The organism is Flavobacterium johnsoniae (assembly GCF_030388325.1).
GTDB lineage: Bacteria > Bacteroidota > Bacteroidia > Flavobacteriales > Flavobacteriaceae > Flavobacterium > Flavobacterium johnsoniae_C.
Window position 1 is genome coordinate 3,633,308 of the sequence record NZ_CP103794.1, and the last position, 230,686, is coordinate 3,863,993.

The 230,686-nt window shown below is 31.4% G+C and carries 221 protein-coding genes and 2 tRNA genes (2 of these 223 cut by a window edge); 139 read left to right on the forward strand and 84 right to left on the reverse strand.

The features are described from left to right. A protein-coding gene (gene recG, locus NYQ10_RS15855) for an ATP-dependent DNA helicase RecG (RefSeq protein ID WP_289877218.1) crosses the window boundary here: on the reverse strand, window positions 1-1,878 show its 5' portion. It extends 231 nt beyond the left edge of the window; 1,878 of the gene's 2,109 nt are visible here — the first part of the coding sequence; it begins with the start codon at window positions 1,876-1,878; its stop codon lies beyond the left edge, outside the window. 497 nt (window positions 1,879-2,375) lie between these two features. Between recG and NYQ10_RS15860 the strand changes: the two genes are divergently transcribed. From NYQ10_RS15860 to NYQ10_RS15875, 4 genes are all read left to right on the forward strand, one after another. After that, on the forward strand, window positions 2,376-2,810 hold the full coding sequence (locus NYQ10_RS15860) for a hypothetical protein (RefSeq protein WP_289877219.1): 435 nt from the start codon (window positions 2,376-2,378) through the stop codon (window positions 2,808-2,810). Between the two features lie 162 nt (window positions 2,811-2,972). Then, window positions 2,973-3,401 carry a hypothetical protein gene (locus NYQ10_RS15865; protein WP_289877220.1) on the forward strand — a complete coding sequence of 143 codons (429 nt, stop codon included), beginning with the start codon at window positions 2,973-2,975 and terminating at the stop codon, window positions 3,399-3,401. A 75-nt stretch (window positions 3,402-3,476) separates the two neighbouring features. Then, window positions 3,477-4,016, forward strand: coding sequence for a DUF1697 domain-containing protein (locus tag NYQ10_RS15870; RefSeq protein ID WP_289877221.1), 540 nt, complete (start codon window positions 3,477-3,479; stop codon window positions 4,014-4,016). Then, window positions 4,016-4,408: a hypothetical protein gene (locus NYQ10_RS15875; protein WP_289877222.1), complete on the forward strand. Its 393-nt coding sequence runs from the start codon at window positions 4,016-4,018 to the stop codon at window positions 4,406-4,408. Before NYQ10_RS15870 ends, NYQ10_RS15875 begins: the two co-directional genes overlap by 1 nt. A gap of 1 nt (window position 4,409) precedes the next feature. Here the strand turns inward: NYQ10_RS15875 and NYQ10_RS15880 are convergent, their stop codons facing one another. Next, window positions 4,410-5,150: a diphthine--ammonia ligase gene (locus NYQ10_RS15880; RefSeq protein WP_289877223.1), complete on the reverse strand. Its 741-nt coding sequence runs from the start codon at window positions 5,148-5,150 to the stop codon at window positions 4,410-4,412. 85 nt (window positions 5,151-5,235) lie between these two features. On the opposite strand from NYQ10_RS15880, the gene NYQ10_RS15885 reads away from it, so the two are divergent. The 3 genes from NYQ10_RS15885 to NYQ10_RS15895 all read left to right on the forward strand — a co-directional run bounded on the left by NYQ10_RS15885 (window position 5,236) and on the right by NYQ10_RS15895 (window position 9,025). After that, window positions 5,236-5,874, forward strand: coding sequence for a transposase (locus NYQ10_RS15885; RefSeq protein ID WP_289877224.1), 639 nt, complete (start codon window positions 5,236-5,238; stop codon window positions 5,872-5,874). Between the two features lie 7 nt (window positions 5,875-5,881). Then, window positions 5,882-7,942: a M1 family metallopeptidase gene (locus NYQ10_RS15890; protein WP_289877225.1), complete on the forward strand. Its 2,061-nt coding sequence runs from the start codon at window positions 5,882-5,884 to the stop codon at window positions 7,940-7,942. A gap of 174 nt (window positions 7,943-8,116) precedes the next feature. Then, the gene (locus NYQ10_RS15895) at window positions 8,117-9,025 is read left to right on the forward strand and encodes a patatin-like phospholipase family protein (protein WP_276173669.1); all 909 of its coding nucleotides are present in this window, start codon (window positions 8,117-8,119) and stop codon (window positions 9,023-9,025) included. Window positions 9,026-9,079: 54 nt separating this feature from the next. Here the strand turns inward: NYQ10_RS15895 and NYQ10_RS15900 are convergent, their stop codons facing one another. Next, complete coding sequence (locus NYQ10_RS15900; protein WP_289877226.1) at window positions 9,080-9,604, reverse strand: hypothetical protein; 525 nt, start codon at window positions 9,602-9,604, stop codon at window positions 9,080-9,082. Between the two features lie 124 nt (window positions 9,605-9,728). Here NYQ10_RS15900 and NYQ10_RS15905 point away from each other — a divergent pair, with 124 nt between their 5' ends. The 4 genes from NYQ10_RS15905 to NYQ10_RS15920 all read left to right on the forward strand — a co-directional run bounded on the left by NYQ10_RS15905 (window position 9,729) and on the right by NYQ10_RS15920 (window position 14,962). Continuing rightward, window positions 9,729-10,496, forward strand: a complete 768-nt coding sequence (locus tag NYQ10_RS15905) for a sulfite exporter TauE/SafE family protein (RefSeq protein ID WP_289877227.1) — start codon at window positions 9,729-9,731, stop codon at window positions 10,494-10,496. A gap of 294 nt (window positions 10,497-10,790) precedes the next feature. After that, window positions 10,791-13,130, forward strand: coding sequence for an ATP-dependent helicase (locus NYQ10_RS15910; RefSeq protein WP_289877228.1), 2,340 nt, complete (start codon window positions 10,791-10,793; stop codon window positions 13,128-13,130). A 96-nt stretch (window positions 13,131-13,226) separates the two neighbouring features. After that, window positions 13,227-13,847 carry an L-threonylcarbamoyladenylate synthase gene (locus tag NYQ10_RS15915; protein WP_127340013.1) on the forward strand — a complete coding sequence of 207 codons (621 nt, stop codon included), beginning with the start codon at window positions 13,227-13,229 and terminating at the stop codon, window positions 13,845-13,847. A gap of 77 nt (window positions 13,848-13,924) precedes the next feature. Then, window positions 13,925-14,962 carry a carboxypeptidase-like regulatory domain-containing protein gene (locus NYQ10_RS15920; protein WP_289877229.1) on the forward strand — a complete coding sequence of 346 codons (1,038 nt, stop codon included), beginning with the start codon at window positions 13,925-13,927 and terminating at the stop codon, window positions 14,960-14,962. A gap of 235 nt (window positions 14,963-15,197) precedes the next feature. On the opposite strand, the gene NYQ10_RS15925 is transcribed toward NYQ10_RS15920, so the two are convergent. From NYQ10_RS15925 to NYQ10_RS15935, 3 genes are read right to left on the reverse strand one after another with little or no spacing between them, the layout of a single operon-like run. Beyond that, a complete protein-coding gene (locus NYQ10_RS15925) occupies window positions 15,198-16,031 on the reverse strand; it encodes an OmpA/MotB family protein (protein ID WP_111424856.1) in 834 nt (277 codons plus the stop codon). 32 nt (window positions 16,032-16,063) lie between these two features. Beyond that, entirely contained in the window at window positions 16,064-17,083 is a 1,020-nt protein-coding gene (locus tag NYQ10_RS15930) for a glycosyltransferase family 2 protein (RefSeq protein WP_289877230.1), read from the reverse strand. A 24-nt stretch (window positions 17,084-17,107) separates the two neighbouring features. Next, window positions 17,108-17,560, reverse strand: a complete 453-nt coding sequence (locus tag NYQ10_RS15935; RefSeq protein ID WP_289877231.1) for a type I restriction enzyme HsdR N-terminal domain-containing protein — start codon at window positions 17,558-17,560, stop codon at window positions 17,108-17,110. Window positions 17,561-17,671: 111 nt separating this feature from the next. Here NYQ10_RS15935 and holA point away from each other — a divergent pair, with 111 nt between their 5' ends. From holA to ettA, 3 genes are all read left to right on the forward strand, one after another. Continuing rightward, on the forward strand, window positions 17,672-18,676 hold the full coding sequence (gene holA / locus NYQ10_RS15940) for a DNA polymerase III subunit delta (RefSeq protein ID WP_184165914.1): 1,005 nt from the start codon (window positions 17,672-17,674) through the stop codon (window positions 18,674-18,676). 63 nt (window positions 18,677-18,739) lie between these two features. Beyond that, entirely contained in the window at window positions 18,740-18,922 is a 183-nt protein-coding gene (locus tag NYQ10_RS15945; RefSeq protein WP_184165917.1) for a CAL67264 family membrane protein, read from the forward strand. Window positions 18,923-18,969: 47 nt separating this feature from the next. After that, window positions 18,970-20,661, forward strand: coding sequence for an energy-dependent translational throttle protein EttA (gene ettA / locus NYQ10_RS15950; RefSeq protein ID WP_289877232.1), 1,692 nt, complete (start codon window positions 18,970-18,972; stop codon window positions 20,659-20,661). Window positions 20,662-20,885: 224 nt separating this feature from the next. Here the strand turns inward: ettA and NYQ10_RS15955 are convergent, their stop codons facing one another. Then, the gene (locus NYQ10_RS15955) at window positions 20,886-21,299 is read right to left on the reverse strand and encodes a thiol-disulfide oxidoreductase DCC family protein (RefSeq protein WP_289877233.1); all 414 of its coding nucleotides are present in this window, start codon (window positions 21,297-21,299) and stop codon (window positions 20,886-20,888) included. 263 nt (window positions 21,300-21,562) lie between these two features. Continuing rightward, window positions 21,563-23,728: an endonuclease MutS2 gene (locus NYQ10_RS15960; protein ID WP_289877234.1), complete on the reverse strand. Its 2,166-nt coding sequence runs from the start codon at window positions 23,726-23,728 to the stop codon at window positions 21,563-21,565. Window positions 23,729-23,895: 167 nt separating this feature from the next. On the opposite strand from NYQ10_RS15960, the gene NYQ10_RS15965 reads away from it, so the two are divergent. Further along, window positions 23,896-24,561, forward strand: a complete 666-nt coding sequence (locus tag NYQ10_RS15965; protein WP_289877235.1) for a uracil-DNA glycosylase — start codon at window positions 23,896-23,898, stop codon at window positions 24,559-24,561. A gap of 206 nt (window positions 24,562-24,767) precedes the next feature. Here the strand turns inward: NYQ10_RS15965 and NYQ10_RS15970 are convergent, their stop codons facing one another. The 4 genes from NYQ10_RS15970 to NYQ10_RS15985 form a co-directional block, all read right to left on the reverse strand. Beyond that, a complete protein-coding gene (locus NYQ10_RS15970; RefSeq protein WP_276173653.1) occupies window positions 24,768-25,142 on the reverse strand; it encodes a DUF4258 domain-containing protein in 375 nt (124 codons plus the stop codon). Between the two features lie 36 nt (window positions 25,143-25,178). After that, on the reverse strand, window positions 25,179-26,378 hold the full coding sequence (locus NYQ10_RS15975) for an alanine dehydrogenase (protein WP_276173652.1): 1,200 nt from the start codon (window positions 26,376-26,378) through the stop codon (window positions 25,179-25,181). A 189-nt stretch (window positions 26,379-26,567) separates the two neighbouring features. Further along, window positions 26,568-26,975: a tRNA (adenosine(37)-N6)-threonylcarbamoyltransferase complex ATPase subunit type 1 TsaE gene (tsaE, locus tag NYQ10_RS15980; RefSeq protein ID WP_289877236.1), complete on the reverse strand. Its 408-nt coding sequence runs from the start codon at window positions 26,973-26,975 to the stop codon at window positions 26,568-26,570. Window positions 26,976-27,058: 83 nt separating this feature from the next. Continuing rightward, window positions 27,059-28,612: a bifunctional response regulator/alkaline phosphatase family protein gene (locus tag NYQ10_RS15985; protein WP_289877237.1), complete on the reverse strand. Its 1,554-nt coding sequence runs from the start codon at window positions 28,610-28,612 to the stop codon at window positions 27,059-27,061. 225 nt (window positions 28,613-28,837) lie between these two features. Between NYQ10_RS15985 and NYQ10_RS15990 the strand changes: the two genes are divergently transcribed. From NYQ10_RS15990 to NYQ10_RS16065, 16 genes are all read left to right on the forward strand, one after another. Further along, window positions 28,838-30,067, forward strand: coding sequence for an HD domain-containing protein (locus NYQ10_RS15990; protein WP_289877238.1), 1,230 nt, complete (start codon window positions 28,838-28,840; stop codon window positions 30,065-30,067). 39 nt (window positions 30,068-30,106) lie between these two features. After that, window positions 30,107-31,150 (forward strand): UDP-3-O-(3-hydroxymyristoyl)glucosamine N-acyltransferase, encoded by a 1,044-nt coding sequence (lpxD, locus tag NYQ10_RS15995; RefSeq protein WP_289877239.1) that lies wholly within the window; start codon window positions 30,107-30,109, stop codon window positions 31,148-31,150. Continuing rightward, entirely contained in the window at window positions 31,143-32,531 is a 1,389-nt protein-coding gene (locus NYQ10_RS16000; protein WP_289877240.1) for a bifunctional UDP-3-O-[3-hydroxymyristoyl] N-acetylglucosamine deacetylase/3-hydroxyacyl-ACP dehydratase, read from the forward strand. The genes lpxD and NYQ10_RS16000 overlap by 8 nt, the downstream gene beginning before the upstream one ends. A gap of 74 nt (window positions 32,532-32,605) precedes the next feature. Next, on the forward strand, window positions 32,606-33,391 hold the full coding sequence (gene lpxA / locus NYQ10_RS16005; protein ID WP_289877241.1) for an acyl-ACP--UDP-N-acetylglucosamine O-acyltransferase: 786 nt from the start codon (window positions 32,606-32,608) through the stop codon (window positions 33,389-33,391). Between the two features lie 143 nt (window positions 33,392-33,534). Further along, a complete protein-coding gene (gene efp, locus NYQ10_RS16010) occupies window positions 33,535-34,101 on the forward strand; it encodes an elongation factor P (protein ID WP_095929274.1) in 567 nt (188 codons plus the stop codon). A 120-nt stretch (window positions 34,102-34,221) separates the two neighbouring features. Further along, window positions 34,222-35,151 carry a UDP-3-O-(3-hydroxymyristoyl)glucosamine N-acyltransferase gene (locus NYQ10_RS16015; RefSeq protein WP_289877242.1) on the forward strand — a complete coding sequence of 310 codons (930 nt, stop codon included), beginning with the start codon at window positions 34,222-34,224 and terminating at the stop codon, window positions 35,149-35,151. Between the two features lies 1 nt (window position 35,152). Continuing rightward, window positions 35,153-35,515 carry a nuclear transport factor 2 family protein gene (locus tag NYQ10_RS16020; RefSeq protein WP_289877243.1) on the forward strand — a complete coding sequence of 121 codons (363 nt, stop codon included), beginning with the start codon at window positions 35,153-35,155 and terminating at the stop codon, window positions 35,513-35,515. Window positions 35,516-35,601: 86 nt separating this feature from the next. Continuing rightward, window positions 35,602-36,474: a succinate--CoA ligase subunit alpha gene (sucD, locus tag NYQ10_RS16025; protein WP_111291027.1), complete on the forward strand. Its 873-nt coding sequence runs from the start codon at window positions 35,602-35,604 to the stop codon at window positions 36,472-36,474. A 139-nt stretch (window positions 36,475-36,613) separates the two neighbouring features. Then, the gene (locus NYQ10_RS16030) at window positions 36,614-37,042 is read left to right on the forward strand and encodes a hypothetical protein (protein WP_289877244.1); all 429 of its coding nucleotides are present in this window, start codon (window positions 36,614-36,616) and stop codon (window positions 37,040-37,042) included. Between the two features lie 164 nt (window positions 37,043-37,206). Then, window positions 37,207-37,953, forward strand: coding sequence for a 3-oxoacyl-[acyl-carrier-protein] reductase (gene fabG / locus NYQ10_RS16035; protein ID WP_071637930.1), 747 nt, complete (start codon window positions 37,207-37,209; stop codon window positions 37,951-37,953). A 79-nt stretch (window positions 37,954-38,032) separates the two neighbouring features. Further along, on the forward strand, window positions 38,033-40,060 hold the full coding sequence (locus tag NYQ10_RS16040; RefSeq protein WP_289877245.1) for a hypothetical protein: 2,028 nt from the start codon (window positions 38,033-38,035) through the stop codon (window positions 40,058-40,060). A gap of 65 nt (window positions 40,061-40,125) precedes the next feature. Continuing rightward, window positions 40,126-40,530: a hypothetical protein gene (locus tag NYQ10_RS16045; protein WP_289877246.1), complete on the forward strand. Its 405-nt coding sequence runs from the start codon at window positions 40,126-40,128 to the stop codon at window positions 40,528-40,530. A gap of 57 nt (window positions 40,531-40,587) precedes the next feature. Next, window positions 40,588-41,073: a hypothetical protein gene (locus NYQ10_RS16050; RefSeq protein WP_289877247.1), complete on the forward strand. Its 486-nt coding sequence runs from the start codon at window positions 40,588-40,590 to the stop codon at window positions 41,071-41,073. A 30-nt stretch (window positions 41,074-41,103) separates the two neighbouring features. Continuing rightward, on the forward strand, window positions 41,104-41,373 hold the full coding sequence (locus NYQ10_RS16055; protein WP_289877248.1) for a hypothetical protein: 270 nt from the start codon (window positions 41,104-41,106) through the stop codon (window positions 41,371-41,373). A 103-nt stretch (window positions 41,374-41,476) separates the two neighbouring features. After that, on the forward strand, window positions 41,477-42,373 hold the full coding sequence (locus NYQ10_RS16060; protein ID WP_289877249.1) for a LysR family transcriptional regulator: 897 nt from the start codon (window positions 41,477-41,479) through the stop codon (window positions 42,371-42,373). Between the two features lie 75 nt (window positions 42,374-42,448). Beyond that, complete coding sequence (locus NYQ10_RS16065; protein ID WP_289877250.1) at window positions 42,449-43,426, forward strand: YeiH family protein; 978 nt, start codon at window positions 42,449-42,451, stop codon at window positions 43,424-43,426. Between the two features lie 2 nt (window positions 43,427-43,428). Here the strand turns inward: NYQ10_RS16065 and NYQ10_RS16070 are convergent, their stop codons facing one another. After that, window positions 43,429-44,229 (reverse strand): hypothetical protein, encoded by an 801-nt coding sequence (locus tag NYQ10_RS16070; RefSeq protein WP_289877251.1) that lies wholly within the window; start codon window positions 44,227-44,229, stop codon window positions 43,429-43,431. Between the two features lie 325 nt (window positions 44,230-44,554). On the opposite strand from NYQ10_RS16070, the gene NYQ10_RS16075 reads away from it, so the two are divergent. Then, a complete protein-coding gene (locus NYQ10_RS16075; protein WP_289877252.1) occupies window positions 44,555-45,553 on the forward strand; it encodes a zinc dependent phospholipase C family protein in 999 nt (332 codons plus the stop codon). Window positions 45,554-45,686: 133 nt separating this feature from the next. Here the strand turns inward: NYQ10_RS16075 and NYQ10_RS16080 are convergent, their stop codons facing one another. Continuing rightward, the gene (locus NYQ10_RS16080; RefSeq protein ID WP_289877253.1) at window positions 45,687-47,828 is read right to left on the reverse strand and encodes an LTA synthase family protein; all 2,142 of its coding nucleotides are present in this window, start codon (window positions 47,826-47,828) and stop codon (window positions 45,687-45,689) included. A gap of 191 nt (window positions 47,829-48,019) precedes the next feature. Between NYQ10_RS16080 and NYQ10_RS16085 the strand changes: the two genes are divergently transcribed. The 10 genes from NYQ10_RS16085 (at window position 48,020) to hisIE (ending at window position 58,016) form a co-directional block, all read left to right on the forward strand. Beyond that, window positions 48,020-48,682, forward strand: coding sequence for a response regulator transcription factor (locus NYQ10_RS16085; protein WP_289877254.1), 663 nt, complete (start codon window positions 48,020-48,022; stop codon window positions 48,680-48,682). Between the two features lie 3 nt (window positions 48,683-48,685). After that, window positions 48,686-50,086, forward strand: coding sequence for a sensor histidine kinase (locus NYQ10_RS16090; protein WP_289877255.1), 1,401 nt, complete (start codon window positions 48,686-48,688; stop codon window positions 50,084-50,086). A gap of 312 nt (window positions 50,087-50,398) precedes the next feature. Next, complete coding sequence (gene hisG / locus NYQ10_RS16095) at window positions 50,399-51,256, forward strand: ATP phosphoribosyltransferase (RefSeq protein ID WP_223705863.1); 858 nt, start codon at window positions 50,399-50,401, stop codon at window positions 51,254-51,256. A 205-nt stretch (window positions 51,257-51,461) separates the two neighbouring features. Continuing rightward, window positions 51,462-52,745 (forward strand): histidinol dehydrogenase, encoded by a 1,284-nt coding sequence (gene hisD, locus NYQ10_RS16100; RefSeq protein ID WP_289877256.1) that lies wholly within the window; start codon window positions 51,462-51,464, stop codon window positions 52,743-52,745. Window positions 52,746-52,836: 91 nt separating this feature from the next. Then, window positions 52,837-53,883, forward strand: a complete 1,047-nt coding sequence (gene hisC, locus NYQ10_RS16105) for a histidinol-phosphate transaminase (RefSeq protein ID WP_289877257.1) — start codon at window positions 52,837-52,839, stop codon at window positions 53,881-53,883. A 54-nt stretch (window positions 53,884-53,937) separates the two neighbouring features. Continuing rightward, a complete protein-coding gene (hisB, locus tag NYQ10_RS16110) occupies window positions 53,938-55,074 on the forward strand; it encodes a bifunctional histidinol-phosphatase/imidazoleglycerol-phosphate dehydratase HisB (RefSeq protein WP_289877258.1) in 1,137 nt (378 codons plus the stop codon). Window positions 55,075-55,142: 68 nt separating this feature from the next. Then, window positions 55,143-55,736 (forward strand): imidazole glycerol phosphate synthase subunit HisH, encoded by a 594-nt coding sequence (gene hisH, locus NYQ10_RS16115; RefSeq protein ID WP_289877259.1) that lies wholly within the window; start codon window positions 55,143-55,145, stop codon window positions 55,734-55,736. Window positions 55,737-55,820: 84 nt separating this feature from the next. Beyond that, entirely contained in the window at window positions 55,821-56,546 is a 726-nt protein-coding gene (gene hisA / locus NYQ10_RS16120; RefSeq protein ID WP_289877260.1) for a 1-(5-phosphoribosyl)-5-[(5-phosphoribosylamino)methylideneamino]imidazole-4-carboxamide isomerase, read from the forward strand. A 73-nt stretch (window positions 56,547-56,619) separates the two neighbouring features. Beyond that, entirely contained in the window at window positions 56,620-57,375 is a 756-nt protein-coding gene (gene hisF, locus NYQ10_RS16125) for an imidazole glycerol phosphate synthase subunit HisF (RefSeq protein ID WP_289877261.1), read from the forward strand. A gap of 44 nt (window positions 57,376-57,419) precedes the next feature. After that, window positions 57,420-58,016 carry a bifunctional phosphoribosyl-AMP cyclohydrolase/phosphoribosyl-ATP diphosphatase HisIE gene (hisIE, locus tag NYQ10_RS16130; protein WP_289877262.1) on the forward strand — a complete coding sequence of 199 codons (597 nt, stop codon included), beginning with the start codon at window positions 57,420-57,422 and terminating at the stop codon, window positions 58,014-58,016. Between the two features lie 74 nt (window positions 58,017-58,090). On the opposite strand, the gene NYQ10_RS16135 is transcribed toward hisIE, so the two are convergent. After that, window positions 58,091-58,789: a carbohydrate-binding family 9-like protein gene (locus tag NYQ10_RS16135; protein WP_289877263.1), complete on the reverse strand. Its 699-nt coding sequence runs from the start codon at window positions 58,787-58,789 to the stop codon at window positions 58,091-58,093. Between the two features lie 168 nt (window positions 58,790-58,957). Between NYQ10_RS16135 and NYQ10_RS16140 the strand changes: the two genes are divergently transcribed. Continuing rightward, window positions 58,958-60,613: a M1 family metallopeptidase gene (locus tag NYQ10_RS16140; protein ID WP_289877264.1), complete on the forward strand. Its 1,656-nt coding sequence runs from the start codon at window positions 58,958-58,960 to the stop codon at window positions 60,611-60,613. 278 nt (window positions 60,614-60,891) lie between these two features. Here NYQ10_RS16140 and NYQ10_RS16145 read toward each other — a convergent pair whose 3' ends face one another. Continuing rightward, window positions 60,892-62,436 (reverse strand): hypothetical protein, encoded by a 1,545-nt coding sequence (locus NYQ10_RS16145; protein ID WP_289877265.1) that lies wholly within the window; start codon window positions 62,434-62,436, stop codon window positions 60,892-60,894. A 155-nt stretch (window positions 62,437-62,591) separates the two neighbouring features. Here NYQ10_RS16145 and NYQ10_RS16150 point away from each other — a divergent pair, with 155 nt between their 5' ends. From NYQ10_RS16150 to acs, 7 genes are all read left to right on the forward strand, one after another. Then, window positions 62,592-63,767: a 2-isopropylmalate synthase gene (locus NYQ10_RS16150; protein ID WP_229355095.1), complete on the forward strand. Its 1,176-nt coding sequence runs from the start codon at window positions 62,592-62,594 to the stop codon at window positions 63,765-63,767. Window positions 63,768-63,824: 57 nt separating this feature from the next. Then, window positions 63,825-64,943, forward strand: a complete 1,119-nt coding sequence (leuB, locus tag NYQ10_RS16155; RefSeq protein ID WP_289877266.1) for a 3-isopropylmalate dehydrogenase — start codon at window positions 63,825-63,827, stop codon at window positions 64,941-64,943. Between the two features lie 268 nt (window positions 64,944-65,211). Further along, window positions 65,212-66,885, forward strand: a complete 1,674-nt coding sequence (ilvD, locus tag NYQ10_RS16160; protein ID WP_289877267.1) for a dihydroxy-acid dehydratase — start codon at window positions 65,212-65,214, stop codon at window positions 66,883-66,885. Window positions 66,886-66,951: 66 nt separating this feature from the next. Next, window positions 66,952-68,640, forward strand: coding sequence for a biosynthetic-type acetolactate synthase large subunit (gene ilvB / locus NYQ10_RS16165; protein WP_289877268.1), 1,689 nt, complete (start codon window positions 66,952-66,954; stop codon window positions 68,638-68,640). A gap of 87 nt (window positions 68,641-68,727) precedes the next feature. Beyond that, the gene (gene ilvN, locus NYQ10_RS16170; protein WP_144212769.1) at window positions 68,728-69,249 is read left to right on the forward strand and encodes an acetolactate synthase small subunit; all 522 of its coding nucleotides are present in this window, start codon (window positions 68,728-68,730) and stop codon (window positions 69,247-69,249) included. 59 nt (window positions 69,250-69,308) lie between these two features. Then, complete coding sequence (gene ilvC, locus NYQ10_RS16175; protein ID WP_289877269.1) at window positions 69,309-70,778, forward strand: ketol-acid reductoisomerase; 1,470 nt, start codon at window positions 69,309-69,311, stop codon at window positions 70,776-70,778. Window positions 70,779-71,269: 491 nt separating this feature from the next. After that, window positions 71,270-73,180, forward strand: a complete 1,911-nt coding sequence (acs, locus tag NYQ10_RS16180; protein ID WP_289877270.1) for an acetate--CoA ligase — start codon at window positions 71,270-71,272, stop codon at window positions 73,178-73,180. A 238-nt stretch (window positions 73,181-73,418) separates the two neighbouring features. Here acs and NYQ10_RS16185 read toward each other — a convergent pair whose 3' ends face one another. Together NYQ10_RS16185 and NYQ10_RS16190 are read right to left on the reverse strand one after the other, a co-directional pair. Continuing rightward, window positions 73,419-74,021: a 3'-5' exonuclease gene (locus NYQ10_RS16185; protein WP_289877271.1), complete on the reverse strand. Its 603-nt coding sequence runs from the start codon at window positions 74,019-74,021 to the stop codon at window positions 73,419-73,421. A 2-nt stretch (window positions 74,022-74,023) separates the two neighbouring features. Further along, window positions 74,024-75,937, reverse strand: coding sequence for a DUF294 nucleotidyltransferase-like domain-containing protein (locus tag NYQ10_RS16190; RefSeq protein ID WP_276173607.1), 1,914 nt, complete (start codon window positions 75,935-75,937; stop codon window positions 74,024-74,026). Window positions 75,938-76,770: 833 nt separating this feature from the next. Here NYQ10_RS16190 and NYQ10_RS16195 point away from each other — a divergent pair. From NYQ10_RS16195 to NYQ10_RS16205, 3 genes are all read left to right on the forward strand, one after another. Beyond that, the gene (locus NYQ10_RS16195; RefSeq protein WP_289877272.1) at window positions 76,771-77,091 is read left to right on the forward strand and encodes a hypothetical protein; all 321 of its coding nucleotides are present in this window, start codon (window positions 76,771-76,773) and stop codon (window positions 77,089-77,091) included. Window positions 77,092-77,180: 89 nt separating this feature from the next. Continuing rightward, entirely contained in the window at window positions 77,181-78,374 is a 1,194-nt protein-coding gene (locus NYQ10_RS16200) for a hypothetical protein (protein WP_289877273.1), read from the forward strand. A gap of 3 nt (window positions 78,375-78,377) precedes the next feature. Continuing rightward, window positions 78,378-78,548 (forward strand): hypothetical protein, encoded by a 171-nt coding sequence (locus tag NYQ10_RS16205; RefSeq protein WP_289877274.1) that lies wholly within the window; start codon window positions 78,378-78,380, stop codon window positions 78,546-78,548. Here NYQ10_RS16205 and NYQ10_RS16210 read toward each other — a convergent pair. Then, a complete protein-coding gene (locus NYQ10_RS16210; protein ID WP_289877275.1) occupies window positions 78,545-78,781 on the reverse strand; it encodes a hypothetical protein in 237 nt (78 codons plus the stop codon). The two genes, NYQ10_RS16205 and NYQ10_RS16210, sit on opposite strands and share 4 nt — an antisense overlap. 132 nt (window positions 78,782-78,913) lie before the next feature. Between NYQ10_RS16210 and NYQ10_RS16215 the strand changes: the two genes are divergently transcribed. The 8 genes from NYQ10_RS16215 (at window position 78,914) to NYQ10_RS16250 (ending at window position 83,306) form a co-directional block, all read left to right on the forward strand. Next, window positions 78,914-79,633, forward strand: a complete 720-nt coding sequence (locus tag NYQ10_RS16215) for a hypothetical protein (protein ID WP_289877276.1) — start codon at window positions 78,914-78,916, stop codon at window positions 79,631-79,633. A 3-nt stretch (window positions 79,634-79,636) separates the two neighbouring features. Continuing rightward, a complete protein-coding gene (locus NYQ10_RS16220; protein ID WP_289877277.1) occupies window positions 79,637-80,143 on the forward strand; it encodes a hypothetical protein in 507 nt (168 codons plus the stop codon). A gap of 114 nt (window positions 80,144-80,257) precedes the next feature. Beyond that, a complete protein-coding gene (locus NYQ10_RS16225) occupies window positions 80,258-80,653 on the forward strand; it encodes a hypothetical protein (protein ID WP_276173601.1) in 396 nt (131 codons plus the stop codon). A gap of 103 nt (window positions 80,654-80,756) precedes the next feature. Then, entirely contained in the window at window positions 80,757-80,933 is a 177-nt protein-coding gene (locus tag NYQ10_RS16230) for a hypothetical protein (protein ID WP_276173600.1), read from the forward strand. Continuing rightward, a complete protein-coding gene (locus NYQ10_RS16235) occupies window positions 80,926-81,471 on the forward strand; it encodes a hypothetical protein (RefSeq protein ID WP_289877278.1) in 546 nt (181 codons plus the stop codon). The genes NYQ10_RS16230 and NYQ10_RS16235 overlap by 8 nt, the downstream gene beginning before the upstream one ends. A 157-nt stretch (window positions 81,472-81,628) precedes the next feature. Continuing rightward, window positions 81,629-82,150 carry a hypothetical protein gene (locus NYQ10_RS16240; RefSeq protein ID WP_289877279.1) on the forward strand — a complete coding sequence of 174 codons (522 nt, stop codon included), beginning with the start codon at window positions 81,629-81,631 and terminating at the stop codon, window positions 82,148-82,150. A gap of 2 nt (window positions 82,151-82,152) precedes the next feature. Next, window positions 82,153-83,082 (forward strand): hypothetical protein, encoded by a 930-nt coding sequence (locus NYQ10_RS16245; protein WP_289877280.1) that lies wholly within the window; start codon window positions 82,153-82,155, stop codon window positions 83,080-83,082. Next, window positions 83,082-83,306, forward strand: a complete 225-nt coding sequence (locus tag NYQ10_RS16250; protein ID WP_144212745.1) for a hypothetical protein — start codon at window positions 83,082-83,084, stop codon at window positions 83,304-83,306. Before NYQ10_RS16245 ends, NYQ10_RS16250 begins: the two co-directional genes overlap by 1 nt. A gap of 19 nt (window positions 83,307-83,325) precedes the next feature. On the opposite strand, the gene NYQ10_RS16255 is transcribed toward NYQ10_RS16250, so the two are convergent. Together NYQ10_RS16255 and NYQ10_RS16260 are read right to left on the reverse strand one after the other, a co-directional pair. Next, complete coding sequence (locus NYQ10_RS16255) at window positions 83,326-83,553, reverse strand: hypothetical protein (protein WP_289877281.1); 228 nt, start codon at window positions 83,551-83,553, stop codon at window positions 83,326-83,328. A gap of 128 nt (window positions 83,554-83,681) precedes the next feature. Next, complete coding sequence (locus tag NYQ10_RS16260) at window positions 83,682-83,885, reverse strand: hypothetical protein (protein WP_289877282.1); 204 nt, start codon at window positions 83,883-83,885, stop codon at window positions 83,682-83,684. A gap of 232 nt (window positions 83,886-84,117) precedes the next feature. On the opposite strand from NYQ10_RS16260, the gene NYQ10_RS16265 reads away from it, so the two are divergent. Then, window positions 84,118-84,663, forward strand: coding sequence for a hypothetical protein (locus NYQ10_RS16265; RefSeq protein ID WP_289877283.1), 546 nt, complete (start codon window positions 84,118-84,120; stop codon window positions 84,661-84,663). Between the two features lie 189 nt (window positions 84,664-84,852). Here NYQ10_RS16265 and NYQ10_RS16270 read toward each other — a convergent pair whose 3' ends face one another. Both NYQ10_RS16270 and NYQ10_RS16275 read right to left on the reverse strand, forming a co-directional pair. Next, complete coding sequence (locus NYQ10_RS16270; RefSeq protein WP_289877284.1) at window positions 84,853-85,236, reverse strand: hypothetical protein; 384 nt, start codon at window positions 85,234-85,236, stop codon at window positions 84,853-84,855. A 91-nt stretch (window positions 85,237-85,327) separates the two neighbouring features. Beyond that, window positions 85,328-85,744: a hypothetical protein gene (locus NYQ10_RS16275; protein ID WP_276173591.1), complete on the reverse strand. Its 417-nt coding sequence runs from the start codon at window positions 85,742-85,744 to the stop codon at window positions 85,328-85,330. A gap of 147 nt (window positions 85,745-85,891) precedes the next feature. Between NYQ10_RS16275 and NYQ10_RS16280 the strand changes: the two genes are divergently transcribed. Then, window positions 85,892-87,121 carry a multidrug effflux MFS transporter gene (locus NYQ10_RS16280; protein ID WP_289877285.1) on the forward strand — a complete coding sequence of 410 codons (1,230 nt, stop codon included), beginning with the start codon at window positions 85,892-85,894 and terminating at the stop codon, window positions 87,119-87,121. Window positions 87,122-87,208: 87 nt separating this feature from the next. Here NYQ10_RS16280 and NYQ10_RS16285 read toward each other — a convergent pair whose 3' ends face one another. From NYQ10_RS16285 to NYQ10_RS16300, 4 genes are all read right to left on the reverse strand, one after another. Beyond that, the gene (locus tag NYQ10_RS16285; RefSeq protein WP_289877286.1) at window positions 87,209-88,474 is read right to left on the reverse strand and encodes an NAD(P)/FAD-dependent oxidoreductase; all 1,266 of its coding nucleotides are present in this window, start codon (window positions 88,472-88,474) and stop codon (window positions 87,209-87,211) included. Between the two features lie 80 nt (window positions 88,475-88,554). After that, window positions 88,555-89,889: a DEAD/DEAH box helicase gene (locus tag NYQ10_RS16290; RefSeq protein WP_289877287.1), complete on the reverse strand. Its 1,335-nt coding sequence runs from the start codon at window positions 89,887-89,889 to the stop codon at window positions 88,555-88,557. Window positions 89,890-90,065: 176 nt separating this feature from the next. Continuing rightward, the gene (locus NYQ10_RS16295; protein WP_289877288.1) at window positions 90,066-91,604 is read right to left on the reverse strand and encodes a DEAD/DEAH box helicase; all 1,539 of its coding nucleotides are present in this window, start codon (window positions 91,602-91,604) and stop codon (window positions 90,066-90,068) included. Between the two features lie 109 nt (window positions 91,605-91,713). Next, window positions 91,714-92,247 carry a DUF6155 family protein gene (locus NYQ10_RS16300; RefSeq protein ID WP_289877289.1) on the reverse strand — a complete coding sequence of 178 codons (534 nt, stop codon included), beginning with the start codon at window positions 92,245-92,247 and terminating at the stop codon, window positions 91,714-91,716. A 104-nt stretch (window positions 92,248-92,351) separates the two neighbouring features. On the opposite strand from NYQ10_RS16300, the gene NYQ10_RS16305 reads away from it, so the two are divergent. Beyond that, window positions 92,352-92,645, forward strand: coding sequence for a DUF3817 domain-containing protein (locus NYQ10_RS16305; protein ID WP_276173585.1), 294 nt, complete (start codon window positions 92,352-92,354; stop codon window positions 92,643-92,645). Then, a complete protein-coding gene (locus tag NYQ10_RS16310; protein ID WP_289877290.1) occupies window positions 92,638-93,885 on the forward strand; it encodes a mechanosensitive ion channel family protein in 1,248 nt (415 codons plus the stop codon). Before NYQ10_RS16305 ends, NYQ10_RS16310 begins: the two co-directional genes overlap by 8 nt. A 187-nt stretch (window positions 93,886-94,072) precedes the next feature. On the opposite strand, the gene NYQ10_RS16315 is transcribed toward NYQ10_RS16310, so the two are convergent. After that, window positions 94,073-94,489 carry a hypothetical protein gene (locus NYQ10_RS16315; RefSeq protein ID WP_289877291.1) on the reverse strand — a complete coding sequence of 139 codons (417 nt, stop codon included), beginning with the start codon at window positions 94,487-94,489 and terminating at the stop codon, window positions 94,073-94,075. Between the two features lie 84 nt (window positions 94,490-94,573). On the opposite strand from NYQ10_RS16315, the gene NYQ10_RS16320 reads away from it, so the two are divergent. Both NYQ10_RS16320 and NYQ10_RS16325 read left to right on the forward strand, forming a co-directional pair. Next, on the forward strand, window positions 94,574-94,981 hold the full coding sequence (locus tag NYQ10_RS16320; RefSeq protein ID WP_289877292.1) for a glyoxalase: 408 nt from the start codon (window positions 94,574-94,576) through the stop codon (window positions 94,979-94,981). A gap of 10 nt (window positions 94,982-94,991) precedes the next feature. Then, on the forward strand, window positions 94,992-95,453 hold the full coding sequence (locus NYQ10_RS16325; RefSeq protein ID WP_289877293.1) for a hypothetical protein: 462 nt from the start codon (window positions 94,992-94,994) through the stop codon (window positions 95,451-95,453). A gap of 72 nt (window positions 95,454-95,525) precedes the next feature. Here NYQ10_RS16325 and NYQ10_RS16330 read toward each other — a convergent pair whose 3' ends face one another. Further along, window positions 95,526-97,268, reverse strand: coding sequence for a DUF885 domain-containing protein (locus NYQ10_RS16330; protein WP_289877294.1), 1,743 nt, complete (start codon window positions 97,266-97,268; stop codon window positions 95,526-95,528). 26 nt (window positions 97,269-97,294) lie between these two features. Continuing rightward, entirely contained in the window at window positions 97,295-99,271 is a 1,977-nt protein-coding gene (locus NYQ10_RS16335) for an alpha-ketoacid dehydrogenase subunit alpha/beta (protein ID WP_289877295.1), read from the reverse strand. Window positions 99,272-99,459: 188 nt separating this feature from the next. On the opposite strand from NYQ10_RS16335, the gene NYQ10_RS16340 reads away from it, so the two are divergent. From NYQ10_RS16340 to NYQ10_RS16375, 8 genes are all read left to right on the forward strand, one after another. Beyond that, on the forward strand, window positions 99,460-100,410 hold the full coding sequence (locus tag NYQ10_RS16340; RefSeq protein ID WP_289877296.1) for an isopenicillin N synthase family dioxygenase: 951 nt from the start codon (window positions 99,460-99,462) through the stop codon (window positions 100,408-100,410). Between the two features lie 137 nt (window positions 100,411-100,547). Next, on the forward strand, window positions 100,548-100,880 hold the full coding sequence (locus NYQ10_RS16345; protein WP_276173577.1) for a translation initiation factor: 333 nt from the start codon (window positions 100,548-100,550) through the stop codon (window positions 100,878-100,880). A gap of 118 nt (window positions 100,881-100,998) precedes the next feature. Beyond that, window positions 100,999-101,868: a nucleoside phosphorylase gene (locus NYQ10_RS16350; protein ID WP_289877297.1), complete on the forward strand. Its 870-nt coding sequence runs from the start codon at window positions 100,999-101,001 to the stop codon at window positions 101,866-101,868. A gap of 24 nt (window positions 101,869-101,892) precedes the next feature. After that, a complete protein-coding gene (locus NYQ10_RS16355; RefSeq protein ID WP_289881046.1) occupies window positions 101,893-102,222 on the forward strand; it encodes a DUF4265 domain-containing protein in 330 nt (109 codons plus the stop codon). A gap of 67 nt (window positions 102,223-102,289) precedes the next feature. Beyond that, window positions 102,290-103,141 (forward strand): substrate-binding domain-containing protein, encoded by an 852-nt coding sequence (locus tag NYQ10_RS16360; RefSeq protein ID WP_276173574.1) that lies wholly within the window; start codon window positions 102,290-102,292, stop codon window positions 103,139-103,141. 19 nt (window positions 103,142-103,160) lie between these two features. Further along, entirely contained in the window at window positions 103,161-104,093 is a 933-nt protein-coding gene (locus tag NYQ10_RS16365) for a transglutaminase (RefSeq protein ID WP_289877298.1), read from the forward strand. 157 nt (window positions 104,094-104,250) lie between these two features. Then, complete coding sequence (locus NYQ10_RS16370; RefSeq protein ID WP_276173572.1) at window positions 104,251-104,619, forward strand: hypothetical protein; 369 nt, start codon at window positions 104,251-104,253, stop codon at window positions 104,617-104,619. A gap of 201 nt (window positions 104,620-104,820) precedes the next feature. Further along, window positions 104,821-106,407: an ABC-F family ATP-binding cassette domain-containing protein gene (locus NYQ10_RS16375; RefSeq protein WP_289877299.1), complete on the forward strand. Its 1,587-nt coding sequence runs from the start codon at window positions 104,821-104,823 to the stop codon at window positions 106,405-106,407. A 14-nt stretch (window positions 106,408-106,421) separates the two neighbouring features. Here NYQ10_RS16375 and NYQ10_RS16380 read toward each other — a convergent pair whose 3' ends face one another. Then, window positions 106,422-107,393: an alpha/beta fold hydrolase gene (locus NYQ10_RS16380; RefSeq protein ID WP_289877300.1), complete on the reverse strand. Its 972-nt coding sequence runs from the start codon at window positions 107,391-107,393 to the stop codon at window positions 106,422-106,424. A 243-nt stretch (window positions 107,394-107,636) separates the two neighbouring features. Between NYQ10_RS16380 and NYQ10_RS16385 the strand changes: the two genes are divergently transcribed. Beyond that, complete coding sequence (locus NYQ10_RS16385) at window positions 107,637-108,689, forward strand: linear amide C-N hydrolase (RefSeq protein WP_289877301.1); 1,053 nt, start codon at window positions 107,637-107,639, stop codon at window positions 108,687-108,689. An 82-nt stretch (window positions 108,690-108,771) separates the two neighbouring features. Here the strand turns inward: NYQ10_RS16385 and NYQ10_RS16390 are convergent, their stop codons facing one another. Continuing rightward, window positions 108,772-109,584: a hypothetical protein gene (locus tag NYQ10_RS16390; RefSeq protein WP_289877302.1), complete on the reverse strand. Its 813-nt coding sequence runs from the start codon at window positions 109,582-109,584 to the stop codon at window positions 108,772-108,774. 132 nt (window positions 109,585-109,716) lie between these two features. Between NYQ10_RS16390 and NYQ10_RS16395 the strand changes: the two genes are divergently transcribed. The 4 genes from NYQ10_RS16395 to NYQ10_RS16410 are packed head-to-tail and all read left to right on the forward strand — an operon-like array spanning window position 109,717 to window position 111,459. Continuing rightward, window positions 109,717-110,034 carry an ArsR/SmtB family transcription factor gene (locus tag NYQ10_RS16395; RefSeq protein WP_289877303.1) on the forward strand — a complete coding sequence of 106 codons (318 nt, stop codon included), beginning with the start codon at window positions 109,717-109,719 and terminating at the stop codon, window positions 110,032-110,034. A 3-nt stretch (window positions 110,035-110,037) separates the two neighbouring features. After that, window positions 110,038-110,505 (forward strand): SRPBCC domain-containing protein, encoded by a 468-nt coding sequence (locus NYQ10_RS16400; RefSeq protein WP_289877304.1) that lies wholly within the window; start codon window positions 110,038-110,040, stop codon window positions 110,503-110,505. 6 nt (window positions 110,506-110,511) lie between these two features. Continuing rightward, window positions 110,512-110,889: a DoxX family protein gene (locus NYQ10_RS16405; protein ID WP_289877305.1), complete on the forward strand. Its 378-nt coding sequence runs from the start codon at window positions 110,512-110,514 to the stop codon at window positions 110,887-110,889. Window positions 110,890-110,901: 12 nt separating this feature from the next. Continuing rightward, window positions 110,902-111,459, forward strand: a complete 558-nt coding sequence (locus NYQ10_RS16410) for a DUF4256 domain-containing protein (RefSeq protein WP_289877306.1) — start codon at window positions 110,902-110,904, stop codon at window positions 111,457-111,459. A 45-nt stretch (window positions 111,460-111,504) separates the two neighbouring features. Here NYQ10_RS16410 and NYQ10_RS16415 read toward each other — a convergent pair whose 3' ends face one another. After that, the gene (locus NYQ10_RS16415) at window positions 111,505-111,855 is read right to left on the reverse strand and encodes a DUF2200 domain-containing protein (protein WP_289877307.1); all 351 of its coding nucleotides are present in this window, start codon (window positions 111,853-111,855) and stop codon (window positions 111,505-111,507) included. A gap of 132 nt (window positions 111,856-111,987) precedes the next feature. Between NYQ10_RS16415 and NYQ10_RS16420 the strand changes: the two genes are divergently transcribed. After that, a complete protein-coding gene (locus NYQ10_RS16420; protein ID WP_289877308.1) occupies window positions 111,988-112,389 on the forward strand; it encodes a VOC family protein in 402 nt (133 codons plus the stop codon). Between the two features lie 64 nt (window positions 112,390-112,453). Here NYQ10_RS16420 and map read toward each other — a convergent pair whose 3' ends face one another. The 3 genes from map to NYQ10_RS16435 all read right to left on the reverse strand — a co-directional run bounded on the left by map (window position 112,454) and on the right by NYQ10_RS16435 (window position 114,724). After that, a complete protein-coding gene (gene map / locus NYQ10_RS16425; protein WP_289877309.1) occupies window positions 112,454-113,218 on the reverse strand; it encodes a type I methionyl aminopeptidase in 765 nt (254 codons plus the stop codon). 121 nt (window positions 113,219-113,339) lie between these two features. Continuing rightward, a complete protein-coding gene (locus NYQ10_RS16430; protein ID WP_289877310.1) occupies window positions 113,340-114,074 on the reverse strand; it encodes an SDR family oxidoreductase in 735 nt (244 codons plus the stop codon). Window positions 114,075-114,154: 80 nt separating this feature from the next. Next, window positions 114,155-114,724 (reverse strand): Crp/Fnr family transcriptional regulator, encoded by a 570-nt coding sequence (locus NYQ10_RS16435; protein WP_289877311.1) that lies wholly within the window; start codon window positions 114,722-114,724, stop codon window positions 114,155-114,157. 94 nt (window positions 114,725-114,818) lie between these two features. Between NYQ10_RS16435 and NYQ10_RS16440 the strand changes: the two genes are divergently transcribed. Continuing rightward, window positions 114,819-115,406 carry a hypothetical protein gene (locus tag NYQ10_RS16440; RefSeq protein WP_289877312.1) on the forward strand — a complete coding sequence of 196 codons (588 nt, stop codon included), beginning with the start codon at window positions 114,819-114,821 and terminating at the stop codon, window positions 115,404-115,406. Window positions 115,407-115,416: 10 nt separating this feature from the next. On the opposite strand, the gene NYQ10_RS16445 is transcribed toward NYQ10_RS16440, so the two are convergent. Further along, window positions 115,417-115,812 carry a VOC family protein gene (locus NYQ10_RS16445; protein ID WP_289877313.1) on the reverse strand — a complete coding sequence of 132 codons (396 nt, stop codon included), beginning with the start codon at window positions 115,810-115,812 and terminating at the stop codon, window positions 115,417-115,419. A 147-nt stretch (window positions 115,813-115,959) separates the two neighbouring features. Between NYQ10_RS16445 and NYQ10_RS16450 the strand changes: the two genes are divergently transcribed. From NYQ10_RS16450 to NYQ10_RS16460, 3 genes are read left to right on the forward strand one after another with little or no spacing between them, the layout of a single operon-like run. Next, on the forward strand, window positions 115,960-117,330 hold the full coding sequence (locus NYQ10_RS16450; protein WP_289877314.1) for a hypothetical protein: 1,371 nt from the start codon (window positions 115,960-115,962) through the stop codon (window positions 117,328-117,330). 6 nt (window positions 117,331-117,336) lie between these two features. Beyond that, complete coding sequence (locus NYQ10_RS16455; RefSeq protein WP_289877315.1) at window positions 117,337-117,909, forward strand: hypothetical protein; 573 nt, start codon at window positions 117,337-117,339, stop codon at window positions 117,907-117,909. Window positions 117,910-117,917: 8 nt separating this feature from the next. Continuing rightward, a complete protein-coding gene (locus NYQ10_RS16460; protein WP_289877316.1) occupies window positions 117,918-118,430 on the forward strand; it encodes an endonuclease V in 513 nt (170 codons plus the stop codon). Window positions 118,431-118,460: 30 nt separating this feature from the next. On the opposite strand, the gene NYQ10_RS16465 is transcribed toward NYQ10_RS16460, so the two are convergent. Both NYQ10_RS16465 and NYQ10_RS16470 read right to left on the reverse strand, forming a co-directional pair. Then, complete coding sequence (locus NYQ10_RS16465; protein ID WP_289877317.1) at window positions 118,461-119,054, reverse strand: leucine-rich repeat domain-containing protein; 594 nt, start codon at window positions 119,052-119,054, stop codon at window positions 118,461-118,463. 121 nt (window positions 119,055-119,175) lie between these two features. Then, window positions 119,176-119,838, reverse strand: a complete 663-nt coding sequence (locus tag NYQ10_RS16470; RefSeq protein ID WP_289877318.1) for a DUF3826 domain-containing protein — start codon at window positions 119,836-119,838, stop codon at window positions 119,176-119,178. Between the two features lie 304 nt (window positions 119,839-120,142). On the opposite strand from NYQ10_RS16470, the gene NYQ10_RS16475 reads away from it, so the two are divergent. The 3 genes from NYQ10_RS16475 to NYQ10_RS16485 all read left to right on the forward strand — a co-directional run bounded on the left by NYQ10_RS16475 (window position 120,143) and on the right by NYQ10_RS16485 (window position 122,887). Continuing rightward, entirely contained in the window at window positions 120,143-121,177 is a 1,035-nt protein-coding gene (locus NYQ10_RS16475) for a helix-turn-helix domain-containing protein (RefSeq protein ID WP_289877319.1), read from the forward strand. Between the two features lie 97 nt (window positions 121,178-121,274). Next, the gene (locus tag NYQ10_RS16480; protein ID WP_289877320.1) at window positions 121,275-121,736 is read left to right on the forward strand and encodes a nuclear transport factor 2 family protein; all 462 of its coding nucleotides are present in this window, start codon (window positions 121,275-121,277) and stop codon (window positions 121,734-121,736) included. Between the two features lie 14 nt (window positions 121,737-121,750). Next, window positions 121,751-122,887: a nuclear transport factor 2 family protein gene (locus NYQ10_RS16485; protein ID WP_289877321.1), complete on the forward strand. Its 1,137-nt coding sequence runs from the start codon at window positions 121,751-121,753 to the stop codon at window positions 122,885-122,887. A gap of 330 nt (window positions 122,888-123,217) precedes the next feature. Here the strand turns inward: NYQ10_RS16485 and NYQ10_RS16490 are convergent, their stop codons facing one another. From NYQ10_RS16490 to NYQ10_RS16510, 5 genes are all read right to left on the reverse strand, one after another. After that, window positions 123,218-125,887, reverse strand: a complete 2,670-nt coding sequence (locus tag NYQ10_RS16490) for a carboxypeptidase-like regulatory domain-containing protein (protein WP_289877322.1) — start codon at window positions 125,885-125,887, stop codon at window positions 123,218-123,220. A gap of 49 nt (window positions 125,888-125,936) precedes the next feature. Next, window positions 125,937-126,605: a GLPGLI family protein gene (locus tag NYQ10_RS16495; protein ID WP_289877323.1), complete on the reverse strand. Its 669-nt coding sequence runs from the start codon at window positions 126,603-126,605 to the stop codon at window positions 125,937-125,939. 209 nt (window positions 126,606-126,814) lie between these two features. Beyond that, a complete protein-coding gene (locus NYQ10_RS16500; protein ID WP_289877324.1) occupies window positions 126,815-127,519 on the reverse strand; it encodes a GLPGLI family protein in 705 nt (234 codons plus the stop codon). A 283-nt stretch (window positions 127,520-127,802) separates the two neighbouring features. Further along, window positions 127,803-127,877 (reverse strand) — tRNA-Val (locus NYQ10_RS16505). Window positions 127,878-127,964: 87 nt separating this feature from the next. Beyond that, window positions 127,965-128,039: transfer RNA gene (locus NYQ10_RS16510), tRNA-Val, on the reverse strand. Between the two features lie 264 nt (window positions 128,040-128,303). Between NYQ10_RS16510 and NYQ10_RS16515 the strand changes: the two genes are divergently transcribed. Next, window positions 128,304-130,094, forward strand: a complete 1,791-nt coding sequence (locus NYQ10_RS16515) for an ABC transporter ATP-binding protein (RefSeq protein ID WP_289877325.1) — start codon at window positions 128,304-128,306, stop codon at window positions 130,092-130,094. A 169-nt stretch (window positions 130,095-130,263) separates the two neighbouring features. On the opposite strand, the gene NYQ10_RS16520 is transcribed toward NYQ10_RS16515, so the two are convergent. Further along, the gene (locus NYQ10_RS16520) at window positions 130,264-131,433 is read right to left on the reverse strand and encodes a proline dehydrogenase family protein (RefSeq protein ID WP_289877326.1); all 1,170 of its coding nucleotides are present in this window, start codon (window positions 131,431-131,433) and stop codon (window positions 130,264-130,266) included. Between the two features lie 241 nt (window positions 131,434-131,674). Between NYQ10_RS16520 and aroB the strand changes: the two genes are divergently transcribed. From aroB to recQ, 5 genes are all read left to right on the forward strand, one after another. Next, window positions 131,675-132,742, forward strand: a complete 1,068-nt coding sequence (gene aroB / locus NYQ10_RS16525; RefSeq protein WP_289877327.1) for a 3-dehydroquinate synthase — start codon at window positions 131,675-131,677, stop codon at window positions 132,740-132,742. A gap of 306 nt (window positions 132,743-133,048) precedes the next feature. Further along, on the forward strand, window positions 133,049-134,452 hold the full coding sequence (locus NYQ10_RS16530; RefSeq protein ID WP_276173514.1) for an arginine decarboxylase: 1,404 nt from the start codon (window positions 133,049-133,051) through the stop codon (window positions 134,450-134,452). 110 nt (window positions 134,453-134,562) lie between these two features. Then, window positions 134,563-135,531, forward strand: a complete 969-nt coding sequence (locus tag NYQ10_RS16535) for a deoxyhypusine synthase family protein (RefSeq protein WP_095931202.1) — start codon at window positions 134,563-134,565, stop codon at window positions 135,529-135,531. Between the two features lie 8 nt (window positions 135,532-135,539). Continuing rightward, a complete protein-coding gene (locus NYQ10_RS16540) occupies window positions 135,540-135,956 on the forward strand; it encodes a DNA primase (RefSeq protein WP_289877328.1) in 417 nt (138 codons plus the stop codon). Window positions 135,957-136,093: 137 nt separating this feature from the next. Further along, a complete protein-coding gene (gene recQ, locus NYQ10_RS16545) occupies window positions 136,094-138,208 on the forward strand; it encodes a DNA helicase RecQ (RefSeq protein ID WP_289877329.1) in 2,115 nt (704 codons plus the stop codon). A 138-nt stretch (window positions 138,209-138,346) separates the two neighbouring features. Here the strand turns inward: recQ and NYQ10_RS16550 are convergent, their stop codons facing one another. The 4 genes from NYQ10_RS16550 to NYQ10_RS16565 all read right to left on the reverse strand — a co-directional run bounded on the left by NYQ10_RS16550 (window position 138,347) and on the right by NYQ10_RS16565 (window position 143,280). Beyond that, the gene (locus NYQ10_RS16550) at window positions 138,347-138,862 is read right to left on the reverse strand and encodes a DinB family protein (protein WP_289877330.1); all 516 of its coding nucleotides are present in this window, start codon (window positions 138,860-138,862) and stop codon (window positions 138,347-138,349) included. Window positions 138,863-138,891: 29 nt separating this feature from the next. Continuing rightward, window positions 138,892-141,477, reverse strand: coding sequence for a phosphoenolpyruvate carboxylase (locus NYQ10_RS16555; RefSeq protein ID WP_289877331.1), 2,586 nt, complete (start codon window positions 141,475-141,477; stop codon window positions 138,892-138,894). A 91-nt stretch (window positions 141,478-141,568) separates the two neighbouring features. Then, a complete protein-coding gene (locus NYQ10_RS16560; RefSeq protein ID WP_008468989.1) occupies window positions 141,569-142,048 on the reverse strand; it encodes an Lrp/AsnC family transcriptional regulator in 480 nt (159 codons plus the stop codon). Window positions 142,049-142,125: 77 nt separating this feature from the next. Further along, window positions 142,126-143,280, reverse strand: coding sequence for a M14 family metallopeptidase (locus NYQ10_RS16565; RefSeq protein ID WP_289877332.1), 1,155 nt, complete (start codon window positions 143,278-143,280; stop codon window positions 142,126-142,128). Between the two features lie 311 nt (window positions 143,281-143,591). Between NYQ10_RS16565 and NYQ10_RS16570 the strand changes: the two genes are divergently transcribed. Continuing rightward, the gene (locus NYQ10_RS16570) at window positions 143,592-144,044 is read left to right on the forward strand and encodes a helix-turn-helix transcriptional regulator (RefSeq protein WP_289877333.1); all 453 of its coding nucleotides are present in this window, start codon (window positions 143,592-143,594) and stop codon (window positions 144,042-144,044) included. 84 nt (window positions 144,045-144,128) lie between these two features. On the opposite strand, the gene NYQ10_RS16575 is transcribed toward NYQ10_RS16570, so the two are convergent. After that, complete coding sequence (locus tag NYQ10_RS16575) at window positions 144,129-144,680, reverse strand: 1-acyl-sn-glycerol-3-phosphate acyltransferase (protein WP_289877334.1); 552 nt, start codon at window positions 144,678-144,680, stop codon at window positions 144,129-144,131. Between the two features lie 64 nt (window positions 144,681-144,744). Here NYQ10_RS16575 and NYQ10_RS16580 point away from each other — a divergent pair, with 64 nt between their 5' ends. The 6 genes from NYQ10_RS16580 to NYQ10_RS16605 all read left to right on the forward strand — a co-directional run bounded on the left by NYQ10_RS16580 (window position 144,745) and on the right by NYQ10_RS16605 (window position 149,505). Continuing rightward, the gene (locus tag NYQ10_RS16580; protein ID WP_289877335.1) at window positions 144,745-145,410 is read left to right on the forward strand and encodes a spermidine synthase; all 666 of its coding nucleotides are present in this window, start codon (window positions 144,745-144,747) and stop codon (window positions 145,408-145,410) included. A gap of 6 nt (window positions 145,411-145,416) precedes the next feature. Next, window positions 145,417-146,094: a peptidoglycan DD-metalloendopeptidase family protein gene (locus NYQ10_RS16585; RefSeq protein WP_289877336.1), complete on the forward strand. Its 678-nt coding sequence runs from the start codon at window positions 145,417-145,419 to the stop codon at window positions 146,092-146,094. A gap of 6 nt (window positions 146,095-146,100) precedes the next feature. Next, window positions 146,101-146,577 (forward strand): hypothetical protein, encoded by a 477-nt coding sequence (locus NYQ10_RS16590; RefSeq protein WP_289877337.1) that lies wholly within the window; start codon window positions 146,101-146,103, stop codon window positions 146,575-146,577. 11 nt (window positions 146,578-146,588) lie between these two features. Next, window positions 146,589-147,113, forward strand: a complete 525-nt coding sequence (locus tag NYQ10_RS16595) for a hypothetical protein (protein ID WP_289877338.1) — start codon at window positions 146,589-146,591, stop codon at window positions 147,111-147,113. 49 nt (window positions 147,114-147,162) lie between these two features. Next, window positions 147,163-147,633, forward strand: coding sequence for a nuclear transport factor 2 family protein (locus NYQ10_RS16600; protein WP_289877339.1), 471 nt, complete (start codon window positions 147,163-147,165; stop codon window positions 147,631-147,633). 129 nt (window positions 147,634-147,762) lie between these two features. Beyond that, window positions 147,763-149,505: an APC family permease gene (locus NYQ10_RS16605; protein WP_289877340.1), complete on the forward strand. Its 1,743-nt coding sequence runs from the start codon at window positions 147,763-147,765 to the stop codon at window positions 149,503-149,505. A gap of 293 nt (window positions 149,506-149,798) precedes the next feature. On the opposite strand, the gene NYQ10_RS16610 is transcribed toward NYQ10_RS16605, so the two are convergent. Further along, on the reverse strand, window positions 149,799-151,286 hold the full coding sequence (locus NYQ10_RS16610; protein WP_289877341.1) for an aminotransferase class V-fold PLP-dependent enzyme: 1,488 nt from the start codon (window positions 151,284-151,286) through the stop codon (window positions 149,799-149,801). 182 nt (window positions 151,287-151,468) lie between these two features. Here NYQ10_RS16610 and msrA point away from each other — a divergent pair, with 182 nt between their 5' ends. Next, window positions 151,469-152,002 (forward strand): peptide-methionine (S)-S-oxide reductase MsrA, encoded by a 534-nt coding sequence (gene msrA, locus NYQ10_RS16615; RefSeq protein ID WP_289877342.1) that lies wholly within the window; start codon window positions 151,469-151,471, stop codon window positions 152,000-152,002. 188 nt (window positions 152,003-152,190) lie between these two features. Continuing rightward, window positions 152,191-153,759: a protein adenylyltransferase SelO gene (locus NYQ10_RS16620; RefSeq protein ID WP_289877343.1), complete on the forward strand. Its 1,569-nt coding sequence runs from the start codon at window positions 152,191-152,193 to the stop codon at window positions 153,757-153,759. A 73-nt stretch (window positions 153,760-153,832) separates the two neighbouring features. Here the strand turns inward: NYQ10_RS16620 and NYQ10_RS16625 are convergent, their stop codons facing one another. Then, on the reverse strand, window positions 153,833-154,801 hold the full coding sequence (locus NYQ10_RS16625) for a YpdA family putative bacillithiol disulfide reductase (RefSeq protein ID WP_289877344.1): 969 nt from the start codon (window positions 154,799-154,801) through the stop codon (window positions 153,833-153,835). Between the two features lies 1 nt (window position 154,802). Further along, window positions 154,803-155,276, reverse strand: a complete 474-nt coding sequence (locus NYQ10_RS16630; RefSeq protein ID WP_289877345.1) for a CYTH domain-containing protein — start codon at window positions 155,274-155,276, stop codon at window positions 154,803-154,805. A 184-nt stretch (window positions 155,277-155,460) separates the two neighbouring features. Here NYQ10_RS16630 and NYQ10_RS16635 point away from each other — a divergent pair, with 184 nt between their 5' ends. Then, window positions 155,461-156,372, forward strand: a complete 912-nt coding sequence (locus NYQ10_RS16635; protein WP_289877346.1) for an OmpA family protein — start codon at window positions 155,461-155,463, stop codon at window positions 156,370-156,372. A 16-nt stretch (window positions 156,373-156,388) separates the two neighbouring features. Then, complete coding sequence (locus tag NYQ10_RS16640) at window positions 156,389-156,934, forward strand: hypothetical protein (protein ID WP_289877347.1); 546 nt, start codon at window positions 156,389-156,391, stop codon at window positions 156,932-156,934. 160 nt (window positions 156,935-157,094) lie between these two features. Here NYQ10_RS16640 and NYQ10_RS16645 read toward each other — a convergent pair whose 3' ends face one another. The 6 genes from NYQ10_RS16645 to NYQ10_RS16670 form a co-directional block, all read right to left on the reverse strand. Next, on the reverse strand, window positions 157,095-158,132 hold the full coding sequence (locus NYQ10_RS16645; protein WP_289877348.1) for an o-succinylbenzoate synthase: 1,038 nt from the start codon (window positions 158,130-158,132) through the stop codon (window positions 157,095-157,097). Between the two features lie 81 nt (window positions 158,133-158,213). Continuing rightward, window positions 158,214-159,452: a tetratricopeptide repeat protein gene (locus tag NYQ10_RS16650; RefSeq protein WP_289877349.1), complete on the reverse strand. Its 1,239-nt coding sequence runs from the start codon at window positions 159,450-159,452 to the stop codon at window positions 158,214-158,216. Window positions 159,453-159,693: 241 nt separating this feature from the next. After that, on the reverse strand, window positions 159,694-160,371 hold the full coding sequence (locus NYQ10_RS16655) for a metal-dependent hydrolase (RefSeq protein WP_289877350.1): 678 nt from the start codon (window positions 160,369-160,371) through the stop codon (window positions 159,694-159,696). 28 nt (window positions 160,372-160,399) lie between these two features. Next, complete coding sequence (gene menA / locus NYQ10_RS16660; protein ID WP_289877351.1) at window positions 160,400-161,362, reverse strand: 1,4-dihydroxy-2-naphthoate octaprenyltransferase; 963 nt, start codon at window positions 161,360-161,362, stop codon at window positions 160,400-160,402. A 94-nt stretch (window positions 161,363-161,456) separates the two neighbouring features. After that, the gene (locus tag NYQ10_RS16665) at window positions 161,457-162,290 is read right to left on the reverse strand and encodes a 1,4-dihydroxy-2-naphthoyl-CoA synthase (RefSeq protein WP_053473251.1); all 834 of its coding nucleotides are present in this window, start codon (window positions 162,288-162,290) and stop codon (window positions 161,457-161,459) included. Between the two features lie 720 nt (window positions 162,291-163,010). After that, window positions 163,011-163,862: a CvfB family protein gene (locus NYQ10_RS16670; protein WP_289877352.1), complete on the reverse strand. Its 852-nt coding sequence runs from the start codon at window positions 163,860-163,862 to the stop codon at window positions 163,011-163,013. A gap of 157 nt (window positions 163,863-164,019) precedes the next feature. Between NYQ10_RS16670 and NYQ10_RS16675 the strand changes: the two genes are divergently transcribed. Next, entirely contained in the window at window positions 164,020-165,366 is a 1,347-nt protein-coding gene (locus NYQ10_RS16675; protein WP_289877353.1) for a M20/M25/M40 family metallo-hydrolase, read from the forward strand. A 44-nt stretch (window positions 165,367-165,410) separates the two neighbouring features. On the opposite strand, the gene NYQ10_RS16680 is transcribed toward NYQ10_RS16675, so the two are convergent. Together NYQ10_RS16680 and menD are read right to left on the reverse strand one after the other, a co-directional pair. After that, window positions 165,411-165,752 (reverse strand): DUF2853 family protein, encoded by a 342-nt coding sequence (locus NYQ10_RS16680; RefSeq protein ID WP_289877354.1) that lies wholly within the window; start codon window positions 165,750-165,752, stop codon window positions 165,411-165,413. Between the two features lie 91 nt (window positions 165,753-165,843). Continuing rightward, a complete protein-coding gene (gene menD, locus NYQ10_RS16685) occupies window positions 165,844-167,505 on the reverse strand; it encodes a 2-succinyl-5-enolpyruvyl-6-hydroxy-3-cyclohexene-1-carboxylic-acid synthase (protein ID WP_289877355.1) in 1,662 nt (553 codons plus the stop codon). 177 nt (window positions 167,506-167,682) lie between these two features. Here menD and NYQ10_RS16690 point away from each other — a divergent pair, with 177 nt between their 5' ends. After that, window positions 167,683-168,858: a thioredoxin family protein gene (locus tag NYQ10_RS16690; RefSeq protein ID WP_289877356.1), complete on the forward strand. Its 1,176-nt coding sequence runs from the start codon at window positions 167,683-167,685 to the stop codon at window positions 168,856-168,858. A 14-nt stretch (window positions 168,859-168,872) separates the two neighbouring features. Next, entirely contained in the window at window positions 168,873-169,370 is a 498-nt protein-coding gene (locus tag NYQ10_RS16695; RefSeq protein ID WP_289877357.1) for a GNAT family N-acetyltransferase, read from the forward strand. Between the two features lie 169 nt (window positions 169,371-169,539). Here the strand turns inward: NYQ10_RS16695 and NYQ10_RS16700 are convergent, their stop codons facing one another. Together NYQ10_RS16700 and NYQ10_RS16705 are read right to left on the reverse strand one after the other, a co-directional pair. After that, complete coding sequence (locus NYQ10_RS16700) at window positions 169,540-170,118, reverse strand: glutathione peroxidase (protein ID WP_289877358.1); 579 nt, start codon at window positions 170,116-170,118, stop codon at window positions 169,540-169,542. A gap of 492 nt (window positions 170,119-170,610) precedes the next feature. Further along, window positions 170,611-170,748 carry a hypothetical protein gene (locus NYQ10_RS16705; RefSeq protein ID WP_289877359.1) on the reverse strand — a complete coding sequence of 46 codons (138 nt, stop codon included), beginning with the start codon at window positions 170,746-170,748 and terminating at the stop codon, window positions 170,611-170,613. A 282-nt stretch (window positions 170,749-171,030) separates the two neighbouring features. Here NYQ10_RS16705 and NYQ10_RS16710 point away from each other — a divergent pair, with 282 nt between their 5' ends. Further along, complete coding sequence (locus tag NYQ10_RS16710; protein ID WP_229355940.1) at window positions 171,031-171,561, forward strand: RNA polymerase sigma factor; 531 nt, start codon at window positions 171,031-171,033, stop codon at window positions 171,559-171,561. Continuing rightward, entirely contained in the window at window positions 171,561-172,349 is a 789-nt protein-coding gene (locus NYQ10_RS16715) for an anti-sigma factor (RefSeq protein ID WP_289877360.1), read from the forward strand. The genes NYQ10_RS16710 and NYQ10_RS16715 overlap by 1 nt, the downstream gene beginning before the upstream one ends. A gap of 458 nt (window positions 172,350-172,807) precedes the next feature. On the opposite strand, the gene ccsA is transcribed toward NYQ10_RS16715, so the two are convergent. After that, entirely contained in the window at window positions 172,808-176,029 is a 3,222-nt protein-coding gene (gene ccsA / locus NYQ10_RS16720) for a cytochrome c biogenesis protein CcsA (protein ID WP_289877361.1), read from the reverse strand. A gap of 298 nt (window positions 176,030-176,327) precedes the next feature. Here ccsA and NYQ10_RS16725 point away from each other — a divergent pair, with 298 nt between their 5' ends. From NYQ10_RS16725 to NYQ10_RS16790, 14 genes are all read left to right on the forward strand, one after another. Next, a complete protein-coding gene (locus NYQ10_RS16725; protein ID WP_289877362.1) occupies window positions 176,328-177,089 on the forward strand; it encodes a Rossmann-like and DUF2520 domain-containing protein in 762 nt (253 codons plus the stop codon). After that, a complete protein-coding gene (locus NYQ10_RS16730) occupies window positions 177,073-177,600 on the forward strand; it encodes a KdsC family phosphatase (RefSeq protein WP_289877363.1) in 528 nt (175 codons plus the stop codon). The genes NYQ10_RS16725 and NYQ10_RS16730 overlap by 17 nt, the downstream gene beginning before the upstream one ends. An 82-nt stretch (window positions 177,601-177,682) precedes the next feature. Continuing rightward, complete coding sequence (locus NYQ10_RS16735; RefSeq protein ID WP_289877364.1) at window positions 177,683-178,609, forward strand: geranylgeranylglycerol-phosphate geranylgeranyltransferase; 927 nt, start codon at window positions 177,683-177,685, stop codon at window positions 178,607-178,609. Beyond that, complete coding sequence (locus NYQ10_RS16740; RefSeq protein WP_289877365.1) at window positions 178,602-179,186, forward strand: Maf-like protein; 585 nt, start codon at window positions 178,602-178,604, stop codon at window positions 179,184-179,186. The genes NYQ10_RS16735 and NYQ10_RS16740 overlap by 8 nt, the downstream gene beginning before the upstream one ends. Before the next feature lie 10 nt (window positions 179,187-179,196). Beyond that, the gene (locus tag NYQ10_RS16745) at window positions 179,197-179,727 is read left to right on the forward strand and encodes a mechanosensitive ion channel domain-containing protein (RefSeq protein ID WP_289877366.1); all 531 of its coding nucleotides are present in this window, start codon (window positions 179,197-179,199) and stop codon (window positions 179,725-179,727) included. Window positions 179,728-179,832: 105 nt separating this feature from the next. Further along, on the forward strand, window positions 179,833-180,933 hold the full coding sequence (locus NYQ10_RS16750; protein WP_289877367.1) for an AI-2E family transporter: 1,101 nt from the start codon (window positions 179,833-179,835) through the stop codon (window positions 180,931-180,933). A 78-nt stretch (window positions 180,934-181,011) separates the two neighbouring features. Beyond that, window positions 181,012-182,841 carry a hypothetical protein gene (locus NYQ10_RS16755; protein ID WP_289877368.1) on the forward strand — a complete coding sequence of 610 codons (1,830 nt, stop codon included), beginning with the start codon at window positions 181,012-181,014 and terminating at the stop codon, window positions 182,839-182,841. Window positions 182,842-183,019: 178 nt separating this feature from the next. After that, the gene (locus NYQ10_RS16760) at window positions 183,020-183,532 is read left to right on the forward strand and encodes a hypothetical protein (protein WP_276173470.1); all 513 of its coding nucleotides are present in this window, start codon (window positions 183,020-183,022) and stop codon (window positions 183,530-183,532) included. Window positions 183,533-183,748: 216 nt separating this feature from the next. After that, entirely contained in the window at window positions 183,749-185,371 is a 1,623-nt protein-coding gene (locus NYQ10_RS16765) for a hypothetical protein (RefSeq protein WP_289877369.1), read from the forward strand. Between the two features lie 180 nt (window positions 185,372-185,551). Then, window positions 185,552-188,083: a PIG-L family deacetylase gene (locus tag NYQ10_RS16770; protein ID WP_289877370.1), complete on the forward strand. Its 2,532-nt coding sequence runs from the start codon at window positions 185,552-185,554 to the stop codon at window positions 188,081-188,083. Window positions 188,084-188,197: 114 nt separating this feature from the next. Further along, a complete protein-coding gene (locus NYQ10_RS16775) occupies window positions 188,198-189,922 on the forward strand; it encodes a sodium:solute symporter (protein ID WP_289877371.1) in 1,725 nt (574 codons plus the stop codon). 19 nt (window positions 189,923-189,941) lie between these two features. Then, complete coding sequence (locus tag NYQ10_RS16780) at window positions 189,942-190,280, forward strand: DUF805 domain-containing protein (RefSeq protein WP_289877373.1); 339 nt, start codon at window positions 189,942-189,944, stop codon at window positions 190,278-190,280. Window positions 190,281-190,425: 145 nt separating this feature from the next. Further along, window positions 190,426-191,028, forward strand: coding sequence for a hypothetical protein (locus NYQ10_RS16785; RefSeq protein WP_289877375.1), 603 nt, complete (start codon window positions 190,426-190,428; stop codon window positions 191,026-191,028). Between the two features lie 27 nt (window positions 191,029-191,055). After that, on the forward strand, window positions 191,056-191,682 hold the full coding sequence (locus NYQ10_RS16790; protein WP_289877377.1) for an MCP four helix bundle domain-containing protein: 627 nt from the start codon (window positions 191,056-191,058) through the stop codon (window positions 191,680-191,682). Between the two features lie 194 nt (window positions 191,683-191,876). Here the strand turns inward: NYQ10_RS16790 and NYQ10_RS16795 are convergent, their stop codons facing one another. The 5 genes from NYQ10_RS16795 to NYQ10_RS16815 form a co-directional block, all read right to left on the reverse strand. Then, a complete protein-coding gene (locus NYQ10_RS16795; RefSeq protein WP_289877379.1) occupies window positions 191,877-192,719 on the reverse strand; it encodes a DUF2911 domain-containing protein in 843 nt (280 codons plus the stop codon). Between the two features lie 72 nt (window positions 192,720-192,791). Next, entirely contained in the window at window positions 192,792-193,454 is a 663-nt protein-coding gene (locus NYQ10_RS16800) for an HAD family hydrolase (protein WP_289877380.1), read from the reverse strand. A gap of 132 nt (window positions 193,455-193,586) precedes the next feature. Then, window positions 193,587-194,306, reverse strand: a complete 720-nt coding sequence (locus NYQ10_RS16805; RefSeq protein ID WP_289877381.1) for a tRNA threonylcarbamoyladenosine dehydratase — start codon at window positions 194,304-194,306, stop codon at window positions 193,587-193,589. A 149-nt stretch (window positions 194,307-194,455) separates the two neighbouring features. Then, on the reverse strand, window positions 194,456-195,097 hold the full coding sequence (locus NYQ10_RS16810; RefSeq protein ID WP_289877382.1) for a TatD family hydrolase: 642 nt from the start codon (window positions 195,095-195,097) through the stop codon (window positions 194,456-194,458). Further along, on the reverse strand, window positions 195,097-195,696 hold the full coding sequence (locus tag NYQ10_RS16815; protein ID WP_289877383.1) for a DUF1684 domain-containing protein: 600 nt from the start codon (window positions 195,694-195,696) through the stop codon (window positions 195,097-195,099). Before NYQ10_RS16815 ends, NYQ10_RS16810 begins: the two co-directional genes overlap by 1 nt. 99 nt (window positions 195,697-195,795) lie before the next feature. Between NYQ10_RS16815 and NYQ10_RS16820 the strand changes: the two genes are divergently transcribed. The 9 genes from NYQ10_RS16820 (at window position 195,796) to NYQ10_RS16860 (ending at window position 204,708) form a co-directional block, all read left to right on the forward strand. Further along, window positions 195,796-197,013, forward strand: a complete 1,218-nt coding sequence (locus tag NYQ10_RS16820; protein WP_289877384.1) for an MDR family MFS transporter — start codon at window positions 195,796-195,798, stop codon at window positions 197,011-197,013. A gap of 165 nt (window positions 197,014-197,178) precedes the next feature. Next, window positions 197,179-197,547 (forward strand): BlaI/MecI/CopY family transcriptional regulator, encoded by a 369-nt coding sequence (locus NYQ10_RS16825; protein WP_289877385.1) that lies wholly within the window; start codon window positions 197,179-197,181, stop codon window positions 197,545-197,547. Window positions 197,548-197,554: 7 nt separating this feature from the next. Next, entirely contained in the window at window positions 197,555-199,135 is a 1,581-nt protein-coding gene (locus NYQ10_RS16830; protein WP_289877386.1) for a M56 family metallopeptidase, read from the forward strand. A gap of 39 nt (window positions 199,136-199,174) precedes the next feature. Further along, window positions 199,175-199,813, forward strand: a complete 639-nt coding sequence (locus NYQ10_RS16835) for a TonB-dependent receptor plug domain-containing protein (RefSeq protein ID WP_289877387.1) — start codon at window positions 199,175-199,177, stop codon at window positions 199,811-199,813. Between the two features lie 21 nt (window positions 199,814-199,834). After that, window positions 199,835-200,203, forward strand: a complete 369-nt coding sequence (locus NYQ10_RS16840; RefSeq protein WP_276173454.1) for a BlaI/MecI/CopY family transcriptional regulator — start codon at window positions 199,835-199,837, stop codon at window positions 200,201-200,203. Between the two features lie 7 nt (window positions 200,204-200,210). Further along, window positions 200,211-202,058: a M56 family metallopeptidase gene (locus NYQ10_RS16845; RefSeq protein WP_289877388.1), complete on the forward strand. Its 1,848-nt coding sequence runs from the start codon at window positions 200,211-200,213 to the stop codon at window positions 202,056-202,058. Between the two features lie 89 nt (window positions 202,059-202,147). Beyond that, window positions 202,148-203,581, forward strand: a complete 1,434-nt coding sequence (locus NYQ10_RS16850; protein ID WP_289877389.1) for a serine hydrolase — start codon at window positions 202,148-202,150, stop codon at window positions 203,579-203,581. An 81-nt stretch (window positions 203,582-203,662) separates the two neighbouring features. Further along, window positions 203,663-203,806 carry a hypothetical protein gene (locus NYQ10_RS16855; RefSeq protein ID WP_057123143.1) on the forward strand — a complete coding sequence of 48 codons (144 nt, stop codon included), beginning with the start codon at window positions 203,663-203,665 and terminating at the stop codon, window positions 203,804-203,806. 56 nt (window positions 203,807-203,862) lie between these two features. After that, the gene (locus tag NYQ10_RS16860; RefSeq protein WP_289877390.1) at window positions 203,863-204,708 is read left to right on the forward strand and encodes an EamA family transporter; all 846 of its coding nucleotides are present in this window, start codon (window positions 203,863-203,865) and stop codon (window positions 204,706-204,708) included. A gap of 57 nt (window positions 204,709-204,765) precedes the next feature. Here NYQ10_RS16860 and NYQ10_RS16865 read toward each other — a convergent pair whose 3' ends face one another. Continuing rightward, on the reverse strand, window positions 204,766-205,320 hold the full coding sequence (locus NYQ10_RS16865; RefSeq protein ID WP_276173447.1) for a fasciclin domain-containing protein: 555 nt from the start codon (window positions 205,318-205,320) through the stop codon (window positions 204,766-204,768). A gap of 211 nt (window positions 205,321-205,531) precedes the next feature. Between NYQ10_RS16865 and NYQ10_RS16870 the strand changes: the two genes are divergently transcribed. Together NYQ10_RS16870 and NYQ10_RS16875 are read left to right on the forward strand one after the other, a co-directional pair. Next, window positions 205,532-206,068: an ExbD/TolR family protein gene (locus NYQ10_RS16870; RefSeq protein WP_289877391.1), complete on the forward strand. Its 537-nt coding sequence runs from the start codon at window positions 205,532-205,534 to the stop codon at window positions 206,066-206,068. Between the two features lie 12 nt (window positions 206,069-206,080). Further along, entirely contained in the window at window positions 206,081-206,608 is a 528-nt protein-coding gene (locus NYQ10_RS16875) for an ExbD/TolR family protein (RefSeq protein WP_289877392.1), read from the forward strand. Between the two features lie 9 nt (window positions 206,609-206,617). Here the strand turns inward: NYQ10_RS16875 and NYQ10_RS16880 are convergent, their stop codons facing one another. The 10 genes from NYQ10_RS16880 to lon form a co-directional block, all read right to left on the reverse strand. Next, complete coding sequence (locus NYQ10_RS16880; protein ID WP_289877393.1) at window positions 206,618-207,847, reverse strand: gliding motility-associated C-terminal domain-containing protein; 1,230 nt, start codon at window positions 207,845-207,847, stop codon at window positions 206,618-206,620. 6 nt (window positions 207,848-207,853) lie between these two features. Beyond that, window positions 207,854-211,792, reverse strand: a complete 3,939-nt coding sequence (locus NYQ10_RS16885; protein ID WP_289877394.1) for a tail fiber domain-containing protein — start codon at window positions 211,790-211,792, stop codon at window positions 207,854-207,856. A gap of 697 nt (window positions 211,793-212,489) precedes the next feature. Further along, window positions 212,490-214,265, reverse strand: a complete 1,776-nt coding sequence (gene rpsA / locus NYQ10_RS16890; protein WP_026728756.1) for a 30S ribosomal protein S1 — start codon at window positions 214,263-214,265, stop codon at window positions 212,490-212,492. Window positions 214,266-214,650: 385 nt separating this feature from the next. Then, window positions 214,651-214,977, reverse strand: coding sequence for a helix-turn-helix domain-containing protein (locus NYQ10_RS16895; protein ID WP_289877395.1), 327 nt, complete (start codon window positions 214,975-214,977; stop codon window positions 214,651-214,653). A 10-nt stretch (window positions 214,978-214,987) separates the two neighbouring features. Continuing rightward, window positions 214,988-215,320 carry a type II toxin-antitoxin system RelE/ParE family toxin gene (locus NYQ10_RS16900; RefSeq protein WP_289877396.1) on the reverse strand — a complete coding sequence of 111 codons (333 nt, stop codon included), beginning with the start codon at window positions 215,318-215,320 and terminating at the stop codon, window positions 214,988-214,990. Between the two features lie 125 nt (window positions 215,321-215,445). Beyond that, window positions 215,446-216,822 carry a nucleoside permease gene (locus NYQ10_RS16905; protein WP_289877397.1) on the reverse strand — a complete coding sequence of 459 codons (1,377 nt, stop codon included), beginning with the start codon at window positions 216,820-216,822 and terminating at the stop codon, window positions 215,446-215,448. A gap of 69 nt (window positions 216,823-216,891) precedes the next feature. After that, window positions 216,892-217,584, reverse strand: coding sequence for a (d)CMP kinase (cmk, locus tag NYQ10_RS16910; protein ID WP_289877398.1), 693 nt, complete (start codon window positions 217,582-217,584; stop codon window positions 216,892-216,894). Between the two features lie 43 nt (window positions 217,585-217,627). Then, window positions 217,628-218,239: a murein L,D-transpeptidase catalytic domain-containing protein gene (locus NYQ10_RS16915; RefSeq protein ID WP_289877399.1), complete on the reverse strand. Its 612-nt coding sequence runs from the start codon at window positions 218,237-218,239 to the stop codon at window positions 217,628-217,630. Window positions 218,240-218,272: 33 nt separating this feature from the next. Beyond that, on the reverse strand, window positions 218,273-219,292 hold the full coding sequence (gene porQ, locus NYQ10_RS16920) for a type IX secretion system protein PorQ (RefSeq protein ID WP_289877400.1): 1,020 nt from the start codon (window positions 219,290-219,292) through the stop codon (window positions 218,273-218,275). Window positions 219,293-219,469: 177 nt separating this feature from the next. Then, window positions 219,470-221,923 (reverse strand): endopeptidase La, encoded by a 2,454-nt coding sequence (gene lon, locus NYQ10_RS16925; protein WP_289877401.1) that lies wholly within the window; start codon window positions 221,921-221,923, stop codon window positions 219,470-219,472. Window positions 221,924-222,197: 274 nt separating this feature from the next. On the opposite strand from lon, the gene NYQ10_RS16930 reads away from it, so the two are divergent. From NYQ10_RS16930 to NYQ10_RS16945, 4 genes are read left to right on the forward strand one after another with little or no spacing between them, the layout of a single operon-like run. Then, the gene (locus NYQ10_RS16930; protein WP_289877402.1) at window positions 222,198-222,752 is read left to right on the forward strand and encodes an RNA polymerase sigma factor; all 555 of its coding nucleotides are present in this window, start codon (window positions 222,198-222,200) and stop codon (window positions 222,750-222,752) included. 13 nt (window positions 222,753-222,765) lie between these two features. After that, the gene (locus NYQ10_RS16935; RefSeq protein ID WP_289877403.1) at window positions 222,766-223,299 is read left to right on the forward strand and encodes an anti-sigma factor; all 534 of its coding nucleotides are present in this window, start codon (window positions 222,766-222,768) and stop codon (window positions 223,297-223,299) included. After that, window positions 223,283-224,341, forward strand: a complete 1,059-nt coding sequence (locus NYQ10_RS16940; RefSeq protein WP_289877404.1) for a hypothetical protein — start codon at window positions 223,283-223,285, stop codon at window positions 224,339-224,341. Before NYQ10_RS16935 ends, NYQ10_RS16940 begins: the two co-directional genes overlap by 17 nt. Before the next feature lie 20 nt (window positions 224,342-224,361). Then, window positions 224,362-225,084, forward strand: a complete 723-nt coding sequence (locus NYQ10_RS16945) for a head GIN domain-containing protein (protein ID WP_289877405.1) — start codon at window positions 224,362-224,364, stop codon at window positions 225,082-225,084. 115 nt (window positions 225,085-225,199) lie between these two features. On the opposite strand, the gene NYQ10_RS16950 is transcribed toward NYQ10_RS16945, so the two are convergent. The 4 genes from NYQ10_RS16950 to glgB all read right to left on the reverse strand — a co-directional run. Next, window positions 225,200-226,522, reverse strand: coding sequence for an MFS transporter (locus NYQ10_RS16950; RefSeq protein WP_289877406.1), 1,323 nt, complete (start codon window positions 226,520-226,522; stop codon window positions 225,200-225,202). Between the two features lie 161 nt (window positions 226,523-226,683). Next, window positions 226,684-227,493: a M48 family metallopeptidase gene (locus NYQ10_RS16955; protein WP_289877407.1), complete on the reverse strand. Its 810-nt coding sequence runs from the start codon at window positions 227,491-227,493 to the stop codon at window positions 226,684-226,686. An 83-nt stretch (window positions 227,494-227,576) separates the two neighbouring features. Then, window positions 227,577-229,976, reverse strand: coding sequence for a glycoside hydrolase family 31 protein (locus NYQ10_RS16960; protein WP_289877408.1), 2,400 nt, complete (start codon window positions 229,974-229,976; stop codon window positions 227,577-227,579). A 204-nt stretch (window positions 229,977-230,180) separates the two neighbouring features. Next, window positions 230,181-230,686: the 3' portion of a 1,4-alpha-glucan branching protein GlgB gene (gene glgB / locus NYQ10_RS16965; protein ID WP_289877409.1), read on the reverse strand. 1,399 nt of this gene lie beyond the right edge of the window; only the last 506 of its 1,905 coding nucleotides appear in the window; the start codon falls outside the window, past its right edge; it ends in the stop codon at window positions 230,181-230,183.

The window sequence follows — 230,686 nt, forward strand, 5'->3', positions numbered from 1 at the left end:
GACTTCGGCAATTTCGAAACCATCATTGGTCTGAACCATAGTTTCCATTCTCGTTTTACTGTCAGAACTTAATTTATGTCCTGTCATTAAAATACAATAACTCTGTTCGGCGCCACGTCCCACGCGTCCGCGTAGCTGATGCAATTGCGAAAGTCCAAATCTTTCGGCGCTTTCAATAATCATTACACTCGCGTTCGGAACATTTACACCAACTTCGATTACCGTTGTAGCAACCATAATATTGGTTTTACCTTCAGAAAAACGTTTCATTTCAGAATCTTTTTCGGCTGGTTTCATTTTTCCATGTAAAATAGAAATAGAATATTGCGGAAGCGGAAAATCACGAGAAATACTTTCGTAACCGTCCATTAAATCCTTGTAATCCATTTTTTCAGATTCCTGAATCAACGGATAAACAATATAAATCTGTCTGCCTTTTGCAATTTCATCACGAAGAAATTTCCAGACTTTCAATCTATTAGTGTCAAAACGATGCACTGTCTGAATTGGTTTTCTCCCTGGAGGCAATTCATCAATAACGGAAATATCCAAATCTCCGTATAAACTCATGGCCAGCGTTCTCGGAATCGGCGTTGCTGTCATGACTAAAATATGTGGCGGAATATCGTTTTTTTTCCACAATTTAGAGCGCTGTTCTACGCCAAAACGGTGCTGTTCATCAATTACGGCTAAACCTAAATTCTGAAATTGCACTTTATCTTCAAGCAATGCATGCGTTCCGATTAGAATTTTCAATTCGCCGCTTTCTAATTCTTCGTGAATAATTTTTCTTTCAGAAGTTTTAGTAGAACCGGTTAAAATTCTAATATTGATATTTAGCGTTTGAGCGAATTCAGACAAACCAAGAAAATGCTGATTCGCCAAAATTTCAGTTGGTGCCATCAGACAGGCTTGAAAACTATTGTCAATTGCTAAAAGCATACTCATAAAAGCAACAATCGTTTTTCCAGAACCAACATCTCCTTGTAAAAGGCGATTCATTTGGGCGTTGCTTCCCATATCGGTTCGAATTTCTTTGATTACTCTTTTTTGAGCATTTGTTAAATCAAATGGCAAATGATTTTTATAAAATTCATTAAAAAGTTCTCCCACTTTCGTGAAAGGATGCCCTTTAATTTTGTGTTTTCGAATAAGGTTTTTGGTAATTAATTGAAGCTGAATAAAAAACAATTCTTCAAACTTTAATCGGAATTGCGCTTTAGCTAAAATCTCAGCGCTTTTTGGAAAATGAATATTAAATAATGCCGCTTTTCTCGGAATCAGTTTTAATTCTTCGATTAAGAAAGGAGGAAAGGTTTCTGTAAACAAAGTTTGTGTTTCTAGAAAAAGCTGTTCCATTATTTTATTAATGGTTCGGTTTGAAATGCCTTTATTCGCCAGAGTTTCGGTTGACGGATATACAGGCTGCATTGCTGAGCGAAGGCTTCTCTCATGTTCACTCAATAATTCGATTTCTGGATGTGCCATGCTAAATTGGCTTCCGTAAAGCGAACATTTTCCAAATATTACAATGGTTTCATTTAGTTTTAAACTTTCTCGAATCCATTTATGTCCTTGAAACCAATTTAAATCAATTTGCCCCGTATCGTCTACAAAAGTAGCAACAAGACGTTTTTTATTTTTAGCAAATTCAACCGTTTTTATATGAATTATTTTTCCAATAATCTGAACTTCAGAACCTGTATTCTGCAATTCATTAATCTTATAATAACGTGTTCTGTCAATATATCGATTCGGAAAAAAATTGACTAAATCTCCGTATTTATGAATGCCCAATTCCTTACGAAGCAATTGCCCGCGACTCGGACCAACGCCTTTTAAGTATTCAATTGGAGTTTCTAGGAGATTATTAGACATGGAAGAATTTTAGTTTTTTGACTTTAGATTTTAGATTAAAGGGAATGGGATTTTAGAATTTTTATTGGAATTTAATTGGAAAGCGAAGATATATTTTAATTGGGAAATTTGAAAATGAATTATAGTTTTCAGGCATTTGAATTTTTTTTGAATTAAATTTTAATGTTTGACGCAACCATTTCTAAAAAACAAAATCTAATAAATGAACGATCTTTGCAAGTTATTTTATTAGTATAAGAGAGCAAATTCGTTTGTTGTTGAGAATCAGTACACATTTGCTTTTAATAAGACAAGATATTATTTAAACAATGCTTACTAATTCAAATTGTTTAAGACTCCGTCAATTTTTTTGGCGGAGTTTTTTTGATTTCAATTTGAAAAACAGAAGGTTTTTTTAAATGCTTGAATATTATCTTATTGTTAAGTTGTAAAAAATAACGCAACTATTTTAAGGAAGTAAAATCTTAATAATAAACGAACCCTTAAAACTAGAAAAAATGAAAAAAATTGGACTTTTAATTTTATTGCTAATTTCGCTTACTTCTTGCTCTAATGATGATAATAACAATAAACCGACTAAAGCTTACCATGGAAAATGGAATCTAACTGTTATGGACAGAATTAGAAGTCCCTTTGCAAATTATATTATTGTTCTGGAATGGGAGGAAAGCTATATTTTCAATTCTAATGGAAGCTTTTCTAAAACAAGAATAATGGACAATAAAACATCTACAATTTCAGGGTTTTATTCTGTAGTCGAAACCTCAGATAAGACGCATTTCACCTTACTTTACGGTGCTTCAAATGAGATGATAGCAAGTTGTACTGGAAATTTAATAGAAAATCTATACATAACTAATTCTACTGGAAGGTTATATAACACGTGGGAAACTTGTGATGGACCTTTGCTTATTTATGATAAATCGAAGTAATATTAAATAGTATTTGCATTATTTTTTACACTACTTTATAAATGTAAGAAGTTTTTCTACAACAGTTTGAATATTAAATTATTGTTGATTTATAAAATTATAACGCAACCATTTTAAGGAAGTTAAATCTTAATAATAACAAACCTTTAAAACTAGAATAAAATGAAAAAAATTGGACTTTTAATTGTATTGCTAATTTCGCTTATTTCTTGCTCTAATGATGATTCTAAAAATATTGAAGCAAAAATAACTATTAATGATTATTATGGGAAATGGACAGATTTTGATGAAGCCAGATTCAAAAGCAATCCTAATATTTGGTATGAATATTATATTTTTAATACAGATAAAACATTTACAAGATCAAGAGTAGACAAAGGTGTTACTACAACGGTAACAGGAACTTTTGAATTTTCAACTCGCGATAATAGATCTGATATTATTTTAACTTATAGCGCTCCAACTAATTGGATCTATAACTGTTCTACTGGATTTGGTGGTACATCTGAGCTTTTGTATATTCATGATGGTAAACTAAATAATGCCGCATCAATGTGCGATTTTAGTCCGATTTATAAAAAAGCAAAATAAAAAACGTAAGTTTGCTTATAAGAAAAAGTATTCAGTCCTAAATTGAATACTTTTTTTATTTTAAATAATTACATGATGACTACACACTTAGCACTTTTACGCGGAATCAACGTTTCTGGGCATAATATGATGAAAATGGAAGCTTTGAAATCAATGCTGGAAAATATTGGTTTTCAAAACGTTATAACTTATCTGCAATCTGGAAATGTTTTTATTGATAGCGAAGAAGAAGCTTCGAAAGTGGGTTTTATGATTAAGCAGGAAATTTTTAAAGTTTTCGGACATGAAGTTCCTGTTGTTATGGTTACTAAAGAAAACCTGGAATCTTGTTTTGCAAATAATCCTTTTTTGAAGGAGAAAGATATTGATACCAAAAAACTTTACGTTGCTTTTGTTTCTACTAATTTGAAAAAAGAAAATATTAACGATTTAAAAATCAGTCAGTTTAAACCAGACGAAGCAAGTATTGACGAAAACAGAATTTTTGTTAAATATGCTGTTGGAGCCGGAAAAACTCGATTTGATCAAAAATATATTGAGAAAAAATTAAACGTAACTGCTACAATGCGAAATTGGAATACAATTACTAATTTACTTAAAATGTATTCAGAATAATGAAGAAATTAATCGTTTTTTTTTGCGTATTTCTATTTGTTAATCCGATTGTTGCCCAGAATAAAACCGCTGCAACCGATGAAAGTTTTAATTCTTTTCTAAAGAAATTTACTTCAGATAAAAACTTTCATTTAAGCCGAATTAATTTTCCGTTGACTGTAAAGTTAAACAATGATGATTTTGAATTAATTGATTACATCATAATCAAAAGCGAATATATTCCGATTCAATTAAACGATAAAGGAAGCAGTTATCAGCATCAAAATAATCCGAAAAAGAATACCTACATTATTAAAAGAAGAGGAACTGATAACGGAATTTTTGTAGACTACATTTTTACCAAAAGAAAAGGGTTATGGTATCTAAAAACGTGGATTGACGAATCTACTTAATTTACTTTTTGATCAAATCGCAATACCAAAAACCAAAATCAAAAGCTGTTTCGTCATTTGTATCGCATGCGGTGTTCGAAGAATCATTTTTAGGTTTTTCGTATTTACGATAAACAATTTCGCCAATTTCAAAATCAATAGGTTTTGAAAAAATAGGTCCGTCAAAAGCAAAAGTGTGAAATTCGCCATTTTCGCCGCAAACATCAACATTTTCTGGTAAATCATTTATAAAATCTTGATCTATTATTCTGCCAACAAAACTTTTGTCTAAAAATTTTTCGTTTACGCAAACCACAATCGTTTTAAATCCTAACGAAATAAATTCTTGAATTAAATCTTTTGTTGGAATTTTCCAAATCGGAAAAATGCCTTTAAAATCAATTTTGGCTAATTGACTTTCACGATATTGGCGTAAATCCTCTAAGAAAATATCACCAAAAACGGAATGCGTTATACCTTTATTTTTTAAAGCTGATAACATTTCGGTCATTACATTTTCATAAACTTCCATAGTTGGCATTTCTGGAATTTCCATTATTTTTAACGGAATTCCGATGCTTTCTGCTTGTGCTTGCAATAATTCAACACGAACGCCATGCATAGAAATTCGCTGATATTGTTGGTTTACGCTTGTTAATAAACATTCGATTTTATAATCAGGATTTTGAAGAATTTTATACAAAGCAAGAGCAGAATCTTTTCCGCTGCTCCAGTTGAATAAGGCTTTTTGAGGTACAGACACAATTTAGAATTTTAATTTGGTAAACTTACAAATTTCATTCTATTTGTTGATGAAAGGTTTGTAACTTTGGGATTTTACACGCCAAATGACAAAATTATTTAAGGATTCATTTAAAATAGAATCAAATAGATTGAAAAACTGGGATTATTCTAGTGAGGCAGTTTATTTCGTTACAATTGTTACACAAAATAGAAAATGCCTTTTTGGAAATATTGAGGAACAAAAGATGATTTTAAATGAAAATGGAAAGATTATTGAGAAAGAACTTTTAAGATCTATTAAGATTCGTAAAAATTGGTTTTTTCATAATTGGATTATTATGCCAAATCATATTCATTTGTTAATTGAAATTCAAACACCTAGTGAATCTTTGTCGACAAACGTTGCGGAGACGCACTGCGGTGCGCCTCTACAGTTCCAATCTGAAGAAAAAACAGGAATTAACACAACGCATATCGTAGAGACGCACAGCAGTGCGTCTCCACCCAGCATATCCACAACGGTTGATAATAAATCTGAATTTAAATTTTCCCGAAAATCAAATTCCATTTCCTCATTTGTCGCAATTTTCAAATCTATTACAACAAAACAGATAAATGGAACTGAATCGATTTGGCAAACTAATTATCACGATCATATTGTTAGAAATTACAAAACGTTCGAAAAGATTTACGATTATATTAAACATAATCCAATATCTTGGGAAACAGATTCTTTAAAATAAAATCTCAATGAAATATATCTTTCTATTCTTCACAGGATTCATTTTTGCACAGCAGACTCAATATGTTGATTTTAAATCTGTTTCAGGACAATTGTCATTAAATGCTAAAGAAAAAACAATTTCAGGAACAGTTGATTTTGAATTAGAGGTTTTAAAAGATTGCGATACTATTTCGCTTGATGCAAAAAATATGGAGTTTTCAAATGTAAAACTCAACGAAAAAGAAATCGTTTTTATAAATACAGCGAAACAATTAAAATTGGTTTTTCCTTTCAAAAAAGGACAAAATAATTTGACTTTTAATTATACTGCAAAACCGAAACAAGCCTTGTATTTTGTTGATATTGAAAACAATGAAGTTCAAATCTGGACACAAGGGCAGGGCAGATACACCAGTAATTGGTTCCCAAGTTTTGATGATGTGAATGAAAAACTAATTTTCAATCTCGGAATTTCTTATGATAAAGATTATCAGGTTGTTTCAAACGGACTTCTAAAAGAAAAAACAACAAACGGAAACGTAAATTTTTGGCAATATCAAATGCAAAAGCCAATGAGTTCGTATTTATTAATGATAGCGATTGGGAAATTTGATAAGAAAGAATTTAAGTCGAAAACTAGAATTCCATTAGAATATTATTACGAGCCTAAAGATTCGGATCGTTTTGAGCCAACGTATCGTTATTCTAAACGAATTTTTGACTTCTTAGAAAAAGAAATTGGCGTAAAATATCCTTGGCAGATTAACCGACAATTGCCAGTTAGAGATTTTTTATACGCTGGAATGGAAAATACAACATCGACTCTTTTTGCAACTCGTTACGTTGTAGATTCGATAGGATTTTGCGATAGAAATTACACCAATGTCGATGCGCATGAATTGGCACATCATTGGTTTGGAGATTTAATAACAGCAGAAAGTAGTACGCATCATTGGCTTCAGGAAGGTTTTGCGACTTATTTTGCTTTGCTTGCGGAAAAAGACATTTATGGCGAAGATTATTTTTACTCAAAATTATACGATACAGCGCAACAGATAAAATTTGCTTCAAGAACAGATACAATTCCGGTTTTGAATGCAAAAGCAAGTTCATTGACTTTTTATGAAAAAGGAGCGTGGACATTATTCGTTTTGCACGAATCAATTGGCGATAAAGCGTTTAAAAAAGCTATTAAAAGTTACTTGAATAAATACGCGTACCAAACCGTAAATACTCAGGATTTCTTTGATGAAATAAAAAAAGTTTCAGATTTTGATTTGGATAAATTCCAAAAAACCTGGCTAGAATCTACCGCTTTTGATACTCCGACAGCCAATGCTTTACTGAGTAAAAACAAAACGATTCAGAAACGGTTAGAAATCGACAAATTGAAAAAAACGCCTTTGGCAGAGAAAATAGAAATTTTTAAAAATATTCTAGAATCTGATTTTTATGAGTCTGTTAAACAAGCCGTTGTCGATCAGTTGGAAAATGAAAAATATGAAGCCAAGAAAGATCTTTTGCTTTTAGCTTTAGAAACCAATAATGTGAAAGTTCGTCAAAATGTTGCAGAAACTATGACTAAAATTCCAGAAGATTTTAGGCAGAATTACGAAACTTTATTAAACGATAAATCATATCAGACTCAAGAAATTGCTTTGTATTGGTTATGGAGAAACTTTCCTGATCATAGAACAGAATATTTAAATAAATCTAAAAATTGGATCGGATTTAACGACTTTAATCTTCGTACTTTATGGCTTTCTTTGGCTTTGTCAACAAACGGTTACAGTAATGATCCGGAATCTTTAATCAATGAATTGATAGCATTTTCATCTACAAAATATGAAGCCACAACAAGACAAAATGCGTTAGAAAAACTTATTGCTTTTAAAATTATTAACGATCAGGTTTTGAGTAATTTAGTAAAAGCCACAACGCATCATATGTGGCAATTTTCAAAGTTTGGAAGAGATACAATTCGACTTTTGTTAAAAAATCCTGAAATGCGTGCTTCATTTAATAGAATTTTGCCTAATTTGACACCCGATGAACAATTTCAATTAGATCGTTTATTGAAAGAGTGATTTGCGTGTGAAGATGAAAGAAATGAGATTAAAGAAGAAAGAAACAAGAAGCAAGACTAAATCCTGAATTTTAAATATTTAATCTTTCTTCTTGCTTCTTGTTTCTTACTTCTTACTTCTTTTCTCTAATCATCTTAAAAAAAAAATCCAAAAACAAAACCTACATTACAATTTATGAGAGCATTGGTTATTTCTGGTGGTGGCAGTAAAGGCGCTTTTGCTGGCGGTGTTGCCCAATATTTAATAGAAGAAAAAAAACATGAATACGATTTGTTTTTAGGCACTTCAACAGGAAGTTTATTGATTCCGCATTTAGCTCTCGGTCACATCAAGAAAATTCATTCTGTTTATACCAATGTAACTATGGCGAGTATTTTTAATATTTGTCCATTTGTAGTGAAAAATAAAGATGGAGTAGATATTGTGACCATTAACCACTTTAATGTTTTGCGTCAATTTTTTAAAGGAAAACGAACTTTTGGCGAAAGTAAAGGTTTAAAGAAATATATTCAGAATAATTTTCTGCTTTCAGATTTTAATAAGCTTAAAAAATTAAAGACAGATGTCATTGTAACCGTAACTAATTTTACTACAAACGAATCAGAATATAAATCGATAAAAGATTGTACTTACGAAGAGTTTTGCGAATGGTCTTGGATATCAAGTAACTATGTTCCGTTTATGAGTTTGGTTGAAAAAAACAATTGCGAATACGGCGATGGCGGATTTTCAAGTTTGGTTCCGATACGCGAAGCAATCAATAGAGGCGCTACAGAAATTGATGTAATTGTACTTGAAACAGAAGTAAATACAACGAAAACAGTGATAGGTAAAAATCCGTTTTCATTAATGATCGATTTGTTCCGAATTGCTTTAGATCAAGTCGAAAAACACGATATTGCTATAGGAAAACTTATGGCAAATAATAAGAATGTAAAGCTTAACTTATATTACACGCCAATAAAATTGACTGATAACGCTTTGATTTTTAACAAAGATGTTATGAAAGAATGGTGGGAACAAGGTTATGAATATGCTCAGAATAAATCGGAAGTTATGAGTGATAATAAAATATTGATTTAAGATTTTAGATTTGAATTTGAATCTAAAATCTTAAATCTGCATTCTAAAATATTTTTAATACCAAAGGTCAGCAACTTCACTTTTTATAAAGCTTAAAGCGGCATTACTTGGAGATTGCTTTTCTAATAAATCATTTAAGATTACTTCTCGAAGTTTGTCTGCATTGTCCACTTTATCGCTCATAGCAGCTTTACGTATCATTTGGATTGTTGCATTTTTTGCAGTTGTAATAATTGTCCAACATTCATCAGTCATATAAATTTGTTGTGTCAAATTATGTTCGAATTCTTGTTCGATTTGATCGATTACGAAGTTTTCATAATCGTGTTTATTTTGTGAAATTGGAGAAACTCTAATCAGTAATTTCGTCAAATTGATACGTTCTAAAAATAAAGTCATACGCTCGTAAGCTTGCAAACGTACTGGGAGCGATTCTTTATGAGCTTGTTTGTTTAATAAAAAAGCACGTTTTCTGTCATTATTTTTAATGTGTAATTCGAAAAAACGATACGCTACAACTCCTGTAACTAAAGCTGGTAAAGTATAACTTGCAAGTTCTATAATCTTATTGAAATCCATTTGAATAATTTTTTGAACAAAAATATACTTTTTGAGGAGAAATCCACTTTAAATTTATACTAATAAACAAAAAGGAACGCTTACTTTTGCAACTTGCTTTTTTGTATTTGAAATATCTTTTTTAATGGATTTGTACATAATATTTTTTCTTTGTTTAGCAGCATTTGCAGCCGGATTTATTGACGCCATTGTTGGCGGCGGCGGATTAATTCAGACGCCAATGGGATTAATTTTATTGCCTAATCTTCCAGTTTCGACAGTTATTGGAACTCTTAAAATTCCAGCTTTCAGCGGAACTGCTTTTGCTGCTTTTCAATATTTAAAGAAAGTGGTAATTCAGTGGAAATTATTAATAATAATGATGTGTTTAGCAGTTCCTTCTGCTTTTCTCGGATCGACAATTTTAACGCTTGTAAGTAACGATTTTATGAAACCGCTTTTGTTAGTCGTTTTATCGTTATTGTTTATTTACACGTACGCAAAGAAAAACTTCGGACAGCATGTTGCCAAAGATCATTCAGAAACTACTCAAATAATTTACGCAGTTGTTATTAGTGTAATTGTTGGGTTTTACGACGGATTTATTGGTCCAGGAACAGGAAGTTTTTTTGTTGTGGCTTTTATTGCGCTTTTGGGTTTTGATTTTCTTCACGCTTCCGCGAATGCGAAAATGGTTAATCTGGCGACAAATTTTGGTTCGATTTGTTTGTTTATGATAAAAGGAAAAATCATCTGGACAATTGCGATTCCGATGGCAATTAGCAACGGACTTGGAGGCTGGCTTGGCGCAAAACTGGCAATTAATAAAGGAAATGGTTTTATTAGAATTTTCTTTTTAGTTGTAGTTGTCGGAACTTTGATTCGTTTTGCCTATGATGTGTTTTTTAAATAAAGGTTCTAAGAGGCTAAGTTGCTGAGTTTTCTCTCTTTTGTCTAAAGAAAAAAACTTAGAATCTTAGAACCTTAGTAACTTAGTATCTCAAAAAAAATGTTTGTTTTCTAGCCCCGATTGAGGCGGTATCCTCGCAGCGGAGCGGAGAGATAAAGCCGAAAGCGGGAAACCATGCCCGAAAAAAATGCCTTTTGTTTGGCTTTAAAAAGAAAAAAACTTCGGGATAGAACCTCAGAATCTTAGTAGCTTTTTAAATCATTAATTCTTATTTTTGCATAAAAGGAGAAAAATTACATGCAGAAATATATTGACCAGCTCAACGAAGCGCAGAGAGCGCCTGTTTTAAAGAAAGACGGGCCAATGATTATTATTGCTGGTGCAGGTTCGGGAAAGACTCGTGTTTTAACAATTAGAATTGCTTATTTGATGCATCAGGGAATTGATGCGTTTAATATTTTGTCGCTGACTTTTACCAATAAAGCGGCAAGAGAAATGAAACACAGAATTTCGGATATTGTGGGAGCATCTGAAGCTAAGAATCTTTGGATGGGAACTTTTCACTCGATTTTTGCGCGTATTCTTCGTGCTGAATCTGATCATTTGGGATATCCTTCCAATTTTACTATTTACGATTCACAAGATTCGGCGAGATTGATTTCTTCTATTATTAAAGAAATGCAGTTGGACCGTGATATTTATAAACCTAAACAGATTTTAGGACGAATTTCGAGTTATAAAAATAGTTTGATTACGGTTAAAGCTTATTTTAATAATCCAGAATTGGTTGAAGCCGATGCAATGGCGAAAAGACCAAGATTAGGAGAAATTTATCAGCAATATGTAGAGCGTTGTTTTAAAGCTGGTGCGATGGATTTTGATGATTTGTTGTTGAAAACCAACGAATTATTGACTCGTTTTCCTGAAGTTTTAGCTAAATATCAAAATCGTTTCCGTTATATTTTGGTTGATGAGTACCAAGATACAAATCACTCTCAGTATTTGATTGTTAGGGCTTTGTCAGATAAATTTCAGAATATTTGTGTGGTTGGAGATGATGCGCAGAGTATTTATGCTTTCCGTGGTGCGAATATCAACAACATTCTGAACTTCCAGAAAGATTATGAAGGCGTTGTAATGTTCCGTTTGGAGCAGAATTATCGTTCGACTAGAAATATTGTGGAAGCCGCTAATACAGTAATGGAGCACAACAAAACCAAACTGGATAAAGTGGTTTGGACGGCGAATGAATTTGGTCCAAAAATTAAAGTCCACAGAAGTTTGACTGATGCAGAAGAAGGACGTTTTGTTGCGAGTACGATTTTTGAACAGAAAATGCAGAATCAGTTGCATAACGGAGCTTTTGCAATTTTATACCGTACGAATGCTCAGTCGCGTGCAATGGAAGATGCGTTGAGAAAACGTGATATTCCGTATAGAATTTATGGAGGTTTGTCATTTTATCAGCGTAAAGAAATTAAAGACGTTTTATGTTATTTGCGTTTGGTTTTAAATCCGAAAGATGAAGAAGCTTTGATTCGTGTTATTAATTACCCAGCGCGTGGAATTGGAGATACTACTGTTGAAAAATTGACTATTGCTGCCAATCATTACAAACGTTCGATTTGGGAAGTAATGGTTAATATTGATAAAATAGATCTGAAATTAAACGCTGGAACTAAAAACAAATTGAAAGATTTTGTGACTATGATTCAGAGTTTTCAGGTTATTGATCAGAATCAAGATGCTTTTTATATTACAGATCACGTTGCTAAGAAAACGGGTTTAGTTCAGGAATTGAAGAAAGATGCAACTCCAGAAGGAATGGCAAAAATTCAGAATATCGAAGAGCTTTTAAATGGTATTAAAGATTTTACCGAAGGTCAGAGAGAAATTGATGGTGCTAGAGGCGCACTTTCTGAATTTATGGAAGACGTAGCTTTAGCAACAGATTTGGATAAAGATACAAATGATGAAGATCGTGTCGCTTTAATGACGATTCACTTAGCAAAAGGACTTGAATTTCCGCATGTTTTTGTAGTGGGAATGGAAGAAGATTTGTTTCCGAGTGCCATGAGTATGAGTACTAGAAGTGAATTGGAAGAAGAACGTCGTTTATTCTACGTGGCTTTAACACGTGCAGAACATCAAGCTTATTTGACTTATGCGCAATCTCGTTATCGTTGGGGAAAACTAACAGATAGCGAACCTTCTCGTTTTATTGAAGAAATTGAAGGTCAATACCTAGAATATTTAACGCCATCTGAAACTAATTACCGCTATAAATCGCCAATTGATGGTGATATTTTTGGTGATGTTGACAAATCTAAATTAAGATTAGCAAAACCAGTTGGTGGAACGCCACCAAAGCATATAACAGATAATAATCCAAAACTGGATCTTAATATTAGAAAATTAAAACCAGTTGCAGGAACAAATCCAAATGCGGTAAGCGCACCAAATTTATTTGATAGTAAACTGACTGTTGGAAATATTGTTATGCACGAACGTTTTGGAAAAGGAGAAGTTATTAATCTAGAAGGTGTTGGTCCAGATAAAAAGGCAGAAATTAAATTTGAAGTTGGTGGAATTAAGAAATTGCTTTTAAGATTTGCGAAATTAGATGTTGTTGGTTAGAAAACTTTCAATATTTAGAGAATAAATATGAAACATGAAAACTTAAAAGTGTAATGTTTCTTACCCAAACAAACCTAACTTTAAATAAAAAACAAAATGGCTGAATTCATAAAAATATATCCAGATAAACCAAGTGAAGCTGCAATTGCAAAAGTTGTAAAAGTGCTTCAGAATGGTGGTTTGGTAATTTATCCAACAGATACTGTTTACGGTTTAGGTTGTGATATTACCAATTCTAGAGCTTTAGAAAAAATTGCTAAAATAAAGGGAGTAAAATTGGAGAAAGCAAATTTCTCTTTTATCTGTCACGATTTGAGTAATTTATCAGATTATGTGCGTCAGATTGATACATCTACTTTCAAAATTTTGAAAAGAGCTTTACCAGGACCTTACACTTTTATTTTGCCTGGTAATAATAATTTGCCAAAAGAATTTAAAAAGAAAACGACAGTTGGTATTCGTGTACCAGACAATAATATTATTTTAGAGATTGTTCGTCAATTGGGAAATCCTGTTGTTTCTACTTCTATTCGCGATGAAGATGATGTAATTGAATATACAACAGATCCAGAATTGATTTTTGAAAAATGGCAAAATCTGGTAGATTTGGTAATCGATGGAGGATATGGGGATAATGTTGGTTCGACGATTATAGATCTCTCAGAACATGAGCCAGTTATCGTGAGAGAAGGAAAAGGAGATATTGATATTTTGTAAGAAAGCAAGTAAATTTATAGGAAAATTCAAAAAGGTTTGGTTAATTAGCTAATAATTAATCAAACCTTTTGACTTTAATGAAAAAACTATTTACTTTTTTGTTTTTGTTTTCGATAGTCACTGTCTTTTCGCAGCAAAATCTTATTGGTAAAATTACGGGTAAAGGTAATATTCCGTTAGAAGGAGTGAATATTTACTATGATGGCACAACAATTTCAACAGTTTCAGATACTGATGGAAAATTTTCTATTAAGTATGAACCTAATGCTAATAATATTTTAGTGGTTAGTTCAATGGGATATCAAACGGAGTACCTATCTGGATTAGATGCTTCGAAGCCATTAAATATTGTACTGAAGATTTCGGAGAACGAGCTTAAAGAAGTTGTAGTCAATAATAATAATGAGTTTACGAGAGTTCAGAAATTAAAGCTTTTTAGAGAGTATTTTTTAGGAAAAACTAGTAATGCCAAATCAGCTGTTATTAAAAATGAAGACGATATTCGCTTTAAATATGATAAAAAGAGTTTGCTTTTTACAGCCTATTCAGATAAACCTTTGATAATTATAAATTCAGCTTTAGGATATAAGATTGATTATGAATTGGTAATTTTTGAAGTATCCTTTAAAAAATTTAGTATTAATTCAATAGATGCCTTTAAGGTTTTTTATGGAGGTATGAGTCGATTTGAGGAAATTGATAATAGTCCTAAAGTTTTGAAAAAACGAGAAAGAACATTTCAAGGGTCTCAAATTCAGTTTTTTAGGAATTTAGCAAATAATGATTGGGATGCAAATAAATTTTTATTGTTTAAAGGTGAACATAATCAAGATCCAACGAAATGTTTTAAAATAACTAAGGAAGCGGATTTTTCAAAGGTAGAAGTAATTCCTAATGGTAAAAGTGAAATTACAAGTTTAAGCTCAAAGAAAACCGTAGCGGCTTATAATCTTGTCTTTGACAAAAGAGAAGCATCAAAAATTAGTTTTCAAACTAATAGCTTTTATATTTATAAATATGGAAATAATTCAAATATTGAAGACATACTTCTTTTAGGAAAAATTTCAGAAAAGAGAGTTGGAGATATGTTGCCTTTGAATTATGGGATTGAGTAAATTTTAATCTTATTATTGAAATGTGTATTATTTGATATTTGTAAAAAAATACTTTAATTGTATTACAGTTTAAAAATTATGCCTAACTTTATTATAGTTAAAATTTAGTTAGTTAATTTAAAATAATTTCATTCTTGATTTGTATTTAATTGGTTATTAAAAGGGAAATTAAGAATACAAAAAAAGCAGGTCGATTGACCTGCTTTTCTGTTTTAAAGCTATTTGAAAACAAGAATTATTTAGCTTGTTTTTTCATTTCTTTTTCAATCATATCATAGAATTGATCGATTTTTGGCATAACTACAATACGAGTTCTTCTGTTACGAGCTTTGTTTTCAGCAGAATCATTAGCAACTAATGGTACGTAAGAGCTTCTACCAGCAGCAATTAATTTAGCTGGATTAACACCAAGATCGTTTGTTAATACACGAACGATAGAAGTAGAACGTTTAACACTTAAATCCCAGTTGTCTAAGATAATTCCGTTGCTTTTGTAAGGAACATCATCAGTGTGTCCTTCAACCATACATTCGAAATCTGGTTTGTCATTGACAACTTTAGCAACTTTAGCTAAAACAGATTTTGCTTTATCACTTACGTCGTAGCTTCCGCTTTTAAATAATAATTTATCAGCGATAGAGATAAATACAACTCCTTTTTCAACATTGATTTCGATGTCTGGATCGTTGATTCCAACTGCTCCTTTTAAGCTTGTAACTAATGCTAAAGTAACACTGTCTTTTTTAGTTAAAGCGTCTTGAAGTCTAGAGATTTTCAAATCTTTTTCTTTCAAGCTTTCAAGAGATTTTTCAAGGTTTTCAGCACCTTTAGTAGTTAAGATTGTTAAATCTTTAGAACTATTGATTAAGTCTTGATTATGTTGTTTGTAGCTTTCAGCAGTAGCAGCTAATCCAGCTTTTTCTTCTAAGCACGTATTTAATTTTACAGTACAAGAGTTTAACAAATCTTGAGTCTCTTTGTTTTTTGCTTCCAACTCAGCATATTTCTTTTTAGAAACACATGATGTTAGGGCCATTAATACTGATAGTGCGATAACTATTTTTCTCATAAATTTAATTTTAATTAGACTTGATTACAAATTTAGTTTTTAATATTTTGAATACTGTTAAAGATTTCTTTAAATACGGTCAATTTCCTTATATAATAAAGGAAAACGACGCTTTTTACCATATAGTATTGCTGTATTTGAAAATCTTTTCGTTTTCCGAGATATTTTAAAGATAAGCAATAAAATGAAAAATGTGCCTTTAAAATGGCAAAAGTATGTCCAAATTTCCCTTGTGTAAGAAAACGGATACCTGCAATTCCGTCTAAAACCATTCGGAAAAAAATCATCCAGAATAATCCTCTTTTTGGCAGATTTTTGACAAGCATTAATAATGAATTTCTAAAATTCAAATAGGTTTTTTTAGGATTACCTTGTTGTAAAGTTGCACCTCCAACATGATAAACTACAGATTGAGAATTGTACTTTATTATATGACCTTCGTTTGCAGCTCTCCAACATAAATCAATTTCTTCTTGATGAGCAAAGAAGCTTTCGTCAAAACCTTTTAATTCATGATAAACATTTTTACGGATGAAGAAACAAGCGCCTGAAGCCCAGAACAATTCAATGTTATCATTGTATTGCCCATTGTCTTTTTCTACAGTATCGAATACTCTTCCTCTGCAAAAAGGAAATCCATATTTATCTATGAAACCACCTGCGGCTCCAGCATATTCAAAATATTCTTTGTTCTTAAAATCAAGAATTTTTGGCTGGATAATGGCTGTTTGTTTTTCATTATCGAAAGTTTCAAGAATAGGTTTAAGCCAATTTTCAGTTACTTCAATATCCGAATTTACTAATGCATAGATTTCAGCATCAATATGTTGTAAAGCATCATTGTAGCCTTTTGCAAAGCCATAATTACCCGAGTTTTTTACAATTTTTACAGTAGGGAAATTTTCTGCGACGAATGCAATAGAATTATCTGTAGAGGCATTATCTGCTACATATATTGATGCACCTTCAGAAAATTGAATAACAGAAGGTAAAAACTGCTCGAGCAATTTTACTCCGTTCCAATTTAAAATGACAACAGCTATTTTATCCAAAAGTACTTAGTTCTTTATTATTTGTTAATGGTTTTCTTTATAGTCAGGCAGGTTTCTCAAAAACTCATATTTTTCGTTTTCAAAATCCATTTGACAATAAAAATGGTTTAGTCCGTTTGTGACATTCAAAAACCGTGCCTGCATTGTCATATTGTAACGTGCAATTTGATCAAAAGTTGCTTGAGAGATTCTAACTTCGGGCGCTTTGCACTCTACCAATATATGTATAGAACCATCTGAGTTAAAAACTACAACATCGTATCTTTTTCTTAACCCGTTGACTTTTAAAACTTTCTCTACATTAATTAACGATTTTGGATATTTTTTTTCGTAAATTAGGTAATGAACAACGTGCTGACGAACCCATTCTTCGGGAGTAAGAATTATAAATTTTTTTCTTATTTCATCAAAAATAGACACTTTATTTTCGCTATTTTTGAATCGAAAACTATAGATTGGGAAATTTAATCGCTGCATAAAGCAAAAATATAAAATAGTTTCAGGTTTCTCCCGAAGTCTCGGGATAAAGTTTCAAGTAATTGAAATTGAAATTTGAATTTGAAATTTGATACTAGAAACAAAATTTAAATGGACGAAGTTGTAAAAATCGTTAATGATATAAAAGCCGGAAATATAAAGCCAATTTATTTTTTAATGGGTGAAGAACCTTATTATATAGATAAATTATCTGAATATATTGAACAAAATGTTTTAGCAGAAGAAGAAAAAGGATTTAATCAGACTGTTTTGTACGGAAGAGATGTTTCTGTAGATGAAATAGTTTCAACAGCTAAACGTTATCCGATGATGGCTGATCGTCAAGTTGTTATTGTAAAAGAAGCACAAGATTTATCACGAACAATTGATAAAATTGAATCTTATGTAGATAACCCGATGGAAACTACCGTTTTGGTTTTTTGTTATAAATATAAAACGCTGGATAAACGTAAAAAAGTCACTAAGTTATTAGCACAGAAAGGTATTGTTTACGAAAGTAAAAAATTATATGAAAATCAGGTTGGAGACTGGATTAAACGTGTTTTAGCCGGAAAAAAGTATACGATAGATCCTAAAGCAAATGCCATGTTGGTAGAGTTTTTAGGTACAGATTTGAGTAAAATCAATAATGAACTTGAAAAATTACAGATTATTCTACCGCAAGGAACTATGATTACGGCGGAACATATTGAAGAAAATATTGGTTTCAGTAAAGATTACAACGTTTTTGAACTTAGAAAAGCAATTGGAGAACGTAATCAGTTGAAGGCGTATAAAATAGCAGAAAATTTTGCTCATAATCCTAAAGAATATCCGTTGGTTATGACTACAGGATTGGTTTTCGGATTTTTTGTTCAGCTTTTAAAATACCACGGATTAAAAGATAAAAACCCTAAAAACGTTGCCGCTGTACTTGGTGTAAATCCATTTTTTCTAAAAGAATATGATTTGGCTATAAAAAATTATCCAATGAGAAAGGTAAGTCAGATTGTTGGAGCTTTACGAGATATTGATGTAAAGAGTAAAGGTGTGGGTGCCAATGCTTTGCCACAATCAGATTTACTTAAAGAAATGCTTTATAAAATATTTAATTAAGCCGTTAAAATTCACGATATTTGCGTTTCTAAAAATTTTACTACTTAATATAATTACACAATTATGGGAATGAATAAAAACACCATTTTAGGATGGGCTACTTTTATAATGGTACTTATGGGATTGTTGCTTATCGCTCTAGGAATCTTTAGATATAGTGATGTTTCTGGTTGGGGATTTGGTGCTGTTGGAGTTGGTTTTTTTGCTAATGCATGGGTATTCAACGCATTGAAAGGTAGAGTTTAGTTTAGATTTAAATTGAAAATTATAATAATTAACATAATAACATAAAAATGTCAGACGATAAGAAAGTAATTTTCTCAATGCAGAAATTGAGTAAAACCTATCAGGGTGCAGACAAACCAGTACTTAAGAATATTTATTTGAGTTTCTTTTACGGAGCTAAAATTGGTATTTTAGGTCTTAACGGTTCTGGAAAATCTTCTCTTTTAAAAATTATTGCAGGAGTTGATAAAAATTACCAAGGTGATGTGGTTTTTCAACCTGGCTATACCGTTGGTTATTTGGAGCAAGAACCAATTCTTGATGATTCAAAAACGGTTATCGAAATTGTTCGTGAAGGAGCTGCTGAAACGATGGCAGTTTTGGAAGAATACAATCAAATTAATGATTTATTTGGTCTTGAAGAAAATTACTCAGATCCAGATAAAATGGATAAATTGATGGATCGTCAAGCGGCTTTGCAAGATAAAATTGATGCGCTTGGAGCTTGGGAAATCGATACAAAATTAGAAATCGCAATGGATGCTTTGCGTACTCCAGAAGGAGATACGCCTATTAAAAACCTTTCTGGAGGAGAGCGTCGTCGTGTAGCTTTATGCCGTTTGTTATTGCAACAACCTGATGTATTGTTATTAGATGAGCCAACCAACCACCTTGATGCTGAGTCAGTTCTGTGGTTAGAGCAACACTTGGCGCAATATTCTGGAACTGTAATTGCTGTAACGCACGACCGTTATTTCTTAGACAACGTTGCAGGCTGGATTTTGGAGTTGGATAGAGGAGAAGGTATTCCATGGAAAGGGAATTATTCTTCTTGGTTAGATCAAAAATCGAATCGTTTAGCGCAAGAAGAAAAAGTGGCTTCTAAACGTAGAAAAACTTTAGAGCGTGAGTTGGAATGGGTTCGTCAAGGAGCAAAAGGACGTCAGACAAAACAAAAAGCTCGTTTACAGAACTACGATAAATTATTAAATGAAGATCAAAAACAACTAGATGAAAATCTAGAAATTTATATCCCGAACGGTCCACGTTTAGGAACAAATGTTATTGAAGCTAAAAATGTTGCAAAAGCTTTTGGTGAAAAATTATTGTATGATAATTTGAACTTTACGTTGCCACAAGCCGGAATTGTTGGAATTATCGGACCAAACGGTGCTGGTAAATCTACTATTTTCAAAATGATTATGGGAGAACAAGCTACTGATAGCGGTGAATTTTCTGTTGGAGAAACTGTAAAAATCGCTTACGTAGATCAGTCGCACTCTAATATTGATCCGAATAAATCTATTTGGGAAAACTTTGCTGATGGTCAGGAATTGATTATGATGGGCGGAAAGCAAGTGAACTCTAGAGCATATTTATCACGTTTCAATTTTGGTGGTGGCGAGCAAAACAAAAAAGTTTCTATGTTGTCAGGTGGTGAGCGTAACCGTTTACACTTAGCAATGACTTTGAAAGAAGAAGGAAACGTACTTTTACTGGATGAACCAACAAATGACTTAGATGTAAATACACTTCGTGCACTTGAAGAAGGTCTTGAAAATTTTGCTGGCTGTGCCGTAATTATTTCTCACGACAGATGGTTCTTAGATAGGATTTGTACACACATCTTAGCTTTTGAAGGAGATTCTGAAGTTTATTTCTTCGAAGGAAGTTTTACAGATTACGAAGAAAATAAAAAGAAACGTCTTGGAGGTGATTTAACTCCGAAACGTTTGAAATACAGAAAGTTGATTAGATAATTTTTCTAATAAATTTCAATAAAAAAAATCCCAAATTCCAATTATTGTGAATTTGGGATTTTTTTTTGAGACAAAGTATTGTCATTTCGAGGAACGAGAAATCACACTCGGGACTCGACAAAGATTAGAGAATTGCTATACGGAATTTCTAGTGTGATTTCTCGTTCCTCGAAATGACAATATTGAGCTAAATTGGAATTTGAAATTTAAAAAATTGGAATTTTCTACAAAAATTTAGATTTCAATTCCGGTGTCGGAATCATACAGCTTTCTTTTTTGCCGTACCAATTGTATCTATTTTTTGCGATATAATCATAAATCCTATCACTTATAAAAATCGGTACAATTCTAAAAATAGGGGTTAACTTCCATAAACCTCCAAAATTTTTAGCTATTTCAATTACTGCTGAAGATTTATAAAAATAAGCTGTTTTTGGATCATACAAAATAATACTGTCCATTTTAGAAAAGCTGATTCCTAAATGTTTACAGATTGAAATACCCAAATCTGATTGCAATGCAACAAATCTGAAAATGTCTTTTTTGTCATGGTTTATAATAAATTGTACAGCAGAACTGCACAGGTTGCAAACTCCGTCAAAAAGAACTATTTTTTTATTTTCTGGAAGGCTTTCCATTTCAAAATCTTTGTTTCAAGTTTTATATTTCACGTTTTTGCATACATGAGATAAAGTATAAATTAGCTAAACAAGTATTTATTTGTTTTAACTATTGCATTTTTATTTTTGATAAATTTTATAAATTAAAAACGGCTTTAATAAGTCTTTTTAGATGAATTTTAAAAAAATGAGAATCTATTTTGTTGTAATTTCAGAAATCGTTTCTTAAATCGCTTTATTTTGATTTTTGACTTTTTAGTCATGTTTTAAGACTGAAAAGTTTATTTTTTAACTGCTTCTACCAGTTCCAATTCTTCCAAACTTACTTTCGAAGTAAAAATGCCATAATTTACTGTCGCTTTATTTTTTTCGATCGAATCGATACTTCCAACAGATCTTCCGTCAAGCATTCTTACTCGATCACCAACTTTTAAAATTGGTTTTGGTTTTTCAACAACTGGTTTAAGTTTTTTCTCTTTTTTCTCTTGACGAATTTCTTCAACTTTTACCTGAACTTCAGCGATAATTTCTTTTTGTTTTTCAACTTTTGCTTTTGCTTCTTTTGGAGTTGCTTTTTTACGTTTAGAATTTTCAATTTCAACAATTTTCAAAAATTCACCAATAAGTTCTTTTTTATTTTTGTTGTTGAAATATTTCTCGGCAATGTCATCAATTTTTTGTCCAATATAAATTATTTTCTGATTGCTATCATATAATTCTTGATAGCTTTCTAATTTTTGCTGGATTTTAGTATTGATGTTTTCCATCTTTTTACTTTCCTCACGTGCACGAGTTTCTTCCTCTTTTAAATTCAGAGAAGTTTTTTCTAATTTCGAACGCTCTTTTTGAAGAGTGGCGATGGTTTTATCGAAACGAACTTTTCCAACTTCTATTTTCTTTTTCGCGCGATTGATCAATCCAAACGGGATTCCATTTTTTTGTGCAACTTCAAAAGTAAACGAACTTCCAGCTTGTCCCAAAGCTAACTTATACATTGGCTCAAGAGATTTTTCGTCGAACATCATGTTAGCATTTGTTGCATATGGCAATTCGTTTGCTAAAATTTTCAAATTAGAATAATGCGTTGTAATAATTCCAAAGGCTTCGCGATGATAAAATTCTTCCAAGAAAATTTCAGCCAAAGCTCCTCCCAATTCTGGATCAGAACCTGTACCAAATTCGTCAATTAAAAACATGGTTTTTTTATTACATTTTTTTAAAAAGTAATTCATGTTTTTTAATCTATAACTATAAGTACTTAAATGATTTTCAATAGATTGATTGTCTCCAATATCAGTTAGAATTCTGTCAAATAAGAAAGTTTCACTTCTTTCGTGAACCGGAATCAAAATTCCGGATTGCAACATTAATTGTAATAAACCAACTGTTTTTAAAGAAATGGTTTTTCCTCCAGCATTTGGTCCAGAAATTACAATAATTCTGTTTTCTTGTTTTAATTCAATAGTTTGAGGATATGTAACTTCTTTTTTTTGCTTATTGTTTAAGTACAAAATCGGATGATACGCTTCTCTAAAGAATAATCTTCTTTCTTCAGTAATTGTTGGAAGAATTCCATTAATACGATTTGCATATTTTGCTTTTCCGGCAATTACATCAATATCACTTAAAAAGTCTTGATACTCAATTAACAAAGGAAGATACGGACGAATTACATTTGATAAATTTTTTAAAATTCTAGTAATTTCTTCTTTTTCTTCATATTCTAAATTCGCCAATTCGCGCGAATATTTTAAAGTAGCTTCTGGCTCAATATAGGCAATACTTCCCGTCTTGGAACTTCCTAAAACAGAGCCTTTTACTTTTCGGCGATACATCGCTAAAACCGCTAAAACTCTACGATTTTGCACAAAACTTTCTTTAATGTCGTCCAAATATCCTAAACCATTGTATTGTGTTAAAGCTGAACCAAAACTTTGATTTACTTTTCCGCGAACCAAATTCATATTCTGGCGAATTCCAGAAAGAGCAGGAGAAGCATTGTCTTTTATTTCTCCATATTTATCTACAATTGCATCAATTGCAGAGATAATATCTTTTGTTAATTCTACTCGAGAAGCTCTTGCATTTAAGTTTGGATAATAGTCATCGAATTTTTTAAGGAAATTCAACAAGACATTTGTAGTCGCAGAAAGATTGGCAATTTTTCTGAAACTTCCTACTTCAAGAAAGCTGTCTTCAATTGCTAAGAATTTAATTTCATGAGTGATAGCTTCAAATCCGTGATTCGGAATTGCGTTGTTATTTTGAAAAGAAGAAACATATTCTGATGTCTGCATTAATGACTGCATCAATTCTTCTTTATTTCTAATTGGTTTTATTTGTAAAGCCTTTTCTTTTCCAATGTCGGTGTTGCATCCATCAGAAATGGTTTCTAATACTGTTGGAAATTGTAAGTCTTGTAACGTTTTTTCGGTAATGCTGATCATTTAATTTCTTTATGAAAGTAAAGGCAAAAGTACGAAAACATTCATGAATTATTAATTGTGAATTATTAATTGTGAGTTTTTAGTTTGCTTAATTTTTAACTTTCGACTTTTGACTTTGGACTTTTTGATTTTTAGTATTAATTGCTGAAATTCGCATAAAAAAAATTATGGACGTAAAAATGCATTCTTCTTGGAAACCTATTTTGAATGAAGAGTTTGAAAAACCATATTTCAATACATTAATTGATTTCGTAAAGTCAGAGTACGCGACTAAAGTTTGTTATCCAAAAGGCAACCAGATTTTTTCAGCTTTTGATCATTGTCATTTTGACGAAGTGAAAGTTGTTATTATCGGGCAAGATCCTTATCATGGACCAAATCAGGCAAATGGTTTATGTTTTTCTGTAAATGACGGGATTCCATTTCCGCCTTCACTTCAAAATATATTTAAAGAAATTCATGATGATTTTAATATACCGATGCCTAGTAGTGGAAATTTAGAACGTTGGGCAGATCAAGGTGTTTTTCTTTTAAATGCAACTTTAACTGTTCGTCAATCTGAAGCAGGAAGCCATCAAGGAAAGGGGTGGGAAAAATTTACCGATGAAGTTATCAGACAGATTTCTGCTAAAAAAGAGAATGTTGTGTTTTTACTTTGGGGTGGCTTCGCTCAGAAGAAAGCTGCTTTGATTGATGCATCAAAACATTATATTTTAAAATCAGGACATCCTTCGCCTTTAAGTGCAAACAGAGGTTTTTGGTTTGGAAATAAACATTTTAGCCAAACTAATGAATTCTTGAAATCTAAAGGATTGAAAGAAATTGAGTGGTAATTTTTTTTAAGTTACAAAGTTTCAGAGTTACAAAGGTGCAAAGTTTTTTCCTTTGGCTTTTTAGCTTTTCATTAAATAAAAAGATTAAACTTTAATATTGTGAATTCGACTTAAAGAGAAATCGCACTACAAACTCTACAAAGAATAAATTTTACTTTGCGGAAATTCTAGTGCGATTTCTCTTTTCAGTCGAAATGAAAAAGACTTTATTTTTTAATAATTTCTTCTAAAACAGCTTTATTTTCATAATTAACCACTTTTAGAATAATCTCTTGATTTTTTACAGTTTTTCCTTCAATAATATAAAGTTTGCCTTTATTCATTGGAACATTGCTTTTATCAAAATCAACATCTCCGTAAGTTAATGTGTTTTTAATATCTGCGGTATCAACCCATTTTTCATTTAAAGTCTGAATAGCTTTTTCAGAATATTGAAAAGGTTTTGTTCTTAGATTGTTTAAAACTCGGGCATTTGGAAAATAATTACAACGAGTGTCTTTTCCGCTAAAAATAGCTGCTACGACAAAACATCCCATTACAAGACCAATTAAATAATATGCAAAACGGTGTACGAACTTCATGAAATAATTTTTTTGCAAAGGTACATTAAAGTTCCTTTAAAAAACAAGTAAATTAATATCGTTGTCAGGAAGATCAAACCAGTCGCCAATAGCTTTATTTGTTAGAATTCCATGATATAAATAAATTCCGTTTTTGAGACCTTTATTGCATCTAATGGCGCTTTCAATTCCACCATCTTCGGCTATCTGATGAAGATATGGCGTTAAGATATTACTGATTGATAATGAGGCGGTTTTAGAATATCTTGAAGGTATATTTGGTACACAATAGTGCAGAACGTTGTTTTTGATAAAAGTTGGTTTTTCGTGAGTTGTCACTTCAGAAGTTTCAAAACAACCGCCAGTATCAATGCTAACATCGACAATTACGGCTCCTTTTTTCATATGTTCAACCATAGTTTCGTTGACTACAATCGGACATCTTTCTTTTCCGCGCATTGCGCCAATTGCAACATCACAACGTCTTAAAGCTTTTAAAAGTCCTTTTTGCTGTATAGTTGAAGTGAAAATTCGCTGATTTAAATTGTTTTGTAAACGGCGTAATTTAGTGATAGAATTATCAAAAACTTTTACGTTTGCACCAAGTCCAATTGCAGTTTTTGCAGCAAATTCTCCGACAGTTCCTGCTCCAAGAATTACGACTTCGGTAGGAGGAACTCCAGTAATATTTCCAAATAAAAGTCCTTTTCCAAATTCGTCGGTAATCATTAATTCGGCAGCAATAAGAATTGAAGCGGTTCCTGCAATTTCGCTTAAAGATTTTACGGCAGGATAAGAACCGTCTTCGTCTTTAATATATTCAAAAGCTAAAGCAGTGATTTTCTTTTTTGCTAAAGCTTCAAAGTATTCTTTCTTCTTAGTTTTAAGCTGAATGGCCGAAATGATAACGGTTTCTGGATTTATCATTTCTATTTCTGCTAATGTTGGCGGTTCAACTTTTAATAGAAAGGGACAGCCAAAAACTCTTTTTGCATCTTTTGTTATTTCTGCGCCAGCATCTGCGTATTCCTTATCAGTATAACTCGAACTTTCTCCAGCTCCAGATTCAATCATAACGCGATGACCAGCGTATGTAAGTGAATTTACAGCATCTGGAGTTAAGCAAATACGACGTTCCTGGTAACTTGTTTCTTTAGGAATTCCTATAAAAAGTTCTCTTTTAAAACGACCAACCTCAAGTTTTTCTTCTTGCGGCAGTAATTGTTGTTTTGTAAATGGAGTTAACGTGATTGACATGGATTGTGCAAAAAATTAAGAGTACAAATTACGTAAAAAGTTTTAGAATTAGTGTAAAAAATCTGCTAATACTATATATTGGAATGTTAAGATATTTTTTATGTTTCTTTATAAAATTGCTTGAGATATCAATACGTGGATTTATTTTTGTAAAGATTCTCAAAGTTTTCACAGAAATTCACAAAGATTCTAGTTCAATTGCAACTCTCTTTTTCCGTCTTCTAATAATTTAATATTTATTGTAGAATGTTCGTCGGGAATTAAACTTGCTATTTTTTCAGACCATTCGATAAAACACCAATTACCAGAATACAAATAATCATCTACTCCCATATCAAGAGCTTCTGTTTCTTTGTTTAATCTATAAAAATCGAAATGATAAACTATTTGATTATTAGAGGTATAGTATTCATTAACTAAAGAAAAGGTTGGACTGCTTGTCGCGTCTTCAACTCCTAAACTTTTGCATAATTGTTTAATTAAAGTTGTTTTTCCAACTCCCATTTCTCCATTAAAAAGAATGATTTTTTTTGGATTTGAAGCTATAATTTGCTCGGCAACTTCTTGAATTTGATCTAATGAAAAAACGATGTTCATTTTTATTATATATTTTATTTTAGTCTCAGTCACAGTTTTTAGTCTCAGCTAAGAACTGTAAACTGTGACTGAGCCTGAAAACTTTATTTTGGGTTAAATACCAAAAATGGAATAATCATTTCTTCCAACGAAATTCCGCCATGCTGGTACGTATTTTTATAATAACTCACATAATGATTGTAATTGTTTACATACGCCAAAAAGAAATCATTTTTGGCAAAAATAAACGAACTACTCATGTTTATTGCAGGCAAACCAATTGTTTTAGGTTCTTTTACTACGTAAACATCTTTTTGTTCATACGTTAAACTTCGTCCAGTTTTGTAACGCAAATTTAGACTTGTATTTTTATCTCCCACAACTTTCGACGGATTTTTTACATTAATTGTTCCGTGATCGGTTGTTAAAATCAGTTTGAAACCTAAAAGTTGTGCTTGCTGAATAATTTCTAACAAAGGCGAATTTTTAAACCAGCTCAATGTTAGCGAACGATAAGCTTTATCGTCTGAAGCTAGTTCTTTTACAACTTCCATTTCAGTTTTAGCGTGGGAAAGCATGTCGACAAAATTGTAAACTACGGTCACCAAATCATTGCCTTTTAAGGCTTTAAAGTTTTCGGCTAATTTTTTACCTCCCGAATAATTAGTGATTTTAAAATAATCTTCTTTAATGTTAAGTCCCAATCTTTTTAATTGAGCAGATAAAAATTCGGCTTCGTAAAGATTTTTTCCGCCATCTTCTACATCATTTTTCCAATACTCCGGAAATTGTTTTTCCATTTCTAAAGGCATCAAACCAGAAAAAATTGAATTTCTTGCGTACTGCGTAGCGGTTGGAAGAATAGAATAATAAGGAACTTCTTTTTCTAACTTGTAATAATTTGACACAACAGATTCAAAAGATTTCCATTGATCGTAACGAAGATTGTCAATTACAACAAAAAGAATTGGTTTGTCTTTCTTTTTAAGTTCAGGAACAACCAGTTCTTTAAATAAAGTATTGGACTGTATTGGTTTATCTGCTTTTGGCGCAAACCAATCTTCGTAGTTTCTTTCAATAAATTTACCGAATTGAGAATTGGCTTCTACTTTTTGAGATTCTAGAATTTCGATCATCGCTGTGTCGTTGATATCTTCTAGTTTTAATTCCCAAAAAAGTAATTTTTTATACAATTCAATCCAATCTTCATAAGAATTAACCATGGCTAATTCCATAGCGATTTTCCTGAATTCTTTCTGATAATCTAAAGTTGTTTTTTCTGTAATTAATCTAGAATCATCCAGATTTTTTTTCAAACTCAACAAGATCTGATTCGGATTTACAGGTTTAATCAAATAATCGGCGATTTTAGAACCAATGGCTTCTTCCATAATATATTCTTCTTCGCTCTTGGTGATCATAATCATAGGAATAGCAGATTTTTTTTCTTTCATTTCAGAAAGTGTTTCCAATCCGCTCATTCCAGGCATGTTTTCATCCAAAAAAACAATATCAAAGCTATTCTCTTCAAACAAAGCAATAGCATCAAGTCCGTTATTGCAAGTTGTAACTTCGTAATTCTTTTTTTCTAGAAATAATATGTGGGGCTTTAAAAGATCGATTTCATCATCGACCCAAAGTATTTTTATCTTATCCATAAATCAATTATAATTTTTACTGCAATTTAAAGTTATAGAACTTAAAAAGTATTAAAAATAGTATAAAGTTCTCAAAGTCTGACTATGAATTTATTTTAAATTTTAACATTTTTTAGTCTATTTTATTGATAATCATTATAATTTCAACTTTCATTTTTAAATAAAAAACACCAATCTCTTTATACTTATTTACTTATATTTGTTGACCTAAAAAATATCGCAATAGTGACTCAGATCAATAAACTCAAAATATTCAACGATCCCATATATGGTTTTATAACGATTCCGAATGAGCTTGTTTACGATTTAATTCAGCATCCTTATTTTCAGCGTCTTCGTCGAATCTCACAAATGGGATTGTCTTATTTGGTATATCCGGGCGCTAATCATACTCGTTTTCATCATGCTTTAGGATGTATGCATTTGATGAAAAAAGCAATTGATACGCTTCGTTTTAAAGATGTTGTGATTTCTGAAGATGAAGAAAATGCTTTATTGATTGCTATTTTACTGCATGATATTGGGCACGGACCATTTTCTCATGCTATGGAAAGAAGTATTGTTGAAGATGTTCATCATGAGGCGATTTCATTATTATTTATGAATCAGCTAAATGAAGAATTTGAAGGGAGATTGAGTCTAGCAATTCAGGTGTTTAAAGGAGAATATCATAGAAAGTTTATGTTGCAATTGATTTCAAGTCAATTGGATATGGATCGAATGGATTACTTGAAACGTGATAGTTTTTATACAGGAGTTGCAGAAGGAAATGTAAATTCTGAACGTTTGATTCAAATGATGAATGTTGAAAATGACGTGTTGGTTATTGAAGAAAAAGGAATTTATTCTGTTGAAAAATTTCTGCTTTCAAGAAGATTAATGTATTGGCAGGCTTATTTACATAAAACGAGTTTGGTTGCCGAATTAATTTTAATGAAAGTGTTGAAAAGAGCCAAAGAATTAATTTTAAAAGGAATTGATCTTCCGTGCAGCGAACCGCTTTCTTATTTCATGCATAACAAAATAACGCTTGAAAATTTTGATGCAGAAAAGCTTGATTTGTTTGCACAATTAGATGATTTTGACATTATAAGCGCCTTGAAAGCTTGGCAGAGAAATGATGATTTTGTTTTGAGTACTTTAAGTAAAATGATCATAAATAGAGATTTACTGAAAATTAAAATGAGTGCGGAGAAAGTTTCTGTTGAAGAATCTCAAGCTTTAAAAGAGAAATTTGCAAGTCAGCATCATATCAGCCAATTAGATGCTGGTTATTTTATTTTTAGAGGAAAAATAAAAAATCAAGCATATAGCAAAGAAGCAGAACCTATTCGAATTTTGAAAAAAGATAAAACAATTGAAGATGTTGTTGAAGCTTCTGATCAGCTGAATTTGAAATCGTTATCTAAATTGGTAACAAAATATTATATCTGTTTTCCAAAACAACTTATCTAAAATTAACATTTAAAATCTATTTTTTATATTTTTGTCGCGATGAAATTTACAGCAGAACAAATAGCAGGAATTTTAGAAGGAGAAGTTGTTGGGAATCCCAATGCAGAAGTTTCTAAGCTTTCCAAAATCGAAGAGGGCGAAAATGGATCGCTTACTTTTTTGGCTAATCCAAAGTATATCAATTATATATACAGCACAAAAGCGACTGTTACAATTGTTAACGAGACCTTTGTTCCAGAACAAGAAATTACTACTACATTAATAAAGGTAGAAGATGCTTATGCGGCATTTTCTAAGCTTTTACACTTTTATAATCAAGTTAAATTAAATAAAACAGGTATCGAACCTCAGTCATTTATGTCTGAAGGAACTAAATATGGAGAAAATCTTTATTTAGGAAGCTTCAGTTACATCGGACAAAATGTTGTTCTAGGTGATAATGTGAAAATTTATCCAAACAGTTTTATTGGAGATAACGTTGTTATTGGTAATAATGTTTTCATTTTTGCTGGTGCAAAAATCTATTCAGAAACAGTTATTGGTAATGATTGTACAATTCACTCAGGCGTTATAATCGGAGCTGATGGTTTTGGCTTTGCTCCAAATGAAAATGGAGAATATAGTAAAGTACCTCAAATCGGAAACGTTATTCTTGAAGATAATGTTGATGTTGGAGCTAATACTACAATTGACAGAGCAACTCTTGGTTCTACAATTATTAGAAAAGGAGTGAAGTTAGACAATCAGATTCAGATTGCTCATAATGTAGAAATCGGAAAAAATACTGTGATAGCTGCTCAAAGTGGTGTTGCAGGTTCTACTAAAATTGGAGAAAACTGCATGATTGGAGGTCAGGTAGGTATCGCAGGGCATTTAATTATAGGTAATAATGTTAGACTTCAAGCGCAATCTGGAGTTGCTAGAAACATTAAAGATGATGAAGTTTTGCAAGGAACTCCATCACTTGGATATACTGATTTTAATAAATCTTATGTTCATTTTAAAAATCTGCCTAAAATTGTGGCCGAAGTTGAAGAATTAAAAAAACAAATAATAAACCCAAAAAATGGAAATAATGGTTAAACAGAAGACCATCAAAAATGAAATTTCGCTAACAGGAGTTGGTTTACATACTGGAAAAGAAGTTACAATGACTTTTAAACCTGCACCCGTTAATAATGGTTTCACTTTTGTAAGAGTAGATTTGCAAGGTCAACCAGTCATTGAAGCTGATGCTAATTATGTTGTTAATACTCAGAGAGGTACTAATCTTGAGAAATTAGGAGTTAAAATTCAGACTCCAGAGCACGTTTTAGCTGCAGTAGTTGGCTGCGATTTGGATAATATTATTATTGAATTGAATGCCTCTGAACTTCCAATTATGGATGGTTCATCAAAATATTTTGTTGAAGCGATTGAAAAAGCTGGTATCGAAGAGCAAGATGCTCAACGTAATGTATATGTAGTTAAAGAAGTTATCTCATTTACAGACGAAGCAACAGGAAGCGAAATTCTTGTTATGCCAAGCGATGAATATCAAGTAACAACAATGGTAGATTTTGGTACAAAAGTTTTAGGTACTCAAAATGCTACACTTAAAAGTCTTTCTGACTTTAAACAGGAAATTGCAAGCTCAAGAACTTTTAGTTTTCTGCATGAATTAGAATCTTTATTAGAACATGGTTTAATTAAAGGTGGAGATTTAAATAATGCAATTGTATATGTAGATAAAGAAATCTCTGAGTCTACAATGGAAAATTTAAAGAAAGCATTTGGTAAAGATGAAATTTCTGTAAAACCAAATGGCGTTTTGGATAACTTGACTTTGCATTATCCAAACGAAGCGGCAAGGCACAAATTGCTTGATGTTATTGGAGATTTATCTTTAATCGGAGTTCGTATTCAAGGAAAAATTATTGCTAATAAACCAGGGCATTTTGTAAATACTCAATTTGCTAAAAAGCTGGCAAAAATCATTAAAATAGAGCAAAGAAATCATGTTCCAGTTTATGATTTAAATCAAGAACCTTTGATGGATATTCATAAAATTATGGCGATGCTTCCTCACAGACCTCCATTTTTATTGATTGATAGAATTATCGAAATGTCTGATCGTCATGTGGTTGGTTTGAAAAATGTAACGATGAATGAAAATTTCTTCGTAGGACATTTTCCTGAAGCACCGGTTATGCCAGGAGTTTTAATTGTTGAAGCAATGGCGCAAACAGGAGGAATCTTAGTTTTAAGCACTGTTCCAGATCCTGAAAATTATTTGACTTACTTTATGAAAATTGATAATGTAAAATTCAAACATAAAGTATTGCCAGGTGATACCTTAATTTTTAAGTGCGAATTAATTTCTCCAATCAGAAGAGGAATTTGTCATATGCAGGCAAATGCCTATGCAAATGGTAAATTAGTAACTGAAGCAGAATTAATGGCACAAATAGCAAGAAAACAATAATAAATTATCAAATTTATTGTTTAGGTTTGTTGCCTCAAATCGAAATATTTTAATTAAAAATATAAAACATACAGATGAATCAACCATTAGCATATGTTCATCCAGGCGCGAAAATCGCTAAAAACGTTGTAATAGAGCCATTTACAACAATTCACAATAATGTTATTATTGGTGATGGTACTTGGATTGGTTCAAACGTGACCATTATGGAAGGAGCTCGAATTGGTAAAAATTGTAATATTTTTCCAGGAGCTGTAATTTCTGCTGTGCCACAAGATTTAAAATTTGGAGGTGAAGATTCTCTTGCTATTATCGGTGATAATTGTACAATTAGAGAATGTGTAACTATAAATAGAGGTACAATTGCTTCAGGTCAAACTGTTATTGGAAACAATTGTTTGGTAATGGCTTATGCGCACATTGCACACGACTGCGAAATTGGAAATAATGCTATTATAGTAAATGGTGTTGCTTTGGCAGGTCACGTAGTTGTTGGTAATCATGCTGTTATTGGAGGTTTAGCTGCTATCCATCAATTTATTCATATTGGAGATCATGCAATGATTTCTGGAGGATCGTTGGTTAGAAAAGACGTTCCGCCATATACTAAAGCTGCAAAAGAACCATTATCTTATGTTGGAATCAATTCTGTTGGTTTAAGAAGAAGGGGATTTACAACTGAAAAAATTAGAGAAATTCAGGAAATCTACAGAATTTTATACCAAAAAAATTACAATACAACTCAAGCTTTAAGTATTATTGAAGCTGAAATGGAAGCGACTCCTGAAAGAGATGAAATTTTAGATTTTATCAGAAATTCATCTCGAGGAATTATGAAAGGTTACTCAGGAAACTATTAATTTTAGAGTTTAGATTTCTGATTTTAGATTTCTAAACTACAGATAATAAATAACAATAAAAATGAAGATTGATTTCTTTGTCTAGAAATCTAAAATCTATCCCGAGGCTTCGGGACTAAAATCTAAAATAAAAAAAAAACAAAATGGCATCTACATCAGATATTAGAAACGGATTGTGTATTAAATTTAATCACGATATCTATAAAATTATCGAATTTCTTCACGTAAAACCTGGAAAAGGTCCAGCTTTCGTAAGAACAAAATTGAAAAGTTTAACTTCAGGAAAAGTATTAGATAATACATTTTCTGCAGGTCATAAAATTGACGTTATTCGTGTTGAAACACATACATTTCAGTACTTATATCCAGAAGGTGATGAATTTCACTTTATGAATGCTGAAACGTTTGAACAAATTTCTTTAAACAAAAACATTTTGGATGCTCCAGATTTGTTAAAAGAGGGAACAAACGTAATGGTTCAAATTAACACAGAAACAGATTTGCCATTATCAGTAGATATGCCTGCATCTGTAATTCTAGAAGTTACTTATGCTGAGCCAGGTGTAAAAGGAAATACAGCAACTAACGCTACTAAAAATGCAACTGTAGAAACTGGTGCAAATATCAATGTTCCTTTATTTATCAATGAAGGAGATAAAATTAAAATTGATACAGCTTCAGGTTCTTACATGGAGCGTGTAAAAGAGTAGTTTCTTAATTAAGATAATTTGACAATGAGTCAGTTAGATAACTTGTGAATCGACAAAATTTTGTATATTCATATTCTAATTGACTCATTTTCTAATTGACAAATTCTCTAATTATAACATATGAAATTTCAAAAGAGTCATTCTTTACAAGAAATTGCAAATTTGCTTAATTGCAAATTTATTGGTGACAAAGACTTTCAAGTTTTAGGCATGAACGAAATACATGTAGTTGAGCCTGGTGATATTGTTTTTGTTGACCACCCAAAATACTACGATAAAGCTCTACAGTCTGCGGCTACTATTGTTTTAATAAATAAGGAAGTAGAATGTCCAGAGGGCAAAGCACTTTTAATCTCCGATGATCCATTTAGAGATTTTAATATTCTAACCAGACATTTCAAACCTTTTCAGTTTGCGAATGTAGCAATCGCTCCTTCAGCAGAAATAGGAGAGGGTACAGTGATTCAACCAAATAGTTTTATTGGTAACAATGTTAAAATAGGAAAAAACTGTTTAATTCATTCTAACGTTTCTATTTACGATCATACTGTAATTGGCGACAATGTAATTATACATGCAGGAACAATTTTAGGAGCAGATGCTTTTTATTACAAAAAACGTCCCGAAGGTTTCGATCAGTTAATTTCTGGTGGAAGAGTTGTTATTGAAGACAATGTTGGGATTGGTGCGCTTTGTACGATTGACAAAGGTGTAACTGGAGATACAACTATTGGCGCAGGAACAAAGTTAGACAATCAAGTTCATGTTGGTCATGATACCGTTATTGGTAAAAAATGTTTAATAGCTTCACAAACTGGTATTGCTGGATGCGTAATTATTGAAGACGAAGTTACTCTTTGGGGTCAGGTAGGAACTACTAGTGGTATTACTATTGGAACAAAAGCTGTTGTAATGGGGCAAACCGGTGTTACTAAATCTGTTGAAGGAGGAAAATCATACTTTGGTACTCCGATAGAAGAGTCTAGAGAAAAATTGAAACAATTAGCCAATATTAAGAAGATTCCTGAAATTTTAAGTAAATTGAAGTAATATGTCTATCAAAGAGTTTGTTCAGAAATTTTATAAGTCAGATGCCTTAATCGATAGTGAAATTTTAAAAACATATCTGCATCCCGACGTTATACTAGAATGGAATAGCAGTAAAGGTTTCATTCAGATGGATTATGATTCGATAGTAGAAATGGCAAATGACCTTAGTCGTGCATATGTGCGCTCGAAGGTAAGAATTAGCCATATTATTAGTGAAAATGATTTAGTATCAGTACGTTACTCTCATTTTGTAAAAACTATCGAAAATCCAAGAGAAGAAATGCTTTTAGCTCATTTTTCAACCATTTGGCAGATTAAAGATGATAAACTTTACAGGGGTTATCAGATGAGTCAATTTTCTTAATATTTTTTTGACAATAAAAGAGGCAAAATACATTACAAAACCTTATTTTTGCAACACAAATTTAAAAACTACATAAAATATATATCATGAGTGTTTTAGTTAATAAAGATTCCAAAATAATTGTTCAGGGATTTACAGGAAGCGAAGGAACTTTCCACGCTTCTCAAATGATTGAGTACGGTACTAATGTTGTTGGTGGTGTTACTCCAGGAAAAGGAGGGACTAGCCATTTAGATCGTCCGGTTTTTAATACAGTAAAAGATGCTGTTGATCAAGCTGGAGCTGATACTTCTATCATTTTTGTTCCGCCAGCTTTTGCTGCTGATGCAATTATGGAAGCTGCTGATGCTGGAATTAAAGTAATTATTGCTATTACAGAAGGAATTCCTGTAGCAGACATGATTAAAGCAAATAATTATGTTAAAGAAAGAAATTCAAGATTAATCGGTCCTAACTGTCCAGGTGTTATTACTCCAGGTGAAGCTAAAGTTGGTATTATGCCAGGTTTCGTTTTCAAAAAAGGAACTGTTGGAATCGTTTCTAAATCAGGAACTTTAACTTACGAAGCTGCTGACCAAGTTGTAAAACAAGGTTTAGGAATTACTACAGCTATCGGAATTGGTGGAGATCCAATTATTGGAACTACTACTAAAGAAGCTGTTGAATTGTTAATGAATGATCCAGAAACTGAAGTAATCATTATGATTGGTGAAATTGGAGGTCAATTAGAAGCTGATGCTGCAAGATGGGTAAAAGCTGATGGTAACCGTAAACCAGTTATTGGTTTTATCGCTGGAGAAACAGCTCCTGCTGGTAGAACAATGGGTCACGCAGGTGCTATTGTTGGCGGTTCTGATGATACAGCTGCTGCTAAAAAACAAATCATGAGAGACAACGGAATTCACGTTGTTGATTCACCAGCTGAAATTGGTAAAAAAGTAAAAGAAGTACTTGGATAATCTCCAATTATCTTAAATAATAAATTTTAAAAGTCTCAATATTTTGTTGAGACTTTTTTACATTTTAAAGACTGAGGCGTAAATAGAAAAAAAACTTAGCATCTTAGTGCCTCAGCATCTTAGAAGCTTAAAAAGAAATATGAGTAAAGATTTAGAAAAATTTAAAGTAAGCAATAGTTTTACTTTTACAATTGAAGATAGTTTAGAAGAAGTTTGTAATGCGCCAGAAGGAAGTGCTGGAATCTTTGTTGTTTATGCAGTAGAAAATGATTCAAAAGAACTTATTATGGTAGGTTCTACAGGAACTGTACAAAACGACGGAACTTTAAAAAGTAAAAATGGTGGATTATACGATAAAATTGTAAACGGACACCAATTTGCAAAAACGGGTAGAAAATATTCTTGGCCAGCACAAATGAAATTAGAAAATATTTCTGCTTTAGAAGTGGTTTGGTATGAAACATTCAATGCAGATGTAAAAGCTATCCCTACTGCTGTTGAAGGACAAGTTTTACAGAATTTCTTAGATCAAAGTGCTAAATTGCCAAGATGGAATGTGGCTTTCTAAGGAAATAAATTACAGATACTAAAAAAGCCCTGCTAGTAATTATTAGCGGGCTTTTCTGTTTTAGAAATAAAGAAAATTCTAAACCAATTTTTGTATCACAAATTTTATTAAACGCCCAAATACTCTATATTTGTATTTCAAAAAATAAAAACGAATACCTTAATATGAAATTACTAGAAGGAAAAGTTGCAATTATTACTGGTGCAAGCCGTGGAATTGGAAAAGGAATTGCTGAAGTTTTTGCTAAACATGGAGCAAATGTTGCTTTTACATATAGCTCATCTGCAGCATCTGCAGAAGCTTTAGAAGCAGAATTGAATAGTTTAGGAGTTAAAGCGAAAGGATACCAATCTAACGCAGCAGATTTTAACGAAGCTCAAACTTTTGTTGATGCTGTTTTGGCAGATTTTGGAACTGTAGATATCTTAATCAATAATGCCGGAATTACAAAAGACAATCTGTTAATGCGCATGTCTGAAGCAGATTTTGACCAAGTAATTGATGTGAATTTGAAATCGGTTTTTAATATGACAAAAGCGATTCAAAAAACTTTCTTAAAACAAAGAGCTGGTTCAATCATTAATATTAGTTCTGTGGTTGGAGTTTCTGGAAACGCTGGTCAAACAAACTACGCAGCTTCTAAAGCAGGTGCAATCGGATTTACAAAATCTGTAGCGCTTGAATTAGGTTCTCGTAACATTCGTTGCAACGCAATCGCTCCAGGTTTTATCGAAACTGAAATGACTGCAAAATTATCTGAAGATGTAGTAAAAGGATGGAGAGAAGGTATTCCGTTGAAACGTGGCGGAACTACAGAAGATGTAGCAAACGCTTGTCTTTTCTTAGCTTCAGATATGAGTGCATACATTACAGGACAAGTTCTTAATGTTTGCGGAGGAATGCTTACTTAATAAGTTGATTGTTGATGGTTTTTAGTTTATAGTTAACAGCCATAAACCATAAACTAACAACCAATAACTAAAAACAAATATGACTACAAACACAATTCTTTTATTATTACTTTCTTTAGTAATTGCTGGTGGTTTGTCGTATTTTCAATATTTTTTCAAAGCCAAAAGTAAATCTAATGTGATGATACTTTTGGCTTTTTTACGTTTTCTATCCATTTTCGGAATATTGGTTTTATTGATAAATCCGATAATTTCTAAAAATTCGCTAGAAATCACCAAAACACCTTTGGCAATTGTTGTCGATAATTCAAGTTCGATTGTTGCTTTACAATCAGATAAAAAAGCAGTTGAATTATATCGAAAACTTATTTCAAATCCTGCTTTAAAAGAAAAATTCGAAATTCAATCGTATCAGTTTGATAATGATTTTAAAACTTCAGAAAAATTTGATTTTAAAGGAAATCAAACCAATTTAGATGAAGCGGCTAAAAATTTAAAAAGCATAAATAAAAACCTGATTTTCCCGACCGTTATTATTACAGACGGAAATCAAACTACAGGAAACGACTACGTTTATAGATTCGATCCTGTCAATAAAGTTTATCCTTTGGTGGTGGGAGATACAACCACTTTTTTCGATTTAAAAATCAATCAATTAAACGTAAACAAATACGCTTTTCATAAAAATAAATTTCCAGTCGAAGTTTTTCTGCAATATGCAGGAAATAAAACTGCAAATGCAGAATTTACCATTTCGCAAGGAAATGCAGTTGTTGCAAAAGAGAAACTTTCTTTTTCACCTTCAAAAAAAACAGCTTCTTTAAACTTGCTTTTACCAGCAGATAAAGTTGGTTTGCAAATTTATAAAGCAAGTATTCAATCTTCGTCAAAAGAAAAAAACAGCTATAACAATATCAAGAATTTTGCAGTAGAAATAATAGATCAGAAGTCTACAATTGCAATTGTTTCTACAATAAATCATCCAGACATTGCCGCTTTAAAACGTTCGATTGAAGTTAATGCGCAACGTAAAGTAATATTAGTTAAACCAAATCAAATTAATGATTTACAAGATGTTTCTGTTTTGGTTTTGTATCAGCCAACAACTGCTTTTAAATCAATTTTCGACAATAATAAATTGAAAGGAATAAATGCCTTTATTATAACTGGAAACAATACCGATTTTAATTTCTTAAATCAGCAGCAAAATAATTTAGTTTTTAAAATGAGCGGACAACGTGAAGATTTTCTAAGCGAATTCCATTCTGATTTTAATCTTTTTGCAATTGACGATATTGGTTTTGAGAATTTTCCGCCATTACAAAATCCATTTGGAAATATAAGCACAAACGGAAATGTATCGGTTTTACTTTCGTCAAAAATTAGAAACGTTTCTACAAATGCGCCATTGTTGGCTTTTACCGAAAATCAAGGAAAAAGAACTGCTTTTCTTTTAGGAGAAAATAGTTGGAAGTGGCGTTTACAAAGTCACGTAGATAATCAATCATTTGAAAAGTATGATGTTTTTATTGATAAAATTATTCAATATTTGGCTTCATCAAATTCAAAGAAATCTTTAGTTGTAACACACGAAAGTTTTTATAATTCTGGAGAAGAAATTATTATCAATGCACAATATTTTAATAAAAACTACGAGTTTGACGAAAAAGCCATGCTTACAATCAGCGTTGTAAATGCAGCGACTAAACAAACCAAAAATTACGATTTATTAAAAGGAAGCAATTCGTTCTCAGCTAATTTAGAAGGACTTCCAGCAGGAAAATATAATTTCGTAGTAAAAGAATTAAATTCAAATACTTCATACGCAAGTCATTTTGAAATTTTAGATTTTGATATCGAAAAACAATTCGTAAATCCTGATGTCGCAAAATTGCAGCAATTGGCACAACAAACGGGAGGGAAAGCTTTTTTCGAAAATCAAGCAGATCAATTGATTAATACACTTTTAGAAAATTCAGAATATAGATCAATAGAAAAGAATATTTCTAGTAAAACCCCAATTATTGACTGGGTTTGGCTGTTGATTTTGATAGCTGTTTTACTCACTACGGAGTGGTTTATTAGAAAATATAATGGGTTGCTTTAATAGTTGTAAATCTTCAAAGGAACAAAGGTTCATGGTTTTTAATAAACTTATAAAATGATGTGTTGATGGATGATATTCAGAATATTTTAAATGAAATATTTCCTTTTGTAGAAAGGTTATTAAAAGAGTATGGGGAATTTTATCCTTTATCTTGCGCTGTAAATGTAAATAACGAAGTCGAGCATATTCTGCTTGAGGAAAACGAGGATAATGATTTTCCAACTTCAACATCAGTAATAGATGAATTAAAGAAAGTGTTACGCTATCAAAAAGATAATTTTTTAGCAATCGCAATTTTTTATGATGTTGAATTAAAAGAAGAAAAAACTTCTGCAATAGCTGTTTTTGTTGAGCACAAAACAGAAAAACTAGCTTACACTTTTTATTTTCCCTATAAACTTAATGAAGACGATTTGATTCTTGGAGAATCTTGGAAAGTTATTAATGAAACAGATATTTTTGAAGATTAATCCTTTTCTTTTGCTATTTGAGATCTTTTTTATTGTATAAATTTAAAATATTAAAATATGTTTAATCCTTTTAAAAGAAGTAAAGAAGATGTTGTTTTTAATATGTTCAAAGAACGACTAGAAAAGAGAGGTTTAACTATTAAATCTATTGATGATGAAGGTTTTATTTACATAGATGTAGATGAGTCAGATTTGAAAATAAGCTTAGAAAATGTTAGGCTTAATTATAAAAGAGATTCTGATGAAACTCATATTGATGACTTAGTTGATGTAATTATTTCACATTCATTTAAAATTGATGATTGGGAGAAAATAAAAGACAAAATATATATACAGTTTGTTCCAAATGATTTTGATTTTGGAAATACTATAAATGAACGGGTTACAAATGAATTTAGTAAAGTCTTTACATTAAGCCTTAATAATGGTTACTCGTTTATTATAAATGATAATTTATCTGATTGGAATATTAATTTAAAAGATTTACAAAATCAGGCAGATTTTAATTTAGGAATTCTTCTTTTAAGTAAAGTGAAAATTTAACTTGAAGATATTGAAGGTCATAAACTTGGTATGATTAATATAGATGAAGTTTTGCTTAAGAGTTCTTGTCTTTTTTCTTTAAAAATAAAGGATTTAGTTGAAGATAATATTGGTTATCCATTTTATGCTGTAATTCCTGTGAGAGACTTTTGTTATATTTTTTCCGAGGTAGATTTTGAATATTTTTCTCAACGTTTAGGCTCTGTTGTTCTTGATGAATATAATAATTCTGGATATGCTATTACAACAGAAATATTAAGATTTTCTGAAAATGGAGTTGAAGCAATTGGGAAATACTAGATAGTCAAGTAATTAGAGCTTAATATTTATTATGATAACAAGAAGATTTTAAAGTTTTTAAGTAACTTGAAACTTTAAACATGAAACAAAAGAAACAATACAAATGGACTTCAGGCTAAAAGTTTTCTACACCGTTGCGCTCCGCCTTAATTTTACTAAAGCGGCAACAGAATTGTATGTTACACAGCCGGCGGTTTCTAAACATATTCACGAGTTAGAAGAAACTTATAAAACCAAACTTTTTGAGCGAAACGGTTCTAAAATCGCTTTGACTCCAGCAGGAAAAATTCTTTTAAAATATACCAAAAGTATTTTTGATCTTTATCGTGAAATAGATTTTGAAATGAGTTCTTTCAACAAAGAACGCCAAGGTTTATTGAGATTGGGAGCGAGTACAACGATTTCACAATATATTATTTCTCCAGTTTTGGCGAATTTTCATCAAAAGCAAAAAGACATAAAAGTCAATTTGCTGAATGGAAATACAGAACAAATCGAAAATGCTTTAATCAACAAAGAAATCGAAATCGGAATTGTTGAAGGACAATCTAAGAATCAGTCGATAAAATATATTCCGTTTTTAAAAGACGAGTTGGTTTTGGTTTGCAACAGTAAAAATCCTTTCGTAAACCAAAATGAAATTTCATTAAACGATTTAAAATCAATGAAATTCATCACACGAGAACGCGGATCTGGAACACTTGAAGTTATAGAATTTGCATTAAAAAAAGCTGGATTAAAATTTTCAGATTTACAAATCGAAATGCAATTAGGAAGTACAGAAAGTATAAAATCTTATTTACTTAATTCTGATTGTTTTGCGTTTATGTCAATTCACGCTGTAAGTAAGGAATTGAAAAATAACGAATTAATTGTTTTAGATGTGGAAAGTTTATCAATTGAAAGATCTTTCTATATTATAACTTTACAAGGAAAATCTGATTCATTGTCAGAACTTTTTATTCAAAATATAGCAAGTCATTATAACTTGAAGTTATAGTCAATTGTAAATTACGATTGGCGTTTTCAATATAAACGATGGAACTTTGCAGGGTAAATATCAATTACCTTTATTTTGAAAACAAAACAACATTCAGCATCACAATTATTCGAAATTAACCATTACTTGCAGCAAGCACTTTTTTTGGCTGTAATTCTGTTAAGTATGTTTTCAATTATTTCACCTCCGATAGCATTATTATTGGGAGTTGTACTTGTGAACGTTTTTGGAAACCCTTTTGCTGAATTTAATAGCAAAGCCATCACATTTTTATTGCAGTTTTCTGTTGTTGGTTTAGGATTTGGCATGAATGCAAATAGTGCAATATCAGCAGGAAAAGAAGGTTTTGTTCTGACAATTTGCTCTATTTTCAGCACTTTAATCTTTGGTTTCCTATTAGGAAAATGGTTGAAAACTGATAAAAAAACATCACATTTAATTTCTTGCGGAACAGCAATTTGCGGAGGAAGCGCCATTGCGGCAATTTCGCCAGTTATCAAATCAAATGAAAATCAGACTTCTATTGCTTTAGGAGTGATTTTTATATTGAATTCTATTGCTTTGTTTGTTTTTCCGTTCATCGGACATCAATTAGATTTATCTCAAAAAGATTTTGGTTTGTGGTGCGCCATTGCCATTCACGATACAAGTTCGGTTGTTGGAGCAGCAAACAAATACGGTGCTGAAGCTTTACAAGTTGCAACAACTGTAAAATTGGCAAGAGCTTTATGGATTATCCCAATTTCAATTTTGACAATTTTTCTTTTTAAAAATAAATCCCGAAGCGTCGGGACAAAAATAAAAATTCCATATTTTATTGGTTTGTTTATTTTGGCAATGCTTTTAAATACCTATTTTCCATCAACAGCCATTTTTTCAGCACATCTTGTAGGTATTGCTAAAATCGGATTAACGATTACGCTTTTTTTAATTGGAGCAACTTTAAATTTTACAACTTTAAAAGAAGTAGGAGTAAAGCCTTTATTGCAAGGCGTTTTACTTTGGATATTTATTGCTGTTTTTGCTTTATTATCAATTCTTTATCTAAGCTAAAACTATTTTACGTTAGAAAATTTTACAATTGGTTTATCGACTATTTTATAGAATTTTCCTTTGAATGAATAACGTCTTTCAATTTCAAAATCAAATGATTTTTTGGTTTTTGCCATTGTTGAAATTTCTTCAGGAAACTCAACGTCAAATTCATCTTCACCTCTTGCTTTTATATTATAAGTTCCTTTTGTGGTAATAATGATGTCTCTAAAATGTTTCTTAGAATTATCATTGACAACTTTATAAGATCCTGACCAAGAAATAAATGAAGAGTTAGTTAATTGATAATTATTGACCTCAAGAATAGGCTGATATTTTCCGCCAAAACCAGCAACGAGATAAAGATAACCTTCGTAAGCGCCACCTGCGCCACCATTTGCATGTATTAAAGTAAAAGCAAACTGATCTTCGCCAATTTCTATCAATTTTGGAGTCGGACATTGTGCAAAAGCTCCAAATGCAGCAACTGCTGGCTGAAACGATCTCATTTCCCAAACATTATTATTTTTTGCAAATTTTGCCAATCCTAATAAACCTCCAGAAAAACGACCTGTTTGCAATCCGTCTTCATCATTAACAGAATGGTTAAAAGCCAAAATTTTAAATTGATTTCCTTTAGAATCTGCGTAATCAATCGTAGCACGAAGTCTAGTTGCAACACCGTTTGTGTAAGGAAATAATTGATCGCCTTCAACACCATTTACATCAAGGAAAGGCAATGGTTTGCATGATTTACATTTCCAGCTTATAAAAGTATTTTTATCTGAAAGATGATATAAATTGCCAGGAAATAGCTTTTGCAATGTTTTTTCACTATTTAATGGATCGGAAACTTTGAGAATTCTTTTTGGGTTTAATATAGTATCGCTGACGTTTTTAAGTTGTAAATCAGTTTCTTGTGCAAAAGAGAGAGCAGAAATTAGTAGAAATAAGTTTAAAATAAATTGGCGCATAAAATGGTGTCATTTAATAAAAACAAATGTATGAAGAAAATTATTGTTAATTTAAACTTATGCTACTTTCAGGAATCAAAAAACGTAAAATGTTAAATTAATACAATCTTAATAACAGTATTTTTTGCGTATTCTTTAATTAAAGCTAAATTTGCTCCCTCTAATAAAAAAACAAATGAAAAAAATCCAAATGAGACCAAAATTAATCGCTTTCGGAGCTTTGATTATTGGCTTTATTATGCTTTCATGGGGAAATGTTGGCCATGAGCGTATTAACAAAGCTGCTGTAATGGCTTTACCAAAACAATTACAGATATTTTTTTACAATCACATTGATTTTATCACGCAAGAAGCTTCGGTTCCAGATATCCGCAAGTATGCTTTAAATTATAAAGAAGAAGGTCCGAGACATTATTTTGATATGGAAAATTTTGGTCCTGCTGATACTTATCCACAAACTTTAGAAGAGGCAAAACAAAAATACGACGCTAAATTTTTAAGCGATAACGGAATTTTGCCTTGGTATATCGAAGACATGATGGCAAAGCTTACTAAAGCTTTTAAAGAAAAAAACAGAGCTGAAATTTTATTTCTTTCTGCAGATCTAGGACATTATATTGGTGATGCGCATATGCCATTGCACACTTCAAAAAATCATGATGGACAACTAACAGATCAAAAGGGAATTCACTCTTTATGGGAAAGCAGATTACCAGAATTATTCGTTAAAAACTATAAATTAAATGTTCCTGAGGCGCAATATTATGGAGATGTTCATAAAGCAATTTGGGACATGATTAATGACACTCACACCTTAGCGCAGCCTTTATTGGATATCGACAAAAAACTTAGAACTGCAACTCCTGAAAACAAAGTATTTGAAATGGATGCAGAAGGAAAAGTCGTTAAAACAAAATACAATACTGCTAAATTTACAGATGAATATGCTGGAAAATTACACGCAGAATTAAACGGAATGGTTGAAAGTCAAATGAAAAAAGCTATTGCTGCAACAGCAAGTTTTTGGTACACAGCGTGGGTAAATGCAGGAAAACCAGATTTAAGCGATTTAGATTCTCCAGCTGTTACACAAAGAAATTTCCAATTTTTGCAAGAAGATTTAAAAGCATATCAAAAAGGAAACTTATTTGGAATGAAGAATCAAAACGACTAAAATTTTGTTTCAAGTTTTCAAGTTTCAGGTTTCAGGTTTCAGGTTAATTTTGAAACTAAAAAAAGCCTCAAAATCATTAAGATTTTGAGGCTTTTTCTATTCTTTCTCAAATCTGGATTTTAATCCGGTTCTATTAACGAAGTTTCGCGTATAACTTAGCATTTTTGGTTGTCAAACTTAAATCTTTAAGTTGATATTCTTTTTCTTTTAGTACATAAGAAGCTGATTGATAATAAGAAATAGTTTCATTTATTAGATCTTTGTTTTCAGCTTTCAACGGAATTTCGTTGTAATGAATTTGATATTCAGGAGAAAGATTGGCATCGGGTTTTAATTCTAATTGAAATTGTTTGATTTGCTGTTTCGGAGATAAGATCGTCAAAACATTATCTTTTATCAATCCTAAATCCTGATAAGTTGCAATAAAAGCTCTTGGTTTATAATCTGATTCAAAAATATCATGACCAAAAAACTTACTTTGATAATCAAAATTTAATAATCCGAATAAAGTTGGCATAATATCAATCTGCGACATTAATTTATTGCATTTTTCAGGTTTAGAAGTCGGATCGTAAATTAAAGCTGGAATTCGATATTTATCTAATGGAAGTTCTGTTTTTCCTGCACTTGAGGCGCAATGATCTGCAACAATTACAAATACAGTATTATTGAACCAAGATTGTTTTTTGGCTTGATTAAAGAATTGGCGCAAAGCATAATCAGTATATTTTACGCCGCCGTCACGAGATTTAATGTCACCAGGAATATCGATTTTATTGTTAGGATAAGTAAAAGGTCTGTGGTTGCTAACCGTCATTATATGATTGAAAAAAGGCTTATTTTGCTTCGCTTCAACGTTCATAATTTTGATTGCTTTGTTGTACATGTCTTCATCACAAACTCCCCAAACATTAGAAAATGTAATTTCATTTGGTTTAAAACTTGATTTGTCTATAATTTGATAACCGTTTCCAGAATAAAAGTCCTGCATGTTGTCAAAAAAAGCATCTCCGCCGTACATAAATTTCACATTGTAACCTTTTTTTAGAAAAACAGATCCTGTAGAAAATTTATTTTTATTGTCTTCTCTTTTTACAACACTTTCACCAGCAGTTGGAGGCAAACACAAAGTAACCGCTTCTAGTCCGCGAACGGTACGGTTTCCGGCAGCATATACATTGGTAAACAACAAACTTTTTTGTGCTAAACTATCCAGAAATGGCGTAATATTTTCTTTGTTTCCATACATTTTCATGAAATCTGCACTTAAACTTTCAACTGTAATTAGAATTACATTTTTTCGTTTTTCGATAGAATCATCTTTTATTTCACGTAAAGTGTTTTGACCAGAAATCGCGGGTAATTGCTGTTTTAAAAGTGCAAAAGCTTCGTTGTTTGGGATTGTTTTGTAAAATTTAAAATAATCCAATTTGTTATTTTGAAAAGCCAAATAGAATTTATAAATACCGTTTGCCTGCAATTCATTCACAAAAATATTTTTTGAATTTTCTGTTTTCGCTAATGAAGGAATTGCAAATATTGAAATTAAAAGTAATGCGCCATAAATTGCTGTGATTTTTAGCTTTTCTCCAATTGTTGGAATTTCTTCAATATAGTTTTTTGATTTTTTTATAATGAAAAAAGTAATAATTCCAGTAATGATAAATAATGCAGAAAAGATTGGAATAACAGGATAAGATTGCATTATATTACCAATAACTTCGTTTGTGTAAATCAGGTAATTAACAGCAATAAAGTTATATTTTACTCCAAATTCATTCCAAAAGAAAAACTCACTTATAGCATTTTGAAGAATCAATAAAACATACAAAAAGATTACAAAAGCAAAAAGCCAAAATCTAATTTTATCTCGTTTTTTTGGAACAAAAAGTAAAATAGAAAATAAAAATGTTTTGATTGAAATGAAGATTAGTACAATTTTTGGTAAAGCGCCTCCATATTCATCAAAAATACTTTTTCCTGATGCAACATAAATTAAAAGACCAATAAAACCAGATAAAATTAAATATCCGTAAGGTTTATTGTACTTAGAGTTAGAAATAAAAATTAGATACAACCATAAAAAAGAAGCAGAAACAATAAATACAAAAAGGTCTGAAATTAAACCTAAACCAAAGATTTTCAAACTTTCAGAAAAAGTAAATGAACTTTGAGTTATCGGGTGAAATAAAAGAACTATTCGAAGGACGAAACTTACAATAAAGTACAATAGGGCTAGATTGTAAAATGGTGAAAGTTTTTTGAAAAGATTCATCGGATTTATTTTTTTACAAAATTAAATTCGAATGATTAACTTGAGATTAAGTTCAACTTTAACCTTACTTAACGTTAACTTAAAGTTTGCTTAAGATGCTGATTTTCTTATTGTATTCAATTAAATCATTTTTTCTGCGCATTAAATGTTTTATCTTTGAAAAATAAATGTGAATCTAAATCTATACATAAATGCATATTTTAATAGTTGAAGACGAATTAGGAATTGTTCAGTTTTTAAAGCAAGGTCTGCAAGAAGAAGGTTATCAAGTTACGACCGCAAATGATGGTTCTAAAGGTTTTGAACTGGTTCAAGAACAGAAATTTGATTTGATTCTTTTAGATTGGATGCTTCCAAAAATAAATGGATTGGATTTGTGTAAAGCCATTCGAATTAAAGATCAAACTACGCCGATTATTTTTTTGACAGCAAAAGATACCGTTCAGGAAACAATTGAAGGCTTGAAAGCTGGCGCAAACGACTATATCAAAAAGCCTTTTAGTTTTGAAGAACTTGTAGAACGCATAAAAGTTCATTTTAGAAATAAAATCAAAACTGAAATTCTAACGTTGGGAACAATTAAGATTGATTTGTCTAAACATATTGTTTTAAAAGACGAAGAAGAAATTTCGTTGACCCAAAGAGAATTTGAATTGTTAACTTATTTGATTCAAAATAAAGGAAAAGTATGCACTAGAAATCAGATTTTGAGAGATGTTTGGGAAATTAATTTCGAATACGATACCGGCGTAATTGATGTTTTTATGAATGCTATTCGTAAAAAACTGAATCTTAAAATTGAAGAAGATTATATTAAAACTATCCGCGGCATTGGTTATATCGCCAATGATTAACAAATGACATCACTATCTTTTAAAAACCGAATTGCCTTAAACTATATTGTCGGAACCGGACTTCTGGTTTTGGCTGTTTTTTCGGCTATTTATTTCATTGTAAAACTTACTGTTTACAATCATATTGACGAAAATTTAAGAATCGAAATTGAAGATCACTTAAAAGAAATTAGAATTGAAAAAAAGGTGATAGTCTTTATGGATGCTGAAGAATGGGAGGAAAGAGAGCACAATTCTGTAGATGTAAATCCTGTTTTTGTTCAGTTTTTAGATTTGAATAAAAAAATCATTGAAAAGTCTCCCAATTTAAAAAATGAAAAGTTGGTTTTTCATGAAAATAAAGAACATTTTCAGCTTTTTGACACCAAATTATTAGGCAATAAAATTCGTCAGATTCAAGTTCCGCTTCACATAAAATCAAAGAAAATAGGATATTTGATTATTGCGATGTCGCTTTCAGATTCTTCTAAAGTTTTAGAAAATTTGTTGGATACTTTGATGATTACTTTTCCGATTATTCTTTTGATACTGTTCTTTCTGGCTCGATTTTATGCGGGAAGAAGTATAAAACCAATAAATGATATTATTTATACTTCTAAAATTATTACGAAAGATAATTTAAAATCGAGAATTCCGCTTCCGAAAACGCGAGATGAATTGTTTACGCTTTCTAAGACAATTAATAACCTTTTGAATCGGATTGAAGACGCAATCGAACGTGAAAAACAATTCACTTCTGATGCTTCTCACGAACTTAGAACTCCTTTAACTGTTATTAAAGGCACACTTGAAGTATTGATTCGTAAAACACGTGATAGTAAGGAATATGAAGAAAAAATTAATTATTGCATAAATGAAGTTGACCATTTAAATTCTCTTGTAGATCAATTGCTTTTAATGGCGCGTTTTGAAAATCAGAAACAAAATATAAAGAAAGAAAATGTTTATTTGAATGCAGCAATTTTAGACGTTTTGACATTAAATGCTGAGAAAATTAAAGCGAAAAAAGTCAATGTTGAATTAGAAGCAAAAGAAGAATTTAGTATTTATTCAGACAATTATTTAACGGTTACAATTCTTCGAAATATAATCTCAAACGCGGTTAAATATTCTAATGATAAAACGAAAATTAATATTTCTTTGGCAAGAGAAAAAGATAAGATTGTTTGCATTGTATCTGATCAGGGAATTGGAATTGCTAAAAAAGATTTAGAATCAATTTTAAATCCGTTTTTTAGATCTGACTCTTTAAATCATTCTGAAATTAAAGGAACTGGTTTGGGGTTATTTATTGTAAAAAGAATGACAGATTTGCTTCAAATTAAATTTAAAATAGAAAGTGAAATAGGAAAAGGAACCAAAGTTTTACTGGTTTTTGATGAATATGATAATTCGTTAAAGTAATTTCAAAATCATTGCTATTTAAGCGGCTCAAAACGTTTTTTAACAATAAACTATCGTTAAGTTAAAATAAAAATTGCTTTTTAATTAATTTATCTATTATATTTGCAACCGAATCAAAGAAGTAAAAAACAAAACAAAATCATGATTTCAATTCAATTACATCATCATCATTTACATTATTGCTCTCAAGCGATGTGTTAATGGTATGTGTGTAAATCATCATATTTTAAAACCCGTTTGAGTACATCAAACGGGTTTTTTAATTCTAACTCTCTTTGTACTCAAACTATAAACCAACAAACAACTAAAAAAATGAGTACTTTAAAAATTGCAATTCAAAAATCAGGTCGTTTAAACGAAGACAGCATTCAAATCTTAAAAGATTGCGGTATTTCAATCAACAACGGAATCGACCAATTAAAAGCCGAAGCTTCAAATTTTCCTTTAGAAGTTTTATACTTAAGAAATTCAGATATTCCACAATATTTAATTGATGGAGTTGTAGATTTAGCAATCGTTGGCGATAATCTTTTGGTAGAAAAAGGAAAAGGAATCGAAGTGGTTCAGAAATTAGGATTTTCGAAATGTAAAGTTTCTGTAGCTGTTCCTAAAACTTTCGAATATAATTCGGTTCAAGATTTAGCCGGTTTACGTGTTGCGACTTCTTATCCAAATACCGTTAATGAATTTTTTGGTAAATTTGGATTGACCGTAGATATTCACCAAATCTCTGGTTCTGTAGAAATTGCACCAAATATTGGTCTTGCCGATGCCATTGTAGATATCGTTTCTAGCGGAAGCACTTTATTCAAGAATAATTTAAAAGAAGTTGAAGTAATTCTGAAAAGCGAAGCAGTTTTGGCAGTTTCTCCAAAAGTTTCTCCAGAAATTCAAAAACACATTGATACTTTAAAATTCAGAATTCAAGCTGTTTTAAGAGCTAGAAATTCAAAATATATTTTAATGAACGTTCCGAACGACAAAATCGATGCCGTTGGAAAGATCCTTCCAGTTCTTAGAAGTTTAACGGTTTTGCCATTAGCACAAGAAGGTTGGAGCAGCGTTCACTCTGTAATCGACAAAGATACTTTCTGGGATGTAATCGATCAATTGAAAGAAGTTGGTGCAGAAGGAATTCTAGTTTGTCCAATTGAGAAAATGGTTCTTTAGGGCTTCGCCCGCTTTAGGCTGTAAGCAATAAGCTTTAAGCTATAAAAGTAAAAATATTAAATTCCAATTCTCGACAAAGCTTTGCGAACTTAATAACTTTTCAAGATAAAGAACAGAAAAAAAACTTGCGAACTTTGCGGTAAAAAAAAACACAACGTTAATAAAGCCTAAAGCCTACTGCTTAAAGCTTAAAGCAAAAAAAACAATGAATAAAATAGATAATCCAAAACCAGAAACCTGGTCAGAAATATTAAAAAGACCAACTCAAACTATTGATGATATTGAGGTTACGGTAAAAGAAATCTTCAGAGAAGTACAAAAAAAAGGAGATGAAGCGGTAGCAAAATACACTTCTATTTTTGACGGAATTTCTCAAGATAATTATGAAGTTTCTTTAGAAGAAATAAACGAAGCGATTGGGTTGATTCCAAATGAATTAAAACAAGCAATTCAGTTAGCGAAAGACAATATTTATAAATTTCACAGAGCACAGAAAACAGATCGAGTTGAAGTAGAAACAATCGAAGGTGTTAATTGCTGGCAAGAAAAAAGACCAATTCAAAAAATTGGTTTATACATTCCGGGCGGAACTGCTCCCTTGTTTTCTACGGTTTTAATGTTGGCTGTTCCTGCTGAAATTGCTGGTTGTAAAGAAATTGTATTGTGTTCTCCGCCAGATAAAAAAGGAAAAATTAATCCCGCTATTTTATACGCGGCAAATTTATGCGGTGTAACAAAAATCTTAAAAGTTGGCGGAATTCAAGCTATTGCTGGAATGACTTTCGGAACACAATCTATTCCGAAAGTATATAAAATCTTCGGACCTGGAAATCAATTTGTAACGGTAGCAAAACAATTAGCAACGCAATTTGGCGTTGCGATTGATATGCCTGCTGGACCTTCAGAATTATTAATTGTGGCAGATGATACAGCAATTCCAGCTTTCGTTGCCTCAGATTTGCTTTCTCAAGCAGAACACGGAACAGATAGTCAGGTAATTTTGGTTTCAACTTCTAGAAAATTAATCAACGAAGTAGAACAAGAAATTCAATCACAATTAGAAGTTTTGCCTAGAAAAGCTATTGCAGAAAAAACAATTGAAAGTTCGAAGTTGATTTTGGTTGAAAACGATCAGATTGCTTTAGATTTAATTAATGAATATGGTCCAGAACACTTTATAATCTGTTCAGAATATGATGATTTCTATTGCAACGGAATCGTAAATGCGGGTTCAGTTTTCATTGGAAATTACACTCCAGAAAGTGCAGGAGATTATGCTTCTGGAACCAATCATACGCTGCCAACAAATGGTTATGCAAAAAATTACAGCGGTGTAAATCTGGATAGTTTTATGAAATCAATGACTTTTCAAAAAATCTCTAAAAAAGGAATTCAAAATATCGGAAAAGCAATTGAATTAATGGCTGAAGCCGAAGGTTTACAAGCTCATAAAAATGCCGTTACGTTGAGATTGAAGAGTTTGGAATAAAAGACAAAGAGAGAAGAAAGAGACAAGAACCAAGATTTTATAAAGTCTTTCTTCTTGATTCTTGTTTCTTTCTTCTTAAAAAAATAAAAAAATGAAATTCGATATAAATATAATAACAAGAGAAAACGTAAAATCTTTAAAACCGTATTCTTCTGCAAGAGATGAGTTTGAAGATTTTGATACAGCCGAAATGATTTTTTTGGATGCGAATGAAAATCCGTTTCAGAATGGAGTAAATCGTTATCCAGATCCGCAGCAGAATTCTGTTAAAGCAATTTTGGCCAAAAATAATTTAACAAAACAAAGCCAGATTTTATTAGGGAATGGAAGTGATGAAGTTTTAGACTTGTTTTTTAGGGCTTTTTGTGAGCCTAATAAAGATAATATTATTTCATTACCGCCAACTTATGGAATGTATGGCGTTTTGGCGAATATTAATGCTGTTGAAAATAGAGAAATTTTACTATCAACAGACTTTCAGCCACAAGTAGAAAAGATTTTAGAAGCGGTTGATCAGAATACAAAAATTATCTTTTTATGTTCACCAAATAACCCAACAGGAAATTCTTTTTCAGATGAAAGCGTGGTGAAACTGCTTCAAAACTTTAAAGGTTTAGTTGTAATTGATGAAGCTTATATTGATTTTTCTGAGAAAGAAAGCTGGCTGGTAGAAATTGATGCTTATCCAAATTTAGTGATTACACAAACTCTTTCTAAAGCGTATGGTTTGGCTGGAATTCGTTTGGGAATTTGTTATGCTTCAGAAGCTGTTATTTCGGTTTTAAATAAAATAAAACCGCCTTATAATGTTAATGAATTAACGCAGCAAAGAGCAAAAGAAAGATTAAAAGATTCTGAAAAAATAAAACAAGAAATAGCTTCAATTATTGAACAAAGAGAAGAATTACTTAAAGTTTTACTTGAAGTTAGTTTTGTAGAAAAAGTGTATCCGACAGAAGCCAATTTTATTCTTGCAAAAGTGGATGATGCTAATAAAAGATACAATCAATTAATCGAAAAAGGAATTGTAATTCGCAACAGAACGACGCAACCTTTATGCGAAAATTGTCTTCGTTTTACAATTGGAACAAAAGAAGAAAATGCGATTGTAATCAGAGAATTGAAATTATTGAAATAACACAACAAGACCTAACAGGTTTAAAAAAACTGTTAGGTCTGAAACAATACAAAAATGAAAAAAGTACTTTTTATCGATCGTGACGGAACGATTGTTTTAGAACCAGAAAATTATCAATTAGACAGTTTAGATAAACTAGAATTTTACCCAAAAGCGTTTCAATATTTGGCTAAAATTGCTAATGAGTTAGATTACGAATTAGCAATGGTAACCAATCAAGACGGATTAGGAACCGATAGTTTTCCTGAAGATACGTTTTGGCCAACACAAAATTTTATTCTAAAAGCTTTTGAAAATGAAGGAGTTGTTTTCGATGAAATTTTTGTAGACAGAACTTTTCCAGAAGAAAATGCACCGACACGCAAACCTAGAACAGGAATGTTGACAAAATATTTGAATAATCCAGAATATGATTTAGATAATTCTTTTGTTTTAGGTGATCGTTTGACGGATGTTGAATTGGCGAAAAATCTTGGAGCAAAAGCTATTTTTATGAATAATAGTGATGGAGCGGGAAGTAATGAAATTTCAGCAAAACGCGAAGAATTAGACGAAACAATTGTTTTACAATCTATGGATTGGAAGACAATTTATGAGTTTTTGAAATTAGAAGCACGTTCAGCATCGATTACTCGTAAAACAAATGAAACCGATATTTATATCAATTTAAATCTTGATGGAACAGGAAAAAGCAAAATCGATACTGGAATTGCCTTTTTCGATCATATGTTAGATCAAATTTCACGTCATGGTCAAATGGACTTAGAAATCCTTGTAAAAGGCGATTTAGAGGTTGATGAACATCATACAATTGAAGATACAGCAATTGCATTAGGAGAAGTTTTCGCGAAAGCGTTAGGAACTAAATTAGGAATAGAACGTTACGGATTCTGTCTTCCAATGGACGATTGTTTGGCACAAGCAGCTATTGACTTTGGAGGAAGAAACTGGCTGATTTGGGAAACAGAATTTAAACGTGAAATGGTAGGGAAAATGCCAACTGAAATGTTTTATCATTTTTTCAAGTCATTCACAGACGGTGCAAAAGCGAACTTAAATATCAAAGCAGAAGGAATTAACGAACATCACAAAATTGAGGCAATCTTTAAAGCTTTCGCGAAAGCGATAAAAGTAGCCGTAAAAAGAGATACAGAAAAAATGATTTTGCCTTCGACGAAAGGAATGTTGTAAAACGCTATAAGCTATAGGCAATAGGCAATAAGCCTAAAGCTTACGGCTTAAAGCTTAAAGCTTTTTTAATGAAAATAGTAATTATAAATTACGGAGCAGGAAATATTCAGAGCATTATGTTTGCTATTGAAAGACTAGGATTTAAAGCCGTTTTGAGTAATGATCGCGAAGAAATAAAATCGGCAGATAAAGTGATTTTTCCTGGCGTAGGCGAGGCGAGTTCGGCAATGATAAAACTTCGTGAAAGTGGTTTGGATAGCTTAATTCCTGAATTGAAACAGCCAGTTTTGGGAATTTGTCTCGGAATGCAATTGATGTGCAATAAAACTGAAGAAGGAAATACAGAAGGTTTAGGAATTTTTGATGTTGATGTTTTGAAATTTTCAAACAACGTAAAAGTGCCGCAAATGGGGTGGAATCAGATTTATGATTTAAAAACCGATTTATTTAAAGATATTTCTGAAAATGAGTTTATGTATTTAGTTCATAGTTTTTACGCGCCAAATTGCGATGAAGCCATTGCTACAACGAATTATGATGTTGAATATGCGTCAGCTTTGCAAAAAGATAATTTTTATGGAACTCAATTTCACCCAGAAAAAAGCGGTGATGTTGGGGAAAAGATTCTTGGAAACTTTTTAAAATTGAATTCCATTATTTAAATTCCAAAATTAAAAATCAATAAAACATTAATCGATTTTGGAGAATCAAAAATCTATAATCGTTAATCTAAAATCTAAAATTAAATGCGAATAATACCAGCCATAGATATAATTGAAGGAAAATGCGTTCGTTTGTCCAAAGGTGATTATGACACCAAAATAATTTACAATGAAAATCCGCTTGAAGTAGCAAAATCATTTGAAGCGCATGGAATTGAATATTTACATTTAGTAGACTTAGACGGCGCAAAATCAAGTAAAATAGTCAATTATAAAATCTTAGAACAAATAGCAACACAAACGAGCTTGAAAATTGATTTTGGCGGTGGATTAAAATCGGATGATGATTTAAGAATCGCTTTTGAAAGCGGTGCAAATCAAATTACTGGCGGAAGTATCGCTGTAAAAAATAGAGCAATTTTCGAAAAATGGATTTCAGAATATGGTTCAGAAAAAATCATTTTAGGTGCTGATGCAAAAGATGAAAAAATTGCAGTTTCTGGATGGTTAGAAGATTCAAATGAAGATTTAATTCCGTTTATAAAAGATTATATGAAAAAAGGAATTGAATATGTAATTTGTACTGATATTGCTAAAGATGGAATGCTTCAAGGTCCAAGTTTTGATTTATACAGCAAAATTTTAGCAGAAGCTAAAGGAATAAAATTAATCGCTTCTGGAGGAATTTCGACTTTCGACGAATTACCAAAATTGGCCGAATTAGGTTGCGAAGGAACAATTATCGGAAAAGCAATTTACGAAGGCAGAATTACTTTGAAACAGTTAGAAAACTATATAATTGATTTATAGTTGTTAGTTGTCGGTTGATAGTTTATAGTATTAACCAGCAACAATCAACCAATAACCAACAACCAAATTAAAAATGTTAGCAAAAAGAATAATACCTTGCTTAGATATAAAAAACGGAAGAACCGTAAAAGGCGTTAATTTCGTTGACTTGCGTGACGCTGGAGATCCTGTGGAATTAGCTGAAATATATTCTGCTGAAGGGGCAGATGAATTGGTTTTTCTGGATATTTCTGCAACAGAAGAAAGACGTAAAACGCTTGTAAATATGGTGAGAAGCGTGGCAGAGAAAATCAATATTCCGTTTACGGTTGGTGGTGGAATTTCATCTGTTGAAGATGTTGATATTCTGTTAAATAACGGAGCGGATAAAGTTTCGATCAATTCATCGGCAGTTAAAAATCCACAATTGATTAATGATTTGGCACAGAAATTTGGAAGTCAATGTGTTGTCGTTGCAATCGATGCCAAACAAATTGACAGACAATGGATTGTGCATTTAGTTGGAGGAAAAGTACCAACTGAATTGAATTTATTCGATTGGGCTGTAGAGGTGGCTGAACGAGGTGCGGGAGAAATTCTATTTACTTCGATGGATAACGACGGAACAAAAAATGGTTTTGCAAATGAAGCTTTGGCGAAACTTTCAGAATTGGTAAATATTCCGATTATTGCTTCTGGTGGAGCTGGAAATATTCAGCATTTCGTAGATTCGTTTAAAAAAGGAAAAGCCGATGCCGCTTTAGCAGCGAGTGTTTTTCACTTTAAAGAAATCGAAATAAAAGCTTTAAAACAAGAATTAAGAAATAATAATATAGAAGTTCGATTATAGTTTTGACTTTAAGACTTTGGACTTTACAACTTTAGACTAAAATTATGGAAATCGATATCAAAAGCGCACACGGATTAATTCCGGCTATAATTCAGGATTCAGAAACTAAAAATGTTTTGATGCTGGGTTATATGAACGAAGAATCGCTTCAAAAAACAATAGAAACACAGAAAGTAACATTTTTCAGCCGTTCAAAGCAAAGACTTTGGACAAAAGGCGAGGAGAGTGGCAATTTTTTGAATTTAGTAAGTATTAAAAATGACTGCGACGGCGACACGCTTTTGATTCAAGCAAAACCTGTTGGACCAACTTGTCACACTGGTGCCGACACTTGCTGGCAAGAACCAAACGATGCTAATTATGGTTTTATTTCTCATTTAGAAAATACAATCAAAACAAGAAGAGAAAATGCTGATTCTGAAAAGAGTTATGTTGCTTCTTTATTCGAAAAAGGAATCAATAAAATTGCTCAAAAAGTAGGAGAGGAAGCTGTAGAAGTGGTTATTGAAGCAAAAGATGATAATGATGATTTGTTTCTTAGCGAAAGCGCAGATTTATTATTTCATTACTTAATTCTGCTACAAGCAAAAGGTTATGAATTAAATGATGTTGTTCAAGTTTTGAAGAAACGTCAGAAGTAAAATATTTTGTTTCAGGTTTCAAGTTTCAGGTCACTCCATAGAACTTGAAACTTGAAACCTGAAACAAATTAAATTCACTCTACAAACTCAAAAACAGCAAATTCTGCTGGTTGATGAAAACCAAATTTTAAACTCTTATAAGGTTGTAATGCAAGATATTCAATCGATTTACCGTAATCAATTCTAAAAACATTTGCTTTCCATTTTGTGCCTACTTTTGGTTTTAGAAAATTAGCATTTTTAATCTTTTCAAGACTTGCAAAAGGAATTTTAATTTCAACAGTATAACCTTCAGAATTAATATTGCTTACTGTTTCCATTCCTTTAATGTTAAAACCAATTTCAGTTTTCCAGCCGCCGCATTCGGCTGAGATACATTTCAGAAGTAAATCATAATTTGTAGAAAAAGCATTTACGCCAATTTCAACATAATTTTGTCCGTCTCCGTCTGGATCTATAAAAATTTCTACAAGATCATCAGTATAAAATATTTGCGCATCTTTGGTTTGAGGTTTTCCAATTATATTAGAATCTTTGCAATTGTAAGCGATGTAAAGATTTTCTTCATTCCACGAAAGTGAAATAAAAGTGTTTTGCGTAGCTTTTTCTCCAGAATTATGAATCATAAACGGACCTAAAAAAGGTGTTTCCCAATCTGATAAATTTCCATCAATTACTATTTGCTTTTCAGTTTTATGAACTGGAATATTTTGGGAATTTGAAGCAACCGAAAATAGTACAATTATAAAAGGAATGATTGCTTTAAATCTCATATTGTGAATTCTACAGTTTAAAAGCACTAAAATAGAGAAGAATAATGAATTTGACAGCATTTTTTTTATTCTCAAAATGATAAAAAACCAAAATTATTGATCTGAATGTTTACATTTGTTGAAGATTAAGCTGGTTTAATTACCTTATTTCTTTCAAATTTATAAATAATGAGAAAATACTTCGGTGGCGTATTTATCGCCTTTTTAGTTGGTTTTACTGCTAATGCACAAGGACTTTTAAATAAGTCTGAGACTGCTTTTACACATCAAGATACTTTACGCGGAAGCATAACAAAAGAAAGAGCTTGGTGGGATTTGAAATATTATCATTTGGATGTGAAAGTTAAGCCTTCTGAAAAATTTATTTCGGGTTCAAACACAGTTCGTTATACTGTTTTAACAGAAAATGACAGAATGCAGATTGATTTGCAGCAGCCAATGAACATTACGAAAGTAACTCAGAATGGAAAAGAGCAAAAGTTTGAAAGAGATGGAAACGCTTTCTTCATTACTTTAACTGAAAAACAAAAAGTTGGAGATACAAAAGAGATTGTAATATCATATGAAGGAAAGCCTAAAGAAGCTGTTAGAGCTCCTTGGGACGGTGGATTTTCTTGGAAAAAAGATAAAAACGGAAAAGATTTTATTGCTACATCTTGTCAAGGTTTAGGAGCAAGTGTTTGGTGGCCTTGCAAAGATCATATGTATGATGAAGTGGAGAATATGCTTATTAGTGTAAATGTTCCTGGAGATTTGACAGAAGTTTCTAACGGAAGATTGAAAAGCGTAAAAAAAGAAAAAGACGGAACAAAAACCTTCAATTGGTATGTTTCGAATCCGATTAATAATTATGGTGTAAATATCAACATTGGTGATTACGTGAATTTTTCTGAAGTATTTAAAGGAGAAAAAGGCGATTTAGATTGTAATTACTATGTTTTGAGAGATAATTTAGCTTTAGCAAAAGAGCATTTTAAAGACGCTCCAAAAATGCTCAAAGCTTTCGAAAATTGGTTTGGACCTTATCCGTTTTACGAAGACAGTTATAAATTAGTTGAAGTTCCATATTTAGGAATGGAACACCAAAGTTCTGTTACTTACGGAAACCAATATAAACAAGGTTATTTAGGACGCGATTTAAGTGGAACTGGTTGGGGATTAAAGTTTGATTTTATTATTATTCATGAGTCTGGACACGAATGGTTTGCGAATAATATTACGTACAAAGACATCGCAGATATGTGGATTCATGAGAGTTTTACTAATTATTCTGAAAGCCTTTTCTTGGAGTATTATTATGGTAAAGATGCTGGTGCAGAATATGTGATTGGCTGCAGAAATAATATTGAAAATGATAAACCAATTATCGGTCATTATGATGTAAACAATGAAGGTTCTGGAGATATGTATCCGAAAGGCGCTAATATGTTGCACACAATTCGCCAAATTGTAAATGATGATGCAAAATGGAAATCTATTTTGAGAGGTTTAAATAAGACTTTTTATCATCAAACCGTAACTTCAAAACAAATTGAAGATTATATTAACGAACAAGCTGGAATTAATTTTAATAGAGTTTATGCTCAATATTTAACTACAACTAAAATTCCGGTTTTTGAATACATGTTTAAAAATGGAACTTTAGGATATCATTGGACAAACTGTGTTTCTAAATTTGATATGCCAGTAAAAGTTAAAATCAATGGTGTTGAAACTTGGCTAAAACCAACAACAGATTGGCAATCGGTTAAAACTGAGAATGAAGATAGAAAGCTTGAAGTTGATAAAAATTTCTATGTTACCACTTCTAATATTGTGGAGTAAGTTTTTAAAATCTCAAAAAAAAATCCCAAATTCCAATTTTCTTGGAGTTTGGGATTTTTTACATATTTATTTTTTAGTACAGTTTGTCATTTCGACGAAGGAGAAATCTTCGCAAGCAGCTCAGTAACGAAAGTCTAATCTTTGTGGAGTTTCTTGCGAAGATTTCTCCTTCGTCGAAATGACAAAAAAAGCCTTGAAATTCAAGGCTTTTTTTATTGGAATTTGGACCCGAGCGATAGCGAATAGGCGAAGCAATTTAAAAATTGTAATTTAAACATTCATCGATTATTCAATTTCGCTTTTTCTCTTATAATATCAGCAATTTTTCTATTTTCAATTTTGCTTTCAAGCCACGAAATGATATCTAAATATAAGAAAGCTCTTTTTTCATAGGTATTCTTTTCAAGCTCAACAAAACGAGCGTGCATTTTTTTGAATTCGTTTTTGATATCTGCTGGATAAAAATTATTTAAGTTTCTCAAGAATTTGATTATTTCTTTCTGAACTTCATGCAAGTCATTCATTTTTAATAAAAACTTATAGGTGCTTTTTAGATGGTTTTCTAAATAATAATCTTTTCCAAGTTCATAATGTGCAATTAAAGACAATAGCCTTGCAAAGCACATTAAATCTTCGCGCATTGTTAAGTTCTTATTATTGATTATTTTATCTAAATAATTAATGCATTCATTATATTTTTCATTTCCGAAATAAATAGAAGCAAACTTATAGAAGAACAACATTTCGTGATGTTCATCTAAATGTTCACTGTGAATTTTCAGTTTTTCTAAAATCTCAGGAATCAAATATTCGCTTTCTGCAAAAGTGCCTTCTAAAATATGAAGATTTAGCTTATTGTTATAAACGTAAAGAAATGACAGAGATGCAATATTATCATTCGAAGGAAATTTTGGATCAGAGATTGTTTCTTCCAAAAGATTCAAATATTTCTTAAAGTTCGATTTGTACTTTAACATATAAAGCGACTCTAAAAAATAATGATTGCCTTTTAAGAAAAACACCGGATTCAAATAAATCATATTCGGATTATCGTAGAAAAGCTGAACCCATTTGTAAGCATATTTATAACTGGCCAAAAAGTCTTGAACCAAAAAGCTTCGCCATAGATTAGCATTGTAAAACCAGTATTTTTCGCGAAAGCCAAATTTACTTTCGTCTAATTTTGATATATGTCTGTTAAAATAATCGTCTATGTATTTATATTCCTGATCATTTTTTACATAACCAGTTTTCAGCATTATTCCATACAACTGAAGCGATAAATTGGATAATTTGCTTGAAATGGTATTTCTGTAATTCAATTCTTTTGCTTGAACTACTAATTCGTCAGCGCGACCTTGTATACTACGCGTAATATATTGCGATTCGATTAGTTTTTCGAATTCTACAATTTCATACGCCATATATTTTTCATCATTTTCAAGAGCTTGCTGTTTTGTTTTATCTAAGATTTTTAAACTTTGTTTATATAATCCTTTATTATAAAGAATAACGGCAAAATCCATTTGTTCACGCAGTTGATAACGAATATTCTGGCTAGGAATATTTAATCTAATACTTACTAGAATTTGTTTGTATAAGTATGATTTTAAATTAGATAGCTGTACCTTTTGTATAACACCACTTTTAAGGATAAGCTTTTCGTCGTAAACTTCAGATTTATCTAAAATATTAAATAATTCAATAAATTTTGTGTTTGAACTTGTCTCTAATCGGCTTGCAAAAATTTTAAACTGTCTTTTTTCTGATTTCGAAAGTGATTTGATTAAAACAAATAAGAAATCTTTTTGATGGTTAGCCATTGTAAAAAATAATAATGTAACTTATTGATAATAAAGTGTTTAATAGGGTATAAATCGTTTTATGAACAGTATAATTTCATTAAAATGAATTTCGTACTGCGATAGTACAATATATATTTGTTATCAAGATGTGAAATTACATTAAATAAATGAATATGAATAGAGAGAAAGTTCAAATTTTTGACACCACTTTGCGAGATGGTGAACAAGTTCCAGGATGTAAGTTAGATACTAAGCAAAAATTAGTTATCGCAGAACGACTAGACAAAATGGGAGTTGACATTATCGAAGCAGGCTTTCCTGTGTCAAGTCCAGGCGATTTTTTATCGGTCTCTGAGATTTGTAAAATTGTAGAAAATGCAACTGTCTGCGGACTAACAAGAGCCGTAAAAAATGACATTGATGTTGCTGCAGCTGCCTTAAAGCATGCTAAGAAACCTAGAATCCATACTGGAATCGGAACTTCACAATCTCATATCCTCCACAAATTACAAACTACGCCTGAAGATATTATTGCAAGAGCAAAATATGCTGTAGCACACGCAAAATCGTATGTAGAAGATGTTGAATTCTACGCCGAAGATGCTGGTAGAACAGATAATGCATTCCTTGCAAAAGTTTGTGAGGAAGTGATTAAATCTGGTGCAACTGTATTAAATATTCCTGATACAACTGGATATTGTCTTCCAGAAGAGTATGGAGCTAAGATTAAATACTTAAAAGAAAACGTAAAAGGAATCGAAAACGTAATCCTTTCATGCCATTGTCATAATGATTTAGGAATGGCAACTGCAAACTCAATTGCAGGAGCTATAAATGGTGCGAGACAAATTGAATGTACTATTAATGGTATTGGAGAAAGAGCAGGAAATACAGCACTTGAAGAAGTGGTTATGATTTTCAAACAACATCCATATTTAAATTTAGATACAAATATTAATACAAGAGAATTGAACGAAATGAGCCGTTTGGTTTCTGAAAGTATGGGAATGATCGTTCAGCCTAATAAAGCTATCGTTGGAGCAAATGCTTTTGCACACAGTTCTGGAATTCACCAAGATGGTGTAATCAAAAACAGAGCAACTTACGAAATCATGGATCCGTTAGATGTTGGAGTAAATGAATCTTCAATTATTTTGACTGCAAGAAGCGGAAGAGCTGCTTTGGCTTACAGAGCTAAAAAAGTAGGTTACGAATTAACAAAAGTACAATTGGATATCGTTTATGTTGAATTCTTGAAATTCGCAGATATCAAAAAAGAAGTTTTAGACGCAGATATTCACCAAATTATAGAAGCTTCTAAAATTGAAGGGGATTTAATTAGAAGTTAATATTTCAAAAAAAAATTAGGAACAATAAGGATTTAAAGACATAAATAGCGAGAGATTATGAATTTAAAAATTGCAGTTTTACCAGGAGATGGAATTGGGCCTGAAGTAATTTTACAAGCTAAGAAAGCTTTGTATGCCATTGGCGAAGTGTACAATCACGAATTTGTTTTTGAAGAAGCCCTTATGGGAGCGGTTGCTATCGATAAAACGGGAAATCCTTTACCAGAACAAACACTGAACCTCTGTTTAAATACAGATGCAGTTTTGCTTGGTGCAATTGGAGATCCGAAATACGATAATAACCCAAATGCAAAAGTCCGTCCGGAACAAGGATTACTGAAACTTCGTAAAGAATTAGGCTTATTTGCTAATATTCGTCCTATAAAACCTTATAAAGCCTTAATTGAAGCTTCTCCTTTGAAAAGAGAAATTATTGAAGGTGCTGATTTTACCATTTTTAGAGAATTAACTGGCGGAGCTTATTTTGGAACTAAAACATTAAATGAAGAAGGAACACATGCTTCGGATTTATGTGAATATTCAGAAGAAGAAATTACCAGAATTGCACATCTGGCTTTTCAATCGGCACAAAAACGACGCAAAAAGTTGACAATGGTTGACAAAGCAAATGTTTTGGAAACTTCTAGATTGTGGAGAAAAGTAGTTCAGAAAGTGAGCGAAAATTATCCAGATGTTAAGCTTGATTTCTTATTTGTGGATAACGCAGCAATGCAGCTGATTTTGAATCCGAAACAATTTGATGTGATTTTGACTGAGAACTTGTTCGGAGATATTTTATCAGATGAAGCAAGTGTTATTACAGGTTCTATTGGTTTATTGCCATCAGTATCTTTAGGATCGAAAAATGCTTTGTTTGAGCCAATTCACGGATCATATCCGCAAGCAAAAGGTAAAAATATTGCAAATCCTATTGCTTCGATTTTGGCAGCGGCACTTTTGTTAGAACATTTTGGATTAACTAAAGAAGCTCATGTAATCTATAAAGCAGTAGAAAAAGCAATTGAATATAAAGTAGTTACTGTTGATTTAAAACCAGATTCAAAATTCGGTACAAATGAAGTAGGAGAGTTCGTTTCTAATTTCATTTTCAGTAAAGACGATTTGCTGTATTTTAATAATGATAATGTTAGTATTGGGCAATCGACAATTGTTTAATATTTTCTGTTAAAAAGTGAAGATAATCACAAGAAGTATTTGAAATGTTGAGATTTTATTTTTTTACTTACTAAAGTTTATTTACTTTTGTAACACTAAAAAAATAAGCGATGCAAATCTCAATTATTATTACTTCTGTCGTTGTTGTCAATGTGATTCACACATCTGCATCGGGAATGTTATAAATATAATTGAAAAACTATATTACAAACCTTCCAAATACTGGAAGGTTTTTTTTTGAATAAAAAATTAAAAATAAAAAACAATAATGGAATTAAATAAGTACAGCAAGACCATCACCCAAGATCAAACACAGCCTGCAGCGCAAGCCATGTTGTACGGAATTGGTTTAACTGAAGAAGATTTAAAGAAAGCACAAGTTGGAATCGTGAGCATGGGTTACGATGGTAACACTTGCAACATGCACTTGAATGATTTAGCAAAAGATGTTAAAAAAGGTGTTTGGGATGCAGATCTTGTCGGACTTATTTTCAATACCATTGGTGTCAGTGACGGTATTTCTAACGGAACTGAAGGTATGCGTTACTCATTAGTTTCTCGTGATGTAATTGCAGATTCTATCGAAACTGTTGCTGGAGCGCAATGGTACGACAGTATTATTGCAATTCCTGGTTGTGATAAAAATATGCCAGGAGCATTAATTGCAATGGGAAGATTAAACCGTCCATCAATGATGATTTACGGTGGTTCTATTCACTCTGGAAAATGGAAAGGAGAATCATTAAACATTGTTTCTGCTTTTGAAGCTTTAGGAAAAAAAGTAAAAGGCGAAATTACTCCAGAAGATTTTAAAGGTGTTATTCAGAATGCTTGTCCAGGCGCTGGAGCTTGTGGTGGTATGTATACTGCAAACACAATGTCTTCTGCTATTGAAGCATTAGGAATGAGTTTGCCTTACAGTTCTTCTAATCCAGCTTTAAGTCAAGAAAAAAGAGATGAATGTCTTGCTGCTGGTAAAGCAATTAAAATTTTATTAGAAAAAGATATTAAGCCAAGAGACATTATGAGTCGTAAAGCTTTCGAAAATGCTATTACAATTGTAGCGGTTTTAGGAGGTTCTACAAATGCTGTTATGCACTTAATCGCAATGGCACATTCTGTTGGCATCACAATCACTTTGGATGATTTTCAGGCAATTAATGACAGAACTCCTGTTCTTGCTGATATGAAACCAAGTGGTAAATATATGATGGAAGATATTCATGAAGTTGGAGGAATTCCTTCGGTAATGAAATATTTATTGAAAGTTGGATTGATTCACGGAGATTGTTTAACTGTAACAGGAAAAACTGTTGCTGAGAATTTAGCTTCGACTCCTGATTTACAAGACGGACAAGAAGTAATTCACGAAATTCAAAAAGCATTAAAACCGACTGGAAATATTCAGGTTTTATACGGAAATCTTGCTTCTGAAGGTGCTGTAGCAAAAATCAGTGGTAAAGAAGGAGAATATTTCGAAGGACCAGCTGTAGTTTTTGAAGGTGAGTTTGAAGTAATTCCAGGTCTTCAAGCCGGAAAAATTAAACCAGGTAATGTAGTCGTCATTAGGGGTTGTGGACCAAAAGGTGGTCCGGGAATGCCTGAAATGCTGAAACCTACATCTGCCATTATTGGTGCTGGATTAGGAAGCAGCTGTGCACTAATTACAGACGGTAGATTCTCGGGTGGTTCGCACGGTTTCGTGGTAGGACACGTTACACCAGAAGCATATGACGGTGGTGGTATTGCACTAGTAAAAGATGGAGATATGATCGCTATCGACGCTATAAAAAATACAATCGACCTGAAGATATCTGACGAAGAATTTGCAGCTAGAAAAGCGGCTTGGGTTCAGCCGAAATTAAAAGTTGACAGAGGGGTTTTACTTAAATACGCTAGATCGGTTTCTAGTGCATCAACAGGATGTGTAACCGATAATTAATTTTAAAAACAATAATATCAAGAATCAATTGGAAAATTGAAATTGATTCTTGAAAAACAATATACTATGAGAATATCAGGGGCAGAAGCCGTTATAAGATGTTTGTTAGAAGAAGGAGTAGATTTGGTTTATGGTTATCCAGGTGGAGCAATCATGCCAGTTTACGACGAGTTATATAAATTTCAAGATAAATTACACCACGTTTTAGTACGTCACGAACAAGGTGCGACACATGCAGCTCAAGGTTATGCAAGAGCTACAGGAAAAGTAGGAGTGGCAATTGCTACTTCTGGACCAGGAGCAACTAATTTAGTTACGGGAATCGCTGATGCACAGATCGATTCAACTCCAATGGTTTGTATTACAGGTCAAGTTGGAAGACATTTATTAGGTTCTGATGCATTTCAGGAAACTGATATTATCGGAATCTCAACTCCTGTAACGAAATGGAATTTTCAGGTAACTGAAGCTTCCCAGATTCCTGAAATTATTGCAAAAGCATTTTATATTGCTCGTTCTGGACGTCCAGGGCCTGTATTAATTGATATTACTAAAAATGCTCAGTTTGATGAGTTTGATTTTAGTTATGAAAAATGTACAGGAATTAGAAGCTATATTCCAGTTCCGAAATTAAACTTAGATAAAGTTGCCGAAGCTGCGGCTTTAATTAACTCTGCAAAGAAACCATTAATCGTTTTCGGGCAAGGAATTATTTTGGGTCAAGCCGAAGCTGAATTTAAAGCGGTAATCGAAAAATCTGGAATTCCGTCTGCATGGACTATTTTAGGATTATCAGCTTTGCCGACAGATCACCCATTAAATGTTGGAATGTTAGGAATGCACGGAAATTATGCACCTAATTTAATGACTAACGAATGTGATGTTTTAATTGCTTTCGGAATGCGTTTTGACGACCGTGTTACTGGAAAATTAGCGACTTATGCAAAACAGGCAAAAGTAATTCACTTCGAAATTGATCCTGCTGAAATCGATAAAAACGTAAAAACAGAAATCGCTGTTTTAGGTGATGTTAAAGAATCTTTAGCTGCATTATTACCATTATTAGATGCGAAATCGCATGATTTATGGCTTAACGAATTTAAAGCTTTAAGAGAAGTTGAATTCAATTCTGTAATCAAAGAAGAATTAAATCCAACAAACGGCAAAGGAATTTCGATGGGAGAAACTATCGAAATGATCAATAAACATTCAAAAGGTGATGCCATTATCGTTTCAGATGTTGGTCAGCACCAGATGTTTGCTTGCCGTTATGCTAAATTTAATTCAACAAAAAGTAATATTACTTCTGGAGGTTTAGGTACAATGGGATTTGCACTTCCAGCTGCAATTGGAGCAAAAATGGGGAAACCAGAACGCGAAGTAGTAGCGATTATTGGTGATGGAGGTTTCCAAATGACAATTCAGGAATTGGGTACAATTTTCCAAACTCAAGTTCCAGTTAAGATTGTTATTTTAAATAATGAATTTTTAGGAATGGTACGTCAATGGCAGGAATTGTTTTTTGACAACCGATATGCATCAACAAAAATGATCAATCCAAATTTTGTTGCAATAGCTGAAGGATACCATATTAAATCTAAAAAAGTAACGAGTCGCGATGATTTAGACGAAGCAGTTGCAGAAATGCTAGCTTCTAAAGAATCTTACTTCTTAGAAGTCATGGTGGAAAAGGAAAATAATGTTTTTCCAATGATTCCAACAGGAGCGTGTGTTTCAGAAATTAGATTAAGCTAAAAAAAAGGTTTCATGTTTCAAGTTTTTTGAGTTTCAAGTTGTAGAACGTGAAACCTGAAACTTGAAACAAAATAAACTAAAAAACAAATGGAAGATAAAACATTTACCATATCGGTATACTCAGAAAATAACGTGGGATTGTTGAATAGAATATCTGGAATATTCTTAAAGCGCCACATTAATATATTAAGTCTAAATGTTTCAGAATCAGAAATAGAGAATGTTTCGAGATTTATCATTGTAGTAAATACTACAGAGAAATGGGTTCAGAATATTGTAGGCCAAATTGAAAAACAAATTGAAGTTATAAAAGCATTTTATCATACAGATGAAGAAACTATTTTCTTAGAAAATGCTCTGTTTAAAATTGCCTCAAGTTTGTTGTTTGACGAAAAACAAATTCAGAATATCATCAAAGAAAGCCAGTCTACTATTGTAACGGTTTCTCGTGATTTCTTCGTTATTTCAAAATCAGGAAGACGTTCTGAAATTGAAGAATTATACGAAAAATTCAAACCATACGGAATTATGCAGTTTGTACGTTCGGGAAGAATTTCAGTTTCAAAACAAAAAATGGAGATTTCTGCTTTGCTAGAAACCTTTAAATAATAAAAATCTTAGTTATATATCAATTATAAAATTTCATTTCATTAAATATTAAAACAAAAATGGCAAATTATTTCAATACATTACCACTTAGATTACAATTAGAACAATTAGGAGTTTGCGAATTTATGGAGCAATCAGAATTTGCAGACGGAATTGCAGCATTGGCTGGAAAAAAAGTTGTAATTGTTGGTTGTGGAGCACAAGGTTTGAATCAAGGATTAAACATGAGAGATTCTGGTTTAGATATTTCTTATGCATTACGTGCAGATGCAATTGCTGAAAAGAGAGCTTCTTTTAAAAATGCTTCTGAAAATGGTTTCAAAGTAGGAACTTACGAAGAATTGATTCCAACTGCAGACTTAGTTTGTAACCTTACACCAGACAAACAACATACAGCTGTGGTAACTGCTATTATGCCATTAATGAAAAAAGATTCTACCTTGGCTTATTCTCACGGATTCAACATTGTAGAAGAAGGAATGCAAATTCGTAAAGACATCACAGTAATTATGTGTGCTCCTAAATGTCCAGGTTCTGAGGTTCGTGAAGAATACAAAAGAGGATTTGGAGTTCCGACTCTTATAGCTGTTCACCCAGAAAACGATCCAAACGGTTTAGGTTTAGATCAAGCAAAAGCTTACGCTGTAGCAACTGGAGGACACAGAGCTGGAGTTTTAAGATCATCTTTCGTAGCTGAAGTAAAATCAGATTTAATGGGTGAGCAAACTATTCTTTGTGGTTTATTGCAAACTGGATCTATTTTATGTTTTGATAAAATGGTTGAAAAAGGAATCGATGCTGCTTACGCTTCAAAATTAATTCAGTTTGGATGGGAAACTATCACTGAAGCTTTGAAACACGGTGGAATCACCAATATGATGGATCGTCTTTCTAATCCTGCAAAAATCGAAGCTTACGAATTAGCTGAAGAATTGAAAGATATCATGCGTCCATTGTTCCAAAAACACCAAGACGATATCATTTCTGGAGAATTCTCTAGAACGATGATGGCTGACTGGGCAAATGATGATGTTAACTTATTGAAATGGAGAGCTGCAACTGGAGAAACTAACTTCGAGAAAACAGCTCCACAAGAAGCTCCAATCTCAGAGCAAGAATATTTTGACAACGGAGTATTAATGATTGCAATGGTTAAAGCTGGTGTTGAATTAGCTTTTGAAACAATGACAGAAGCTGGTATTATCGAAGAATCTGCTTATTATGAGTCATTACACGAATTACCATTAATTGCAAACACAATTGCAAGAAAGAAATTATTCGAAATGAACCGTGTAATTTCTGATACTGCTGAGTACGGATGTTATTTATTCGATCACGCTTGTAAACCGTTATTGACTGAATTCATGAAAAAAGTGGATACAAATATCATAGGAAAACCATTTTCAACTTCAAATGGAGTAGATAATGCTGTTTTAATTGCCGTAAATAGAGAAATTCGTCAGCATCCTATCGAAGAAGTAGGAGCTTGGTTGAGAGAGTCTATGACTGCAATGAAAAAAATTGGATAATTAAGAAATTGGGAATTCCCGTAGAATTCGATTTTACGGGATTTGCACTGTATCAATGATTTAATATTTTGAATTAGTAAGCACTTATTAAAATTAATAGATATAGATGCATATTGCATTCACTTAACTTCTCTAAAGGTGAGTTAAGTGAAGCTAATCCCTTATAATGGGGTATATTTGGTAGAATATACTTGTTGAAATTTCTATTGTAATTAATAATGATGCTGCTATTTCAAAGTGTATAAAAGCATTTGTAATGCAGTATTACAAAATTAATTGTTATTGAAATTTGTTAAATTAAAAAAGGCATAATATTATTTATTATGCCTTTTTTTCCTTTTTAATTTGTTTTAAAAACTAAAGATTTAAAACAAATGCAAATAATTATCATATTTTATTAAATAAATGTTTTTTTTTGATAAAATTTATGAATTAAATTATTTTAAGAATACGTTCAGATTTAATACATTTATAAAAAAATTCAACAAAAGATGAGCTATTACAAAATTGAAAATTTAGAACAATATTTCAAACATTACAATAAGTCAATAAGAGAGCCAAGAAAATTTTGGGGAAAAATAGCTGAGGAAAATTTCACATGGTACCAACAATGGGAAAAAGTAGTTGATTTTAATATGGCTGAAGCTGAAGTAAAATGGTTTACAGAAGCTAAAGTAAACATTACCAAAAATTGCATCGACAGACATTTAAGCAAAAGAGGAGATAAAACGGCAATTATTTTTGAACCAAACGATCCTTCTGAAGAAGCTTTACATATAACGTATAACGAATTATACGAAAGAGTATCAAAAATGGCAAACGTTCTTCGTGAGCAAGGAGTTCGCAAAGGAGATAGAGTTTGTATTTATTTACCAATGATTCCTGAATTAGCAGTTTCTGTTTTAGCTTGTGCTAGAATTGGCGCTATACATTCTGTTATTTTTGCTGGGTTTTCTGCATCAGCGGTTTCAGCTAGAATTAATGACTGCGAATGTAAAATGGTAATCACTTCTGATGGAGGTTACAGAGGAAACAAAACAATTGACTTAAAAGGAATTGTTGATGAAGCTCTAGAAACTTGTCCGTCGGTAACAAAAGTTTTAGTTGCAAAAAGAACTAATACTGATATAAAAATGAAAGAAGGTCGTGACCAATGGTTACAACCACTTTTGGACGCTGCTTTAGATAATAGCGTAGCTGAAATTATGGATGCCGAAGATCCTTTGTTTATTCTATATACTTCAGGATCAACAGGAAAACCAAAAGGTATGGTTCATACTACTGCTGGTTACATGGTTTATACAGCATACACTTTTAAAAATGTTTTCAGTTACGAAGAAAATGATATTTTCTGGTGTACTGCAGATATCGGATGGATTACTGGTCACTCATATATATTATACGGACCATTATTAAATGGAGCTACAACTGTAATTTTTGAGGGAGTTCCTTCTTATCCAGATTTTAGCCGTTTTTGGGATATTATCGAAAAACATAAAATTACACAATTCTACACTGCACCAACTGCAATCCGTTCGTTAGCAAAAGAAAGTTTAGATTATATTCAAAAATATCCTCTAAAATCTCTTAAAGTTATTGGATCTGTTGGAGAGCCAATTAACGAAGAGGCTTGGCACTGGTTTAATGACCACGTTGGAGATAAAAGATGTCCGGTTGTAGATACTTGGTGGCAAACTGAAACTGGTGGAATTATGATTTCGCCAATTGCATTTGTAACACCAACAAAACCAACTTACGCAACTTTGCCATTGCCAGGAATTCAGCCAGTTTTAATGGATGAAAAGCGTAATGAAATTGAAGGGAACCAAGTAGTAGGAAGTTTATGTATTAAATTCCCTTGGCCTGGAATCGCTAGAACAATCTGGGGTAATCACGATCGTTATAAAGAAACTTATTTCTCTGCTTTCCCTGGAAAATATTTTACAGGTGACGGAGCGTTAAGAGATGAAGTTGGATATTACAGAATCACAGGTAGAGTGGATGATGTTGTGATTGTTTCTGGACATAATTTAGGAACTGCTCCAATTGAAGACGCAATTAACGAACACCCAGCTGTAGCAGAATCAGCTATTGTTGGATTCCCACATGACATTAAAGGAAATGCTCTTTATGGTTACGTAATTCTGAAAGAAACTGGAGAAGTTAGAAATAAAGAAAATTTATCTAAAGAGATTAATCAATATATTGCAGATCATATTGGACCAATCGCGAAATTAGATAAAATCCAATTCGTTTCTGGTTTACCGAAAACACGTTCAGGAAAAATTATGCGTAGAATTTTACGTAAAATTGCAGAAGGAGATTTTTCTAACTTTGGAGATACTTCAACTTTATTGAATCCAGAAGTTGTAGAGCAAATTATAAAAGAAAGAATTTCTTAAGTAAAAATATAAATCAATAAAAAATGCCTCTTAAAAATTAAGAGGCATTTTTTTTATTTTAATCAGTCTGACAATCCTGTCTTTTGTATAGTTTGTCATTTCGAGGAACGAGAAATCGCACAAGAAACTCGACAATGCTTATCGCCAATCTTTGTGGAATTTCGCGTGCGATTTCTCGTTCCTCGAAATGACAAGATTGTGTGTAATTGTTTGTCAAAGTTTTAAACTTTGACAAAGATTATGTAGTTTTTATTCCCAATCGAGATTTTAATTTAAGAAATAATAGTCCGATTCTGTAAGCATCTTCAGAAGATGAATTTCGATCACTTTTTGGAATTTTATAAATTTCGCATAAATCGTCTAAAGAAAATTGTTTGTCATTTATATCTGTCAGCTTTCTATACATCATATCTACATCTAAAGCCTCATTTTTCAAACGGCCGCAATCCAAACGCTCTAAAGCTGCATTTAGCATTTCAACATCAAAATTAATATGATGTCCAACCAAAATGGAATTGCCAATAAAATTAACCAATGCTTCAAGTGCATCAGGTTCAGGCATTTTCATCATTTTACTTTCAATGATAAATTCGTTTGAAAGTCCGTTGTCTTGTAAATATTTATACTGCAACAAAACTGTTTCAAAATTTTCTTTGATAACAATGCTGTCATCTATTACAGAAAATGCTCCAAGAGACAAAATAACATCTTTATCTGGATTAAGCCCAGAAGTTTCTGTTGATAAAACAACAAACTTATTAGGTTTAGTCTCGAATTTAGTTAAATAGTCTTTCCAGAATTCTGGATAGTCTTTGTTAATGTTTTTTAACCAGTCTAGCATATTTATGAGAATTGTGTCAATTGAAATTTACTCTTAATTAGTTCCTCAAGGTCTTTCATTGGGGCTAAAGCATTTTTTAATTTCTCTTTGTCAGTTTTTGACATTTCTCTTAAATTAATATATTGGCCAGAGTCGTCATTTTTTAATCCTTCAACAGTTCTAAATTTAGAGAGTGTTAAGAATGCTTCTGCACAGCTTAAATATATTTCGGCATTTTTAGAATCTGTTATCGCTAACTGCTTGAATCTTAAATAAGTATTTTGAATTCCTTTTATATTTGCATTTAATATCAGTAAACGAGCTCCATCAATTAATGGCATTAAGGCGCGAGTTTTAATATCGAATTTATCTTTGTGCGGTCCTTCTTCTTCAACAATAAACTTCTTGAAAAAGCTTAAAGGAGAATTTCTTTTTAAAGCATCATTTCCTAAAAAGTCAAAGAATAATGTGTTGTTTACAGCATTCTTAAAAATAACATTTTCGATAGCTTCTTCAATTTTTCCTTCTCCAAAAACAATTTCGTAATCAAAGAAAATACTACTTAAATCGTTACTATTTTCACCTGGAGTATTCATCCAACTATTGTATTGTTTTGTCCAGTCACTCAGTGATTTACACCAAAGCATATTGCTTCCCATATGACCGTTTGGACAATATTCATAACCTACTTTTTCTAATATAGAAGTAGTACGTTTTGCCAATCTTAAGAAATAATCTTTTACTTCTCTATATTTTTCAGGAGTTACGTCCTCAAAAATTAGAATACTATCTTGATCTGTAAGTAAAAGTTGCTCTTTACGTCCTTGACTACCAATGCTTAACCATGCGAAACGTGCAGGAGGGGAGCCTAAATCTAAAATTGAAAGCTCAACTGCTCTTTTTATAATTGCTAAATTAATTTCACTTGCAATATTACTGACATGTGAAATTGGAATATTCTTTTGGATTGAATTTTGAATCAAATCTGACAAACGATCGCGAATCTGTTTTAGGTCTTTTGGAAGTTGCGAACGCTTAATTTCTTTAATTAATACACCTGGGTTACTTGCCTGAGCAACAATAAGATCGTGCTCAGAAATAATTCCTTTTACTACAGATTTACTAGTTCCGTCTTTTGTAACACATAAATGGGTAACATTGTGTTTTAGCATCAATAATTGTGCTTCGGCTAGAGATACATTTTCTATAACTGTAACTACTGGCGATGACATAATTTTGTCAATAGTTTCGGTAATAGGATAGCGTCCAGTTGCAATTTTTGAAGATAAATCGGCATTAGTAACAATTCCAATTGGGTGATTTTTTTCGCAAATTACGATATTGTCAACCATAGAATCTGTCATTAAAATGGCAACATCTTTAATGATAGAACTTGCTTCGGTTGTTAAAGGCGAATTATTGTAATTTAATGACTGAATATACTGCATTTCTGTCTGCTGATCTAAGAAATCAGTGTCAGAAATCAACTTACCATTAGAACTCATACTGTCTTTCGTATGACGCGAATTGACAGCAAAACTCTCCAAAAGAAAGTTCAACACATCAGAATTATTAGCTACAAAAGGTCTGAATACAGCAATCGGAATAGCATAAATTATACTTTCTTCACGTGCTTTTGCTGTCATCATATAATTATTTTTAGCAAAAAACGGGCGCAATCCAAAAATGTCGCCTTCGTGACATTTGTTTAAAATCGTTTCTTCGGCATCAGCAATCGTTGTTAGATTAATCACACCAGAAGCTACAACATAAAAACTATCATGAAGCGGATCATTATTTTGGAATAATACTGCATGTTTTTCTAAGTTAATGACACGAATATTCGTAGCAATATCTGATAATTCCTGAAAAGTTAAATTATCAAATGGTTTATATTCTTTTAAAAAATCTGCAATATGTTCAGCGACTGTATTCATATATGTGATAATTTATTTTTAAAGTATCGAATGTAAAAATACTAAAATAAAGTCTTACAATGAAAGTATCTTGAGTAGAATATAATTATTTTAAAGAAATGTTAAGAATTACTGATAATAAGGCGTTAAAAGGTTTTTTTTAGATTAAAAAACTCAAATCTATTATTTTTATTTGACTTACAATTAAAGATTTTGAAAATGCAATTAAAGCAAATTTATTTATTTTTTTCTGAAGTATGAGATTCTCGTGGATCGTATATTTAATAGTTATATGAAAAATCAAACATTCGATTTAAAAAAAAAAAACGGATTGCTGAGAATCGCATAAAATTAATTTTCTTTATAATATTTCGAAATATGAGATTCTAAAGAAATGTTTTTTTCTTTTTTTAATAACAAGAAAATTTACAATTAGTAATAGATACCAAAGAATTTGTATAAAGAGATAATGAAGTTAAATTTTCTATTTTACATAATATAAATTATAGTTCATTTGTGATATAACTAATTAACAATTACAAATGGCTTTAAAACGTTCCTCATTAGAGAATTATACGCTATTACTTGTTGAATTAAACAAGATGCGTCACACAAATTTTAGTGCAAAAACATTTTTGAAAAAAATGCGCCCATTTTGCAAAACCTCACATCTAAAACATAAAACATTATTTCTAAGAATTCGTGGTTCAAATATAGGAATTACCATTCAAGTTTGTACGGATTGTTTTATAGTTACTCAATCCTTTTGTGTACATGAGTTTACATTTTACTGTAATTCAATGAAAACATTGCTTTCAAAACTTCTTAAGCATAATCTTCTTATACCTTAATATATGTCTACAATTATACTTTTAATTCAAAAACGTGAAAATTTAATATTTGAACTTGCTAGTTTAAATTTTGATTTGAATGAATATTCTAAGCATCCAGTTGAAACTGTTGATTTAATTCAATTAAAATTTCAACACGATTTTCTAATTAGAGAAATTAAGCAACTTGCTCATAAAATAAATATTTTATTCAATTCTCAGGTAACTAATTATAAAACCAAATTTTTAGAATCTGAAAAGAAAATTTCAGAAGCGATCTCTAAAAAAGAATTTACTGTTAATGATTTACCAAGAAATCATTATTCGTTGTGGCAAAACACCTAAAAAAAACATTTTACCACTCCCCTTTCGATTTTTCAATTGTTGCCGTAGGGTATAACGGCAACTAACTCACTCAAACCTACTAAAAAACAATGATTTCATATAAAGAAAGGCATCAAGCCCAAACCAAATTTAGAAACAATAATTTAAAAACTACTCTTATAAATATTGACTACTTAATTATTAATCTCGAGGGTCAACCGTTTGGAGAATTTCCCGAAGATTCAAAATTCCGTTTAAAACCTTACGAATACGGAACTAAAATTTTTGAGATTAGAGCAGATTTATATTACGAAGATTTAAAAATTGGAATTTATACAGCAAGACCACGTTCGGCAATTATGAGCGAACAATTTGCACAACTGCAATTCGAGAACAATCTATTTTACACATTGTCTAACGATGCCTTAAGAGGTGTCATAAATGCTTTTTGCGATGAAACGAACTACTTTTTTAAGTCTGTTAATAGACTGGATATTTGCCTTGACAAGTCTGATATCAACAATTCTTACCGTAATTTATATAGTAATGTGGTTGGAGGTAACTACCTTATTTCAGGTCGTCCGAAAAATTTACAAAGCTATTTTGAAACGTATAAAGGAAAATCAATACTTAATGGTTTCCAAGTAGGAAAAAGAACATCGGACAAAATAATACGATGCTATAATAAAACGCTGTCTTTACAACTGACTGAAAAACCATATATAAATGATTATTACGCTAATAATGGTTTGAAAAATGACAATGTTTGGCGTTTTGAATATCAGTTAAATTCAGCGTTTTTTAGAGGTTTAAACGAATATTCGAAAGCAGATATAAATATCAGTCAGACAATGACTTGGGGTATTTTTGATAAAGCAAATCTTTATGAGTTATTGAAGATTGCAAATAAAGGTTTTTTTGAACTTCGTGAGAATACTGGAAAAAGTCAAATCAATAAAGAAAAACTTATTGTTCTGTTTGATTTTGATTTTTTACAATCTCAAATTACCAAATTCAATCCCATAATCAAACGTTTAAAAAAAGTTGTTCTTTCGTCAACAACAATTAAAAAACGTCTTGCGAAATCTCTATTTAGAGAATATTATTCAAACAATCAGGATATATCTTATATCGTTGCTCTAAATCTTTTACTTCAAGATTTGGACATGATTACAGAAAAGCCACTTATAAATTGGTTTAACAACAAATTACATTTCTATCTACACGAATTTAGAACAAAAGAAAAATTAGTAAACGATTTTGATTCTGAATTATTCCACGAACACCAACTTTTATTTTTATAAGCCATGAAAACAAGAAATCTAAGCCAAAAAGTCAATAAGGTTCAGCTTCAATTTATTTTGGAAGTTAGTTATAAAACAGCAAGGAAAGAGTATCAAATAATTATTGATAGCCTTGCTTTAAATAGAAAGTATCTAACGATAAAAGATTTAATTGATTACGGAATATTAACTTAAGAATGCGCTATAATAATTCTCTCAACATCTGTAATAAATAAAGAAGTTTTATGAATTTCCGATTTGATGTGTGCATCGTATCTTGTTAAAGAATAATTTTTTACTAGATTTTGTTTTAATTGGAAAATCTCATACTCAATTCCCTCTATTTCATTCTTTTCAGCAATTTTAAGTTCTGCTACTTTAATACGAAGTTCGGCTAAATCTAATTTAAGTTGTTTTATGTTTAGCATTTTGCATGTTTTAATAAGAATAAGTAGGTAAAATTAGTAAAAAATCGGTAATTATAGGTAAAAAACGGTAACGTGTTTTAATAGTTGCAATAATCTTTGTGAAAGAAATTAAACAAATAAAATTTATAACAAATGAAAATTGCAACTATTACAGGCGTTACAAAATCGCCAGAATTACAAGTAACAAAAGCAATCGGTGCTTTAATTCTTTCAAGTGATTTGGCTTTATCAGCCTTAACAACTGAAAAAATTAGTATTTACATTGAACGTGGAAACGGCTCGAATGTCATTCTAGCAAATAAGGTATTACTTAAAGATTTCATTTTAGCAAGTACCTACGGAACAGAAAACACTCAATCCGATGATAATAATGCTATGATAGCATTGTGTGAATTGGCAGATGAAGGTTCAATTTATCTTGCAGATAAAGAGAGTATTAAAATTACTCTTGAGGATTTACTTGCAGATAATCGTTACGATTTGCACGGTATTGAAGAACCACAACAAACAAACAATTTATTTTTCTTCGAACAAAAATCTGTTGCATCTGAGGAGTTCAACAAAAAAATTGATGTTCAGGGATTTGATTTGGCTGTCATGACTGTTGACGATTCAGTAAGCGATTTGTCTTACCAGTACTCAAATGGTCAGGTTGTAAAATATCTTCCATTTGAATTGCAAACTTTAAGCCGTGATATTGACCCAATCCAAGCAGTTCTTAGAGATGGAAAAGTAGTTCAAGGTTTAACGGATAGATTAACCTTGCCTTTAGTGGCTGTTGTTGGTATTGAAATCAATAAGTCGCAAGGCTCTATTATTAATTTCGTCGTAAGATGTTTAAAAACTGTGTAAAATATGGGATTCTTTAAAAAAATTGGACAATCCATTAAAAAAAACGTCTCGTTCAAAAACTTGGTAAAAGTTGCGACTACTGCCGTTGGTTTTGTGCCAGGTGTTGGCGGGATTGCTCAGCAAGTAATTGGAAAAGTGACTGACGCGGTAGAAGCTAAAAAGCTTGCAAAAGAAGCTGAAGCACAAGGAAAACAAGCCGAAGCAGATTACTGGAATGCTCAAACAAAAGCTTTAGAACAAAGTTCTGCAAATGCTGTTGGTGCTGTCGCAGGCGCAGGTGCTAATATTTTCGCAAAATCTGTTACTACTGGAATTAATGACGGTTTAAGTGCTGGATTTGTTGAGGGAAGCGGTCAGCTTGGTGCTACTGTAGTTAGCTCAACTATTAAGGTTTGGTTTCAAAGAAATTGGAAAATTGTTGTCGGTGCTGTTTGTGGACTTATTGCATTGATTTGGTTTTTAAGACGCGATCGCAATAATTCAGGAAAAAGAGTTGCGAGAAAAAGATAGCAAGCCCAAAAATTACTATCGAATCTATCTTATTGTATTTCTGATAGATTCGGCAGTAATCATAGTAAAAAAATTGGCTGAAATCATATTATTAATTAAACACATTATAAAGTAATGGCAAATTATAAAAAGAATTATAATTCTAATAATCAGAATTATAACAACAATAAACAGAAAGTAAAACATTCGGGTGCAAAGTCTACTACTTACACTCCTAATTCGGGACCAAATAAAGGTGTAGAACAGCATCTAACAACTGGATGGAGATTAGCGAAAGGAGAATTGATAGCTATTAAATGTGTTACGACAACAAAATCTAATCTTTCTGAAAAAGGTTGGTTTGGTTCAGTAGCGTGCACATTTACAAACACTAAAACTGGTGTTCAGTCATTTCATTGGGGAACAATGCAAAAGAACGGCGGTAAAGTTGTAATTGACAGCATGGCGTTTGTAATAAATCCACGTGCAAAAAACGGTGGTTATGCAGGTACATTTATTCGTTCGAACTAATGTTTAAGGTAATATTAAAGTTTCTCCCTCTTATACTTCATGAGGGAGTTGATTTACTCAAAGAGTATTTAGAAAAAAGAAAACAATTAAAACAAAATAAGTCATGAAAAATTTGAAAGGAATTGTTTCGATAATTGCAATTATCGTGAAATATGGTGCGGTTGTAACTGCTATTCTAAAAGGTATTCAGGTTGTATCTGATGAATTAGGTAAACTTGATTTTGGAAAAGACGAACCGCAAGAACCTGTTAAATCATTAACTACTGAGGAAAATGAGTAGTTTCTTAGGAAGAAAGGATTTAACTCGAGGGATTCGAAATAATAATCCGGGTAACTTGGTTTTGACAAACATTGCTTGGCAAGGAAAAATCCCAAATAGTCAAAATACTGATAAACATTTTGAACAGTTTACAGAAGTAAAATACGGTATTCGTGCAATGCTCAGAGATTTAACGAATGACATTGACAAGGGGAAAAATACAGTAAGGAAGCTTATAACTGAATATGCACCGCCATTTGAAAATGATACGCAAAAGTATATTGAGGTTGTTTCAAAAGCTGTCGGTTTAGCCCCTGACCAAACTATTAAAATCGTAGATGCAAGGTTTTATTTAGTCATTGCAAGAGCAATTATTAAACATGAATGTGCCCCTGACCATAATTTAATATATGATTCAGATATTCAGGATGCTATTGATATTATGGGAGATTATAATCTTTCAGGTGTGACGGTGACGGCTAAAAAAAAAATCAGATTCAATTATTTGATAATTCCCGTGCTACTTTTTTTTTATACTGTTTACAGCGTTACAGTCTAAACAAACGCCGAAAACGATAAAAATTATTAATTCAAAATTTAAACAAGATGTTAGATAAAATCAAACTTTTTTACGCAAACAATAAAACTATTGCAAATGTTGTATTAGTTGCTTTAGCAGGACTTTTAGCTTATAAATTATTTAAGAAAAAATAATTATGGCTCAAAGAGAGATAGTTAATAGAACAAAGAGCCAAGCCAATACTGTTTGGCTCTTTGACTTTCTGCAAAAATACTGGCTTTTAGTTGTCGGTATCATTGTGTGTTATCCATTACTGAAAAAATGGTATTCTAAATTCACGCAAGATGCTGAGGAGAAAGCTTTGGAAGATGCAGAAAAAGATTTAAAAATTGCGGTTTCTAATCCAATGACAAAAGAAATTGAATTGAATAAAATTACACCACGTAAAGAAGTTCATGACATAGCAGAATCTTTAGCGGTTTGGTTAGGAACAAATAAGCAAACAAAAGACGCTCCTTGGTACACTTGGATAACTGAACCTTGGTCTAATTTCGAAAACGAAAAAGAAACCATTAACGAGTTATTGAAAGTCAAGCAAGCTAGTACTGTATCATTAGTAATTGGCTGTTATTATGTTATTACAAGACGTGATTTAAAAGCTGATTTAAAGAAATATTTATCAAACTCGGACTTAAAAAAAGTTCCACTATTTAGTTAATTATGAATACAAGACATTATGTTCAATATATAGATGAAAGTTATGCTTTAAAAGTAAAAGAATTAACTTATTTCCCTTATTATGATGATTGGGATAATGACGTACATTTGGGCGCTAATTATTTGTTAGAGGGAATAGATGTTCAATTTTTTATTGTTGGTGTTTTTATAAATAATAAAAGAGAAGATCGTGTCGAGTTTATTGGTATTGATAATTTATTTATGACATCAGTAATTAATGATTTAGAGATGTCGGATTTAAATACGATTCCGTTAAATCACTTTTTTGAAGCTAACAAAAAGGTAAGATTTGAAACTACTAACGTTGGTGTTCCTGTAACATCTGTAAATGTTAATTCGATTCCTCGTCACGATGTAGATGTTAAAACTATGGTGCGTCATCAAGTTGATGTTATGACAATGCCAAGTCCGATTGCAAAACCTGATTTAATAATTTATGACCGTCCTAAACTAGTATTAAAGTCTTTTATTGGAGGTTCTTTAAGTTCAAGGTATGATTCTGCTTCTATACTTGCAAAAGTTACTATCAAGATTTTTTTAGATGGTTCTTACGATATACTTGATAATACGGTTATTTCAAATTTGATTCCTTATAACTACACCACTTTGAATACTGCGACGAGGATTGATGCAGGAAAATCATTTCCTTTTTTCAATTTTTTTATTAAACCAGTAAACTTGTCTGCTGGTGCTTATGGTAGCACGAATTATACGCAATTAGAAATTTTCTTTAATTTAAAAACCAAAGAATTCGCAGTTGCGCATAAAAAATATACAGCTAATATTCCGAGTGTTGAAGTTGAACTTTTTTATAATAACATCATCCAATTTTACACTGGAGATAATGATAGTGTTACTATTAAAAGTCCTGATGAATTGGTAGAATTAAAAGTGTCAAATAAATACATTTAATGGCTAATACTACTCCAACGCCTTACAGCTGTACAATCTTTAATAAAGATAAATCTATAAGACCAATAAAAATTGAGTTTTGTAAATCAATCTTTTACCTGCATAATTGGTGTAAAAATGTTGGATTTGATTATCATTACATTAATATTTACAATCGAAAAACTGGTAATTATATTAGTAGACAATATTTCAATGATTATATAATAGATAAGCCTTTGTATTAATTTACAAAGGCTTTTTTTTTTACTTTACATTATTGTTTGTATCTTGAATTTTTTTGAAATCAACATAATCGTCCTCCTCATCAATAATTTCAAGAATTTTATCTATACTTTCTTTAATTGTAAATTCATTTCCACTTCTTAAACCAATAACAGATCCTCCAACAACTGGAAAAAAACTTTCAATACTATCTCTTTCAACAAACAATTGGTTACCACTAGTTTCTAATGTAAAAATTATTAATCCCATTTTTTTATGTTTAAGTTAAGTAACGAATTTATGAAAATTATTAATTCTTTTTAAGGTATAATTATTTATTCTTTTATAGCAATTGACAAAGTGAAATTAAGATTTTTAGATTATAATAAAGACTTTATTTAGTTTTTAGCATCAAAAATTTTTTTTTCTAATTCTTCTAAACTTTCAGTTAAATATAGCTTTTCATTCTTATTTTCCTGTTTAATTAACTTTAAATAAGTTTGACTTGTCTCGTTACAAATGCCTGTTTCTTCTATGAATTTCACTTCGATTAATGCTTCTGAACCCTTTTTTAGATTCACTTTTATTGTCGTTTTACTCATGGTTTTTGTTTTTATTTTTGTAAAGTTATAATTATTTATTCTTATATATCATTGACAAATTAAAGTTTAACTTCTTTGTATACAATATATTATATATGTTTTTTTAAACTATTTGTATCAAAATTATTGCTTTAATTCAATTTAAAACTGAATTACTATTTTTATAATATATTTGTGGAATGGCATTATATTTGAATATTTTTAATAATTATTAACTCACAAACAGTATCACATGAAAAAAACTACTTTATTAAAAATATTGATTGGATTAGTAGCAGTTCTTATAATTCTTGTTTCAGCATCTTTTATGAATTCTCAATCGCGTGCTCGTTCTGAATTTGAAAAAGATATGGAATCTGCAAAATATGTTGATTCAGTTGCTAGTTCTTTAGAAGATTTAACTATTAAAAATAGAGAGATAAGAAATAATTGGAATACTTATTTTAAGGTTAGTAACAATAAATTTAGTTACTATGAAATTGGAGGTATTGAAAATTTACAAATTTCATTTACAAATGATTCTGATTATGTAGTTGATAATGCTTATGTAGATGTTTGTTACGTTATTGATAATGGAAGTTGTTATAAGACTGAGAGTTTGCTTTTTAAACACGTAGCGCCTCATTCTATTGTAACGCAAGATGCTCCTAATTCTTCAAGAGGTACAAAAATTCGTTTAGAGTTTTCTCAAATATATTCAGATAAGTTAAACTTCCTGTACGGTCAAAATATTGTTGGAACTAAGTCGTCTACTGATCCTTATTTTTCCAAGGATTAAATACTTAAATATCTAATAAATAAGCCCCAATAAAACGGGGTTTTTTTATGTCCATATTTTTTTTATATCTTTAGATTTCTACAAAATAGAGGTAAAAATTGATGTTGATAAAGTTGTTAACATCTTCTTGGACATACTGCAAATCATACTATAAATTATGATTCAAATTGAAATAGCTCCAAAAAGAAACTATTCATATAATTTACGTAAAATGATTTCTTTAGGAACTAAATCTGCACCGCCACGTTTTAAAAACTGTAACGCTCCATCGTTTGCCATTAAAACAGCGCTCGAAGAAATTCCGTCTTTATCTTTAAGTTTAATTTGCGCTTTATCGCCAAGCGGATAAACATATCCGGAAACTTCTAAAATTCCAGAATTTAATTCTTTATGATCACTTGTAATTTCTGCCGTTCCAAAAATCGCAGAATTTGATTGCGCTATGGTAATTGTAAAAATATATTCTTTCTTGCAATCTTTACATTTTTCATTTCCCCAGGTTCCTGAGAATCGATTCTGTGAAAAAGATTTTCCAGAAATTATAAATATGAGCAAAATAATGAAGTTTTTCATTGTCGAAGTTGAATTAAAATTAAAATTGGAATCAAATATAAACTAAAAAAGCACCATAAAATTATGATGCTTTTCTGAAATTAAATAAAACTTATAATTTTTTCAAATAAACTGATTTTCCGTTTATAGAAACATCAATTTGGTTTGTTTTTTCGTTAAAAGTCGTTCTTAATGCATTTCCATTAAAAATGGTAACGTCGCCGTATACGTGACCTGCTTCAGTTGAAGTATAATCAAATTTAACTTTTTTGTTATCAGGTTCGATACCTAATTTATAACTTGAAAATTTTGTTCCTCTTAAATCAAAGTCCTGCTGTGTATCGATAATATTTCCATCTGCGTAAAAATTTGTGACAGATTTACTAAGTGTAATATCGGGATAATACTGATTTACTTTTTTTAAGAGTTCATATTGTGCTGAGCTTGCATCTTCTTGTTTAGATGTAATAGTTTGAGCAAATGAAATTGATGTAAATAGAACTGCGACTAGTAAAAGGTACTTTTTCATAATTGTTTTCTAATTTAAAGATTAGTAAATAGTTACGCCAAAAAATCTGGCATAAACTTTAATTTATTGTTATAAACTTCGAGAAGTTATATAACAAGGTATGAAATCTTTACCTTTGCAAAAAATTAAAAGCCGTTTTTTAAGAAAATGACAACAAAAAAATATATTAAGCTTATACTTATTTTAGGTTCTCTAACCGCCCTTGGTCCTTTTTCAATTGACATGTATCTGCCTGGTTTCTCTGGAATTGCAAAAGATTTAAATACAACTGTCTCAAAAGTTTCGATGAGTTTGTCGAGTTATTTTATCGGAATTTCTGCTGGACAATTGCTTTACGGACCTTTATTAGATCGTTTTGGACGTAAAAAACCTTTATTTATTGGTTTGCTTGTTTATATTTTAGCTTCTTTAGGTTGTATTTATGTTGCTGATATTGATGCTTTTATATTCCTTCGTTTTATTCAGGCAGTTGGAAGTTGTGCCGCGACTGTGGCTTCTGTGGCAATGGTTCGAGATTTATTTCCTGTAAAAGATATACCAAAAGTATTTTCGCTTTTAATGCTTGTAGTTGGGCTTTCGCCAATGCTGGCACCAACAATTGGCGGTTATGTTACTGAAGATTTAGGCTGGCATGCGGTATTTTTTATCTTAATGTGTATGGGAATTGTTATTCTGGTCGCTTCACAAATCGGGCTTCCAAATACTTATAAGCCAGATACTTCAATTTCTTTAAAACCAAAACCAATTATTTCAAATTTTTTACTCGTTTTAAAAGAATCTCAATTTTATACCTACGCTTTTACGGGAGCAATAGCATTCTCAGGATTGTTTTCTTACGTAGCAGCTTCTCCTCTAATTTTTATGGATATTTATAAAGTTGATGCTAAAACTTATGGTTGGATTTTCGCTTTGATGTCGGTAAGCTTTATTGGTTCAAGTCAATTGAATTCTATATTGTTAAAGAGATTTTCAAGTGAACAGATGATTTTTGGAGCTTTGATTTCGCAATCTGTTATTAGTATAATCTTTTTGATTTTAGCTTTGAATGATCTTTTAGGATTGTATGAAACTATCGGAATGTTATTTTTATTCTTAGCTTGTTTAGGAATTTCAAACCCAAATACAGCTGGATTGACGCTTGCTCCTTTCGCTAAAAATACTGGAAGTGCATCTGCGTTAATGGGCGCTATCCAATTAGGTTTGGGAGCTTTAGCATCATTTGCAATCGGTGTTTTTGTAAAAGATTCTGTAGCGCCAATGGTCGCTGTAATGACCACAACAACAATTACAGCTTTTATTATTTTAAATATCGGAAAACGTTTTATAAAAAATAAAGTAACGATTTCTGATAGTGATGATGTTATGATTGCGCACTAAATATGAAAAACTAAATATTTATCATAATAAATAAAAAGCCGAAATCATTGATTTCGGCTTTTCTTTTTATAAAGTATTTTTGAATTTTTAATTCTGAAGTTTTTTATCTGGTCTAATAATCATTCTAAGAGATTGATCTTTTGCAAAATAAGCAACCATCCAGTTCCAAAAAGTGTTTAATCTATTTCTATATGTTATTAAAGAAATTAAGTGAATAAACAACCAAATAATCCAAGCAAAGAAACCTTTAAAGTGCCATTTTGGACTTGGTAAATCTACAACAGCTTTTGCTTTTCCTATAATTGCCATAGAGCCTTTATCGTTGTAAGCAAATGGTTTGAGAGGTTTATTGCCAACCATTGCTTTAAAGTTTTTCGCCAGATTTAATCCTTGTTGAATTGCAACCTGCGCAACTTGCGGATGTCCGTCAGGAAAATTTTTGTCACCAGCTGTAATTGCAGTATCGCCAATTGCATAAATATTGTCTACACCATTAACTTTATTGAATTCATCTGTTGCCATACGTCTTCCGCGCCCGTAGCTTTCTTTCGGAATTCCTTCAAAAATTTTAGCAGAAACTCCTGCGGCCCATATTAAGTTTTTAGTTTTGATGGTTTCTCCGTTTTCAAATACTACAGTATCATCAACGTAATCAACAACTTTAGTATTCAATTTTACTACAACTCCCAATTTTGTTAGAGCCTCTAAAGTATCTTTTTGAGATTCTTTGCTCATTGGTGCTAATAAAGCATCACCACCATCAACTAAATAAACGTTACTTGCAGAAGTGTCTAATTCTGGGTATTCTTTTAAAAGGATATTTTTACGCATTTCGGCAAACATACCAGAAACCTCCACTCCTGTCGGCCCTCCTCCTGCCACAACAATCGTAAGTAATTTACGTCTTTTGCGCATGTCTTTGCATATTGCAGCTTTTTCGAGGTTTTTAAGCAGTGTATTACGCATTACGATGGCATCATTTAAGGTTTTCATCGGAATTGCGTTTTTCATTACGTTTTCCATACCAAAATAACTCGTTTCTGCTCCAGTTGCAAAAACAAGATAATCGTACTCTAAATCTCCGTTGCTTAAAGTTATTTTCTTTTCGGCAGGAGAAACAGAAATTAATTCTCCTAAACGAAAGCTAAGATTCTTTTTACCAGCAAAAAATTTTCTGAAAGGATAACTAATGCTCGAAGGTTCTAAAAATGCCGTAGCAACTTGATATATAAGTGGTGGGAAAAAGTTATAATTATTTTTGTCTACAAGTGTTACTTGTATTTGAGGCTGATTTACGAGCTCTTTTGCTAGATTAATTCCCGCAAATCCACCTCCAATAATGACTATTTTCATATATGTTGTAATTAATAGGATTATAGAATAATTCCTTATAAAAGTACAACTTTAATATACAATGACAAAAGTCATATTATTTACTTTTTGAATTTTTTAACTGTTTTTTCAACTATATCGATTTTGTTCTGTAGGACATAACTTGCCATTAATTTCTCGATTAGTTCTTCTTTAGTTAAATGATGAAAAACCGTTTTTACTTTCGTTTTCAATTCAGCCGAAAGATCATGATTGGGTTTTGTTTTGAAGATTTGTTTCGCCCATAAAAGCATATTATTTTCTTCGAGACTTGCTGCAGTTGGTTTTTTAAACTCAGAAAATTTGATTCCCAATTCTCTTTCAAAATCGGCAATTTCAAAAACCTCTTCTTGTTGTAAAACAGTCAAAGAAAGTCCCTTTGCTCCTGCCCTTGCCGTTCTTCCGCTTCGGTGAACATAGTTTTCATAAGTATCAGGCAAGTGATAATTGATTACGTATGAAATCTCTTTTACGTCAATTCCTCTAGCAGCCAAATCGGTTGCTACTAAAATATTGATATGTCCTTCGCGAAATTGTTCCATTATTCTATCACGAATTCCTTGCGTTAAACTTCCGTGAAGCGCTCCAGAAGAAAATTTATTAATAGCCAGATTTTTAGCCAATTTATTTACCGCAGCTTTAGTTTTACAGAAAATAATTCCTCTTTCACCATCTCTCGAATTTAAGAAATGCATTAAAACTTCTAATTTTTCGATTGGATCAACAACGATATATTCGTGATCAATTCCTTCGTTTCCAACCGTTTCCATGTTAGCACTTATTTGAACTACATTTTTATTCAAATAATTCTGCACCAATTGTTTTATAGCGCCCGGAAGTGTTGCAGAAAATAATAAGGTACGACGTTTCTTAGGAAGCTCTGCAACAATTTCGTCTAAACCTTCTTTTAGAATAGCAATCATTTCGTCTGCTTCATCTAAAACTAAATATTCGGTAGTTTTTAAGTCGATTGCTTTTCTCTGAATTAAATCGATCAAACGTCCTGGAGTTGCTACAACAATCTGAGCACCTTCTTTCAATCTTTCGATTTGCGGTTTTATTGGAGTTCCTCCACAAATTGAAGCAATTGATATACTAGGGATATATTTTGCAAAACTCTCTAAATTTCTAACAATCTGCTGTCCTAATTCTCTTGTAGGCACAAGAATAACAGCTTGAACTGCAGTAGATTCAGGTTTGATTAGTTGTAGTAATGGTAAACCAAAAGCTGCTGTTTTACCAGTTCCCGTTTTTGCTAAACCTACAATATCATGAGTTTCAGATGATAAAAGCGGAATTGTTTTTTGTTGAATTTCAGTTGGTTCAACGATGTTTAATTCGCCTAAAGCTTTTAGAATTGGCGCTGAAAGTCCTAATGTTGAAAATTGTTTAGACATTTTTTTAGTTTTTTTTGTTTAAAGTTTCATGTTTCAAGTTACATAGAAACTCAATAAGTTGAAAGGAGAAATTACATTTCTTTTGAAATGCTATTTCTCCTTTTGTATTATAAATAATGTTTTAGATTCCAATAACTTGAAACATGAAACCTGAAACAATTAAAACTTAATTATTATCAATCTGGTTCGTTCATGATTTTCTCACGATATTTTTTACCGATTAATAACGTCAATCTTTGTTTGTAATCGTCAACCAGCCATTCGCGATAGTTTTTACTGCATTGGCTTAGACATTTCGAATATCGTTTGATACGGTCTTCAATATCATCATCCAACTCTTTAGCCAACATTTTTGCCTCTTGAAGTGTTTCGGTATTATCTACACACATGGCAGAATGCTGTTCTAAAGATTTGTCAAGAACTACTTTAGAACGAAGGTTTTGTTTTATAATTAATTTATGTTCTTCATCAACATCAAAACTAACATCGGCAGTTTTACTGAATTTTGCTCTTAATTCTGCAGGCATGCTGTATTTGAAAAACATTTCTATTTCATGGTCGTCACGAAGATTTTCCAAATAAAACTCCGGAGATTTAAAAATATGTTGCCAGTTTACAGGATCGCTCCATAAGCCAAAACGAGCGGCATTGTTTCCTAAATCAATAACTGTAAATTCATCTTTTCCAGGTAATTTACGAGAACCACGACCAATCATTTGAAAATATAAGGTCAACGATTTTGTTGCTCTGTTCAAAATGATAGTTTCTACCGTTGGTTCGTCAAAACCAGTTGTCAAAATTCCAACAGATGTCAAAATAGCATCTGGAGTCTTTTTAAACCATTGCAAAATATCCTTACGTTCTTCTGAACTACTTGTGTTATCTAAGTGTCTAATATCGTAACCTGCTTCTCTAAAAGTTTCATAAACATATAAAGAAGTATGAATACCATTATTGAAAATCAATGTTTTTTTACCCAAAGATCTTTCTGTATAAGCGTGCAAAAGCTTTTCTTGCATCAACGTATTAGTATACAAATCATCTGATGATTTTACGGTATAATCACCGTTAATACCCACTTTTAAAGAAGTCAAACCAACATCATAACTATATGTTGTAGCTCTTGCCAAAAATCCTTTGTCAATTAAAGAACCAATAGTGTCTCCAACAATAAGTTCGTTATAGCTTTGGTGCATTGGCAATTTAATGTTCGAACTCAATGGCGTTGCAGTAACTCCAAGAATAAAAGCATTTTTGAAAGAGTTTAATAACTTTCTGAAAGAATTATAATGCGCCTCATCAATAATCACCAAACCGATATTATCCAAATGAAGTTTTTCATCATTAATACGGTTTTTTAAAGTCTCCACCATTGCCACAAAACAAGAAAAATCATTCTGATCTGGCAGTTCTTTAACTTTACTGTTGATTATTTTATTGGTCACACCAAAACCAGTTAACATTTTTGACGTTTGTTTACAAAGTTCGATACGGTGCGTTAAGACCACAACTTTTTTGTCGTTATTAGATAGATAACGACGAACGATTTCAGAAAATATTACTGTTTTTCCTCCGCCGGTCGGAAGTTGATACAGTAAATGATGTTTTGGAGGAGCATTGTCTAAACGGTCAAAAATAGCGTCAATATCGCCTTTTTGGTATGCATAAAGTTCTTTCTTCTCTTCTCTTTGTATTTCTAAAGTGTTTTGAGACATTGTTTATTTTTGGATTTTTGCAAAAATACACCGAAAAAACAGTTATTCATCTTATTTTAACCTAAAATAAATGTTTTTTTAAAAGAAAGATTTTTTATGGGAAATGGTTTTAGTAGTCGATTTTGTCTAAAATTGCCTCAAAATCGTACTTATTTTTCCATTTTTGCTGAGAAGTTTCTTCAAAAATGCCATTAATTCTTAATTTAAAATCATTAAAAATTCCATTTGAGATGATAAAATTAACAGCTTGTTCGAAAGAATTATAGATGCTTTTGTAAAACAATTCTTTCTTGATGAAATTTTGAGAAGAAAACGTTTGCGCAATTTCAATATTATAAAGCATAATATCTGCCACGACATAAGAATCTACACCAAGCGTCATAAAATGTTTGATTAATTTTTGAGCAACCGATCTTCGCATTTTGGCTTTAGGACGCCATTTTGCTCCAGGTTTTTTTATCGGAAAATATTCGTGAGAAATTTTGACTTTAGCTTCTTGCAATAATTTATCTTCTTTCGGATTAAAAACAAAGTCATAATAGGTCTTTACTGGAGCAAATTTCTCATACAATTCAATCAATTGTTCTTCTAATTGTTCCTTTGTCAATTCGCCTAAATATTTTTTTAAATCTCTTTTACTCATTATCAAAACTTAAGATTACAAAAGTAAATTACTTTCCTGATAAATATCCGAAAAACCAACGATAATCCTTAATTTTGCCTCTATAAAACTTAAAAAATATATACATGCTCAAGATTTTCAAAGTTACTGCCATTTTAGAAGGAATCTCCTATTTAGTATTATTTGCTAATATGTTGATTATCAAAAACAACAATCCTGAACTTTACCATACTTTATTACGTCCGCTTGGAATGACACACGGTGTGTTGTTTATCGGATATATTATTTTAGCTTTTTTATTGAAAAAATCAATGAATTGGGATTTCAAAACTTTTGCAATTATTCTAGTAGCTTCTCTTATTCCGTTTGGAACTTTTTATATCGAGAAAAAATATTTAGAAACTAAAGCAAATGCTTAAGCTTTTGGAGAAAATATTTAACTTTTTATATCCCATTTTTAGAGATTGGGGAATGAGTCGCAACGTGGCGTCTTATACCAGTTTAATCTTTAATATCGCTATTTTAATAGCATTAGCTTACATTATTTATTATGTTGCCAAATTTATTTTGGTGACTTTGACTGCTGTTTTTGCACAGCGCACCAAAACAAAATTTGACGATTATTTAATTCAAAACAAAACAACTAGATACACAGCGTATTTAATTCCGTTTTTCTTTATTTATAAAGCCGTTCCTGTAATTTTAGATAAATACGAATATTGGGAATCAATTTTCGGAAAAATTGTCGGCATTTACATTGTATTGCTTGGATTATGGATTGTTAGAACCGTTTTTAATTCGTTACGCGATTATTTAAAACAAAAACCAGAATACAGCGACAAACCAATCGATAGCTTCGTTCAGGTTATTATGATCGTGCTTTGGATTTTTGGAGTTGCAATGATTATATCTACTCTGTTCGGAATCAAAAAAGGCGAATTATTAACTATTTTAGGAACACTTTCTGCAATTATTATTTTGATTTTCAGAGATACGATTCTAGGGTTTGTTTCGAGTGTTCAGGTTGCCATAAACGATATGGTTCGAATTGGCGACTGGATTACAATGGACAAATTTGGAGCCGATGGAGATGTAATCGAAATCAATTTAACGACTGTAAAAGTTCGAAATTTTGATAATACGATTACCACAATTCCAACTTATGCTTTAAGTTCTGATTCGTTTCAGAACTGGCGCGGAATGCAAAAATCAGACGGAAGACGTATCAAAAGGCATGTTTTAATAAAAAGCAGTACAATTCGTTTTCTAAATGACGAAGATTTGCATCAATTAAGAAAAGTTCAGTTAATTACTTCTTATATTGACAGCAGACAAGCTGAAATCGAGAAATACAATGATCTAAGAGGAATTGATAAAACGCTTTCGCTAAATGGTCGAAATATGACAAACTTAGGTTTGTTTAGAAAATATATAATGCAATATTTAACAGATCATCCTGGATTGAACAAAAATATGCATATTATGTGCAGACAATTGCAATCTACAGCGCACGGAGTTCCGTTAGAAATTTATGTTTTTTCGAGTGACAAACGTTGGGCAAATTACGAATATATCATGGCTGATATTTTCGATCACGTCATGGCTTCAGTAAGATATTTCGATTTGGAAATCTTTGAATTGCCTTCAACATTGAATTAGTTTTTATGTTTCAAGTTTCAGGTTTAACCGCAAAGAACGCTAAGAATTACGCAAGGTTCGCAAAGTTTTTTCCAAAGCTTTGCAAACTTTGTGTTTTTACAAAATCTCGTATATCAAAAAACCTTGCGTTCTTTGCGTTAAAAATTCAACACATTTTATGTAAAACCTGAAACTTGAAACAAAAAAACTATTTTGTCACTTCTTCAAAAACAAATTCAGAGTTATTGTATTCAATTGGAACTTCTGGAACAAAACAAGGAAGATTAAAATAAGTTCCAATAACTCCCTTTCCTAAAAACAGTTTATTATCTTTCTTTAAAAGAGCAATTGGAACTCTTTTCCAGTTTCCTCCAAAGGAAATAAAATAATAATCCCCTCTTAAAGTATCTCCTCTTAAGTCGCCTCTTACATCTCCAGAATCTTTACCGTATCCGTAACGAGAAATTTCATAACGCCCGTAGAAACGTTTGTTATTAATGTGAATATCAAAAACAGCCGTATCTTTATTATTTACTGCCTGATATATTTTATGATTGTATTTTTCTTTATTTTCTTTCGAATTGCAAGAAACTATTAATAAACAGAGAAATAGAAATAATCGCATATTTTATTTTTGTAAAAAAACAAAAATAGGTTTTTATCATGGGATTATTTCGCTAACTTTAAGAAAAACTAAAAACATAAAAACATGGAAGATAGAGACACTTTTTTAAAAGAATTCAGAGGCGAGACTTTAGGAACTGTAAGTGCTCAATCTTCTCCAGATGAGATCTTTCAAAACCAGACCATCAGACCGATTTTAAAACTGCAAAATGATTTGTTTATCGCAGTTTTTATAAATTATGTAAATAAAAACAAACCCGATTTTTATTCTTATTCTGTAGAGAAAAAACTTCAAACGATCGAAAATTCGATTCAAAAGGACATTAAATTTCGAAACTCTTTAAAAGGAATTGTGATGGCGCTTTTTACGGTTGAAGAATACAATACTTATATTCAGAATTCTTCTGACTTAAATAAACGAATGATGAATTTGTTAATTGACCGATTGAAAAATCAAGTGCAGTTGTTTGAAGTGGAGTCTGATTTGAAATAAATATTCTAAAATGAAATTTAGTTTAGATTTTACAACAGGTTACGGTCAATTTTACTTGAATGATAAAGATGAAGGAGATACAGGTTCTCCGGATTTTTGGACAAACGAAGCCTTTAACGATAAACTTGCTGTAGAAAAAGGAATTTTAGGTATTTCTCTTGAAAATAGTGAAGGAATTGTCAAAGCTGAACTTGAAATTTTAAGTTCCAAAAGTCCAATTTTAGATTTTACTGATTTCGATCATGTTGTAGAAGCAAGTTTAGAAATAAATACAGGTTTCTTGCAAATAAATGATTGTCCATTTTCTCTTCTTGTTTTAGAAGAAAAAATCGAAAAAGCCAATTATAGGGTTCGGGTTTATTATAAAAATTTAGAAACTGCGTACAACGAAAATCCTGAAGACTTCTATAAAATAGAAATGTGGAAAGATTCTTTTTCGGAAAGAACTGTTCTAAAAAGATTCGAAAATTAAAAGTTTTGATATAAAAAAGAAGGTTTGACTTTAAAAATCAAACCTTCTTTTTTTATAAAATCTAAAGAAAATCTACTCTTCAGAAAGCATCAATTCTTTGATATATTTTACTGGAGCGCTTCCAAAGCTTAAGAATTTCTCATGAAACTTTTTCAAGTTAAACTTATCTCCCTCCTTTTTCTTTAATTCTTCTCTTAAATTATAGATTTCAGTATAACCTGTAAAATAAGAACACAATTGAACTTGAGATAAAGTAGCGCGTTTCCATTTTCCGTCTGCCTCAGCTTGTTGCTGAAAAGCTTCTTTTGTTAGAAGTTTAATGGCATCTTCTTTTGACATTTCTTTTGTATGAACACTAATGTCCAAAATAGTATTACAAGTAGTTCTAAGATTCCATTTATAATACATTAACCACATTTCATCAGAGTTTTTGTAACCGCTTTCTAGCATCATTTTCTCAGCGTAAACTGCCCAACCTTCTACCATAGCGCCGTTTCCGAAGATAGATTTGATAATACTTGGCGATTGATTACTGTAAACCAATTGCGTATAATGTCCCGGAATTGCTTCGTGAATATTTAAGATTTGTAAAATATAATCGTTGTATTCTCTCAAATAGCTTTCTGCATTTTCTTTTGTCCATCCAGACATGCTTCCTACATTATAGTAAGTGTTTGCATTTTTATCATAAGGTCCAGGAGCAGAAATAGAAGCGCCAGCAACTCCAGCCATATATGCAGGTTCTTTACGAACAACTAAAGGTTTTGAAGGATCAATGTATAATAAATCTTTTGCTTTTACATAAGCCGTCAATTCTGGAATCTGTTTTTCGATTTCAGATTGGAATTTTTCTGGTGTAGTGTGTTTTAATGAAATTTCATCAATAACTTCTTTAATTAATTCCAGTTTGTCTGTTGGTTTTACAGCATTACCTTTATATTTAGTCCAAAGTTTATCGGCTAAAACAAACATTTTTTCATGCAAATCTTTTTTATGATCTACTGCGATTTGATAAATTTCGTCGGCAGTATATCCAGATTGAATATTTAAGTCAAACTTTTTGGCGTACAAATCTTTTCCTAATCTAAAAGAACGAGGAGTTTTGTTTGGCATTTTTTTAAGCCATTCTGCATAATCAGTAATCGCTTTTACAGAAACAGCTGCTTTTTCTAACATTTGTTTCTTTTCTGCATCTGATAATTTGCTTTTTTCTAAAGCATTTTTAAGATCATCTTGAAAAACTGAAGAACCGCCAAGATTCTGAGCGATTGCAAGTTCTGTATGTTCTAAAGTTGGATTCTTTACATTCTTTTTAGCCGCTTCATAATAAGCTGGAATTCCATCCATTTTGGCATTAAAAGCTTTTAAACGAGTTTCTAGGCTGTCATAATTTCCATTTAAAATTTCAGCAAAAGAACCGCAAACATTATATTCTGACGGATCCCATTCATTTGTTTTTAATTCTTTGATATTAAAAATGATTCCGTTTAATTGATTTTTTATCATATAATAATCAGTCTTATTATTGTTTGAAAGATTATCAATGTTATAAGATTTTAGAGAATCTAATTGTGCATTTGCAAAATCTAATTTATTTTGACTGTCTTTAGCATCTGGAATGGTCAAAATGCTATCATACTTATGAAATCCCACGCCAGAAGCCCAATTAGGATTAAGTTTCCATAATTCGGAAATAAAGTTGTTTTTATAAGTGTCAAATTTTTTGTCTAAATCTGTATCCTTGTTAGATTTTGCATTTTTAGCACAAGAAGCCAAAAGCAAAACCGTAAAAAGTGATAGGCAAATTTTTTTCATATAATTAATTTTAAAGTGTTTCTTTTTTAATAATTCAATAATTCTTTAAGCGCGATTTCAAATCGATTTCTAGGTAAAAACTGATCTTCTAATGCTTTTGTAAACGGAATTGGCGAATCTAAACTGGCAACACGTTTTACTGGAGCATCCAAATATTCAAAACAATTCTCCATAATTAAAGCCGAAATATCGCTTGCAATTCCGCCAAAAAGAGTGTCTTCTTGATAAATAATTGCTTTTCCAGTTTTCTTAACTGAAGCAAAAATGGTTTCTGTATCTAAAGGCTGTAATGTTCTTAAATCGATTAAATCAGCATCTATTTCTGGATTATTTGCTAAAGTTTCTAAAGCCCAATGTACGGTCGCGCCAAACGAAATAATCGTCACCGATTTACCTTCTTTTAATAAAGCCGCTTTTCCTAAAGGAATAGTATAATATTCTTTTGGAATTTCTTGATAAATACTTCTATACAATAATTTATGCTCGAAAAATAAAACCGGATTCGGATCATTTATTGAAGTATTTAAAAGTCCTTTTGCGTCGTATGGAAATGCCGGATAAACTACCTTTAAACCTGGAGTTTTAGTAAACCAAGCTTCATTAGTTTGCGAATGAAAAGGACCAGCTTGTGTTCCTCCGCCGCAAGGCATACGAACCACAACATCAGCGTTTTCGCCCCAACGATAATGTGATTTTGCTAGTAAATTTACAATCGGATTAAATCCTGTAGAAACGAAATCGGCAAATTGCATTTCTACAATTGCTTTATAACCATTTATAGACAATCCCATTCCGGTGGAAACAATAGCACTTTCGCAGATTGGTGTATTTCTAACGCGATCTTTTCCAAAGAATTCTACAAAACCGTCTGTAATTTTAAAAGCTCCGCCATATTCTGCAATATCTTGTCCCATTAAAACCAAATTTCTATGACGTTGCATCGATTCGTTTAAACCGTTTCGAATGGCATCTATAAAACGAATGTTTTCGGTTTCTCCTTCTGGGTTAACTTCTTCAAATTGATATGGTTTGTAAACATCATCTAATTCTCCACTATAGCTTGGTTCGATTTCGGGTTCTGCGTTTGCTTTTGCCCAGTTTTCATCAATTTCTTGTTTTATTTCAGCACGAAATTGTTCGTCTAATTCTTCAGTAAGAATTCCGTTTTCTAAAAGATATTTTTTGTAATTAGAAACTGGATCTCTTAATTCCCATTGATCCATTAGCTCTTGCGGAACATATTTAGTGCCACTCGCCTCTTCGTGGCCGCGCATTCTGAAAGTTTTAAATTCTAACAAAATCGGACGTGGATTCTCTTTCATTTCTTCTTTTAACTGAGATAATTTGTTGTAGACTTCCACAATATTATTTCCGTCAATAATCCAGCTTTCAATACCGTAACCAATTCCTTTATCAGCAAGGTTTTCGCAGGCATATTGTTCATTAGTTGGAGTCGAAAGTCCGTAGCCATTATTTTCTATAATAAACATTACAGGCAACTTCCAAACTGCGGCAATATTCAAAGCTTCATGAAAATCGCCTTCACTTGTTGCACCTTCTCCTGTAAAAACTGCAGTTATTTTTTTATTGTTTTGAAGTTTATCAGCTAAGGCAATTCCGTCAGCAATTCCTAATTGCGGACCTAAATGCGAAATCATTCCGATAATATTATATTCTTGAGTTCCAAAGTGGAAACTTCTATCTCGACCTTTTGTAAAACCATTAGCTTTTCCTTGCCATTGCGAAAATAAACGATGCAACGGAATTTCTCTTGTAGTAAAAACACCAAGATTTCGGTGCATTGGAAGTATATATTCTGATTGATCCAAAACAGCGGTAACACCAACTGCAATTGCTTCTTGCCCTATTCCCGAAAACCATTTAGAAACTTTTCCTTGACGAATCAAGATGAGCATCTTTTCTTCTATCAATCGCGGTTTTAATATCTTTTTGTATAAATCTAATAATTGAGTGTCAGTGAGGTTTTGTCGGTAAAAAATCATGTAATTTTTTGTTTTTTAGTGTTTCAAATATAACAATTTGCGTCAATTTTATTGAATTCTAAAATATTTTTTTAATCCTAAACCTACTTTTAATAGCTGAGCTTGAGATTATTTTCTAAAATATTCTCTACCTTTGTTAGCGAAAGGTGCTTATGACACCTTTCTTTTTTTAATAAAAAATGTAAAGTATGCAAAACATTCCTAGTGTAGACTTACGTGATTTCCTTTCGGACGACCCGAAACGTAAACAAAAATTTGTAAATGAAATCGGCAGTGCATTTGAAAACATTGGCTTCGTAGCCTTAAAAGGTCATTTTCTTGATGATCAATTGGTAGACGAACTTTATGGCGAAATTAGAAACTTCTTCGCCTTGCCAATAGAAACTAAGCATAAATATGAAATTCCTGGAATTGGCGGTCAAAGAGGTTATGTTTCTTTTGGAAAAGAACATGCTAAAGGACGCAAAGAAGGGGATTTAAAAGAATTCTGGCATTTTGGTCAATACGTTGACGCAAATTCTAGATGGGCTTCAGAATATCCAGATAATGTTGAAGTTACAGAATTACCACGTTTTAACGCAGTTGGTAAAGAAGCGTATCAAAAATTGGAGAAAACTGGAGTTTATGTTTTAAGAGCTTTGGCTTTACATTTAGGTCTCGATGAGTTTTATTTTGATAATTATGCAAAAGAAGGAAACTCAATTTTAAGACCAATTCATTACCCGCCAATTACTTCTGAGCCAGAAAATGCGATTCGTGCGGCGGCTCACGGCGACATCAACCTGATTACGCTTTTGATGGGCGCTCAAGGTAGAGGATTACAAGTTCAAAATCATAATGGCGACTGGATTGACGCCATCGCTCAAGATGACGAATTGGTAATTAATGTTGGAGATATGTTGTCTAGACATACTAACAACAAACTAAAATCTACAATTCACCAAGTGGTAAATCCGCCGAGAGAATTATGGGGAACTTCTCGTTATTCAATTCCTTTCTTTATGCATCCTGTAAGCGATATGCGTTTAGATTGCCTAGAAAATTGTATAGACGAAGAAAATCCAAAAAAATACGAAGATATTTCTGCTGGAGAGTTCTTGCACGAACGTTTAGTAGAGTTAGGTTTAATCAAAAAATAAGCTTAAATAAATTTCTCCCGATCCCGAAACATCGGGACGGGATAAAAATTCCAAATTCCAAGTTTTTCTTGGGGTTTGGAATTTAATTTTTAAATATCTTTATACTTGGAATTTATTTATTTTAGAATGAAAAAAATATGGACTTTAAAGATCAATTAAAAAATTTGTTTCCAGATCACGTTGAATCAAATGAACCAGAACAAGTTGAAGAACAAGAACATGTTCTTTACGTTCAGAAAGAGCCAATGATTTGCAAATTTGAAAAACGTAAAGGAAAACCAACTACTATTATTGAAGGTTATGAAGGATCTGACGAAGATTTTAAAGTCTTAGCCAAAGAAATAAAAACCAAACTGAGCGTTGGCGGAACTTTTAAAGATGCTTCTATTATCATTCAAGGAGATTATCGTGATAAAATTATGGCAATCTTAAAAGAAAAAGGATTTAAAACCAAACGTGTGGGAGGGTAAAAATTGTTTAAAGTTTCATGTTTAAAGTTTCAAGTTCTTCAATGTAACCTGAAACCTAAAACCTGAAACAAAAAAACTCAGAACCTCAGTATCTCAAAACCTTAGCAACTTAAAAAAAATGATCCAATCATCAGAATTAATACTTAATCAAGACGGAAGTGTTTACCATTTAAACCTTCGTCCAGAACATATTGCGCATGACATTATTTTTGTTGGCGATCAAAACAGAGTAGAAAAAATTACCCAATTTTTCGATTCAATTGAGCATTCGACTCAAAAAAGAGAATTTAAAACCCAAACCGGAATTTATAAAGGGAAAAGAATCTCTGTAATTTCAACCGGAATTGGGCCTGATAATATTGATATTGTTTTAAATGAACTTGATGCTTTAGTAAATATTGATTTAAAAACGCGTGAGCCTAAAGAAAAACTAACTTCTTTAAACATTATTAGAATTGGAACATCTGGATCTTTGCAGGAAGATATTCCAGTTGATAGTTTTGTAATGTCTAAATTTGGTTTAGGATTAGATAATATGCTACGTTCCTATCTAATTGACGATGTTTCGATTACAGAGATCGAAGACGCTTTTGTAAAACATACTAATTGGAATTCTAAAAAAGGAAAACCTTATGTAACGCAATGTTCAGAAAAATTAGAAAAACTAATTGAATCAGATAAAATTTTCAAGGGAATTACAGCAACTGCGGGAGGATTTTATGGTCCGCAAGGAAGAGTTTTGCGTTTGAATATTCAAGATGAAGAATTGAATAGTAAAATGGATAATTTTAGCCATAATGACACAAAAATCACTAATTTAGAAATGGAGACGGCTGCAATTTATGGACTTTCTGCGCTTTTAGGTCATAATGCATTATCGCTTAATGCAATTATCGCCAATCGTGCATCTGGAACTTTTAGTGAAGACCCTTATAAAGCTGTAGATGAATTAATTGCTTATACATTGAATAAACTGGCTGGAAATTAATTTCGTATATATTTTGGACCTTTAATTGCTACAGACGATCTTTTTTACGCAGAATTTGATGAAACTGAAGCCAAATTTATGCATAAAAAAACGATTCAAAATTCTGGAAATTCGATTGTTCAGATTGCAATTCTGGAAAAAGGTTTTGACGCGACAGTTATCCGAGATCAATTAAAGGCAATTAATTGTTTGTCGGAAGCATTAAACGAAACCTTTTTTGCAGCAGAAATTGGGAAAGATGTAGATTATGCATTGGTAAGAAGCTTATTAAGCGAATACGAGTCGCAGGAAATTATAGAATTTGCTGAACCATGTCTTTCAGAAAAACATAGAACAGATTTATTAAAAAATTAAACTAACCAAACTTAATTAATACGCATACGCATACCAAGCAACTTAACTTAACTTAAACTTAAAAGAAATGAAAACTGTCAAAATTGCGGGTGTTCCGGAACACTTCAATTTGCCGTGGCATTTATGCATCGAAAACGGCGAATTTGAAGAAGAGGGCATCGATTTACAATGGACCAATGTTCCCGAAGGAACTGGGAAAATGTGTCAAATGCTTCGCGACGGCGAAACAGATTTAGCGGTAATTTTAACCGAAGGAATTTTAAAAGATATTTCAGCTGGAAATCCGAGTAAGATTGTTCAGATTTATGTTCAATCGCCATTAATTTGGGGAATTCACGTGGCTGCAAAATCAGATTTTAAAACCCTAAAAGATCTTAAAAACAAAAAAGTCGCTATTTCTAGAATCGGTTCTGGATCTCAATTAATGGCTTATGTAAATGCAAATGAGCAAGGCTGGAAAACAGACGATCTTGAATTTGAAATTGTAAATACAATTGATGGCGCTGTTGATGCTTTAACTAACAACAAAGCAGATTATTTTATGTGGGAACGCTTTATGACAAAACCGCTTGTTGATAAAGGCGTTTTTAGACGAATTGACGACTGCCCTACTCCTTGGCCATCATTTATAATTGCTGTTCGTGAAGAATTCCTAAAAAAGAATGGCAAGGTAGTTGAGAAAATCCTTGAAATCATTAATAGCACAACAACCGATTTTAAAGAGATTCCAGAGATTGACAAGAAATTATCTAAACTTTTTAATCAAAAAGCTGAGGATATAAAAGAGTGGCTTAAATTGACACAATGGTCACAAAAGAATTTAACCGAAAAGTCTTTTAATAAAATTCAAAATCAGTTATTTGATCTGGGAATTATTGATAAAAAAAGTATTTTTGTAGAAACCGTAAAAGCACTGTAATACTGCTTTTTTGATTCGTATGATGAAATTCCCTAAAATTGACTTACCGTATTTAAAATCCAAACTCCAGGTGAAATCACCGTGGGATAGGATTATTATAATGCTGTTGAGTCTTTTTATTACTATTCCGATTTTCATCATACTGCATCAAAATTTGATCGACCTAGAATGGGCGTTCAATTTAGATCGTGTTTTTATCTTTATTTTTGTCTTTGCTGTAATATTTTTTCTTCTGATGTACCTCAGAACAATTATCATATTGTGCATTGCAGTCTATTTATTGATTTTATTTTACGGAACAGTTATCGGAAATTATGGTTTTAACGAAATCTCAGAAGACTATAATTCTATGATTTATACAATGTCTGATAATCCATATCCGCAGGATATTATCGTAGCAAAACTGCTTCCGTTTCCAAATAAAACAAAAATTCTTAATGCTATAGAATACCAGAATCCGAAAGTGCGAAATTTTGCTGTTATGGCAACCACAAAGCATTTTAAAGGCATTAGAGGCTATTCAGATTATCGTACCATAATTCAGTGTTTTGCTGTTTTTAAAGAAATAAACAGCAGATGGAATTATGTAAACGATCCAAAAGACGGTGATTATATCGCAACCGCCAGCGAATCTCTAGAGTATTTTTCTGGCGATTGTGATGATCATTCTATTTTAATGGCAGCGGCAGTTCGATCAATTGGAGGAACTCCACGACTTATTCATACCAAAGGACATATATATCCAGAGATATTAATTGGTTCTATGATTGATTTGGAAAAAGTGAACTATTTGATTAAAAATGTGCTTTTTACAAAAGAAAGCTACAGAAAAAAAATACATTACCATATAGACGAACGCGGTCAGGTTTGGATGAATCTTGACTATACGGCAACTTATCCTGGAGGTCCGTTTATGTATGAAGAAATTTTGGGAGCTTTAACCCTCAATTAGAAATTCAATTTCTAAATTTAGTTTTTCAGTATTGCGATATGAATTAAATTGCGATCTTTTTTTAGCGAAAAAAAATATTTATAAATATTTGATTACGAATAATTTAATATCGTTTTTTTTTGTAACTTTTTCCTGTTTAACTTTTAATCACAAAATCATGAAAAACTCTAAATTGGTTACCCTTCTAATTGCAGTTGCTGTCGTATTAATGGTTTCATGTCATGGTAAAAGAAACAGATTAATTAATTCGTGGAAAGTTTCAGCTGTCGAGACTAAAACTTCTATTAATGACTCTGCAAAAAATGAAATTTTGAAAAACGGTATGCTCACTTTCACAGAAGATGGTCATGTTACAGGATATCTTCTTCGTGAAATAACAGATGGTACCTACGCATTATCTCAAAAAGGTAAAAAACTGGTTATCAAAGACGAAGTTGGAACACCTTACGAATGCGAAAGCACCATTACTGATGATAAATTAATTCTGGATACCAAAGAAGCTAAGTTAACATTTGATAAAATTTAAAAATTTAATTTCAATTATATTACAAAAAACCATTCTTACCATCATAAAGAATGGTTTTTTGATTTTTACTACAAAATAAATACCTTTGCACCTCTTCAAATAAGCATTTATCTATGTGAAAATTAATTTCTTTCGGAAAACTTAGTAGGTAACCGCATCTAGCGGCTGCTTCATTATTTAATTCTCTAAAAAGAAATAATTATGCTTATTATTCAAAATATCTCATATCAGCATGAGAATAAAGACATGCTGTTTCAAAACATAAATTTTACGGTAAACAATCATGATAAAACTGCACTAGTTGGAAATAATGGCGTCGGAAAATCAACTTTATTGCGAATTATTTCGGGTGAACTTAAACCATTTTCAGGTCAAATTATTCAAAATTCGAAACCTTATTTTGTACCGCAATTATTTGGTCAATTTGATAATCTTAGTATTACTGATGCTTTACAAATAAAGGATAAAATAAATTCACTTAAAGAAATACTTGAAGGTGTTGTTACCGAAGAAAATCTCCAATTATTAGATAATGACTGGACAATTGAAGAGCGCTGTGATAAAGCTTTATCGTATTGGAATCTTAACGATTTGGATTTGAATCAGAAAATGGGAACTCTGAGCGGTGGTCAGAAAACGAAAGTTTTTTTGGCTGGAATTATAATTCATGAACCAGATTTTATTTTAATGGACGAGCCTAGCAATCATCTGGATTTTGCAACACGCGAATTATTATATGAATTTATAAAATCTACTTCAAGTTCTATTTTAGTTGTAAGTCACGACAGAACATTGTTAAATATTCTAAATCGAACGCTAGAAATGAGTAAAAATGAAGTTATTGTTTATGGAGGAAATTATGATTTTTATCGAAATCAGAAAAAAATCATGAATGAGGCTCTGGAACAAGATGTGCAAATTAAAGAGAAAGAACTTAGAAAAGCTAAAGATAAAGAACGCGAAACCATTGAACGCCAAAACAAACTGGATTCTAGAGGAAAAAAGAAACAAGAAAAGTCTGGTGTTGCCAGAATTATGATGAACACACTCCGAAATAACGCAGAAAATAGCAGTTCGAAATTAAAAGATGTTCATGCAGAGAAAATAAATACTATTTCTGGCGATTTGCGTCAATTAAGATCTAATTTGCCAGCAATAGATCAGATTAAATTTGGCTTCAATAATTCTACTTTTCATAAAGGAAAAATGCTCTTCAAAGCCAATGAAATTAATTATTCTTATGGAAATCAATTGCTTTGGCAAGAAAATCTGAATTTCGAAATTCTTTCTGGAGATCGTCTGGTTTTAAAAGGTTTAAATGGCTCTGGAAAAACAACTTTAGTCAAGATTATTTTGGGAGAATTAAAATTGGAGCAAGGAAATATAACTTCTCTTGAAAAGAACGCAATGTACATTGACCAAGATTATTCTTTGCTTCAAAATAATCTGAAAATTTATGAGCAAGCACAACTTTTTAATGATTGCGGTTTAGAAGAACATGACGTAAAAATGAGATTAAATCGTTTTTTATTCGCTCAAAACGATTGGGACAAACCTTGCAATAATTTAAGCGGAGGCGAAAGAATGCGTTTGATGCTTTGCTGTTTAACAATTAGTGATGAATCTCCTGAAATTATAATTTTAGACGAACCAACCAATAATCTAGACATTCAAAACATAGAAATTCTAACCGCGGCGTTGAACGAATATAATGGAACTTTGATTGTGATTTCTCACGATCATCTTTTTCTAAATCAAATAAAAATTGAAAAAAGTATTGAACTTTAAAAAAAAGCGCCGAATTATCTCGGCGCTAATTTTTCTATTTCATTGCAAATTAAATCTGGCTCTTGAAGTGTAATATAGTGACCGCTTTTTTGTGCAAAAACCTGTGTGCTTTTATCAGACAAATGAAGCAGATCTTTCTGTAGATTATTATGAATAGAAAGATATTCTTTTTCTAGATTTTTATCCTTTGCTCCTTCTACTCCATTTGGATATTTTGCAGTAATAATTGTTAGCGGAATTGCGCCAAAATTATTAATTTGAGATGCTTCTAACATTAGTTTTTCATCATTTTCTAATTCATTCATCATTCCATCTAAAATACGATAGAAATAGTGTTTTACATTTCTGTTAAACCAATGTTCTTTCGGAACTGCCGCTGTAAAAGCCGTTGTACTATATAAAATTCTAATTATGCCGATTTCATTTAAAAAACTCAAAAGTATTTTTGGCGGCGGCTGAACAGATTTTTTCAATGCTTCAGAAGATTTTTCTAATTGCTTTGGATGAGAAACATCAAGAAACACAATACCTGCCATATCTTTTGCATTCTCTTTAAGGAATAATCTTGATGTAATTCCACCAAAAGAATGTCCAACTAAAATGTACGGTTTTGGACAATTTGTTTTTTCCAAAAGCTGTTTTAAATCATCTGCGTATCGTCTTAAGTTGGTTTTCTTTGCTGTGGCACTCCATAAAATTCCGGCTTTATCATAAGAAATTGTGGTGTATTTTTGAGAAAGTTTCTTCTGAATATCTTGCCAATGCAGATAATCTCCTCCTAGACCAGATTCGAAAATTACGGTGCAAGAGCCGTTTCCTTGTTTCTTAAAATGAATTTTTCTACCATCTATTTCTACAAATTCTGATTTATCTGGACGTTTGCTATCATAATAGAATCGAGAAATACGTTCGAACAAAAATCCGATTACAATTAAAATTACGAGACTAACCAAAAATATTTTGAGAGCTTTGAAAATCTTTTTCATCATTTAAAGTCAATTTTTTAAAAGTTGTGATAACTTCAAAAATAGACGATATTTCTTCTAATAGCAAATTATTTAAAATTATTCTAAATAACATTTGTTAATTTACATCTCGTTCGTTATTAAATGTTTAATATTAGAAATGTTATATTAAATACTTAAATTGCAGATAAATCTTATTGTTTTAACTTCTTTTTAATTCAAAATAATATCTCAAAAACAATGTTTAATTAAAATTTCTAGATTATGAAATTCAAAAACAGCATTCTGCCCCTTTTTTTAGCATTTAGTCTTTTGATATCTGAAACAGTTATTCCTTGTACAAGAATAGTTTATGAAGGATTAAATGGCACAATTATTACGGCAAGATCAATGGATTGGCGTGGTGAAATACCAGCTAATTTATGGATTTTTCCACGTGGAATTGAGCGATTTGGAGAAGCAGGAACTAGTTCTGTAAAATGGAAATCAAAATTTGGAAGTGTAATTACAAGTTCATGGGATATAGCATCTTCTGACGGAATGAACGAAAAAGGACTTGTTGGAAATCTTTTATGGTTGGTTGAATCTCAATATCCGAAGTTTGAGAAAAATGGCAAAGTAAAAGGTTTAGCAGTTTCTTTATGGTTACAATATGCTTTGGATAATTTTTCGACGGTTTCGGAAGCGGTTACGGCGTTAGAAAAAAATAATTTTGTTATTGTTTCATCTCACATTCCAGGAACAAATATTTTTGCTACCGTGCATTTGTCTCTGTCTGATGCAAGCGGCGATAATGCTATTTTTGAATATGTAAACGGTAAATTGGTTATTCATCATGATAGAAAATATGTTGCTATGACCAATTCTCCAATTTTTGATGAACAGTTAGCGATTAATTCTTATTGGAAAAGTATTCCTGGAACAATTATGCTTCCGGGAACTAATCGCGCCGCAGATCGTTTTGTACGTGCTTCTTATTACATAGATGCCATTCCGAAAACAGATAATGTAAGAACTGCTTTGGCAAGTGTTTTTGGAGTTATTAGAAATTGTTCTGTACCATTGGGAATTTCATCAGAAACAGAACCTAATATATCTTCGACTCGTTGGAGAACAGTTGCAGATCAAAAAAACTTGGTTTATTATTTTGATAATGTATTGAATCCGAATGTAATTTGGGTTGAATTCAGTAAGATTGATTTTAGTGAAAAAGGAAAAATTAAAAAACTTAGTTTAGCGAATCATGAAAATTATTCTGGTGAATCTTTATTAAATTTTAAAGAAACTAAGCCTTTTCAATTTGCTGGATTGGATTGATTCATAAATGATAAAAAAAGAAAACCTTCAAACTGAAACAATTTGAAGGTTTTTTAAAAGATTTCTTTAGATTTTTAAAAACTTATTTTTTCGACATTTTTTCAAAGGCTTTTTTCGTCATAACGGCGAGTTCATCATTCTTGCAATTCCATATTGAAACATATTCATTAGATATTACCATCACAGATTCCCAACCAGTATACTTTTCATAAAGCATTGTAGTACAAATATCTGTTGGCGTAATTAATTCTCCAGTACTTGGAAGATGGCTATGAATTGCAGTTAAAATAGCCTCTTTTTGGTCTCCATAATTTACAGGGATAATATTAGCATGAAGTACTTTTCTGTTTATCAGGTTGTTATTCTTATCAAATGTTATAAGATAGTCGTTACCATAAATTACAACACCTGTTTTACTTGGCCCTGTTAAAACATATACTTTCTTCTCTCCGTTTGAAATAATTGGAATCAAATTAGGATTTGTATTTTCATATTGCTTAAAAATAGTATCAGTTCTTAAAAGATTTAAAGCCTTTTGACGAATTATATATAGATCGTTTTCATCTTTGGAAAAACTTCTTTCAGTTAGATCAAGCTGAGCTGATTTTATATTGTATGATTTATCAAAACTAATTGTTCCAATTACAAATGTTTTTTCATCTTTAGAAAAAAATATGCACTTAGAAATATCGTTTTCAGAATAAGAAAAATAACCACCTATATTCTCTCTATTTTGATATTTTTCTAAAAATAGATCTGTTCCGTACCAAGAAGCCATTTCTGAACGATATAATTTTTTGCCTTCATCTATCACTTTTGCAATTTGCTCGTCCAATTTTTTTTGTGAATAACAATTAGGTATCGAAAACAGTAATATAATTAATAGTTTTTTCATTATTATTTAGTTTTTTTGGTTCATCTAAAATAAGTTATTTTTAAGAATAGATTTACATTTTTAAAAATAAAAGAACAAAAAACATTGTGCAGTCAAATGACTTCGTTATATTTGCAGTCAAATAACTGCATAATGGAAATTAGAAGAGATGTTTTTCAAGCAATAGCAGATCCTACAAGGAGAGCTATTTTAAGTTTAGTTGCGATTCAGAGTATGACTCCTGGCGCAATTGCAGAGAATTTTAATTCGTCTAGACAGACAATTTCGAAACATATTCAAATTCTTAGCGAATGCGAATTGTTAAGTCAGACACAAAACGGAAGAGAAATTTATTATCATTTAAATCCTTTGAAGATGAAAGAAATTGACAATTTTATTGAGCCTTTCAGAAAAATGTGGGAAGAACGTTTTAACAAACTAGAAGCTATCATGAAAAATTATAAAAAATAAAACATGGAAAAAAAGACAAAAATTCACGCTGAAGATAACAGACAAGATCTTTTCATTACAAGAGAATTTGATCTTTCGGTAGAACTTTTATTTAAAGCATATATTGAGCCAGAAATCGTAGCACAATGGATGGGAACAAAAGTTGTGAAACTCGAAAATAAAAAACATGGCGGATGGGAATTTGAAACTAGTGATCCATCTGGAAATGTAGTTTTTAAAGCGCACGGTACCATTCATGATATAATTCCAAATGAGAAAATTGTCCGCACTTTTGAAATGGATAATGCAAACTTTGCGCCTCAATTGGAGTTTTTAGAATTCGAAAAATTAACTGAGGAAACAAGTAAATTAACTATGCAGATTATTTACAAATCGATCGAACATAGATTGACGCAGCTTAAACTGCCATTTGCTCAAGGTTTAAATATGGCACACAACAGATTGGAAGAAATTGTAACTAAACTAAAATAATGAATTATGAGTAAAAGAAACAAGATTATCTATTGGATTGCTACGCTTTGGCTGGCATTAGGAATGACTTCTACAGGAATTGTACAGCTTATACCATTAAAAGAAGAAGCTGAAATGATAAAACATTTAGGCTATCCGCTTTACTTTTTGACTCTTTTAGGCGTTTGGAAACTTTTAGGCGTAATTGCAATTTTAATTCCGAAATTTGGTTTGTTGAAAGAATGGGCCTATGCCGGTTTTTTCTTTGCAATGTCTGGAGCTGTAATTTCTCATTTAGCTGTTGGAGATGATGCTTCGGCACTTTTTGGACCAATTTTATTAATTGTTTTAACCGTAATTTCTTGGTACTTCAGACCAGAGAATAGAAAGTGCAGTTCTAATTAAAAACACATAAAAATGAAAAAAGAATTGACAATAAACGAGCAAGAGGAAATTTTAAGTACGCTTGAGAAACGTTTTGAGAAAAATAAAAATCGTCATGAAAATCTGGATTGGTCTAAAATTGAAACCAAACTAAAAGCAAATCCAGAAAAATTATGGTCGCTTGAACAAATGGAAAGTACTGAAGGCGAACCAGATGTTATTGGTTATGACAAAAATACGGATGAATACCTTTTTGTAGACTGCGTTTCAGAAAGTCCAAAAGGCAGAAGAAGTGTTTGTTACGATCATGAAGCGCTTGAAAAAAGAAAAGAACACAAACCCGCAAACAGCGCCATAAACATGGCAGAAGAAATGGGAATTGAAATCTTAAATGAAGAACAATATAAAGAATTACAAAAACTAGGAAAATTTGATACCAAAACGTCCAGTTGGATTTTGACTCCGCCAGAAATTAGAAAACTGGGTGGTGCTATTTTTTCAGATTTTAGATATAACACTGTTTTTGTGTATCATAATGGCGCAGATTCGTATTATGCCGCGAGAGGTTTTCGTGGTTTATTAAGAGTTTAAAAACTAAAAACCTTCAAAGTATTTTTGAAGGTTTCTTGTTTTTAATTATTCTCTTAAAATCTTTTCCATTTTTTTTCCTTTCGCTAATTCGTCAACTAATTTATCTAGATATCTTAGTTTTTGAATTAACGGATCTTCGATTTCTTCTACACGATAACCGCAGATAACTCCAGTAATTTTTGAAGCATTCGGATTGAGTTGCGGAGCTTCAGCAAAGAAAGTTTGAAAATCTACTTTCTTTTCAATTTGTTCTTCAAGTTGTTTGTCATTATATCCTGTTAACCATTTTATTACAGTATCTAATTCTTCTTTAGTACGCTCTTTCTTTTCTACTTTTTGAATGTATAAAGGATAAACGCTAGAAAATAATATTTTGTAAATTCTGTCGGTTTTCATAATGATGTGTTTTAAAATAAAGCTTTGCTGTAAAGATAAATCAAAAGAATAAAAAAGGAAAATACAATGATTATTTTAATACCTTAGATTTGTAAAATAATAGTATTTCAGTAATCCTAAACAACTAATTATATGGAAAATAATTCAAATGAAATTACACCAAAAGTCACAGGAATTGGCGGAATTTTCTTTTTTCTAGACAATCCGAAAGAAACTAAAGATTGGTATGCAAAAAATTTAGGGTTAGAAATAAACGATTGGGGTTCTGCAAGTTTTGAATCTCGAAATTTAGAAAATCCCGAGCAAATTGAATCGACGCAATGGTGTCCTTTTAAAAAAGGTGATGAGTATTTTTCTCCTTCTAAAAAAGATTTCATGGTGAATTACCGCGTTCAAAATATTGAAGGACTTTTAGAAAAACTAAAAGCAAACGGAGTTACTGTTTTAGACGATATCGAGACTTACGATTACGGAAAATTTGTTCATATAATGGATACAGAAGGCAATAAAATTGAACTTTGGGAACCAGCATAAACAATTAACAGTTAACAATTGATAATTGACAATTTATAATTATCAATTATCAATTGTTCATAGTTTAATTCCAAATTTCATTCATTTCGGTCAGAATAATTGGTTTTCCATCCGTTACAACAATTGTGTGTTCGTGTTGCGCCATAAATCCGCCTTTATTTCCCACCATTGTCCAGCCGTCTTGTAAAGTTTCTGCATAAGTTGAAGTTGTAGAGATAAAAGTTTCAATGGCAACAACAGAATTCTTCTTAAATCTTGTCTGATTAAAACGATCTCTGTAATTGGCAATTTCGTGTGGCGCTTCGTGAAGACTTCTCCCTACTCCATGTCCAGTTAGGTTTTTAATTACTTTATAACCACGTTTTTTAGCTTCAGTTTCAATTAAAAAACCGATGTCAGAAATGCGAACGCCGCCTTTGATGTTATAAATGGCTTTGTGCAAAATATCTTTTGAAGCTTCAACCAATTTTTGATGCTCGTTTACATCAGATCCAATCACAAAAGAACCGCCGTTATCTGACCAAAAACCGCCTAATTCGGCAGAAACATCAATATTTATTAAATCTCCTTCTTTTAGAATTCTTTTATCAGATGGAATTCCGTGGCAAAATTCGTTATCAACACTAATGCAAGTCCAACCCGGAAAACCATAAGTCAAATATGGTGCAGATTTAGCTCCTAAAGCGTTGAGAATTTGTCCGCCATAATCGTCTAATTCTTTTGTTGACATTCCGGCTTTAGCAAATTTTCTCATTTCTTTTAAAGTAAAAGCAACTGCTTCACTCGCTTTTTTCATTCCGATTAATTCTGCTTCTGTTGTTATTGACATGGTATTTTCTTTTATAATGCCGACTAAATTAACTCTTTTCTTTAAAATGGAACGTTATTTAAATGCTAAAACCCTCAAAAATTAAAAATCATGAGGGTTTCGAGTTTTTTATTTTTAATTTTTACCAAGGACTTTCTTCGCTTTCGTTTTCTATATCTGGGCTGTAGAATTTTCCTGTTGGTCCTTTTTCATCTAAAGTATGTTTAATGATGAAACTTGCTGCGCTTTCTACACTCGCAGGTCCGCTATGATGGTTAAAATCAGTTGCGGTATAACCCGGATCGATTGCATTTACTTTAAAACCTAAATCTTTTAATTCATGCGCCAAAGTGATAGTAAAAGCATTTAAAGCTGTTTTTGAAGAAACATAAGAAACTGCTTTAAAAGCATAATATTTCCATGTTGGATCACTGTGTAAAGTCAAAGAACCTAAACCAGAAGTAATATTACTGATTCTTGGATTATCTGATTTTTTTAATAGCTCAATAAATGCTTGCGTTACTCTAATTACTCCAAAAAAATTGGTATCAAAAACATTCTGAATATTTGCCACAGAAGTTGTAGACGAATCTTGCGGAACATCGCCTAAAATTCCAGCATTATTAATTAAAATATCTAATTTGCCTTGCTCCTTTTCGACAATATTTTTCGCTTCTAAAACACTTTCATCATTTGTAACATCAATTTGAATGGCTTTAATGTTTTGAAATCCTTTTTGATTTAAATCTTTTACAACTTCTTCGCCTTTTGCAAGATCACGACTTCCTAAATAAACTAAAAATCCTTTTTCTGAAAGTTGTTTTGCTGTTTCTAAACCTATGCTTCTATTTGCGCCTGTAATTAATACTGAATCCATTTTTTATTGTTTTAAATTATTGAAGCAAAGTTGCGTAGATAAAAACCAAAAACATTTGCCATATGGCAAAAAGCGATTTTTTAGCGAATATTTTTTCTAATTCTGCTCAAAGAAGATTGCGTAATTCCTAAATAAGAAGCCAAATAAGAAAGTGGCACGCGATTGATTACATTTGGAAACATCTCCATAAAAGACAAATAACGCGTTGTGGCATCCTCCGAAACCAGCGGACTTCTTCTGGCAACTTTCTGCATTAAAGCTTTCGAGATTATTTTATGAACGATTGTGTCCCAACCAATTATCGTGTCTAATAATTCTTGCCAATCTTTTTTAGAAAAAACAATCATTTTACAATCTGTAACTGCCTGTACATATGCCGAAGAACAAATATTATTATCGAAACTTTCTAAATCTACAACCAGATTATTTTCGTCTATAAAGTATTTTGTGATTTCTTCGCCTTTATTGTTGTAATAACAAACTCTGAGAATTCCTTCTAAAATAAAACCAACTTCAACAGAAACCTTTCCTGCTTCAGAAAAATAAGCCTCTTTACGAATTTCTCTTTCTTGAGCTTTAGATAAAATCAAATTAATTTGCTGCTGATTTAAATTGCCAAATTGCAATATATAATTTACTAATTCTTTCATGCACGAAAGTTAGGAATAAGTTTTTATTGAGAATTTGCCAAATGGCAAAAAATACTGCCGATATATTTATATTAGCAAACTGAAAAACGAAACAATGAAATTAATTCTACAACTTCTATTTATACTTTTTATTAATTTAGGATTTAGCCAAGATTATAGAGAAGCCGCTATAATTTTTAAGGATAGCACTTCTATTGAAGGTTTTGCTGAAATTAAAAATAACGATATCTATTTTAAAGTAAAACAAGAAGATAAAGCAGATAAATGGAGTTATGATTTTGCAAAAGGATTAATTTTTTCAGCTTACGGGTTTTCTGAAAAATATGAGTATGTTGAATTTGAGCATTCAAAACCAAAATTATTACAAGTTGTTGAAGAAGGAAATGTAAACCTTTACAGATATGCAAAAGAGTATTATATGGGCAGAAATTCTAATTTGACAATAGGAAAATTGCCTTCAGATGAAGACAAAGTTTGGGCTATGACTGAAGCGTTATATGTAAAACGTAAAAATGAACCGTATGCAACAGATATTGAATTTAGCTTTAATCTAAGAGCAAAAAAATACTTTGCAGATTGTAAAAAAGTTGTAGAAAGAATCAACACCAAAAAATTTACCAAAAAGAATATCAAAGATATGGTTTTCTTTTATAATGAATATTGTGCTTCAGATGACGAATAATATATTTTAACTACATTCCTGGCCAATATAAAAAATTAAATTTATGTCCGTCAGGATCAGCAAATGTAAAAGTATAGCCTTGTTCGTAATTTTCAGGTTCAGAAACTATTGTTCCGCCTGCTTTTTGTACTATTCCGACCCATTGTTCCACTTCTTCTCTACTTTGAGCAGATAAAGAGAATACAACTTCATTTTCATTTAAAGCATTGGTTAGTTTGCCTTTTATAGCTTTTTCAAGCCTTTTAGCAATAAAGAAATTGATTATGAAATTATTCTCAGCAATAGAAAAACTGACTAATTCATCTGTTTCTTTTCCGTTTTGACTAAATCCTAAGCCAGAATAAAATTCAATTGTTTTTTGTATGCTCTGTACGGCTAGATTTGCCCATATCATTTTCGTTTTCATCTGTATTGGTTTTATGTGAATAGATAGTTTGCTAAAGTTAAGCAATTTAGATTTTAATTGGGTTTTAAAGATATTTCTTATATTAGCTTTTATAGATTTTGATTTTCAAAATCGAAGAAAATAAATAGTAAAACCTTAGATACCAATATGAAGAATACATTACTACTAGCCTTTTTTTTTCTAACATCACTTATATTTGGACAAAAAACAACTTTTACTGTTAAATATTCTGAACAATTAGCTGTTTATCTTTTTATCGAAAATCTTTCTGAACATTATCCTGAAAATGTTTTTAAGACAGAATTTCAAAAATCTAAATACAATACTGAGCATTACAACAAACTAATTTCCAATTTTGACAAACTGATAGTAGATTATAGTTTTCGATTTGATGAATATCCGTATGGCTCAAAAAGAAACATGCAAACGAACGATATTTTGAAAAAAAATCTAATAGAAACAAATAACCTTACTGATTTTAAACTCCGTTCTTCTGGTCTTATTCCCAATCAAACTTTAACTGATTTGTCTTCATGTATTGAAGAATTTACGAATGTTTACAACGAATTGATTTACAATCCGAATAAAGAAAAGTTTGAAAAACAATTAGATGATATCAAAAAATATTCGAGTGAGAATAATATAGCTGGTTATTTTGAAACTGGACTTTTGTTTTACAATTCAAGCTGGGATAACGCAATTCCTTTTGTTGCTGCATTTTATCCTTTGCCCAATTCGAAAGGATTTACTGCTCAAGCTTTTTGCAACAATTTTATTAGTGCCATACAAATCGACTTAAACTCAAATAAAGATTTATTTAGTGTTATGATGCATGAAACGTATCATATTGTTTATGACGAGCAATCATTCGAAGTAAAAGTTGCGATAGATAATTATTTTAAAGAAAATAAATCAAAATGCAGTAATTACGCTTATCAGCTTATGAACGAAGTTTTAGCAACTGCGTTAGGAAATGGTTTTGTATACGAAAAACTAGATGGCAAACCCGATCCTGGAGAATGGTATAATAAAAAATATATCAATCTAATGGCCAAACAGATTTATCCTGTAGTGAAAGAATACATCGATCAGAAAAAGGCAATGGATAAAAACTTTATTGATACTTATATTAGACTTTATGAAGAAAATTTTCCTAATTGGATTGATGAGTTGGATAATATAATGACTTACAGGTATATCCTTTCTGAAAATGAAACTAATCGAAGAAAAATAAACCAATTATTTCGTTATCGCTCGAGAGCAGAATTTGATTCTGAGATTACAGAAAATAGTATCAATAAAATGAAAGATACACCTTTGACTAAAGTGGTAATAATCTCTAAAAACACAACTGAAAAAGTTAAGTTTCTAAAAAATAAATTCCCTGAATTAAAAGAATGGAAACCAAATGCTAGTAAAGAATTTGCTAATAAATTTTTCTTAAGCGACAAAAGCCAATTAATCATTATTAATCAAAAAGAATCTACAATTGAAGCTCTTTTTGAACTTATGAAATAGTTAAATATGAAAATTTTAAAACCATTTTCTTCATTATTTGCTTTAATCCTTACAGGCTGTGTCGGAAATATGAATCCAACAGGAGGAAATTCTACTCCAAATTATCCTTATTTTATTACTACAGAACCAATAATAGTTAAGAAAATTCCCGTTCCTGTAGGAAGCAAATTAGTTTATCAAGAACATTTTTTTGTTGAAGGAAAACAAGATCATAAAATGCGTGAAGAAAAACTCACGACAATTGAATTTCCAGCTGGAAAAGAATTGATTTGGGGTGGCGTTCCTGTGAAATCTATTTATAAATTTTTCAATTCTGAAATGCGAGGTTATACCGTTACGGCAGATTTTACCAAATTGAGTGACGATAAAAAAACGAAGTTTTCTGAATTGTGGCAAAGTTGTAGTAGTGAACTCGGAATTACTATCAAAAGTACCGACGATTGGTCTTTTAACAAAGCAAATATTGCCGATGTAGAAAGTTGTAGCGTTGTGTATCAGCGTTATTTTAAAGACGATACAAAGCAACAATCATTTTTAAACGAAATGTACGCTGAAATGCAGAAAATTAATTCAAAATAAAAACATAAATGCCCAATAAAATCTTAGCTTTTGATGCTTACTACTTTGACGATAAAGCAAAAACTGTTTGTCTAGAATTTGAAAAATGGAACGAAGACAAAAATTTTAAAGTTTACTCTGAAATAATTGATAACGTTGCAGAATATATTCCTGGAGAATTTTACAAAAGAGAATTGCCTTGTATTTTAAGTTTACTTCAACAAATGGATTTATCTGAAATTGAGGTAATTGTAGTTGACGGATTCGTCTATTTAGACGACGAAAAGAAATACGGTTTAGGCGGTTATTTGTATGAGAAATTAAACAAAAAAATCCCGATTATTGGTGTTGCTAAAACAAATTTTGCTTCAATAGAAAAAAACAAAAAAGCATTATTTCGAGGCGACAGCAAAAAACCATTGTACATTACTTCTATCGGAATTGATCTAGAAGAAGCGTTTAGTAAAATTGAAAGTATGCATGGAGAATTTAGATTTCCAACATTATTGAAAGAATTGGATCGATTAACAAAGGAAAATTAATTGTCAAACAATAGAATTTTGCTCTTTATTTTATGGATATATTCTGGTTTTTGGCATTTTTGTTTTTAAAAATTCTAAATCTTCATCTTTATAAATTCCTGTGCCGTTAAAATAAATTTCTTTCAAATTATAAGGAAATAAATTATAGTTTAAATCCGTAAGTCTTGTGTCGCAAAGCCCTAAAAAACTTAAGTTTTTTAGTTGATTCAATGTCTTAGGGATTTTGCTTAATGGACAACTTTCAATTTTAAGCGTTTTTAATTTTTCTAATCGAGAAATAGATTCTGGAATTGTAACGATATCATTTCCTCTAAGCATTAAATACTCCAAAGATTCTATATTAAAAATCCACTCAGGAAAAGTCTTCAATGGGAAATTTAGAACTGAAATTTTCTTAAGTTTTTTGAGATTTCCAATTTCCGCTGGAAGTTCAAAATCATTTAGATAATACGTTGATACAGCGGTTTGTATTTCTAATACTTCTAGATTTATAAACTGAGAAAATATTTCTCCCTTATCCTTCAAACTATAGTTATAAAATATTAAACTGAGTTTTTTACAACTTTCAGGTTTTATTGAAGCTTCAATTAGAGATGTAAATTTTGTTTTTCGAAAGATATTCATATTTAGATGTTTATTTCTTTAATTTCTGAATATGTAGTAAGATAAATTCAAATTTATTGCAGAAATATATAAAAAAAAGCTCTTTAATTTCTTAAAGAGCTTTCTATATATTTTTTAAATCTTACTTTTTTGCATTAGCTTCTTTTTCAGCTTTTATTTTCTTTGTGTAATCTCCATACATCTGGCGCCAGTTGCGACCGTGATTATTCAGATAATTTTCAGCTTGTGTTTTGTAAATTTCAAAAATAGCCGAAATCTCTTTCATGCTTTTATAATCTACAGCTTGCTCGCGAGCTTTTTCCATTAATTTTTGAATTTCTGTGGTTTCAACAGAAGTCATTTCAGGAACAATTGCTTGATAACCTTTCATTGTAAAAGCTACTTTGCCAATTGTATATTTATCTAAAACTAATGCTACTTGCTCTTCATTTAAATCTTTTCTTAAGCCAGTCATTAAACTTTCGTGAACTGTTGAAGGCATTGCAGAATCTGCAATTATTTGTCTATGAAGTTCAGAAAGTGGTTTTCCGTCCAAAGGATTTATTCCCGCTGGAACTGTAGAAGCAGGATGATTATTGTGCCATTCTTTTACAGCTAAAAGATGCGTTGAAACCACTTGCACTAATCTGTTTTCTTTTTCATTATTGTTTAATGACAATGAATTAATCCATTCTTTTGCCTTTGCAGTTTCGTCTTGTTCTGTTTTGGAAGATTGCGCTTTAATTGTGGTATTTATTACTAGAAGCCCTATTAGTAATAAGGTTTTGATATTTTTCTTTTTCATAAAAAGCATATAATATTTTATAGTTATGTTTTTTTTTTGAGTTAAAAATAGAAAATATTATTTGCTTTAAATAAAAATAAGTGTAAAAAATACAATTGTTTTTATTAATTCTAACCTTCATATTAATTAGATGACTACTAAAATTATTCACGAGTGTATTGAATAGAAAACTATTTTTAAGATTTTATTCGACCAATACAGAATAAACTAGAGTAAAATTTTTCTTATATTCGTTTCCATATTGAAAAATTTGAAGATATGATTGCAATTGATAAGTTATCAATTAAACTCAGTACAATACTATATGGAAACAAACCAGTTGCTTTTCTTCCTTAGTGCTTTAGGAGCTTTTAATGGATTTATATTGTCATTTTATTTTGCTGTAAATGCGAGAAATAAAATTTTTTCAAATTACTTTCTATCTTTACTCCTCTTGGTTTTAAGTATTCGGATTATAAAATCTGTTTTCTTTTACTTTAATCCCTCTTTGTCCAACATTTTTATTCAGATTGGACTTTCTGCTTGCTTTCTTATTGGTCCTTTTCTTTTCTTAAGCCTTAAATCATACGCTCAAAATGGAAAAACAAAATGGATACAACATGTAATTCCTTATTTAGGAAGTATAACCATTTTGGGATTTTTTTATCCCTATACACAGCATCAAAAAATCTGGAGTATTTGGATTGTAAAATCTATATATCTTCAATGGTTAGTATATATTATTTTATCCTTTAGATACGTTCGTCCTATTTTTTACAAACTTAAAAACAAAGAAAGTCTAAAGAAAATAGATATTTGGTTTCTTAGTATTTATTTTGGTGTAGTACTAATATGGCTAGCTTATGCTAGCGCAGCTTATACTTCGTATATTGTTGGGGCTTTGTCCTTCACTTTTATTTTATATTTAATTATTATGCTTTTAATTTTTAGAAATAATGATGAAAGTGTTTTTTTTAAGGAAAAGGAAAAATACAAGAATAAAGAAATGGACGCTGAAATCCGCGATCTTATCGGTCAAAAAATAGTAATTATTGAAGAAAAAGAACTTTATCTTAATCCAGATTTCAGTCTTGAAGAAGCAGCAAAAGAATTGAAAATAACCAAGCATTTATTATCTCAGTACATAAATGAAATTTTAGGTAAATCATTTTCAAATCTTATAAAAGAATATAGAATTGAAAAAGCTAAAAAATTATTAGAAACTGAAAAAAACTTAACTTATGAAAGTTTAGGTTATGATAGCGGCTTTACATCAAAATCTACATTTTTTACTGCATTCAAAAAAATAACGGGTCTAACTCCGGCAGAATACCAAAAAGCATATTCAAAAGGAGTTTAATATTATAAATTAAGAGTTCTACTTTATAGATTAAAACCTTTTTAAAATTCGAGGGTTTGATATTTGTCTCATTATTAATAATTTAAAAATTTTAAAAATGAGAAAAGTCTTTTTGTTTATTTCCTTTTATTTTATGTTTTTTACTGCCAATGCACAAGCAATCGATTCTTCTAATGACTTGCTTCTGATTCAAAAAACACTTAATCTATATCTAGACGGACAAGCTACAGGTGATTCGGTAAAAGTGGGTCAATCTTTTCATGCTTCTTGGCAGTTAAAATATTTTGCCGATAATAAGTTAAATATTGTACGCAAATCTGATTACATGAAAGGTTACAAAGCGCCATATGCTAGAGTTGCAAATTGGTCAGGACGAATTATTTCTATTGATATTACAAACAATGTGGCTGCTGCAAAGGTCGAAATTAGTACTTCAAAACTTTTATTTATCGATTATTTTAATCTGATGAAAATAAATCAAGACTGGTTTATTGTAGATAAAATTTCTACTAGAACGCCACATAAAACAGTTGAAGTACCAACAGCTCAGTCGAAATAATAAAACCATAATAAATGAACAATTTTCAGGAAATGAACAAAATACTAGTTCTATTAGTGGTTCATACATTTTTACTTTCGATGAGTTTAAGCGCTCAGAACAAAATCTTGTTTGTAACTTCAAATCAAGATTTTTATGGAAACACAAAAATTCCGACGGCGAATCATTTTGAAGAAATTGTTGTTCCATATGATATCTTTATAAAAGCAGGTTATACAGTTGATTTTATAAGCCCAAAAGGAGGTCCAATTCCGATTGGATATATCAACACATCAGATAGTTTACAGAAGAAATATTTATATAATAGCTGGTTTATGGACAAATTAGAACATTCTAAGAAACCATCTTCGATTATTTCTAGTGATTATGCAGCAATCTTTTACAGCGGTGGCGGTGCCGCGATGTTTGGAGTTGCTGAAGATATTGTAATTCAAAAAATTGCAAGAACAATCTACGGTAATAACGGAGTTATCGCATCTATTTGTCACGGAACGGCAGGGATTGTTTATTTAAAAGATGAAAAAGGAAATTCCCTGTATTCTGGACTAAAAATTACAGGCTATCCAGATGAATTAGAAAATAAGAATGGCGAATATTATAAAGCATTTCCATTTTCGATAAACAATACAATCAAACAAAATAAAGCCCATTTTGTATTTTCTAAAAATGGAGGAGATTCTTTTTATAGCGTTGACGGTAGATTTGTAACGGGACAAGATCCAAGTTCTGGAAGTAAAGTAGCAAATGAAGTTTTGTCCCTTTTGAAAGTCAATTTTAAAGTTCCGAAACCAAAATCAAAAAATGATTTAGAACAAATTACAGATATTCTTAATGATTATATAGAAGGAACTGCTAACGGACAACCAGAAAGACTTCGAAAAGCTTTTCATCCAAATTTTAATCTCTATACAGTTGCAAATGATACCTTGTGGATACGTTCTGGAGAACAATATATTTCTGCTATAAAAGTAGGAGAAAAAGTAAACAGAGTCGGAAAGATTGTTTCAATTGATATAGCAAATGATGCAGCCATCGCTAAAGCAGAAATTGTAATGCCGAATTGGAGAACTTTTACAGATTATTTTTTGATACTAAAATATAAAGGAAACTGGAAAATAGTTCATAAAAGTTATTCCTGGCGAGATATCTAAGATACATAATTTTAAGCAAGATTTTTTTGAAAACCAAATTGTAGAATTTAAGACAAAAAGCTTCGAAATAATTTAATTTTGAAGCTTTTTGATTTTAGTTGCTTAAATATTTCGTATTGTGAATATTCATATATTAGTTCAAATAAATAATTGACTTTATAAGTAAAGATTAATTAAAATTATGAATAAACCTTTTGTATTTATTTTGTTCTTCATTTTTGGCATCCAAGTATTTGTTGGGCAAAGTAAAAATGATTTATCAAATGATTGGGATAAGAATATAAATCTGAATGCTCTAAATAAGCTTAGATTTTGTCTTTGATAGTAATTTTATAATTTATAAGTTACCGAAAATAAAATGGCTCTTGGTAAAATGTAAGTTGCTTGCTCACTAATCATATAATTTGAAAATGAATAGCTGTTTTTCTTTTTAATGTCTAAAACATTATTTACACTAAGTTCAAAACCTAGAGGACTATTTTTTTTCTGATAAAATAGAGAAGTGTTTAGCATATCATAAAAATTGGTTTGATTTGCATTATTAGTGTTTTTCAAACTTTCGTATTCAATATTGAAAGTCCAAAATTTTAGAAAATTGGTTTCAAATTTTGATGTTATAGCATCTGTTTGATATTTAGATTTTGTTAAACCTGAAAACTCACTAAATCCCTTATTGTAACCAATACTAAAATCTGGCCATTTTTTATAAGCTGTTTTAAAAACTAAACCTACATTTTGATTATTCCTTTGATTTATAGTTGAAATATCATTTACAGTCTGCGTATAATTAAGCCATGATAATCGTGTATTTAATTTTAGATTAAATCGATAAATTCGTTTCGAGAAAGAACCATTAAATCCAATATTTGTTTCTGGATTTTCTGTCAAAATAGGCGTTACAAATTGATTTATTCCATCCAACTCAACCTGATCTCGAATTACTTTTATTTTTTTAGAATATGTGAGCATTCCGTCTAAAGTTATACCGCGATATGAATTCATTTTTGAATAACGTAAATTTGCCGAATGATATTTTTCATTTTGTAATAACGCATTTCCTTTATAAACCGAATTATAATATTGTAATGTATATCTATTTGCTAACTGATTAGCTTCGGGAAATTCATTCTGTAATTTGTACGTAAAACTTAAATTTTCTGATTTATTAAATTCATAATCACTATTCCATTGTGGTTGAAAAAGTGTTTTTAAAATTACATAATCTATGTTATTTTGAACTGTTTTCAAATGATACCAATGCAAATATAACCCAGGCTTATTCACCCACTTTCCTATCCTAAATTTGTATTCTAAGCCAATATATGCGTCATTTAGCCTATAATTAATATCATTTCCAAAACCTGCTGAGGCAAAATCATTTATAGAACCATCTGTAAGAATTTGTTGCTCTGAAGTTTTAAAACCTGAAGACTCAAAATTATTACCAACATTAGTATAGAGATGATTGGAGTTATTTATAATCCAATAATGTTTAAAAAGAGCATCAATACTATTTACTTCAGACTTTTTAATTTGGTTAATCGTATAATTTACGTCTTCTTGAAGTGGAATTAATCCTTGTAAAAATGGCTCGCTGGTAAACCATTTATTTTTAGGTGTAATTTTGTCATAAGCTTGATTAATTACAAAAGTAGTAGTATGGTTATCATTGTAATTTTTATGCCATTCTACATATTGCTTTACCGATGAATTATCAGCTTCATTAATCGTTTCAAAAAGATTAGATCCTAAATTTGTAACAGAGTTTAAAGTACTCATTAAATCATTGTTACTGGCTTGATATTGTCCGTTATAGTACCATTTTTCTTTATTCGAAGGAGAATAATCCAACTTTACATTTCCAATACCGAGTACTGATTTGTTATCAGCATTTCTGCTTTTATATTCAAAATCAATACTGCTATTGTTCAAATATTCATTTTTACTTTCTATTCTAGACGCGGTAAAAACTTTAGATAAGATAGCATACCCAGACAAAGCAAACTTTGAAGAAAAATCGTGACTAAAATTAAAAGCTGCAAATTGCGATTTATTCTGTACTACATCTCTATTGTCATTGGTAAATGAATACAAATTACTTAAAGGTTTTCTACCCGAAAGATAACTGCTTACTCCGCCTCCAAAACGCATTAAATCCTCAAACGTAAAAGTGCTTTTACCAACATTATTGGCATCACCGATAAAACTTACATTTGTTTTTGGACTGTAATAAAACAATGCTGCATGGGCTAGGTAAAAACCATTATCTCCTCCGCCAGCCTCAACACCAGATTGAATGTCACCAAAAACAAACTTTTTTTTATCTTCTTTAAGTTTAACATTCATTGCCAAGTCATCACTATCTGAGACTTGCTTCATAAAACCAACTTCGTTAAAATGGTCAATTACTTCAATTTTATCTAATGCATTTGCTGGAATATTCTCAACTGCCAATTTAGAACCGCCTCCAAAAAAAGATTTACCTTCAACCAGCATTTTGGTTACTTTTTTTCCTTGTACCGTAACTATTCCTTTTTTGTCAACCTCGACACCGGGTAGTTTTTCGAGAATTTCTTTCATTTTGCGTTCATTACCGTTTGCAAAACTATTAACATCAAAAACTAAAGTATCTTTTTTAACTACTATTGGTTTAAACTCATGCTTAATCACTATTTCTTTTAAGTCTTCTCCCGAAGGCTTTAATTTAAAGTCGTGAGAGATTTTATCCGAGCCAACTTCTAAAATAAAAACCTCTTCTATAAATCCAATGTACGAAACTGTGATTTCGTATTTTACATTGTTTTCGAGTTCTAGTTTATAGCGCCCTTTATTATCTGTAATCGCAAACTTGAGACTTGCTTTTTCTTGGAGAGGTTTTGCAATAACATTAGTGGACTCTAAGGGTTTATTTGTATCGTCTGAAACTACACCACCAAGATTTTTTGTTTGTGAGAAGGAAACAGAAACTATAAAAAATAAAATTAACGTAATTCTAGACATTTAGCATGATATTTTTCTACAAGCTTGTAAATGCTTTACAAGTTAACAATCAATTAGTATAATTATTTAATTTAGTGTATGCATTAGCAACTTCTTTCTCACTGAGCACATTAATTTTTTCTAATGATTTAATATCAAAATCTTCATCACTCTTCAATTTTATTCTTTTTGCACCAAACACAACATTTCTAACTTGAAGTTCTAAAATCAATCCGGGTAAGTTTCCGTAGCCAATCGGACCGTATGGATAAGGTAATTTAGGGCAATACCAAGCTGTAACAGCATGATTAAAAACTTTATCACCATATGTAACTCTGTAAAGATTAGTTGCTTTATAACATAAATAATTATCTATCAATTTTGTTTCACTAGACAAAATCCAATCCTTTTTTAATTCCTCTTTTGTGTAAATATTCTCTCCTAAAAATTCATTTTGCACTAATAAATTATCTTTTAAATTATAAATAATACCAGAATAATGCGACATTCCAAAAGTAAAACTTTTTATACCCTTACTAATATCACTTTCTAAATTCTCTTTGTTTAAAAATTTAGAACCATTTTCAGTTATAATTAATTGAAAGGTTAATTTATGACATTCGCTCATTGCTTTTTGAAGAATTCCTTTATAAGTTACATTGTTCTCAAACAACCCCTCCTCCTTTTGAATTGCCAAACCATATTCGATAATAGTGTTTTTACCCTGGAGAATTAGCAAAAAAAGGAATTAATGCTAATAAAATAATATATGTAGATTTCATTTATATAGAATTAAAATCAGACCGAAATTATTAGATTTGGTGCGTTTGATTTTTTTTTGTTTGTGAGAAGGAAACAGAAATTATAAAAAATAAAATTAAAGTAATTCTAAATATTTATTATGATATTTTTCTACAAGCTTGTAAATGTTTACAACTTAAAAATCAATTAAAAACCATTTGATTTGGTGTATGCATCAGCAAGTTCTTTTTCACTAAGCACCTTAATTTTTTCTAATGATTTAATATCAAAATCTTCATCACTTTTCAATTTTATGCTTTTTGCACCAAAGACTGCATTTCTAACTTGAAGTTCTAAAATCAATCCAGGTAGGTTCCCATAGCCAATTGGACCATAAGGATACGGTAATTTAGGGCAATACCAAGCAGTAACAGCATGATTAAAAGCTTTATCACCATATGTAACTCTGTAAATATTCGTGGCTTTATAACACAAATAATTGTCTATCATTTTTGTTTCATTAGACAAAATCCAATCCTTTTTTAATTCTTCTTTTCCATAAATATTCTCTCCTAATAATTCTTTTTGCACTAATAATTTATCTTTCAAATTATAAATCATACCAGAATAATGTGACATCGCCAAAGTAAACATTTTTACATGCTTATTAATATCACTTTCTAAATTCTCTTTAACTAAAAATTTAGAACCATTTTCAGTTATAATTAATTGAAAGGTTAATTTATCACATTCGCTCATTGCTTTTTGAAGCATCCCTTTTAAATCCGCATTGTTATCAAACAGACCCTCCTCTTTTTGAATTACTAAGTTATATTCAACGACAGTGTTTTTGCCTTGAGAATGACCCAAAAAAGAAATTAATGCTAATAAAATAATGTATAGTCTTTTCATTTATATCGAAATAAAGACACACCAAAATTATTAGATTTGGTGCGTTTGAAATTTATGATGTTAACCGATGTAAATATCAAAGAAAATAAAATTAATTATAAGAATTATCGTTAAATTTTAACCGAAAATTAACAAGTAAAAATTAAGTCCAAAGTATTGGGACGATGAGAGCCTCTTCCGATGTAGAATCTATTCTTGCTTTTCCAAATAAAATCTAGACAATAAAATGTATATAAGGCAAAAAACTCCAAAATCAAATGACTTTGGAGTTTTTGGAATTTTGTGGGCGATGAGGGGTTCGAACCCCCGACCCCCTCGGTGTAAACGAGGTGCTCTGAACCAGCTGAGCTAATCGCCCTATTTTACTAGGTTGCTATCTTTGAGATTGCCTGTGCAAATATACACTTAGTATTTGTATTTGCAAGCCTTTTTATAAAAAAAATTGTGGGCGATGAGGGGTTCGAACCCCCGACCCCCTCGGTGTAAACGAGGTGCTCTGAACCAGCTGAGCTAATCGCCCTATTTTACTAGGCTGCTATCTTTGTGATTGCGGGTGCAAAAATACGTTTAGATTTTGTATTTACAAGCCTTTTTAGAAAAAAAAATGAAATATTTTTTCGCATTTTTATTTAGAAAGCTATTTTTCAAACCTTTAAAAAATAAAGTTTTTCTACTCTTTCTTATAATTTCGTTAAAAAGCAAAATTAAAAGCTCTAATTCTTAATATTCCTTTGTAGTAAATCGACTTTAGTCATACCTTTGCATACCTTAATTGTATATTCAAATGGCAAGATTTCAAGAAAATGATTTACCGAAAGCTAAATTAAACTCTAATTCCCTTCAAAAAGCTCTCCGAATTTTTAAATATGCTAAAAACCATAAATGGAAATTTTTCCTTGGTTTGATTTTTCTGTTTTTAACAAGCGCCACTGCCCTTGCCTTTCCTAAATTAATGGGAATGCTGGTTGATTGTGTAACAAATAAAGACCTTTCTAAAGCAAACGAAATTGCATTAGGATTAATCGGAATTTTGGTTCTTCAAGCCGTTTTCTCTTTTTTCAGAATTTCATTATTTGTAAATTTTACAGAAAACTCTCTTTCGAACATTCGCTTTGCGTTATATGAAAATTTAATCAAATTACCCATGTCGTTTTATTCTCAAAAAAGAGTTGGAGAATTAAACAGCCGAATAAGTGCAGATATTTCGCAATTGCAAGATACTTTTAGCACAACAATCGCTGAATTTTTACGTCAGTTTATTTTAATCATTGGTGGATTTATCATTTTAGGAAGTATAAGTCCGAAACTTACTTTAATGATGCTTGCAATTGTGCCGATTGTTGCGGTTGCAGCCGTAATTTTCGGAAGATTTATTCGTAAATACGGAAAAAAAACACAAGACAAAGTTGCAGAAAGTCAAGTTATTGTTGAAGAAACTTTGCAAGGAATTAGCAATGTAAAAGCTTTTGCTAACGAATGGTACGAAATTCAGCGTTATAAAAATAAAATTAGAGAAATTGTAAAAATTGCGATTAAAGGCGGTCAATACAGAGGTTACTTCGCTTCTTTTATTATTCTTTGTCTTTTCGGATGCGTAGTAGCCGTAGTCTGGTACGGAATCACATTGACTATTAAAGGTGAAGTTGAAGGTGTTGGAGATTTGATTTCATTTGTTTTATATACAACGTTTATTGGTGCTTCTTTTGGTGGAATTGCCGAAATGTATGCTCAGATTCAGAAAGCAGTTGGAGCAACTGAACGTGTTTTTGAATTATTAGAAGAAACTCCCGAAGCAATTAATGCGAATCTAAAAACTTCTCCAATTGAGAAAATAAAAGGAAATGTAGCATTCAAAAACGTTGCTTTTAGTTATCCTTCAAGAAAAGAAGTTCAGGTTTTGAAAGATGTAAATTTCAATGCCGAATTCGGTCAAAAAATTGCCATTGTTGGGCCAAGTGGGGCTGGAAAATCAACTATTTCTTCTTTATTGCTAAGATTTTACGATATCACTTCTGGAGAAATCTTGGTTGATGGAAAAAACATTCACGATTATGATTTAGAAAATCTTCGCGGAAATATGAGTATTGTTCCTCAAGATGTTATTTTGTTTGGAGGAACTATCAGAGAAAATATAGCATACGGAAAACCTGAAGCGTCTGAAGAAGAAATTATAGTTGCAGCAAAACAAGCGAATGCTTTTAATTTTGTTGATGGATTTCCTGAAAAATTTGAAACTTTGGTTGGAGAACGCGGTGTTAAACTTTCGGGTGGACAGCGCCAACGTATTGCAATTGCAAGAGCTTTGCTTAAAAACCCAAGCATTTTAATTTTAGATGAAGCAACTTCTTCTTTGGACAGCGAAAGCGAAAAATTAGTTCAAGAAGCCCTAGAAGTTTTAATGGAAGGAAGAACAAGCATTATAATTGCTCATAGACTTTCTACAATTAGAAACGCTGATAAAATCCTGGTTTTAGATAATGGGAAAATTTCTGAACAAGGAACCCATCAGGAATTGATAAATCTAGAAAATGGGATTTATAAAAACTTAAGCAACTTACAGTTTAGTAACTCTTAAATAGATAGAAATTTTATTTTTCAATAAAAAAAGCTTCATTTAAAAAATCAAATGGAGTTTTCTTTTATTTAAAATATTATCAAAAGAAAACCCGACAGGTTTTTAAAACCTGTCGGGTTTGATATTTATAAAAACTGTAAACTGTAAACCGAGACCGAAAACTAAAAAATTATTTCCCTTTTCTACGTTTACGCTCTGCTTTAATCATTGATAATTCGCGGCTTGTTTGTCCTGCAACCGAAGTATTTTCTTCAGCACGACGAATTAAATATGGCATAACATCTTTAACCGGTCCGAATGGCAAATATTTTGCATCATTATAACCGTTTTCGGCCAAGTTGTAGCTAATATTATCGCTCATTCCGTACAATTGCCCAAACCAAATTCTTGGATCATTTTTAGCAATTCCTTTTTGAGCCATCATTTCCATTAATTTATAAGAACTCAATTCGTTGTGCGTTCCAGCAAAAATGGCCATCTTATCAAGATGCTCCAACATATATTGTACTGCATTATCATAATTTACGTCAGTAGCTTCTTTAGAAACACAGATTGGAGAAACATATCCTTTTTCTTCCGCTCTTTTGTTTTCTTTCTCCATATAAGCACCACGAACTAACTTCATTCCAATATAAAAACCTTCAGTTTTAGCAACTTCATGAAGTTTTTTCAAATAATCTAAACGATCCCAACGGTACATTTGCAAAGTATTAAATACAATAGCTTTTTCTTTATTGTACTTACGCATCATATCTGTCACCAAATCGTCAGCAGCATCTTGCATCCAGCTTTCTTCACCATCGATCAATAATGCAACATCTTTTTTATGTGCTTCACCACAAACTTTATCAAAACGAGCCACTACTCTATCCCATTCTACTTGTTCTGCAGGAGTTAAAGTTTGTTTTTCGCCTAATTTTTCATAAAGCTCAAAACGACCTAAACCAGTTGGTTTAAAAACGGCAAACGGAATAGCTAAACGTTCTTTAGCAAAATCGATAGTTCTTAAAGTCATCTCTAAAGCAGCGTCAAACTGCTCTTCTTCTTCTTTTCCTTCAACAGAATAATCCAAAACCGAAGAAACACCTTTTGTAAACATTTTGTCTACAACAGTAAGACAGTCGTTTTCGTTTACACCACCACAAAAATGGTCAAAAACAGTTGCACGAATTAATCCTTCTACTGGTAAATGAGCTTTAATTGCAAAATTAGTTACAGCAGTTCCAATTCTTACTAATGGCTCACTGTCAATCATTTTGAAAAGGAAATAAGCTCGGTCAAGTTCTGTATCACTTTTTAGAGAGAATGCAACTTGCGTATTGTCGAATATCTTTTCCATTAAATTTATTTTTTATGCAAATATAGAGAGTGTTTTGAATATTATTCACCAAACAGTATCAAATTTTTTAATATTCTTAGCAGGACAGCGAAAAAAGATAGTTTATAAAGTAAATCTTTAGTATAATGCATTTTACAGCATTAAAAACAGAAACTAGGATTTTAAACAAATTAGGATAGAAGTTTGAAGTTTATTTAGTTTAAAATACTTTATTTTTGTGCCTTTAATTAACTAAAGAATTATGCAGTCTATTCAAGCCAATAATTACCTCGTGCATTTTAACCAAAATGCTTATGAAGCTTTAAATAAACATTTAAAAGAAAACAAATATTCGAATCTATTTATAATAGTAGATGATCAGACGAATGAATATTGTTTGCCTAAATTGCTTCCTATAATTGAAACTGATTTAAACATTGAAATCATTGAATTTGAAGCCGGTGAAGCCAATAAAAATATAGAGACTTGTATTCAGATCTGGAATGTTTTGACAGAATTAGGCGCTGATAGAAAATCACTTGTGATTAATCTCGGCGGAGGTGTAGTTACTGATTTAGGAGGCTTTGTGGCTTCTACTTTTAAAAGAGGTGTAGATTTTATAAATATTCCAACCACTTTATTATCAATGGTTGATGCTTCTGTTGGAGGAAAAACAGGCGTTGATTTAGGAAATCTTAAAAATCAAATTGGTGTTATTAATGTGCCTCAAATGGTATTAATTGATACACAATATTTAGAAACTTTACCACAAAGCGAAATGCGTTCTGGTTTGGCAGAAATGCTAAAACATGGTTTAATTTACGATGCACCATATTGGAGACAGTTTTCTGATTTGAAATCAATTGTTTTTGACGAATTAGATCAATTGATTTATCGTTCTGTTGAAATTAAAAACGAAATCGTAATTCAAGATCCAACAGAAAAAAACATTCGTAAAGCCTTGAATTTTGGACATACTTTAGGTCATGCGATTGAAGGTTATTTTTTAGAAAGCACTGAAAAAACAACTTTACTTCATGGTGAAGCTATTGCAGCAGGAATGATTTTGGAAAGTTACATTTCTTTACAGAAAAATTTAATTTCTCCCGAAGAATACAGAGAAATCAAAACAATAATTAAAGGCATTTATGAAGATATTATTTTTGAAGAAAATGACATCGATCCGATCTTAGAATTGCTGATTCACGACAAAAAAAATGAATACGGTTTAATTCAATTTGCATTGATTGAGGGAATCGGAAAAATAAAAATTAACCAATCCGTTGAAAATAAATTAATTCTAGACGCGTTTCAAGATTATAAATCTTAAACTTTTTTTAATCGAAAGCGTTGCATTTGGTATATTTTATTTTTTACATTTGCCCCATGAAAACAAACAATCAGCGAAGACAATTCAGCTCGTATAGAAACCGCCTTAGCAGTTCTTTATTAAGAATGCTGAACCGTTTTTACAATAGTAAAAGTCCGTTCTGTTTTGATGTTTTCCAATGTTCAAAAGCCGAGCACGAAAAACTGCCGATTATATTTGCCAATATTAGAGTTTGAATTTAAGACTTAGTACAGAAAAAACACTAAATTTAAAATACAATTACAATCTCTAAAAGTTGACAAATAAATGAATACAAAATATTCGGATCTAATAAACCAAACATACTACTTTCCACAAGAGGAATTTAAACTAAACAAAGACAACCTTTTATTTCACAATATTGATTTGATGAAATTGGTTGAACAATATGGCACTCCATTAAAGTTTACTTATCTGCCTCAGATTTCTGAAAATATTAATAAAGCAAAAGCTTGGTTCAGAAAATCGATGGAAAAGAATAAATACGACGCAAAATACTATTATTGCTACTGTACAAAAAGCTCTCATTTTGAATATATTATGAATGAAGCTTTCAAGAATAACATTCACATTGAAACATCATCTGCATTTGATGTTAATATTGTAGAAAATTTACTTGAAAATGGTAAAATCAATAAAAGTACTTACGTTATTTGTAATGGTTTCAAAAGAGACGAATACATTACCAACATTGCAAGATTAATCAATAGCGGACATAAAAACACTATTCCGATTATTGATAATTACGAAGAACTAGATTTGCTTCAGGCAGAAATTAAAGGAAAATTCAAAATTGGAATCCGTATTGCTGCTGAGGAAGAACCTAAATTTGAGTTTTATACATCAAGATTGGGTATTGGATATAAAAACATTGTTTCTTTCTATAAAAAACAAATTCAGGAGAATGATAAATTAGAGCTAAAAATGCTTCACTTTTTCATTAATACCGGAATCAACGATACCTCATATTACTGGAACGAGCTTGTAAAATGTATTAAAGTATATATTGCTCTTAAAAAAGAATGCCCTACTCTAGATGGATTGAACATTGGAGGTGGTTTCCCAATTAAGAATTCGCTTGCTTTTGAATATGATTACCAATATATGATTGATGAAATTATCAATCAGATTAAAATAGCCTGTGATGAAGCTGAAGTCGATGTTCCAAATATTTTTACGGAATTTGGATCGTTTACTGTAGGTGAAAGCGGTGGTGCAATCTATCAGATTTTATATCAAAAACAACAAAATGATAGAGAAAAATGGAATATGATCGACTCATCTTTCATTACCACTTTACCAGATACGTGGGCAATAAACAAACGTTTTATTATGCTAGCGGTTAACCGTTGGAATGATACTTACGAGCGGGTTCTGTTGGGTGGTCTGACTTGTGATAGTGACGATTATTACAATTCTGAACAAAACATGAATGCCATTTATTTGCCAAAGTACAATAAAGAAAAACCATTATATATTGGTTTCTTTAATACTGGAGCTTATCAGGAGACAATTGGAGGATACGGAGGCTTGCACCACTGTTTAATCCCGCAACCAAAACATATCTTAATTGACAGAGACGAAAACGGAATTCTAGCCACTGAGGTTTTCTCAGAACAACAGACTTCTGACGACGTTTTAAAGATTTTAGGTTATAAAAAAAAGTTGTAAAAAAAACGGCAAATTAAGTAATGGATATGTTTAGAAAATTCTTAATTTGCATTAACATCCAAAAAGGTTAAACTTTTTAATTCAAAAAAAAAAAAACAAAAACAAAAGAAATGAAAGGACCAATCAGTCAGTTTATTGAAAAACATTATTTGCATTTTAACTCTGCTTCATTAGTAGATGCTGCAAAAGCTTATGAGCAGCAATTAGCAGATGGTGCAAAGATGCTTGTGAGTATGGCTGGCGCAATGAGTACAGCTGAAATTGGTAAAATTTTTGCCGAAGTAATTAGACAAGACAAAGTACATATTATCTCATGTACAGGTGCAAATCTAGAAGAAGATATCATGAATTTAGTGGCTCATTCTCATTATGAAAGAGTACCAAACTACCGTGATTTAACTCCAGAAGACGAATGGGCTTTACTTGAAAGAGGATTAAACCGTGTTACAGACACTTGTATTCCTGAACATGAAGCTTTCCGTCGTTTACAAAAACATATTTACAAAATTTGGAAAGATGCAGATGACAAAGGAGAACGTTATTTTCCTCATGAATTCATGTATAAAATGTTATTGTCTGGTGTTTTAGAAGAATACTACGAAATTGACTTAAAAGATAGCTGGATGTATGCAGCTGCAGAGAAAAATTTACCAATTATCGTTCCAGGTTGGGAAGATAGTACAATGGGAAATATCTTTGCTTCATACGTAATTAAAGGAGAACTGAAAGCATCTACGATGAAATCTGGAATTGAATACATGACTTTCCTTGCAGACTGGTATTCTAAAAACAGTTCAAACGGAATTGGATTCTTCCAAATTGGTGGTGGTATTGCTGGTGACTTCCCTATCTGTGTTGTACCAATGTTGTACCAAGATATGGAAATGCACGATGTTCCGTTTTGGAGCTATTTCTGCCAAATCTCAGATTCAACAACTAGTTACGGTTCATATTCTGGAGCAGTTCCAAATGAAAAAATCACTTGGGGTAAATTAGACATCAAAACCCCTAAATTTATTATTGAGTCGGACGCTACAATTGTTGCTCCGTTAATTTTTGCATATTTATTAGATTTATAAAATAATTTATGAAAAGAGTTATAGTAGACTACGCTAAACTTACCAATGAAATTTTAAATCTTTTGGTTGAAAAATTTCCTGATGGTTATGACGATTCGGATGTAATCCGTTTTAGAAACGCTAAAAACGAATTGGTTGAAGCTGTTGAAGTTCGTACTGAAGATACAATTTACTTAGTGAAAATTAGTACTAAACTTGCAGACAGAATTGAAAACTACGATGAAGATGACGATTTAGATGTTGATGTAGATGCAATTGCACCAGTTAAAGGTATCGATCTTGACGATGATATTAGCGATGACGATGATGACGATGATAATCAAGATAAACCAGATTCTGACGGTGGCGATGGAGATGATGATGATGATGACGACGATGACAAAGCTGACACTGATTATGATGAAGATGAAGAGGATGAAGATTAATCATTTTCTTTAAAATAAATAAAAGGAACTCAACTCGGGTTCCTTTTTTTTATAGTACAAATCCACACTAATATTAAATTTTTATATTTATAAGATTATTCTTATTTTTAAATTTCAAATATAAAAATTACAAGCCAATGACTTCAGAAATACTTCACGCGACTTTAAAAGAAAATTTTGGTTTTGAAAAATTCAGACCAAATCAGGAAACTATAATAAATACCATTCTTTCTGGGCAAGATACATTAGCTATTATGCCAACAGGAGGTGGAAAATCTATTTGTTTTCAACTTCCAGCTTTAATTCTTCCAGGAATTACTGTTGTAATTTCTCCTCTAATTGCTTTGATGAAAGATCAGGTCGACAGCTTAAAAACAAATGGAATTTCTGCTTGTTTCATTAATAGTTCGCAATCATCTCAGGAACAGCAATATTATATTGACAATTTAAAATCCAACACTTTTAAACTAGTCTATATTGCTCCAGAAAGTCTTTCTTATTTAGATATGGCTTTTAACGAATTGAATATTAGTTTAATAGCAATTGATGAAGCGCATTGTATTTCTTCTTGGGGACATGACTTTAGGCCAGCGTATACAAATCTAGGATATTTAAAAAACCGCTTCCCTTCTACTCCAGTTTTGGCTTTAACAGCAACTGCAGATAAAGCAACGCGTACCGATATTGTAAAACAATTAAATTTAAACAAGCCTAAAACTTTTATTGCTTCGTTTGATCGAAAAAATCTTAGTTTAGAAGTTCGTCCGGCTTTAGATCGTGTGAAACAGATTATTGATTTTATTGAAGACAAACCAAATGAATCTGGAATTATTTATTGCCTAAGTCGAAAAACTACTGAAGAACTTGCTGAAAAGTTAAAGAAAAATGGTATTTCTGCAAAAGCATATCACGCTGGTTTAGATAATGAAACTCGAGCCAAAACTCAAGATCATTTTATTAATGACGATTGTCAAGTAGTTTGCGCTACAATTGCCTTTGGAATGGGAATCGATAAATCGAATGTTCGTTGGGTTATTCATTATAATCTTCCCAAAAATATTGAAGGCTATTATCAGGAAATTGGGCGTGCCGGACGTGATGGTTTACCAGCCGAAACTCTTTTGTTTGAAAGTTATGCAGATGTAATACAACTTCAAAAGTTTGCGTCCGAAGGTTTAAATTCTGATATTCAATTGGCAAAATTAGATCGCATGAAACAATATGCGGATGCCGTAAGCTGCCGTAGAAAAATCCTGCTTTCTTATTTCGGAGAATTGGTTACTGAGAATTGCGGAAACTGCGATATTTGCAAAAATCCTCCAACTTTTTTCGATGGAACGATTCTCGCGCAAAAAGCATTGTCAGCAATTACTCGTTTAAAAGAATCTGAACCTTTAGCTGTAATTGTTGATTTTTTGCGAGGCTCGAGAAACGCGTATATCTACGAAAAAAATTATCAAACGCTAAAAACGTACGGAATTGGCGATGACATTTCTTGGTACGACTGGAACCAATATCTTATTCAGTTAATAAATTTAGGTTATTGCGAAATTGCCTTTCACCAACACAACAAAATTTTGCTTACTCCTTTTGCAAAGAAAGTTTTATTTGAGGGAGAAAAAGTAAAACTGACAACTGTTGTTAAAAAAGTAATTGACAAAAACGAAATTAAAGAAGCTAAAACGAAAACGCCCAAGAATTCTCTTTTTGAAACACTTCGAAAATTACGTTATGAAATTGCTCAAGAAGAAGAAGTTCCTGCTTATGTTATTTTTAGTGACGCTTCATTAAGGCAAATGGAAGTTTTGAGACCAATGACAGACGAAGAATTCCTCGCTATAGAAGGTGTTGGAAAAGCTAAACTAGAAAAATATGGAACTGAATTTATTAATGCAATAATTGAATTTCAAAGAAATAAATCGGTAGTTAAAAAAGAAAAAAAAGAGAATACTTATAAAAAAACACTTGAGTTATTTCAGAATGGACTTTCTGTCAAAGAAATTGCTGAACAACGAAATTTAGGTGAAACAACAATTATTTCTCATTTAGCAAAATTATATGTTGATGGTAATAATATAGATCTTAGTCAATTTGTTTCAGATGATGAAATTTTAAATATTGAGAAAGCTCAAATTGAATTAGAAAATCCGAATGCATTAAGACCTTACTTTGAATATTTTGAAGAAAAAATGTCTTATGATAAAATTCGATTTGGTTTAGCTTTTTTAGAAAGAAAGAATCAAACGACATAAAAAAAAAGAGCTTCGACTTCGCTCAGCCTGACATGCGATATTTAACAATATTATTGTCAGACTGAGAGAAGTCGAAGCTTCGTTTCTAAAAGCAAAAACCTGTACTTTTAAAGTACAGGTTTTTGTTATAAGTAAACTTTACAAATACCTTTCTTCAAAAACTTTTTGGTGATGTTTTTGATGTCCAATTAGCACAAAACCTAAAGCTCGAACTGAAATTTGATTATTTGATGCAGTTCCAATTCTTTTAAGTTGTTCATCAGATAAGCTTTTGTAAAACAATAAATTTGAATGTCTTACAGCAGAAAATTCAGTTAGCAATTCTTGAATACTTCTCGAATTGGCGTCAGAATTATCGGCATAATCTTGTTCTTCAAAACTTGGTAACGGCGTTTTATCATTTCTAGAAAAACGCAAAGCTCTGTAAGCAAAAATTCGTTCAGTATCTATTACATGCTGGATAATTTCTTTAATTGTCCATTTTCCTTCCGCATAACGATAGTCAAATTTATCCATCGGAATGTTTTGAACAAAACGGATAAATTCGTGAAGAGATATTTCTAATTCTTCAATTAACTTACCCTCTCCAGCTTGTTTAAGATATGTACCGAAATGACCTGAATATTCATTTTCTAAAATATCGCTGACATTCATTTTTTCTAAAATTAAAATTTAAAATCTGCTTATGCTGAGTTTCTACTTGCATTAGTATTTCCGAAAAGAGATCTCGTTACAATTTTTTCATAAACTTTAATCAAGTCTTCATTTAGAACTTTCTCTTTATTTAACTCATTAATTCTCAATAGAGCATATTGCTGAATTGTCAATAAAGGCAACACAATACGTTCTCTAATTTGAATCGATGCAATACCGTCAGGGTAATTTTCCATCAATGTTTTATGCCCTGCAATTTTCAAAAGAAGTCTTTTTGTTTCTAAAAACTCAGTGTGAATAATATTCCAGAATTCTCCAAACTCTGGATCTTTGCTCATATAAGCTGTTAAAGGCAAGAATGATTTTGCCAATGACATCATACTGTTTTCGAGTAATGTTTTGAAAAACAACGAATTATGATACAAATCACTTACTTTATCCCATTGCCCAGATTCTTCAAAATGTTTTAAGGCAGAACCAACACCAAAGAATCCAGGAACGTTTTGCTTCAATTGACTCCAAGAACCTACAAACGGAATCGCTCTTAAATCTGCAAAATCAAGAGATTCAGATTTGCTTCTTTTAGATGGACGGCTTCCAATGTTTGTTTTTGAGTAATACTTCAGCGTACTCATTTTTTCCAAATATGGAATAAACTTCGGATGATTTTTAAAACTTAAATATTTTTGGTATCCTAAATCTGCTAACTGATTCAAAATCTGGGTTTCATCAGCAGACAATTCATTTTTATCTTTTCCAAAAACCTGATTTGTAACACCAGCAGTAACTAAATTTTCAATATTATAACGGCAAGAATCTAGAGTTCCGAAATTAGAACTAATTGTTTGTCCTTGAACTGTAATCTGAATTTCATTATTTTCGATTTTTGGTCCTAGAGAAGCGTAGAATTTATGTGTTTTTCCTCCTCCACGTGCAGGCGGTCCTCCACGTCCATCAAAGAAAATAGCTTTAATTCCGTATTTTCTTGAAATCTCTGTTAATGAAATTTTTGCTTGATAAATACTCCAGTTTGCCATTAAATAACCACCATCTTTAGTTCCGTCAGAGAAACCAAGCATTATAGTTTGCTCGTTTCCTCTTGATTTCAAATGACTTGCATATTCTGGATTAGTATACAATTGCTCCATTATTGAATGTGCATTTTGTAAATCATCAACAGATTCAAAAAGAGGAATAATATCAACAGTTGGATTTTCCCAATTATTCAAACGAATCATGGCAAAAGTTTCCATTACATTCAAAGCGCTTTCGTTATTACTAATAATATAACGGTTTGCTCCTTCTTCACCATTATTTTTTTGAATGGTTTTAATAGCTTGAACAGACTCTAAAGTCGATCTTGTTATTTCATCTTCAAAATCAGCTGGATTTAAATCTCCTTTTACTTTAGATAAAACATCAATTTTCTGATCTTCTGTTAGTTCATAATAATTTTCAGGAAAAATAGATGAACCTGAATTTAGATAATAATCTACAACATCCTTAAATACTTTATTATGAATTTTACTGTTTTGGCGAATATCTAAAGTCGCAAAATGGAATCCAAATAAGTTGATTTTTACCAAAAGAGCTTCTAATTCATCTAAGTATAAAGACTGATGTTTTTCGATTATTATCTCTCTAACCTTATTCAATTGCGTTAACAATTCATCCAATGTAATAAAAATATCACCTTTAGAATAGAATACAGAACGATAAAGTTTATGTTCAAGATCTGACACTAAAGTATCTACACCTGAGAAAGTTAGCTTACGTTTTAAGTTTCTCATTTCAACATAATAGCATTTCAGAATTGAAGTTCTTAAACGATCTGCAACTTTAAGAGTTATTTCTGTAGTAACAAACGGATTTCCGTCACGATCTCCTCCCGGCCAGAAACCAAGTTTTATCAATTGATTCTTGATAGGTGTTCCGTCATTAATATTTTTTTGAAGATAATGTACAATTTCTCCAGCTGTAGCATAAAATACATTTTCCAAATACCAGATTAAGCTCACTGCTTCATCATATGGATTTGGTTTTTCATGCTGAATAAAAGGCGTTTTTCCTAACTGCGCCAATAACTGTTTGATTTTAAGCAAGTCATTTTGGCGGATAGCTTCAGTCAAATCATTAATAATTCCTAAAACTGGCCCAGGATAAAACTGAGTTGGGTGCGCTGTTAAAACTGTACGAACATTGAAGTTTTCTAAAAACTCAACCAATTCGTCGTCTTTTTCTTTTGCATCTGATTTTTCTTTTATATCACGCAGAGATCCACGTCCTTCCATATTATTAACTTCTGGAAAAGCTGCATCTTCGATTGCATCAAAAAGTACAATTTGGCGCTCAATGTATTGAATAAATCGAAACATTAAATCAACCTTTTCAGTTTCTGAAGCGTTATTTAGAAATTTATTAGAGAAGAAATCAAAAATTTCTTTTGGAGTTTCTTGTTTTTTAAAGCCCGTTTCGCAAGTTTCTGTAAATAAAGGAAGTAAAACTCCCGTATTATCTATAGAATCAAAAGGTAATGTTATAAAAACACTATTATAAATGTGGTATTTTGAGAGAACGTCTTGATTAAAACGTTCAATTTTTGGCAACGTATACATAATCGTGTTATAGTTGGTTGGTTAATTAGTCATAAAAAAACCCCAAGAATAAACTTGAGGTATATTTTAATATAGCATTCAAGAAAAGTTATTACATATTTTTGAAAATAGTATGCATCAAACGCTTCTTATCGTTAATACTTTCCTCTAAAGAAATCATAGTTTCTGTTCTGTAAACACCATCGATATCGTCAATCATAAAGATAACTTCTTTCGCATGCTTAGTGTCTTTTGCTCTAATTTTGCAAAAGATGTTGAATTTTCCTGTAGTTACAGAAGCTACAGTTACAAACGGAATTTGATTAATTCTCTCTAATACAAATTTAGTTTGAGATGTATTATTAAGAAACACTCCAACATAAGCAATAAATGAATAACCTAATTTATCGTAATCTAAGGCTAATGAAGATCCCATGATGATACCGGCATCTTCCATCTTTTTAACTCTAACGTGTACTGTACCAGCAGATATCAATAGTTTTTTTGCAATGTCAGTAAACGGAACTCTCGTATTGTCTATTAACATATCTAAAATCTGGTGATCTACTTCATCTAAACGAAATTTACTCATAATTGTTTAATTAATATTACTAATTGCTATTACAAAGTATAAAATTATATATAAAAAACAACAAATTCACAAAAAAATTAACTTTTTATTAATCCGTTAACAAATTTAACATTTTTATTTAAATAAAAATTTGCTTTTTGACCCACTTTAGGAAAATTTGTGAAATCGTCTGAATATTCTTGCCCTTTTGCATCGTATTCATAATGTCCAAAATATTTTTCCAATTCGCCTACTTCAACTATGTAAGCATTAAAATGAATCTTATTTTCGATTAATTCTTCTTTGTATTGTGCGACAAAATTCGTAATAATTTCGATACCATCATAATTTATTTTGACATTTTTATACATAAAATCATAAAAAACCACATTATTTTGTGAAATATTCAAATATTCACCAAATCTATAATCAACTAAATCGTTTTCGGAAATCAATTTGAAGCTCAAAATTAACGAGAAAAATATGTATTTACGCGTAATTTCCCTCTCGTAGTCATCTGGATAATGCCCTGCCTCAAATAAGATGGTAGGAACTCCTAAAAACTGAAAAGTGTCTCCAATACAATTAATATTAAAAGAATCATCGAAACGTCCAATCTGTCCCGGAATATATTTTTGAAGCTCTTCGTTTATTCCTGCAATAATATTAATCGCTTTTAATCTATTATCATTAACCTCTCTTTCTTCATTATAAGATGGCGCTAAAAAAGAAACTGTCGCAGGTTTTCCATCTGATCCTGCACCAAAAATAGTACGCTGATCGTGAAGATTAAAACAAAAGTGAGGTTTAAAACTTTCAAAAACCTGACGTAAAACATTACTTTCTGGCTGTGTTAGATCTTGCGAATCACGATTTAAATCAATTTCGTTTGCATTTGCTCGTGTATAAAGCCTCGCACCATCTGGGTTTAAAATTGGAATACTATAAAAGGTAAAAGTTTCAAGCAGTTTTTTTGACAAATCTGTATTATCATTCAATAAATTAATAAAGTCGAAAAGAGCTTTAGTTGTAGTGCTTTCGTTTCCGTGCATTTGCGACCACAAATACACACGAGTTTTTCCTGTTCCAATCTGGTAACTATATATAGGTTCTCCTAAAACTGATTTTCCAATTATTTGAACTTGATTATCGGTATTTAGTTTTTCTAGAAGTGGCTTGATATGGTCTAAAGTTAAATATCTGCCTGATATTGTTTCTTCTTTGTATTGATTAAAAAGTTGTTCTAAATTCATTGCGCTTTGATTAGTTTACAAAAGTAAACATCTTTATTTTTACAATTGTAAACCTTTAAAACCTTTAACAATTTAATATTGTAAACAGCTTTTTGAAACATAATTCAATTTATTCAATATTTTTAATATGTCAGAGTAAAACATAATAATTCTAGAATTCAAAACAATACAAATCAATTACTTACACGTATTACATCTACTAAAACTTTAAACAAAAAGACTTAATTCTAAGTTATATCAGTATGAAGATTGTTTCTATAAAACTTTTTGTTTACATTTGTAAATAGCTCATTTTCAAATAATAATTTACAATGGTAAACATAGACGATTTTGTGAAAAGACTTGAAACTGTAATGGATTATTATAGTTTAAGCACGTCTGCTTTTGCCGACAAAATTGGAGTTCAACGTTCGAGTATGTCTCATCTCTTGTCTGGAAGAAACAAACCAAGTTTAGATTTTGTAATGAAAATTTCAGAAGTTTTTCCAGATGTAAATCTTTATTGGATTTTGTTTGGAACTGGAAATTTCCCAAACAGCAATAAAGAAAATTCGAAAGAAATAATAAAACCGATCCCTCCTATTTCATCTGATGAAAACTTAGGCAAAGATTTGTTTTCTAAAATAGATTCAAAAGAAGAAAATAAAATTGAAAGAAAAATTTCCTCAGAACTAGAAAAGATAAATTTTAGTTTTGAAAACGAAGAAATTGAAAAAATTGTAATTTTTTATAAAAACGGAAGGTTTAAAGCCTATTCTTCGTAATGCAAAAATTAGCGCGTATTTGACTCTCTGTTCAGAAAATTTTCAAATATGCGATTCTCACGCGTTTGAAAAAAAATCTCAAAATTATAGTTTGACACCATTTTCAGGTATTTTTCCTAAAACACCTTCATAATGTTTTTTCAAAATTTTAAAGTCAGCTTCGTAATTTCCTGTCGGAAAAAATGGTTCGCCTAAATTTACTTCTTTCTTTCCCCAATCAAAAGCTACGGGAACAATCGGAACATTCGCTTTAAGCGCTATAAAATAAAAACCCGTTTTAATTTCAGTTACTTTTTTTCGTGTTCCTTCTGGAGCAACAGCTAAACGAAAGATTTCTTTTCTTTCAAAAATAGCCGCTATAGAATCAACTTTGTTTAAACCTCCTGAACGGTCTAAAGGTTCGCCACCAACACTTTTAAAATAATAACCAAACGGAAATTTGAATAATTCCTTTTTTCCAACCCAATTCATTTCCAGTCCAGAAATACCTCTCGTGAATAATCCTATATAAAAGTCATGATTACTCGTGTGTGGAATTACCATCAAAATACATTTTTTTACCTCTGCATTTTCTATTCCTACTATTTTCCAGCCCATTAGCTTGAAAAATATGAATTTGTACAATAGTTTTTTCATTAATCATTCAAAATTTGGTGCAAAATAAAAGATTTAATGCTAAATTTGAGTAAAAGCATTAAAAATGATTCAAAAATTTTTCAGTTATATAATTCCAGTTAAAATATTTAAAAAGAAATCTGCAAGAAGTAAAATAATTGAAGTAACCTGGGCAAATGGAGAATTGGTATTAGATTCTGAAAACACCAATTATTCATACGGAAGTCTACAACGTATATTAAGGTATGGACTTAGAAATATTGGTTACGACAAAATTTTAAAAATGGATCATATCTTATTATTGGGAGTTGCTGGCGGAAGTGTTGTAAAAACCTTAGTTGACGAAATTGAATATAAAGGAAAAATTACTGGAGTAGAAATTGATCCAGATATGATTCAGGTTGCAAATCAATATTTTAATTTAAACAAAATCAAGCAATTAGAACTTATAATTGATGATGCGTTTGAATTTGTTTTGAAGACAAAAGATCAATACAATCTTATTATCATAGATGTTTTTGAAGATACAAATATGCCGAACTTTTTATTCGAAAAATTCTTTTTAAACAGAATTTGCACACTTCTAAAAGAGAATGGTTTTATTTTATTCAACACAATGATTTTAGACGAAGCTCATAATGTTAGAAATAGAAAATATATTTCTGAAGTAAATTTAGAAACATTTACTGCAAAAATGCTTCCGAGAATAGAAGTACACAATGAATTAATAATTATAAATAAAGTTGCTTAATATTTTATGAAACCCCTTAGCTCTATACTAAACGCCTTACCACCTACTAAAATTATTGATGCCGAAATTAATATTTCTGATTATGTACCATTGAATTTATCGGTTTCTAATCAAGAATTAATAGATGCTAAGTTGGAAACTTCTCATGATTTTGAGAATTATATTTTTAATTATTTAAAAGAAAAAAAAGCACGAGTCGCTTTTGGAGGTTATATTGAAGGGCGACTTTTATATCAAAGAAGTACTATATTTTTTAACGAATCTAAGCCAGAACGAAATATTCATATTGGTTTAGATTTATGGACAAATGCTGGAACACAAGTTCTTGCTGCACTTGACGGAAAAGTTCATAGCTTTAAAAACAATGAAGGTTTGGGCGACTACGGCCCTACTATCATCTTAGAACATGCTGTAGAAAATGAAAAATTTTATACTTTATACGGACATTTATCGTTAGAAAGTATAGAAAATTTAAAGATTGGAGACTATTTTAAAAAAGGTGATCAAATCGCCACTTTAGGAGAATCTTCTGTAAATGGAGATTATGCGCCGCATGTCCATTTTCAGATTATTCATAATATCGAAAATTATTGGGGAGATTATCCTGGTGTTTGCAATGCAAAAGATCTAAACTTTTATATTGAAAATTGTCCCGATCCTAACTTATTATTAAAAATTACTTAAATAGTTATGAAGAAAGCAGGATTGATTATATGTTTGTTGTTATTAATTGGATGTAAATCTAAAACAGTTAGCAGAGATACAGAAGATTTAAAAATTAAAAAAGTTTCTGGAACAGAAGTAAATGCAAATCAGCAGCGAAAAGCGTATGATTTAGGAAAAAGAGTTTTAGAAACTTGTAATACTTCAAAATTTAAACCTTTTAATGAAACTGAAGTAACTAAATCGGTGATGGAAAACACAACTGAAGAGCGTTTAACCAAAACCTGTCAAAGATTTAGACAATATTATGGAAGTTTTATTGATTTAAAATTAGATGGAGTTTACAAAACCAAACAAGAAGTTATTTATCGTTATCATGCATTGTATTCTAAAAAAGTAGCAAACAAAGAATTACGTGTTTTTGTAAATGAGGATAATCTTGTTTCTGCCATAAAATCAATGGATTGGGATGAAAAATTTGACGCCAAATTAGCCGATCAATAAATATAAAAACTATGAATTTTAAATTACCGCTTTTTCTTTTATTGTTTGTTTCAACTTTTGCTTCAGCACAGCAAAGTATAAGTGTAAAAGGTTCAGCCCCTTTTCCGGCAACGCAGGAATACACTTTTATCTGCGAAAAATATGCTTATACAGGCGAAATAAAAGTTCAAATTGCAAAAACAGATAAAGGCGGTATTTTAAAAATGACCATTAATACCGCAAATGACAAAGCTAGAATTGCAGGCGGTGTCTATGTTGATTTAGCTAACGCAGACGTTATTGCTTGTACAGATAAAAATGTAAAAGAATCTGCAGATGGCAAAACAACATCCTATTATTACTTTACTCCTACTGAATGGCTAAAGCTTAAAAAGAATGATATCTATGCCGTTAGATTTATTATTGCTGGCGGTCCAGATAATTTTGGAAACCAAACAGGGCATTTTACAGCTTACAATAAAATGAATTACTTTTCTACAGCTTACGATAAATCTAAAAAATCTTTTGACACAGCTAAAGAAATTAGTGTACTATAAGTCTTTTTTTATCTAATTAATCTTATATTTATCGGAAATATTTTTTCTTATGAATGCAAATGAAGCTTTAATTGCTAAATTTTATACCGCCTTCGCGAATGCCGATGCCGAAACAATGATTGAATGCTATCACCCAAAAATTCATTTTATTGATCCCGCTTTCGGTTTATTAAAAGAAGATCAGGTTGCAAAAATGTGGAAAATGCTTCTTTTAAAAAGTAAAGGAAATATAAAAATTGAATTTTCAAATGTAAAAGCAGACGATTCAAATGGTTCTGCAAATTGGGTTGCTACTTATAATTTTAGTAAAACAAACAGAAAAGTAGTTAATCGAATTTATGCAGAGTTTGTTTTTCAAGATGGTTTAATTATCAAACACACCGACAATTTCGATATTTGGAAATGGTCAAAACAAGCTTTTGGCACGACTGGCTATTTATTGGGCTGGACAGGATTTTTTCAAAAGAAAGTTCAAAGTCAAGCTCTATTATCCTTACAGAAATTTCAAGAAACAAAATAAAATGCTTAAATTGAATATTCTTATACACTAAAAGTATATAATGAGTTTTCAATTTTATATCTGCCTTTTCTTCGATTCTAATTATTTGTTACTTATTGTTTTTTAGTAAAAGTGTTAATCTAAATACTGATGAAAGAAATTGTACACAAAAAATTAAATCAATTACAGGCAACTGCAATTTGCGGAAACGATATCAGCTCTTCATGTTTATACGTTTCAGCTTTAACTATTTTATATGCAGGACAATATGCTTGGATTTCATTGCTAATTGTTGCTGTTGTTTTATTTCTTTTCAGAAAAATTTATGGAGAAGTTGTTGGCGCAATTCCATTAAATGGAGGAGCTTACAATGTTTTACTAAATACGTCTACAAAGCGGTTGGCGTCTTTGGCGGCAACTTTAACCGTTTTGTCTTATATGGCAACAGCCGTAATTTCTGCTTCAGAAGGAATGCATTATTTACACGGAATTTTTGAAGGATTAAATGTAACCATTGCAACTGTTGTTGTTTTAGTTTTGTTTACTGGACTCGCAATTTTAGGAATAGGAGAATCTGCATTTGTTGCCGTTGTGATTTTCCTGACACATATCGGAACTTTAACATTATTAGTTCTAGCATCTCTTTGGTTTGTTCTAAATCATGGTTTAGATATTTTCCATTTTAATTGGCAAACTCCAATAACTTCAGGAAGTATAAAAACAGCACTTTTTTTAGGTTTTTCTGCTGCAATGCTCGGAATTTCAGGATTTGAAAGTTCTGCCAATTTTGTTGAAGAACAAGAACACGGTGTTTTTCCTAAAACGCTGCGCAATATGTGGGGAATTGTAAGTTTCTTTAATCCTGTAATTGCTATTTTATTGATAAGTGTAATTCCGTTAACTGAAGTTGGCGAAAACAAAGAATCTCTTTTAGCACATTTAGGACAAACAACTGGCGGTTCTTGGCTGGCGTGGTTAATTTCAATTGACGCGGTTATGGTACTTTGCGGAGCTGTTTTAACTTCGTTTGTTGGAGTTTCTGGACTTTTAAACCGAATGACATTAGATAGAATTCTACCCAATTATTTTCTAAAACAAAACGAAAGAGGTTCACATTACAGAATTATCCTGAGCTTTTTAATTCTTTGCATATCAGTACTTTTTGCTACAAAAGGACATTTAGAATCTTTAGCTGGAGTTTATACATTTTCATTTCTTGCTGTTATGGCTTTATTTGGAATTGGCAATTTGCTTCTTAAATACAAACGAAAAAAATTGCCTAGACCAGAACGTGCGCGCGGAATAGCGGTACTCGCGGCCGTTTTATTTGTAATCGCTGCTTTCCTAGGAAATATGCGTCTGAATATCAACTCCTTTTATACCTTTTTACAATATATGGTTCCAGCTTTAATTTTCATCGGAATCATGCTGAACCGTGTTATTCTAATTCGTTTATTGATTGAAGCTTTACAATATTTCTATCAGCCTTTGCGCAGAATGGTAATTTTAAGCAATCGTTATCTTCAAAATTTAAGCTCACAGATTAACTCGCAAGAGTTTGTATTTTTTACCAAAGGTGATGATATTACTATTTTAAATAAAGTTCTGCAATATGTTGAAGACAACGAAACAACCAAAAAACTAAAAATAGTTCACGTAAAAAGTGAAGCCGTTGATAATGAAGCGCTCAAAAAAGATCTCGAAGTTTTAGATCGCGCTTACGACGGACTTGATATTGAATACATAGAAATCGACGGTGTTTTTGGTCCTGAAATTATAGATGAACTTTCTGAAAAATGGAAAATCCCGAAGAACTTTATGTTTATAGGCTCGCCTGGAAATAAATTTTCTTATCGTGTAGCAGATCTAGGCGGTGTTCGCTTGATTATGTAATTTTTTAGAAGCAGACGAAATCGGTTTTTACAAGACCAATTGTCCCGCTATCCGTTGCAATTTTTTGTTCCGAACCCCGTAACAAAAAGATTTCCACTTCTATCGGGGCTAAATTAGAAATTATATTTTTCATAAGAACTAAAAAAAAAGTTTTCTCAAAACTTTGACAAAGTTGCAAATCAAACTTAAATAAAAAACCCGACAGGTTTTTAAAACCTGTCGAGTTTATTTAAAATTTAAAAAAATCTTTGCGCTCTTTAGCGTAAATCTTTGCGAACTTTGCGGTTAAAAAACTAAGATTTAAACCAGCTTTCTACCAATTCATCTTCAAAAGAAGTAGCATTTTTATGGATAAATTCATTTCTCATTTTATCATAAGAATAATCCAAAGCCCATTCTTTATGCTTTTGCGCCAATTCTTTAATACTTTGGCAAACAAAAGCAATTTCCTTATCTGTAGTTGTTGGGTGAATTGACATTCTGATCCATCCTGGTTTTTTGATTAAATCACCAATTGTAATTTCATTAACCAATTTATTAGAAGTTTCCTGATCAACGTGCAGTAAATAATGACCGTAAGTTCCTGCACAGCTGCATCCGCCTCTAGTTTGAATTCCAAAACGGTCGTTCAAAATTTTCACACCTAAGTTAAAGTGAAGATCATCAATAAAAAACGAAATTACACCAAGACGTTCTTTGTGCTGACCAGCTAAAATTTTGATATTCGAAATAGGTTCTAATTCACTAAAAACATAATCAACAATTTCATGTTCACGCTGCATGATGTTTTCAATTCCCATTTCTTCCTTCAATTCAATAGCCAAAGCCGTTTTTATTACTTGAAGAAAACCTGGCGTTCCGCCATCTTCACGATCTTCGATATTATCGATATATTTATGTTCTCCCCAAGGATTTGTCCAGCTTACCGTTCCTCCGCCAGGACAATCAGGAATCATATTATTGTATAATTTCTTATTGAAAATTAAAACTCCAGAAGTTCCAGGACCTCCTAAAAATTTGTGAGGTGACATAAAAACGGCATCCAAATAAGATTCTGGATCTGCCGGATGCATGTCAACTTCTACATAAGGACCAGAGCAAGCAAAATCAACAAAACATACTCCATTATGTTGGTGCATAACTTTTGCTGCCTCATGATAAGGTGTTCTCAATCCTGTAACATTCGAACATGCAGTAATAGAAGCAATTTTAATCGTTCTGTCTTTATACTTTTCTAATAATATTTCTAGATTCTCAACATTAAAAAGTCCTTTTTCACAAGACGGAATAATTTCAACATCAGCAATAGTTTCTAACCAAGAAGTCTGATTAGAATGATGCTCCATATGCGAAATAAAAACAATTGGCTTTTTCTCAGCTGGAACATTCGTAAAAGACTTTAGGTTTTCAGGAACTTTTAATCCTAGAATACGCTGAAATTTATTGATAACACCTGTCATACCAGTTCCATCTGTAATCAAAACGTCATCATTATTTGCATTTGCATGACGCTTAATTATATGTCTAGCATGATGATATGCTTTTGTCATAGCGGTACCAGAAACTGTAGTTTCTGTATGTGTGTTGGCAACAAAAGGTCCAAATTGATTCAAAAGCTTATCTTCAATCGGACGATATAATCTTCCGCTGGCAGTCCAGTCAGTATATATGATTGATTTTCTGCCATAAGGTGACGTAAATTCCTGATTTATACCGACAATATTTTGTCTAAATTCCTGAAAATAAGTTTCAAGAGTGATGGTACTATTTTTGCTATCCATTAGTTGTGCCTTGTGTTCGACTGCAAATATATCGTTTTTTTATAAAATTGCGAATTTATCAATACTAAACTTCAAACATTAAATATCTGTTTAGTATATTTAGTTAAAAGATCTTTTTTTTAATAAATTATCATAATACCCTATCGAATTAATAGGTAATAAACCAATAGAAATTATTATTTATGGGAAATTTATCAGTAGCTACCTTTGGTGGTGGTTGTTTTTGGTGTATAGAAGCTGTAATTCAGCGCTTAAAAGGAATAGAATCAATAAAATCGGGTTATTCAGATGGATTTATTAAAAATCCTGCTTATCGTGAAGTTTGTACAGGAAGAACTGGACATGCAGAAGTCATTCAAGTTACTTTCAATCCTGACATAATTTCATATCATGACTTAATTTTCATCTTTATGACAAGTCATGATCCAACAACTTTAAATCGACAAGGTGGCGATAGCGGAACACAATATCGTTCTATTGTTCTTTATCATGATGAAGAGCAAAAAGAAATTGCAGAAAAAGTTTTTGAGGAAGTACAACCTGCTTACGCAGATCCTATCGTTACGCAATTAAAACCTTTTGAAGTTTTTTATGAAGCAGAAGATTATCATCAAAATTATTATAATGAAAATCAAGAAGCTAGATATTGCCAAGTTGTAATTGATCCAAAAATTCAGAAACTTAAAAAAATGTACGCTGATCGATTGATTGGCTAAATTTTTTTTTTTGCCACAGATTAAATGGATTAGAGATTATATTTTTTCGAAGCAGATTGTCTCCCTGAGCAAAGTCGAAGGGCGTTCCAATTGGACTCGGGCTTCGACTTCGATCAGCCTGACAAAAATATGAACAAAAAATAATTTTAATCTTTGTAATATGTGGCGCAAAATAAGAAAGTAATAAAATGAAAAATCTTAAAATAAATAATCGATTTACAGCAGAATTACCAGCAGATCCTGATTTGACAAATGAAATTCGTCAGGTAAAAAATACGCTGTTTTCTTATGTAAATCCAACAAAACCTTCAAATCCAAAATTGATTCATGCATCCGAAGAAGTTGCTGAATTGGTTGGGATTTCTAAAGATGAAATTCATTCAGAAGAATTTTTAAATACTTTTTCAGGAAAAGAAATTTATCCTGAAACGCATCCATTTGCAATGTGTTATGCGGGACATCAATTTGGAAATTGGGCTGGACAATTGGGAGATGGAAGAGCAATTAATCTAACTGAAGTTGAAAACAATAATCAGTTTTATACCCTTCAATTAAAAGGTGCTGGAAAAACGCCATATTCAAGAACCGCAGATGGTTTAGCCGTTTTGCGTTCATCCATTAGAGAATATTTGTGCGCAGAGGCAATGTATAATTTAGGTGTTCCTACTACTCGATCGCTTTCTTTAATTCTTTCAGGAGATCAGGTTTTAAGAGATATTTTATACAACGGAAATCCTGCATACGAAAAAGGAGCCATTGTTTGTAGAGTTGCGCCTTCTTTTATTCGTTTTGGAAGTTTTGAAATGCTTACAGCTAGAAATGAGCTAAAAAATTTAAAGCAATTTGTTGAGTTTACAATCAAACATTATTTTCCAGAAATTACTGGAGAACCAAAAGAGCAATATTTACAGTTTTTCAAGAAAGTTGCCAATACAACTCGTGAAATGATTTTGCATTGGCAACGTGTTGGTTTTGTTCATGGCGTAATGAATACTGATAATATGTCGATTCATGGAATTACGATTGATTACGGTCCGTATGGTTGGTTAGAAAATTATGATCCAGATTGGACTCCAAATACAACAGACAGCCAAAATAGAAGATATCGTTTCGGAAACCAGCCGCAAGTCGCGCAGTGGAATTTATTTCAATTGGCTAATGCGCTTTATCCGTTAATCAATGAAGCTGCTCCGTTAGAAAAAATCTTAGATTCATTTATTACTGATTTTGAGGAAGATTACAAAGTAATGTTTTTAAGTAAATTAGGAATATTTACTTCAAGTGAAGCTGATGATAAAATCATTAAAGGTTTAGAAGAAATTCTCCAATTATCGGAAACAGATATAACGATTTTTTTTAGAAATCTAAGCCTGATTAAAAAAGACGATTCTGTTGAACAGGCATTCGAAAAAATTGAATATGCGTTTTATTTGCCAGAAGAAATTAAAGAAAAAATTCTTGATGCTTGGCAAAAATGGCTTTCAGTTTATTTAAAAAGATTAAATGCAGAAACAATTTCTGATGAAGAACGCGCTTCAAAAATGAATCTTATAAATCCGAAATATGTTTTACGAAATTATATGGCGCAATTAGCAATTGATTCAGCTGACAAAGAAGATTATTCTTTAGTTGATGAATTGTTTCAGCTTTTAAAGAATCCCTACGCCGAACAACCCGAATCTGAAAAATGGTTTGCTAAACGCCCAGATTGGGCAAGAACTAAAGTTGGATGTTCAATGCTTTCTTGTAGTTCATAAAAGTTTTTTGCCACAGATTAAAAAGATTTCAATGATTAATCCTTTGAATCCTTTAATCTGTGGTAAACTTTTTTTATTTCGAAGTGATATAATCCACAATCATATTAGCGTGAATTCTTGAATTTTCAATAAACCACTTATGTGTTTGCATTCCGCCACAGACAACGCCCGCAAGAAATAATCCTTCAATATTTGTTTCCATAGTTTCTGGATTATAATTTGGAATTTTCAATTCATCATCAGAAAGTTGAATTCCGATGTTTTCTAAGAAATTTAAATCCGGTTTGTAGCCAGTTAAAGCCAAAACGAAATCATTCTCAATTGTAATTTTTCCGTTAGGAGTTTCAATCTCAACCTCATTTTCTCTAATTTCAGTAATATTAGATTCAAAATAAGCTTTTATACTTCCTTCTTCAATACGGTTTTCTATATCTGGTTTTACCCAATATTTCACACGATTGTTGATTTCGTTTTTACGAATAACCATTGTTACTTCGGCGCCTTTTCTCCAACATTCCAGAGCTGCATCTACAGAAGAATTATTGGCTCCCACAACTAAAACTTTTCTAAAAGCATATTCGTGAGCTTCTTTATAATAATGACGAACTTTCGGAAGGCTTTCACCTAAAACATTCATTTCAATCGGAATATCATAAAAGCCAGTTGCAATTACTACATTTTTAGATGAATAGTTTTGCTTATCGGTTTTAATTTGAAAAACACCATTTTCTTTTTGAACATCAATAACTTTTTCAAACAAATTGATATTGAATTTAAAATAACGGTGAATATTTCTGTAATATTCTAAAGCTTCCTGACGCCCAGGTTTTGGCGCTAAACAATTAAACGGAATTTCTCCAATTTCTAATCTTTCTGCTGTTGAAAAAAAAGTCATATACAACGGATAATTGAAAATACTGTTTACAATTGCTCCTTTTTCAATAATTAAATATTTCAGATTTTTCTTTTCTGCTTCTATCGCACAAGCCAAACCAATTGGTCCACCTCCTACAATAATAAGGTCGTATGTTGATTCTGTCATTTTATTTTTGCCAGTCTTTAAAAGGATTCTTGCTCAAATAGGCGTTGTAATATCTTTGGTCGTTTGTTACTTCTTCACCAAGCCATTCTGGTTTTTCAAAAGCTTCATCTTCAGAATTTAATTCAATTTCTGCCATAACTAAGCCTTCATTCTCGCCGTAAAATTCGTCTACTTCATAAACATGAATTCCTGCTTTAATTTCATAGCGAGTCTTTTCAATTTTTCCTTTTTCGCAAAGTTTCAAAAGCTCTTGCGCTTCATCAATTGGAATTTCATTTTCCCATTCGAAACGAGACATACCGCCGCTTTGACCGATACCTTTTATGGTTATAAAGCCTTTATTTCCTTTAATTCTCACTCTAACAGTGCGTTCAGGAACAGAACTTAAATAACCTTGAGCAATTTGATTCTGAGCAAAAGCTTGATTCTTGAAGTCGTTAGATTTTACAAGAAATTTTCTTTCTATTTCGACCATTTTTTAATTTGAATTATTTTTAATGCAAGTTACTCATTTAAATTTAGAGGTTACGAAATAACAAAATCAAAAATATGTTAATTGAATTTTTGGCACACAAAGACAAAACATTAAAATAACTGATTATTAATACGTTACCTATTATTTTTTTAGTTAAATTTGAGAGAATCTAAACTCATCATCTATGTCTAAAAAAGCACTTTATCTATTAGGCATTGCGATAACCATTATTTTAGGTACATTTTTATATCTAAAATTCTGCTGCAACTGCTCTGACAAAACAACAACAGATGATGCTCCTAAAATAGTTTCCCCAGCTGTTCAAGAGCCAAATTTTGTTCCGTTTGTATTAAATGGTTCGGGAATTGAATATCAAACACATGATAATCTCAAGTTCCTTAAAAACAGCGCCATTCTCGTAATGCCTGTAAGCGATTCTGTAACAACTGGTATCGAAAAATTGAAAGCTTTCTTGTCTTCAAACCCGAAACAAAAAGTAACAATAACCGGTTATGCCACATCTGACGAGAAAAACACTACTACTTTTGAAAATCTTGGATTGGCGAGAGCAAATGATGTCAAGAATTATTTTGTTTCAAAAGGAATGTCGGAAAACCAATTCAATACAAAAGGAGAAATTCTAGACAACTGGAAAATGAGTGCAGATACTCTTCTTGGACCTGCTGATTATTCATTTGATGCAATTGACTCTACTTCAGCTGTTAGTAACGAATCGAGTGCATTAAGAGATAAAATTAATGCAGATCCTTTAATTCTTCATTTTAATACAAATCAATCCCGACTAAATTTAACTGATGCGGAAAAGCAAAAAATTACTGCAATTTCTCAATACTTAGAACAAGTCAAAGACGCTGTTGTTCTAGTTGTAGGGCATTCAGATAATGTCGGAAATCGTGATTCTAACATCATTTTAGGTCAAAAAAGAGCTGATTTTTCTAAAAATTATCTTTCTAAAAACGGTATTGATGCGGCAAGAATTGAAACTTCTTCTAAAGGTCCAGATGAACCTATCGGCGATAACAATACTTCTGAAGGCAAAGCAGAAAACCGAAGAACTGTCATTACAATTAAATAATTAAAAACATACAATCATGAACATACCTTGTATCTTAATACCTGCTCTAGTAGGCCTTATATGTGGAATTTTAGGTTATTTACTAGGAAAAATGAATTCTAAAAATGATGATTCGTTAGCATTGTCTTTACAAGCTGATTTAGATGCATGCAAAGCAAATACTAAGAACTTGAATGCTAGAATTGCTACTTTGGAAGCAGATTTAGCTGCAAAAGCAAAAGTAACAACTCAGTCATTTGCTGCAGCTGCTCCAACTTTAATTCCGTTTGACGCCACTTTGGCAGCAAATGTTTTAGGCAAAAAAATAAAAGAAAACGATTTGAAAATTGTCGAAGGAATCGGACCAAAAATAGAAGCTTTATTTAATAATGATGGCATCAAAACTTGGCATGAATTATCTCAAGCGTCAACTGAAAAACTGCAATCTATTTTGGATTCTGGCGGAGAAAATTACGCTATACATAATCCAAGTACTTGGGCTAAACAAGCTTTGTTAGCTTATCAAGGAAAATGGCAGGAATTAAAAGATTGGCAAGACAGTCTTTTAGGTGGAAAAGAGTAAAATATAGGTTTAGAGGGACAGAGTTACAAAGAAACAAAGGTTTATCTTTTGTGCAAAACTCCGTCCCTTTTGCTTTTATTTTTTCTCCTATCTTAAATCACAAAAAAAGGTACAAAGTTTTAAACCTTTGGACCTTTTTCCCTTTGTTACTTTAAACCTTCTAAAAAAAATCCGATTGCCATTCTTTTGAATTGTTATACCAAAGTTTTCCATTTTTAACTTCAAGCGGACAATCTATATTATTAGTATATAAAGCGCCGGTTCCTAAACCTTGTGGCATTTCTGAATTTAAAGTAAATGTCCACTGTGCAATTGCATTAAGTCCAATGTTGCTTTCTAAAGCAGATGTAATCCACCAGCCAATATTATATTTATTAGCTAAATCTATCCATTCTTTTGTTCCTTTGAAACCGCCAATAAAACTTGGTTTCAAAATTATATATTGTGGTTTGATTTTTTGTAACAGATTTTCTTTTTCTTCGAATGGAAATACGCCAATTAATTCTTCATCTAAAGCAATTGGAAATGGCGTTTCTTTACAAAGTTCTGCCATTTCTAAAATATTCCCCTTTTTAATTGGCTGTTCTATACTATGGAGCTGAAATTGATTAAGTTGCTTTAATTTATCTAAAGCTTCACTTTTATCAAAAGCACCATTTGCATCGACTCTAATTTCGACCTCTTCGGGTGAAAAGTGACTTCTAATAAACTGCAATAATTCTAATTCTTTTTGAAAATCAATTGCTCCAATTTTAAGCTTTATACAATTAAAACCAGTTGCTAATTTTTCTTCAATCTGTTCTTTCATAAAAGAAGCTTCTCCCATCCAAACTAAACCATTTATGTTAATGGAACTTGTTTGTTTAGTAAAATCAGATGGAAATAAAATATACGGATTTTCGCTTTTTAAGGATAGAAAAGCCATTTCTACACCAAATTGAATAGAAGGAAATTCTAATAGAGAATTCCAAAGTTTTGTTTCTCCTAAATGAATATTATCGCAAGTCCATTTTAGTTTTTCTTCATAATCTGGGCGATCGTCAGCACTCAAACCTCTTAAAATACCACATTCGCCTATTCCTTTTTTACCATTTTCTTCGAGAATTATAAACCAAGTTTCTTTTTCGGTCATAACGCCTCTAGAAGTTCCAGAAGGGCGTTTAAAATCGAGTAAATATTTGTGGTAAGAAGCTTTCATTTTTTAAGGTGCTAAGATGGTAAGATAATGAGGTGCTAAGATTAACAAAGAGAATCTATGAAACATTTCATATCTAAGAACTTAATTATATAATTTTAATATTCTTTCGAAATCTTTAGACGGAAGTCCAGCTTTTTCAAAGGCTGCAAAATCTAATTTCGTTTTTGCAATCCAGCTTAAACTGTCTGTTACGTTTTGAGTTTGGTATTTTTTGTAGATTGTTTTTGCTGAACTGTAATCACCGTTTACTAAATAAGTGTGTGCCAAATTTAGTTTAATCATCAATTCGGTATCATCTAGTTTTTCTCCTTCTAGCAATACTTTTAATGCTTTTGCATATTGCTTTGTCAAAATGTAGCAATATCCTAATGAACTATAATCTAAAGCCGTAGCTTTTCCTTCGTTTACAATTGTATTAAATTTTGGAATCGCTTCATTATATTTTTGACTTTTAATTAAAGAAGCTGCTTGCGTTCTTAAATCATTGAAGACATTTTTAGAAATGTCCGCATCTTTATAACACGCATTTCCGAAATCTTTGTAGACTTTTGTTTTTTCAACAGCTAATAATTTTTGAAACTCATCATAGCGATACTGTTTCATTATTTTATTTAAAATGCAAACACAGAAATCATCAGAATTGGCCATTTTTTGAGCCATTGTAGAAGTTTTACACAGGCTTATAATTTCGTTTTTATTGTCTTGATTCCAGCCACGACTCAATTTTGTATCGACCCAAGGCACAACTTCTAAAACTACTTTTTGACTCAAAATCCAATTTTTGCTTTCAAAACCAAACCAAATAGTGCTGATATTTTCTTTAAGACAAGAAGATCTATTTACTGACAATCTTTTGGCATCTTTGCTAACAGGTTCAGCCTGAGAATAACATGCTTTGTCTATTTTGCCGTCTGCGATATATTTTTTTGCATTTTCATTTGAGGTAAAAATGGAATACGTACATTCATCATCTCCGGAAATTTTGGACATCAAAAAAACTGCTCCAGCCGATCCCTGACTAACTCCTGTTGGATCTGGAATAGATTTCAATAAAGAAACCAGGCTGTTCGCCATTTCCTGATTTTTATCTAAAAGTGTGATTCTATAAACAATTTCTGTAGTTCCAACGGGTAAATCTTCTGTTGGTATCGAAATTCTATCTCGCGCAGGAACCATAATTTCTTTGGTTGTAGCACGCTCTTTGTCCCAATAACCATCTTTTTGAGCAAAAGCGTTAAAAGAAAAAGTAATTAAAAGAGACAGAATTATTTTTTTGAAAGTTGAATTTTGTGAGGATGTTTTAATTGCCACAGATTTCACAGATTAAAATGATTTTTATTTTAAAAACTTCACGAAATGAATAACATAGATTGTGCCAAATAACTTTCTTATGAAAATGAGCGCCCTAGCCCGATTACTTCACTAAAATTTTATTTTTATTGGAGTTCAGTGAACTTCGTTTGTAGCGATATCCTTTTGTGGTCTCTTTTTTTTACGAGACCACAAAAGATATAACGTATAGCGGGATTAGCTCCTTCCTTCGACTTCGCTCAGGATAAAATTATAATTCTATTGATTCTCCGATTTGTAAAAGCATTAAATCTTTTCCTTTATCGAAAAATTTACGAATCGCTTCTTCATGATTGATTTCGATATAACCAAATGTATCGAAATGATAGCCTAAAATTTTATCGCATTCTACAAAATCAGAAGCAATAATAGCATCTTCAACATCCATTGTAAAATTATTGCCGATTGGAAGAATTACTAAATCTAATTCTGTGCGAAGCGGAATTAACTTCATATCGTAAGTCAAAGCAGTATCTCCAGCGATGTAAATGTTTTTATGTTCGCCTTCGATAACAAATCCGCCAGGATTTCCTCCGTAAGATCCATCTGGAAAACTACTTGAGTGAATTGCAGTTACATATTTTACATTTCCAAAATCGAATTTCCAGCTTCCACCGTGATTCATTGGATGCGATTTGAATCCTTTGTTTCCATAATAAGTTGCAATTTCTGCGTTTGAAACAATAACTGCATTTGTGTTTTTTGCAATCGCTTCAACGTCTAAAACGTGATCGCCATGTGCATGTGTAAGCAAAATATAATCTGCTTTTAGCGAATTAATATCAATTGCTGCGGCTTGCGGATTTCCTGTAATAAATGGATCCACAATAATATTTTTTCCTCCAACTTCAATTCCTAATGAAGCGTGTCCGTAAAATGTAATTTTCATTTTTTCACCTTTTTTAATTAATGGTATTTTATCTTCCTCCTAAAAACAGGTTTACAATAATGTCTGAAATCAACGAAATCATACAAACTGTCAATAAAATTGAAAGTAAAAATGTACTTAGTGCCAGTTTTTTCAATTCTGGATCTAATAATTTTGGATTTTGATTTTTATAAACCGTAATTAAATGTTTAGTTAATGGAATGTAAGCCAATAAAAACAAATACTGATCAAAATTGTAATCGCTCAAAACAGCAAAAACAACTACCAAAATCATTGCAGTAATTATTAATGTGTAATGATAAACTTTTGCATTTTCAGCTCCAATTTGCACTACAATTGTATTTTTACCTGCTTTTTTATCAGATTCCTGATCTCGCATATTGTTTAAGTTTAAAACTCCAACGCTCAATAATCCAATTGAAATTGCTGGAAGAATCAAAAGCGGATCAATTTCTTTTGCATACAAAAAGTTAACACCTAAAGTGCTTACTAATCCGAAAAAGACAAATACAAATACATCTCCAAATCCTCTATATCCGTAAGCAGAATTTCCAACTGTATATCGAATTGCAGACACGATTGCAGCAATTCCTAACAATAAGAAAAAGATTGAGTAACCAAAATTGTCTTTTCCGAAAGCAAAATAAATCAAGATTATTGCTGATAATAAAGTCAATAACGACGTAATTATAATGGCTTTTTTCATTGCCTGAGGCGTGATAACACCGCTCTGAATAGCTCGCTGTGGCCCAACTCGATCTGCATTATCAGTTCCTTTTACCCCATCTCCATAATCGTTGGCAAAGTTCGACAAAACCTGCAAACCTAATGTTGTTAAAAGTGCAAAACCAAAAACTTTCCAGCTAAATACTTCTGTAGGTGTGTTAATAGTTTCTGTTGGATTAGACAATGCGTAAATACTTCCAACTATAATTCCAGAAACGGATAAAGGTAATGTGCGCAATCTTGCGGCTTCAATCCAATGTTTCATTTATGTTTTTGTTTATTTGGTTTCATGTTTCAAGTTTCAAGTTATTTACAAAACGTGTAACCTGAAACTTGAAACCTGAAACAATTTATTTAATTTAAGGCAACCATTTATTTTCACCAAAGTTTGGTTTTCTTTTTTCTAAGAAAGCATTTCTTCCTTCTTTAGCTTCTTCAGTCATGTAAGCTAAACGAGTTGCTTCTCCTGCAAAAACTTGTTGTCCAACCATTCCGTCGTCTGTTAAGTTCATGGCAAATTTTAGCATTTTTATAGAAGTTGGCGATTTCTGAAGGATTTCTTGAGCCCATTCGTAAGCGGTCGCTTCTAATTCGTCATGTGGAATTACAGCATTTACCATTCCCATTTCGAAAGCTTCTTGTGCAGAATAATTTCTACCTAAAAAGAAAATTTCACGTGCTTTTTTCTGACCAACCATTTTAGCCAAATATGCTGATCCGTAACCACCGTCAAAGCTAGTTACGTCTGCATCTGTTTGTTTAAAAATAGCATGTTCTTTACTTGCAAGCGTCATATCGCAAACTACGTGCAAACTATGTCCGCCACCAACAGCCCAGCCAGGAACAACAGCAATTACAACTTTTGGCATAAAACGAATTAAACGCTGTACTTCTAGAATATTCAGACGGTGTTGTCCGTCTTCTCCAACATATCCCTGATGTCCGCGCGCATTTTGATCACCGCCGCTGCAGAAAGAATAAACTCCATCTTTGGTCGAAGGACCTTCTGCAGAAAGTAAAACTACTCCAATTGAAGTGTCTTCTTGTGCATCATAAAAAGCTTGGTATAATTCTGAAGTAGTTTTAGGACGGAAAGCATTTCTAACATTTGGTCTGTTAAAGGCTATTCTCGCTACTCCATTACATTTTTTATAGGTTATATCTTCAAATTCTCTGGCTGTAATCCAATCCATTTTGATTTTTTTGTTTAAAATAATTATAGCGTAAAAATAAGGCATTTTTCCTATTTTACCTACTCAAATTACTTTAAGTCTTTAGCAAATTATCCTGCAATGTTAACAATTGGTATTTACTTACAAAAAATAACATTTTTTAACATTAGTTTAGAAAAATAATAATTAATTTTACACCCTAGAAATCAATAAGATACATTTTATTTATCAGATTTCAGATTGATTTTCTTTCACTGATTTATTAACCTAAAAAATGATTTTTTTGAGAAAATTTAAAAAATTTGTCGCTCATTTTTTTAGGGTTTTAATTAATAGACCTCAAAACAAAGAGCAAATGATTTATGTGTTAGTCGAAACTTCAAAGAGAAAAAAGTAACACCTAAGGTTAAAAGTTAGAATTGTATCTATAATTAGTATATAAATGATAACGAAGAAGAGGAAAAAGTACTAATTCACACTTTCTAAAAGTTATTTTATAAACCAATGGTTAAGCCGTGAAATTATCTTTTTGCTTTTAAGATTTATGCATCAAATTATTTAAAAGACATACCGTCGATAGGATAATTTCTAAAATTTATAAAGCTATTATCCAGAGAGGGATTCGAATTATTTTATTTCTGTTTTTTTTTAATTACAATTTTTTTTAAAACTAGAATAAAAAGCGAAAGGCTGCTTGTAATGAGCAGCCTTTTGTATTATTATACTTTAGAATTCAATCTTTTAATTGATAAGATAAATTCCGTCTTCTTTGATTTCGATTAATTTTTCTTTGTATAAAGAACCAATCGCTTTTTTAAATGATTTTTTACTCATTTTCAAAACGGTCTTAATGTCTTCTGGATGCGAATTATCATTTAAACGAAGAAAACCTCTGCTTGCTCTCAATTCGCTTAGAATTTTTTCAGCATTTGGCTCGATACTTTCAAAACCTTGTGCTTGAATGGCAACATCAATTTTATTGTCAGGACGAATATTTTTAATATAACCGCGCATTCTGTCGCCAGTTCTTATCGAATCATCATAAACTTCATCTTTATATAAAAGGCCTTTATGTTGCTCGTTTATAATTACATTTATTCCCATATCTGTAATATGAGAAACAATTAAATCTACTTCTTCTCCTTTTTCAACCGTCAATTGATCATTGCTCAAAAACTGATTTGTTTTACTCGAAGCAACCAAACGATTGGTTTGTTTGTCCATATATAAGTAAACCAAATAACGTTTTCCTTTTTCCATTGGGCGTGCTTGTTCTTTAAACGGAACAAGAATGTCTTTTTCCATTCCCCAATCCATAAAAGCACCAACATTATTAATGTAATTTACTCTTAAAAGCGCAAATTCATTCAATAAAATATAAGGAACTAAAGTCGTTGCAACTGGTCGTTGTTCGTGATCCAAGTAAACAAAAACAATCAGTTCTTCTCCAATTTCAAATACTTTTGGAACATATTTATTTGGAAGTAAAACATCATGAATTCCTTCTGGATCGCTTTCAGGATTTCCTAAAAACAAACCAACTTTGGTATCACGCAATATAGTTAGGGTATTGTAATTTCCTATTTCTAGCATTTTCTAAATATTCTAAGTTGATATACAACTAAGTTTGTGAGGTGCAAAGGTACGAAGTTTGAAAATGGTAAAACAAAAAATGTTTTAGATAAAAACACTTTATAGACTAATCAATTTTTAGTTAAATTTGAAAATATCTATAATTAATCCCAAATCAATGAAAAAGACTCTCTTTTACTCCATTTTTTCCTTTTTATTTTTTACACAGCTTACCGTTTCGCAAGTTGCTGAAGATCCAGAAATAAAGAAAATGATTAGCGAAATCAAAGCCGAAAACCTTGAAGCAACTATTCATAAATTGGTTTCTTTTGGAACAAGACACACTTTAAGCGATACTAAAAGCAAAACAAAAGGAATGGGCGCTGCTCAGCAATGGGTAAAAAGTGAGTTTGACAAAGCTGCTCTTGAATCTGGCGGAAGATTAACGGCAACTATTGATTATTTTACTGCAAAAGCAGATGGAAAAAGAGTTCCGACTGACAGTTATATCGGAAATGTAATGGCAACTCTTAAAGGTATAGATCCAACGGATGATCGCGTTCTTATCATAAGCGGACATCTAGATTCTCGTGTGACTGATGTAATGAATGTTAAATCTAATGCCCCTGGCGCTAACGATGACGGTTCTGGAGTTGCTGCCTTAATTGAATTAGCAAAAGTGATGAGTAAAAGATCTTTCTCTGCCACCATTATTTTTGTCGCTGTTACTGGAGAAGAACAAGGACTTATTGGTGCACGCTATCTTGCCGAAAAAGCAAAAGCTTCTAATTGGAATATTTTAGCAATGCTTAACAATGACATGATTGGAAATAGTTTATCTAGCGGAACAAATTTGAGAGATAATACTCAAGTTCGTGTTTTTAGTGAAACTATTCCGTATTTAGAAACTGAGGAAGAAGCAAAAATGCGAAAAGCAACAAACCGAGATAATGACAGTCCGTCGAGATTATTGGCTCGTTATATTAAAACAACTACAGAGCAATATGTAGATCAGTTGTCGGTTAAATTGGTTTATCGAAATGATCGCTTTCTTCGTGGCGGAGATCATACGCCATTTAGTCAAAACGGATTTACAGCGGTTCGCTTATGCGAAATGAATGAAAATTTCGATCATCAACATCAAGATTTAAGAACAGAAAACAATGTCGTTTATGGAGATCTTCCTGGATTTATGGACTTTGAATATCTTAGAAAGAATACTTGTGCTAATTTAGCTACGCTTGCAAATTTAGCATCATCTCCAAAATCGCCTACAAATGTTGGAATCGAAGTAAAAAAACTTTCTAATTCTTCTACACTTATTTGGTCTGCTCCTGAAAAGGCTCCGTATGGTTATCAAATTTTAATGAGAGAAACGGCGTCTTCTCATTGGGAAAAAACATTTTTTACAAAAGAAACTCAGATAGAAATTCCATATTCTAAAGACAATTACTTTTTTGCCGTACAAGCTGTAGATGTTTTAGGACATGCAAGTCTTCCTATATTTCCTATTCCGATACGATAAAATAAAAACAAAAAGCGCCTTTAATGGGCGCTTTTATTTTTTAACTATTTGTAGATACTTTCTTTTTTGAAATGTACCGTCAACAAATAATATACTACAGCTCTGTATTTGTGTTTATTAGATTTTCCGTATTGTTCTAATACTGCATGAATCGTTCCGAACAATTCTGGGTTATCTTTAAGACCAAGTTTTTTTACTAAAAAGTTCTTTTTAACAGTTTCTATTTCAGATTCTTGAGTCCCTGCAACTACAGATGCATCATCATTGTATATCGATGGACCACATCCAATTGTAACTTTCGTCAATAAATCCATGTTTGGAGTTACTCCGCATTTTTCTTTTAAATCCTTCGCATACTTTGCGATTAATTCGTCTCTCTTACTCATAATACTTTTTTAATATTGGTTATTATTATACACCAATATTAAAACATATTTCAAAATAAAAAATAAATTTTAACAATATTTAACTTACAAATTAAGCTAGTTGTTTAAAATACTGTTTTAGAACTTTATCATTTTCTGTTGTTGGAGTAAAAACTTCTAAAATCATGGGAATATCATTTTGATTATACATTTCTTGAATACCATTTTGTAATGATTTTTCGTCTGAAGCTTTTAAATATTGTAATTGGTACATTTTAGCCAAATGTTCTGCCGTTAAATGGTGTGAAGTTTCAAAATACGTATTAAAAACAGGCTTTTCCTGATGCCCAGGAAGGATTCTGAAAATGCCTCCTCCTCCATTATTTACAATAATAATTTTGAAATTACTTGGAATATAAGAATTCCAAAGCGCATTGCTGTCGTATAAAAAGCTAATATCTCCTGTAATGAAAACTGTTTGTTTTTCATTTCCTACTGCTGCTCCAATTGCCGTGGAAGTGCTTCCATCGATTCCGCTGGTTCCGCGATTGCAAAAAACTTCGATTGATTCATCAATATCAATTAATTGAGCATAACGAATTGCAGAGCTGTTGCTAATCTGAAGCTGGCTGTTTTTAGGAAGCGATTCTATTATCCTTTCAAAAACTTTAAAATCTGAAAAGGCAACTGTATTTAAATACTCTTTTCTTTTGTTCAATCGAGATTTATAAACAGTATCGATATTTTTGAAATAATTACTTTTTACAGAAGCTGTTTTGGAAAGCAAATCTTTGAAAAAATTATTTGGTTGCATTTCAAAATGTTTAGTCAATGCACCAAACGTATCATACGCACGTAACATATCTATGTGCCAATGATGCTTCGGTTTGTATTTTCTTAAAAATCCTTTGATTCTTTTTGAAACTACCATTCCTCCAAAAGTCACTAAAACTTCAGGATTAAATGCTGCAAAATCAGAATCATCAAATGGCGTAATTAAAGTATCAATTGAACTGATAAAATTTGGATGATGTAAGTTAGAAGTCGTTTCTGTCAAAACCACAATTGATGGATCTGAAGCTAGATTTTCGATAATTTCTTTTTCTATAACATTAGCTTCATTTACTCCGATTAAGATTAATTTTCGCTTGGCATTATTCCAAACAGAAACAATTTCATCAACGTTTTGAATGTTTTTTACACTTTCTTTAGTTTCTAGATTGCTGATTTTTGGTTTTACAGAAAGTTCCTCTGTAGTTTCATATAAAGGTTCCTCAAAAGGTGCATTAATATGAACTGGACCTTTTAATCGAATAGCAGTTTCTACAGCTAAATTGATTTTTAAATCATTTTCTTCTGAAGCTTCTTCTGTCAAATTTGCATTAAAAACAGAATGATTTGCAAAAACATTTTCTTGACGAATGGTTTGTCCATCGCCAATATCTATTTTATTCTGCGGACGATCTGCAGAAATCACAATTAGCGGAATCTGGCTGTAAAAAGCTTCCGCAAAAGCTGGATAATAATTTAATAAAGCTGATCCTGATGTACAAACAATTGCTGTTGGTTGTTTGGTTTGCTGTGCAATTCCTAAAGCAAAAAAAGCAGCGCAACGTTCATCTGCAATGCTATAACATTTAAAATTAGAATTTTGAGCAAATCCGATGGTTAAGGGAGCATTTCTAGATCCTGGAGAAATAATAATATTGACAATCCCTTTGGCAGATAAAATTTCGATAATGCTTTGTGCAAGCGCTATTTTGGGGTAAATCATTCTAGTCGTGTATTATTTTTTTAGAAAGAAAATCTGTAATCTCGATTTTCTTCTTGTTGCATACAAAGTTACAAACTTCGCAGTTCATTTAAATTATAATTAGGAATATATTAAGGCTCTTTCCCGAAAAAGGAAATATATTTGTAAAATCGAATAATTAATAAAAGCCAACTCGATATGCGTTTCTTATTTATAGCCTTTTTAGCAGTCACTTTTCAAACCGTTATTTCTCAAAATCAATTCGTTCCTGTCGATATTCCGTACAAAACTGCTTTAGAAACGGCTAAAAAAGAATCTAAACCTCTTTTTGTAATGTTATATGCAGATTGGTGTCCGCATTGCAATTTGATGAAAAGCGAGGTTTTAAGCGATTCTGCCGTAAAAGATTTCTTGAATAAGAATTTTATCTGTACTTATAAGAATATCGAAAAAGAAGAAGGAATTGCTTTAAAGAATAAATTCAAAACCAAATCTTTGCCTACTTTCTTGTTTTTAGATTCTAACGAAAATTTGATTTATGCTTTGAAAGGAGAAATGAAAAAAGCAGAATTTTTAAATGAGCTTCAATATTCTCTAAATCCAAAAATGCAATTGCCTTATTTAGAGAAAGAATTTATGGCAGATCCAAGTAATTCTGACAAATTTTTCACTTATTTGAATACTTTAAAAAAGGGAAAAGACAGAACAGAATTATCTCCAGCAACACATATTTATTTAAACACACAATCTGACAAACAGCTAATTAGCGAATTGAATTGGAGAGTTATTGCAAACGGTGTTACAGATATTAAATCGAGAGAATTTCAGTTTGTTTTACAGCATCAGAAAGAATTTGCTGCTGTTGCTTCTCAAAGTAGAATTGACAAGAAGATTGAAAATATTGTAAATGAATTACTTCGTCCGTTAGTTGATAATTTGGATACTTTAAGTTATTATAAACAAAGAGAAATTGCTAAATCTATTCGATTGCAAAAAACAGATTCTTTAGTTTTTAAATATGATTTAACTTTGGCTGAAAGAACCGAAAAATGGGATTTTTATAAAAAAGTAACCTTAGAAGACACTCAAAAATTGGTTTGGAATGATGCTAGTTTCTTAAAAGAGATTGGAAACACGTATTTCAAACATATTAATGATACAGAAAGTTTAAAAAAAGCTATTTTTTGGGTTAATCATTCCTTAGAATTAAATGATTCTTACGATGGAAATTTATTAGAAGCCAAACTTTACAACAAAATAAAAGACAAAAAGAAAGCTTTAGAATATGCTAAAAAAGCCAAAACCATTGCCAAAGAAATGGGCTGGGATTCTAAAGAAACCGACATTCTGTTAGCAGAACTAAACAAAAAATAACATAATAATTACCAATGAGCATCATTTTAAGACCGGCAACTGAAAACGATTTACAAAAAATACTAGAAATTGTAAATCATTCTATTTTACATACAACAGCCAATTATAGCTACGAAATTCAGACTTTAGAAGTTCAAAAGAAATGGTTTGAAGATAAAACAGCTAAAAATCTTCCGATTGTTGTTGCAGATTTAGATGGCGAAGTGGTTGGTTTTGGAAGTTATGGGCAATTTCGTGAAAAAATAGGCTATCAATATACTGTAGAGCATTCTGTTTATGTGGTCGATAATATTGTTGGAAAAGGAATTGGTTCTAAGCTTTTGACAGAATTAATTCGTCTGGCAAAAGAACAAGGTTATCACGTTATGATTGGCGCTATAGATGCTGATAATGCTGGAAGTATTGCTTTTCATGAAAAATTTGGCTTTGTTTCAACAGGAACAATCCGAGAAGTTGGATACAAATTTGATCACTGGCTAGATTTAGTTTTTATGCAGTTGATATTGGTTTAACAACAAAAAGCTCAAAGGATATATTTTGTCAAACTGAGCGAAGTCGAAGTTACACAAAGTGATTAAGCAATCGGGACTTCGACTTCGCTCAGTCTGACAACTGCAAAAAAAAATCCACAAAAATTGAAATGTTCAATTTTGTGGATTTTTTGGTTTAGATAGTTATAGTTTAACTTTTGATCCAATTAATAACTTCCGGATCTGTTACTAGAGTTCTTGGTTTAATTACTTTTACCAATTCTCCTTTTTCATTGATCAAATATTTTTGAAAATTCCATTCTACTTCAGAATCTTGCAAACCGTTTTTAGATTTCTCAGTAAGGAATTTATAAACTTCGCACATATCACTTCCTTTTACAGAAACTTTGTTCATCATCGGAAAAGTTACGCCGTAATTTTGCTGGCAAAAAGTTTCAATTTCTTTAGCAGTTCCAGGTTCCTGAGAGGCAAAATTGTTTGCTGGGAAACCTACAATTACAAAACCTTTATCTTTATATTGTTTGTAAATGGCTTCTAAATCTTTGTATTGAGGTGTTAAACCGCATTTTGAAGCCGTATTAACAATCATGATTTTTTTGCCTTTTAAAGATGCAAAGTCAAAAGTATCTCCTGATAAATCTTCAACTTTAAATTGATAAATTGTTTCTTTTGCCATAATTTCTTTTTTTGGTTTATGACTCGTTTGAGCCTGAACTTGAGAAGCCATCATAAATAATGCGCTCCAAACTAAAATTGCTATATTTTTCATCTGATAATTTTTTATAAAATTAGCTAAAATACATTTCATTAAAACTATTTTCTAGCCACAAATTTTGCCAATCAAAAGTTAAATAAAAAATGAAGCCTAACGTTAATCAGACGTTAGGCTTCCCCCCATACAAACAAATCAAACCATGAATTAATTATTATGCAATCTTTTATATATAATGTATTTTATTCTTTAAAAAGTTGATGCCTCGGTTATTGTGAAAATCTTTTTAACCCCTAAATGCCACACTTGTTTCAAAATATTTTCAAATGGCTTGTATTTATCTAATCTAAACTCTTTGCAATTGTTGTGACATATTAAAAAAATCTTCGGTCTGGAAGTCCGAGTGCATCAACTATTAAAAAATCACTAATTTCTTCTATCTTTTTTAGAACGTTCTATACTTAATTATTGTTTATAGATTGAAATGAACAACATAATAAAAGCGAGCAAAACGAATATTTTTAATAAATTCATCATTTAGTCCTTATATTAGTAATTCTTTATTTCAGTTTTTAAGCTGTTTTTGCTTTGAGAAATTGCCTTAAAAAAGTCATTTTTAGAAAAAGTACTCCATGATAAAACTGCTGTTAATCCAACGATTAATATTTTAATTATTTTGCTATCCATAATTCCATTTTTAAGTTGGATCTTACAACAGTTTTATTATTTCGCAATTCATCTTTTAATTTCTTTAAGATGTTTCTCACGTTTATAATTAGATTTACGTAATTGGATTGTTTTTGGTTTTAAAAAAAAGTAAAAAAATTCATCTTTTTTTCAAAACCCTTGATTTTTCTAGGTTTAGGACTACAAAAAAAAATAAAAAAAAATAAAAAAAAATAATTTACCTTTATAACAATTACCCAATAACGTCTAGCTATTAATGTTTAAACTTAAAAATCCAAATCTATGAGTCAAGAAGAATTGTTAGTTTTAATCTACAAAAAAGACGAAAAAGCTTTTACACATTTATATGATATGTATTCTAAAAGTTTGTTTTCAGTCATTCATGTCTTAATTAAAAATCGAGAAGAAGCAGAAGATGTTCTGCAAGACGTTTTTGTCAAAATTTGGAAAAACATCGATTCTTATAACGAAAGCAAAGGAAGATTTTATACTTGGATCCTTAATATTGCTCGAAATACTTCAATCGATAAACTGCGTTCAAAAAATTTTAATAACAGTCAAAAAAACCTTTCCTCAGATAATTTCGTAAATCTGTTAGATGAGAGTAATAAATTAACTCATAAAATTGATGCTATTGGAATTCAGGAGTTCGTAAAAAAACTGAAACCTAAATGTATTGAAATAATTAATTTGTTATTCTTTAAAGGATATACCCAACAAGAAGCTTCAGAAGAATTGGCAATGCCTCTGGGAACTATCAAAACACAAAACAGAAACTGTATTAACGATTTACGTAATTATTTAAAAATATAATGGAAGCACAAGAATATATAGAATCAGGCATATTAGAGCTGTATGTTTACGGCTTATTAAGCGAAAAAGAAAATCTTGAAATTGCTGAATTGGCGAAAAACAATACCAATGTTGATGAGGAAATTATTTCGATAGAAAAAGCCATAATTGCTTTATCATCGAGCTTTTCTCCTTTCCACTCTGTAGAAAACTTTGAGAAGATAAAAGCCCGTTTAGAATTGAAACACGGCAAAGTAGTTGACATGAAACCTGTCTCAAACTGGTCGCAATATGTGGGCTGGGCAGCTGCTGTTTTACTATTGTTAGGTTTAGGATATCAAACTATGGAACTGACAAAAACAAAAGAAGCAATCTCTACTGTTGGAAATGAAAAAAACAAAATCCAAAGAGATTATGCTTATTTAGGTCAGGAAAATAAAGAAATCAAGAAAAGCTTAACTATTGTAAGAGATATTAAAAATACTGGTGTAACTCTTGGTGGTCAAACTGTATCACCTAAATCTTTCGCAAAAGTTTATTGGAATCAAGAAACTAAAACAACTTATATTGATGCTGCTGGTTTGCCAACTCCTCCAAAAGGAATGGTTTACCAAGTTTGGTCTCTTAAGTTGAGCCCAGTTCTTACTCCAACAAGTATTGGTTTATTGGATAATTTTGAAGGAAATTCACAGAAAATCTTTGCTGTAAGTCAAACCGATTCTGCTGAAGCATTCGGAATTACATTGGAGCCAGCCGGCGGAAGTTTGACTCCAACAATGGAACAACTTTATACTCTAGGAAAAGTTTAAAATTTAATTTTTGCATAAAACTAAAAATGAGCTGTCAAAAAACAGCTCATTTTTTTTGCTTTAAAGAAGCTATATATTTATAGAATTAATTAACATTGTTATATAAAGCTCTGGCGGACATACATTGCGAAAAGATATCGCTCCGCTGGAGCTTTTCTTGTTCGTTCGAATTGAAATTCTATAAATATTTGACCCCGCTGGGGTCTTGTTGTAGAATATTTTTGTGTGTATATTTTGTCTAATCTCAGGATTTTATCTTCAGATAGTTTTTTTTAAAGCTTCGGAGAAGCTAAATATTTATAGAAAGCAAAGGAATACAGAATAAAGCTCCAGTGGAGCGACATATTTAAACGTAATATTTCGGTCTGTTGAAGTTTTTTTTATTTTATCAAACCACAAAAAAAGCTCAGCATAAAACTGAGCTTTTTATATTTGAATCAATAATTAATTTTAGGGACTTATTTTTTAACTTTTTTAGTCTTATAATATTTTCTATATTTTGGATAAGTAACAGCTCCAATAATAGAAATTGTAATTAAACAGTAATAAATCCAATTTAAAGAATGCGCTTCTCCGCTTGCATACGAGTGTAAACCAACTAAATGGAAATTTACTCCATAATAAGTAAACAAAATAGAAATAAAAGCATACATACTCATTAAGTTAAAGAACCATTTTCCTCTTAAAGCAGGAACAAAACGAGCGTGAATTACAAAACCATAAACCATAATCGATATTAATGCCCAAGTTTCTTTTGGATCCCAACCCCAGTAACGTCCCCAGCTTTCATTTGCCCATTGTCCTCCAAGGAAGTTACCAATTGTCAACATGATCAAACCAATAGTTAAAGACATTTCGTTGATGTAACTAACCTCTTTTATGTGTAATTCCATTTTGGCTTTATTTTTCTCTGTTGTAAAGAAAATCAAAATCAATGCTACAAAACCTAAAATCATTCCTAATGCTGTTGGACCATAACTAGCCACAATAACCGCAACGTGAATCATTAACCAATAAGAATTAAGAACTGGTTGTAAGTTTGCAATTTCCGGATCAATCCAGTTCATATAAGCTGCCATTAAAATCATAGCGGTAACGAAAGCACCTGAAGCAATTGTTAATTTAGATTTTCTATCAAAAGCCAATCCAAAGAACATTGTAGCCCAAGCCACATATACAATAGACTCGTAAGCATTACTCCAAGGAGCGTGACCAGAAATATACCAACGTGCAATTAATCCTAATGTATGAAGCGCAAATAATAATCCGACCATAATATGGAAAGCATTTACGGTAATACGAAGCCATTTTTTCTCAAAGAAAATATTAAGAATCGTAAACATCAACATCAAGATTGATACAGTAATATACCAATACGGCAATACTTTGAAAACATCATACTTATTGTAAGCAATTTCCGCGTCGATTTTTTCTTCACTTGGTCTTACTTTTGCACCAAACTTCTTTTGAAAACCATTGATACTTTCAACTAAATTATCTGCTGTATCAAAGTTTTTCGCAATAGAACCATTATTTAAAGCACTAAAATATAATGGTAGAATCTGTTTTACGTAAGTAGAATCCATTCCTTTAAAACCGGCACTTTCTCGTTCTAAGAAAGAAACCCATTTATGATTTGGATCATTTGGAACTGGAAATATTTTTAAAATGCTACCGCTTAAAGCAGATTCCATTAAGTTTACTTTTTTATCTGTCTCGATAAAATCTTTCTCAAAATTATTCGGATTTGCTACTTTATATGCTGAATCTAAATATGGAGATAATTTATAATTTCCTTGTTCGTCAAAGAATTTTACAAACGGAGCGTATTGATCTTTAGAATCAATTCCGATAATTTTACGAATACTATCATTTCCTGATTTAATATAAATCAATGGAATCTGAATCCAAACCTGAGCATACTGTGTCATAGACAAGAATACTTGATCCGAGTTCATTCCGTTATAAGTGTCTTTATGGCTTACTTTACGAAGCAATTCAGAAGAAAACGTATTAATCGGTTTCATTCTTCCTCCTGCATCCTGAATAATCAAACGACCAAATTTTGCCGCATGAGATTCTGGCGCTTTATAAATAGTCAACAAAGAATCTAATTGTTTTTGGCTTGGCGGAGCCGTCACGTGATTTGCGTGATCATTTGGATCTGCAGAATGAGCGTGATCATGATCGTGATCGTGCGAATGAACATGAGGTGTTTGTTGTGCGAAACCATTCAAACCGATCAAAAGAACTAAAATTGTAATTAGCTTTTCTTTCTTTTTTTGAACATTATCTAATTTCTTTTTCAAATCTCCAAAACGAGAATGTTTAGTAAACATAATTGCCATTAAACCAATATATAATAGAAAATATCCGAAGTAAGTAATATTTGTTCCCCAGAAATCATGGTTTACAGATAAAACTGTTCCTTTTTCGTCTGGATCGAATGAAGACTGGAAGAAACGATATCCTTTATGATCTAAAACGTGATTCATATAAATATCGGCATTAAATGTTTCTGTTGAATCTAGAACAGTTACTTTACTTTCAAAAGCAGAATAACTTTTTTCCGTACCTGGATATTTGGTTGCAATAAAATCATTCAATTTTACTTTGAAAGGCAAAACATAAGCTTTACTTCCATAAAATAAAGAATACTCAATGTTTCCTATTTTAACAGTTTTAGCTTCTCCAACTTGACCTTTAGATCCCATAAGCATCACTTCTTTTTCCTGTCCTTCAGCTTTAACTTTAACCACTAAAGCATCAGAATGAGATTTTGCTTTAAAATCATTATTAGATTCATAATCTACTTTTCCTTTCATCGGCGGATCTGGAAATACAATTCGGATATCGCCAATGCTATACAAAGAACGCATCATTAAAGGCTGTACGTCATCTTTCGTAACTTTACCTTTAAACTGGTCAGCCATTCGCATAAACTCTCCTTCAAATGGAGTTTGAATAGTGTATTGTTCTCCTTTAGTATTAATATTAATAGCGCCATCAGTTTGCTTATTTAAAGCAAATAAAACATTGTGAATATTCTGAACTTCACCCTCTTTCAGGTAATGTTCTTCACGTCCGCCTGCTCCTGCTTCTACTAATTTTAAGTATAAAGTTCCGTTTGCATCTGGTTTCACAACTTCTTTTGCTCCCATTATGTAGTTAGAATAGGTAACTTCAAAAGGAGTTTGATCGAATTTTCCAGAAACGGTAAAATCATTATTGGTTACAGGAGAAAGTAAAAGACTTTTTTCAAAAACTCTTCTTTTCATTTCACCTTTATATTCACCGTCAACAAAAATGGTTAGGAATGTTTTGTCTGAGTAGACTTGGTTTTCTGCCGAACCTTCACGGATTGGCATCATTCCTTCATAACTAATATATCTTGTAATAAAAGCGCCTAAAAGGATAAAAACAAAGGCAAGATGCAGTAAAAGTGTTGCCCATTTTTCTTTTTTATGCAATTGGTAACGTTTAATATTTCCGAAGAAATTAAGCATAAAGATGGCCATAATTGCTTCAAACCACCAAGTATTGTAAATTAGAATTCTAGCCGTATCGGTATTGTATTTACTTTCGATAAAAGTTCCAACACCCATTGCAATTGCGAATGTTAAAAAAAGAACGGCCATTAATCGTGTAGAAAACAAAAAAGAGAATATTTTTTTATCCATTTCTTAGGAATTACATTGTATAAAAGTGGCACAAAAGTACTTAAAAATGTTGATTTGCAGACTCGGAGTTTTGTTAATAAAAACTAAAATTAAGGCTTATTTTTCAAACAAATTGACAATATAGAAAGTTTAAACCTACAAAAACAAAGCTTTTTTACAACGCTATATTTTTTTGTCATGCGACAGTAATAATTCAAAATGAAAAAGATACAGCTCAATAACAATAAAAATTTCGAAAATCCATTATCAATACTTTACATACTTATTGCATTAAAAAAATAATACTAATTTTGCTTTTATGATTCAGATAACTATAATCGGTTCCGGCAATGTTGCCCAGCATTTAATAAAGGCATTTAGCGCTAGCAAAATTGTTGAAATTAAACAGGTTTTTTCTAGAAAGAAAGAAGCTATACATCATTTAGTTGAATTTGAAAAGATTGTAAGTGATTTAAGCGAATTACAAACTGCTGACTTACATATTATTGCAGTTTCTGATAATGCAATTAATGAAGTTTCGGAACAACTTCCGTTTAATAATCAGCTTGTTGTTCATACTTCAGGAACATCTTCTATAGAAATATTAAATGAAAAAAATCGACGCGGTGTTTTTTATCCGCTTCAAACATTTTCTAAAACTAAAGAAGTTGATTTTTCGATAATTCCGTTCTGTTTAGAAGCAGAAAACACTGCCGATTTCAAACTCTTAGAAACAGTTGCGAAAAGTATTTCTACGGCTGTTTATTTAATAAGTTCCGAACAGCGAAAAGCACTTCATGTGGCGGCGGTTTTTGTAAACAATTTCACAAATCATTTATACCATTTGGGGCAAGAAATCTGCGAAGAAAACCAGTTGCCTTTTGCTATTTTAAAACCTCTAATTCAGGAAACTGCAGACAAAATAAATACGCTCGATCCTGTCGATGCCCAAACAGGACCAGCTAAACGCCATGATTCGAATACAACAGAAGCGCATTTGGCATTTTTACAAGACGAAAACAAAAAAAATATCTATAAAATTCTAACACAATCTATACAGCATAATGGCAAAAAGTTATAAAGAAATAATGAATGACATCACAACGTTTGTTTTTGATGTAGACGGAGTACTTACAGACGGTTCTGTTTTTGTAACCAACGAGGGTGAAATGCTAAGAACAATGAATATTCGCGATGGTTACGCTATAAAAGCAGCAATTGAAAGTGGTTACAATGTGTGTATTATTTCTGGTGGAAGCAATGAAGGGGTTCGCATTCGTTTGCGCAATTTAGGCGTTAACGACATTCATTTAGGAACTCCAGACAAAGTAAAAACTCTAAAAGAATTCGTTGAAACAAACAATATTACACACGAAAATGTGCTATACATGGGAGATGATATTCCTGATTTTCACGTTATGAAATTGGTTGGACTTCCAACTTGCCCGCAAGATGCTGTTCCAGAAATTAAAAATATCTGTCGCTATATTTCACATGTAAAAGGCGGACGAGGCGCTGTTAGAGATGTTATCGAACAAGTAATGAAAGTGCAAGGAAAATGGATGGAGTATTTTAATGGGAAACACGATTAAAGTTTTCAGTCTCAGTCACAGTTTTCAGTTAGTTAAAAACCTTTGAACCTTTGTTCCTCAGAACCTTTGCAACTTTAGAAAGATGAAATTCCTAAAACTTATTCGTTACCAAAATCTTTTGATGCTTGCTTTTATGCAGCTTCTTTTTCGTTACGCTTTTTTAAAACAGCAAAACATTCCCTTGGCGTTATCAGACACGCAATACGGATTACTGGTTTTAAGCACCGTTTTATTGGCTGCTGCGGGTTATGTAATTAATAATATTTATGATGTTGCAACCGACAGTATCAATAAACCAAACGATGTTGTTGTTGGAAAAGGAATAAGTGAAACGGCCGCTTTTAATATTTATATAGCACTAAATGTTTCGGGTGTTGCACTCGGTTTTCTATTGTCTAACATCATTCAAAGACCAACTTTTGCCTCACTTTTTATTTTAATTGCCTCATTATTATATTTCTACGCTACATCTTTAAAACAAATTATGATTTTAGGAAATTTTGTAGTTGCTGCGCTTCTTGCAATAAGTGTATTAATCATAGGAGTTTTTGATCTTTTTCCAGCAACAACTTTAGAAAATCAAGCGCAAATGGCAAGTCTTTTTTCGATCTTGACCGACTATGCTTTGTTTGCTTTTATGATTAATTTTATTCGTGAAATTATTAAAGATATTGAAGATGTAAATGGAGATTACAATCAAGGAATGAATACGTTACCAATTGCTATTGGAATTAACAGAGCTGCAAAAATCGCTTTAGGATTTGCTATTATTGCTTTTATTCTTTCAGCGCTTTATAGCAATACTTATTTCATGCAAAACAAGCTTTATATTGTAATATTTTATGCTTTTGCTACTGTTTTAGCACCTTTATTATATTTCATTGTAAAGATTTTCAGCGCCAAATCTCAAAAAGATTTTCATCATTTGAGCACTATTTTAAAACTTATTTTATTCTTCGGAATTTTATCAATTCTAGTTATTGCCTTAAATATCAAATACAATGCTTAAAGAAAAATTAAAAAAATATAAAATCATTTTAGCTTCTGGTTCTCCAAGAAGACAACAGTTTTTTAAGGATTTAGATCTTGATTTTGAAATTCGGTTAAAAGACGTTGAAGAAATTTATCCACCTGAATTAAAAGTTGCCGAAATTACAGATTATCTTGCTGAACTTAAAGCAAAAGCATTTGAAGGCGAACTTAAAGAAAATGAAATTTTAGTAACAAGTGACACGATCGTCTGGCATCAAAACAAAGCTTTAGGAAAACCAAAAAATGCGGAAGAAGCTTTTACAATGATCAAATCAATGTCGAATGCAACACATGAAGTTATTACTTCTGTTTGTTTTAAAACTGCTGATTCTTCTACTCTATTGCATGACATCACTAAAGTAACTTTTAACGATTTATCAGACGAAGCGATTTTATATTATATCGAAAATTACAAACCTTACGATAAAGCTGGTGCTTACGGTATTCAGGAATGGTTTGGTTTTATGGCAGTTGCAAAAGTTGAAGGCTCTTACACCAATGTTATGGGACTTCCGACTGCAAAAGTCTACGAATTTTTGACTACTTTAGTGTAAAATTATATTTATGTTTTCTTTTAAAGAGTATAGCCGTGAAATCTTAGTTACCGTAATTCTTATAGTCGTACTAATTGTACTTCGAGTAGTAATTGCAAATTTGATAAAACGTTTCGCCGCTACAAGTCAATTATTCGAGCATCGAACCAATTTGGTTATCAAATATATTAATATTTTGATGAATATCTTGGTAACAACAAGTTTAATCGTAATCTGGGGCGTTCAAACAGAGGACATTTTCTTTACAATCTCTTCTATAGCAACTGTTATAGGCGTGGCAATGTTTGCACAATGGTCTATTTTAAGTAATGTGACTTCTGGAATGATTTTATTTTTCTCTTTTCCTTTTAGAATTGGAGATACCATAAAAATTCACGATAAAGATTTCCCTATTGAAGCTGAAATTGAAGATATAAATACTTTTCATGTTAGTTTGAAAACCAAAGAAGGAGAAAAAATAATTTTCCCAAATAACCTTTTGCTGCAAAAAGGAATTTCCATAATTCCTGCCAAATACGAAGAAAGAGAGTTTTTTGATTAAAATATAGAATGGGAATTTTATAAGTGAAGGCAAAAAAGCTAGAACATAAAAAGACAAATAAAGTGTAATATTTGTTTTATAAATCTAGCTAAACCTCATTAAAAAATGACTCGACCTATTACTTTACCTTTTTATGCAAAACTTGCCTTTATTCTTGTAACTTTAATTTGTTTTGCTTTTATTTTTTGTGTCGGAAAAGATATTTTAACACCCGTTTTACTGGCATTTTTATTTGCCGTTTTACTGCTGCCAATTTTTACTTTTTTGAATACAAGATTAAAGTTTCCTAGACATCTTGCAGGAATTATATGTCTTTTAATTTTTCTATCAGTTATAATCGGAATTTTGGTTTTTATATCGTATCAAGTTACGAATATGGCAAATGATTTTGAAACTATAAAGAAGAATGCCAACTCTTTTATAATTGATATACATAAGTTTATTAGGGAGAATTTTCAGATTAGCATCGGAGATCAAAAGAAATATTTAGATAATATGACCAAAGATTCTGTAAAAACTGGTCAAGCTAAATTAGGCTCATTTATTATATCAATAAGTGATGTGCTTTTAGACAGTACTATCATAATCATTTATACATTTCTATTTTTAATATACAAAGAACATTTTAAACTGTTTTTAGCTAAACTAGTTCGCAAAGAAAATCATCCTGTTTTAGTTGATATTCTTTCTCAGATTAAAGTTTCAATAAACAATTATATTGTTAGTTTAATTATCGAAATGATTGTAGTATCGGTTCTGACAAGTTTAGGATTATGGATTATCGGAATCAAATATTTTATTTTATTAGGTTTGATAACGGGAATTTTAAACTTGATTCCTTACATTGGAATTTTAGTTGCTGGAATTATTACTGTTTTGGCTTCTCTAACAGGTTCTGCTGAGTTTTCTATGATATTAGGAATTCTTATTGTCAATGTAATTGTTCAATTTATAGACAATAATTTGCTTGTTCCTTTAATTATCAATTCTAAAGTTGAAATCAATGCATTTGTATCTATAATGGGAATTATTGTTGGAGGCGCGGCGGCTGGAATTGCCGGAATGTTTTTAGCAATTCCGCTTTTAGCAATCTTAAAAATCATATTTGACCGAATTGAATCTCTCGCGCCTTGGGGCTATTTGATGGGAAATCACGTACCTCGAAAATTTAGATGGCGAGCAAAAAAAGCTACAGCCGAAAATTAAACAAAGGGAATTTCAATAATCTCTTTATTATTTCTTACATTCATAACTAATATAACTATCTGCAGAATAATTATCCTAATGTCTCTAAACAAAAAAATATTGTTTCTTATTTTATTGTGCTTGTGTTTACAAGGAGGATATGCTCAGATAAGTAAGACCAGAAAAGATCCTGTAAAGAAAGACACAACTGAAATTTACAACCGAATTAGAAACTATTCTAAAAAGAATAAGTTTACGCAAACTATGCATAAGCTATTTTTTAGATCTAAAAAACCAAAGAAAAAAGAAGAATTACTTGTTCCTATAGATTCAACGCATTACGACGGAAAAATTATTCGTAAAATAAACATTATTACGTTAGATCCTTTTGGATATTCTGTTGCAGATACAACGCAAATGCCGAAAAATTGGGGAGAAAGAACAGGAAATAGACTTCATTTAAAAACAAAAAAAATAGCCATTTATAATTTATTGCTTTTTAAAAGAAATACTCCTTACGATACGTACAAAATTCTGGAATCTGAGCGTCTAATTCGTGCGCAGCGTTACGTTACCGCTGTTCGTATTTCTAATCAAACTGTTGGCGCTGCGTCAGATTCTGTAGACGTTACCATTCGTGTTTTGGATTCCTGGAGTACAATTCCGAGATTTTCTATATCTAGTAATCAGGTTTCTGTAGGTTTTAAAGAAAAAGATTTTTTTGGTTCAGGACAACAGCTCGAATACCGTTTTACAAACCGCTTTGACGATGGAAGAAATGCAAACGAAGCTACTTATACTGTTCCAAATATAAAAAACACTTATATTGGTACCGTTCTGCATTATAGAATGGATTTGGATAACAATTATATTAAAAGTATTAATGTAGAACGAGATTTTTATTCTCCCCTAACAAAATGGGCTGGCGGTGTTTATGTCGATGAATATTATAGAAGAGATACACTTCAGGCGCCAGATCTAACTTATGCTTTTCAGCCAGTAAAATATAAATCTCAAGATTTTTGGGCTGGAAGAGCTTTTAAAATGTTTGAAGACACGCACGAAGCCATTACAAATCTAGTTGTGACTGGACGTTTTCTGAATAAGAATTTCACCGAAACTCCAACAGAAGTTTACGATCCTGATAATTTTTATTCAGACGAAAAACTTATATTAAGCGGTATCGGGCTGAATACAAGAAAATTTATTCAAGACCGATATATTTTTAGAAATGGTCAAACTGAGGACGTTCCGATAGGAAGAGTATACGGACTTACATTTGGTTATCAATACAAAAATACTTTTTGGCGTCCGTATGTCGGTGCACAATTTTCTTTTGGTAATTATTATCGATTAGGTTTCTTAAGCATGAATTTTGAAGCTGGCACTTTCTTTCATCAATCTAAAACCTATCAAACGGCATTTTTATTCGAATCGAATTATTTCACCAAATTATATAGTATTGGAAATTGGAAATTAAGACAATTCGTGAATCCGAAAGTGGTAATCGGAATAAATCGTGATGATGTTATGGGAGATCAGCTTAATATTAACGAACAGAATGGTTTAGCGGGCTTTAATACAGCTTTGTACGGAACCAGCAAAGCCGTTCTTTCACTTCAAACACAAACCTACTCTCCGCATTCTTTATTAGGTTTTCGTTTAAATCCGTTTTTTAATTACGCTATAGCCGTTTTAGGAAGTCCAGAAGTCGCTATGAGCAAAAGTAAGCCATATTCTAAAATTACTTTAGGTTTATTGGTAAGCAATGACTATTTGGTTTTTAGTTCTTTTCAGCTATCAATTTCTTATTACCCAAGCATTCCGCAGCAAGGAGATAATGTATTTAAGACAAATACATTTGAAACTACAGATTATAGAATGCAAAGTTTTGAGCTAAATAAGCCTAGAGTTGTCAATTATCAGTAATTTTTTTTAAAATTTTCATCTTTAAATAAAACACTTAATATCAGAAAATTAAGCGTTAAACAAATCAAAAAATAATTCGACGAAATGCATTTTTTACTCGACAAAATGCATAATTATTTTTTTTGGCACAGTATGTGAATATCCGTAAACAAGATTAACATTAAAAAATTAAACAAAGATGAAAACGATAAAATTAGCAATCGCCGGATTATTTCTAATGGTTGCAAATGCCACGCAAGCCCAAGTATCGATTAACGTTAATATAGGAACTCCACCAGCTTGGGGACCTGCAGGATATTCTCAAATGGAATATTATTACTTGCCAGATATCGAAGCATATTATGATGTAAGAGCTTCACAATTTATTTATTTTGGAGGAGGAAAATGGGTTAGAACAACTTATTTACCAAGACAATATAGAAACTATGATTTGTATGGAGGTTATAAAGTTGTTTTAACTGACTATCACGGAAGAACTCCTTATACTTACTTTGATCGCCATAGAGTAAAATACTATAAAGGATATCATGGCGCGCCACAAAGACCATACAAACCAAGACCTGTTTATGGTTATAATGATCGTAGAGACTACAAACGTTATGATAAACATGACAAACATGATAAACACCGCGATAGACATGATGACCACCATCACCATGATGATCACGATCACGGTCGAGGAAGAAGATAATGCTAAAATGTTAATTTTTAGCGATAGAGAGTATCAGAAACGATACTCTCTTTTTTTTTGTTCTTTTGGTTTTGAAGTTTTGTCAAAATATTGTAACTTCAATATAAATCACTGAACAACAATGGCTTCTATTGAGTTATTTTAAATATTAACCTTTGTTTAATGTGATTATGATATATATTTGCAGCAAATTTTTAAAACTCAAATCGAAATTTTATGAAAAAGAATGTTTATTTATTTTCATTTTTAGCAATGTCACTTTTAATAGGTTGTGACGATAATAATGATGGAAACGACAACCAATCGGTAAATAGCATTACAATTAACTCAGATCAAACTGCCTTAAATCAGAGAATTGACCTAACTAATTCAGGTGTTATTTCAGTCGAAAATGTTTCAGCTACTGGTAAATCTGCCGAAACAACGAACACTACTTTACCTTTAGTACAAATTGCAGAAGTAAAACCGCCAGTTGATGCTAACGGACGAACACTTCAGGCAAGTCACGTAACTGTAAATGGTAATTATGCTTACGTTTCTTATATTACAAGAGGTGATGTTTATTCGGGAGCCATCGATGTCATTGATGTTTCTGATCCGTACAAGCCAAAATTAGTTACTTCGGCTTTGATTCCAAATACAGATATTACTTCGCTTACTTATGTTAATGGAAATTTAATTATCGGTGCAGCAAAAGATGTAGATAAAGATTCTCAGCTAAATGGTAATCCAGCAATTGTATTTAATATGCCTTTAAGTTCTGGATTACTTACCAATTCACTAACAACAAATTATTTAGAAAGCAGAGTAACAACAGATGTTGCTGCAAATACAACTAATTATTTTGCGGTTACGGGAGATAATGGAAGTTTATTTAAATTAAGCACTTCAACTAAAGCTGTTACAGGAAAAGTTGCTGTTGCCGACTTACGTTCTATTGCTTTAACAAGTGATAAAGTAGTTACTTTAAGCGGAACAAAAGGTGTAAATATTTACAATCAATCAACATTAGCTCTTCAAAAAAGCTTTGCAACTTCTACAGATATTAGCGGAGCTAAAAGAACAATGGATATTGACGGAACAAAACTTTTTGTTTCTGAAGGCCGTAATGGTCTAGGCATTTACGACATCAACAGCGGATCTAAATTACAAACTTTAGCAATTCCAGTTGCTGGCGAAGATAATGTTACTAATGCAGTTTCTTTTAATGACGGTTATGCGTTTGTTGCAAATGGAGCTTTAGGTTTAAATGTTTACCAATCTGCAACTCAGCTTAATTTACTTGGTTCTGTTGGAATTGCAGGTTCATCAAACTATGTAAAATCTAGCGGAAACTACATTTATGTTGCCAGCGGAACAGGCGGTTTGAAAATCATTAAATTAGAAAAACCAAACACTACATTTGCAAGCTGTTTAACTTATGGTCCATACAACCAAGGAAGTAATTTGATTTTGAATTCTAATGATATTAAATCATATCAAGGTGCCACAGCTATTAATTCTGCTATTATAAACTCTGGTGCTGTTTTAACGCATTGTGGTTCGATTGCTGTTCTTGGTGATTTGACTTTAAACAGTAAAGGTACATTTAATATGAGAGGAAGTTTATCTCAAGGAAAATACCAACAGACCAATCCAACGCAACTTGTTATCAACAGTGAGTCTGTTTTAAACGTAGAAGGATCAGTAGTAATCTGGGGAAATTTGACATTAAACAGCGGTGCTAAAATCAACTTTATCGGTAATAGTTCTACCATTACTATTTACGGAAAAGTAACTAAAGGAAGTAACGTAACCATTACAGGAAGCTACGTTGATACCGAAAACAAATTAAAATAAAGAGATTTATTCTCATTTTTCAATTATAAAAAAAGCTGCTAGTGTAAAAACTGGCAGCTTTTTTGTTGCTTATTGTAAAAATTAGAAATCAATAACAACCATTAACATTTCATTTAAATAGTCTTCCATAAAATAATTAGTATTTTTGAAGCTCTTAAAAGAAAAACAATTAACCACAGCATGAGAAAAATACAGATTCAAATCTTTCTTTTATTTTTTATCAGTTTTCAAATTTCATTTGCGCAGCAGCCACAAAAACTAAATTCAGTTGAAATTTACAATCAAATCAAAAAATTAAACTTTTTAGGTTCGGTTTTATATGTTGCCGCACATCCTGATGATGAAAATACCCGAATGATTTCGTATTTGGCAAATGACATGAATGCTAGAACTGGTTACTTATCTTTAACTCGTGGTGATGGTGGTCAGAACTTAATCGGACCGCAATTGCGTGAATTGCTAGGAGTTATAAGGACTCAAGAATTAATTGAAGCTCGAAAAATTGATGGCGGCGAACAATTTTTTTCGAGAGCGAATGATTTTGGTTTTTCAAAAAATCCTGATGAAACTTTAGATATTTGGGATAAAAATAAAGTTCTTGCAGACGTTGTTTGGACCATCAGAAAATTTCAGCCAGACATTATTATCAATAGATTTGATCATCGTTCTCCTGGAACTACGCACGGACATCATACTTCATCTGCAATGTTGAGTGTTGAAAGTTTTAAATTGACAAACGATCCAAAAGTTTATCCTGAACAATTAAAATTTGTTGCTCCTTGGCAGGTAAAACGTCAATTTTTCAATCCGTCTTGGTGGTTTTACGGAAGCCAAGAAAAATTTGATGCCGCAAATAAATCTAAATTCACAAAGCTAGAAACTGGTGTTTATTATAACGGAATCGGGAAATCGAATCAAGAAATTGCTGCTTTAAGCCGAAGCCGTCATCAATCTCAAGGTTTTGGAAGCACTGGAGTTCGTGGCGAAGAAACAGAATACCTAGAATTAATTAACGGTGAAACTCCAAAAGAACGAGATAATTTATTTGATGGAATTGATACCAGTTGGAACCGCGTTAAAAACGGAAAACCAATCGGTGATTTAATTTCGTCTATTATTTCAAAATACGATTTCAACAAACCTTCGGCAAGTATTCCAGATTTGGTAAAAGCTTATGCCATGATTGAAGCTCTAGAAGATGATCATTGGAAAGCTATTAAATCTAACGCAATAAAAAATATAATCGCATCATGTTCTGGTTTATACCTTGAAGCTGTTGCAAATGAACAAGAAGCAACTCCAGGAAGTACTCTTAAATTATATCTTGAAGCTATTAACAGATGTAATATTGATATGCAATTAGTTAGCGTAAAAACTTTACCTGATAATAAAACTATTTCTCAAAATATTGCTTTAAAGAATAATAACGATCAAAAAATAAATCTTCAATTACAGCTTCCTGAAAATTTAGAATATACACAGCCATATTGGTTAAAAGAAAAAGCAACCGTTGGAATGTACACGGTTTCAAACCAAGAAAATATCGGAATTCCAGATATTATCAGAGAAACAAAAGTTGTTTTTAATGTAAAAATCAATGATGTAGAAATTCCGTTTGAACGAACTGTTGTTTACAAATACAACGATGGTGTAAAAGGTGAAATGTATAATTTTCTTGATATTGTTCCTGAAGTTACTACATCTATTCTAGAAAGAGTTTTGATTTTTAGAGATACAAAAAGCAAAATGATTCCTGTAAAAGTTCGCGCTGGAAAAGATAATGTAAAAGGAAATTTACAATTAGAATTACCAAAAAGCTGGACAGTTTCTCCTAAAGAAATTTCGTTTGATTTGGATAAAAAAGGAAATGAACAAATCTTTTATTTTGAAGTAACGCCGCCAGTGAATCCTGAAGAAGTGATGGCAAAAAGTATTGCAACTGTCGATGGCAAACGTTTTGACAAAGATCAAACTATTATTGATTTTAATCACATTACAAAACAAATGGTTTTAAAATCGGCTGAATCAAAATGTATCAGAATCGACTTAAAAACTTCTGGTGATGCCATCGCTTATATTATGGGCGCTGGAGATGAAGTTCCAGAAAGTTTAGCGCAAATGGGATACAAAGTTTCTATTTTAAAACCGGAAGAAATTACACCAGAAAGATTAGATTCTTTTAGTACAGTTATTACAGGAATTCGCGCGTACAATACCGTAAATGCTTTGGCTAACAAACAAAATATTCTTTTCAATTTTGTAAAAGGCGGAAAAAATATGATTGTGCAATACAATACTAACGGAAAATTAGTAACAGATAAAATTGCGCCATATCCATTAAAATTATCAAACGATCGAGTAACGGAAGAAAATGCTAAAATTACCTTTTTAGCACCAAATCATCCCGTTTTAAATACTCCAAATAAAATCTCTGAAAAAGATTTTCAGGGTTGGACACAAGAACAAGGTTTATATTATCCAAATGAGTACGATGCAGCCTTCACTCCTATTATATCTTCTCATGATAAAGGAGAATCTGCAAAAGATGGTGCATTATTAGTAGCTCCATACGGAAAAGGATATTACATTTACACTGGTTTAAGTTTCTTTAGAGAATTACCAGAAGGAGTTTCTGGCGCTTATAGATTATTATCGAATATTATTTCTCTGAAACAGCCAATTGAAGCTCCTAAACAAGATTTAAAGCAATAAAATATGGAAACGAAAAAAACAAAAAAATGGAAAAAAAGTTATACCTACGTTTTGGTCGTTAATGCAATTTACATTGCTATTTTCGTTTTAATCATGCAATTATACTCATAACCTATGCAGCTATTTGACTGGATCGTACTTATTGTAACATTATTATTTATTGTTGGATATGGCTCGTGGAAAACCCGAGGTAGTAAAAACGTTGAAGATTTCATTTTAGGAAACAACGAAACGCCTTGGTATACTGTCGGCCTTTCTGTAATGGCAACGCAAGCCAGTGCCATTACATTTTTATCTACTCCTGGTCAAGCTTATCATGACGGAATGGGATTTGTGCAATTTTATTTTGGATTGCCAATTGCCATGATTGTAATTTGCGTCACATTTATTCCGCTTTATCATAAAAGTAAAGTTTTTACGGCTTACGAATTTTTAGAAAGAAGATTTGATGTTAAAACGCGTTCTCTAGCGGCAATTTTGTTTTTAGTACAACGAGGTTTAGGAACAGGTCTAACCATTTATGCCCCAGCTATTATTCTATCGGCACTTTTAGGATGGAACTTAACTGTTATGAATATCATTATTGGTGTCTTAGTAATTATTTACACTTTTTCTGGAGGAACAAAAGCTGTAAACGTAACTCAAAAACAACAGATGTTTGTAATTATGTCTGGAATGTTTATCACTTTTTTCCTGATTCTACATTATCTTCCAAACGATATGACTTTTAATAGCGCGCTTCATATTGCTGGTGCGAATGATAAAATGGACATTGTAAATTTTTCTTTTGATCCAGAAGAAAAATACACCATTTGGAGTGGTATTACTGGAGGTTTCTTTTTGGCTCTTGCCTATTTTGGAACAGATCAATCGCAAGTTGGGCGTTATTTGTCTGGAAAATCAGTGCGCGAAAGTCAGATGGGATTGATAATGAATGGACTTTTAAAAGTTCCGATGCAGTTTTTTATTCTTTTGACAGGAGTTATGGTTTTTGTGTTTTTTCAATTCAATCCAGTTCCGTTAAATTTTAATCCAAACAATAAAATTGCAATTGAGAAATCGGTTTATAAAGACGAATATCACGCTTTAGAGCAAAAATTAGTAAAACTATCCGAAGACAAAAAAGTAATAAACTTGTTGTATATCGACCAGTTAAATCAAGATTATGACAATCCTATTTTGCGTAAAGAATTGGTCGCTTTATCTAATAAAGAAAAAGATTTACGCGACAAAGCCAAAGAAATAATTTTAAAAGCAGACAGTAATACAGAAACCAACGACAAAGATTATGTATTCTTTCACTTTATCCTGCATTATTTACCAAAAGGTCTAATCGGATTGTTATTGGCCGTTATTCTTTCTGCCGCAATGTCTTCTACAGCTTCAGGATTGACTGCTTTGGCTTCTACAACAGCGATTGATATTTATAAACGAAATCAGAAAACACCGAAATCAGAAAAGCATTATTTGAATGTGACTAAATTCTTCACTCTTTTTTGGGGAATTATAGCCATACTTTTTGCTTGTGTCGGAACTTTATTTGAGAATTTAATACAGCTTGTAAACATCATCGGATCTATTTTTTATGGAACTGTTTTAGGAATATTCTTAGTTGGTTTCTATTTAAGACGCGTTCAGGCAAAACCAATGTTTATTAGTGCTATTATTAGTCAATTGACCATTTTCGTAATCTTTTATTTTATGGTTTACAAACAAGAAAAACTGGGCTATCTATGGCTTAATTTCATTGGAGCGATTTTGACAATTGTGTTGGCATTATTACTTCAGTTTTTGTTTTTTAAAGGAAAATCAGATGAAAATGAATTGATTTTAGAATAGAAATCTGCAAGAATTATATATGCAAGTAAAAAATCTACTATTCTTCTATTCATCTTTCACAGAAAAATCGGGAAGAATTGAATATGGAATTTATGTATTATTTAATATTTTATCTTATTACATTGCAATTGATTTAAATAGAAAGGTAAACTTAGACAATGAAAAAATTCTTTACATTTTTTATACTTGTTTAATTGTATTATTCACCTTTGTTCCAATGCAAGCCGTTACAACAAGACGCTTAAGAGATTTAAATGCTAATCCAAATTTTGTGATTTTTAATTTTATTCCAATACTAAATTTTGCATTTGTTGCATTTTTACTATTTGCCAAACAAAAAAAGGCAGTTGAAATCTGAAACGAAAAATCTAAATAAATCTTCTTTTTCAAAATATTAATTCATCCAGAATTGTAAGTAAAAAACACTATTTTAGTAATCTGTAAAACCGACCAAAAAGTTTTACATCCAAAAACTAAACTAATTTTAACTGGACAAATTATAAATGAAAATTTCAGACGATTTAGAAAAACTATTACCATTCGGTTATCTTTTCCTAATATTAATGGGAATCTTAAAAGATAGCATTTATTATTATCAATTCGGAATCAACATCTTAAGATACTCAACAATAATGGACGTTTTAATTAGTCCTATTGCAGAGTTTACTTCAAATCCGATTATTTTAGGTGCCATAATTACACTTTTTTTACTGCACTTTTATCTTCCTAAATATTTGGCTAAAAATAAAGACAAAGCCTTCGTTAAAAGATCTTTTGAACTAAAATCAACTGACTCATTATCTCCAGAAGAAACTAAAAGTTATTACAATGGAATTGCAATCAAATCTCTTGTTATTTTTTTGCTATCATTCTTTTTAGGTTACGGACTTGCTGGTGGATACGCTGGAAGAGAAAAATTAAAAAACAACAAATTGAAATATACCTATCAGTTGGATTTTAATGAAGGAGAATCTAAAGAAGTATTTTTAATTGGCAATAACAGTCTGTACTATTTTTATATTGCTAAAGGAGATAAAAAAGTTAAAATTACTCCGCTGTCATCTATAAAAAATATAGAACTCATTGAAAATAGAATGCTCGATTAAATTTCAGAATCTCAAAAAATTATCATTATGAAAGATTTAAAAAAATACAGCAATAAAACCAAAGCTGCTTTTGTTCTTTTGATAGTGATGCTACTTATTTTGTTGGGGAATTTTAATACACTTTTGAATTCAAAAAATGTAAACGACAATATAAATGCGATTTATAAAGATCGATTAGTTGTTGCACATTACATTTTTCAATATTCTAAACAGCTTCATTTTATAAAAGCAGAAGCTGAAAAGCTTGATTTAAGTGATAATATCAAGAAAAACGAAATCATCCATACTCTAGATATTATTCATAATATTGATGATTTGTATGCCAAAACTGTTTTAACAAATAAAGAAAAACAATATTTTGATGCTTTTTTAAGTTCCTGCAAAGAAATCAACAAACAGGTTGAAAACAAAGATTGGAATAAAATTGCCACTTCAAGCGGTCAAGCTCTTAAAACTTTAGAATCTTTATCGGAAATTCAGATTGAAGAAGGAAAAGCAAAACTTGCTCTTGCCAATTCGATGTATAATAAAAATAATAGCATTGGACAATTACAAATTGCTTTGCTAATTATTTTAGGAGGAATTACGTTTTATCTCTTAATTAAAAAGATAAAAAAAACGGTTAAAATTCCTGAACCTCCAAGTATGAATTGATTTTAACCGCAAAGACGCAAGGAATTACGCAAGGTTCGCAAAGTTTTTTACACAAAGCTTTGCGAACTTTGCGTTTTCAAAAAATGCTATAATAAAAAAACCTTGCGTGCTTTGCGGTTAAATAAACAGCATAAAAAAATTCCAAAACCCGAAAGCTTTGGAATTTGAAATTTTATAATTGAAATTTTAAAAACTTATCTACTCCACTCAGCGATACTGTCTTTATTCAATTTTACGTAATCAGCATTGTTAGCAGCTTCTGCAGAAGCTAAAGAAGCTTTTGCTGTTTCTACTGCACCTTTTTTATCTCCTTGTTTTGCTTGAATCAAAGATTTTAATCTTGTTACATAATAAGGTTTATCAGTACTCATATCCAACGCTTTATCAACATAAGTTCTAGATAATTCGATATTTCCATTTGATTGAAATAAATATTGAGACGCAGCATAATAATCGTTCCATGATGGTCCAGCTAACGTTTTATCAATACTTGCAATGGCAGTTTTTGCAGTTGGCACTTCAAATTTTAAAGCTACATGAGAATTTTCCCAAGCCATTTCTAAATAACCAAAATTCGGATCTAAGCCATTTATTCCAATTGTAAATGTTTCTACCGGAGTTGGCAGAGCATCTTCTTTTACAGTAGTTTTCAATGCTACATAAGCTTCGCTCCAATTTTCTGGCAATCCCCAATTATCTGTAGAAAGATAAAAAATCACATCCCAGCTTTCAATTCTTGGAACAGTGTAAATTGCATATTTCCCTTTTTTCAATGTTTTACCGTCAATAATAACGTCATCACTGAAATTAATAATTGTATTTTCGTTTGCTCCAGTTCTCCATAATTTTCCAAACGGAACTAAATTTCCAAAAACAGCTCTTCCTCTTGCACCTGGTCTTGAGTAAGTAACTTCAACATCTGTTAAACCTACAGTTTGTTTTATATATCCTTTTGGACTCGCTTGTGGCGTTTTTACTTGTGCTTCTGATGCTAATGGCGCTAAAATCAGGGCTAATGCAATAAGTATTTTTTTCATTATTTGGTGTTTTTTTATTTTATTTCAAATTTACAAATTCAAATAGGGAACAAATGTTAAATTTAATATAATTCAAGGCTTAAGCTGTGATATTTTTTCAGCATTTAGTTCGTTAAAATGATCTATAACTAAATCTGCCTCAGATAAATCTTGTAGATTTGAGTGTTCACTTTTATATCCTACACAATAGATTCCAGCTCCTTTTGCTGCTTTTATTCCGTTTGTACTATCTTCTATAATAATACATTCATCTTTTGGAGCAATTGATAAAGAAGCAGCGTGAATAAAAATTGCTGGATTTGGTTTTGATTGCGGAAAATCTTCACCGCTCACAATATGCGTAAAATATTGATGAAGATTAAATCTTGTAAAAACTCGATCTATAGTAACTTTTGAAGCTGAAGAAGCCAAAATCAACTGTATTCCGTTGCTATACAAATCTTTAATTAAATCTTCAACTCCGTCTAAAAGATACAGATCTTCTTTGGTATCAAAAGCATCATTAAAAATCGTTCTTTTTCTTTGAATCAAATCTTCAACTTCCTGCTCTACAGATGGAAAATAACTTTTTAAAGTCTGAAAAGTATTTCGAGTAGAAAAACCAGTAAATGAAGTGTACATTTCTTCTGGCACTTCTATATTTAATTCTGAAAATTGTAAATAATATGCATAACGATGAACTGGCTCCGTGTCTACGATTACGCCATCCATATCAAAAATTACTGTTTTAATCATTTTTTTAAAGGTTCTGAGGTTCTAAGGAACTAGGGTTCTAAGTTTTTTATGATTTGAGGTTTATTTTTTTACAAAGATTCTAAGTATTCAAAGATAAACCTTAGCAACTTAGAATCTTAGCATCTTAGAACCTTATTTTTCGTTCGAAATCAAATAACGAATTACAGTTTCTGCGGCATGAAGACCGAATAACCCTGGCATGTAGCTATTCGTTCCGTAGAAAGATTTTTTGAAATTTTTTCCGTCAGTTAATTTTAAACTTTTTTCGTTTTGAATTTCTGATGAAAAAACTACTTTCAACTTATTGATTTTTACCGCTTTCAAACGCTTGCGAATTGTTTTTGAAAAATAACAATTGATTGTTTTAGAAATATCCGCAACTTTTACTTTTGAAGCCAGCATTTTTCCGCCAGCTCCCATACTGCTGATGATTTTTACTCTTTTGCGTTTTGCCGCAATAATCAAATTTAATTTTGGCGTAATACTATCAATACAGTCCAAAACATAGTCGAATTCTGGAGAAACTATTTCGAAAGCTCGCTCTGGAGAAAGAAATTCTTTAACGCGTGTCAGTTTCAATTCTGGATTAATATCCATCAAACGATCACCAACAATAGTGATTTTTGGTTCTCCAACTGTTGAATGTAATGCCGGTAATTGACGGTTTATATTGGTAATATCCACAACATCTCCATCAACAATTGTCATATTCCCTACTCCTGCTCTTGCCAAAAATTCGGCTGCAAAAGATCCAACTCCTCCTAATCCTACAACTAAAACATTTGCTTTTTGTAAATTTTCTAATCCTTCTTTAGTAAACAAAAGCTCTGCTCTTTCTGTCCATTCTGCCATATTCTATATTTTGTATTTTTTGTTTTTGTTTTAATTTTTTGTTTCAGGTTTCAGGTTTCAAGTGTCAGGCTGAGCAAAGTCGAAGCCCGTTTCTAATTGAAGTGCCTTCAACTTCGCTCAGGGTGACAAACTTTCAAACTGCTTTTCAATTAAAAAACACTTTTATAATTACTTGAAATAATACCTTTTAATTCATTTATATTTAAATCTTTATATTCAGAAGCTAATTCATAAACTTGCTGAATTGTTTCTTCAATTGTATCCGTTTCTAAAAAAAAACGATCATTTGGAATTGCTTGAAAAACTGATTTTAAATCTGGGTTCTTCAATAAATATTTCCCAAATGAAAGATAAAATCCGTCTTTAATTAATTGCTCTGCCAATTGTTTATTCTTCGAAAAACCATGAATAATCATTGGAACAGAAATTTTCATTCTTTTCTTAATTGCCGTTATTTCCTGAAAAGCGGCTACACAATGAATAACAACTGGTTTTTTGAATTTTTGTGCCAATTCTAATTGCTTTTCAAAAACAGAAACCTGCAATTCTAACGGAATTTCAATTCGTTTATCTAAACCACATTCGCCAATTGCCAAACAATTTTCTATTTGCAGTTTTTCTTCTATAATTTTCAAATCTTCAGCAACTCGATTTTCATCAATATACCAAGGATGAATTCCGATAGAATAAAATGCAATCGAAGAATCAAAATCTTTTGGATATTGATTTACCAACTCTAAAACATTTTGTTGATTGGTAAAATGATGTGTATGAAAATTGAAAAATTCCATTAATGAAAATCTTTTACTCCCGCTTTAATTTCGATTTTCAAATCATTTTCTAGCGGTACAAGCGGACAAGAATATTCGTAATTATAAGCACAATACGGATTATACGCCTGATTAAAATCAATCGCAATTGTATTTCCTTTCGGAATTTGCAAATCGATATAACGACCACCGATGTAACTTTGTTTTCCGCTTGTTAAATCGGAAAATGGCAAAAACAGATAATTTTTATATTTTTCTTGTACTATAAGTTCCAAGTTTTGATAAACGGCAAGCTTAAACGCTTTTCCATTTATTTTAAAATTTAAAGTACCGTATTTGATATATTTTGAGGTATATTTTCCAGATTCTTTCATTTCAAAAACTTTTCCGCCTTTTGCTTTTACCAAAGTTGCATTTACAAAATAAGTCTCCGAAATAGGATAAAACTCTAAGCTTTTAAAAGTTTTTAAATCTTTAGCCATTAACGGACTTGTCTTAGAATCAGCAAATTCCGAATTCAGTTTCTTCTGAAATTTTAACACTTCATTTTTGCTAAACTTTTTTTGACCAAAGCCAAAACTAAAAACAAACAATAAAACTAGGGCGTAGATAGTTTTCATCTTAGAAATTTTATGCAAAAATAGTTCAAAAGTAACAAAACGACAACCACTTAAGCTGACAAAGTTTGCTAACTTTGTTGCGATAATTTATCACACAAAATGCTCAAAAACGCTTTTACCCACTACATTAATAATTTCAGAGGTTTTTCTAGAGAAATTTGGATTCTTGCAATTGTAACTTTTATCAATCGTGCCGGAACAATGGTACTTCCGTTTTTGTCCAAATATTTAAAAGAAGATCTTCATTTTTCGTACAATCAAGTTGGATGGATTATGGTTGCTTTTGGCTTCGGTTCTATGTTGGGTTCATGGCTTGGCGGAAAACTTTCAGACAAAATTGGATTTTATAAAATAATGGTTTTCAGCTTATTTACCAGCGGTGTTTCTCTTTTCTTTGTACAATATATTACACATTTCTGGTCACTTTGTATTGCCATGTTTCTCTTAATGACTATTGCAGATATGTTTAGACCAGCCATGTTCGTGTCTTTGGGCGCTTATGCAAAACCCGAAAATAGAACTCGTGCTTTAACACTTGTTCGTCTGGCAGTAAATCTAGGTTTTGCAGCTGGTCCAGCTCTCGGCGGACTAATTATTATGGGAATGGGATATTCTGGTCTTTTCTGGGTTGATGGTTCTTCTTGTATTATTTCGATATTAATTTTCGCCTTTTTAGTAAAAGAAAAGAAAAAAGTAGTTTATGAAGATAAAACAGAAAGTGCTGGAGATGTAAAATCGGTTTTTCATGACAAGATTTTCTGGGTTTTCTTATTTGTGAGTTTTATTACGGCTATGATTTTCTTTCAGCTTTTTACGACTTTACCTTTATATCATAACGAAAAATTTGGTTTAAGCGAATTCCAAACTGGGTTATTAATGACGCTCAACGGACTTTTGATTTTTGCTTTAGAAATGCCTACAGTTGGCTTTTTAGAAAGAAAAGGTTTTGCTAAAATCAGAATTATTATTGTAGGTTCTTTTATTATGGCATCGAGTTTCTTTTTGCTACTTATTAATTTTTGGGCAGGAATATTGGTTGTCAGCATGATTTGCATTTCTGTCGGCGAAGTTCTAACCTTTCCTTTTTCTAATGCTTTTGCGTTGAGCCGTGCACCACGCGGACAAGAAGGTCGCTACATGGCACTTTATACCATGAGTTTTAGTTTAGCACACATAATCAGTTCAAAAGTTGGTTTTGAAATCATTACTCGCTTGGGTTATCAAATCAACTGGTTATTTATGGCTTGCATTGGCGTTTTGGCAACAGGTTGCTGTTTATGGATTAAAAATGCTTTAGTCACAGAAAAACCTCAATAGAAAATTTTAACTTCTTAAAACATTATAATTCAATTTATTACAATTAAATTTGAATAGCTTTTTTGCGCTTTAAAATCAAATCAAACTTAATTTTTAGTTAAATAACTATTTTTATAGTTGTGTAACTAAAAAAATAGTTGTAGGTTTGAATTAAAATTAGAGAAGATGCAGAAGTTAACACACAAAGAAGAAGAAATTATGATGATTTTATGGAAGCTTAAAAAAGCTTTTGTAAAAGAAATTCAAGCAGAAATTACTGAAGATCAGCCACATTACAACACATTATCTACTATTGTGCGTAATTTGGAAGAAAAAGGATATGTTGGACACAATGCTTTTGGAAACACACATCAATATTTTCCAATAGTTGCAATAGAAGATTACAGAAAAGGATTTATGAAAACTGCAATTGATAATTATTTCAACAGTTCTTATAAAAGCATGGTTTCTTTTTTTGCTAAGGAAGAGAAAATTTCAGCAGATGAATTGAGAGAAATTTTATCAATGATAGAAAATAAAAACGAAGAAAAATAATTTGATTATGGAGGCAATTTTCATTTATATCGCTAAGTCGGGGTTCTTAATGCTTATGTTTTATTGCGCCTATTATTTTTTATTGCGCAAAGAAACTTTTTTCAACAGTAACAGATGGTTTTTATTATCTGGTTTAATAGTATCAGCCGTTTTGCCTTTACTAACTTACACCAAAGTTGTATGGATTGAGTCGACTCCAGTTTTAGATAGTATTCAATCAAATGTGAATATTATAGAAAAAGAATCGCCCGAATTCAATTGGAATCAAATCATTTTAGGAATTTACGGACTGGGTTTTATTGTTTTCATTATCAAATTGGCAATAGATTTTTATAGTTTGAATGCCATTATTAAAGGAAAAAAAATACAGCAACAAGCCGATTTCAAATTCATTGATATTAACGAAAACATTGCTCCTTTCTCCTATTTCGAATATATCGTTTACAATTCATCACTGTACACGGCTTCAGAATTAGAGAGTATTATCGAACACGAAAAAGTACACAGCGATCAAAATCATACTATAGATGTATTGATTTCTAGACTTTTCAGTATTATTTTCTGGTTCAATCCTGTTGTTTGGCTTTATAAAAAAGCAATTACACAAAATCTTGAATTTATTGCAGACAGCGAAGCAGCTAAAAAACTTTTAGATAAAAAAGCGTATCAATACACGCTTTTAAAAATAACAACACACGAAAACTGTGTTGCCATTACTAATCATTTTTATCAATCATTAATCAAAAAACGTATCGTTATGTTAAACACAAATCAATCAAAAAAGAGAAATTCTTGGAAGTATTATGTAGTAATTCCAGCGCTTGCAGCTTTTGTTTTATTATTTCAGGTTGAAGTAATTGCAAAAGAGAAGTCACAAATCGTAGTTGACAAAGAGTCAAATATTGAATCTGTAAATGTTTATACAATTACAAAAAAAACGACAGATTCTGAATTGGCAGAAATCAAAGACAATTTGCAAAAAAAACACGATGTAAAATTTGAAGTTTCTGATGTAAAAAGAAATGGTTCAAACGAGCTAACTTCGATTGTTGTTGATGTTAGAAAGGGAAAACAAACAGTAAAATCTGTACAGACATCTGATGGTAAAGCTATAGATGAATTTGGAGTTTTAGTTATCGACTATAAAAACGGAGACACAAAAATCGGAATTAAAACTGCAGATAATTCTCAAGAGAAAGAACCAAAAACTGCAACTAGCAAAAAACTAAAAACTAAAACAGAAACCAATGCTAGCACTACTTCTAATACTAATACAAAAACTAACATCGTTACTAATACAGCTACTAGCACTTTTGTAACGACAGATAACGATGGTAAATCGGCTACAAAAATTGTTATTACTTCTAATGATAAAGATTCGAAAGTTGTTGTTTCAAATGGAGCAAAATCTAAACTAGTTGATCAGCTGATAATTGTTGACGGTGAAGAAATGCCATCTTCTTTTGATATGAATAGCATAAAACCGGCAAATATTGAATCTGTAAGCATTTTCAAAGGAACTGAAGCCATCGCTAAATATGGTGACAAAGGAACAAATGGTGTAATTGAAATTGAAACAAAAAAATAATTATTTATTAATCAATCATCAATCAAAAAACGAATCATTATGTCAAACACAAATCAATCAAAAAAGAAAAATTCTTGGCAATATTATGCTGTAGTTACTGTAATTGCCGCTTTTGTTTTATTCTTATTTCAAATGGAAGTAATTGCAAAAGAAAGACCGCAAATTACTAACGAAAAAAATGAATCAAATATAGAATCTACAGCTGTTTTTAAAATCACTAAAAGTTCTACGGATGCTCAATTGAACGAAATTAAAAACAATTTACAGAAACAACACAAGGTAAAATTTGAAGTTTCTGATGTAAAAAGAAATGCATCAAATGAACTAACTTCAATTGTAGTTGATATTAAAAAAGGAAAACAGAATGCGAAATCAATTCAAAATTCTGAAAATCAAACTATAAACGAATTTGGTGTAGTTGTTATAACTTATAAAAATGGAGATACAAAAATTGGAATTCAAACAATCAATGAATCTAATGACAAAAACTCAACAAAAAAGAAACTTGGAAATCAGTTAATTGTTGTTGATGGAGAAGAAATGCCAAGCGATTTCAACTATGAAAGTATAGATGTAAAAAATATCGAATCTGTTAATGTTTTAAAAGGAACTGAGGCAATTGGAAAATACGGCGACAAGGGCACAAATGGCGTAATTGAAATCGAAACTCGTAAATAAACGATTTAAATAAAAAACAAAATGCAAAAACTAACCAATAAAGAAGAAGAAATCATGCATATTTTATGGAAGCTGAAAAAGGCTTTTGTAAAAGAAATTCAAGCAGAGATTTTAGAAGATCAACCACATTACAATACCTTATCGACTATAGTGCGTAATTTGGAAGATAAAGGTTATGTTGCACACAATGCTTTTGGAAACACGCATCAATATTATCCGGCTGTAAGTATCGAAGATTACCGAAAAGGTTTTATGAATACTGCAATTGATAATTATTTCAATAGTTCTTACAAAAGCATGGTTTCTTTTTTCGCTAAAGAAGAAAAAATTTCTGCAGACGAATTACGAGAAATCTTAGACATGATCGAAAATCCAAAAGAAAGTAAATAAGCATAGTATGGAAGCACTTTTTATTTTTATCTTAAAATCAAGCGGACTTTTAGCAACATTTTATTTTGCTTACATTTTTTTACTTCGCAAAGAGACATTTTTTAATAGCAGTCGTTGGTTTTTATTAGCGGGACTAATTACTTCTCTAGTTTTGCCTTTTGTGGTTTATACAAAAGTAATTTGGGTTGAAGCGCCGCCAGAACCAATTGCAATTCCAACAATTGAAAGAACTGAAGTAAAAAATATTCCAATCTCTGATCAAGATGTTATAGTTTATAAACCTCTTCAAACCTCAAATGTAACTGCGGTTGAAAAAGAAAGTTTTGAAATAAATTGGAATTTAGTTCTTCTAGCGGTTTACGGAATTGGTTTCATCGCTTTTATGATAAAATTCGCTCTTGATTTTTATAGTTTGAATGCTGTTTTAAAAGGAAAAAAAGTAGAACAGCAAGAAGATTTTAAATTCATCGACGTAAATGAAAACATCGCTCCTTTTTCCTATTTCGATTATATTGTTTACAACTCATCACTGTATACGGCTGCCGAATTAGAAAATATTTTGGAGCATGAAAAAGTGCACAGCGATCAAAACCATACTATTGATGTTTTAATTTCGAGAATCTTTTGTATTCTATTTTGGTTTAATCCAATTGTGTGGCTTTATAAAAAAGCCATTTTACAAAATCTCGAATTTATTGCAGATTATGAAGCTTCTAAAAAAATTACCGACAAAAAAGCGTATCAATACACACTTTTAAAAATTACAACGCACGATACATGCGTTGCTATCACCAATCATTTTTATCAATCATTAATCAAAAAACGAATTGTCATGTTAAACAAGAATCAATCAAACAAAAGGAATTATTGGAAATATTATGCCGTAATTCCAGCATTGGGCGCATTTGTTCTTTTATTCCAAATTAAAACAATTGCACAAGAGAAAAAAGAAAATTTAGCAGTTGTTCAAAAAGATACTATTAAAGACGAACAAGAAATTATTAAAATTACAAAAAACACTACAGATCAAGAATTGAAGGATCTTACTTCAAAACTAAAAACTAATCATAATCTTGATGTTGAAGTTTCTGATGTAAAAAGAAATTCTGATAAAGAATTGACAGCTATCCAAATTCAAACAAAATCTGAATCTGGAAAAAAACAAACCATTAAAATTGATGGAAACAAAGCAATAAAAGATTGCGAAATTGCAATTGGCACTGATGAAAATGGAACTAAAGCTATTGTAATTAATGCTGATAAAAATATGAAAGCGCCAATTATAATCAGAAATGAAAGAGTTGTTGTGCATAATTATGGAGATTCAGACGTAACGCCTCCTACACCACCAACGCCTCCAGCTTTTCCTTCTGGTCCAATGCCAGTTGCTCCAACAGTTGATATGTCTAAAATGCCAAAACCTCCTGTACCTCCAAAAAATCCAAAAGATAAAGTTGCAATGAGCAAATTTGAAAAAGAGATGGAAGAATTTGAGAAAAAAATGGCAGCTTTTGAACCTGATATGTCTGCTTACGAAAAACAGATTGAAGAAATAATGTCTCAAAGAGAAGCTATTTACGAGAAAGAAATGGCAAAGTATGAAATTGCGATGGAGAAATTCAATGCGAAAATGGAAAAATTCAATTATGACTTTAAGTTTAATTTCGCAAACGATTCTGATTATTCAAACACTATGAAGCAATACGAGCAAGACATGAAACAATATGAGCTTGATATGAAGCAACATGCAAAAGATATGAAACAACATGCTAAAGAAATGAAGCAGCATGAGAAAGATATGAAACAGCATGAAAAGGACATGAAGGAAATGGAAAGACAAAACAAAAAAGCTTAATTATACTTTATTCAGAATTTTAAAAACCAGTGTTTTACGCTGGTTTTTTTTCAGTTTTAAACTTTATTTAATTTTTAAAATTGCTCAAAATGAAAAGAAATCTTTCAGTACTACTTCTCTTTTTTACGTTTTCAATTCTAGCACAGCAAAGCACAATCGAAAAAAACATTTTTATATCGATGGACAAAACAGCTTCGATATTGATGCAAAAATCAAAAGCAAATTCAATTTCGATTGGTGTTGTCAAAAATGGCAAAACGTACACAAGGCATTATGGCGAAATTGATAAAGGAAAAGAAAATATTGCCAATAATAATACGATATTCGAAGTAGCTTCAATAACTAAATTATTTACAGGATTACTGGCTGCTCAAGCGGTTTTAGAAGGAAAATTAAATCCTGACGAAGATATCAGAAAATACCTGAATGGCAATTATCCAAATTTAGAATATAATGGAACTCCGATTACCATTAAAGATTTAGTTTCTTTTAGAACTGGTTTTAGTAAAGATCTTCCTGATACCGACGAATTAAGAAAGAACCGTAACGACAGTAGTTATCTGGCTTTTAAAAAGTTAGATAAATCTTATAATCGTGATAATTTTTTTGAAGATCTTAAAACTATAAAATTAGATACTTTACCAGGAACAAAATTTAAATACAGTAACGGAAGTCTTAATCTGACGGCGCATATCTTAGAAAATGTATATCAGAAAAGTTATGAAACGCTTTTAAAAGAAAATATCTTTTCTAAACTCGAAATGACATCAACAGGAATAAATTTAAGTTCTAATGTGGTAGTTGCAAATGGTTATAATTTAAAAGGAGTTTTAATGCCAAGCATTTCTGATAATCTTTGGGGTGCTGCCGGTCGTTTAAAATCTACTTTAAGTGATCTAACCAAATTTATTGCTTATGAATTAAATACAAAAAATAAAATCGTTCAAGAATCACAACGAAATCTCTTAAACAGTTCGACAACTTGGAACGGTTATTTCTGGGATTATATTCAGGTGGATGAAAATGGCAAAAATTGCTGGAAACATGGCGGTGCATTCGGAACGCAAAATATGCTCGTTATTTATCCCGAACGTAAATTAGGACTTTCTATAATTGTAAATATTAGTGACGAAAATACAGCAAATGCTTTAGGCGAAGCTATTGTAAAACTTTCTAATGATTTATTGAGCGAAAACAAAAAACAATCTGGAATTTATGGTTATAAAATAATTGGTGATAAAGTAGTTTTTACTTACGAACATGATAAAACTTTAAATTCAGATTTGATTAAGAGTGTATCTATTGCGGGCTCATTTGAAAATTGGAATCCAAATGATAAAGATTATCAAATGATTAGAAAGAACAAAAACACTTTCGAATTATCACTTCCAAAATCACAATTTGAAAAAGACAAAACACATCTTTTTAAATTCGTCATTAATAAAACTGGATGGATGGAAGCTCCAAAAAATGCAATCAACAGACAAACAGACGGAGACGAAAATTTGATTCTTAAGATATAAAACACTTTACGTTTTGTGACTCAAAAGACTTTGTTTCAAATACAAAGTCTTTTTTTATATCTTTGAACAAACAAATCTACTATGTATAAATTCTTAGCCAAACTTAATAAAATACTGTTGCCAAGTTTTACCAAACAAGGATTGGATATTTCAAAAGCAAAAAAATGGCAGATGGCAATTATCGGTTATAGAGCTTATGTAACAAAGCGAGCGCTCGGTAATTAATTCTAATACATTATTGTTTATTTATGCAGAGAATATCTTTTTCTGCACCATTACTTATGAAAAATAAAGAAATTAACCTTCCTCCTGTTCCAGCAGTATTATTGGCAATTATTAGTGTACAATGTGGCGCAGCGATTGCCAAAACATTATTTCCTACAATTGGAGCTGCAGGAACGGCATCTTTACGTATTGGTATTTCGGCATTAATTTTACTTTTAGCTTATAGACCAAATTTAAAAGCAGTTACTAAAGAACAATGGAAAATTGTAATTCCTTATGGATTGTCTTTAGGAGCTATGAATTTGATTTTTTATTTCGCTATAGAAAGAATTCCGATAGGCTTAGCCGTTACTTTAGAATTTGTTGGTCCGCTTTTACTGGCAATTGCAGGTTCAAAACGTTTAGTAGATTATTGCTGGGTTTTGTTGGCAGCAATAGGAATTTTACTAATTGCTCCTTGGACAAACGGTCGTTTAGATCCAATAGGCATTTTATGCGCACTTTTAGCAGGAGCATTTTGGGCCGCTTATATTGTTTTAGGTGGGAAAATTTCAAAAATAATGAACGATGGTCAAGCCGTAACAATCGGAATGTTATTTGCCGCTAGTTTAGTTTTACCTTTTGGTTTTCTAGAAACTGGATTATCAAATCTAACTCCAAAACTTTTCGGAATGGGTGTTGCGCTTGCGCTTTTATCTAGTGCAATTCCTTTTACTTTAGAAATGAAAGCTTTAGGACAGCTTCCGCCTCGTACTTTCAGTATTTTAATGAGTTTAGAACCAGCCGCTGCTTCTATTTGTGCTTTTATATTTCTTCAGGAAAGCCTTAGTATTTATGAAATTTTAGCAGTTGTGTGTGTTGTAGTTGCTTCAGCAGGAAGTACTTTGACAGCCAAAAAGTAAAAAGCCTTGCAATTAATGCAAGACTTTTTGTAAACGTAGGTTATGTTTTGGAGATAATTATTTCTTTGGTAATAATACCGCGTTAACAACATGAATAACACCATTTGATTGGTTAACATCTGCAATAGTTACTTTAGATTTATTGCCATTTTCATCAGTAATATATAAATCTTTACCTTGCATCCAAGCAGTTAGTGTACCTCCATTTACTGCTTTAATGGCTGCTTTTCCTTTTCCATCTTTTATTGCTTTTGCAATATCAGCAGAACTCCATTTTCCAGAAACTACATGATAAGTTAAAATGTTTTGAAGCATTTTTTTGTTTTCTGGTTTAAGTAAAGTTTCTACTGTTCCTTTTGGCAATTTATCAAAAGCCGCATTTGTTGGAGCAAAAACAGTAAACGGACCTTTGCCTTTTAAAGTTTCTACTAAATCTGCAGCTTTTACCGCTGCAACCAAAGTCGTGTGATCTTTTGAGTTAACAGCATTTTCAATAATATTTTTATTTGGATACATTGCAGCTCCACCAACCATTACAGTTTTTTGAGCGAAAGATGTAAATCCGAATGCTAAGACTAAAGTTACTGAGGCTAAAAATTTTCTAGTTTTCATAATTAATATTTTAAGTTATAATTTCATTTACGCTGATATAAATGTTTTGGTTTTGCAGAAAAAATAACTTAACGTCAGAAATCATTACAAAAAATTAAAATCTTCAAGGAATTCACGCTTTCACACATTAAAATATTTTTCTAAAAATTTTAAAAATACCTTAAAAACATTTCGATTTTATTATTAACTTTAAAATCTAAACTCTTATTTTATGCAAAATCTACCTAAAAAAGTCAGAAGTAAAAAGTTAAGTTCAAGAGTTGATTTAACTGCTATGGTCAGCGTTTCTTTTTTGCTGATTATTTTTTTTATGGTTGTTGGTGAATTGTCTAAACCTAAAGTTTTGGATTTAAGTTTGCCAGAAAAATATTCTAACAAATCAACTAACTGTGTTATTAGTTGCGGTGGCGAGCATAGTCGTATTATAACAATTTTATTAGATGAGAATAATAAAATAATAACATACACAGGTCTTTTAGTAGTTGCAAGAGAAAATCCCAAAAAAATTGATTATAGTAAAAATGGAATTCGAAAAGAATTATCTCAAAAAAATAATAAAATTATAGAATATTCGACGGCACTTGGAAAACCTAAAAATGGTGCAATTGTAATTATAAAGCCAAGCAAAAAAAGTACTTTCAAAAATCTGGTAGATATTTTAGATGAAATGGCAATAGCAAAAATAGACACATACGCAATTGTAAATGATTTTTCGCCGGAAGAATCAAATTTATTAGCTTCAAACTAACAACTAATCTTTATGAAAAACCTACCTCAAAAAGTCAGAAGCAGAAAACTAAGCTCTAGAGTTGATTTAACTGCAATGGTTAGTATTTCTTTTTTACTGATTATTTTTTTTATGGTTGTTGGGGAATTATCAAAACCAAAAGGGGCAAATTTAAATCTGCCAGATAATGGTGATATTGTATGTGGTCCTATAGGCCACATTAAAGGATATCGTTTATATACAATTTTACTTAATGACAATAACAAAATAATTACATATACAGGTATTTTACCAAATCCATATGAAATGCCTAAAATGTTCGAATTTGGAAAAAGCGGTATACGTGAAGAGGTATTTCAGAAAAAAGAACAAATAAAAAAATATGCAATATCAATTGGAAAACCTAAAAGCAGCGTAATCGTAATTATAAAACCAAGCCCTAAAAGTAACTTTCAAAACTTAGTTGATATATTGGATGAAATGGCTATTGCAAAAATAGATTCATACGCAATTGTAAATGATTTTACTCCAGAAGAAACCCATTTATTAGCTTTAAAATAATTAATAATTTTAGTTGGCCGAAGTCAGATAAAGATATCCTGCTTTTTCTTTCCAACGATTATCTGTAACCTCATAATTAAGAATATAGAAGTATGTTCCATCTGGCAATATACTCGATTTTTTTATTGTAGCTCTGCCTTCAGAATATCCATAAAACAAATTATTATCTATTCCGTAGCCAGTTGTTTCAAATACTTTTATTCCCCAGCGATTATATATTTGAAGTCTATTGTTCGGGAAATTAGTAATTCCGTCAATTTGAAAAAAATCATTTTTCCCATCATCGTTTGCAGAAATAGCGTTGTGAATAACAATCTCATCAGTTGAATTAGATAGAATTCGTCCAAGTGTAAAAATTCCATCATTATTAATCGATGCTGTTGCAATTTTAGCACTTTCATCTACAGCGGTTGTGTAATATACCCATTTATTTGTAGTTTCATCCCATCTTACAATTGCCAATGTTGTTCCAGCATTTCCATTTATAATTTCGTTCGGAGTTGTTGCTTCATTCCATGATAAAGTAAGTGCAATATCTACAGGATTCTGATTGCTTTCAAAACTCCAATATTCAGGTTGATCGATAATTTGAATTAAAGGATCTTTCTGATTGTGCGGATGTAAGGCATTTGAATCTTTGAGATAATATCTGCTACTAAAAAAATTGGTCGGTGAATTACTTTGGCTTATTGCCGAAGGTCTAAAAAAACTGCCATCGCCTATTGGAAATTCAAACTGATTATTTTTATTCCTTTCAACAAAACCTGCTACATAACTATTATTACTCGTATTTTGATGTGTTGCATTTTCTTCAAACAAAAAATTTCCAGGTTGAGTCACATTATCTACAATTCCATAATAAAAATCAGAAGTTCCAAACACGGTAATATTTCCCGACAATAAAAAGGCGGGCTGGATAAAATTATTCTCAAACCTAACATTATACAATTCGCTTAACGATAGCCCAGAAATAGTTTGCGCGGCAGAACTTCCTTTAAAATAAGTTAATCCTGTATTCAAATTTGGAGAAAAAGCGACCAAACCATCATTATTAAAATTAGCATAAACATAGAAAGTTCCGTCATTCACAAAATTTCCAGTCGTTTTGTTGTCAAATGATTCTACAGTCGACAATATCGTATTTGAGCTGACAGTTAAATCGCCTATGTTTGAAGTTTGCGCTTTTATACCAATACAATATATCGATGTAACAAGTAAGTATACTACTATTTTGTTCATAACTTCTTACTTTAATTTATTTACTATTTCTTCTAAACGTTGTAAACGCGTTTCAAGATCAGCTATTTTTTTATCTTGCTGTTCTATTTTAACTTGCTGTTCTTGTACAGCTTTTACAAGCGGAACAACAAATTCTGAATAACGAAGACTATAAAAATCATTTTCACTTGCAGGTTTTACAATTCCACTAAACTGATAACCAACAGATTTAGCTGCTGACTCTACTTCTTGAGCAATAAATCCAGATTGTAAATCAGCTGTTCCTTTTTTAAGATGATAAGTTACAGGACGAAGTTTATTTATAAAATTCAGACCAAAAGAACTTGTTTCTATGTCTTTTTTTAAACGTAAATCAGAAGGATTTGACCATGCGACCTGTCCTCCGATACTTGTCATAGCATCATTTCCAATCTGGACAGTATTATTCCCTCTACCGAGCGCGGCATAACCAATAACAACTTCATTATTTGCAGAATTATTAAGTGCTCTAATCTGTGTACCTAAATAAACGGAATTATCAACTATATTTAGATTATTGGTTCCTGTAGCGCCAAAATATCTGCCACTTTCAAATCCCATTACGACATTTCCTGAACCACTTGAATTAGCATATAAAGCGTTAGCTCCGACAACAGCATTATTTCCTCCTGAAAAATTTGCATATAATGCAGAATCTCCAAAGGCGGCATTATTACTTCCTGTACTGCCACTATTGCCAGCATTATTTCCTACTCCTGTATTATTGTTTCCTGTTGAATTATTTGCCAAGGCTCGATAACCAACCGCAACATTTAAATTCCCAACCTGATTGGCTATCATAGCTTCAACACCAGTTGCTATATTGTAACTTCCTGTTCTGTTGCTATTAAGCGCTAAATAACCTGATGCTATATTGTTGCTTCCTGTTGTATTAGCATTAAGAGTAAAATCTGAAATTGCAACATTATTACTTCCTGTTGTATTTAATTCTAGAGCTAAAACCCCAATTGCTACATTTCTAGTTCCTGTTGTATTTGTGGTTAGTGTGCTATAACCTATTGCTGTATTATTATTAACGGTACTATTTAATAAAGCATTAGCTCCAATAGCGACATTAAAACTTCCGTTAACACTTCTCGCTAAAGCGTTGTAACCTAATGCAGTATTATTATTTCCATTATTATTTGTATTTAAACTCAAATTTCCTACTGCAGTATTAAAGTTTCCAATTATATTAGCGCTCAATGAAAAACGCCCCATCGCTACATTGTTATTTCCACTCACATTATTGGCTAACGCTTGCAAGCCAACACCCGTATTAAAAAAACCTGTGGTGTTATACTCTAATGTTCCGTTACCTACAGCAACATTACTATTACCAGTCGTATTTTGACGAAGAGCAAATGATCCGAGAGCTACATTATTACTTCCGAATGTATTATTCTCTAATGCAGTATTCCCTATTGCTACATTAAATCCGCCAGATGTATTACGATTCAAACTACTATAACCCATCGCAGTATTACCAACTCCATCTGTATTTACCGTCATTACGTTAGTTCCTAAAGCAACATTACTAAATCCTGTCGTAGTCAGATTTAATGCATTCACTCCTAATGATGTATTACTTTGCGCTATAATACCGCTTACTATATTATTTCGTTTAAAAACTAAATCAACATTATCTGTTGTACCTAAAAAATTTGTTCCAGCTACAGTTCCTGCATTTCCTCTCAGATCCCATTTTTGTTTTAACTCGGTTGCTAAATCTCCTATTGCACCTTGCACATTTGCAGAAGGAACAGCTACTGTTGTTGCAGATGCAACAATGGGATCACTTGGAGTTAATAATGCAGTTTCAATAGGAGAATTTACAACATATGGAGTCGCAGTTTCTCCATTTCCTGTAACTGTGACATTAGTGCCAGCGGTTACCAGAGATTTTAGCCCAGTTAAATCAAAAGGACTTACAGTTCCGTCTTCACTAGTATAATTTAATATATTGGTAGTTGGATCATAATCCAAAGATGTTAGAGTTTCACGTATGTCGACGGGCGTCCCTCCTGCTTCATTAGTATATTGCGCTATAATATTTCCTGTTGTAACAATTGGTGTAATCGCAGTAATTGTTTCATTTGCGGTAATTACTGCATTATCAATAAAACTTCCGCCATCTGTACCCACTGAAATCAGATTGCCAGTATTAGCGCTTACTACTTTTGATGTAGAAGCTGTTCCTGCTTCATTTGTATAAGTAATATCTCCGGTAGTAAGATTTTGAGATTGTGTAGTTAATGTTTCTTGAATTGCAACTGGAGTTCCTACCTCGTTGGAATAGTTTGCTATTGTATTTCCCACAGTAACAACAGGAGTAATTGTGGTAATCGTTTCTGAAGCTTTTACAAGATTGGCGAGATTGATGACCGTAGCAACCCCATTCTCTGGATTATAGGTCAGAGTTTGAGCTGTAGAATCGTATACCAAACTTGTCTGTGTCTCTGCACCTTGAACCAGATTTAACAAATTAACGACAGTTGGAGTTCCGTTTTCCGCAGTATACGTTAAAGTATTTGCTGTTGCGTCATAAACCAGACTAGTTAATGTTTCGTTGTTTTTAATAATGTTTGTCAATTCCGTTACAACAGCCGGATTATTTAAAATTGTCGAAGCATTATTCGTAACATCGCCGACTACGTCAATTACAGTTACAGTATTGTTCTCGCTGGTATAAGTATGTTTTCCGTCCGCAGCGTTTACTAGAGTCGTAATCGTTTCTGAAGCTTTTACAAGATTGGCGAGATTGATAACCGTAGCAACCCCATTCTCTGGATTATAGGTCAGAGTTTGAGCTGCCGCATCGTATACCAAACTCGTCTGTGTTTCAGCGCCTTGAACCAGATTTAACAAATTAACGACAGTTGGAGTTCCGTTTTCCGCAGTATACGTTAAAGTATTTGCTGTTGCGTCATAAACCAGACTAGTTAATGTTTCGTTGTTTTTAATAATGTTTGTCAATTCCGTTACAACAGCCGGATTATTTAAAATTGTCGAAGCATTATTCGTAACATCGCCGACTACATCGATTACAGTTACAGTATTGTTCTCGCTGGTGTAAGTATGTTTTCCGTCCGCAGCGTTTACTAGAGTCGTAATCGTTTCTGAAGCTTTTACAAGATTGGCGAGATTGATGACCGTAGCAACCCCATTCTCTGGATTATAGGTCAGAGTTTGAGCTGTCGCATCGTATACCAAACTCGTCTGTGTTTCAGCGCCTTGAACCAGATTTAACAAATTAACGACAGTTGGAGTTCCGTTTTCCGCAGTATACGTTAAAGTATTTGCTGTTGCGTCATAAACCAGACTAGTTAATGTTTCGTTATTTTTAATAATGTTTGTCAATTCCGTTACAACTGCGGGATTATTTAAAATTGTCGAAGCATTATTCGTAACATCGCCGACTACGTCAATTACAGTTACAGTATTGTTCTCGCTGGTATAAGTATGTTTTCCATCTGAATCGTTTACTAAAGTTGTAATCGTTTCATTGCTTTTCACTATATTCTGAAAATCAATAATTTGCGTATTTCCACTTTGATCAGTATAAGAAAATGTGTTTGTAGTAGGATTAAATATCACTGTACCAGCAGGTACGGTAGACTCAGAAGAAATTACTATTCTGTTCCATCTATTATTAAACCAATAATAATAGCCAGGAGTAACATTTAATGGTGCTGTACCAGCTGTAGCTTCATTAAAAACCAAAAGACTTGAAGGTAGTGAGCCATTATTAGTAATAGGATTCATACTTGTGGCGCTTTGTAACTGCACTCTGGAAATCAAAACACCTCTATTGGCTGCAACAACATCTAATTGAGAAGAATTATTTGGTAAAGGAGTTCCAATTCCAACTTGTGCATTACATAAACCTCCTAAAATAAGCAGTAAAAGTAAAAGTCTAATTTTCATAATTTTGATTTTAATTAATAAAACATTCGAAATTTTATAGCATCATCATCAAAATATTAACTGCTTATTTAAAAAATAAAATTTTAAAGCAAGAAAATCAGTAATTTTTAGAATTAAGACATAACTGGATAATTTATATGGAGGGCAGGTAGTAAGTTATAAGAAGAAGAAAAATCTAAAAATTGTAACTATTTTACTGATGACAGGATTATGATTGATCTTTGTTTGTGAACAAAAAAAGACAATCCTTGTGTAGAAAAGTGATATAAACATTAAAGTGCTTACAACAATGTAAGTCTGTAACCTATAGGCATGTTTATTAAAAGTAATTTATTTTCATTTATTTGAAGTTTAAATATTGCGTAGATTCATCTTAAGAATAAACCTAGGTAAGAATATTGAAACTGTTTTTGTAAAAATAAAAACAGACGAGTAGATTATTCAAAAAAAAATTAAATAATGATCATAAATAAATTTATGAAAGATCCATATAAAAACAGTTATCACAAAAAAAAACATAAAACACTGTTTTTCAACAATATAAACTTACAAAAAAAAGTAATACCATTTTAATAAAAATCATTTAATCAGAAGAAATTGAATAAATCAGAATAATATTTTTATAAAAACTAAGAGCATAAAACAAAAAAAAGTCCCACATTTCTGTGGGACTTTCTATTTATAAAAAAGCTAAGAATTATTTTTTCTCAGTTTTTTCCATTTTAGCTTTTAAAGCAGCTAATACATCATTGTTGTCACCTAAAGTCGCAGCTGGTGCGTTTGTAGATGCAGATGCAGTAGTTTCAGCAGCAGCTTTCACGTTTTTCTCTTCTTCTTCTCTGAAGATAGCAGTGTGAGAAGCAACTACTCTTTTGAATTCTTTATTGAATTCAATTACTTTGAAATCAGCTGTATCACCTTTTTTCAATTTCTTTCCGTCTTCTTTTTCAAGGTGACGAGTAGGAATGAAAGCAACGATATCATCTCCGAATTCTACAGTAGCTCCTTTGTCAACGATTTCAGAAATCTCACCGTTGTGGATAGTTCCTACAGCGAAAGAATCTTCGTACTGATCCCAAGGATTAGCAGTAGTTTGTTTGTGACCTAAAGATAATTTACGTCCTTCAACATCTAATTCTAATACTACAACATCAAGTTTTTCACCAACGTTTACAAACTCAGATGGGTGTTTGATTTTCTTAGTCCAAGAAAGATCAGAAATGTAGATTAATCCATCAATTCCTTCTTCTAATTCTACGAAAATACCAAAGTTTGTAAAGTTTCTAACGATACCTGTATGTTTAGAACCTACTGGGTATTTAGAAGTAATGTCAGTCCATGGATCTTGAGTTAATTGTTTGATACCTAATGACATCTTACGATCATCTCTGTCAAGAGTTAAGATAACTGCTTCAACAACATCTCCAACTTTCACGAAGTCCTGAGCAGAACGTAAGTGAGTTGACCATGACATTTCAGAAACGTGGATTAAACCTTCAACACCTTCAGCAACTTCGATGAAAGCACCGTAATCAGCGATTACAACTACTTTACCTTTAACTTTATCACCAACAGTTAAGTTAGCATCTAAAGCATCCCATGGGTGAGCGTTTAATTGTTTCAATCCTAATTGAATTCTTGTTTTCTCATCATCGAAATCAAGGATTACAACGTTTAATTTTTGGTCTAATTCAAGAACTTCACTTGGGTGGTTGATTCTACTCCAAGAAAGGTCAGTAATGTGAATTAATCCGTCAACACCACCTAAGTCAATGAACACACCATAAGAAGTAATGTTTTTAACAACACCTTCTAATACTTGTCCTTTTTGTAATTGACCGATGATTTCTTTTTTCTGTACTTCAATATCAGCCTCGATAAGAGCTTTATGAGATACAACTACGTTTTTGAATTCGTGGTTGATTTTTACCACTTTGAATTCCATCATTTTGTTTACATATACATCGTAGTCTCTAATTGGCTTAACGTCAATTTGAGATCCAGGTAAGAACGCTTCGATACCGAATACGTCAACAATCATACCTCCTTTAGTTCTACATTTAACAAAACCGTTAACGATTTCTCCAGTTTCATTAGCTGCAATAACTCTATCCCAAGATTTGATAGTACGTGCTTTTCTGTGAGATAATACTAATTGACCTGTTTTATCCTCACGGATGTCGATTAATACTTCTACTTTGTCACCTACTTTTAAGTTTGGGTTGTAACGAAATTCGTTTAAAGAAATAACACCTTCAGATTTAGCATTGATATCAACGATAACGTCTCTATCTGTAATTCTAACTACAACACCTTCAACTACTTCTTCTTGATCTGTAGCGATGAAAGTTTTTGATACTAGTTCTTCAAACTCTTGTAAGTTTTTTTCATCTACTGCATCGATTCCTTCTTGGAAGTTGTGCCAGTTAAAATTTGCTAAAAACTCTTCTTGTGATTTTGTTTGTTCAGACATGCTGATAAAAAAATTTGTATTCTGTTTTTCTCGAGTTTCTCAATGCGATAGAAAATACAGAAGTTGTTTTACATAAATGGTTGATACCTAATGGAAACTCTTCTCTGCCAAAAGGACTGCAAAATTAATATATTTTTCTGAATTAACAAAACAAAACCGATATGATTATCAGTTGATTATTAAGAAGCAGAAGATTTGAGGGTTTTAAAGACGTTTAGTCCCGCTATCCGTTGCAATCTTTTGTGCCGAACCCCAGCACAAAAGGATTTCCACTTCTATCGGGGCTAGATTAGAACTTTTTGTTTTCATAAGACCTTAACAAACGAAAAACTGTCAGGTTTTAAAAACTGCAAAGTTTACAATGTTTAACTATCTTTGTCGAAGTTTACGAAACCTGCAAATTCTGATTTTCAATCTTTACGTTAAAACTAATTTCTGCTTTTAACGCTTTAAACACCTTTATTATAGTATCAATTGTTGCACTATTTGTACTGCTTTCTAACTTAGAAATTTGAGCTTTTTTAACTCCAATCAAATTCCCTAATTGTTCCTGAGTTAGATTTCTTTCTTTTCTGGCAGTTTTTATCATTCTACCAAGAATTTCCATATTTAGTTCATATTCATACTGATCTCTTTCTTCTGTTCCAATTAATCCAATATACTTATCTTTCATTTCAGAAAGAGAATAAGATTTTATTGCCTTTTTTTCCATCTTTCAAATTTTATTTATTCTCAAAATAATTCAATCTAATTTTATTTGCTCTCTCAATTTCCTTTGCTGGTACTTTATCAACTTTTTTCACGAAACCGTGAGTTGCAAAAACAAAAGTTTCTTTACTATCAGTTTTGTCCCAAAATGCTAAAAGCCTTATTTGCATACCATTAAATTTAACTCTAAATTCCCAAATGTCATCTTTAAGTTTTTTAAACAACCGTGGATCATGATTTTTCTCAGCTAAATCAATATTATATAAGACTTTAGCTACTGCTTTTCGATCAAGTGTAGATATGAATTTATCCGCTTCTTCTAAAAATTTCGTTTCAAAATATTTCATCAAACTTACGTATAATAAAAAATACCACAAAAAGTTTCTAATTTTAGAAACTTTTTGTGGTATTTTTTATTATAATAATTTATTCTATTCTCTCCCTAGATTATCCAATTCAAGAATACTTTTTTTTAATGACTTAAATTCTCAATCTCCTTCGGATCATGTTTATGTTTAAATAAAACAGCAAAAGCTATGGCAATCACTAATGCATAAGCCGCAAACGAAAGCCAGATCGTATGCCAGTCTTTCATTAAAACTGGATTCGCAAAAATTCCATCTGCAGAAACTGAATTCCCTTGGCTTTTTACAAATTCTAACATTTTAGAGTTTTCTGTATCTGTTTCTAAAAATCCTGCTAATTCAGCTGTATTAACAAACGATTTTGTAAAGAAACGATCGATTGCCCAACCAGAAGTCAAACTTCCTAAAACTGCTCCTACTCCATTGGTCATCATCATAAACAAACCTTGCGCAGAAGAACGAATTTTAGAATCTGTATTGCTTTCAACGAATAAAGAACCTGAAATATTAAAGAAATCAAATGCCATTCCGTAAACAATACAAGACAAGATAATCATCCATAATCCGTTTACAGGATCTCCAAATGCAAATAATCCGAAACGTAAAACCCAAGCAAGCATGCTAATCAGCATAACTTGTTTGATTCCAAAACGTCTTAAGAAAAACGGAATCGCCAAAATAAACAAAGTCTCAGAAACTTGAGAAATCGACATAATAATAGTCGAATATTGAATTACAAACGAATCTGCATATTTTGGAAAATGCTTGAATTCATCTAAAAACACATCTCCATAAGCATTTGTCAATTGAAGTGCTCCTCCTAAAAACATAGAAAAAACAAAGAACAATGCCATTTTGTAGTTTGCAAACAGCTTGAAAGATTCTAAACCAAAAGTTTCAATCCAAGTTGCGTTTTCTTTAATTAAACGTTGTGGTTCACATTTTGGTAATGTAAATGCATAAATTCCTAAAATTAAAGCGCCAATTCCGGCAATATAAAACTGATATTCTGTTGCTTTGCTTCCGCTTAAATTAGTAATCCACATGGCCACAATAAAACCGATTGTTCCCCACACACGAATTGGCGGAAAATCTTTTACAATGTTTTTATTATTTAATTTGAGTGATGTATAAGAAATAGAATTACTCAAAGCAATTGTTGGCATATAACAGCACATTGCTAAAAGCATTACAATAATAAAAGTATCTGGCGTTGCAACTTGTGCAATTCCAAATAAAACTACTGCATACAAAATATGAAGAATTCCGTAAAGCTTTTCAGCATTTACCCATCTGTCGGCAATAATACCAGTAAGTGTAGGCATAAAAAGAGAAGCGATTCCCATGGTTCCAAAAACAAGACCGAATTGAGTTCCTTCCCAATTTTTCGTCCCAAACCAATAATTTCCAATTGTTATAAGCCAAGCTCCCCAAACAAAAAATTGAAGAAAGCTCATTAAAATCAATCTGTTTTTAATCCCCATAAGATGAAATTGTCTTTTTAATAAAAATGAAGCGGTAAAACTAGCATTAAAAATAATATCTACAAAGAATTAATCCAATTTAACAATATCATTTACCAATTCTAAAACAGCGGCAAATTGCTCTTCTTTATTTAAGTAAGAATTATCTATTTCAATTGCGTCCTCGGCAATAACTAAAGGAGAATCTTCACGGTGTGTGTCCATATGATCGCGATCCACAACATTTTTCAAAACTTCTTCGTAAGTTACATTGTCACCTTTTTGCTGTAATTCTTCAAAACGTCTTTGAGCGCGCGTTTCAGCACTTGCTGTCATAAAAATTTTAAGTTCAGCGTTTGGAAAAACTACTGTTCCAATGTCTCTTCCGTCCATCACAATTGCTTTATTAGTTCCCATTTCTTGCTGCTGTTCTACTAATTTAGCGCGAACTTCAGAAACTGCCGCGACTTTACTCACAAAATTAGAAACTTCGATAGTTCTTATTTGCTTCTCTACATTTTCACCATTTAAATACATTTCTGCAAAACCTAAATCAGCATTATATCTAAACTCAAGTTTAATATCAACTAACGCCTCAATCAAAGCCTCTTTCTTAAAAAAATCAGCACTTATCAAATTATGTTGCATAGCAAAATACGCTACTGCACGATACATAGCGCCTGTATCTACATAAACATACTCAAGTTCTTTTGCTAATTGTTTAGCCAAAGTGCTTTTTCCTGTAGATGAAAATCCGTCGATGGCAATGGTAATTTTTCTCAATTTTTTTGTTTTTATTTTTTATTCTCTTAAAACCGATTTAATCTCAATAATAGATATTCATTAAAATATCCGATTCTGAACTATCAATTATTTTTGCCATTCTCTGGAAATACTTTTTATTTACCATAGGACAGCCATAACTGTTGCAAATGTAACCATCTTTCTCTTTATATGGAACATCATAATAGTAATGAAAAACTATATCTCTTTTAAAAGCATTGCTATTACTTTCATCTAAACCATACAATTTATAAGCTTTTCCAAATTTTCCATTATAATGGTTTCCTATGTAATATTTTCCAAGTGAAGTACTTAATGAATTAGGAACATTACTAAATTTTAGGTTTCCTTTTATTCCTGTTTCAGAACCAGAACCGTGAGCAACCAGCCCTTTGTCTATAATTTTATTTTCTTTTAAATCGTAAACAAAAAAGCGATTCTTTCCAGAAGGTATTTTCATATCGATAAAAAATACAACTCTGTCATTATACTTTGAATTGCTTTTCAAGAATTTTCTAACTTCAGAAACTTGATATTCAATTCTTTTGTCTATTTCAGTTTCAGAAGCAGATGAAAAATCTTTTTTGTCAGATATAAAAAGATAAGCAGTAAAAACCGCTGCAAGCAAAAGACCTATAAAAAGTATTTTCTTCATTTATAATTTTACTCAAGAAAAGTTTTTGTGTAATTATTGAAAATTTAAAATCAAACCAAAAAGACTTGTATTTGCTGCCAACGTGTATCTTGAATAAGAGTAATTGAATTTCAGCTTATTTATTTTCAATCCAAAACCAAGAGAAACTCCTGAAAAGTTACGTTGTTCTTCTACTCTTAATTCCTCTCCTCTTCTAAAATTGTAGCCTACTCGGAAATTAAAGGCTCTTTGAGGAAAAATTTCAACACCAAAAGCTACGTGTCGCAATGCATTATTAAAAAAAGAAACTTTTTCAGGATTCGTTGATCCGTCGATATTCGTTTCTCCGCGAACAGGATTCGAGAAAGAAATATTCCATTGTTGAAGATTTTCTAGCGAAAGATGCCAACGAATTGGAACATGCTCTAATTCTTGCGAAATTCCAGCAACAATCTCAAATGGCAAATTTTCTTTAATTCCTGAATAAGTAGTAAACTGTGTACCAATATTACGAACTACAAAACCTAAATTTAATTTACTTTCTTCGACTAAATACAAAAGACCTAAGTCTACAGCGCCGCCTATAGAATTATAATTTTCTAAAGACGAAGTAATTAACTTAGCATTCGCACCAATATAAAGATCTGTATAAGGAACGTTATACGCATATCCTACGGTTAATGCTCCTTCACTTCCTGTAAAACTAGAAGTAGATTGTCCGTTTTCATCATAACCTTCAAACGAGCCATAGTTTACATAGCTAATTCCTGCATAAAAAGTCTGCACATGTCTATCATAAGTATAAGCGTATGAAGCAGTTCCATATGAAGCTTCTCCATAGTAACTGCCGTAATTTAATGCTAAATGATTATCCATGTCTGGATTTATCAGGGCCGGATTAGACATAGCTTGATTAACATCTTCGTCGTATATCGTAATAATATCTCCTCCTAATGCCGCTTGTCTTGGTGAAGTAGTTAAATTTAGAAACTGATAAGTGTAGCGCCCTCCCACTTGTCCGAAGGAAACCGAACAAATTAAAATCATGAAAAATAAAACGACTGGTTTTGGCATTTTTGGTTTTGGCGTTCCTATGTGGGAATAACGCAACTACAAATATAAAATTATATAACTTAAAAATTAAATTTTATAGCTAAATGCAAACCGATAATAAAAATTTCTGAACAAAAAAAATCCAAATCCCAATTAAATTGGAATTTGGATTTTTATATACTTTATAAACTTAGAAGCTTATTTAAGCTCTTTTGCGTTTTTTACGTTTTGATCAGTCAAAGCTAAAGTAAGTACTTCGCTCATTTCTTTCACATAATGAAAAGTTAAGCCTTCTAAATATTCTGCTTTTATTTCATCAATATCACTTTTATTTTCGTGACATAAAATAATTTCTTTAATGTTAGCTCTTTTTGCTGCTAAGATTTTCTCTTTAATTCCGCCAACAGGCAATACTTTTCCACGAAGTGTGATTTCTCCAGTCATAGCAATACTTTTCTTCACTTTCTTTTGAGTTAAAAGAGAAACTAAAGAAGTAAGCATTGCAATACCAGCGCTTGGTCCGTCTTTTGGAGTTGCTCCTTCTGGAACGTGCAAGTGGATATTATATTTTTGGAAAATCTCAGTTTTCAAACCTAATTTCTTAGCATTTGCTTTAATATATTCTAAAGCAATTGTCGCCGATTCTTTCATTACAGTTCCAAGATTTCCTGTAATTGTTAAAGCGCCTTTTCCTTCAGAAATTAAAGATTCAATAAACAAGATGTCTCCGCCAACGCTCGTCCAAGCTAAACCTGTAACAACACCTGCAACATCGTTATTTTCATATTTATCGCGCTCTAATCTCGGAACTCCTAAAATAGTTACGATATCTTCATCTGTAACTTTTTTGTTGTACTCTTCTTCCATTGCAACAGATTTTGCTGCATTTCTAATTACCTGAGCAATTTTAGTTTCTAAATTACGAACACCAGATTCTCTTGTATAACCTTCAACAATTTTTTCTAATTGTTTTTTACCAATTGTTAAATCTTTTGATGTTAAACCGTGTGCCTCTAATTGTTTCGGAAAAAGGTGTCTTTTGGCAATTTCTACTTTTTCTTCAATTGTGTACCCAGACATTTTAATCACTTCCATTCTATCTCTCAATGCTGGCTGAATTGCCGCCATATTGTTAGAAGTCGCGATAAACATAACTTTAGATAAGTCATATCCCATTTCTAGGAAATTATCATAAAATGCATTGTTTTGTTCTGGATCTAAAACTTCTAATAAAGCTGAAGAAGGATCTCCGCTATTTCCGCTTGATAATTTATCAATCTCATCTAATATGAAAACCGGATTTGAAGTTCCTGCCTTTTTTAAACTTTGAATAATTCTACCTGGCATTGCACCAATATAAGTTTTTCTGTGTCCGCGAATTTCTGCTTCATCACGTAATCCACCAAGTGAAATACGAACATATTCACGTCCTAAAGCTTCTGCAACCGAACGACCAATTGAAGTCTTTCCAACTCCTGGAGGCCCTGTTAAACATATAATTGGCGATTTCATGTCATTTCGCAATTTCAAAACTGCCAAATGTTCAATCATTCTTTTCTTAACTTCATCAAGACCAAAATGATCTTTATCTAAAACTTTTTGAGCAAATTTTAAATCAAATTTATCTTTAGAATATTCGCCCCAAGGCAATTCTAAAAATAACTCTAAATAGTTGCGCTGAATTCCAAAATCTGGCGATTGTGGATTCATTCTACGCATTTTAGATAATTCTTTCTCAAAATGTTTCTGCGTTTTTTCCTCCCATTTTTTGGTTTTCGCTTTCAATCCCATTTCGTCCATTTCTTCTTCCTGCGAAACGCCACCCAATTCTTCTTGAATGGTTTTCATTTGCTGTTGAAGAAAATATTCTCTTTGTTGCTGATCTAAATCAAAACGTACTTTTGACTGAATGTCATTCTTCAATTCTAATTTTTGAAGTTCTACATTCATATAACGCAAAGTCTCTAAAGCACGCTCTTTCAAACCATTTATCGATAAAAGACCTTGTTTTTCTTTTACTGATAAATTCATGTTTGAAGAAACAAAATTGATTAAAAACGATTGGCTTTCAATATTTTTAATTGCAAATGTCGCTTCAGAAGGAATATTTGGACTTTCTTTAATAATTTGAATTGCCAATTCTTTTACAGAATCTAATATCGCTGTAAATTCAGAATCATTTTCATCTGGACGTTCTTCTGCAACTTCTTTAATTGTTGCTGTCATGTAAGGCTCTTCGGCAACAACTTCGTCAATTTCGAAACGTTTTTTTCCTTGAAGAATAACCGTAACATTTCCGTCAGGCATTTTCAGAACACGCAAAATACGTGCAACCGTTCCTATTTTATGTATATCATCTTTTGACGGATCTTCGTCTTCTTCATTAATTTGAGAAACTACACCAATAATTTTTACGCCAGCATTAGCATCATTAATCAATTTAATAGATTTATCTCTCCCCGCAGAAATCGGAATAACAACTCCTGGGAATAAAACTGTATTTCGTAAAGGTAAAATTGGAAGCGAAACAGGAAGTTCCTCATTATTCATTTCCTCTTCGTCTTCTGGCGTTAATAATGGAATTAATTCTGCTTCTGAATCAAATTCTTGAAGTGACAGATTGTCAATAGTAAGTATTTTATGGTTTGACATAATAATATATAAGTCGTTTTGTCATTAAAAATTTTAAACTATCTGTAAAAACGGTATTGCTTTCTGGAGTTTTAATCGAAAATACATTCTACTGCTCCATTACAAGATAGGCCATAAAAATAGACAATCATTATGCCAAATGCAAAATAAGTCAGTTCTAATATTAGATTTTACGTCATTCATTTCATCATTTGAAAAAAAATAAAATTAATTTTATAAAAAGTGTAACAAACAAAAAAAGGTCAAGTCTATATTAAAAACCAAAAGCCACTACTTGAGTATAAATGACCAAAATATCGAAGAACTAATTACGCTTTGTAAAAATAAAAACCAAAAAGCGCAATTTGAAATTTACAATCGCTATTGCAAGGCGATGTATAATGTTGCTTATCGCATTGTAAAAGATGAACATTTTGCACAAGACGTCATGCAAGAAGGTTTCTTGAGGGCTTTTACAAAAATCGACGACTATAAACAAGAAGTGGCTTTTGGAGCGTGGTTAAAAAAAATAATCATCAATTATAGCATCGATTTTTATAAGAAAAACAATTCTTTTCAAGTAGAAGATTTAAGTAAACAACTTTATAAAATTGAAGAAAATGATGGGATTATCTCTGAAAATATTGACTTAAACAATCTAAAAGTAAAACAGGTTTTAGACACCATTCTACAACTTAAAGATAATTATAGAATGGTACTCACATTGTTTTATATTGAAGGTTACGATCAGGAAGAAATTTGCGAGATTTTGAATATTAGTTATGCAAACTGCAGAACAACCTTGAGCAGAGCCAAAGATAGTTTACGCAAAAAATTAGAGGAATTATAAAATGAGTAGGAATATGAAAAATGAAAAAGACAATTTAGACGAATTATTCAGCAAATTTGAGAATCAATGGGATATTCAGGAATTAAATTCTGATCACCAAATGGATTTTCTACAGAAATTAAATAAGAAACAGCCAAAGAAAAAATATTGGTTTGTAACGGCTATTGCCGCTTCGATTGTGTTAATGCTTGGAGTTTCAATTTTTTATAAAAATGAAAAACCTAAAGAATTCAAATTTGCTTCTAAAGAAACTAAACGAACTGATTCTATTTTCAACATTTTGATTGATAATGAACTGGTTAAATTGAAAGAAAAAAGTTCTCCAGAAAATGAGCAGATTATTAATGATGCATTAAAACAAATGAAAACTTTTGATGCCGATTACCAAAAAATAATAAATGAACTGCAAAAAAACGGAGAGAATAAACAGATTATTTACGCTATGATAAGTAATCTGCAAACGAGAATTTCTTTTTTGCAAACCGTTTTACAAAGAATTGAAGAAAACGAAAAATTTAAAAACACAACTGATGAAAAAACACTATAACTTACTAATCTTATTGCTTTTGATTCCTTTTTTAGGATTTTCAAATGATGATGCTTTTATCACCAAACAAAAAACAATAAAAAAAACCTATATCGTAAACTCCAATGCCGGAATTGACGTTAATAATAAATATGGAAATATTACTGTAACCACATGGGATGAAGATAAAATTGATCTCGATATAACTATTAAAGTTAACGGAACAAACGAAAATTGGGTAAATGAACGTCTTAACAGTATTGATGTTGACATTACAGCGCTGAAAGGAATGGTTTCTGCGGTAACCAATTTAGGAAGCTCAACTCTTAAAAGTAAAGGCAGCAACAATAGTTTTGAAATTAATTATGCTATTAAAATACCCAAAAACGGTTCTATAAAACTAATTAATAAATATGGCAACATTTCGGTTCCAAATGCGTCATCTTCGACAGATATAAACTGCAAATACGGAAAGGTTGATTTAGGAAGACTAAACGGTCCAAGTAATCAAATAGAAATTGCATATTGCCAAAGTTCTAGCATCGATTATATTAAAACTGGAAATATTAATGCTAGATATTCTGGCTTGAAAATCACGGATTCAGGAAATCTAAATCTTGATGCCAACTACACTGATGTAAATTTGAATGAAGGCGAAAATATTAAATACAGCTGTAATTATGGAACTTTTAAATTTCAAAAAATCAATTCCTTAAATGGTTCAGGAAATTATTTGACTGTAATTGTCGGCGAAGTTTCAAGCAATTTTACATTCGATACTAATTACAGTAAAATCAATATTGGCACAATGAATGATAAAGCAGGAAATGTTTCTATTTCTTCTGGATACACCGATATTTCTATTGGTTACTCGACAAATTATGCCTTTGATTTTGATATTTCTACTAAGTATTCTAATATAAAACATGATAATACTTTAGATATTTCTGTTTCTGAAGTAAAAGGCAACAGCAAAAGAATAAGCGGTTTCTACAAGAAAAAAGGACAAAATAAAGTCAACATAAATTCAAATTACGGAAACGTATCATTAATAAAAAATTAATCATCAAATAAATCAAAACCATGAAAAAAATTAATCAATTAATAGTTTGTGCAACATTTTTAATTGCCTTAACAACTAACGCTCAACAAAAAATTGACGGAAACGGAAATGTTGTAACCGAAACAAGAACAACTTCAGAATATGACGCAATAAAAATTTCTGGCTTTTTTGATGTGGATTTAATTGCTGGAAAAGAAGGAAAAATTACAATTGCGGGCGAACAAAATATTATTTCAGCAATTGTAGTTGAAGTTGCAGAAAATACTTTGAAAATTTATGCAAAAAAAGGCATGAATTTACGCCCTAGCAAAGGACAAAAAGTAGAAATTACTGTTCCATTTGAAAAAATATCAGAGCTTAGTCTTTCTGGTTCAGGTGATATTACTGCGGAGAGCCCTATTAAAAATGATAAATTTACAGCAAAATTATCAGGTTCAGGAGATATTGATTTAGATATTACTGCAAATGAATTTGATTTAAGTCTAAGTGGTTCTGGAGATATAAAATTAAAAGGGAGTTCAGATAATTTAGTTATTAAACTTTCTGGTTCAGGAGATGTTGAAGCTGCAAGCTTAAAATCTAAAAATGCCAATATTACTGTTTCTGGTTCAGGAGATGTTAAAGTAAACTGCAATGAAAGTTTGACAGCCAGAGTTATTGGTTCGGGGGATATAAAATATACAGGAAATCCTGAGAAACGCGATGTAAAAGTTTCTGGTTCAGGAAGTATTTCAAAAGCATAAAACTAAAATAAAGCTCAATGATAAAAGATTTTTTTAAATCATCAAATCAAAAACGAACTATAAGTCCTCTTTTATCATCGAGCTTTTATTTTAAAATATTAAAAAAAAGAGGCGCTTAAAGCGCCTCTTTTTTATGTACTCTTCTTAAAAGAAATATTGCTGTAACGAAAAAGATTCCTAAAATTACAATTGCCGCGCGCGGACTTCCTGTAATCTGATCGATAATTCCGTAAACACACATTCCGATTACGATTCCGATTTTTTCGGCAACATCGTAAAAACTAAAAAATGATGCCGTATCTTCTGTCTCAGGCAATAATTTTGAATATGTTGATCTTGACAAAGCTTGAATTCCTCCCATAACAAATCCCGCAATAGTTGCCATTACATAAAAATGCATTGGTAGAAAAATAAAATAAACAATTACACAAAAAACAACCCAAATAGCATTAATTCCGATAAGAGTAGGAACATTTCCAAATTTAGCAGAAGCTCTTGATGTTAAAACAGCACCAACAACAGCAACAAGCTGAATTATTAAAATACAAATAATCAAACCAATTGTACTTTGCTCCTTCGATTCCCATTGAATTTCTTGCGCTCCGAAATAAGTTGCTACTAACATTACAGTTTGTACTGCCATACTCGAAACAAAAAAACCTCCTAAATAACGTTTTAATGGAATATTTTCTTTCAGTAAATCCCAAACTTTCTTTAATTCTTTAAAACCATTAAATACCACAGTTTTTGTCAGTTTTTGTCCTATTTCTTTACTTCCTTTTGGTAAATAATAATAAGTATATTGGCTAAAAAGTATCCACCAAACTCCTACCATAACAAAAGAATAACGCATAGCTTTCATTGCTGCTTCTCCGTCTGTTCCAGAAATTCCAAATATTTTTGGTTTCATAATCATCGCTAAATTGATGATTAACAAGATAACGCTTCCAATATATCCCAAAGAATATCCTTTTGCGCTAATTCTATCTTGCTGATCTTCAAAAGCAATATCTGGAAGATAAGAGTTATAAAAAACTAAACTTCCCCAATAACCCAATAAACCAAGGAAATAAAAGGCCAAACCAACATAAATATTTTCAAGATCGAACCAATATAATCCCATACAAGAAAGTGCTCCTAAATAACAGAAAAACTTCATAAAAGATTTCTTATTTCCTACATAATCAGCAATTCCTGATAACAAAGGAGAAATAAAAGAAACAACCATAAAAGCAAAAGCAGTTATAAAACTAATTAATGCAGAGTTTTTAAGATGCATTCCGAAAACATCAATATAATGATCTCGGTCTGAAAATAAAGCTTCATAAAAAATTGGAAATACTGCCGAAGCAATAGTAAGCGTATAAACGGAATTTGCCCAATCATAAAATGCCCAAGCATTTAATAATTTCTTATCTCCTTTTTGTAGGTTTTTCATCGAAAATGATTTTGTTAATGCGCTACGAATTTATCTAATTTTTATCATAATCAAAGACAAATTATTCAATTCGTGTATTATTAAATCATCAACTTGACTAAAAAGAAAAAAGCTATTCGAAATTAAATAGCTTTTTAAAATTTTCTATAAATAAGTTTTCCTTATTTTATTGTTCCGACTTTTAACGCAATTGCTTTTGCTTCAGGAATTAATGCTTTTATATTCGCAATTCTTGTTGCGTCAGAAGGGTGTGTGCTCATAAATTCTGGTGTTCCAGATCCTCCAGATTTTGCAGACATTCTGCTCCAAAATGCAACGGCATCTTCCGGATTATATCCTGCAATTGCCATTAGAGTTAAACCAATTTTATCTGCTTCACTTTCGTTGCTTCTGCTAAATGGAAGCATTACACCTACTTCTGTTCCCATACCGTAAGCTTGAGAAAATATTTCTCTAGTTTGAGCAGATTTATTTGTTGTTGCAGCGTCTAGAACTGCTCCTCCTATTTGCTGTAATTGCGCTGCACTCATTCTTTGCGCACCATGATTTGCTAACGCATGCGAAACTTCGTGTCCCATAACGGTTGCTAAACCAGATTCATTTTGTGTAATTGGCAAAATTCCTGAGTAAACAACAATTTTTCCTCCTGGTAAACACCAAGCGTTAACTTCTTTATTATCAACTAATTTATATTCCCAACGGTAATCTTTAAGATATTGAGATTGACCTAAATATGCCAAATATTTTTCGGCAGCCATCTTGATTTTATATCCAACATTTTCTACAAGTTTTGCATCTGATGTTCCTGTGATAACTTTATTTTCAGATAAAAACGTACTGTATTGCTGAAATGAAGTTGGAAAAAGTTCGCTATTTGAAACAAAATTTAAATTCTGTTTTCCAGTAATTGGATTAGTAGCGCAAGCCACTGCAAGCGCTCCAAAAATTCCTAAAAAGAAATATTTTTTCATATTTAAAGCTATTTTCTAACAAAAATACAATTATTACAAAATACTATTTTATACAATAAGGCAAAAAAATATCACAATTTTAACTATTCTCCAACAATATGAAGCTCATTGAACTCTTTATCAACAATTAAGAATTTATTCTCTTCAAAATTTATTTTATCAAATTCAATTTTTTCATTGTCTATTTCAATCTCTGTTACTTTAAATGGCAAACCGATTAAATTGATTTTATATTTGGTATATGGCGTTTCGTATTTACCTTCTTTATGAAGTTGGATAATTAATTCTTTTTCTTTTCCGATACTTCTTAACGACAAGAAACTATAACGTCCTTTTTTATAATCGTAACCATCTTGAGCATCTTCATAAACAGCAGAATTTTCTTTTCCGTTTTTATAATAAACGTCAAGCGTTAATTCGTCAAATTCTAGTTCTCCAACATATTGCTGAACAGGATATTTAGGAATAATGGCTCCCGCTTTTACAAAAACCGGAATTTCATCAAATTTAGTATCAATCCAGATTTCTCTTCCACCAATAAAAAGTTCATTTGTCCAATAGTTATACCATTCTCCTCTAGGAATATACATACGTCTACCTACAGCATTAGGTTCAAGGATCGGACAAACTAATATTTGATTTCCGAAAATAAATTCGTCGTTACGATAATGTGTTTGAGTGTCGTCTTGATCGTAATAAACCAAAGGTTTCAGCATTGGAATTCCTTCTTCAATATACTGCCAAAACATGGTGTACAAATAAGGCAATAATTGATAACGAAGACTTACAAATTTTCTAGTGATATTAATTACTTCTTCGTCAAAAGCCCAAGGTTCTTGATTACCATGATCTCCAGAAGAATGCGTTCTGCAAAACGGATGAAAAACACCTAATTGAATCCAGCGTGCGTATAATTCGCCCGTTGGCTGTTCGGCAAAACCTCCAATATCAGAACCTGTAAATCCCATTCCTGAAATTGACAATCTTTGCACTTGAATATTCGCCAACCACAAATGTTCCCAAGTCGCAACGTTATCTCCAGTCCAAGAAGACGTATAACGCTGTGCGCCAGAATATGCTGATCTTGTAATTACAAAAGGACGTTTCGGATAAACAAAACGTTTTACACCATGATAAGTGGCTCTCGCCATTTGCGTTCCGTAAATATTATGCGCTTTTCTGTGACTGCAAGGATTTCCATCGTAAACGTGACGAACATCCATCGGGAAAGTTTTATTTGGAACTTCCATAACAGCTGGTTCATTCATATCATTCCAAACACCTTTTACGCCAATATCTGAAATTAATTCTTTAAATAATCCTGCCCACCATTCTCTAACTACGGGATTTGTATAATCTGGAAAATTACATTCTCCTGGCCAAACTTTCCCTTTCATATAAGGTCCGTCGGCTCTTTTGCAGAAATAATCTTTTTCTAAACCCTCTTTATAAACCCAATAATCTTTATCAATTTTAATTCCTGGATCTATAATTACAATGGTTTTAAAACCATCTTCGGCCAATTCAGCGACCATTTTTTTCGGATCTGGAAAATAGTTTTTATTCCAAGTAAAACATCGAAATCCGTCCATATAATCAATATCCAAATAAATGGCATCGCATGGAATTTGTAATTCTCTAAATTTTGAAGTGATTTCTTTGACTTTACTTTCCGGATAATAACTCCATTTACATTGGTGATATCCTAAAACCCAAAGTGGTGGCAATTCTGGTTTTCCAGTTAAATCTGTATATGTAGTTACAACATCTTGCATTTGAGGTCCGTAAACGAAATAATAATTCATCTCGCCTCCTTCTGCCCAAAAGCTTGTAATATTTCTTCTTTCTTGACAAAAATCAAAAAAAGTTCTAAAAGTATTATCAAAGAAAATACCGTATGCTTGTTTATTATGCAAACCAATATAAAATGGAACAACTTTATATAGAGGCTCTTGATCTTTTTGATAAGCATATTGATCTGTAGCAAAATTCTCGACTCTTTTTCCTTTAAGGTTCATCTGAGTCGCTTTATCTCCAAGACCGTAGTAACATTCACCGTCTTTAGAATATTTACTCATTTTTACAATATTCCCACCGTACTCGTAACTTTCTTCCCAATGAAACCCTAATTCATCTTCTAGAATTAAGAAATCATTTAAATCATAAACCGAAAGTCGAAGATCTGCTTTTTGAATTTTGCATTTTACTTTACTGGTTCTAATCTGAAAATAGGTTTCTTCTTCTGTGACTTCTAAAAAATTATAGCCGTGAAGTTGCGTTTTATCTATTGCATACGAAAAATCATTACTAAAATACCCTTTTGTAGTAAAACGGAATCTGATTAAACTATCGCGAAGAATGGTAACTTTTAAGATTACTTTATTATCTGTGTTGAAAAAAACAGAATCTCCTTCATGTTCGTAAGAAACAATTTTTGATGGATATAAATCTCCTTTGTATTCTAATGATGTATTTGTAATCATATCTTCACTGAATTAATTTATAGCTTTTTGTCTTTCTTTCAAACATACAAAAAAAGAAGATAAAGCCCTATGAATAAAAGGTTTATTCACGAAAACGTTTTTTCTGAATGCCTTTCAATTTACAAAACAAAAAATCAACAATTTGATAATTTTTAAAGGAAAAAATAACAAATTGTTAGCTTAAAATTGATTGTAAGATTTTTATTAAGTCAAAGAATAAACGGTAACACTTAAAGGAGGCAAAATTAATTCGACTGAAAAATCTCTTCCGTCGTAAGATTCGGATTCGATTTTTAGTGATTTTGAATTTCCAACTCCACTTCCACCGTAAGTTTCAGAATCACTATTAAAAATCTCTTTTAATTTCCCTTTTTTTGGAATGCCAATTCTATAATTTTCTCTCACAACTTGGGTAAAGTTGCAAACTACAATTAGATTCTCTTCAGGATTATTTCCTTTTCTAATATAAGACAAAACCGCATTTTGATGATCGGAATAATTAATCCATTCAAAACCTTCTCCTGAAAATTGTTTTTCGTATAATGCTGGCTGAGATTTATATAATTGATTCAAATCTGTAATTAATCTTTTTATTCCTGAATGAAAATTGTATTGCAATAAATGCCAGTCAAGACTTTGTTCGAAATTCCATTCGCCAGTTTGACCAAATTCAGCTCCTTGAAATAATAATTTTGTTCCGGGATGTGTGA

Coding starts and splice junctions, on each gene's coding strand:
- NYQ10_RS16090 (WP_289877255.1), top strand. CDS start 48,686: ATGACATCACTATCTTTTAAAAACCGAATTGCCTTAAACTATATTGTC.
- NYQ10_RS15910 (WP_289877228.1), top strand. CDS start 10,791: ATGCAGAAATATATTGACCAGCTCAACGAAGCGCAGAGAGCGCCTGTT.
- NYQ10_RS16455 (WP_289877315.1), top strand. CDS start 117,337: ATGAAAATTTTAAAACCATTTTCTTCATTATTTGCTTTAATCCTTACA.
- hisF (WP_289877261.1), top strand. CDS start 56,620: ATGTTAGCAAAAAGAATAATACCTTGCTTAGATATAAAAAACGGAAGA.
- NYQ10_RS16395 (WP_289877303.1), top strand. CDS start 109,717: ATGGAAATTAGAAGAGATGTTTTTCAAGCAATAGCAGATCCTACAAGG.
- NYQ10_RS16625 (WP_289877344.1), bottom strand. CDS start 154,801: ATGACAGAATCAACATACGACCTTATTATTGTAGGAGGTGGACCAATT.
- NYQ10_RS16835 (WP_289877387.1), top strand. CDS start 199,175: ATGTCAAACACAAATCAATCAAAAAAGAAAAATTCTTGGCAATATTAT.
- NYQ10_RS16735 (WP_289877364.1), top strand. CDS start 177,683: ATGAAATTCCTAAAACTTATTCGTTACCAAAATCTTTTGATGCTTGCT.
- NYQ10_RS16935 (WP_289877403.1), top strand. CDS start 222,766: ATGAAAAATGAAAAAGACAATTTAGACGAATTATTCAGCAAATTTGAG.
- NYQ10_RS16875 (WP_289877392.1), top strand. CDS start 206,081: ATGAAAAACCTACCTCAAAAAGTCAGAAGCAGAAAACTAAGCTCTAGA.
- NYQ10_RS16270 (WP_289877284.1), bottom strand. CDS start 85,236: ATGAAAAACTTCATTATTTTGCTCATATTTATAATTTCTGGAAAATCT.
- NYQ10_RS16590 (WP_289877337.1), top strand. CDS start 146,101: ATGAAGAAAGCAGGATTGATTATATGTTTGTTGTTATTAATTGGATGT.
- NYQ10_RS15885 (WP_289877224.1), top strand. CDS start 5,236: ATGACAAAATTATTTAAGGATTCATTTAAAATAGAATCAAATAGATTG.
- NYQ10_RS15905 (WP_289877227.1), top strand. CDS start 9,729: ATGGATTTGTACATAATATTTTTTCTTTGTTTAGCAGCATTTGCAGCC.
- NYQ10_RS16310 (WP_289877290.1), top strand. CDS start 92,638: ATGCTTAAGCTTTTGGAGAAAATATTTAACTTTTTATATCCCATTTTT.
- NYQ10_RS16275 (WP_276173591.1), bottom strand. CDS start 85,744: ATGAAAAAGTACCTTTTACTAGTCGCAGTTCTATTTACATCAATTTCA.
- NYQ10_RS16620 (WP_289877343.1), top strand. CDS start 152,191: ATGAAAAATCTTAAAATAAATAATCGATTTACAGCAGAATTACCAGCA.
- NYQ10_RS16030 (WP_289877244.1), top strand. CDS start 36,614: ATGAGTAAAGATTTAGAAAAATTTAAAGTAAGCAATAGTTTTACTTTT.
- NYQ10_RS15860 (WP_289877219.1), top strand. CDS start 2,376: ATGAAAAAAATTGGACTTTTAATTTTATTGCTAATTTCGCTTACTTCT.
- NYQ10_RS16360 (WP_276173574.1), top strand. CDS start 102,290: ATGAAAACTGTCAAAATTGCGGGTGTTCCGGAACACTTCAATTTGCCG.
- NYQ10_RS16260 (WP_289877282.1), bottom strand. CDS start 83,885: ATGAGTAAAACGACAATAAAAGTGAATCTAAAAAAGGGTTCAGAAGCA.
- NYQ10_RS16145 (WP_289877265.1), bottom strand. CDS start 62,436: ATGGCTAACCATCAAAAAGATTTCTTATTTGTTTTAATCAAATCACTT.
- NYQ10_RS15915 (WP_127340013.1), top strand. CDS start 13,227: ATGGCTGAATTCATAAAAATATATCCAGATAAACCAAGTGAAGCTGCA.
- NYQ10_RS16405 (WP_289877305.1), top strand. CDS start 110,512: ATGAGTAAAAGAAACAAGATTATCTATTGGATTGCTACGCTTTGGCTG.
- NYQ10_RS16765 (WP_289877369.1), top strand. CDS start 183,749: ATGAAAAAGAATGTTTATTTATTTTCATTTTTAGCAATGTCACTTTTA.
- NYQ10_RS16210 (WP_289877275.1), bottom strand. CDS start 78,781: ATGCTAAACATAAAACAACTTAAATTAGATTTAGCCGAACTTCGTATT.
- aroB (WP_289877327.1), top strand. CDS start 131,675: ATGCAGTCTATTCAAGCCAATAATTACCTCGTGCATTTTAACCAAAAT.
- NYQ10_RS16045 (WP_289877246.1), top strand. CDS start 40,126: ATGGATGATATTCAGAATATTTTAAATGAAATATTTCCTTTTGTAGAA.
- NYQ10_RS16785 (WP_289877375.1), top strand. CDS start 190,426: ATGAAAATTTCAGACGATTTAGAAAAACTATTACCATTCGGTTATCTT.
- NYQ10_RS16460 (WP_289877316.1), top strand. CDS start 117,918: ATGCCCAATAAAATCTTAGCTTTTGATGCTTACTACTTTGACGATAAA.
- holA (WP_184165914.1), top strand. CDS start 17,672: ATGGACGAAGTTGTAAAAATCGTTAATGATATAAAAGCCGGAAATATA.
- NYQ10_RS16280 (WP_289877285.1), top strand. CDS start 85,892: ATGACAACAAAAAAATATATTAAGCTTATACTTATTTTAGGTTCTCTA.
- recQ (WP_289877329.1), top strand. CDS start 136,094: ATGACTTCAGAAATACTTCACGCGACTTTAAAAGAAAATTTTGGTTTT.
- NYQ10_RS16385 (WP_289877301.1), top strand. CDS start 107,637: ATGAAATTCAAAAACAGCATTCTGCCCCTTTTTTTAGCATTTAGTCTT.
- NYQ10_RS16000 (WP_289877240.1), top strand. CDS start 31,143: ATGGTTAAACAGAAGACCATCAAAAATGAAATTTCGCTAACAGGAGTT.
- NYQ10_RS16300 (WP_289877289.1), bottom strand. CDS start 92,247: ATGAGTAAAAGAGATTTAAAAAAATATTTAGGCGAATTGACAAAGGAA.
- NYQ10_RS16940 (WP_289877404.1), top strand. CDS start 223,283: ATGAAAAAACACTATAACTTACTAATCTTATTGCTTTTGATTCCTTTT.
- NYQ10_RS16960 (WP_289877408.1), bottom strand. CDS start 229,976: ATGATTACAAATACATCATTAGAATACAAAGGAGATTTATATCCATCA.
- NYQ10_RS16040 (WP_289877245.1), top strand. CDS start 38,033: ATGACTACAAACACAATTCTTTTATTATTACTTTCTTTAGTAATTGCT.
- NYQ10_RS16715 (WP_289877360.1), top strand. CDS start 171,561: ATGGAAGCACAAGAATATATAGAATCAGGCATATTAGAGCTGTATGTT.
- ilvC (WP_289877269.1), top strand. CDS start 69,309: ATGGCAAATTATTTCAATACATTACCACTTAGATTACAATTAGAACAA.
- NYQ10_RS16895 (WP_289877395.1), bottom strand. CDS start 214,977: ATGGAAAAAAAGGCAATAAAATCTTATTCTCTTTCTGAAATGAAAGAT.
- NYQ10_RS15900 (WP_289877226.1), bottom strand. CDS start 9,604: ATGGATTTCAATAAGATTATAGAACTTGCAAGTTATACTTTACCAGCT.
- NYQ10_RS16185 (WP_289877271.1), bottom strand. CDS start 74,021: ATGCTAGACTGGTTAAAAAACATTAACAAAGACTATCCAGAATTCTGG.
- NYQ10_RS16485 (WP_289877321.1), top strand. CDS start 121,751: ATGAACAATTTTCAGGAAATGAACAAAATACTAGTTCTATTAGTGGTT.
- ettA (WP_289877232.1), top strand. CDS start 18,970: ATGTCAGACGATAAGAAAGTAATTTTCTCAATGCAGAAATTGAGTAAA.
- NYQ10_RS16380 (WP_289877300.1), bottom strand. CDS start 107,393: ATGAAAAAGATTTTCAAAGCTCTCAAAATATTTTTGGTTAGTCTCGTA.
- NYQ10_RS15895 (WP_276173669.1), top strand. CDS start 8,117: ATGAGAGCATTGGTTATTTCTGGTGGTGGCAGTAAAGGCGCTTTTGCT.
- NYQ10_RS16330 (WP_289877294.1), bottom strand. CDS start 97,268: ATGAAAAAAATTTGCCTATCACTTTTTACGGTTTTGCTTTTGGCTTCT.
- NYQ10_RS16855 (WP_057123143.1), top strand. CDS start 203,663: ATGTATAAATTCTTAGCCAAACTTAATAAAATACTGTTGCCAAGTTTT.
- NYQ10_RS16950 (WP_289877406.1), bottom strand. CDS start 226,522: ATGAAAAACCTACAAAAAGGAGATAAGAAATTATTAAATGCTTGGGCA.
- NYQ10_RS16600 (WP_289877339.1), top strand. CDS start 147,163: ATGAATGCAAATGAAGCTTTAATTGCTAAATTTTATACCGCCTTCGCG.
- NYQ10_RS16050 (WP_289877247.1), top strand. CDS start 40,588: ATGTTTAATCCTTTTAAAAGAAGTAAAGAAGATGTTGTTTTTAATATG.
- NYQ10_RS16235 (WP_289877278.1), top strand. CDS start 80,926: ATGAGTAGTTTCTTAGGAAGAAAGGATTTAACTCGAGGGATTCGAAAT.
- NYQ10_RS16490 (WP_289877322.1), bottom strand. CDS start 125,887: ATGTCTAGAATTACGTTAATTTTATTTTTTATAGTTTCTGTTTCCTTC.
- NYQ10_RS15965 (WP_289877235.1), top strand. CDS start 23,896: ATGGACGTAAAAATGCATTCTTCTTGGAAACCTATTTTGAATGAAGAG.
- NYQ10_RS16500 (WP_289877324.1), bottom strand. CDS start 127,519: ATGAAAAGACTATACATTATTTTATTAGCATTAATTTCTTTTTTGGGT.
- NYQ10_RS16390 (WP_289877302.1), bottom strand. CDS start 109,584: ATGAAAAAACTATTAATTATATTACTGTTTTCGATACCTAATTGTTAT.
- NYQ10_RS16230 (WP_276173600.1), top strand. CDS start 80,757: ATGAAAAATTTGAAAGGAATTGTTTCGATAATTGCAATTATCGTGAAA.
- NYQ10_RS16750 (WP_289877367.1), top strand. CDS start 179,833: ATGACTCGACCTATTACTTTACCTTTTTATGCAAAACTTGCCTTTATT.
- NYQ10_RS16740 (WP_289877365.1), top strand. CDS start 178,602: ATGCTTAAAGAAAAATTAAAAAAATATAAAATCATTTTAGCTTCTGGT.
- NYQ10_RS16315 (WP_289877291.1), bottom strand. CDS start 94,489: ATGCGATTATTTCTATTTCTCTGTTTATTAATAGTTTCTTGCAATTCG.
- NYQ10_RS15865 (WP_289877220.1), top strand. CDS start 2,973: ATGAAAAAAATTGGACTTTTAATTGTATTGCTAATTTCGCTTATTTCT.
- NYQ10_RS16955 (WP_289877407.1), bottom strand. CDS start 227,493: ATGAAAAAATATTTCTTTTTAGGAATTTTTGGAGCGCTTGCAGTGGCT.
- NYQ10_RS16190 (WP_276173607.1), bottom strand. CDS start 75,937: ATGAATACAGTCGCTGAACATATTGCAGATTTTTTAAAAGAATATAAA.
- msrA (WP_289877342.1), top strand. CDS start 151,469: ATGGGAAATTTATCAGTAGCTACCTTTGGTGGTGGTTGTTTTTGGTGT.
- NYQ10_RS16480 (WP_289877320.1), top strand. CDS start 121,275: ATGAGAAAAGTCTTTTTGTTTATTTCCTTTTATTTTATGTTTTTTACT.
- NYQ10_RS16780 (WP_289877373.1), top strand. CDS start 189,942: ATGCAAGTAAAAAATCTACTATTCTTCTATTCATCTTTCACAGAAAAA.
- NYQ10_RS16610 (WP_289877341.1), bottom strand. CDS start 151,286: ATGGATAGCAAAAATAGTACCATCACTCTTGAAACTTATTTTCAGGAA.
- menA (WP_289877351.1), bottom strand. CDS start 161,362: ATGAAACATTGGATTGAAGCCGCAAGATTGCGCACATTACCTTTATCC.
- NYQ10_RS16675 (WP_289877353.1), top strand. CDS start 164,020: ATGAAAAAGACTCTCTTTTACTCCATTTTTTCCTTTTTATTTTTTACA.
- NYQ10_RS16085 (WP_289877254.1), top strand. CDS start 48,020: ATGCATATTTTAATAGTTGAAGACGAATTAGGAATTGTTCAGTTTTTA.
- NYQ10_RS16435 (WP_289877311.1), bottom strand. CDS start 114,724: ATGAAAGAATTAGTAAATTATATATTGCAATTTGGCAATTTAAATCAG.
- NYQ10_RS16215 (WP_289877276.1), top strand. CDS start 78,914: ATGAAAATTGCAACTATTACAGGCGTTACAAAATCGCCAGAATTACAA.
- NYQ10_RS16340 (WP_289877296.1), top strand. CDS start 99,460: ATGCAAAACATTCCTAGTGTAGACTTACGTGATTTCCTTTCGGACGAC.
- efp (WP_095929274.1), top strand. CDS start 33,535: ATGGCATCTACATCAGATATTAGAAACGGATTGTGTATTAAATTTAAT.
- NYQ10_RS16710 (WP_229355940.1), top strand. CDS start 171,031: ATGAGTCAAGAAGAATTGTTAGTTTTAATCTACAAAAAAGACGAAAAA.
- NYQ10_RS16730 (WP_289877363.1), top strand. CDS start 177,073: ATGGCAAAAAGTTATAAAGAAATAATGAATGACATCACAACGTTTGTT.
- map (WP_289877309.1), bottom strand. CDS start 113,218: ATGTCAATAACAACAGAAGCAGAATTAATCGGAATGAAAAAAGCGAGT.
- ilvD (WP_289877267.1), top strand. CDS start 65,212: ATGGAATTAAATAAGTACAGCAAGACCATCACCCAAGATCAAACACAG.
- NYQ10_RS16345 (WP_276173577.1), top strand. CDS start 100,548: ATGGACTTTAAAGATCAATTAAAAAATTTGTTTCCAGATCACGTTGAA.
- NYQ10_RS16945 (WP_289877405.1), top strand. CDS start 224,362: ATGAAAAAAATTAATCAATTAATAGTTTGTGCAACATTTTTAATTGCC.
- NYQ10_RS16790 (WP_289877377.1), top strand. CDS start 191,056: ATGAAAGATTTAAAAAAATACAGCAATAAAACCAAAGCTGCTTTTGTT.
- NYQ10_RS16465 (WP_289877317.1), bottom strand. CDS start 119,054: ATGAATATCTTTCGAAAAACAAAATTTACATCTCTAATTGAAGCTTCA.
- NYQ10_RS16245 (WP_289877280.1), top strand. CDS start 82,153: ATGAATACAAGACATTATGTTCAATATATAGATGAAAGTTATGCTTTA.
- NYQ10_RS16690 (WP_289877356.1), top strand. CDS start 167,683: ATGCGTTTCTTATTTATAGCCTTTTTAGCAGTCACTTTTCAAACCGTT.
- NYQ10_RS16335 (WP_289877295.1), bottom strand. CDS start 99,271: ATGATTTTTTACCGACAAAACCTCACTGACACTCAATTATTAGATTTA.
- NYQ10_RS16445 (WP_289877313.1), bottom strand. CDS start 115,812: ATGAAAACGAAAATGATATGGGCAAATCTAGCCGTACAGAGCATACAA.
- NYQ10_RS16630 (WP_289877345.1), bottom strand. CDS start 155,276: ATGGTCGAAATAGAAAGAAAATTTCTTGTAAAATCTAACGACTTCAAG.
- NYQ10_RS16645 (WP_289877348.1), bottom strand. CDS start 158,132: ATGAAAGCTTCTTACCACAAATATTTACTCGATTTTAAACGCCCTTCT.
- NYQ10_RS16535 (WP_095931202.1), top strand. CDS start 134,563: ATGAAAGGACCAATCAGTCAGTTTATTGAAAAACATTATTTGCATTTT.
- NYQ10_RS16055 (WP_289877248.1), top strand. CDS start 41,104: ATGATTAATATAGATGAAGTTTTGCTTAAGAGTTCTTGTCTTTTTTCT.
- NYQ10_RS16915 (WP_289877399.1), bottom strand. CDS start 218,239: ATGAAGAAAATACTTTTTATAGGTCTTTTGCTTGCAGCGGTTTTTACT.
- NYQ10_RS16075 (WP_289877252.1), top strand. CDS start 44,555: ATGAAAAAAATCCAAATGAGACCAAAATTAATCGCTTTCGGAGCTTTG.
- NYQ10_RS16060 (WP_289877249.1), top strand. CDS start 41,477: ATGGACTTCAGGCTAAAAGTTTTCTACACCGTTGCGCTCCGCCTTAAT.
- ccsA (WP_289877361.1), bottom strand. CDS start 176,029: ATGGATAAAAAAATATTCTCTTTTTTGTTTTCTACACGATTAATGGCC.
- hisA (WP_289877260.1), top strand. CDS start 55,821: ATGCGAATAATACCAGCCATAGATATAATTGAAGGAAAATGCGTTCGT.
- NYQ10_RS16760 (WP_276173470.1), top strand. CDS start 183,020: ATGAAAACGATAAAATTAGCAATCGCCGGATTATTTCTAATGGTTGCA.
- hisB (WP_289877258.1), top strand. CDS start 53,938: ATGAAAAAAGTACTTTTTATCGATCGTGACGGAACGATTGTTTTAGAA.
- NYQ10_RS16680 (WP_289877354.1), bottom strand. CDS start 165,752: ATGAGTAAGAGAGACGAATTAATCGCAAAGTATGCGAAGGATTTAAAA.
- NYQ10_RS16255 (WP_289877281.1), bottom strand. CDS start 83,553: ATGGGATTAATAATTTTTACATTAGAAACTAGTGGTAACCAATTGTTT.
- NYQ10_RS15890 (WP_289877225.1), top strand. CDS start 5,882: ATGAAATATATCTTTCTATTCTTCACAGGATTCATTTTTGCACAGCAG.
- menD (WP_289877355.1), bottom strand. CDS start 167,505: ATGATTTACCCCAAAATAGCGCTTGCACAAAGCATTATCGAAATTTTA.
- NYQ10_RS16575 (WP_289877334.1), bottom strand. CDS start 144,680: ATGAAAAAACTATTGTACAAATTCATATTTTTCAAGCTAATGGGCTGG.
- NYQ10_RS16520 (WP_289877326.1), bottom strand. CDS start 131,433: ATGGAAAAGATATTCGACAATACGCAAGTTGCATTCTCTCTAAAAAGT.
- NYQ10_RS15945 (WP_184165917.1), top strand. CDS start 18,740: ATGGGAATGAATAAAAACACCATTTTAGGATGGGCTACTTTTATAATG.
- NYQ10_RS16285 (WP_289877286.1), bottom strand. CDS start 88,474: ATGAAAATAGTCATTATTGGAGGTGGATTTGCGGGAATTAATCTAGCA.
- lon (WP_289877401.1), bottom strand. CDS start 221,923: ATGTCAAACCATAAAATACTTACTATTGACAATCTGTCACTTCAAGAA.
- NYQ10_RS16885 (WP_289877394.1), bottom strand. CDS start 211,792: ATGAAAATTAGACTTTTACTTTTACTGCTTATTTTAGGAGGTTTATGT.
- NYQ10_RS16325 (WP_289877293.1), top strand. CDS start 94,992: ATGAAATTTAGTTTAGATTTTACAACAGGTTACGGTCAATTTTACTTG.
- NYQ10_RS16905 (WP_289877397.1), bottom strand. CDS start 216,822: ATGGGGATTAAAAACAGATTGATTTTAATGAGCTTTCTTCAATTTTTT.
- NYQ10_RS16350 (WP_289877297.1), top strand. CDS start 100,999: ATGATCCAATCATCAGAATTAATACTTAATCAAGACGGAAGTGTTTAC.
- NYQ10_RS16880 (WP_289877393.1), bottom strand. CDS start 207,847: ATGAACAAAATAGTAGTATACTTACTTGTTACATCGATATATTGTATT.
- NYQ10_RS16200 (WP_289877273.1), top strand. CDS start 77,181: ATGATTTCATATAAAGAAAGGCATCAAGCCCAAACCAAATTTAGAAAC.
- NYQ10_RS16475 (WP_289877319.1), top strand. CDS start 120,143: ATGGAAACAAACCAGTTGCTTTTCTTCCTTAGTGCTTTAGGAGCTTTT.
- leuB (WP_289877266.1), top strand. CDS start 63,825: ATGAATTTAAAAATTGCAGTTTTACCAGGAGATGGAATTGGGCCTGAA.
- NYQ10_RS16820 (WP_289877384.1), top strand. CDS start 195,796: ATGCTCAAAAACGCTTTTACCCACTACATTAATAATTTCAGAGGTTTT.
- NYQ10_RS16705 (WP_289877359.1), bottom strand. CDS start 170,748: ATGGATAGCAAAATAATTAAAATATTAATCGTTGGATTAACAGCAGTT.
- NYQ10_RS16580 (WP_289877335.1), top strand. CDS start 144,745: ATGATTCAAAAATTTTTCAGTTATATAATTCCAGTTAAAATATTTAAA.
- NYQ10_RS16560 (WP_008468989.1), bottom strand. CDS start 142,048: ATGAGTAAATTTCGTTTAGATGAAGTAGATCACCAGATTTTAGATATG.
- NYQ10_RS15960 (WP_289877234.1), bottom strand. CDS start 23,728: ATGATCAGCATTACCGAAAAAACGTTACAAGACTTACAATTTCCAACA.
- NYQ10_RS16205 (WP_289877274.1), top strand. CDS start 78,378: ATGAAAACAAGAAATCTAAGCCAAAAAGTCAATAAGGTTCAGCTTCAA.
- NYQ10_RS16860 (WP_289877390.1), top strand. CDS start 203,863: ATGAAAAATAAAGAAATTAACCTTCCTCCTGTTCCAGCAGTATTATTG.
- NYQ10_RS16585 (WP_289877336.1), top strand. CDS start 145,417: ATGAAACCCCTTAGCTCTATACTAAACGCCTTACCACCTACTAAAATT.
- rpsA (WP_026728756.1), bottom strand. CDS start 214,265: ATGTCTGAACAAACAAAATCACAAGAAGAGTTTTTAGCAAATTTTAAC.
- NYQ10_RS16640 (WP_289877347.1), top strand. CDS start 156,389: ATGAACATACCTTGTATCTTAATACCTGCTCTAGTAGGCCTTATATGT.
- NYQ10_RS16080 (WP_289877253.1), bottom strand. CDS start 47,828: ATGAATCTTTTCAAAAAACTTTCACCATTTTACAATCTAGCCCTATTG.
- NYQ10_RS16320 (WP_289877292.1), top strand. CDS start 94,574: ATGGAAGATAGAGACACTTTTTTAAAAGAATTCAGAGGCGAGACTTTA.
- NYQ10_RS16265 (WP_289877283.1), top strand. CDS start 84,118: ATGAAAAAAACTACTTTATTAAAAATATTGATTGGATTAGTAGCAGTT.
- lpxD (WP_289877239.1), top strand. CDS start 30,107: ATGAAATTTACAGCAGAACAAATAGCAGGAATTTTAGAAGGAGAAGTT.
- NYQ10_RS16605 (WP_289877340.1), top strand. CDS start 147,763: ATGAAAGAAATTGTACACAAAAAATTAAATCAATTACAGGCAACTGCA.
- NYQ10_RS16865 (WP_276173447.1), bottom strand. CDS start 205,320: ATGAAAACTAGAAAATTTTTAGCCTCAGTAACTTTAGTCTTAGCATTC.
- NYQ10_RS16755 (WP_289877368.1), top strand. CDS start 181,012: ATGTCTCTAAACAAAAAAATATTGTTTCTTATTTTATTGTGCTTGTGT.
- NYQ10_RS16290 (WP_289877287.1), bottom strand. CDS start 89,889: ATGTCTAAACAATTTTCAACATTAGGACTTTCAGCGCCAATTCTAAAA.
- acs (WP_289877270.1), top strand. CDS start 71,270: ATGAGCTATTACAAAATTGAAAATTTAGAACAATATTTCAAACATTAC.
- NYQ10_RS16410 (WP_289877306.1), top strand. CDS start 110,902: ATGAAAAAAGAATTGACAATAAACGAGCAAGAGGAAATTTTAAGTACG.
- NYQ10_RS16550 (WP_289877330.1), bottom strand. CDS start 138,862: ATGAATGTCAGCGATATTTTAGAAAATGAATATTCAGGTCATTTCGGT.
- NYQ10_RS16745 (WP_289877366.1), top strand. CDS start 179,197: ATGTTTTCTTTTAAAGAGTATAGCCGTGAAATCTTAGTTACCGTAATT.
- NYQ10_RS15935 (WP_289877231.1), bottom strand. CDS start 17,560: ATGCAGCGATTAAATTTCCCAATCTATAGTTTTCGATTCAAAAATAGC.
- NYQ10_RS16810 (WP_289877382.1), bottom strand. CDS start 195,097: ATGGAATTTTTCAATTTTCATACACATCATTTTACCAATCAACAAAAT.
- NYQ10_RS16655 (WP_289877350.1), bottom strand. CDS start 160,371: ATGAAAATTACATTTTACGGACACGCTTCATTAGGAATTGAAGTTGGA.
- NYQ10_RS16900 (WP_289877396.1), bottom strand. CDS start 215,320: ATGAAATATTTTGAAACGAAATTTTTAGAAGAAGCGGATAAATTCATA.
- NYQ10_RS16555 (WP_289877331.1), bottom strand. CDS start 141,477: ATGTATACGTTGCCAAAAATTGAACGTTTTAATCAAGACGTTCTCTCA.
- NYQ10_RS16595 (WP_289877338.1), top strand. CDS start 146,589: ATGAATTTTAAATTACCGCTTTTTCTTTTATTGTTTGTTTCAACTTTT.
- NYQ10_RS15920 (WP_289877229.1), top strand. CDS start 13,925: ATGAAAAAACTATTTACTTTTTTGTTTTTGTTTTCGATAGTCACTGTC.
- NYQ10_RS16540 (WP_289877328.1), top strand. CDS start 135,540: ATGAAAAGAGTTATAGTAGACTACGCTAAACTTACCAATGAAATTTTA.
- NYQ10_RS16565 (WP_289877332.1), bottom strand. CDS start 143,280: ATGAATTTAGAACAACTTTTTAATCAATACAAAGAAGAAACAATATCA.
- NYQ10_RS16775 (WP_289877371.1), top strand. CDS start 188,198: ATGCAGCTATTTGACTGGATCGTACTTATTGTAACATTATTATTTATT.
- NYQ10_RS16725 (WP_289877362.1), top strand. CDS start 176,328: ATGATTCAGATAACTATAATCGGTTCCGGCAATGTTGCCCAGCATTTA.
- NYQ10_RS15875 (WP_289877222.1), top strand. CDS start 4,016: ATGAAGAAATTAATCGTTTTTTTTTGCGTATTTCTATTTGTTAATCCG.
- NYQ10_RS16305 (WP_276173585.1), top strand. CDS start 92,352: ATGCTCAAGATTTTCAAAGTTACTGCCATTTTAGAAGGAATCTCCTAT.
- NYQ10_RS16400 (WP_289877304.1), top strand. CDS start 110,038: ATGGAAAAAAAGACAAAAATTCACGCTGAAGATAACAGACAAGATCTT.
- NYQ10_RS16850 (WP_289877389.1), top strand. CDS start 202,148: ATGAAAAGAAATCTTTCAGTACTACTTCTCTTTTTTACGTTTTCAATT.
- NYQ10_RS16240 (WP_289877279.1), top strand. CDS start 81,629: ATGGCTCAAAGAGAGATAGTTAATAGAACAAAGAGCCAAGCCAATACT.
- hisC (WP_289877257.1), top strand. CDS start 52,837: ATGAAATTCGATATAAATATAATAACAAGAGAAAACGTAAAATCTTTA.
- sucD (WP_111291027.1), top strand. CDS start 35,602: ATGAGTGTTTTAGTTAATAAAGATTCCAAAATAATTGTTCAGGGATTT.
- fabG (WP_071637930.1), top strand. CDS start 37,207: ATGAAATTACTAGAAGGAAAAGTTGCAATTATTACTGGTGCAAGCCGT.
- NYQ10_RS16825 (WP_289877385.1), top strand. CDS start 197,179: ATGCAGAAGTTAACACACAAAGAAGAAGAAATTATGATGATTTTATGG.
- NYQ10_RS16470 (WP_289877318.1), bottom strand. CDS start 119,838: ATGAAAAAGAAAAATATCAAAACCTTATTACTAATAGGGCTTCTAGTA.
- NYQ10_RS16365 (WP_289877298.1), top strand. CDS start 103,161: ATGATGAAATTCCCTAAAATTGACTTACCGTATTTAAAATCCAAACTC.
- NYQ10_RS16220 (WP_289877277.1), top strand. CDS start 79,637: ATGGGATTCTTTAAAAAAATTGGACAATCCATTAAAAAAAACGTCTCG.
- NYQ10_RS16150 (WP_229355095.1), top strand. CDS start 62,592: ATGAATAGAGAGAAAGTTCAAATTTTTGACACCACTTTGCGAGATGGT.
- NYQ10_RS16515 (WP_289877325.1), top strand. CDS start 128,304: ATGGCAAGATTTCAAGAAAATGATTTACCGAAAGCTAAATTAAACTCT.
- NYQ10_RS16870 (WP_289877391.1), top strand. CDS start 205,532: ATGCAAAATCTACCTAAAAAAGTCAGAAGTAAAAAGTTAAGTTCAAGA.
- hisG (WP_223705863.1), top strand. CDS start 50,399: ATGAGTACTTTAAAAATTGCAATTCAAAAATCAGGTCGTTTAAACGAA.
- NYQ10_RS15870 (WP_289877221.1), top strand. CDS start 3,477: ATGACTACACACTTAGCACTTTTACGCGGAATCAACGTTTCTGGGCAT.
- ilvN (WP_144212769.1), top strand. CDS start 68,728: ATGGAAGATAAAACATTTACCATATCGGTATACTCAGAAAATAACGTG.
- tsaE (WP_289877236.1), bottom strand. CDS start 26,975: ATGAACATCGTTTTTTCATTAGATCAAATTCAAGAAGTTGCCGAGCAA.
- porQ (WP_289877400.1), bottom strand. CDS start 219,292: ATGCCAAAACCAGTCGTTTTATTTTTCATGATTTTAATTTGTTCGGTT.
- NYQ10_RS16635 (WP_289877346.1), top strand. CDS start 155,461: ATGTCTAAAAAAGCACTTTATCTATTAGGCATTGCGATAACCATTATT.
- NYQ10_RS16250 (WP_144212745.1), top strand. CDS start 83,082: ATGGCTAATACTACTCCAACGCCTTACAGCTGTACAATCTTTAATAAA.
- NYQ10_RS16195 (WP_289877272.1), top strand. CDS start 76,771: ATGTCTACAATTATACTTTTAATTCAAAAACGTGAAAATTTAATATTT.
- hisIE (WP_289877262.1), top strand. CDS start 57,420: ATGGAAATCGATATCAAAAGCGCACACGGATTAATTCCGGCTATAATT.
- NYQ10_RS15925 (WP_111424856.1), bottom strand. CDS start 16,031: ATGAGAAAAATAGTTATCGCACTATCAGTATTAATGGCCCTAACATCA.
- NYQ10_RS16450 (WP_289877314.1), top strand. CDS start 115,960: ATGAAGAATACATTACTACTAGCCTTTTTTTTTCTAACATCACTTATA.
- NYQ10_RS16800 (WP_289877380.1), bottom strand. CDS start 193,454: ATGATTAAAACAGTAATTTTTGATATGGATGGCGTAATCGTAGACACG.
- hisH (WP_289877259.1), top strand. CDS start 55,143: ATGAAAATAGTAATTATAAATTACGGAGCAGGAAATATTCAGAGCATT.
- NYQ10_RS16845 (WP_289877388.1), top strand. CDS start 200,211: ATGGAAGCACTTTTTATTTTTATCTTAAAATCAAGCGGACTTTTAGCA.
- NYQ10_RS16530 (WP_276173514.1), top strand. CDS start 133,049: ATGAATACAAAATATTCGGATCTAATAAACCAAACATACTACTTTCCA.
- NYQ10_RS16015 (WP_289877242.1), top strand. CDS start 34,222: ATGAAATTTCAAAAGAGTCATTCTTTACAAGAAATTGCAAATTTGCTT.
- NYQ10_RS16665 (WP_053473251.1), bottom strand. CDS start 162,290: ATGGATTGGATTACAGCCAGAGAATTTGAAGATATAACCTATAAAAAA.
- NYQ10_RS15955 (WP_289877233.1), bottom strand. CDS start 21,299: ATGGAAAGCCTTCCAGAAAATAAAAAAATAGTTCTTTTTGACGGAGTT.
- NYQ10_RS16700 (WP_289877358.1), bottom strand. CDS start 170,118: ATGAAAAATATAGCAATTTTAGTTTGGAGCGCATTATTTATGATGGCT.
- NYQ10_RS16570 (WP_289877333.1), top strand. CDS start 143,592: ATGGTAAACATAGACGATTTTGTGAAAAGACTTGAAACTGTAATGGAT.
- NYQ10_RS16370 (WP_276173572.1), top strand. CDS start 104,251: ATGAAAAACTCTAAATTGGTTACCCTTCTAATTGCAGTTGCTGTCGTA.
- NYQ10_RS16135 (WP_289877263.1), bottom strand. CDS start 58,789: ATGAGATTTAAAGCAATCATTCCTTTTATAATTGTACTATTTTCGGTT.
- NYQ10_RS16430 (WP_289877310.1), bottom strand. CDS start 114,074: ATGGATTCAGTATTAATTACAGGCGCAAATAGAAGCATAGGTTTAGAA.
- NYQ10_RS16295 (WP_289877288.1), bottom strand. CDS start 91,604: ATGTCTCAAAACACTTTAGAAATACAAAGAGAAGAGAAGAAAGAACTT.
- NYQ10_RS15970 (WP_276173653.1), bottom strand. CDS start 25,142: ATGAAGTTCGTACACCGTTTTGCATATTATTTAATTGGTCTTGTAATG.
- NYQ10_RS16805 (WP_289877381.1), bottom strand. CDS start 194,306: ATGGCAGAATGGACAGAAAGAGCAGAGCTTTTGTTTACTAAAGAAGGA.
- NYQ10_RS16020 (WP_289877243.1), top strand. CDS start 35,153: ATGTCTATCAAAGAGTTTGTTCAGAAATTTTATAAGTCAGATGCCTTA.
- NYQ10_RS16840 (WP_276173454.1), top strand. CDS start 199,835: ATGCAAAAACTAACCAATAAAGAAGAAGAAATCATGCATATTTTATGG.
- hisD (WP_289877256.1), top strand. CDS start 51,462: ATGAATAAAATAGATAATCCAAAACCAGAAACCTGGTCAGAAATATTA.
- NYQ10_RS16770 (WP_289877370.1), top strand. CDS start 185,552: ATGAGAAAAATACAGATTCAAATCTTTCTTTTATTTTTTATCAGTTTT.
- NYQ10_RS15985 (WP_289877237.1), bottom strand. CDS start 28,612: ATGGATAAGATAAAAATACTTTGGGTCGATGATGAAATCGATCTTTTA.
- NYQ10_RS15975 (WP_276173652.1), bottom strand. CDS start 26,378: ATGTCAATCACGTTAACTCCATTTACAAAACAACAATTACTGCCGCAA.
- NYQ10_RS16415 (WP_289877307.1), bottom strand. CDS start 111,855: ATGAAAACCGACAGAATTTACAAAATATTATTTTCTAGCGTTTATCCT.
- NYQ10_RS16795 (WP_289877379.1), bottom strand. CDS start 192,719: ATGAAAAAAATACTTATTGCATTAGCCCTGATTTTAGCGCCATTAGCA.
- NYQ10_RS16375 (WP_289877299.1), top strand. CDS start 104,821: ATGCTTATTATTCAAAATATCTCATATCAGCATGAGAATAAAGACATG.
- NYQ10_RS16815 (WP_289877383.1), bottom strand. CDS start 195,696: ATGAAAACTATCTACGCCCTAGTTTTATTGTTTGTTTTTAGTTTTGGC.
- NYQ10_RS16440 (WP_289877312.1), top strand. CDS start 114,819: ATGAAATTAATTCTACAACTTCTATTTATACTTTTTATTAATTTAGGA.
- NYQ10_RS16140 (WP_289877264.1), top strand. CDS start 58,958: ATGAGAAAATACTTCGGTGGCGTATTTATCGCCTTTTTAGTTGGTTTT.
- NYQ10_RS16420 (WP_289877308.1), top strand. CDS start 111,988: ATGGAAAATAATTCAAATGAAATTACACCAAAAGTCACAGGAATTGGC.
- NYQ10_RS16670 (WP_289877352.1), bottom strand. CDS start 163,862: ATGCTAGAAATAGGAAATTACAATACCCTAACTATATTGCGTGATACC.
- ilvB (WP_289877268.1), top strand. CDS start 66,952: ATGAGAATATCAGGGGCAGAAGCCGTTATAAGATGTTTGTTAGAAGAA.
- NYQ10_RS16225 (WP_276173601.1), top strand. CDS start 80,258: ATGGCAAATTATAAAAAGAATTATAATTCTAATAATCAGAATTATAAC.
- lpxA (WP_289877241.1), top strand. CDS start 32,606: ATGAATCAACCATTAGCATATGTTCATCCAGGCGCGAAAATCGCTAAA.
- NYQ10_RS16695 (WP_289877357.1), top strand. CDS start 168,873: ATGAGCATCATTTTAAGACCGGCAACTGAAAACGATTTACAAAAAATA.
- NYQ10_RS16830 (WP_289877386.1), top strand. CDS start 197,555: ATGGAGGCAATTTTCATTTATATCGCTAAGTCGGGGTTCTTAATGCTT.